Source organism: Sphingobacterium sp. HMA12, assembly GCF_002933815.1.
In the GTDB taxonomy this organism is placed as follows: domain Bacteria; phylum Bacteroidota; class Bacteroidia; order Sphingobacteriales; family Sphingobacteriaceae; genus Sphingobacterium.
Genome location: NZ_BEYR01000001.1, coordinates 346,029 through 576,714, shown reverse-complemented (window position 1 = coordinate 576,714; position 230,686 = coordinate 346,029). Strand labels below are relative to the sequence as shown.

The window sequence follows — 230,686 nt, the reverse complement described above, 5'->3', positions numbered from 1 at the left end:
GGTCGTTCCAAACCAAACAAATTCTTTTCCCTTGGAAAAATACCAGTCGAGCGTTATTTTTTGTAACCTGCGTCCGATTCCCTTCCTTCAGCTAAATACCATGGTTGAATAAGGCCATATTTCATTGTTTATAGGATTACATCCTGAAATTGAATGTTACCCGATTTGCTGTGATGGCAGGAAATAATTTATCCTATCTCTGCTGTATTAACCAATAGCTTTTGAAATTCCTTTCCTATAACGGGATTAATGATATGTTGAAAGTCTTTTTATAACGTAAAAACCGTAATTGTAGCATCAGATTCTGGAGAATAAATAACATCAGTTCCCCACCAACCTCCGTGGGACTCCACATAGGGGTTGTCAGTAGGTTTTCCATCTTTTAAGATTGACAATAGAAACGTAAATAGTTCCGAATCTTAAAATTCGTTTCATCGCCCAACTTTCGAAATGTCGATGCAGCTTTTTCCTTTTGATTGGTCGCTAAATATGCAATTCCAAGGTGGATAATATAATCGTCATAAAATACATTTCCGTACCGCTCTATATCAATTTTTGTATCAATACCCTTTTCATATTCAAAGATTGCTTTTTCAAATTCCGAATTTCCGAACCATTCTTCTCCCTGTTGATAGGCCCGATAAACTCTTTTGGCTTCGGGATTAAAAAACTCATACATTTTAAAAAAATTAAAAGGAAGTGTGACCAACAAATCTTTCCCCGTATAATTTTTATAAAATTTACCACAACGTTGTATCGATTTGATGACTTGTTGCCTGATGTCATCCTCTTCAATGTTTGAAACAACAATATTTGAAATCTGATTGTGCTGGTCAAGAATAAATGCTGCCTTCATAAAGTAATTTTTGGAGGTTTTCTTTTTCAATAGTGATGCCCCGTTAGTGATGCACGAATTGGGATCTATTGTACCATTATCAAATACTAATTTGGAAAGCATATTAGCGACATATAATTCTCTGCCCTCACTAAGTATGCGTTTTTCTTCAAATTCCGGGTATTTTTTAACAAAATCGTCTCTTTTTAAAAAATAGAGTTTGATTTTAGTGTCCTTCTCGACAACGGTCAAATAGCTCTCATTGAATGTATAACTTAGCTTCATGTGCCCCAAGTCGATCTCATTATCGCCAATATATTTTGTGTCAAATGTAAAAGCTGATATCTTCATCTTATTCGGACTTATTTCATAGATAACCTCGTTGGAAAAATAGGGATGATCTAGAGGAACAAGCGAATTGTCTTCAGTCAATGCAAAGTCTAAAACCCATCTACCTAACAATTTATCGCTTTGCGCGAACAATGGATAAACGAATAGCAGTGAGACTAAAACAAATATGGTCTTCATGTAAATTAAAATAGTATATGGCCTATAGCGTAATAAAATTACATAATGATATCGAAACAGGCAACGATAAAATTGACGATCTGAACTAGCGCAATGAGGATATACGGGCATATTGACAGCGACACGTAATTTCAGCCGCTGATATACCTCTCATAACTGTCATTGTTTCTTTAATTAAAAATTGGTTTGCCATATTTTTTTTGATTTTTACGTGTATGGCAAAAGTATGGCTGATAAGGGCCCTTTCGCAGGAAAACATGGTGTATGTAAATCGGGAATATTCCAATAACATTGCAATGCACTTTTGCAAACTCCAACAAAGTTGCTGCTTCGGAACACCTGTTTTTTATGGCATTATTATATATTTTGAAAGCAATTTTGAATCCTTAATTAAGATAAAAGCGTTTGGCACGCTATCCATTTTTTTCACTGCAAAAGAAGACCAATATCACAACCAATCCGTAATTTTGAATAATAAGACTTTTAACGGATAATATAATGTCACATGAACTCTTACAAATAAGCGAAGGAGAATTTAATATTCGGCAGCTTGGCGATAATGAAGCTCTTCTTTATAAGTCTATGCGTCTGGAAGCCATTCAGACAGAACCGACAATGTTCAGATCCAGTACACCTGCTGAAACGACACTTACAGATACTGAATGGGAGGAACGGGTAAAATATCCGAGATTGGTTTTCGCCCTTTTTAAAAATACTGAACCTATCGGTATGACAAGTATATTATTATCTAATAAAGATGAAGCTTATCTGGGTCAATCTTATATCAAAAAAGAATATCGTGGATTAGGGCTGTCTTCACTTTTATATCGAATCAGAATGCAAAGTGCTTCCCTTTTAAAATTGAAAAGATTGACGACGAGCCATAGGGAAAGCAATCTTATTTCAAAAGCGGCCAACCAACGGGCAGGTTTCAAATATACCTATCGGGAATCTATTCATTGGTTAGATGGCACGACAGAAGACGTACTATATTATATACTAGAGTTATAATAATATACCGAGAATTTTGCCTTTCTCCAATACATTTGACCTATAACCTTTATAATTTTCCCTCATCACATTTGGTTCGAAATGCTGACGTCTATTATAGAATAAAAAAAGCCGTAGATTTACAGCTTTTTTTGCTTTGAGTAAGTTGGACTATTTCGCCACTCGGATTGTCTTCGCAGTGGATTGCGTATTGAAAATATCGGTAATGGTCAGACGCACATTGTAGTTACCCGCAGCTAGGGTATTGTTCAATGTATCGGCGCGTTTCTCCGGTCTGATTAATTCTTTATTTGCAAGTACTGCCCCGTTAGGATCGAGTAGTTCAATTTTATAGCTTAACTGTGGCGAACCGGTATCACTAACCGCCCAGGATACAATGACTTTATTACTTTGGTATTTTGCTGATTCATTGCTGCTGCTAAGTGCCGTTAGCATTGGCGTAGTTCCTTGATTAGCTTGCTCCGGCAAATCTAACGTACGGCCTGTTCCAAAGGCTGCATCTGGTGTTACGGAACCACCATGCTCCATAAAATGTGCATTTTGTGTCGCATCATATCCAGCATTAAAGGCACGGTCGAAATAACCATTACGACCGGCGTCATTGGCATTCGCTGAAAAATATCGACTCGTAGATTTCTCCCAAACGTTATCTACACCTAAGTTCCAACAATCTTTAAAGAATGCTTTGCGATGAAATCTACCATCCCACAAAGGATTGTCTCCCACCCAGTTTTCAAGAAATGCGCCATTGCCAACCTCCAAAAATCCGGATTCCGCTTGTCGTCCAATCGTAGAAGTATGAAACCACTTCCCTGTCGCTTCATTACGGATGAAGTTAGCGATGTAAATCTTTCCATTCTCCTTCCAGGATCGTAGGACCAGGTTATACCAGGTGTTTAATTCCCATCCGTAAGGGTTTACAGTTTTCTGTCCATCTCCTTCTCCACCAAAGCGACTGGCCACTGTTGTGGGTGCTTTATAAGAATAAAAAGCATAGTTAGCAGCACTGGTATTGAGATCCCATAACGATGCGATCAAGGTATAGGGTGTGGCGGTATTCTGATCGGGCGTATCTTGCAATCCAGCATAGCCCCCGTGATAATTATGCACGGAAAAGTATTCGGTCTTAGCAGTATTGGTAATTTTAATCTTATGCATCTTCAAGACAGCGTCTTTCTTAAACACATAAACTAAGTGTTGCGACGGTGCAGCATTACTTCCCGACAGGCTCAAATTGGGCAAGTCTTTGTCGCTTTGTACAGCTGTGCTGTATTCTTTGAGTTTCAAATCGGATACGGCACTTTCAGAGCAGGAATTGCTGAATAGAGCAGTCAATAAGGTAGCACATAGTGTGGTTTTCATCATAATTACAAGTTTTAGTAAAAATCAGTTAACAAGTTTGACCACTGTTAAAAAAGCGTCATTACAACAAATTATTTATAAAATTTGAAATTAGAAAATTTCCTTTAAACGAAATCGATTGCGTAATCTTGTGTGTAACAGCGATGTTCTACACCTTTGTGACAGCTGTAACGCACTTCCCTCCTTTGCGCTAAGCGCGAATAACTATTTTAGAATTTAATTACTCAGGGTGATAGATTTGGATTGCACTTTAACGGTATCTTGGCGCAACGGAGCAACTCAATGGAGGGACAACCACATTTTAAAACGACTTTACCTCGCAATTTTGAAATGGTTACAGCTCACTTTCACTGATAAGGCGAAATGTCAGGTTGATACGTGCTTTCATCTTTTGAGTGGATTTTGCGATGCGATGCTCCCAAGTTTCCTGCAGATTACCTTTCATCAGCAATAATGAACCATGATTTAGCAGCAAGGAATACTTCTTACTGTGATCGTCCACTTTCCTAAAATCAAAATGGCGTGCTTGCCCCAGACTTACAGATCCGATCACAGGCCTGTTGCCCAATGCGCTCTCTCGATCGCGGTGCCAGGCTACTGAATCGTTGTTGTCCCGGTATAGATTGAGCAATACGGAATTGAATGTACAATGACACTGCTGTTCAATGGCATTCTTCAACGCTTTTAAAGGCTCAAGCCATTGGTTTGTGACTATCGCTTCCGGCCAACTGATAGTCTGTATTCTCATCACCATACCAGGCCGTCAACCGGGGGGTCAACACGGATCGGTCATACATTTTTCTAAATGATTATCTAAAAAGCGCGTGCTACTCACTCCGCGGATCGGACTTTAAGGGCATTTTTCCACAGCGGATCACTTCAATAGAAGGGCATCCATACTCTACAAAGACCTTTCCCTCGATCAGGTAGATACCCGTGCCAAGTAAGGGATACTTTGTCAGTGTCTGCGGAAAGTGCACGGTATCAAAGAAACGCCCCTCAGCATCTAGAAAGGTACCAAATTTCATCAGGTCGCCACGCTTAGTCTTCACAAATTTCTCACAGACAAAATCCCCTACCACCCGGACTATGTTTCCTTCATGCAGATGGAGTTCCCTAGCCGGCATATCGCCCCGGTAATCGCTTTTGGCCAGGTCAAATAAGGTGCCGGTCACACAAAAACCGATCAACTCCATTTCATCGTAATAGTCCTCCAATATATCCTCCTCCAGCGGTGGAAGAATCGGTTTGCGGCTCTCGGTCTCAAAGAGCGCCATACCGGCTACAGCCGGCTTGTGCCTGCTCATCATCAGATGGGCCTCCCAGAGCAGTTGCTTCTTGCCTACACCGGTAAACCGTAGCGCGCCGATACGGATCAGAATAATCACTTGCTCAAGCCCAGCCTGTGTACGCTTCACAAAGTCTTGCAAACTCTGATAAGTGCCATCGCGCTCGCGCTCGGCAATAATGCGGTGGGCCAGTTTCCCCTCAAAATTGAGCAAGCAATCAAAGCCCAGATAAATGTCCTTGCCCTGAATGGAGGAGTTAAAGGCTGACTGATTCACACAGGGTAGACAAATATTGGCTCCTGATATGCGCGCTTCACTGACATAGACTTTGCGATTGTAAAACCCGCCATAATTGTTGAGGACCGCAACCATAAACTCCAAAGGATAGTAGGTCTTGAGGAAAAGGCTCTGATAGCTCTCCACGGCAAAAGATGCGGAGTGCGCCTTGTTGAAGGAGTAACCGGCAAAGCTTTCCATCTGCCGCCAGATCTCGCGGCTGATCTTTTCGTCATAGCCCTTGGCCCTACAGTTGGAAAAGAACTTATCCTAAATTTCGATCAGATGGTCTTTGCTGCGATATTTGCCCGACATCATCCGCCGCAGTACATCGGCATCAGCCATATCGAGTCCGCCATAGGCATTGGCGATCTTCATCACATCCTCCTGATAAACCATCACGCCATAAGTTTCTTCAAGCTGCTCCTTAAACACCGGATGTGGATAGACGGCCGTCGCCGGGTCATGATGCCGACGGATGTATTCGCCCATCATACCTGAACTCGCCACACCGGGCCGGATAATGGAAGACGCAGCCACCAGGGTCAGGTAGTCATCGCAACGTAGCTTGGTCAGAAGTTGCCGCATCGCTGGGCTTTCGATATAGAAGCAGCCAATGGTATTGGCAGATTTGAGCTGTGCGGCAATATTGACATCCTGAAAAAAACGCTTGGGATTGTCGGTATCGATCACAACACCTAAATTTTCCCGCACAAGGGTACGGCAATCCTTGATATGCCCGATCCCGCGCTGGGAAAGGATGTCGAACTTTTCAAAACCGATATCTTCAGCCACATACATATCAAACTGCATGGTCGGCAATCCTTTGGGTGGATTGTCCATGGCGGAATAACAGGTCAGCGGTTCCTCGGAGATCAGCACGCCACTGGCGTGGATGGTTCGCTGATTGGGAAAATCGGCCATCCGGTTGTACACACTCAAAATGGTATTGGTCACCTCATTCTTATTGAGCATATGCTCCGGTTCATGTACTAGGCGGTCGATCTCGGCCTTGGGCAAACCATATACCTTGCCCAGCTCACTCAGAATACTGCGCGACCGAAAGGTACTCATGGCGCCCATTAAGGCGGTATGCCCTGTCTGGTAACGGTCAAAAATATAGGCATGCATAGCGTCCCGTTCATTCCAGGCGAAGTCCACATCAAAGTCGGGCGGACTCTTGCGCTTAGGGTTCAGAAAACGCTCAAAGGGAAGGTTAAGGGCGATGGGGTCTACATCGGTGATACCCAAGCAATAAGCTACGGCAGAATTAGCACCTGAGCCTCGGCCTACGTAATGAAAATTGCGGCCACGGGCATAGCGGCAGATATCATCAGTAATGAGGAAATAACTGGAGAAACGCAGGTTTTCAATAATCTCAAGTTCGCGCTGGATACGTTCACCGGCGATGTGATCATTGCGGCCATAGCGTCTGGCAAAGCCATCCATGCAGTAGGTGTGCAGCAACTGCTTATCATTGTACCGATTGCCGGTAAAGGTTGCTTTGTTCTTGACGCTGGTAAAATCAAAACCAAAGGAACACTGTGCCAATATACGGCTGGTATTGGCCAGCACTTGTGGCAATTCGGAAAAGAGGCCTATCAGCTTGGCCTTAGGAACAAAAACTTCATCCTCGGCTGCAAGCTGTTCCCTTTCCAATTGGGAGATCAGCAGGTTATTGTCAATCGCCCGAAGCTGCCGATGCAGGGTATAATCTGCTTTACGGAAACTAACCGGCGCCAGGATGACACAGCGGTCGAGCAGCTTTCGCTCCAGCAGTTGCGCACGGGTCCGCTCGCTGGGACGGATGCCGATGTATTCAAAATCCCGCAATGAAAAGGCATTGATCCGACGAAAGGGATAGATCACAAAGACCTGTTCAAAGTCAGGTGCACGCTCAGGCGTGGAGCGATTTTCCATATTGAGTTTGGTGCGGTAGGCGTTGATCTCCTGGAAGCCGCGTTCGTTTTTGGCAATGGCAACGTAGCAAAGCTGATCGCCATTGCGGAATTCCATACCTGCGAGTAGATTCAGCCCAGCCGCTCGTCCCATCTTAACAAAGTCCAGCGATCCCGAACTGTTGTTGATATCCGTGAGCACAGCGGTATCATAGCCACCAGCAAGCATGCCTGAGATAAGATCCTGCAGGCTCAGCGTACCAAAGCGCAGGCTAAAGTAACTACGAAGATTTAAGAGCATGCTCCCCTCCTTTCTCCGGTAGCGGTGCGCAGATGCCTTTCATCAAAAATTCGGTCCCATAGCGTTTTCGGATTTTGTCCATGGCCTGCATCAGACCAACCTCCTCGGCACTATCGTCAAAGAGGTCGGTCTGATAGGAGCCGTAGATCAGTCCCGAGAACTTGATCCCGATAAGGCGTATTAGCATTCTGCGGCTATAGAGCTTCTTAAAAAGAGAAAGCACGACGTCGGTTAGCTTTCGGTCCGAGTTGGTATAGCCGACCTGCAACTGCTGGGTATGGGTATCGAAATTGCTATAGCGGATCTTGAGGGTAACGCAGCTTGTCAGCTTCTGGTCTTTGCGAAGATCGAAAGCCAGTGTATCGACCATACCGATCAGCGTACGACGGAGCACATCCATATCAATGGTATCCTGCTGAAAGGTATTCTCCTTGGACATGGACTTTTGTTCGCGAAAAGGTACAACCAGCGAATCATCCAGACCATTGGCTTTGCGCCAGATGTTGATCCCGTTTTCGCCCAGCACTTTCTGCATGGTGAATACCTCCATCTGCTGTAAGGTGCCGATCTTGGAAATACCCATATTGCGTAGCAGCGTAAATGACTTCTCACCCACCATGGGGATTTTGCGGATGGATAGTGGCGCCAGGAAACCTTTTTCAGTACCGCCTTGCACCTGCTTTTCGCCGCAGGGTTTGGCAGTGCCGGTAGCAATCTTGGAAACAGTCTTGTTGACGGACAGTCCAAAGCTGATGGGCAATCCAGTTTCTTTGATAATCCGCTGGCGGAGTTCCTGTGTCCATTTCCAGCAGCCGAAGAAGCGGTCCATACCAGAAACATCGAGGTAATGTTCGTCTATGCTCGCTTTTTCGACTAGGGGTGTCTCCTCTTCGATGATCTGCGTAACGATACTGGAATACTGACTGTACATATCGTGATCACCGCGCACCACAATAGCTTCGGGGCACATGCGCAGAGCCAGCCGCATCGGCATCGCAGAATGTACGCCAAGTTTACGCGCTTCGTAAGAACAGGACGCCACTACCCCGCGGTCACTACTTCCTCCGATGAGCACGGGTACGCCGATAAGCTTGCTATTCTGCAAACGCTCGACTGATACAAAGAATGTATCGAGATCACAATGTACTATACTCCTTTCCATGTTTTTCAATTATCTATGCAGTCGTTAACGACGACTCGCGTTTTCGGTAGTTGCTGCATTCAAAATTACTAATATTATTAGCAAATAATCAAGAGCACGATTTGGTTTAATTTCTATCACATTCATAGTCAGCAATATAATTTATAGACTGGGATTGGATTAAAAAAAACATAAAGCCAGTGACATCGCTGGTTATTAAGAAATAAATCTTACTGCAACAGCAGTTGCAGTAGTTTATCGCAATTTTTTAGGGGTACGATGGTATTGTGATTAACTCACTGAATTCTGTCAACGATGGAGGAAATTTTCAGGAATTGAATTAACTTTGTAAACCACCGAAATTCATCAATAATGAAGTTAGAATTATATCAAATAGATTCTTTTACCGAAGAAATTTTCCGAGGAAATCCAGCCTGTGTAGTGCCTTTAAAAAATTGGTTACCCGATGAGACACTGTTTAAAATTACGCGTGAAAATGCTGTGGCAGAAACGGCTTTTTTCATAGACAATGGTGATACAATCCATTTAAGATGGTTTACGCCCGAAATTGAAATGGATTTATGTGGGCATGCAACCTTAGCGACCGCTCATTGTTTGGTTAAGCACTTGAACTATCAAAAAAACAGAATTGTTTTTGAAACGCAAGTCGGAGAATTAACAGTTGATATAAAAGACGGCGCTTATTATATGGATTTTCCATCAAGAATGCCCCAGCCATCGACATTGCCGGATGTTATTAAAAAGTCACTCAATATTCAACCTAAAGAAGTCTTTAAATCAAGAGATTATGTTTTGGTATACGAATCTGAGGAGGAGATCAAAAACATCACAATTGAAAGATCAATTTTTGACCTAATTAACCTTGATCCCGGAGGTGTTGTAGTCACGGCGCCAGGGACTGACAGTGATTTTGTGTCAAGATACTTTACGCCGCAGTCAACCATACTAGAAGATCCAGTTACTGGTTCCGCTTATTGTTCCCTTATTCCGTTTTGGGCTTTAAGACTAGGAAACGACAATCTTTTCTCCCGTCAACTGTCTGAAAGAGAAGGTCAACTTTATTGTGAAAATAAAAAAGAAAGAGTGATTGTTGCAGGTAAAGCCCGTACCTATTCTCAGGGACTCATTTGGATCGAATAACATTCTTTGCTCTAGAAATACAGCTTTAAAATCCTGTAATAAGAATACAAAAAAGGCTTAATAAACTGAAAGAAAAGAGGCTGATGTTGTGGTGTCGATTGGCACCTATATTTTTCTTTTCCACCAGCAAAATTTAGTTATGACAGTTCATCATTAGAACAAAATTGTTGTTTTATGATCATCTATTTGTTTAGGCCTGCTCTACACAGGGGATTTCATCGATGTGATAGTAGATTTTCAATCCTCTTTCTTTAGCTAGCTTTACATCTTGATCTGCCCCTTTAGATTCACCCTGAAGGCGAAGAACAGCATCACATTTTTCAAGGATCCGATGGGCGACCGGATACTGAATTCGCACCCATTGTTCATCGCCAATCTTCTCTGAGCCAGCCAGCTGAATCAATGGAAGGGCAATCCATTCGCCTACTAAAGGTACGTGACCTTTATTGAAAATGTCCAAAGCGAACTCCTCAAGCTTTTCAAGATTCTTTTTTATCAATAGTGGGTCGTCATTCGTCCCGCCGCGGTAAGGTCCTGCAATTAGTATAAGCATTTTTTTATATTAGTTTATGAATGCGAATTAACGACCCTTTAGCGACAAAAAAAATAAACTACTTTAAGTCTTTTGCTTTTTTATTTTTAATCATACTTAAAAACTCAGCCGTTATCCCTAAATAAGAAGCTATTTGTTTCTGTTTCACTTTAAGCGCAACCTTGGGATATTTTTTGATAAAAATATCATAGCGTTGCTCTGCTGGCAGTGAAAGGTTTTCGATTACACGTAATTGTTCCCGTATATATGCATTCTGCATCAAAATTCTAAAGAGCTTTTCAAATTGAGGTACCGCTACGTATAAGTCATCCAGATCACTTTTTTTTAATTGATAAACCAAACTGTCTTCAATTGCTTCAATGGTTAACATAGCTGGTTTTTGATTAATAAAAAAGTACATATCGGTTACCCACCAATCTTTGACAGCAAACATAATGGTTGATTCTTTACCGGATTCATCAAGATAGAATGCACGTAAGGCACCCGATTCAACAAAATAGATGTATTCACATAACTGTCCCTGAGTCAGGAGACAGCTCTTTCGGTCTATCTTTTTTTTCTTCAATCGAGACTGAAAAATCAACAATTCGTGCTCGCTGAGAACTATATGTTTATTAATATTTTCTATGATAGATTGATGATCCATACGATTTAATCTGCTAACTCATTTGTTTCATCTGTAAAATTACAGGAAAGATTGGATTTGACACATTCTCAGAAAAATTTGGATATCATCTGGACAACGATACCCACTGACTAAGGATCCTATCGAGAAATATATCGGAACGATTGAGCGTGGCGATATTAAGTGGGAGAAAGCCTGATTACATCTAACAAACAGGTATACAGGGGATTATTTTAAGCTACATTCCAATTTTTATTTACGATTATTTGGGGGTTGCTCTGCAGCGCTTCGTCTACTAAATTTATTACTTTAAAAATATTTCCGCTCAGGCGAAAAGAATGTGTTTTTTCTGCTGTTTCAATTTTCACGGTTGCACTGTAACCTTTGTAATGTGTTTGTGCAACATGAATGCTTCTTATATCTTTAAAAGCGATGGTGGTATATTGCAGGTGTTTAAAAAAAATGACCGTATCTTCTTTTACAATATAGGGTGGCATGAATTTTTCATAGAAAGGAGCTTTATCGTTGACCTTTATTAGCTTTTCCATATCTTTTTCTGCTAGTGTTTCAATAAACTGCCGATAATTATTCGTGTATTTTCTAATGTAAAGGATAGCTGGAATGACCATCAATATCACACAGCCAAAAAGTATCAGCGCATACAGATAACTGTCGTTTACCCTTGCATTATAGCGTTCTTCACCCAACACGGCTTTGCCATAAGATTCGGTTTCAATCATCGTCCCAACAAAGAAAATAATTGGTATGATTATGTTGATCGACAACATAATACCAATAATAATCAAACTTCGACATTGTAGTTTATTTATGAAAAAACTATTCATGTTTTTTTGAATTGGGTGTCAAAAACTAAGTTCAGCTTAAAGCTAAGGTATTTCTCAACACAACGAATCACTATTTTATATTCGAGGGCCATCGTTTATAATTCGTTGTAGCAACCTATTTATTTGCAATAAAGCTCAACTATTTTAGTTGCCCCACTCTCTCCTGCACCTTTCCAACGAATAGTGCATAAGAGAATTGCTTTCCAAAATCATATAATTCAGCTTTGATACTCAATTTGTGACGGCGCATTGACTTGTTGAGCGATAAAATTGTTGATCAGTATTTCGAATAAATTTGATCAATTAAAAAGGACAAGGATTATACAGTAAAGCGACGGAGCGTTTTGACGATATTGCTCTTCTGGTACCAATCGTTATATACCAATTCAAACGATTTTATATTCATCTCACCAAACTCGGCCGCTCTATAATCTCGCAATTTACGACCAAACTTGGCCGGAAAACGCAGTTCCTCCCGAAAGCGTACTGCGGTCATATGTGCAGTAGCCAATCGATACCTCGAATCTATGCTCTGCTGCAAATCGGAGGAGCGGAAATTACTCCTCAGCCTATCACGAAGTATTCCTAGCCCATCGCCCATCGGAAAACCCTGTATCAGCACGGCCTCCCGAGATGCGGTTACCCCTTTAAATTTCAGCCTGGTAGCTGGAATATCGTCTAGACTTTGTGAAATAATATCTTCGTAATCGCGGATTTGTATCTCACTTAGATCAAAACCTTCATAACATGAAATAATCGACAGTGCGGTCACATGTAGATCGGAGGATGGCTGATAATACTGTGCGCCGTCAATCTTCATCAATTCTTCCTGAAAAGCCCGAACACCGGCTTTAATCTCATCATCCGGTCGTATCAATAAGGTAAGACCACGACGGCGGTCTCTTTCATCATCTATCTGTCGGTCAATTTCGATCTCTCCACTACTAATCTGTCCAATGGACTGATTGAACAGATTAGCATAAAGCTGTGTAAGTTCCATAAACTTTTTACCCAAAAACGGTTTCTTTGCCCCGTTGTATATTCCCGTAAATTTAGCTCATTCTTTTTAGAAAAGATGATTTCTTAAGATAGAAAAGCAAGATTTTTTAATGCTTTATCAACTTTCAAGGATAAAGAGACTTGAACCCCACACTTGCCTTTAATGATCGCATTGAATATCTCTTAACGATCCACCAGCACCTTCACAGATTCGCCATTTTGATCAATAAATTTAGTCTCCGTTTTAAACAATTGATACCACTTGCGGAACGTGCCTATAAAGACAAGCAGCATCAATAGCATGGCCAATATCGCCAGTGAAGCTAACAGCAACTGCCCCTTGGGCAAATAAATATCCACCACTTGCAGATAACCGGCCCAAAAGGTAATACCGGCCATAAATATGCCCGGTATGGCTGTAAATAAGGCATATTTTTTCCTATTCATCCGAATAAGCATCGTAGTGCAGACAATAAGCCCACAGGCTGCCAAGAGCTGGTTGCTAATGCCAAACAAAGGCCAAATACTGCTTACATTGCCTGTAAAAACGAGATAGCCCCAGGAGAAAGTGAAAAGTGCACTGCATAGCCAAACGCCCGGTTTCCAATCTTTGTCTTTAAAAGCCGGAATGACAGTCCCCAGCATTTCCTGCAAAAAGAATCTTCCGACCCTTGTCCCGGCATCGATAGCCGTGAGGATAAACACGGCTTCAAACATAATAGCGAAATTGTACCAGTAAGCCATCACGTCGTCCATAAAGGGCACCTTATCAAAGATATGGGCCATCCCCACAGCCAGAGAAACAGCTCCGCCCGTACGCCCATGGAGGTCTACTCCTATACGATCTGAAAAATGCTGCAGATCTACGGCTTTTAATTCGGGATGCTGCGCCAGAAAATGGGCGTAGTCACTGACTGGCGTATTAATTGCAAAATAGTCACCAGGTAATAAAGTACATGCAGCAATCAAAGCCATTAGGGCAACAAATCCCTCTACCAGCATCGCTCCGTAGCCCACAAAAAGGATCTCCCTTTCGGTGCCCAGCATCTTGGGCGTCGTGCCCGTGGCAATAATCGCATGGAAACCCGAAATTGCGCCACAAGCGATCACGATAAAAATAAAGGGCAGCACAGGACCGCCAATAACGGGACCGCCGCCATGAATAAAATTGGTCAGGGCGGGCATCTGTATCGTCGGATGCACAAAGACAATGCCCACGGCCAACATCAGGATCGTACCGATCTTGAGATAGGTGGAAAGGTAATCCCGGGGAACAAGAAGTAGCCAGATGGGCAGCACCGAAGCCAAAAATCCGTAGACAGCTATCGCGATCGAAATGGTCTTGACATCCCAATCGAAAAGGTTGTGAATGACCGGAACCGCCATCAATCGATGCCCCGCAATAATCCCCACGATCAATAAAATACCACCCAAAACGCTGGCCAAGCTGACTGACCCGGATTTATACCGCATCAAGAGCCCCATAAATATGGCAATCGGCATGGTCAGAATAATCGTAAATAAGGACCAGGGTGCCTCGTGCATGGCACTGATACAGGCAAGGGAAAGGCCGGCCAAGGTCAGGATCAGAATAAACAGAACAGCTATACCGGCTATACCGCCGACAACGGGACCGATCTCCTTGGAAGCAATGGTTGCCAGGCTCTGTCCTTTGTGCCTAACGGAAGCAAATAATACAACCATATCGTGCACACCTCCACCCAGGACACAACCGATCAAAATCCAGAGTGCGCCCGGAAGGTAACCAAACTGGGCCGCCAGCACCGGACCGACCAATGGCCCGGCAGCTGCTATGGCTGCAAAATGATGTCCAAATAACACCTTGCGATCTGTCTTGACATAATCATGACCATCGGCAAACTCGACCGCTGGGGTCATGATGGCATCGTTGAGCCGGAGCACTTTCTGCGCCATAAAGACCCCGTAAAAACGGTAGGCGATCGCAAAGATTAAAATTGACGCAAAAACCAGCGTAAGGGCGTTCATATGATCTAAATCCATCCTATATCCAGGTATAATTCTATTGCAATATATTATTTTTGTTCCAATACTTGCCCCGAATCCAGCAGTTGTTTTTTTAGCAAGCCGTAGTCGACATGCTGCACAACTTTGTCACGATCAAGTGCTAATATCGCTGCAGCACCTGCACTCTGCCCCAACACCATAAATACGGGCTCCATACGGATCGAACCAAAGGCAATATGCGAACTGGAGAGGCAGACCGGAACGAGTAAATTGCTGCATTCATTGCTTTTTGGGATAATAGACCCATAGGAAATGGCGTAAGGTGCTGGTACGTGGACACCAATATCCCCCTCATTCTGGACAAATCCTTCTTTGGTCACATAGCGTTGGACATTGTGCGAATCCAAGGTATAGGAGCCCATGCCAATCGGATCTTCTACTGTGCGCTTACCCAGGATATTGTGTTCGGTGGTCACATATTGTCCCAGCATCCGCCGAGCTTCTCGTATATATAATTGCGAAGGCCAATTGTCATTATCTTTAAATTCATCTTTTGCCAGCCCCCATTCGGCCATCTTTGTCCTGATTGCAGTTGGAACCGAAGGATCATTGGTCATAAAATAGTATAGGCCCTGCTGATACCGACGATGGGCTTCGATAATGGATCGGCGTTCGGCATAACTCGCCTCGGGATAGCGGTAGTTCATCCCGATAAAATCGGTACTGAACGGACCGTGGTTGTTGGCATCGGTCTTATGGTTGGGCACCAGATCAAATTTTTGAAAGGCTTCGTCCCAGCCTGCACGGAATAAACGCTGCAGCAAGACGTAGTGCTGCGGATCGTACCCCACGGGCTTGGTGAAGGACCTTCTATTGCGGCCATCGTTAGTTAGGCACATACGGAAACAATAGGCCTGCAGTTTCTGATCTGCTGCCCCGTATTGTCCGGGATCTTGCTCCGAAACACCAAATACCAGACCGCTGCTAGGGTCTCCCTCCTGCGTATATGGACTGATCTCCGCAATAAAGTGGTGCCGGTGCTGAAATACTCCGGTCTGAACGCCATTCCACTGCTCCCCATAGGTCTGGTTGGCCTCCCGCCCGATCGTATAACTTACCTTGGCCAGCGCCATCAGATCGCCTTCATAAGTGGCATCAATAAATATCTTCGCCTCGTAGATGGTTCCGTCTACCGTTTTGATGGACTTGATCGCTGTGCCTTCTTTCGTGATGGCACTTTCCTGCCGATCTAAATAGGCGCCACGAACGACATCAATCTGATGATCCTGCACCCAAGAATCAAAAATATGCTCAGCTACATGGGGTTCAAAAATCCACATCGTCCGATGCGCACTGTCCATCGCAACGGTGCCCTGCCCCCGATTGCCAAAAGAGGTCCGGGATTGCCAATTCCAGCTCGATTCCTTGGCGTAATGATCATACACATCCTGGTAGAATTTTTTGGCCAGGCCGCCAATAACTGTTTTGTCGCCGGTATCAGTAAAACCAAGTCCGCCCGAACTCAGTCCGCCTAAATGCTGATCTGGTGATAAGACGATAACCGATCTGCCGGACTGCTTCACCTGCAATGCAGCGGTGATGGCGGCCGGCGTACCGCCGTAAACCACGACATCGACCTCCTTGGCCGAATGCTGTGCCTCAACCTGCAGAAAAGCCAAGACAAGCACCAATTTTAACCCTATTTTTATCTTTTGCATATGTACTTAATTTTGATCTGAAACGGGAACCCACAAGATGGCATTTGCGGCCAATAAGCCGGCGTCATCCGAGCTGATCTCGACATAGGCTTTGCTGCTCCCCTTTTCAAATGCATATTCGCCAAGCGCTACCCAGGTACTTGTGGTCTGTCCCAGAATATTAACTTCCTTAAAATTTATCCTTTTTTCGATCTTTGTCTTTCCTGTATGGATAATGAATGTCCCGGTCGTCGTGCTTTCGGCGGTTTTAGGAAAATAGCTGTAGAGCATATATTTCCCACCAGCAAAATCTTTGCCGGGAGTAAAACGGGCCAGGACCCCTGGAGCGCTGTCGGCTTCCTGGTAACTCATACCATAACCTTTTTTTGCGGATTTACGCCAAGTTCCTTTCAACATAACCTGATCTTCATCATCGACATGAATGATATAATCGGCCTTACGGCCATCCGCCTTCGGATTGTCACGCAATGTTTTTTGTACGCGTTTTATATCAACATCCTGAACGGCAATTTTGTTGTCGATCGCTTCGCAGGCTGCCAAAGCAGCGGACTGTCCCAGCACCATAAATACGGGCTCCATGCGAATGGAACCAAAGGCAATGTGGCTTGCTGACAGGCATACCGGGACCAAAAGATTATTGATTTCTTCTTTTTTGGGGACGATAGCCCTGTAGGAAATCGGAAAGGGAGAAAATCCGCCAACCTCAACGTTACCTTCATTTTTGACCATGCCATTGACAATCACTCGGTCACAATTGTGCGAATCCATGGTATACGCAGCATAGCCTACTCCATCAGACACGACTTCTCTACCTTGACAATGGTTTTGGGTCATGACGACATCGCCAATCATCCTCCTGGCTTCGCGAATATATAATTGTGGTGACCAATGCCCATTGTCAGGATATTCATCCTTGGGGTAACCCCATTTTTTGAATTCGTTTCGGATCGGCTCCGGCACCGAACGATCATTTGCGACAAAATATAACAGGCCCTTGGTGTAATCTTCATGGGCCTTGATAATCTCCTTCCGCTCGAAATAATCCGCCTCGGGATAGCGCCAGTTCATGCCTATCATATCGGTTGAAAATCCATTTCTGTTATTGATGTCGGTCTTCCCATTGGGCATCAGGCTCCAGATAAATACGTCCTGGATGCTCTTCCAGGGTTGGATTTCTTTTTGCCGCTTTAAAAGTTCGTATTTGGATGCGTCATAATTCTCGGGCTGGGTAATGGCTATCCTGTTTTCAGGAACGTTGGTCAATGTAATCCGGTAGTTATAGGCTTGGACTTTGTTGTCTCCCATTCCGTTTTCTTTTAAGGGGTCAGTATTAATCCCCCATAAAATGCCGCTATTGGCATCCCCTTTTATTTTATAGGGATCTACACCATCCGGAAACTGATGACCATCCAGCAATTGCACACCATTGATCGTCTCGCCGTAGGTGCTATTTGACTCGCGGCCCACATGGTAGGATACGCCTGCTTTGGCCATAAGGTCGCCCTCATAGCTACAGTCCATAAATACCTTGGCCTTGACCGTTATATTTTTGCCGTCGCTGCGCTCACTCGGAAGCAGGGTTATGCTTTTGATCGCTCGTGGGTCTGTCTTTACGGCGGTTAAGCGATGCCCCAACAGTGTTTGCGTCCGGGAATGTGCCAGATAGGTCTTGAAGATGGATTCGGCTATTTTGGGTTCAAAGATCCATTGCTCAAAACTACCGTAATGCTTGCCCATTTTACGGTAAAAATCTAGAGCCAAACCTGTCACGACATATTTATTCCCGATATCCGTCTGCCCCAATCCGCCGGAACTAAGTCCGCCTAGCCTTGTCCCCGCGTCGATCAGTAAGACAGATTTACCGGCCTGTGAGGCGGTATAGGCAGCCGTTACGCCGGCAGAGGTAGCACCATAAATACAGATATCGACCTGTCTGTCGGTTTGTCCCTTGACGAGCTGCCAAAACATGGTCAACAGCCCTATCGTCATTAAAAGTGTTTTTCTCATCATCTTAGGATTTAATAGCCTGGATTTTGCTCCAGATTTTTATTGGTTACAATTTCAATATTCGGGATCGGCCAGAGATAATTCTTATTAGGATCGAACTTACGGAGCTCGATAACACGCATATCTTTCTGATTAGCGACATTTTTATAATTCACGTAACTATCTGCATCGATCGTCGGCGCATTGACGAGTAGGCCTTTTGGAATACGACCATAGAGGGTCGAGTTCATAAATTTATCGGCCAGTTTCCAACGTCTCAAATCGACCAGCCGAAAACCCTCATTGGCCAATTCATAAAGCCTTTCTTTTCGTACGATCTCGCGCAGCTCAGCCTGCGTTTTACCGCTGGGGATTGCTGGCATATCGACGCTGGGGCGTTGCCGAATACTATTGATCGCATCATATACCGTTTGGTCGGCTTTATTGCTCTCGATCATCGCCTCGGCATAGATCAACAATACCTCAGCATATCGGCTCTGGATAATATTTAGTTCAGATTCCATGGTGAAGTCTTTGTCCTTGATATCAACATATTTTTTCCAGCAATAGCCAGAAAAGGTCGCATAGGCATTGATGGCATCCTGATTTTGGATGCGAACTGCCGTGGACGTATTGTAGCCATAATTCCAGCAGATGATACTATCCTTATGGGTCTCAAACTGAAAACCAAAAAATGTGGTACCGGGAAGTGCGATGGTATACCCCAGGCGTGGATCCCGATTGGCAAATGGTTTTTTAGGATCAAATTTGGCGGATTTGTCAATGGCAGAACCGTCAGTACAGAAGTAGCTATCAACAATGGATTGGGAGGGGATTTTATTGGAAGTGCCCTGTGCATTGCGTGACAAAAATCCACGTGTGGTACTGTGTGTCTTGGTTTTTTGTAAGCGTAAATATTGAAAGGCAAAAATAATCTCCTTAGATGCTTCGCCATCGTAGGTAAACAATTGGCCGAAGTCGGGGTGTAAGGCATATACGTTGAGGTCCATGATTTCTTTGGCAGAACGCGCGGCTTCTTTCCAAAGCCCATTATTGAGTGCTGCCCGGGCCCGTATGGCCAAAGCCGCTCCTTTGGTAGCGCGCCCAACATCTGCTGAACCATAGCTCAGCGGCAAGACAGCTGCCGCTTCAGCAAGCTCTTTGAGGATAAAGTCTGCAATTTCAGCCTTGGATGTTTTCGGAACATTCGCATCCGCAAGGCTTAAGCCACTCGTTACTAAAGGCACTCCGCCAAAGTAATCAATGAGATATTGATAGACATAGGCCCGGATAAACTGTGTCTCCGCTTTATAGCGCTGCTGCAAGCTGCCATCCATCTTGCCATCCAACTTCTGGATATTGTCCAAAATGAAATTACATTTGCCAATGACCTTATAGGAGTTGGTCCAGATATTCCGGATGTAACCATTGTTGCTATCGTGATCCCCTCTTCCCACAGCCTGTAGATCAGAGGTATTACGGTCCCAACCGATATCTGTGACATCATCAAGCGTCAGGTTGATGGGCATATCGTCCGTAGGGTGAAATGCCAAGGCACTGTAAAGACCGTTGACAACTAAAGTCAATTCATCTTGATTTTTGAAATAATTTTCGTCTGATGGGCCATCCAGCGGGGACCTGTCCAGGTATTTTTCGCAGGCCCCCATCAAAAAGAGCATAGCAATAGATGCAATATATAGCGCGAGCTTATTGAGAGTTTTCATAAATGCTAATTTTATAATGTAATATCCAATCCAAAAGAATACACTTTTACCTGTGGGTAAAAATTGCCATAGCCCACTGGTGCTTCGACGTCATAACCGTCCCAAAACTTGTCTACGCTGAATAGGTTTGAGCCGTTGACAAATACCCGGAGCCTATTCAGTCCAATGGACTTTAGCAGGTCTGCCTGGAACGTATAGCCGAGCTGCAAATTCTTCAATCGAAGATAGGCGGCATTCTTCATCCAAAACTGGGAGGACTGCTGGTTGTTATTCTGCCCGAAAGCCAGGCGCGGATATTTGGCCGTGGTATTGTCAGGGGTCCACCGGTCTTTATTGTCCTCACGGATCGTCCCGCCAATTGCGCCTGTTGTTGTAAAAGGCTGGATACCGGCACCATAGAGGTAGCCATCGGCTTTCCCCACACCCTGCAACAGAAAACTGAGGTCGAATCCTTTGAAACTGAAGTTGGAGTTGAGCGAATAGGTATATCGTGGAATCGTACTCCCGATAATGACCTTATCGGACTCATTAACTACACCATCCCCATTCTGATCGCTGTATTTGAGGTCACCAGGAGCCAAGGTGCCAAACTGTGTGGCATGTGCTTTCACTTCATCGGCAGTCTGGAAAAATCCCTCCGAAACATAGCCAAAGATCGAATTAATGGGATGGCCTTCACGATTGACGGTCAGACCGGTCTGATTGATTCCCCGCATATCCAACACCTTGTTTTTGACATCGGAGAGGTTAAACGTAAAATTATATTTAAAGGCTTTGCCGGGATCACTCCGATAGCCCATGGAAAGCTCCCAGCCTTTATTTTCGACAAGGCCCGCATTTTGATAAGGTTTGTTCAACCCTATAATCAGTGGGATATCCAGCTGGAGTAATATGTCACTGGTTTTCCGGTTGTATAGATCGGCCGTAATGGTCCAGTGTTTAAATAAGGTGAGATCAATACCGATATTTTTTTCCTCGGTTGACTCCCAGGTAATGTCGGGATTGGACATATCATTGAGTGCTGCTGTATTGACTATACCGTTGCCGAGGGTGTATGAACCGAGATTCAAGGATGCTACTGCTGGATAGGTCCCAATATTCTGATTTCCCAATTTTCCCCAGGAGGCCCTAATTTTCCCTTCTGTAAGCCAGCCTTTGGATGCGGCGAGGAATCCCTCCTCGGAAAACCGCCATCCGGCTGAGGCCGAAGGGAAAAATCCGTATCGGTTGCCTTTGGCAAACCTAGAGGAACCATCATAGCGTGCATTGAGTTCCAATAGATAACGATCTTTGAATACGTAATTGATACGGGAGAATAAGGATTGTAATGCCCACTCGGAAGCACTTCCAGTAGCAGATTGATTGAGAGCAGACCCTGCATTAAGCACTTCATAGTCCGGGAGCACATAGGTGTCTCTAAATCCCTGGGTATAATCAATCTTATAATCTTCCCGCGAACCACCAACCAATGCTTTTAACTGATGCGGGCCAAAATCCTTGTTGAGCGTCAAGGTAGCTCGCATATTATTAAAAAGTTCCTGGCTATTGTATTGTGTAAGTGCCGTGCGAACCGGAACTGAAAAGCTCGGCGTTCCGTCGGGGAAATACGACTGCACTGCTTTTCTGAAATTCTTATTGACCTGAGTCGCATATTTGGGCGCATAATTGACCTCAGCAGTCAACCATTCCTTGGGTTTATAGATCAATGAAGCGTTGATACTGCCAAATGGACTTTTGTTGGTCGCAACACCGCCATCGGCAGCTGCCGAAACGGGATTATTTCCATTCCAGCCTAATCCCCATGTGCCGTTGGAATTTCTAAAAGATTGATTGGCCGGAATGCTGCTCATCCACTGGAAAAGCTCTTCGATGCTGGCCGATGGAGAGGTCACGATCGGATTGACGTATTGGAAATCAAATTTGACGGCCAGTTGATCTGAAAACTTAACATCCACGTTGTTACGTATGGTATAGCGTTTAAACGAGCTATTCAGTGTCAAACCTTTTTGGTCGAAATAACCAACAGAAGTCAGCATTTTCACTTTGTTTGTTCCGGCATTCACCGTTAGGAAATGGCTTTGCTGGAACCCATTTCCCTGCAATGATTCCTTTTGCCAATCGGTATTGGGATACTCATCCGAACTGCCATTGCCTTGGTCACGATATGCCGCAATGATATCTTCTGGATACAACGGGCTCGCTCCAACATTGGTATAGGCTTCATTTGTCAGGAGCATATGATCCAAGGCATTGACAATCTTGGGCATATTGGTTGCCGACTGCCAGCCAAAATAATTATTGTACGCTATCGCGACTTTATCGGAACTCCCTCTTTTGGTCGTGACCAAGATAACACCATTGGCTGCCCGAGAACCATAGATCGACGAGGATGCCGCATCCTTCAATATCGAAATATTCTCGATCAAATTGGGATCGATATTATTGATAGAGCCTTCGATTCCATCTATGAGCACCAACGGAGCGGCATTGCCAAGTGTACCGATACCGCGAATACGAATGTCGGCACCGTCCGCCCCTGGCTTACCGGAACGCTGTGTGACAGTCACTCCCGAGGCCATGCCCTGAAGGGCTGAAGAGGTTTGCCCAGCGGGCCTGTTGTTCAGATCATCACCCGACACGGCAGATACTGCCCCCGTCAGATTTACTTTTTTCTGTGTCCCGTAGCCGACGACAACAACTTCGTCCATCATACCGCTGTTTGATTTCAAACGGATGAGTACCGTATTTTTGCTGGTCGCCGTTGCCACAAAGTGTTGAACCGAATCGGTGTCATAGCCAAGATGGTGGGCATAGATGGTGTAATTCTCGCCAGCAACTAGCGGGGCCAAAACAAACAAACCGTTGTTGTCAGCCACAAAATGATGTTTTTTGCTGGTCTTTTCATGGATAAGATCAATAGTAGCGCCGGGCAATGTATTACCTTCGCTGTCTACTATTTTACCATTTACTTTCAGGTTAGATTGTGCAAATCCTACCGAAAAGTATGGAAATAGCAATCCCACGAGCATTAATTTGATTAGAATATGCTTCATAATTGTTTACAATTGGTTATTCTGATTTATATATTGGTTTATTTTCCGCGTTGGGTTGATTCTATCCTACTGTACGTCCTCCTTTCTTCCCGAATTACTGATGTTGACAATGCCATTATCCACTCGGAATGTACATCCATTCAATTGGCAGAAACTGGTCAGGAAATTGGTCAGCGATTCCTTACTATTTAAGCTTCCCGTAAATGAACTATTGAGTAAGTCAGGGCTATCGCATATAATCGAAACATCATAAAGGCTTTCGATTACCCTTAACAGCTGAACGTTTTTGGTTTGGTTGAATTTGACGGACTGATTGCTCCACTCTACATTAGCAGTTAGATGTGGAATGAGCTTCCTTAACTCCTTGTCCGCGCGCGCTGGCTGAGATTTTATCAATTCGGGCTCAGAAAACTTAATCATCTGCTCTAGATTTAAGTTGACCAATACTTCTTCTTTTGGCTTGAGGTATATTAAGCTTCGGCTATCCCCGGCAACTGGTCCGACAGATATTTTTCCTTCCATTAATTTTATCAATACATGATCGGTATCCCTAGGGTCTACGCTGAATATTGTACCCAAGGCTGTAGTCAAATATCCTTTGTAATTGACTTGAAAAGGTGCGTTTTTGTTTTTGTGTACTTTATAAACAACACGCCCTTGTACCTGTTGTACATCACGTTGGCCCTGGTCATTATATTCGAATCCGATTTTTGCATGTGGATAAAGGATAACCGTGCTGCTATCGGGGAGCTGCGCGTAGATCGTATAAGCTTTTTTATTTTCATACCAGGTGATCTGCTCTTTTGCTGGGGTCGAGAAATTTTTCAAAAAAAGAACCGACAATATGCAGAGCAGCACGGCGGCACAGGAAGCCCAGGTCCACAGGCTTATTCTCCGGATCAGCGCTGGCTTGGGAGGATCTACGGCATAGATATGATCGAGCACCTTCTGATGAACACTATTTAAATCTGGTAGAGGAATCTGCTCTAAGGTTTGTCCTTCATCCTGATCCAGCATCTCAGCGATCCACAACTGCAGAATTGCAGTATCCATCTCAGCCAATTCGTCAAAGAACGACTCATAATACTGCACATCCAGGCGGTTGTGGATATACGCCAACAATTGATCTTTAAAGGACTGCTCTTTCAAAATTTTCTATAATTAGTTCAATACAGTGCTGTATTTGTTTCTCTATACGTTTGTCAGAGAGAATCACACTATTGCTTTTTTATTTTTTTTATAGGGTAAATAAAAAAGCCGCAAAAAGACTGATTATATACTCATCGCGGTAGTTTTTTTGAATATACTCTTTGATATCTTTTAGTGCACTCACTAATTGATTACTTACCGTAGAGACTGAAATGCCCATCAATTCGGCTATTTCTTTATAACTTTTATCCTCAAATTTGTTAAGCATCAGAATCTCCTTCCGTTTGGGGCTCAGGGAATCAATTGCTTTGGTCAGCATCTGCTGTTTATCTTTGAAAAACAGCTTTTCTTCGGTATGATAATACAATTCTATCGCTGAAGCCCATATTTCCAATTGAAGCGCCTTGTCTCTTTGCACTTTTCGAAAGAAATCCATGGCTAAATTATCCGAAATATGGTTGAGAAAGGAGACAAATCCCCGGCCGGGATCAATCTTTTCGCGATGAAGCCATATTTTGGTAAATACGTCCTGCAGGATCTCTTCAGCAATATTTTGATCTTTGACCAGTCTGATCAATCTGATATAGATCTTGGGGGAATATTGGAAATAAATTTCATTAAATGAATTAAGGTCTCCATTTTTAAGTTTTTCCAGTGTAACAGCTTCTTTAGGAGATTTCATGTGGTAAATTCATATAATTGGTACGAACGACGAATTTAATATAAAGATAAAATTACTAAATCAAAATCATTGGTAGGCTAAATAAAATTTTATATTTCCTAGGAAATGGCGGGCCTATAGTCTCTTTAATTAAAATTGATTTACAGTAGTTTTTTGATTTAAAATAATATAGGCAAAGCTATCGCTCCATGGACTACTTAGCTATACAATCATTCTCGGGGAAAGCTCGCTATTATTTTTGGAATGCTAAAGTATCTATCTAAATTTGATTTTTTTAGTCGGTTTTTTAAAGGATATCCCTTTATTCGCCATTATATTTGATAGCCTAATGAGGTTTTGGATGTTCTTTGCCGAGCCTGAATTACTGGATTGGATCGACGATTTGGAAGAAAGCGTGACGCAGATGCCTGGAACTACGCTGGGAATACATAACGTAAACCAAATTTGCGTGTTCGGTAGGTGTCATCAATTCGTGGAAGGCATTTGAATAATTGGTAACGAACACCTCCTTTGTGACTACTTGTTTATATTTTCTATCCCGAAAGCTGGGTGAAATTTGACGGTATCTGTATTATAAATAGGAGTTGTAAAAAGACTTATGTCTACTTCAGATCATATCAAAGGATAATGTAAATATCTTTTAAACCAATTCCCTCTGGTTATCATCTCCAGATCAGCTTGAAGGAAGACCTTTCAATAATTTGGAACGTGTTTTCCGTTATAATGAATATCTTTGGGGTATGAATATCGAACAGATCAGACAACCTTTCCTCAAGAAATTTCCCGGAGATTTTTCCAATAATCCTGCGCAGAGAAACACACCAAAAGTTCTATTTGCCACAATTGAACCTGCCGGGTTTGACAAGCCGCGATTAATCACTTTTAACGAGGCTCTTGCAGAGGAAATAGGACTGGGAAAATTTGAGGAAAAGGATCTCGATTTTTTGGTGGGGTCTAAGCTTCCCGATACAATTCGGACCTACGCAACTGCTTACGCAGGGCATCAATTTGGTAACTGGGCAGGACAGCTGGGCGACGGAAGAGCTATTCTCGCGGGAGAAATTACCAATGCAAACGGTAAAAAAGCAGAGATCCAGTGGAAAGGAGCCGGCGCAACTCCTTATTCAAGGCGTGCCGACGGAAGGGCTGTATTGCGGTCTTCGGTACGCGAATATCTGATGAGTGAAGCTATGCATCACTTAGACGTGCCCACTACCAGGGCTTTAAGCCTGGCCTTTACAGGAGAAGATGTTATTCGGGATATCATGTATAACGGAAATCCTCAATACGAAAAAGGAGCTGTAGTCATAAGAACGGCCGAAAGTTTCCTTCGTTTCGGGCATTTTGAGCTGATGTTTGCTCAGGGGGAACACAAGCTCTTGCAGGATCTGCTTGATTTTACGATTGAAAATTACTTTCCTGAAATTGTTTCAACCGATCATCAGAAATATAAAGATTTTTTTGAAAAAGTATGTACCCGAACGGCAGACCTAATGGTGGAATGGTCCAGAGTAGGGTTTGTTCATGGCGTAATGAACACGGACAATATGTCTATCTTAGGTTTAACAATTGATTATGGTCCCTACTCCATGATGGATGAATATAATTTAAATTTCACCCCAAATACAACGGATCTTCCGGGAAGAAGATATGCATTTGGAAAGCAGGGAAAGATTGCACACTGGAATCTATGGAAACTTGCAAATGCCCTTCAGCCGATAATCGAAGATGAAAAATTCCTAGAAAACACGTTAAATAGTTTTGGAATTTATTTTTGGGAAGCCCATGACAAAATGCTCTGCAAAAAATTCGGATTCGATGGGCTCAAAACAGAGGACGAAGACTTTTTTACAAACTGGCAGGGCTTAATGCAGGAGTTGGAATTGGATCACACCTTATTCTTCAATCAATTAGAAAAAATAACTCCAGATACGGATTTAAAAGAAAATTTCAGCCGGGTAGCATATACTGCTTTAAATGAAGAAAAACTCAGAAAACTTGAAGACTTCATCGAACAATATCAATCCCGTATTCATTCAAATTCGATTTCAAAGGAAGAGTCCCTGGAGTTAATGAAAACGACAAATCCTAAATTTATACTGAGAAACTATCTGCTTTACGAGTGTATCGAAGAAATTGATAACGGAAAAACAGAAATGTTAATCAAACTAACGCAGGCTTTAGAAAATCCATACCAAGAGCTATTTCCGGAATTTTCCATAAAGCGGCCTTCGAGCTATGACAATACCCCTGGATGTGCTACACTTTCATGTAGCTCATAACAGCAGGTAATGAATTGTGGTTGTTTTAAGTCTATTTTTTCTCTACCTGATTTATAGATCTATCGTTTGGCTCATAAAAAATTGTGTAAGGGAAGAGCTGGCCAGAATAGAAAAAAACACACAAAAATCTTGATATAGAAAGGTTAAGGTGTTATCTGTCGCAAAAGTGCATTAAAACAAGATCTGGTACAAACCCAAACTAGGAGCAAAAAAATACAGTTGGCCTTTTAGCGTTACGGTTTTCGGTATGGTCATGTCATTGCACTTAAAGCGTTGTTTTTTTAGCTCGTAATAAGCCAAGTAATCCGGACTGGGCAGTTTGCCATTGCGCCAGCCAATCAGAACATCGTCATCGAATTTCGGAATTTCAGTTTTGGATAGATCAAGTTCGCTTTTAAAAAGATCTGTTTGTCTAACGACCAGGGTCTGGTTAATCACTTTAAAGACATCGCAGCGCTCTGTATTTACGATGGTGTAGGGACAAGGTTTTAGCCCATACGGTTTCAGTATTTCCACCTCGTATTTTGTTAAAATTTTCGTCTGCAAACTATCGTTCAGATCTTTCAATTCTTCCAACTTTTTATGCAAGCTATCTGCAATAACGACCGTTTTAAAATCTTCCTGTTTTTTATAATCAGGGTAAAAACACTTTTTGCCGTCGAAATATAAATTTCCTTGTTTATCGATATAAAATGGCTGTGCCCAGTTGTAAATCTTTTCAAATACGATGTTTTTATCTACATCAATAATCTTTACGGGCGAGTTACTGTTGTTGGGCCTTAAAAGTATTCTGTCGTCGCTTAAAAAAACAAGGCTGCTTAAGCCGGTCATATCGGTCACTTTTCTGAACTTGCTATCATCTTTTAGCAAATCGATCAGCTGAGGCACATCGGGGTGCTTATCTTTTTTAGGGATAGGATTACATCCTAAAAACAAGAGAAATACAAAGAAAAGAAGGTATTTCATAAGTTATTCTTTCGTATAATTTGATGCTCCATTGATATCAACCGGTTCACCTAAATACTTTGGTTTTCTGTTTCTTATTACATCTAAAACAGCTTTGGTAACCGATAGTTTTTCCCGAAATGCGTAGTACTTATAACCTGGATAGATACTCCTATCGGCACTATAACCGAATGATTTTATGCCCAATTTATCGCCCAGGTAAATACATCTGTTCAGGTGATATTTCTGGGATACCAAAATTGCCGTATCAACACGAAAGATATGTTTTGCACGGTACATGGTCGAGTAGCTATCAAATCCGGCATAGTCAATGTAAATTTTTGTTGTATCTACGCCATTTTTCTGACAATATAACTTCATTACGGTAAGCTCATCATATTCGTCTCTTCCGTTATCTCCTGACAGTAATATTTTATCCACCTTGTTGTTTTTATACAGCAAAATCCCGACATCCAGCCTATCTTTTAAGTACCTACTTGGCTGATCACCGTTTATACCGGCGCCAAAAATGATGACTACCTTCGCTTTTGGCACATCTTTAAATTCGGTGAAAATCAGCTTTTCTGTTTCGGCCGTTATGTTGCTGTTGGTTACCAAAACAACAACTAGAGCTATTAGGCATAGGACGATAACCGATAAAAGGAACTTTCTAATCTTTTTCATGCACTTGATTTTACAACAATTTATAAAAATCGCTTTTCTTTACCATTTCTATGGAGCTTATATTTTTTTCATCAGAAGCTATTTAACAAACATTCCAGAAAGCAACATATTATCATTAAAATTCAAGGTCACTTTATAGGGTGAGGTTTTAATTTCGATATAATTGGCAAAATCAACCGGGTGATAGGCTATCTTAAGTTTTTCCAACAACTTTAGCACTTCATCAAATTTTAAACCCGGTTTTAAGCCATTTTCAAAGGAAATATCCACCTTTCTAAAGTCGTTGATGGCGTAGCCATTGATGAAGTTCTCCCTTTGATTATCGGGATCATTTTCGCTTACAGCAAAGTAAAAGTAAAAATCATGATAGTTATTCTGATAATAGATTTCGTTAGTTTTTGCCGTAGTCCCATCAATTTCCGTGATTCGTTCAAAACGCTTGTTAGTAGCTGATTTCACAAAGTCTTCTTCTGTTGTTTTACCTACGATCAACGCATTGATGTTCCAATTTTTATCAATTTTTATCGTAGGTTTCTCTTTAACATCTTCTGGCTTGGTCGCATTTTTCATCAAGTCTGCCATGTATTTTTCATTATCGCATCCGCCAAAATCAATTAAACCATTCATGATATCCCAATAGCACGATTTAGACAGATCAGTATTGTTCAAAATGATTAATCTTCTGTAATCTGGAGCATAAAAAACAAATTTATTTTGAGTCTTTATGTTCCAGTACAAACCGTTGTCAGTATTTGGGTTTTTAGTACCCTTACCGTATTTGGCCTCTAGTTTCTTTAAAATATTGGCCTGTAGTTCTGGCGTTTTCAGCTCAATTCTTACGCCGTAGATTTTACTTTTGGCATCGTAACTTTTTAAAACCTCATTTAACTCATTGATATTTTTAGCCGATTTAAGATCAATATGTCCGCCACCAAATCGTGTAATGCTATCTGTTTTCAGCTTCTCAGATTCGATTTGAAAAATAATCCGCTGGCCTTTCAAATCAATTCCATCAAAACTGTATTTCTTTGATTTTTCAACCTCCAACAATAAACTAAAAGGATACTCTACAGTTTCTACACCAATCAATAATGCGTCATCAAAACTGCTTATTTTTTCAATCGGCTCGTTTAAGTTCAAGGTTGCCAAATCTATTTCTCCGCGACCTTTACAAGAAAAAATGAAAGGCAAAATGGCTAGTAATAATAGTTTCTTCATATATGATTATTGTAAAATGGAATATATTAATTGATGATGTCAGCTTTATTTTATGCTTAAATTTAACTGTAAAACCTATAAAAAATTAAACGAATTATAATTCGCCGGCGATAAATTATCATTCGTAGGGTTTTACGGTTTTTTCGGCATTATTGCACCTTGAAAAATGCAGCTATTTTTGATGTGTCACTTTCTATCTGAGTTGATAGCCGGAGCGAACACCGATGGGAACAACAAGGAAATAAAAAATGACATGTAATCTGTACAGTTTCTTTTTCCAAAAACATCGAGTCTTCTCAATAGCGTATTAGATATTCAAAAATTACGGGAAGTAAAAAAAAGCTGCAGAAAAACCTTTGAGAAATTTCAATAGAATAACGTCGATTCGATCAGCACAATTACATTAAAATATAGATAGAAGCACGCAAGCTTTTTCAACTGCCTTTCAAAAACAATTTGGCATGCACCCAGTCAACTAAAATAACTTACATTCATCATGTGTCAATTTTTTTTAATTACACTTATCATTTCTTTTCAATTTTTTTTCTACATAGGAATTACTTAAAATGTAATCAAAACACAAGTTTTTGACCTTTCCAACCTGTATTACGAAGAAACTGTTCCCAAGTAAGGCTTTGGGGATTTACCTGTCTGCTCCATTCGAGGTCACGTTCCTTGCCATAATATCCATATTCAATAGCGTAACTGGCCATCCCCAAAATCTCTCTCACCAAATCATCATTTGATCCAAACTCCGGAAAGTACTTAAGTATATCCTCCCTTGAATATGCGGCAGCATACTCAGCCTTTTTGCCTGTAACTTTTGTAAAAGTTTCAACTATTTCCCCGGGGGAGATCATCTCTCCGACGACCGGGAGCGCCTTACCTGAATATCTCAGAGGATTGGCAAATATTTCCAGGACTGCTGCACCGGTAGCTGTAAGAGGGTCAACAAATGGTGCCTGAAAATCTTTGGGTAAATAAATCGGGAACACAAGGCTGTCTCCTTTTACTTGTGGCGTATAAAATTCAAGCAGATTTGTGAAAAAGAAAGCCATATAAATAAATGAGCTTGTCACAGGCAGTGTCCGGATATATTGTTCGACCCTGGCCTTGTCGGTAAAATGGGGGGCGAACAATTTTCCGCCTGATATTTTATCCACGTTTTCCAAACTGCTGAAAATGATATGCTGTATACCGGCTTCTACAGCAGCATCCGCTAGCTCTTTACCCAATTCAAATTCGTGAGTAGCTGGCGGGGCAATATTTGGCGTCATCAAAAAAACGCCATAAGAACCCCGGAATGCTTCTATAAACGCTTTTTTATAGCCAAGGTCAAGAGGTAAATTCACAAGCTCAACTCCCTGCTCCACCAGCTTAATCGCCTCTATTGAATTGAGCCTGCGGGTAATACCTCGTACCCGATAACGCCCACTTTCCACGAGTGAACGAGTGGCGCTCAAGCCTTGTTTGCCCAAAACACCAACGACGGTGATTATTGGTCTATCATCGTTCTCCAAAGAGGCTGGTCTTTTTGATTTTGATATCATTGTTCGCTATTTTAATTAACTATAATTTTTATAGTTGCAAAACTAATTTTAGCAAAGTACATTTGCAATAACTATCAAAATAGATAGCTGCAAAAAAACACAAGATGAAAATTGAATGTAACAGTGATTATGTAAAACTGAACGAGAGGACCTACCCTTGTACAGTAAGCCTGACAATGGATTTAGTGGGCGGCAAATGGAAGGCAGTTATTTTGTACCATTTAAAGGATGGCCCCAAAAGATATAGTGAACTTCGTAAAGAAATGCCAGCTGTTACGGAAATGACATTGAGCTTGCAGCTGAAACAACTGGAAAAAGACGAATTGGTATCAAGGGAAGTATATGGTCAAAAACCTCCTATCAAAGTCATTTATAAATTAACAGATTTCGGTCAATCATTTGTTCCGGTTTTGGACGCAATTACGGCATGGGGAAATAAAGTTGTCAGTGAAAAAGGCAAGTTTGTGCAGGGAAACATGTAGTCTGTTGATCAATCTCTAAATTTTTCTATAGATATAACACCCTGCTTCTGTAGGATGATCTTGGACAAGATCATCACTATTTTCTTTTCGGATCATATTTATAATCAAAAAATCCACATGCAGCCATAGTGAAAAACATGTCACTTAAGCACTGATATCGTGGCTTGCCTGCATGCTGGAATACTTCTAAGTTTATATCGTTGGCAATGTGCCGCCATCAATCACGAATTCGGTTCCAGTGAGATATCCCGCACGTGGCGAAGCTAAAAAGCCTACCAATTCGGCTACCTCTTCTGGTTTTGCAGGTCTGCCAAATGGTATACCTCCTAAATTTTTCATCACCTGCTGAATGGCTTCCTCAACGGTGATACCTGCGCGCTCTGCTATTTCTTGCATCATTCCTTTTGCTCCATCTGTCTGTATCCATCCAGGCGAAACTGTTAATACTCTTACTCCTTTTGGAGAGACTTCATTAGATAGATTTTTGCTGTAATTGAGTAGTGCAGCTTTGGATGCAGCATAAGGCAATGTAGAATCGTATAGGGGTAGTCTCGCCTGTATTGAAGCGATATGAATAATAACCCCTTCTCCGCGATCCAGCATTTGTGGCAAAAATCCTCGATCTAAACGAACAGGTGCAAGCAAATTTGTATGAATCGTCTTTTCCCAATCATCATCGCTGAGTACAGAAAAACCGCCTCCAGGTGTATCCGATCCCCCCAAATTGTTTATCAAAATGTCAAGTCTCCCGAATTTCTGGAGAACTTTCGAAATCACTTCCTGTGTTTCTCTCGGTTGGCTTAGATCAGCTGAAAGAAAGTGAATGTTTTCGTTGTGTCGCTTGGGTGCATTTCTTGCCGTAACAATCACTGTTGCACCTGCATGCAACAATCTTTCGGCTATCGCCTTTCCGGTCCCCTTTGTACCACCTGTAACTAAAACTATTCTACCTGAGAGTTCATTGTTGAAATTAAATATCTGTTCCATTTTCTTGTATTTTAACACAAATTTCCGGTGTACAAACAATTTGTACAAGTACGGAAAAACGAATTGCATAGGGATAAATTTCGCCCTATTGCTTATTTTAAAACATTGATTTAACTTTGAAATATGTATGAAAAGAAAATACCTTTAAGCTTAAATTGCGGACTAGATTTGATTGCCGAGGTACTCTATGGAAAATGGAAAATCCGTTTACTTTGGTTCATCAATGACGGCTACAAACGTCCAAGCGAATTACAGCGCAAAATTCCTGATGCTTCTCGCCGGGTTTTGAATGTACAATTAAATGAATTAGAAGCTCATGAATTAATTTCAAAGGTGATATTTCCTGTCGCACCGCCCAAAGTGGAATACAGTCTCACCGAATTTGGCAAAACGTTAATTCCAGTAATTTCTGTATTAGGGGCATGGGGTGACGAAAATCAGGAACGATTGCGCCAATTGATCTTAAAGTAAACTCTCTTTTTGAACACTGAGATTGGTTAAAAAAAACAAGAATCAAAAATAAATTACCTTGGAAATATGCATCATGAGCTGACAGTTTAATTTTTATTGACTTAAAAATGCGTCCGAACGAATATTTCGTTTATGCATTTTTCCCCAATCCGAAAGTGCCATAATAACATTTTTAAGGGTTTTGCTGTAATCTGTGGAAATGTACTCTACGACTACTGGCATTTGCTCAGCATGCACGACTCTTTTGACAAAACCGTTTAATTCAAGATCTTTCAATTCATTTGAAAGCACTCGCGCTGAGATGCCCTTAATATTTCTTTGAAGCTCATTAAATCTGATATTCCCGCTTTCCTGCAGAACAATAATAATTTTTAATTTCCATTTTCCGCCGATAACATAAATTGCATCTTCAACAGAAGAGAGATTTTCAGAACATTTTGTAGCTGTGATGGGCTCCTCTAAATCAATTGTATTTTCCATGGGATTAGATATTAAACTAACCTAAAGGTTACTACTAACCTTTTGATTACTACTAACTTTTAATAAGCTAATATACATAATTTTGTTAAAGAAATTTTAACAAAGAAAAATGAAAAATATACTTCACATTATTTCAAGTCCAAGAGCAGAGGTATCTGCAAGTAGAAAATTAGGAAATGCTGTTATTCAAAAAATCCAGGAAAAATATTCCAATAGCATTGTAAAAGAACGCGATCTGACAAAAAGTAAAATTCCACTTTTAGAGGAGGTACATATAAATACGTTTTTTACACCTGCTGAAAATTATTCCGAAGAACAGCAATCAATCAGCAAATATTCGGAAGGTCTAATTTCGGAATTAAAGGAAGCTGACATTATCGTCATTGATTCTCCAATGTACAATTTTTCAGTTCCCGCGACTCTGAGGGCCTATTTCGATTTTACTTCAAGAGCTGGTTATACCTTCAAGTACGATGAAAATGGACCAAAGGGCTTGTTAAACGACAAGAAGCTCTACGTCGCGTTTACCTCTGGAAATGTCTATTCGGAAGGTCCATACCAAATATACGACTCCAATATTCCTTACATCAAAAATATCTTTGGATTTTATGGTGTTTCTGACATCAGTGTGTTCCGCGCAGAAGGTCTTTCAATTCCCGGAATAATGGAGACATCACTGGAAAGAGCAATCAATAATATTACCATTGATTAATATAAGGATCTGATCAGCAATTAATCCTTGTCATTCAAATTTTGGCAAGGATTTTTATCTGGCAGAGGAATCAGGGTTTAACAAGAAAACCGCAAATATATTCAATACAGTTTCCCTCTTTCCATAGAAATGCCGAGATGGGGAACAGCCACTTTTCGTTTTTAGTGCCTAGCATCACTGTTTACTCGTGTTTTAAAAGTTTCAAATAAAAATAGTACCGCTTCAATATTGAAGCGGTACTATTTTATTTTTTTTTATTGTTCTTGATTATCAACGTGTTTATTTTCTTCCATTAATAGGATTTGAACGGGCAGGATTGCCATGAGGCAACTTCACATAATAGGATGTATGGTAGCCATTACCTGGTCTAAAAAAATCGGTGGATATAATCTGGGCTCCACTATTAAAAGCCACATTTGCCCTCGTGTAATCATTGATCTTTGCTTCGTATGTTTCGATATCGGACCGACTACGAACAATATAGCCTTGTTTTACAAGATTTTGAATTTCATTCTGACGTACTAGCGCGTTGTCCAGTAGGATAAAGGATGCAAAACTATCATTGGGTTCAGACTGTACAAACATGATACGTTTTTCAAGATTGGGCCTGCCTTTAACATAAGCAGATTCTAAGTTCATTCCAGCAGTCGCCGGAAGTAGCAAGAAAACAAATTTTCCACGGGATGTTTTAATGGTCGGCCAGTTGCCAGAACGCACTGCCTCACGTAACGTGCTATGCTGTCCACGTACATCATCTGGTGTAATAAGCTTTTCTTTGCCCAATATTTCGACAACTTCGGCATCCAGCTGATCGAATGCCTTCTCGTCAAAAGGAAGAACCTCAGCGCTATTTGGAAAGATTGGTATGCCTTTGTCCTTTGCTTCGACCATGATGAAGATCGGAAGATGTCCGGGGTGTCGATCGGACCAATTTCTTAACGCTTTCAAACCGCCTCGAAAAGTAGCATAATGCGATCGAAAATCAAAATCCGCGATGTGGAGCATCTTAAAACCTGGCTTTTCCAAACCTTCCTTTTGATAGGGCGCCAGATCCGAAACACCCCTACTATTTAATACCTCGTACCCAGCGGGCTTATTGAAACGATTTCCTGTGGGGTCATAATAAACATCCATTTCTAAACTTCGAATCCCACTGTCGAGCTGTACATCAAAAGATGGATGATCATATTTCAACCCCTCGCTCATCGTCATCGTATTTGGATGAAACTCCTTAAATGACGCAAGCTTATCCGCTGGGATTAAGGTGGTCATCTTTTCCATCATTTTTGCAAAAATAGGATCAGCATAGGCGGCAAGACGGGGATCTACAGGCCTAGCATAACTATTATGCGTACCAAGCACCTGAATCTGGTTGATTTTTAACGCGTTAAGCTGCGGAAGCTCAGGTCGCTGAGCATGTATAACTCCAGTACCTAGTACCAGAGTGGACAACGTTGTTAGGATAATCTGTTTGAATTCCATATTGTTATATGTTAAAAAAGTTTTGCGCTGACCCCCACTTGACCACGGACAGAATACCATTCTGCTTGTTCGGCACGATCGTATACACCGTGATAGTAGCGCACAGGGGCTCCAGTGATGTTATTTAATTCGGCGAATAATCTGAATTTCGAATTGATGGCGTAGGAAGAAGAAAAATCTACCGAAAAATTGCTCGAATACCAGCGGTAATGTTCGGGTCCAGCGACCTGACGAATGGCATCAAGATATTTACCTTTGTAGTTGCCGGCAATACGAGCCATAAATTTGCTGTTCTCATAGATCAGGGAGACATTGAACAAGTGTTTTGCCTGTTTGGGAATCACACTTTCATCTTCTATCAATTTTCCTTTGTCAAAGCGCGGAACTTTCGCTTTTGAGTCTGTATAGGTGTAGTTGGCATCTACGCCAAAACCTTTCCATATTCCTGGCAGCTCAGTAAATCTCTTGGATATGCCGGCTTCAAAACCTACCAACCAGGCGTTTTGAAGATTTTCGGGTTCATTTACATTGAATAAAATACCATCAATATCTTGTGTGGATTGATTGGAATAGATCAGGTTGTAAAGTTTTTTGTAAAATGCCCCTGCCGAAACCAAACCTATGCCGCCAAAGTAATGTTCGGCCATTAGATCAAAATTACTAGCAAAAGTAGGCTTCAAGTTTGGATTACCACGGGTGACGATACGGTTGATATCGTCCTGTGTGGTACCTGGATTGAGGCTACCAAAATCGGGACGGGTAAAACTTCGCGTAAATGCCAGCCGAATAATATCATTCTTCGTCGCATTTATTTTTACATGCAACATTGGTAAAAAAGCATTATAGCTATTGTCCTGATTGATTGCTTCTACTTTGGTCGATTTGTCTGCGAGCGTGGATACTTTGTTGCCTGAAAAAGTAACTTTATTGTACTCGTTTCGTATCCCCCCTATAACGGTGAGTTGCTCTGTCAATTTAAATTCTGCAGAACCATAAATTGCGTATACATTTTCCTTCCCTCTGTAATAGTTGGCGGCACCTGATGCGTTGCCCGCTGAATCGACACGGAATGGGTACAGCTTATTTTCGGCAATACCCTCCGGTGATGCAAGTTGCCTGACTGATGCCATAGCTACCTGATCAATAAGCACATTGTTGTAAGGCGATCCTATTTCGGTCAAAAAACCACCCCGGTAAGGATACGGTTCAGTACCTAAGCTGGCTAATGTTGGAGCAGCTCCCGAGAGACCGGCCAAGTAGATACTATAGGGGTTTTCTACCTGTTTATCTTTGTGGATAAACTTTCCGCCAAATTTAACGATCAGTGAATTGCTAGGTGTATATTTCAAATTTATCCCAACACGCTTATTGCGTTCTTGATTTTTGCTTCTGATATTGACAACTTGTGTTAATTGCATGGCTTCTGCGCTAATCGCTGTAGTGGAAGCAAGATGCGGTAGGATATGGTCAATGTAGTCCCCTGATCCATCTGGTGAATCCATGGCGAGGTATTTCTTTCCATCGGAAGCCAAGCCATCGTAATCAACCTTTTGGGAAAAGGTTGCCATAGGATAGTAATCGGGATCTTTAAATTTAAAGGCAGATTTATCCATGCTCAGTGCCCAATCCAATCCAAATCGTTCTGAGAGGCTCGACTGCCCGCTAAGCTCTCCAGAATAAAGGCTCGTATGGTAATCCGCAGCTCTGGTTGTTATGGTTACTGTTTTGGTGTTAAAATAGAAATAATTCTCACGGACACGCTGGGCGTCCATATATTCGCTATAGAGTCCCTTAGCCATGATTTTGTGTTTTTCATTGAAGGCATATTCAAGTCCGCCATTAAATCCCAGTGTACGCCGGCGTGCAATATAATCCCGCAATTGTAGATCTGTGATGGAAAAAACCTGCGTAGCATTACTGTTGGAAAAATCATAGTTTAGATTATATCGGTCCTGGGCAGCTGTTCGATCCCAGATTACTGCCGAAAGGATATAACCCAATTTTCCCTGCGCAACACGGTCGCCAAAGAGAATTGAACTGTTGTACGAGCCGCGCTGAGACTGTCCGTTATAGCCGCCAGCAGCATTGATATGGAGCGTACGTTTAAGGGGAGCTGCTTTGGTAATAAAATTGATCGACCCTCCGATTGCATCTCCTTCCATATCTGGAGTGATTGCTTTTGACAGCTGCACATATTGAATCATCTCTGAGGGGAAGATATCCATTTGAATCCGCCGATCTGCATAGTCAAGACTAGCGGAAGGAAGCCGGTTCCCATTTAACAAAGACGCACTCCACTGAATGGGTGTGCCACGTACGGAAACGTATCGCCCCTCCCCTTGATCTCGTTCAATGGAAACTCCCTGAATGCGTTGTACTGCTTCAGCGGCATTACGATCGGGTAATTTACCAATAGCATCCGCAGCCAATACCTCCATAATGGCATTTGCGGTTTTTTTGATGTTCAATGCCTTCAGCTGAGAACCTGCTGAAGAACCGACGACAACAACTTCGCCCAGGCTATTATTGGATGGCTGCAATTTGGTTACGCCCAAATGAATCCCGTCGCCTGCAACAAGTGTATCTAACCTGAATGCCTGATAACCGGTATAGAAAATAGCAACTTGAACAGGTCCCTTTTCTTTTAAAATCAGTGTAAACTTACCATCGAGATTTGTTTGTGCGGTCAACTTCCCGGCCTGTATTGTAGCACCGGGCAATACCTCATTAGTCATTGAAGTGACAATCCCTGTAATTTGTTGTGCCCGTAAAAAAAATGGCATCAACGAAATCAAAAAGAGTAATGTTCTTTTCATATCATGTAATCAATTTTTGTTATTTGCTACGAAATTGATATTTAATGAGATGCCCGTCGTCTTTCTCGATAAAGAAGTACCACCAATTAGTGATAAACATCATAAAACATTTATTTAGTGATACTTACAAATATTAATATTACATTAAGATTAAGTTACCGATAAATTGGTACACTGATCGCGAAGTAGAAAAACTCTTTTCAGGATGGACTAATACATGTTTTTTCCAGTCCGACGGACTAGAAAATTTCATTAGGTATTAACGAGGTTATATTGTGGCTTCGCCTTGAGATAGGCCGAGGGCGTGCAGCCTTGAACCTTTTTGAAATACTGATTAAACGAGGATTTGGAATGAAATCCAGCCTGAAATGCCATCGCAAGTATATTGATGTTTTCTCCTTTGCTTTTATACAGATCCATTAATGTAACAACTTCCTTAATTCGATACTCATTGATATACTGATAAAAGGACTTTTCCCGGTACTGATTTAACGTTTCGGAAAGATGGTGACGTGATACATCAGCCTTTGCTGCAAGAATCTCCAATGTAAGACTGGAATCTAAAAAGACTTTGTGCTGGGACATCAGATTTTCTACCTTCGCTAAAATGCTAACATAATCTATACCGGCATTCTTTTCATTTTCCTCAACAGATGGATATTGGGATTTATCCGTCGAGCTGTCCAACCGATCTTCATGCTGAAGGTCAAGAACACGCAGTTTTATTTGCTTCTGCTGATGTAAATGGACATACAGAAAGGAGTTTACTTTGACATAAATAATAGAGATGCAGATGACCGCCAATATAGAATAGATAATTAACCGGAGCCACAGATGGATAAAATCAAAATAGGTGGATATATCAAATATTCGAGTCCAGATGGAGATGACTAAAAATGCGAATCCAACAAATAGGAACAGGGAAGCGGCCAGTCTAGCCATACGTTTTTCAAGCTTCCAAAATGCCGGTATCGTATGTGTCTTAGCCAGAATTTTTAACGGGTACACAAGATATAATACGGTATATGCATAACCAGATATTGAATTGTAAAGTTTGATGAATGTTGGGAGTTCACCAGAATGGGTAATCACATAGGCAGCAACCCAAAAGTAGCCGAGAGACGCGCCTATCGACGGAAACATCGCTAAAAGAATATCGATCGGCTTTCCCTTATCTTCGAGATAACGCGTGTAGCACCATAACAAACCGGGGTATGCCAATGCGATAAATGTATTGAACTGCTGATGGATTTTTGAATTGGGCCAAAAGACGTTCAATGCAAAACTGATTGCTAGGTGCAAAAAAATGGAGGCTAATAAATAAGAAAGGATATTATCATGCTGCCCATTATTTTTTTTGTCCTTCAATAAAATTCCCAAAGCCATTAAGGCCTGGGTTGCCCCTACAATAATAATATAATTCACGTTCTTAATCTGATTAAGCTGTTTTGCAAAGTTAATAATCAGGTATTATCAAATTGTTAAATGTGCTACCTTATCAAATCCTCAGCCTCATATTTATCAGAATTAAATTGTAACTTAAAAGTTTATAACGATTACATAAGTTTAGGTTCAACATGACTTTTCTCCATAAATATCTCTCTTTTATTACATGCATAACCACCTTACTATTTTCGATAAATGGATTTGCTCAAGAGAGAGCCGGAACAGACAGCACAGTAATGGCGTTCCAATTCGTTGATAGATTACTTCCTGAGGGCGACTATGACGTAGACGTGTTGGGCTCTCCTCCTTTGAGTGCCGCCGAGTCTGAAATTCTCAGAAAAATGAAAATTGCCATTCAACAGAATGAAGATTGGTTTCTAAAAATAATGAGTGGATTAAAACCTGGGGAAGCTATGCCCTATCACAAAAATTTAGGTGTCAGCGAACAGGAGTACGCGACATTTATGCAGGTTTCACAATCGGTAAAAATGGACAAAATAGGGAGTGTAAAGCTTAAGATCATTCGCAAAGACAACAGCATCTATTTCATGCCCGAAGACTTTCCACATTATTTAAAAGAGCTCGAAATTCATCTTAGGGACTATACGATCCTGATCGACAGCATACCGGTGAAATACAAAAGTCAACGTATCATGGACAGCAAGAATACAACACTAGTTGCGGGGCCATGGAAGGGATATTCCTGGGATTTTGAAGAAATTAGGAAAGAAGGACAACTAGTTGCGGATCCAGATAAGATGGATCCATCAGCAATCAAGACGCTCGATATAAAATCGGTAAAGCTGACTATTGGCAAGCTCGACCAAAATGACCAGTGCTTTCTTTATCTAAAAAGTGATATTGTTAATAAAGGTCATGTTCTCGCAAAACAGGATATTGCACTCCTGTTAAAAAAAGAATAAGTTAAATCCAGCTTGCTAGCTTTTTCATTCCTCATCAAGCGGAAGAAATTCGACTTCATCAATAAATGGAACAAGTGCTATTAACAACTGACTGATTTGATAGGCAGCTTCTCTCTATACAAAAATACGCAGCATTGCAATGAAAGGCCACTTAGCGTTTTTTCTGAGTGGCCTTTTAGGAAATCCTATAAACAGCTGACCATCGATTAGTTTTGCAGATTCGGATTATTATTCAGTTCGTTTAGAGGTATTGGAAATAAAAAATATTTGCTGTTTGGAGATATGCTGGTTCCATCCGGAAACTTGAGAATATAATGTCCCATTACAGCTACTGTCTTGCCAGCGTCATCCACAAAGGTCTCATTGGCTTCGCGACGTACAGGCGCCGTTTGCGTCCGAAGAATATCGTAAAGACGGAAGCCTTCGCCCCATAGTTCTTTACGGCGCTCCAATAAAACTTCCTGTACCGCCTTTGTTTTATCGAAATTCGCGACATCAAGATCCTGCAAAGCCCGTTTACGTCTTAATTCGTTTAAGAGGTCTATAGCCCCTTTTATATCATCCAGACGAGCTCGACTCTCCGCTTCGATAAGCAGTTGTTCCGAAGATCGCATTAAAACGATATGTCCATCGCGGTTGGGGTGTTTATTTCTGAACTTACGGTAACGATAAGAACGATAGATCGCCTCAGCAGGTTGCTTGGCAATCTCAAAGAGCGATTTACGCACATCGCCAGTTGTAAATAAGCTGATAAAATTGGGGTCAGGAATAATGCTATTATAACCAAAATATAGGTTTACACCTTTGGCGTCTGTCGCATAGGGAGTGGTCTCAATATAGGCTAAGAAAGAAGCGCCACCCAAATTTTGCGTGGCGGTCTGTGGGTGTCCCCAGATCCACTCCGGATTACTGACATCGTTAAATCCTTCCTTGTACTGCTCCGCCGTCATAATCGGATAACCGGCACGTGCTTTTGCTGCGTAGTCACGGGCTTGGGCCCAATTTTCCTGCGTCAAATATGTCCTGGCCAGTAGACCGTAAACGACATTGAGGTCGAGTCTGTTCTTCACTTTCCGTTTGAAACCCACCAATAATTTTTCGGCTTCCCTCAAATCGGAAATAACCTGTTCATAAACCTCTTTCACTGTTGCCAGAGGTTTGGGAACTGTCGTTGGTGTCGTCGGTTCGGTATAAATCGGTATTGCCTTAGCATTTGGATCTTTCACATAGGTAAACTGATACTGACGCACGAGATTGAGATAATTCAGCCCCCTCAAGGCATAGGCTTGCCCCTTGAGGTGTTTTAGACTTTCTTTACTGTTATCGTCAATTTTTATATTGGCTATCAGATTATTGGCATGATCGATAGATTTATATTGCAAGGTCCAAAAGAAAAGTGCCCGACGGGTAGTATTGTCAAAAGGATCTTTATAGGGATATGAGTCGCGAAAACCATAGCGGCCATCCCGTGCTATAGCGTCCTCTCCCATCACTTCATGTGTGAGGAATATGGTGGGGAGTCCAGGATTGTCTTGAGAGGTGCTATTTTCAATCAAAAAACGGATTGATCCGTTGATAAAGGCATCAATATTATTCTCAGAAGAAAATACCTCAGGAGTCGTAATCTGGGTTGCGGGAGCAGTCTCGAAGAAACTGTCACGGCAGGATGAGAGTGCCAATAAAGGGAAAATAATGGTGATATATTTTAATTTCATGGTAAATCAAATATGGGTGTTAAAAGGAAACATTTAGAACAAGAGCGTATGACTTTTGTGCCGGATAGCGATAGTAGGTAACTCCACCTACTGTTTGCTCTGGGTCCAGGCCCTGAGTTCCATAGAAGGTCAATAGGTTTTCACCAACAAAACGTATCCGGACATCAGAAAGAGACCATTTTGACACGAGATTACGCGGAATCGTATAGCTTAAGCTCAAATTCTTTAGCCGTCCATAGCTTGCACTCCTTAGAAAACGTGTAGAGGGGATACTATTCCAGGAATCGGTCACGTAAGACAATCGGGGGAAATCGGTATCTCTATTTTCGGGCGTCCATCTATTGAGGGCCTCCTTGGACCAGCTTCGTCCCGGTGCTGAACCCACATGCATAATCATGGGTTGATCACCATCAAAGATTTTCCCTCCCAAACTATATGAAAACAAGAAAGATAAATCTATTCCTTTGTAGCTAAAGCTGTTACTAATTCCTCCATAGAGATCTGGCAATGAGCTTCCTTCAAAATAAAACGATGCTTCATTTTGATTCGTTGTCGTCGTACGCCCGGTTATATTTCCTGTTGCATCTTTTACATCCTTATACCAGGTCGCCTTGCCTGTCTCCGGATCTACTCCGGCCCATTCCTTGATATAAAAGTCATATATTGAACCTCCTTCAACCATTTTTTTAGTGTTACCATACTGCCCAATGGATCCAGTGAGAATTTCCTTTTGTGGTAGTTTGGTGATTTTATTCTTATAGTGCCCCACATTTGCTGTAATAGACCATCTGAAATCTTTGTTTCGAATAGGTATCCCTGTAATCTGCGCATCAATTCCGCGATTGCTTAGGGAGCCAATATTGGCATCGATCCCGCTATAACCTGTAGACGGTGAAAGTGGCTTTTGGAAAAGCAGGTCTTTTGACTGCCGGTCATAGACATCAATCTGTGCTACCAACCGATTGTTGAATAAAGCGATATCAGCACCGATGTTGAGATTAAGATTTGTTTCCCATTTTAAGTCCGGTGTGGGTAAATCGGAAGGCAAAAGCCCCAGATTGTCTAAACTATTATAAATAGAATAAAATCCTCCATAGGCGTAGTTACCAACTTTATCATTTCCTTGGGCTCCATAACTAGCTCTAAGATTCAGGTTGTTAATCGTGCTAATTTCTTTCAGGAAGGATTCTTTTTTCACGTTCCAGGCCGCACCGACGGACCAGAAATTACCCCAACGTGATTGCTTACTGAACCGGGATGAACCGTCTCTACGGTAGCTCGTAGAAAAATGGTAGCGGTCTAGATAATCATAATTTACCTGTCCCAACCAGCTCGCGAGCTTGTAATCGGAAGAAGTCCCGTTAAAAACACCACTCAGTGTTCCTGCGGATGGTTCCGTTTTACCAAGCACCTGAAAACCAGTACGGTTACCTGATAATGAAGAAGCTCCTTCTACATAGATTTCGGGGCCGACCAGAGCACTGACGCTATGCTTATTACCAAATGTAGTCGCATAATTCAGAAAGCTATTGACCGTATAGTTGAGCGTGCGGCTCGAACTTCGGCTCGCGGATCCCGCTCCATCTGTAAGGACTCCGGTACTATAGTACGAATGCGAATAGGTATGTGAACTTGTGTTTCGGTAGTCTATATTGGCCGAGGTTTTCAGGAATAAATTGTCCGCAAATGATATTTTGATATTGGTACCCAACAAAACTGATTCATTGTTGGTACCGGAAATTGCATTTTCTGCGCTGCCTAAAATATTTGAACCGCTTGCAGCTGTAGTTGGGCGCCATAACCCATAATCCCAGATCTTATTGCCCTGTTCATCCAGTACATAACTGCCATCAGGATTGCGTTGATAGACGGGATACAGATCGGATACCAAACGCTGAAAGTTAGCAAAGTTGCCGGTATTGCTGTCGCTCTGCGTAGGTGCACGTTGAAAGCCTGATGACAGGGCAACATTCCCCCCAACTTCAAACCAATTATTGACCTTTGACTGTATATTTGTTCGGAAATTATACCGCTTGAAATCAGCCGTACGAATCCAGCCCTGCTCATTGAGGTAACCAGCAGAAAGATAATAACTTGTACTTGCCCCACCACCACTCAAACTAAGGTCATATTGCTGGCGTATCCCCCTTCGGGAAATTGCTTTTCCCCAGTTATCGTTCCAGAGTGATGTTGCTCCAGCAACCAGCTTTCCATCAAGACCCACAGGCTTTGGATAGTTAGTCCCAAAGATGTTTACTTTAAGCGCTCCATCTACCAAATAATCGGTAGCGTACTGGGCAGCATCGCCGGCGGATTTTCCTTGATCCAGCTGCGTATTACGGATTGCTTCCCATTGCAATTCATAGTACTCCTGTTGGGATAGGTATTCATAATCCTTCACGGCCCTACCTGTATAACCGTAATTGGCCGAAAAATTAACTGTGGTCTTACTGTTCAGTTCACCGGATTTTGTTGTGATCACGATAACGCCATTTGCACCACGCGAACCGTATAATGCGCTTGCTGTCGCATCTTTTAAAACCGAAATGGAAAGGATATCTTTGGGATTGAGACTATTGGGATTGGCGCCGGGTGTACCATCTACGACATAAAGTGGTGCTGTTGATGCGTTTACAGAACCTACCCCCCTGACAAATAGTTCGGCGTCACTCCCAGGCTGACCTGCTGCAGCAATAGACTGTAGCCCGGGCACCGTCCCCTGTAAAGCTTTCCCGATCGTCGTAATCTGTAGATTATCCAATTCTTTACCACTTACCGTAGCTACAGATCCGGTGTAACTTGATTTTTTAGCGGTAGTATAACCTACGACCACGGTCTCCTCAAGTGTATGATCCACAGGTTCAAGTGCAATAACCACTGGAGAATGATCTATGACCAAGGTCTGACTGGTATACCCCACAAAGGAAATCGTAACCGTAAAAGGCAATTTCTGTCCGGTTACAAATTGAAATTTTCCTAATTTATCGGTGGTTACATGATGGGTTACGTCCTTTAGACTTAAGGTTGCACCAGAAAGTGGCTTTCCGCTGGCAGCGTCCTGTACAACACCGCTGAGCACAGCATTTATAATGGACTTTGTTTGCTCCTGTGCGAAGGAAGGTGCCACAACTCCACTCCCAGCTAATGAAAGAAGCAAATAAAATAAGCTCGATTTTCTCATTGTTTTTTTCTGTTTGATGTTTTTTATTTGTTCTTTATTCGCCGTAGATTTCCTTTAATTTTTGCAATAGGGCGTCGCCTTTAATGTTTCGGGCCACGATAATCCCATGCTCATCGATAAGAAGGTTGCTCGGGATAAAGCGGACACCATACAACGCTGCAGCTTCCGTATCCCAGAACGAAAGATCAGAAACCTGAGTCCAACCCAATCCATCGTCTTTAATGGCTTTTAGCCAGTCTGCTTTTTTCTTATCCAGTGATACGCCAAAAACGCTAAATCCATGGCTTTTATATTTCTGAAAAGCCGCAACGATATTCGGATTTTCCCGACGGCAGGGACCACACCAGGCTGCCCAAAAATCAAGCAGTACATATCCTTTGCCAAGATGCTCACTGAATCGTATTTTATTTCCATCGGGACCGGTAGACACAAAATCCAAAGCTTTATTACCTGGTAACACGGCTCGCTGTTTTAAGATTAAATCTTTCAAGATGCGTACATATTGTGTTTGTTGTAATGAGGCATCCAGTAATTTTGTATGTTCTTCAAGTTCATCCGGCGACAGATTATAAGAATAGTTGCGGAACAACGCATATGCAGCGACAATAGATTTGGGATCCGCCTCAATAAACTGCTTGGCAGTATACTTACGTTGCTCTTTATTTGCATGCTCAAAATAAGCTTGGGCTTTTGATCCTTTCACGGTAGCATGACCGCCATTTTCTCCAGACTGGATGAGTACTTCAATTGGAGCATCTTCCAAGAAAAGCTGGACAGGATAGCTTTCTTCATTCAACTTCAGACCATAGAGTTCGGGTAACTGCACTTTCGTTCCGAAACTAAACTGCCCCTTATTGACCGAGGCTGAATCAATCGTCTTAAATACTTTATTATCATATTGTTGCAGATATATTTTACCTTCTTTCAATCCTTCTATTTTTCCAGTTAAACGTAGTGCTGCTACTTTTTGGGCCGATGCCTGTGTGATAAGAAACAGCATCGAAAAAGTAAATAATGTTAGTTTATTTTTCATCTATTTAAATTATTTAGGAGTGTTAATTTTTATTGATATAAATGGAATCATCTATCTTCTTATGCCAGATTGGAGAACCTGTCCAAGCAAGACGGCATTAGAAAAGCTACGTGCATTGCAAAAGGAAATACCGCGGAATAAGGGATCGTCAACAAAATATACAATACGTCCGTTCCCACTATTTTCGACAAGAATGCTGGCTGTACCTGCGATTTTACTTTGGTTTTCGGCCGATACATAACCATTCAGTAAGGGAGACTTACTATAAATTGCAACATTATTGTAGGCCTGATCACCCAGATCAACAAAAAGAGTGTGGTTGCGGTAAACAGGTTTTGTTTTCTGGGTGTAACCATAACCGATGGGATGTGTTCTGTCAATTTCAGTGTTAAAATAAGTTCCACCAATACGTTTTGTTCCTTCCCGACCTTGAGCGGAGGCATAATCAAAGCGTTCCTTTGTTTTCGTTGGTTTTTCCTCTTTCGGCACGACACTACTGCTCCTCCCGTCGAGAAATTTAAAAGAAGCAATTTTTTGTCCTGCAAGCCATTGTCCGGTACGTCCAAAAGCAATTAATGTCCCTCCATTTTTTATCCAGGTCCGGATACGCTCAATAGCAGCCGAATTCAATCCGGTATACTCACCGCTAGCCAATACAAGCACTTGATATTCCTCGAGGTTTACACGGCTAAATTGATCAATATTTAACCGTAAAATGGGCTGTTCCAATTGGCGCTCAAATGTATACCACACTTCACCGGCCTCATAAGCACTAATCCCATTTCCGGTCAAAAGCAATGCATTTTGAGGTGCGAGACTTTTAAATCCATTACTTCCGAGATCTATTCCCTTCCCACTGTATCCCGTGGAAGCGGATGCAATAGTTATATTTCCTCTTTTATTCAATTTCTGTAAGAAATCAAATAATTCATCCGCTGAGATGGGCTGGCCCTGTATGGGAATTAACAAGCTTCCATAATCAAACCCAATAGTCTTGCCCTGATCAGACAGCTCAAAAGGACTGCTAGCTGATTTTACAAGAATTCCGCGTTGTAGCAATTGAGATAACAACCAAGCTGCTCCCTCCTGCCGCCAGTCTACGAGATAGGCATAATTGCTCCTCGTCAATGCCACAGCGGATGTATTGGTGACAGAACTTTGATCAGTATCTCCATTTTCCAACACTTGTTTCAGACCGGCATAAGAGAAGCCATAGAGGTAGGCAATGGAATTGCCCGAACCATCATAAAAAACGCTATCCACATAAGTTTTGTTTTCGTCAAAGATGACTTTGACAAGCCGATAGTTTGCCTGGGCAGTCGGAATAATGATGGAAGTTCCTTTCTCAAAATCTTTACCATCTACCTTACGGTCACGATTGTTCGTTATGTAGCGGATTTGATGCCTGGCAAGAAGTTCTTTGAAATGTGCTGCAGTGTTATTATTATACTTTAGATCCACCAAGTAGCCTTTAACTGGATCTTTTTGGGCCAATTCGAAAGCCGACTGGAAGAATCTCAATTGATTTTCCAAAAGCGACGCACGATGATCAATAGATGCGCTAATGCTCGCCAATGCTATTCTGAAATGATTTCGAACAGCAAAGGGATAGGTTAGATCGCCATTGCTTGTTCGTTGAAAGAGACCCCGTGGACTTGCCTGCTCAAAGAGAACTCCTAGGCTTCCCACATGATCAGGATAGGTAGATCCATAGGTTGGATTGATATTGTCAAATTGTTCTTTGGTGAAATAAAAAGATCCAATTTCATCCAATGCTTTGGCATAGTAAGCGGCGAATTTCTGATTTAGCTGATAGGTACTTTTAGGGACTAAGGGAGATTCTTGAGCATCTGTCTTTGTGGGTTCGAAGAAGAACGAAGATGCAGCCCCCATCTCATGGAAGTCGCCTTGAAAATGGGGCAACCAATGCTGGAAGTAGCTGACACGCGCTTTACTTTCGGGATTTACCTGGTTGATCCAATCGCGGTTTAAGTCAAACCAATAGTGGTTTGTTCGGCCCCCGGGCCAAGCTTCGTTGTGCTCTCTATCCAAGGGGCTTCCGTTTGGTGGAAATGTTGTATTAGCATTGACCCAATTGACATACCGATCATAACCATCTGGATTACGAACCGGATCTATAAAAAATATTCCTTTTGTAAGTGAAGTCGCAACAACAGGATCTTCGGACGCTGCTAGGTAATAAGCGGTTAAAATAGATGCTTCAGCAGCAGAGGTTTCGTTACCATGCACACTGAAACCCAAAAACACCAATGCAGGCTGTGCCTCATTGGACTCTATCCGGTTCTCTTTTGCTTTGTTAATCGTTTCAATATGCTGTTGACGAATTTGTTCGCTATTGCGTATGTTGTCGGGTGAAGAAGCTTTAAGCACGACCAATGGTCTGCCTTCCCAGGTATGACCAATCGTATCTATCTTGATCCGGTCAGAACGTTGCTCAAGTATCTTAAAATAATCAACAATCTGGTCATAACGGGTATGACGGTGACCTATTTGATGATTGAAAAATTGACTTGGTGTGGGGATGTGTGTTACAAAACGGCTTCCTTCCGGAAAATAATAATCTTTCTCCAAGCTTTGACCACCGGATTCATTTTGAAATACTTTGGGCACCGAGCCTTCCTGGGCAGAAGCAAAAAGAATACTACTCCACAGAAAAAAAAACAATAACGAGCACTGGAAAAATACTTCGTATTTTTTCATAGGGATGAATTAGTTTAATAAGTGAATACTGACAAGTAGGATGATGCTACTTGCGGCATGACAGATAATAAGAGAAACACGACCCCCTATTATGCATTAAAAAAGTCTAGAAGAAAAAATTTAAGCGCAATAGCGCATTCGAAATGGAGTAAGGATAAATCGAATGTTTTTCAGGTTGTGAATGACGGAAAAGGTTGATCTTTGTGGTTTCATTTGAACTTTGTTTTTGTTAGGTTGTATCGCTGCCAACGCCAATTGATAAACGATGTGATCACAAATATAAAACATCTTATTGATAAATACTACTAAACAAGTAGTCTTTTTTTATTTTTGTCTGGAATCATTTATAATCTATTCCACATAAAAAAGTTTATCAGCTCAAATTGAAAGAGATTCAAGTGAGAAATAAGTTGTCAAGATACTGCATGCAAGAGCCAACAAAAGGTAATACAAAAAAATATCTATTTCCTTTCTGAGCTTGATCCCAAAAACAATGACAAACATCAATGGGCAAATCGCAATAAAAATAAAGATACCTGTTGCAAGCACATCAAAAGTATCCTGATTATAATTCATAAGCAATAACATGATCCCGATATAAAACAGCCAGACAACAAATGGCGAGACAAAGCACAGCAGCAACCGCCATGGTAATTTGAACTTAAGATGATTAGGAACAGTCCTACGATAATTTCTATATAACAAAAAACATATACCCGCCATACATAGGATTAAAATTGCTAACTGCATATAAGTGTTAAAAATGGTATCAGAACGGGTATTGATATTTGAAGAAGATTGGAGTTGATCCTGTCTATAGTATTTGATATTAGTTGTTTCCCCATTAACAAATGTCTTTATAACCTTATCGCTACGGATGGTATCCCTAATAATCCAGGTGGAGTCTTCCAGTCCCATCTTATAAAACCCTTCAATGATGGGCTTACCTCCTTTTGTTCTGATGAACCGTCCGTCCAGTCGTCCGCCATTAAATCTTAAAGAATCAATCCCCTGTTCGGTATTGACAGTTAGCAAGGTTATTTTTTCAGAAGCAACTAGGCTGGCACTATCTGCTATACGATGTAAAACATCGATATCCAGCGTGTTGACCGATCGGTTCTTATTGTAATCATCGTTCCGCACTGGTCTACCGGTAGATAAGTAATTTATTTTGACAACAAGTAAGGAATCTCTATTATAAAATTCGAATTCATCATGGGAATTAAGATCCTGGATTGTCGGATCTTTTAACAGGACATACTGCGGCTGATCGAAAGATTGGAAATATCTTTGCTGACTGGTAGCACAAAAAGAGAAAATCGCGGCAGCACCGATAAAGTAGCTACTCCATCGAGTCATTAACGCTGGACCAATGGACTGCTGTGAATCTCTTTTTGTGTAGAACCATGCCAACAACAACATAGGTAATGCGATCAGATCGGAAAAATCAACGGTACGGCCAATATGCAAATATGGTTTCATGAACTGAATAATATCTGAGGAATATTCACTTTTCCAAAAGACAAATAAGACCGCCGTGGAGATAAAAATCAGTAATTTTTGTTTAGGGAAGATGGCGGAGCAGAAAATAGGAAAAATAAAAAGTCCACTGAAATCGGAAAGTTTTCCGGTAAAGGTATTGGGGAATGCCGCTTTCAGAAAAAAATCATTGATAATCAATAGGACAAGAAAAAAAATAAAAAGCGGCGAAACAAGATGCTTTAAGCGTTCATACATATTTTAGCGTTTACATTTTCTATTGATACCTGTTTATACAATTTGGTAACCTGCTTGCCGTATCTAACTTATTAAATAGCTTTAAAAAAACAGAGGCCAGAACAAGTTAAATTTCAATGCCTCAGTAATATTCTTCATCCATAACAATTTGAGAAAGTATTAAATGGAGAACATAAAAATATATGCAATTTCTATTCGTCATTAAAATTTAATGGATTAATCCTATCTTTAATACTCGAAATATTTAAATTTTATGAAGGCACATACATACGAAACACAATCAACAATTACTCCTGAAAAAGCATTAGACTTCTTAAAAGAAGGGAATCAGCGCTTTGTCAATAATCTAAAAGCAAACCGGGATCTTCTCGAACAGGTAAATGCTACCCGTGAAGGGCAGTGGCCATTTGCTGTGGTGCTAAGCTGTATAGATAGCCGTACTTCTGCTGAACTTATATTTGACCAAGGTCTGGGTGATATTTTCAGTATCAGAATTGCCGGAAATTTTGTCAACCAGGACATTCTAGGTTCAATGGAGTTTGGTTGCAATGTGGCCGGTTCCAAACTTGTTGTCGTATTGGGCCATACCAAATGTGGCGCACTGAAAGGTGGATTGGATGCTGCACAAATCGAAGGATTGGGCATGGACAACCTGAACCATTTAGTCAATCATTTTGACGCTATTATCAATGAAGTAATAGATGAGGACGAAGAACGTTCATCAAAAAATAGTATACTGCTGGAGAAATTAAACCAGCAGAATATCAAACACGCCATTAAAGACATTCGCAGACAAAGTTCAACTCTTCGGAAGCTTGAAGAAGAAGGTAAGATCAAGATTGTCGGTGCGAATTACGATGTTGAAACTGGAAGCGTAAGTTGGCTGTAAAGTTATCTCAAAAATTGCGATCAACTCCTTTTGAATATAAAATTCCGATCATTAGGCAAAGGAACAGTATGGCATAGGACTTGATTACAGGTCATTCAATATATGCAAAAAAGGCCGTCCGGAAAGTATCTGAACGGCCTTAAATTTTTTATCAACTCACCTTTTTTTTGCGTACTTCAATAATCGGATCGACATAACTTTGCGACCTTTACGGGAAGAGCCAAGGTAGGTTAACTGACGAACATTCGATTTACAAAGACATTCAAATTGTTTATGATGGATTAAAGGAAACGTATTCAGAAAATCGGATAATAGTTTTAGGCCAATCCATGGGCACAGCCCTCGCTTCATACTTAGCTGCCCACAACGATCCAGATCTTTTGATCCTCCAAGCGCCATATTATAATTTAAAAGACTGGATCAATGATATCGCTCCTGAATTGGATACGTCCAATATTCCATATTACTTCGACAATGCGTATTCTCTGCAAATGGTAAAATGTCCAGTGATTATTTTCCATGGGGACAAGGATTCTGCTGTATATTATGGTTCTGCTGTTAAACTATCGAAGCTATTAAAAACCACTGATCAATTTATTACATTACAGGATGAAGGGCACAATGATTTCTCAAAAAACAAAGTTTATTTAAGTTCAATAGCATCGATTCTGAAAAGGAATAAATTAAAGTAAAACAACAATCTGTTTCCGAGCAAGACTAACTAAGAAACCTATTGAATATTTCTATTTTCTCCATGATGTAAAGCGCTGTTTGAACAATATTAGACACTAGAACTCTTGCGATATGCTTTGAGACTTAACCCTTTATGCCTTTTAAAAAATTTGTTGATGTGGCTCTCATCTGCAAATCCAAATTCATCGGCTATTTCATTTATGCGCCTATCGCTGAAACGCAAGCGATGCTCAATCTGCCGAACCCGATAAGACGAGATGTATTGCTGTAGGGACTCATTACACTGCTTGCGGAAATAGCTACCGAGGTAAGTTGGCGATAAACCGAACTGTCCTGCTATGGATCCAATTTTCAGACGGTCGGGACAACGGATATGCTCCTGTATGTAATCCAGAATATTCAATATACGAACATCGGTATTGGATGAAAGATTTTCTGGTTTGATAACCGAAATATTTCTGGCTGCTATGACGATAATTGCGTTGACAAGATGCCTTAAAAGATCTTCATGATAGACATTATTGCGGTCAATCGCACCTCGTATGGCATCCATTAGGGAAGCAACCGTCTGCTTGTCATCTGTATTAGCCAAAACAGATCTGGAAAGATGGGATGCATAGTATAATAAACATTCAATATGGTCAATACTCTGCCAACTGTATGCCTTTACATAACTTGCTGCAAACCGGATCACCATAAATTCGCAGGTACTCTCAAGATCAAATGCATGAAAATCTTTGGGTGTGATCAGAAAGAGATCACCGACACTAAAAGCCAGGCGGTTACCATTAATCACATGACTTCCCTTGCCCGATATGACATATACAAATTCAAAAAAATTAAACTGACGATCCCGCAAAGGACAACAGTCTACTTTTTCGTAATAAACCTCCAATGACTTGTACAAGTTCTCTCTGCCCATAGGTACAAAAATACCTAAATAAACTTGAAATATACCTGTTTTATAGTTTTTTATCGGTCTATTTTTGTGTCAATCAAATAAAAACAAATGAAAGCAGTTGTACTGAAAACATTCGGGGGAATTGAAAATCTATGCTATACAGAAATCGAAAAACCTGAAATAAAAGCCAATGAGGTAATGGTCAAGGTGAAAGCGATCAGCATTAATCCGGTGGATGTCAAAGTGCGCAGTCGACTGGCACCGCTGGCTGAAGATCTGGCAAAATCCCAGCCGCTGATCCTAGGCTGGGATATCTCAGGAGAGATTACCGAAATAGGTGATGCTGTAACTCACCTCACTATCGGGGATGAGGTATTTGGGATGATCAATTTTCCTGGCCAAGGGAGAGCCTATGCGGAATATGTCGCCGCAGCGGCAGACGAGCTTGCACTGAAACCTCAAAATATAAGTCATACCGAAGCGGCCTCATGCACACTGGCGGCATTGACGGCTTGGCAGGCTTTCAATAGCTACGGTAAACTGAGACCAACTGACCGCATCCTTATCCATGCCGCATCTGGCGGTGTGGGACATTTTGCCGTACAGATCGCAAAGTATATCGGCGCGCACGTCATCGCAACGGCTTCGGCAGCAAATAGAGATTTTGTATTGGGATTGGGTGCAGACGAAGATATTGACTACAGAAACACAGCCTTTGAGAAGGTATTGTCCCCTGTTGATTTCGTGCTGGAGGCGATCGGTGGTCCGAATTTCCAGAAATCTGTACAGGTATTGAAGCCATTCGGAACAATAGTGACCTTACCTTCTGGGCATACCAAGGCGGATGAATTAAAAGCCGAAGAGAAAAAGCTTCATGCCTGTTATTTTATGTCGGTGTATTCAAGTGGGCAGGATATGTATTACCTCGCATCACTATTGGAGAAAGGCGTGCTAAGGCCGCACATTTCTCATGTTTTTGAATTTGACGAAATAGGCAAGGCGCACCTACAGCTGGAGACGGGCCATACAGTTGGTAAAGTGGTCGTTAAATTATAGGAAAAATGGATAACAAAGAATTTTCTAAAAAATATAGGCTTGTTGTACATAGTTCCCCTGAGCACCCGGCTATATGTCGGATATTTCGTTAATGAGTGTACAAAACAGACTAAAGACCAACTTAGGAGATTAACAAAAATCCGTTGAACATGAAGAAAAAAATAGATGGCGAACTCATCACTCCGTTTGTTAAAGGCATTGGATGATAAACAATGGAGCGAACATCGGGTATGGATAACATCCATTTTGGTGGCTGGGTATGCTCGCCATTATGAAAGGATTTTTTGATCGGGCTTTCCTTCTGGGGATCACGTTTAAAAGTGTGAAAGCCCAACCCACCGAGTGCCTTTTAAAAGGAAAAACTGCGCGAATAATAACTCCTGCGGGAGATTTTGTCCCAGGACATCTATGAGCAAACCTACAAATCAAGCGGGCTTACGCAATTGCAAAATGGAATTCTGGAATACTGTGCTGTCTCTTCGCTACAAAGTACTTTTATCGGCCCTCTCTATGAAATCGAGGAAGCGGACCGGAAAGAACATATTGAGTACATAAAAAAATGGCCAAGATAGATGCTAAGGAAAGTGAAAGCTAAATCAGAAAGCGTGCAGACGTTGACTGGATTCTTATTTTTTTCAATGCAAAAAGAAAGCAAATACTACCCAAGAAGGACAAGAACATGATAGCTACTACATACAATAAAAAATTGGCTGAACTCAATTTACGCCTATTCGAGGCAAGTAAATACAGCGAAATTAATTTCAATAGAGCTTCCAATAAAAATAAAAGCTGCCATAAAGCTAGTTCAAGTATCATATTTTAATTGACGTTTACCTTATAATAAGGTAAACGATCGTTTCGTCAAATTGTCCCGAAAGTTTTTCAATCACTTTATAAAGTCATTGAAGTGATAGAAACAATAGGAATCGTTCATCGTAATATCAAATCAATTGTGGAATTCAGAAAAAATCTGCAATAAAATCAAAGAAAATTGAATAAATTTAATTGGCAAACAAATGAAACGGGAATGATAAAAAAGCTATGGAAATAGAACAATATATCAATACTCTTTCGGAAACTGAGCAGCAGGCGATCGGCCAATTCCGAAAAGTAATACTAGAAAATGACAAGGCCGTTTCTGAAAATTTTGGAAAATTTATGTCTAATCCTAATGCGATCAGCTACAATGAGCAGGGTGTTTTCAAATATGGTTTAACCATTGCCAAAACCTATATTTCTTTTCATTCACTGGTAATGTACTCCAATCCGCACCTCATGAATGAATTAAGAACAGAATTGCCCAAAGCCAAGTTTAAAAAGGGTTGTATTAATTTTAAATCATTGGATGAATTTCCAGAATCTATTCTGAAAGAGCATATACAAGCATCTTCCAAAATAGATTTCAGTCCAATGATCAACCGTTACCTGAAAAAGAAGTGACTACCTTTTAGTTAGTGCCTTCTCCTTTTATATGCGGCCCAGTAACAGCTTCGTTTTCTTCCTATTTTACGACCTCTAATCCAGCGTTCATCTGCGATATTTAGATTCATTGCTAGCTCCATTATCATTACGATATACAGGAAATACCACAAGAAAAAGTGGGTAAAAGATAATTGTCACATCAAAGCTTATAAGCTTTTGAGATGAATAAATAGTTAGTGCATCAAAAAAAGCCGCAAAGAGTTTCTCTGCAGCTTTTTTGACGCAATTATATTAATAGCTCCTTGTCTTCTGATTATAGATTGTTTCGAAGATAGCCCTGAAAGTTATCCTGAAACTGAAGTCCATTGCCCAGTCTATATTTACTTAGTTTGCTATTTAGCGCCAGTCCCCAAAGGATGAATTCGCTTAGAAAATAACGATCTTCGGGTTTGGTTTGCGGTTGGTATTGCTCGATCAATGTTTGAATAGCTGTCACCTGATCCAATTGGCGCTTATAATCCGCATCTATGAGTTCATCGGACAGCTCGATACCTTCAGATTCTGAAAACCAACGAACAATATCGTCATAAGGATGGCGCTCGTTATCCCTTTCCAGTTTTTCAATTTTAGGAAATAAAATTGGAAATAGACTTTTTACTGCATTTTCAATCAATTGCAGTGCGACGATAGCAGCCCCCTCCTGTTCACCTTCGTAAACGAGCTCAACTTTTCCGGTGATAGACGGGATAATACCTACAAAATCGCTTAGGCGTACTGCCGTCGCTTTTGATCCATTTTTGAGCATGCGCAGTTCAGCGGTGCTTAATAGGTTCTGAAATGCTGTAATGCTCATCCGCGCGCTGACACCACTCTTTTCATCAACATATTCGCTATTCCGGGCTTCAAAACTGATCTGTTCAATTAGTTCGCGGGCAAGTTCAGGAACGTATATTTGCTCCTTCTGTGCCGCTTCCAGATTGGACTCCTGGGCCGTAATTGTCTTCGCGATCTCAACTGATTCGGGGTAATGTGTTAATATCTGCGACCCTATGCGGTCTTTCAGTGGCGTCACAATACTCCCCCTGTTGGTGTAATCTTCGGGATTTGCAGTGAACACAAACTGTACATCTAAGGGTAGGCGCAATTTGAATCCGCGGATCTGGATATCCCCTTCCTGCAAGATATTGAAAAGTGCCACCTGAATCCTGGCCTGAAGATCGGGCAATTCATTAATGACAAATATCGAGCGGTTTGCCCGTGGAATCATACCAAAATGAATCACGCGATCATCGGCATAGCTCAATCTCAGATTGGCTGCTTTGATCGGATCAACATCACCGATTAGATCGGCTACAGTCACATCTGGCGTAGCAAGTTTTTCGGCAAAACGTTCACTTCGATGAAGCCAGCTTATCGCTGTATCATCACCTTTTTCCTTCAGAAGCTCCACGGCATAGCGGGATATGGGGTTATAGGGATCGTCATTGATCTCGGATCCCGCTACTACAGGTACATATTCATCCAACAGATTAACCATGAGCCTGGCCAGGCGTGTCTTTGCCTGGCCACGAAGGCCAAGGAAATTAATATTGTGTTTGGAGAGAATAGCTCTCTCAAGTTCGGGAATAACGGTATCCTCATAACCGTGTACCCCGACAAATACGGTTTCGCCTTTACTAATTTTTGTAATCAGATTCTGACGCAATTCTTCTTTTATCGTCTTGGGTTTGTAACCTGACTTTTTCAGTGCACCAAATGTTGTAATCTTTGTGTAATCCATATCTTCTGATGATGAGGCGCAAACCTTGCGCAAGATTCATATCTTATTGTCGTTAAACGAATTGTTTATCGTATTCTTTTTTTGCGATTTTCTTCGTAGTCTTCAAAAATCATTCCCCCTAGATCTCCAAGGCCTGTGTAATAAGCCTTCCCCTGATTCGAAGCCGTAAATTCATCGACAAATTGCTGCAAATAGGGATCTGAGGTGATCATAAAGGTGGTAATGGGTATTCCTAATTTTCGGGCCTGTGCGGCCATGCTATAGCACTTTCCGGTGATAAATGGATCTAAGCCCATTGGATTCTTATAGTAGGTACCATCCGGCATATTTAAACAGCTCGGCTTGCCATCTGTAATCATAAATATCTGCTTATTCGCATGCCGCTTACGCCGGAGTATATCCATCGCTAACTGCAAACCAGCGACAGTATTGGTATGAAACGGACCTACTTGCAGGTAGGGCAAGTCTTTGATCGCAATCGGCCAAGCGTCATTACCGAAGACGATAATATCAAGCGTGTCTTTGGGATAGCGTGTGAGGATAAGCTCCGATAGGGCCATAGCCACTTTCTTTGCAGGAGTAATCCGGTCTTCGCCGTATAGGATCATGCTATGGCTGATATCGATCATCAGCACTGTGCTCATCTGCGATTTAAACTGTGTATCCTCTACAACCAGATCATTTTCTGATAAACCGAACTCGCCTATCCCATGATTGATCTGCGCGTTTTTCAAGCTTTCGGTCAAAGCAATCTTCTCGAGACCATCTCCATACTGATAACTCCTAAAATCGCCCATGTTTTCGTCACTCTGCCCTTGTTGACTGGTTTTATGATTACCGGACTTTCCTTTTCGCATCTTTCCAAAGATCTGGTCCAATGCATTTTGTCGCAAGGCTTTTTCCATCTTTGATGTAATATCTACACCACCGCTGCCACCAAACTCCATTTTTTCCCTGATATATCCCTTATTCTTCAGGTCGGCGATGAAATCATCTATGGTATATTCTGGAGTGGTCAGTTTGAATTCTCGGTCCAATTCACGCAGCCAATCAATAGCTTCATCAAAATCACCGGAGGTATGGGTAATCAATTCTTTGAAAATATCAAATAATTTATCAAAGGGCGTCTGAAACGGCTCGTCATATTGCCTAAAGAAAAATCCCCTATTTCGTTTCGCGCTGCTCATACGTTCATTTATTAGGATGAAGAAGCTATTCGCCCGTTGAAACCGGAATAGCTTCGTAAGATAAATTTACGACATAATAATCCATATAAAAAGCCATAGGTCCATTTAACACTAGGCAATGGCTATCCGATGCCGCCTGACAAAAAAGCCATCGTTTATTTACTCGCTTCGTTTAATAGGCCAATATCTTCAGCATCCAATTGTAGTTTCGGAGCATCAAATAAGGTCTCCAGTTGCGACGCGCTGGTCGCGCTCACAATCGGAGCGGTGACCAATGGCTTCGCCAGTAGCCATGCTAGCGCTACTGTCGCCTGTTTGGTACCATACTTTTCAGCCACAACATCCAAAGCTTTCAATACACGTTTACCTTTTTCACCAAAATATTTCTTTATACCACCACCTCTGGCGGTGTTGTCAAAATCTGCCTCAGTACGATATTTTCCTGTCAAAAAACCGGCCGCAAGAGACCAATATGGGAATACACTCAAACCATAGGCTTCGGCTATCGAGGCGTAGTCATTTTCAAAACGGCTACGTTCGACCAAATTATAATGAGGTTGCAATGCGACATATTTGGGCAGTCCATTTTTCTCTGCGCTATCAAAACTTTCGATAAGCCGTTCAGGAGAGATATTTGAAGCGGCGATAAATCGAACTTTACCGGCCTTTATTAGCTCATCGTAGGCTGATAGGGTCTCCTCAACAGGTGTGACGTTGTCATCGAAATGGGTATAGTATAAATCGATGTGATCTACCCCCAAACGCTGCAAGGACTCGTCAGCTGATTTTAAAATATGTTTCTTAGAAATATCGAAACCATGTTCCTTCGTTTCAGACCCAACCTTAGTCGCGAGCACAATGTCATTGCGATTACCTTGGCTTTTTAACCATTTGCCGATAATTTCTTCAGATTGACCACCTTTTCCATTTACCCACCAAGAATAAGTATCCGCAGTATCTATAAAATTAAATCCGGCACCTACAAATTTATCCAGAATCTCAAATGATTTTTGTTCATCAAGTGTCCATCCGAAGACATTACCACCAAAATTAATCGGTGCAATCTGCAAATCTGTGTGTTGTATTTTTATCTTTTTCATCAACATTAATCTTTTGTTGTTCGCTTGTAAAACGGTTCTTCCCGGTCATCAATAACCAGTATCTATTCTAAAGTTACAGCAATTAAAATAAAAATAGGATATGAAGATGAAACGATCATCATATATTGCACAAGATAGACATAACACCCCCGAACGTATTCCGTTTAATGAATGCCGGACACTGTCTTTCTTACCCTCCCATGGCTCCTGAGTATGTGAACTGATGCATCGGATTTGTATTATAACAATAATTTATAGTTTCATTTGCACCTAAATTAAGATAGTAATTCCGTAAGGTTTTTGGAAGTGAGCGATTTAATTTGTTTTCGATTTTTTGAACTTCAGTCTCGGAAAAACCATTGGTAATCTCCTGTTTTAAAGCGAATAATTTCTTAATTTTATTAATATAGTCCATTTATAATTATGGTCGGTTCGAGAACTAAATTAACCATTTCTCAGATAAAACAGAATCGGACAATTGAATGCAGATAATTATTGGGGTTACCTAACAAAACAACCGAAGCTGAAGCGCTTTACTTATAGCCAAATCAGGAATTGACACCACCTAATTCGGTTCTCATTTCAAAACCTTTAACAAAGATGTTTGTTAAAAATTAATCGGGATAAAGTACAAAGCCCCATATTACTTCTTGACCTAGGTCATCTCTTTTTAGTGTTATATGCGAGAACTTAGATCATATATTAAATCAGTATCAAACAATAAATACCATTTAAAATGAAAAAGATAGCAATTAATGGATTTGGTCGTATTGGCCGTGCAGCGCTGAAAATTATCACTGAAACTGCTGATCTCGAAGTGGTCGGAATTAACGATCTCATGAGTATTGAAAATGCTGCTTATTTACTCAAATATGACAGCAATTATGGAAAGTATGAGAAAGAGGTACAGGTAGCCGGAGATACCATATTTGTTGATGGAAAACCGATTAAATATACAAGCATAAGGGAAATTGAAAATTTGCCCTGGCGAGATATCCAAGCAGAAATAATCATTGAAAGCACAGGTATTTTTACCAACAAAAATGATGCTGAAAAACATTTGTCATCAGGCGCAAAATTTGTTGTAATCTCCGGTCCAACCAAAGATACTCCTACTGTGGTGCATGGTGTTAATACTGAGGATGGAAAGGTTTATATATTTTCATGTGCGAGCTGCACAACCAATAATATCAGTCCGATTATTGAAATCTTGGGCAGAAAGCTAGGTATTAAAAAGGCCATCCTTAATACGACACACGGCTATACGGCTTCACAGGCATTAGTAGACGCTCCTTCAAAAAAAGAACCTCGTATGGGTAGAGCTGCAGGCATTAATCTTGCCCCCGCTGCAACAGGCGCTGCGATAGCAACCACGAAAGCTTTACCACAATATTTGGGCAAATTTGATGGTATTGCTGTAAGAGTTCCAGTTCCAGTGGGATCAATATCAGATATTACTTTTATTGCCGAACGTCCAACATCAATCGAAGAAATCAACCGGATCTTAATCGAAGAATCCAAAACTGCCAGGTACAGTAAGGTCCTTGCCGTAACGGACGAACCGCTGGTCTCTACGGATATTATTAAAAGTACCTTTGCAGCAACAGTTGATCTCGAAATGACAAGGGTAGTCGATGGCGATCTAGTGAAAGTGATGGCTTGGTATGATAATGAATGGGGTTTCACAAATCAGATGATTAGACAAATACAATCGATTTAAATAAGAAAACAATGCGATTAAATAAAACAATCTGCTCAAAATTCTGTATAATTATATGTTAGGATCTGCTTTTTCATATGGAGGCCATCTGTTTCTTAGGGCGATTCTTAAACAATATGCTATAAACAAGTTAAACTACTATAAACCTTAATCTAAGTTTCCATGAAAATTATTCTAACATTAGCTTTGATAATGATCACACAAATATCGTTCAGCCAGCAATCTTTGACGCAGCGATGGCAATCGGATACGACTTTAAGATCTCCTGAATCCGTCTGGGTAGATTCCAAAAATAAAGTGCTCTATGTCTCCAATACGGTAAACTTTGAACAGAAAGGGAAAGGTTTTATAAGCAAACTTGACATGGACGGCAAGTTTATCAAAAGGGAATGGGTAACGGGGCTAGATGCAGTACTAGGGATAGGAATTTATAAGAATCTTCTTTATGCAGCGGAAGCAAACTCGCAGTCTGTAGCGGTTATCGACATTAAAAAAGCGTCCATCATCAAAAGAATTGCTATCGCAGGAGCTGGACTTCTCAATGATATTACTGTTGATTCAAAAGGAATCGTATATGTCAGCGATACAAAAAACGGTAAAGTTTATCGAATTGAAAATGATCAGCCGTCACTATACCTTGAAAACCTCAAAGGAGTAAACGGACTTCTCGCCGTAGGTAAAGAGCTCTATGTGCTATCCGATAGATCATTAATTAAAGTAGACCCGGATAAACAGATGACTGTGCTATCAAAAGGTATGGAAGGCGGACTAGACGGAGTTGTCCAGGTGAAAACGAACGAATTTCTGGTCTCTGGATGGCAGGGGCTGATCTATCATGTCAAACCTGACGGCTCCAATGAAATAATACTTGACACCCGTGAAAACAAGGTAAATGCTGCTGATATTGGCTATGACAAATCTTCGGGTATACTTTACATACCTACGGTCCGAACCAATATGGTGCATGCCTACAAACTGAACTAGTTAATGAAATTGTCCCAGTTAACAGGGCTTTTATCGTATAGGCATACGGTATCGAAAGTCCCTACAGCATCTGGTTATCTGTTCATAAACCGATCATACACGACATCCTGAACGATATAAAAGTGTTTGACTGGGAAATAGAACTGATCATCCAGTTTTTTCGGAAAAAGAGAGCATGAGATGGCGAAAACAAAATGATTTCGCTGAGATTATTTCAGCATAAAGGGTTCTATCAATTCGTATGATAAAACTCTTTATTAAAAAAATGGATATACCTATTTATTTGTTCCCGTAATGATAAACGTTATCTAAACGCAAATCAAATGCGTTTGTGGCTAATGCGCCATAAAACTCAACAGGATTATTCACTGCTGCTGGTATGGTACCCCAATGCCTCCCGGGTGTAAAAATTGTTACCGTCGGCAGATCCCAAAATCGGTTGATCTGATACCGAATATCCTATGCTGTTAACCTTGACGATCAATGTATTTAAATTCCCTGTATTTGCTCAGCCAATATTCCAATTTTTGGCCCCATTGGATTATCCTTTTTACAAGCATCGGGTTCCCATGTTATTCCGTTACGAATGAATCAAAGCTCCGAGCTCGATCCAATCAAAAAAATTGTTGTACATCTGGCAAACAAGTTTTTAAGGATAAATTGTTATTTTAGCAATAGCATATAGTAACCGGAAGGGAAACCGATACAAGTAAACATATATAGCGGGTAATACGGAACTGGACCAACAAACTTATTATGATTTATGGCTCAAATAAATTTATCAATTGAAATATTAAACTATGGACTTCAACTATCTATGGAGTTTGGAGAAAATTGGTTAAAACCAATTAATGAAAGGTTGGCTATTAAATTTCCAGATCTACATATGCAGCAACTGGAAGAATGCAATGTGCTCTGCAAAAAAGTGCATCAAATTGCACACCGTTTTATAGCCGAGAATCCTATTCGCTCCGATACAGGAATTGAATTTGTAGATTTCCACCAATTCAGACAGTTTATATACACAAAATATAGCTGGCTTTCATCAGCAAATTTACAACGCCTTTACAGTCAAAGCTGTTATTACGCCTACAAATAAAAGCTCCGTCAATAAAAATTATTACCACTTCTTTTTGCCAAATTGCTTCACTATTTCGATTCCGGGTTTTCAATCAAATCCGCATGCTTGTTGCAATCAGCTTTTGGAATCAAAAATCAGTAACTTTTTGCTATAATTTCTTTTGATAAAACATCTATAATAATCTGTTATTCAAGGCAAAAGTCAGGGCCTCATTCATATTGCTCACACCCAATTTTTCAAATAATTTGCGCCGATGGAATTTTACCGTGTCAATTGAAATAAATATCTTTTCAGAGGTTTCATGAATGGTGAGCCCACGATGATAATACCGTAGAATTTCTATTTCACGCGCTGTCAGATTAATTTTTGTTCGCGCAATCCATTTATTGGTCTGGAGATCGAGTTGCCATTGCAGATCAGAATGAAGTTTTTCTATATTTACATTTCCGGAGGAGATATTTGAAGATAGCGATACGATACACATGGCTTTCCATATCTTGCCTTGTTCGGTCAGAAAAAATGGTGTCAGCTTATGATTGATCAAAATATACTTTTTATCGGCATCTTGAATTTGAAAATCATAGGAAATCACATAAAGCTTACGCTCTTCCACCGGAATTTTTTCATAGAAACTAAACCCTGCATTGTTGATCTGAATAAGCATCTGAAAATCTATTGCAGGGACATATTTTTGGTAAAAACTGTATCCCATTTCCATCACTTGTGTTGAAGTTAAACCTGCCAGAAACAAAGGATTATCAGAAACAAATTCAAATCCTTTCAATTGGTAATCGATGAGGTATATACTTTGATATGTAATACGGGCAAACGCTTTCACAATTTCTATATAATCATTGTTCTGTTCCACATCTTTTGCAGAAAGACTAGTAACCGTATTCTTGGGGGAAAATAAATCGTTAAAATCCATGTTCAAATGCTATACTTCAAAATTAAGTAAAACTACACTCAGGTGTAGCTTTTATTAGGGCAATCTGTCATATTTTTGGTCAAATTATTCGCCGATAGAAAGCAAAAAATTACTTACTGATATATTAAGTGGAACCTGCATATATTGAAAACCTTAGTTACCTATAGAATACCTTGAAAATGATAAATTGCAAAAACTGTGGTACGGATATCATATCCAACTTCTGTCCAAATTGTGGTCAACCAGCGGCCCTCAAAAGAATTGACGCACGTTATATCGCTCACGAAATCGAACATGTCCTTCATTTCGAACGGGGAATCCTGTATACGATTCGAGAACTCATTACCACTCCAGGAAAAAATGTAAGAAAATACATTTCCGAAAATCGAAGCCGTTTGGTCAAACCTATTATTTTTATTATTGTGACCTCGCTAATCTACTCGATTGTAAGTCATTATTTTCATGTTGAAGACAAATATATCAGTTATTATGAGTCCCGACATTCTACAACGGGTGCAATGTATCTCTGGATCCAGAGCCATTATGGTTATGCCAATATCATCATAGGACTATTTATCGCGTTTTGGGCAAAACTATTTTTTAAAAAATATGGGTTTAATCTCTTTGAAATTATCATCCTGTTATGTTTCACTTTAGGAATGAGCATGCTGATATACAGCGTCTTTGCAATAATCGAAGGCATTACCCACTTCAATATCATGGTACAGAGCAGTATAGCTGGTTTGCTATATTGTGTTTGGTCTATGGCACAGTTTTTCGATCCCTATAAAATAGCCAGTTATTTAAAAGCATTGGCCGCCTATATTTTAGGACTTATAACGCTTACAATTGTAGTATTTATTATCGGTTCAAGTATAGACCTGATCTTTCATTAAAAATGCCAGCTTTTGCTTAAGATCAAATATGAAACGATGGTATATATAGTACTGCTACAGTCAATTGGTTTTATTCCTTAAACAAAATTTTATTTGTAGAAAAATATACCGATTATATCAACACTACATATAGTTTTATCAATGCATTGATTAACTCAAAAACAGTCCGATGCGTTTTGATCGACGAGAATCACTCGATCCCGATCGCCAGAATGGATGAAATTGCTAAGCGCTAGCGGTTTCGAAGACAACGGCATGAAGTTAGTCCAAAAACATCTAGCTTATTTTTTATCAATTGAATTAATAAATGTTACAAAACAATTATCAAAACTTATTTATCAATCGATTGACTAAACAATATATGATAAAAGTGTAATATTTTTTCCAATTAATCGGAGCGATGGTATATATTCAGGACAACACAATATAAACCGTTATGAGAAAACTTTTAAATTTATTGATTGCCACCCTGGCCCTGGGTGCAGCGTCCTGTAATAAGACGCTTGTTTCAACTGATGAAAACAGCGAAAATCTAAAACTAAAAGCATCCAACACATCAATTACGAACGAATGGCGTGAGAATCCGTACAAACTGAATGTTATTTATTTTGTACCCAATGATGTTGATTCAATTCCCAATTTTAGAAAACGGATCAGTCGAATCCTCCTGGATGCACAGGAAATGTTTGCCATTAACATGAATCGGGAAGGTTTTGGTCGAAAATCTTTTGGATTGGATCTGACAAACGACACATTAATCAATATCCATTACATCGCCGGAAAATTTGGGCAGGCAAACTATCCTTATTCGGGAGGAAGCGGTGCTGTAAAATCTGAGGTAGACAGCTATTTCGCTCAGAACCCTGCTGCCAAAAAGAGTGAACACAATCTGATTATCATCCCTACTTATAATACTGATCCGGCCAATCCCGGAGGCCCCCCGTTCTATGGAACCGGAACCACCTGTTATGCATTGGATTACTTAAATTTAGATGCTAAAAACCTAGGAATAGGTGGTGATATCGGCTGGAAAGCGACAGTTTGGATAGGTGGAATGATCCATGAACTCGGACATGGCTTAAACGCTAGTCATAACCGGATGAACAAGACATTGGCGCCAACTCTGGGAACGGCATTGATGGGATCTGGTAATTCAACCTATGGGATCTCTCCTACTTCATTGACTGCAACCACGGCTGCAACCTTTAATAACAGCCAGGTATTCAGTACAGTAACCCGAAATGACTGGTATAGTGCTGCATCTGCGGAGATCACTTCCCTCTCATCAAGTTTCAGCAATGACAAGATTATTCTCTCCGGAAAATTCACTACTACCAAGCCTGTCTCTGATATTGTCGTCTGGCATGACCGCGAGCCTTTTGGCGGCAATAACGACTACGATGCAGTACAATGGGCGACCAAAATTATCGGTCAAGATAGTTTCAGGTTTGAATGTCCACTGGCAGACTTCTATGATCTGACCGGAAACTATGAGATGCGGATTGGCTTTATGCATGTCAATGGTAGCCGTTCTACTTTGGGTTATGCTTATAACTTCGTCAACAATGTTCCTGATCTCAGCAAAGTTGTAACCCATAAACTGCTTCCGACAACAGGCTGGTCAATTGTCGGGAGCGACAGCAACGAATCTGGCGCACCGGCAAGTAATGTACTTGATATGAATAGAAGTACAATTTGGCATACACCATGGTCTTCGGCCCAAACCCCGCAGCCGCATTTCTTCTCGGTGAATATGGGTGCTTTACGTACTGTAAAAGGACTTGCTTTTCGAAACCGAGACAATTTGAATGGAGCAATGAAAGATATTAATATTTATACCAGCACAAATGGTACAAGCTGGAATTTAATTAAATCTGCTCAATTAAGCAAAGTCTCCGGTTCCTGGATAAATGTTAATCTGGATGCAACGATCAGTACCCGTTATCTTAAAGTAGAATCTGTGAATTCCTGGGGTGATTTCTTTTATTCACACCTTGCTGACTTTGGAGTATTTTCTAATTAGTTAGCAGTAAAGTAAAGCACAAAACGCTGCTAATTAACTATGGCAGCGCTTTGTCTTTGATTTAAACCTATATTTCCTAACCTGTGCCAGTTTAAACCAGTACAGCCGCAGACGTCCGCTACATTTTGAAAACATTGAATTTATGCCCGTCGGGGTCGGCAAAGACAAAACCATAATAACTGTTCCCAAAACCTATCGGTTTAGAAATAATTGTTCCGCCAGCGTTTTCAACTTCTTCAGCCCATTGATCGACCTGAGTATTGCTCTCCGCCGAAAGTGTAAAGATGATTTCATTACTTATTTTCGGATCACCGAAGGTTAATTCTTTTAAATTTGATTCGATTATATTCTTTAAAAAAAAGTGGATCACAAAATCATTTTCACCAAAAAAGAAGCTCACCAACTGACTTGAAGTATGCAGATCATTAGCTTTAAATCCCAATACTTTATAAAATTTTTGCGTGCGTTCTAGATTGGCCACGGCCAAATTCGCCCATATCATTTTAGGTTTCATCGTATTTTATTTTTTGTACAAAATAAAGTTAGTGGATTTCCACCGCTTAAAAATTGTCCTGTGGCAAGTTTGCACGACGACTTCATTTTTCCTTATCCGGCTTTGAGATTTAGTACCGCTTCCCTTCTAATGGCTTTATAATTAGATTCGGTCTTACCCCTTTAGCGAGCCTCATGATTTAGATTAGATCCTGTAATCATTTATTCTGTCTTACTAATTTAATAAGATCATTTTTTATGCTTTTATATTTTCGCAAAAAAATCAAAGCGCTGCTGAGTCATCAGCGTTGGATTGGCCGGACCGTGATCATTCAAGCGATCTTCGTACAATTCAATTTTTATTATTTTGACATCATGCGGTATCTCGTAGATTTCATCTTTCGTATAGTTATAGCCCTCCACATTTACATTTTCTTTACCGGGCTTTCTTTGAAGTTCAACAAAATAGCGCAGCGTGATGGCATTTCCAAGCTGTTTTCCTTTTTCAAATCGAATTTTCCTGATCCTGTTGATGTGATGTCCACTCGAATAAATATTTCCCTGTATCCGAAATTTGAGCTTTTCAGCAGTTTTGGAAAGCATAAAAATTTGGTACGGAAGCCGCTTTGTAACTCTACTACGGCTTGTGAAAGTATATGTTGTACCAGTTTCAGGATTCACTTTTATCATTCGTTTTGGTTCAGTTTGAATAGCAGAAACCTGCAATCTCTGCGTATTGATTTTACAGCCGGTCAGTGCTACAAAGGAAATTAAAATCGTGAACTGTTTCATGCCGCTATTTTTAATTATGCAAATCAAAAATAGTGAAAGGTACCCTATTAAAATATCCCTGAAAATAACGATTTTGTGATTTTGGCTTAAAATTGATCATTGATTTTTAGGCGGTTAATTAAGCCGAATTCAATCAACAAAATAAGAACCGAAGGGGTCTCCAGATCGTGATGAATCGGAGAATAAGACACTGTTATGCAAATGAAAAATTCATGGTATTAAAAACCGGCATTAATCCATTTATTTGTTACAGTCGGGAAGCTAATACGATAAAAAAAACATTCAGCTGCACAGAAAAACTATTAGAAGCCGAACTTTAACAGCAGGCATTTCTTCACTTATTGACAAAAACGCACCTAAGGTTGCTTTATATAAAATACACGCATTGTTTCCAATATTTTTGTATAATAGCTATATTTTAAAAAAATAGCTAGGTAATGTTATCTATCGAATATTATTTCAAAACATATTTTCTACAGCTCTGTACATTTGCCTTTCCATGGGTCAACTCGGAGGAAATAGCTAAGGATATTGTACAAGATGCTTTTATTGTCCTGATGGATAGACCGGAGCTGTTGGAGAAGGGAGAACCTGTTATCAAAAGCTTTCTCTACACCTCAGTAAAAAATATGGCAATGAATGCCAAACGGCGAGATAGAGTATTTGATAAGATACGGGACGCCATCACCATAACGGAGTCTGACAATAGGAATATCTTGGACGATCTTATCAATGCCGAACTGATTGGTGCATTATATCGTGAACTCGATCAATTGCCTGAGGGCTGTCAGCGGATCTGCCGTTTAATCTATTTGGATGGTATGAAATATGATGAGGTCGCACAGGAATTGGATATTTCCGTCAACACCGTAAAAACTCAGCGTATGCGTGCAATAAACCTTTTGAAAACCAAATTCTTGAATTTAGTATTGAACTTTCTTTTATTTTAAGAATCATTCGTCCCCCTATTTTTAAAAAAAATATTTTTTTTCATTCAGAGTCACCCTTTTTGATTCCCCAAGTTATTTAGTTATTGAATTATGATAGAAACCGATAAAATAGTATTGGCTCAATTAGCTTCATCACTCCTGAAAGACGGACAACTACCTGCTGCACAAGAGAATGAACTAATACGTTTGCTGGAAAAATATCCCGATGCAAAGGATAGTTTGCGCAATCGGCTTGCCCATACAGATATTCATGTTCCATTTGATTTACGTACCACTGACTTGGATCAGGAGTGGGAAATTTTAAAAGCCAAATACAATGAACGAGAAACTGCTCGAAATTATCGTCGGTTTAATGGAAACTGGAAAACGGCTACCGGAATTGCTGCCACGCTATTATTGCTCTTTACTTTTGTCTGGATCTGGAAATCTTATTTAAAACCTGTCAATTATCTTATTCCGGACAAGGTCTACGGACAAAAAAATGATGTTCTTCCCGGAGAAAACGGTGCTATCCTCAAGATTAAAGGAGCAGACGAAATTAACTTAGTGAATAAACAAGTTGACGGAAATCTTCCTCAGGGGATTGAATTAAAAAATGGTAAATTGCTGTACTCACGGCTCAAAACTGAAGAGTCTAATCCGATACACACGTTAATTGTGCCCAAGAGATCTACTATAGCACTAACACTAAGTGATGGTACACGGGTATGGGTGAATTCGGAATCGGAATTGACCTATAATGCCAATTTCGAGAAAAATCAACGAAAAGTAAGATTAAAGGGTGAAGCCTATTTTGAAGTTGCCAAGGACACAAAACGTCCATTCGTGGTAGAAGCCAATGACCTTAGTATCCAAGCTATAGGAACAGCCTTTGACATCAATTCCTATAAACCTAACGCAAAAGTTTTACTAACAGAGGGACGACTAAAAGTCAATGGACAGAAAAAAGAGATTTTTATAGATGCCGGAAATGGAGTAAAAATGATTAACAGTCAATTGGTGGCCTTTCCGATACCAGATATGGAAGAGGCTACGGCATGGAGGGATGGTTATTTCTATTTCGAAAATAAGAGTATGCAACAGATTCTAGATGAGTTGAGTCGATGGTATGGTATCAAAATTGACTCCAACGTTTCATTGGACAAAAGACGTTACAAAGGTGGAATAAAAAGAGATGTGACGCTTGCAGAGGTCTGTAATCTACTGAAAGACCTGACCGGTTATCAGTTGACAATCGACAAAGAAAAATTAATCGTTAATAAACTGGCCGACAAAAATAAATAAACTATCTAACCAAGAAAAGGAGGGCTTAAAATATGTAAGAAAATAAATACCTAAATATTGTATGAAAAAGAATGCAGAAGTACTCCAATACTCCTGCATCTGATTGAATTAACAACTGATCGTAAACTATTAATTCTCTACCAAATTATGAATAATTTATTTTATTCAAAAGGAATTCTTTGTCCTATAGATAAGGGAAAATTTTTGAACAATCTAATCAAAATGAAACTGACAGGAATATTATTGGCAACATCCATGATGGGTGCCTACGCTTCAAGCTCTGCTCAGATTACACTGCACGCCAAAAATGCCAAAATCGAAACCGTCCTCAAAAACATCACCAAACAGACAGGGGTGCGTTTTATCTTTATGGAGGGCTTACTGAACAACGAAAAAGCAAATCTTGATATAACAGATGCAACCCTGAATAAAACACTTGATCAGCTCTTTAAAAATAGTGCCTTTTATTACATGGTACATCGTGGCACCGTTGTCATAAAAAGGAAACAGGACGATGCCCCTGATGATCGGTCAGGCAGCGAAATCCTATATCAGCAACGATCCATTAGAGGGAAAATACATGACACAAAAGGGAATCTATTAAGTGCAGTCAGCATTTTGCTCAAAGGGACAAACATAGGAACTTCGACAAATGCCAGGGGTGAATTTCAGCTTTCCCTTCCAGACGGGAATAAGGGCACATTGATCTTCAGCGCCGTGGGCTTTAAACAGCTTGAACTCCCCATCAACAACAAAACTGAGCTCAATATCGTCATGGACAACGACGAAGTCGGGCTTGAGGAAGTTGTGGTGGTCGGGTTTTCAGAGGTCGATAAAAAGCACCTGGCTTCCTCCGTATCCCAAATGGATATGGAAAAAGTAAAAAATCGGCCCATTTATAAAATGCAGGATGCTTTTTCGGGAACAATTCCCGGTGTTACGATGATGCGGGGGAATAGTCTTCCCGGCAGTGTCCCAGGTACGATTTCTATTCGTGGTATCAGCACTTTACAAAACGCCGATCCTCTGGTCATCGTAGATGGAATGGAACAGAGTATTCACGATATCGATCCTAACCAGGTAAAAAGTATTACCGTACTTAAAGATGCAGCTTCAGCGTCTATGTATGGCTCACGTGGCGCCAATGGCGTTATTATCATCGAAACAGAACGTGGGCAAACTGGCCAATTCAAGGTTTTTACAAACAACTGGTATGCCATAAACAAACCGATAGATCTTCCAGAATTTGTAGGGGCAGTTGATTTTATGAAATTGCGAAACGAAACACTGATCCAACAAGGACAACCTGCGATCTATTCGGATGAAACAATTGAACAATATGCCAGCGGAAAAATAAAAGAGGTCAATTGGCTGGACGAAGTAATGGAACGAACTTCCACAGCAATTAACAACAACGCCAGTATTTCCGGTGGTGGCGGCGTGGGAACCTTCAACCTTATGTTGGGCCATATTAAGGAAAATGGACTTAATAACATTGAGGGAACACAAAAATTTTCGGCGCGCTTCAATACCAACATCAATATTGCTGATAAATTCGTCCTCATGGCTGACTTCTATGCCCATCGCTTGCAAGTAGACCGTCTCATGGCAAACGACGATGGTCACGGACTCTATCAACAAGCTTGGCGCCTGAATTCAACACAACAGATTTATTATGATGCTGACAGACCTGAGCCTTTCATTCTCCATAACAACATTAACCCTATCGCTTCGATTAAACATGGGGGAACCAAAAACTATATGCATGACCGCAGTACCATTAATCTTCGCCCTAAATACAATATCAACAGCAATCTAAATATTGAAGGAAACGTGTCATACATGATCAACAAATCTGCTGACAAACAAAAGCGATTAACCTACAAATTCTTTGATGAAAAAGGGGCTCCGATCACCATATGGGGAAATGATGTGAATGCTTCACAAGGAGTAAGTGAGAGCCAGCTGACTGCACGGGCATTGGTAAATTATAACAAAGAGCTACGTCAGGATAAAGACAAAATCTACCTCACTGCCGGTTCTGAGATCATGAGCTATACCTTCACCGATTTTAGAGAAATTAGCAAGGCTTCTTTTTTTGGTAAACTGAATTATTCATTTGACAACCGTTATATATTTGAATTAACAGGTCGATCGGATGGAAGCAGTAAATTTGCACCGGGCCGTCGCTGGGGATTCTTTCCATCGGGAGCTTTTGCCTGGAATTTACATAATGAACGCTTTTTCAAACCTATTCTCGAATCCGAGGCGATCAGCAATATTAAGATTCGTGCGTCGTACGGGTTGATTGGTAATGAAAATGTAGCGCCTTATTTATGGCAGGAATCTGTCAATACCTGGGGATGGACGATGCGCGTCCCTAATTCTAATTTTTCCTGGGAGAAACAAAAACAATGGAATCTTGGCCTCGATATGAATGCGCTCAAAAATAGACTTTCTCTTACAGCAGAGGTATACCATAAGAATTCGTATGATTTAATCTACGATCAATTTGCTGTCCCGCCGCTAACGGGTTCATATACCTTAGTATCCGCAGTAAATATTGGTGCGGTAGAGAACGATGGCTGGGAAGTCTCGGTAAACTGGTCTGACAAGAAAGATGATTTCTCCTATAAAGTCGGTGCCATGCTATTTAACAATCGTAACCGCATACTTAAGGCTGGCTATAATGAAAATGACCGCTTGATTTTCAAAGGCAACAATGACCAGATATGGTATAAAGGGATCCCGATCAATAACTATTACGGTTTTCAATCAAATGGTTATTTTCAGAGTCAACAAGAAATTGATGAAACCGCAGCGAAAATGCCCAATTCTAGGCCTGGTGATATCCGCTATGTAGACCAAAATCAAGATGGTTTAATCAATGACAATGACCGCGTTTATCTCGCGGATCCACTTCCCTATTACAATTACGCCATCAATATGGACCTGCATTATAAACGCTGGGATTTTTCAGCGCTAGGGCAAGGTGTGGGCAAAAGAACTGGCCGACTAGCCGGTCAGGAAGCTTATCCTGTTTATGTCGATGGAAACAGTAATGACCTGGGTGCACCACGTGTTGAATATGTTGCCGACCATTGGAGCCCAGAGAATCCAAATAGCCGCTTCCCGCGCCTCTGGACAGGCTCGACGCCCAATACCCTTTTGAGTAATGTATGGCTCAGCAATGCGGCCTTTTTTCGTGTTAAATCACTTCAACTCGGCTACACTTTTCCGTCCATTGGCAAAAGTGTTAAAAACTTACGGATTTATGTAAACGCGCAGGATGTATTTACCATAACAAAGTGGGAAGGTCTGGACCCTGAGCGGATCGGCAGCGGTAATGGAAATTATCCGCGGATGGCAACATACAGTTTTGGAATAAGTGCGAGTATTTTTTAATATCATAACAATGAAAAAGAAAATTATTACCCTGATAATAGCTTTGGCAACCCTCAGTAGCTGCGAAAAATTTCTTGATAAACGAGATCCAACAGCAACTTCTTTTGATGAGTTTTTTAACACAGAGGAAGATTTGCGTCGCGTCGTCTACAGCAGTTATTTGGATGCTTTTATGGGGCCCGGTGAACGCCGCCTTCTCTTTTACATGACTGAAGGTCGTTCCGACAATGCTTATGCCCGAATTGAGACAGATCACCACATGATTATCGCCAACGGCAATATGACCAGTAACTCTGCATTAGCTGTTTATTACTGGAATTTACACAATCAGCATATAGGACGCATTAACACCTACCTGGCAAATGTTGATGTACCCTATGTCGAAAATGAATCTACGCGGCAACGGTATAAAGCAATTCTCGAAGGTTTGCGCATCTGGCATTACTTCAGGATTACAGAATTCTGGGGTAACGTCCCCTTTGTGCTCACTCCTGTCAAACTGGAGGAAGCAACCCCGCCGGTGACACCTAAAGCCGAAATCCTTAACAAGCTCTTTGAAATGAGTGAAGATGTTGCCAATAGACTTCCAGAAAATGAAGGTACCACAAACGCATATATGTTCAACAAGTATTCCTTTAAAACATTGGTCATGCGCTACGCACTCTATAATGGAAGGTACGAACTAGCGGCAAGACTTGCCAAGGAGATTATGGATAGCGGAAAGTATCAACTACATCCCCAATACGCCAATTTATTTAATTATCAAGCAGATAAAACCAACAAAGAATTTATTATCAAGTTTGATATGGAGAGCCATAACAATTCAGCAACGGCATCATTTCAGCATCTGGCTCCACAATACCGAACCGGAAATGGCCAATCCTATGTTGTCCCATTAAAAGCGCTCGTGGATAGTTATTGGACGTTACAGGGCCGACCAATTGATAAATGTCCGCTACATACCAAACAAGAATATGAACTTAATCCAAAATTAAACCGTGACCCACGGTATGAAGCCAGTGTATTTGGTCATGGCGATCTCTTCAATAATGAAAAAATAGATATCTATGATGAAAAAAGTGCTTTTTATTATCAAAACCTACGTAGCAGTAGATCGGGATACTGGTTCAAGAAATTTGTGGACCAAGCCGACGCGTTTCGCACCGGCGGAAATATGCATTTTCCCTTGGCCCGCTATGCCGAAGTCCTGTTAACCTATGCCGAAGCAAAGATCATGTTGAATGATATAGATGAACTTTCTAAAAGTTGTATCAACCAGATTCGTAAAAGAGCCGGACTCGATATGACCGTTGCTGATGTCAATTTAACGGAAAAATCACAACAGGAATGGATAGCCCTCATCCGCAACGAAAGGAGAACGGAATTTGCTGGCGAAGGATTACGTTATAGCGATATCTTGCGATGGAAAACAGCAGAAACAGTCCTTAATCAACCCGCTCTCGGTCATATGCGTCTGAATGGTGGTGGACAATCCGAAATACTCAAAATTGAGGACAGAAAGTTCTTAAACCATCAGTACTTGTGGCCGTTTCACGAAAGTAGTTTTCAGGTGGAGCCCAACTTGGTGCAAAACCCAGGTTATTAACCAAATACAACGGCATTCTTTTGTCCGATATTGCGAAAGCAGCATTCCTTATGGAATGTCGCTTTCGCATTTTTCTTTTTCCCAACAGGACTTTTGGTAGGAATAGCCAACTTAAGCGAAAAGAGGGACATTTCCGACAAATGGCAAAAAGCATAACACCCTTATATCCGCAAAATAGCAACTACTTTTTCAAAACGACCATGATTGCTTACTGAAGCTGAAAATAGTTCTTTTCCTCCCGCTAAAGCAATATATGGAAAGCCAAGATTGTCTTTGACAATTTCATTTTTTTCGATCTCAATAACGTAGTCCAGATGGCTAAAAACGCTAACGGCTATGGTATGTATAAAATCAGGTGCAAAAATCGTTTCAGTATAGTAAGTATTCGCTTCACAAACAACCCGGCCACAAGCATTACTGTTCGACTGCCGGGATATCGTACAAACCAGTTCTTTAGGCATGTACTTCCGCATCTTGGTTTCTCTGTTCCATATCTTATAAGCAGCCTCTTTCATACTCCATAAGAGCCATAGCGTAGTCTCGGGATCGGAACTATTTGCTATTAACAATTGTTCATCAGCACCAAATAATTTCGGAATAAATCCCCTACGTTGCCAATTACTGTCTTTGCGGGATTGCACCAGATCGATGACGTCGTTACCAATCATTTCATTTGCAGTTTGCTTTCTATAATATCGATAGCTGCCTTTATATTGAGCATACGTTCCATATCAGGATTGTCAATAACAATATCAAATTTCTCCTCAATATCCAATACGATATCAACCAGATTGGCAGAATTGATCTGGAGGTCCCGAATGAAATCAGTATTCTCGCTAAGGTTCCCAAAAGCGTCATCATTTGCAGTATATGGTGCTATGATAGGCCTTAATACTGCTATTAGTTCTTCTCTGTTCATCGACTTAATTATTAAATTTTTTAAATATTAGGCAGGCATTTACATCACCAAAGCCAAAACTGGCTTTGGCTACAATATTAGGTATCAAGCGGATTGTTTTCAGAGGTACTTTCAGCGGATCTATAAGAGCAGCAATATCGGGATGTAGGTCATTACAGTTGCTATTGCCAAACAAGAATCCTTCGTACAGCTGCAATACTGTAGCGACACTTTCAATACTACCCGCCGCGCTGAGGCAATGTCCGATCAAGCCTTTGAGCGAATTGATGTAAGGAAAGTTTTTCCCGCTACGTTCAAGCGCCTTGGTCCAATTTTCTATCTCAAGGGCATCCTTGGCTGTTGCAGTAAGATGCCCGTTGATGGCATCAATATCCATAGCAGAAATGCCCGTATTTTTAAGCGCATCGATGATGCATCGTTGCACAGCATCGCTGTTTGGAGCAGTCATGCTCCCCATTCCACGTTGACCTCCTGAATTTACCTGGCCTCCGAGCAATTCTGCATAGATCCTTACCCCACGCGACAAGGCGCTTTCCAAATCTTCCAATAGTAAAGCCCCCGCTCCACTACCGGGGACAAATCCTCCGGCGGTTGCACTCATTGGCCGGGCCCCTTGTTGTGGATGTTCATTATATTGAGAGCTACAAACCCGCAAAGCATCGAAACCCGCCCAGATATAAGGACCACTATCTCCTGTACTTCCTGCTACCATCCGTTTTGCTCTTCCCGAACAAATGCGGTCAAAGGCCATCAGAATGGCTTCCGTACCCGTAGCACAAGCAGATGAATTGGTTGTTACTTGATTTCCAAGGCCGAGTTTTCCTCCCAGGTATGCACTAACTCCACTGTTCATCGTCTGTGCCACTACTGTACTCCCTAGCCTCCGTGTTTGCAGATCGTCTACTTTATAAATGCTCTCACGAAATTTATCTATACCTGAGGTACCTGAGCCAAAAACAGTTCCACTATCCCAATCCGGTCCAGAAGTAATATCTATTGGTAGCTCTGCGTCTGCCCATGCTTGCATACCAGCAATGACGCCATACAATATTCCGGTACTATTAAATCCTCTCAGTTCCAAATCTGTAAAATACTGTCTTTTGAGATCTTCAGATATCGTTGGTGTTCCCGCTATCTGACAAGAGAATTTTAGCTTTTCGAGTAGAGGATCATGCCTTATACCCGAGAGTCCATTTTTTATGGCCGTTGAGAAGGCGTCTACTCCTACTCCGTTTGGAGCAACTACCCCTAGTCCTGTTATTACAACTCTATTCATATCCCTTTCGTCATCATACCTGACAAAGTCCCTTTACAAACCTCCTGTCCGGCTTCGTTTTTCATTCTGACAGCGCACTTGAGCTTACCAAACCTAAAATATATTTTATCCGAAATAACAGTAACCTTTTCTTTAGGATAGACTGGTTTTAAGAACTGTATTTCACTTGAGGTCAATCCCATCGCAGTCCCATTGTTTAAATCAATACCGAGCAAATAAATTCCAAAGCAGGCCAGGCCTATCTGAGCCATCACTTCGGTCAAAATAACACCCGGAGTAATTGGATTACCGTAAAAATGCCCTTTGTAAAAATCCAGATTTTCATCGAATGTATAAGTTCCTATAATACCTTCTTCATCTACATGCACTAATTCATCCACAAATAAAAATGGTTCCCTATAAGGCAAGTGCACAATAATATCATTCAGATCCATCGATTTATTTTTTGAAAGTTACCATTGTAATAAAACTCGCTGCGCTGAGAAACCCGGGCCAAAACTCAACATTAACCCTAGTTCTCCAGCCTGCGGGTTACGTTCCATAATACGTTCGAGAACATAGAGAACCGTAGCACTTGACATATTCCCATACTGGGCCAGAACGGCTTTGGTATCTGTAATATCTTTCCCAAACTCCGCAAAAATCTGCTCTATTGTCGCGACAATCTTTTTACCTCCAGGATGAAAAATCATATATTTAATGTCTTTGATTTCTAAACTATTCTTCTGCAAAAATGGATGTATGACTGCATCAAAATGCGATGCGATCACATTAGGGACCTCAACATCCAATATCATCTGCATACCGTCATTTGTTAGCTTGAAGCCCATAATATCCTCAGCATCATAAAAATGGTACATCTGTTGGTCAAGTATCACAGGTCCTCGATCTGCTTCATGAGATGAAAGTAAACAGCAGGCGGCCCCATCTCCAAATATCGCAGCGCTAACTATATTGGACATTGAAAAGTCTGACAGCTGAAAGGTTGCTGTGGGCGCTTCTACGGCGATTACAGCTGCACGTTTTCCGGGATTGGCCCGTAAGAAATTTTTGGCGTAAATAATACCGGAAACTCCAGCAACACATCCCATTTCAGTAACTGGCAGCCTGACAATATCCTGTCGGAGTTTCATCTTGTTGATAAGATATGCATCCAAAGAGGGTATCATAATTCCTGTACAGCTGACGGTGATGATATAATCCAGAGACTGGGGAGTCCACCCTACCTTCTCGAGCGCCTTGCAGAGTGCTTTCTCACCTAACACTATCGCTTCCCGCATGTAAATATTATTTTTCTGCTCAAATGATGTTGCTGTAAAAACCTCGTTCGGATCCATAATAGCATACCTTCTATCCACAGCCGAACCCTCAAAAAGTTTCTTTACTTTTTTTATGAATCGTTGCTCCTGGCCATTGAGCCATATATCCAATAGCGGAAGTATTTCCGCAGTTGTACTGGAATATTTGGGAAGTTGCTTAGCAACACTTATTATTTTAACGTTCATATATTGGAAATTATCCATTGGTAACGAAATGCCCATTTCCACTGGATCATATAATTTTTCAAATGCAATTGTTTGGAGAATTCCTCAAACTCATCTTTCTTAAAGCCACGTAATATTGAAATAAGTCCATCCTCCTTCGTCATCTTGTTTAACTTAAAAACAACACAAATAGTTTGAAAAAGTCGATAGGCAATTTTGCTCCGCTGCAAATCGTTGATTACTATCCCTATGTTTGAAATTTTGACTAGGATATTTATTAAGTTTATGATCTGATTATTATCAAAATGATGTAACGTAAGAGTACATAACGCAATGTCAAACTTTGACATTTCAAAATTCTTATCAAACACATCACAACACAAATATGAAATATTGGGATAATCTTTTGATAAAACCTGAGCATAGCTAACAGTGAATGGATTGGCATCTATTCCCACTATTTTAAGATCTATATTATTGATATAACCAAAATCGCTCAACATACGTAACATCTCACCATTACCGCAGCCGATGTCGACAATGCTTAGTGCTTTGGTTATATCGGCTTTTAATAACAATGTCCGGACACCATCCAAAGTAATCTTGTTGCCCCCCAAAAAATGATTTATTTTCGATATTTCGTCCAATGTAATACGGAGTTCATCACCTTCAAGTGAAAAATCGTCCATAACTTCTTCTTTATCTGTTCTAAATTTTGTATTTATCCCCATTTTATTTGCTTCATATTTCCGTGAGTTCGTTTGATTATCCATGTCAACACTGCGGGAAAAAGTGCAGCAATCCTCATTAGGACCCTGACACCAACTTTATATCGTAGTACTTTTGCTAAAATTCTCCCGAAAAATAGACGTATTGCAAAATTTTTTCGCCATTGGTTGATGTAACGTTTTTCCAGCCCTTTACGTGAGGTTATTTTGCCCGCACAATAATCCACAATAAGTTCAGAAGCTATTTTTGCACTGTGTATTGCCATAGCCATTCCATTACCACAAAACGGGTGAATTAAACTCGCCGCATCGCCGATCATCAGGATATGATCTTCTACCACCTTTTTTTGTTCAAATGAAATCTGGCTAATGGTCAGCGGTTTATCAAAAAGTAAAGTATTGTGATCAAAAAAATATTTGAGCTGGCTATTCTTAGACAAGACATTCTTCTGATGATCAACGACATTTTTATATTTTTTAAAGATCTCTACATCTGTCAGATAACATAAATTTATCGTGTTATGCTCGACTTTTGAAATACCGCAGTATCCACCCGGAAAATTATGCAGTGCAATTTGGCCGTCCGGAAAATCACCTGAATAATGTGCTTTAACCGCCATCCATTTCGATGTCCTTTTCATGAAATCACGAGCCAAAACCTGATCAATATTGGAACGTTTTCCAAAGGCACCAAGAACAATCTTTGCTCTCAAAACCTGATCTTGAATTGAAACTTCAAATATATCGTCACTAAAAGATATTCCTGAAACGCTGGCGATTACAATCGCACACCCATTTGCTTTTGCTTTGTGGTATAAGAAATCGTCCAAACAATACCGACTTACGCCGATACCGCCCAAGGGCAATCTGACCTGAGCTGACTTTCCATTTTGCGCCGTGAATTTAAGATGTTGAATATGGGTAGGATGCAATTCATTTATATTTACATTAAGCCAGCACAAATAGGGTAAAATTTCGTTAGAAAGGTATTCTCCGCACACTTTATGGTGAGGATAACTGTGCTTTTCGATTAATGTCACTTTTAATCCTTGCCTGGTCAGATGCAATGCACTCGTGAGCCCGGCGAGACCGCCACCGATAATTATCACATCAGGATTTACTGCCATACATCACGATCCGCTTTACGTTGGTAGCCTTTAACATATCATCTTCATAAGTCATACATAGTCTCTAATTGGCCGCCCCATTTTGATTCAAAAAAATTACGCTAAAATAAGCCTGCTCAACAGGTTAGCTCACAAGACTTTTTATTAATCTGGTTTATGAAAAGTTTCTTTGATAACAGCTATGGCCATAAATAGTTTTGATCTTGCTGCAAATAGAAAACTGAGGGCTCCCCCCTTATCGAACAGAACTTTAACTGAATTGCCTATGGACTTTTTAGAAATCTTTGTTCGTTTTCAACAAATAAACCATCAAGAAAAAGGTATCTGTCCCTGAGTTTCTCTGGAGATGCCTGCGCTTCGATATTGAGGTCAAGTATATTCATCACCTTGTCTGTTGCTGTAGTTTTTGGCCACACAGCAAGATTTTTCCCATTCGGATTACCAGTCTTAATAAAATTGATGAAGTAGCGCTGTCCCAGTAGTGAAGCTTTGTAGTCATCCTTCGTCCAGTCAAAAACATCATTGCTCTTCAGATTTCCCAATAGATATTCAATATCACTAGCATGGAACGCTCCCGGGAGGACCGGTGGCAGATTCTCTTTGTGTGCAGTGGTAGATTTTTTTCTTATCCCACCAGCAAGCCCTGTCTCCACATTGTTATAAGCTGCTTTCATCGGTGGCCGTGCTTTGCTAAAGGTGTAGACATAAACAGGTTGGCCGCTGTTTATTCGTTGCAAATCAAGCCACTTCCATGTACTGTAAACAATGAAATTATCACTAGCTAGCGCAGTCGCCGATTTGATGACTTCACCTTCTGTTTTACCGGGATACAATTTGAGTACTTCTTCAGCTTTGGTGCCGAACTGCTCGCGTACTACGTTTTCATAATTGACCGATGATGGATAAGACTTTCCTGTGAAGGCGGTATAAGGAGCCTCTGTAGACGTCCAGCCCGCAAGTAGCGGAACTTTAGACTGCTCTCCTGCGCCAAATATCTCCAACGGTGATTTGGGTAGAAAATAACCATCGATGATCAGACGTGTCATAAAGGCGCCGGGCTCACTGGCCCGGTCAAGTAGTTCTGCGGCAGGAATTTTACGTAATTGGCCGAGGTTGTCGGCATTGATTTTGGCAGCAAATGCAACACCTTGCTGTTCTTGCTCCCCAAGGGAGATGGTACCATATCTTAAATTAAAGACACTTCCGCTCTGACCGATAGCACGCTTAAATAGTCCTTTAGAAAGCGGACTGCTCATCTGGGCGGAAACAGACATGCTTCCTGCCGATTCGCCACCTATAGTAACCTCATCTGGATTTCCTCCAAAGGCAGCTATATTCTTTTTAACCCATTCTAATGCTGCATATTGATCTAGGAGACCATAGTTTCCTGATGCATTTTTTGCTGACTCTCGGGTTAGTTCGGGATGTGCAAAGAAACCAAAGATACCCAAACGGTAATTGACGGTAACGACAATAATACCTTCTTTGGCAAAACTTTCTCCGTCGTAACGATTTTCTGAGCCATCACCGGCATTGAAGCCGCCACCATAAAAATAAACTAAAACAGGAAGTTTACCAGAACCCTCCGTCTTTGGTCGCCATATATTCAGGTAGAGGCAATCTTCACTTATACCCGGAGAACGAAATCTCATATCCCCATAGATCGGTTTCTGCATTGGTGAATTTCCAAAGCGATCTACCTTGCGAACCCCTGTCCAATGATCGGCAGGTTGAGGTTCTTTCCATCGTAAATTGCCAACAGGTGGTTTTGCAAAAGGAATTCCACGAAATGCCTGCACTCCGCTGGATAACGTAATTCCCTCCATTAGCCCTTCTTCAACCTTTACTTGAGGCTGTTGAGCAGAAACAAATGATATAATCAAGAACGCGGCAACGGTAAAAAAAGTCTTTATCATAATAATGTTCGCTTAGCTTATGCTTTAGTATTCGTTCAGTTAAAATACTAAAATAAAATTAAACAAACAGGTCTTCGATATTTTACACAGGACTGCGCCAATGGAGCAAACTCTTGCTTGGAGGCATTGGCCAAATTATGAAATCAAATGTCTCTATTTTATCTGGCACCGTCATTCCATAATCTTTCAATGATCTCATCTTGGCTATATTCAACATAATTTCCCTATTTATCTTTTTGTCTTTGAAAAAGTCTTCAATCAAAAGTCTAAAAGTTTTAACGATAGAAAAACGCATCTTCATCCCCTTTTAGCCCACTTATATGTGACCAAGAAGCGCGGTAGGTGGATAACCAAAATGTTTCTTGAATGCGTAAGAAAAATGAGACAGGTTCTCAAATCCAGTTTCATAACAAACTTCGATCGGCCGTTTTTGCGTTTCCTTTAGCTGATAATATGCCCGTTCAAGCCGCTTTTTGGTCAACCAACGTTGCGGTGTCATATTAAATATTTTATTAAAATCCCGTTTGAAAGTTGTCAGACTTCTACCACTAAGCGAACTAAATTTTTCCAGAGGTAAATTAAACATAAAATTTTTTTCCATAAACTCCTCCAGTGCGATCTTATAAGGTTCTTCAAAATTTGCCAATATCGGATCAATATCGTTATCTATCGTGCGCAAGATACTGATGGCTTCTGTAATCTTTATGGTGGCAATATCGTCTGGGAATCGATCCTTCAGATCAAAATATGGTATAAGAGATACCAAACAACTTTGCAGAAAAGGATGTTGATGAAAACTGATAATTTTATCCATTACTCTTTTTTGTTTAACTTCTTTATGCTGATAAAAATGTCGAAGCCGCTCAATGGAAAGATGCATCGCTACCGCCTTATGAGGATGACCGTCTTTCGGCGTATTGATAATAGTAGCTAAATGATTTCTGGGTATTAAAAAGGCACTCCCAGCTCCAAGTAGCATCGTTCGATCTGCTAAAATAATTTTCGTTTCTCCAGAGATCAGCCATACAAGCAAATGATCACTAAACGCTGCCTCTGTTTTAAACCGCTTCCCTTCATAGCAAGAAAGCTTGATTTCTGGTGTGATATAGTTTACGTGATAATCCATAATGCTTGTATGACTCAAATTTACAAATATCATTTGAGGTTAAATGTAATACCTGTTAATTCCTCAGTTACGCTCCACAAACGCTTTGCGCTATCCCTATCCAATGAATATGGTTTTACTCCCCCGATACTTGAAACATCGGTATCCAAAGAGGATACCTCAACATTATTACAGTATACACCACTAAGGGCATTGAGTAATGGACTTGTGGCACACCAGATTGTCGTTGCAGCTCCCTGTGGTATGGTTTTTAACAATTTAGCTACTTCAGGTAGTAAGTTACCCTCAATATCAGTATAACCTAATTTTTGAAATAGATCGTTAGGTGCTTCCCTCGCCAGTTCAGTATCACCAACAGCACCTGGACACAAAGAATAAGCGTTCACATTAAACGGCTTTGCTCTGCCAGCCAACTCTAGCGAGAATAGATTAACAGCAGTTTTGGACTGACCATATCCTAAGAGTGTTTCGTATTCCCGTTTTTTAAAGTTCGGATCCTCAAAATTAAAATCCGAAAACTGATGCCCACCTGAAGATACGTTGACTACACGGGCTCCATTTGCCTGTTTAAGTGCAGTCCAAAGTCTAGCTGTTAATTGAAACTGTGCCAAATAATTGGTCGCAAGTTGGGATTCAATACCACGACTATCCCATCGAAGTGGTACCCACATGATCCCAGCATTGTTGATTAGCAGATGAAGTGGCCGCCCAGACAGGATAAATTTCTCAGCAAAAGCATCAATAGATGCAGGATCCATTAAGTCCATCGCCTCAATTTCAATATTAGCGACACCATTCAGATTGCGTTTTGCCTTTTCCACATCTCTTGCTGGCACGATAACAGTTGCTCCAGCCTCTGCAAGCGTTTTGGTTGTTTCTAGGCCTATGCCTGTATTTCCTCCGGTTACAATGGCTATTTTTCCAGTGAGATCAATACCTTGAATGACATCTCTTGATGTGGAAGCGGCATTGAACCCCGACCCGATCGGATACTGTAATGCACCTTGATAATTGTTACGTTTCATCTTTTTATATTTTATATTCTTGATGAAGCAAAGATATGTATGGTATCTCTCCTTGACTTTGTTTAAACGTCCTAAGTTGTTTTGTTCAAAAGACCAAATTCGTACAATCTCCGTAGCGATCATATACACAAAACTTTATTTAACGTCTAACCAAACAAGAAAAGAGCGTACCCAATTATAGAATACGCTCCTCTTGCAAGCTACAGGAACCATAATATAAATAGGATTATTTAACCATGGGCTGCTACAGCAACTTCATTCCATTCTTGCCAAAGTTTTAATTTCTGATCGTACTGTTGTTTTACAAATGGTAGTGCTACTTTTCCGAGTAACAATCGTAGGGGCGGGTTTTCAGTCTCAACAAGTTTGATGATCGCAGAAGCAGTAGCTTCCACCTGACCAAAGGAAGTTTCAGCAGTAGCAACTGCCCTTCTCAAACCATCGTAAACCGGAATAGGTTTTGTATTCATCCCCGTATGCCAGATATTTGAAGCATAGCCATTGGGTTCAATTAAGGTCACGTGGATTCCAAATTCCTTCACTTCAGAAGCAAGCGTTTCGCTAAGACCCTCAAGCGCAAATTTGGACGCATTGTAAAGCCCCATTGTCGGTAAGGTTGCCAAACCCAGTATCGAAGAAACCTGAATGATATGGCCACTTTTTTGATTTCTCATGATTGGCAGCACTGCCTGAGTAAGCCATAGTGTTCCAAAAAAATTTGTTTCAAATTGTGCTCTTGCCTCCTGTTGGCTCGTTTCCTCCACTGCTCCGATCAACGCATACCCCGCATTATTGATTAGAATATCTATTGAACCAAAATTCTGGTACACCTGCTGTACCACTGCCAAGGACTCTTCACGTTTATCCACATCCAACTTTAGTGTCAGCAAGGCATCTCCATACCTTTCTTTGAGATCATCCAACGCTGATATACTTCGTGCTGTAGCCGCAACCTTGTATCCCTTTGTTAAAAATGCTTCCGCCCAGACTCTGCCAAATCCTTTTGACGCTCCGGTAATTAATACTGTTTTTGACATGGTTTTTATTTTATGATTTATCATTATTTTAAAATGACCGATCGGTCATATATTAAACAAAAAAAATTTATGTACTATATTCCTCTATTAAATTTTTAAGTGTCTTAACAATGGCTTTCATGCTATCATTATGACCGGATACACGCGACATCAGATGACCACCTTCAAGCATAGCAAATACAGCTATTGCAAAATCCGCGGGATTCAATTCGGCTTTAAGTTCCTCATCCGCTATCGCTTTCTTTATAATTTCTGAAAGCAACTGCTGCGCTTGCTTAATGACGAGCAGCACTTTTTGTCGTATTATTGGATTTGTATCATCAACCTCGGTTCCAAAATTCAATATAGGGCAGCCTCCTGCAACAGGTGGCCGATTAGGATCGCTAAAAAAATCTATGTAGGTCAATAATTTCTCCTTATAGCTTTTGCTTTTTTCCAAAACCTTCCCAAGTTTGTCCTGTAATAGATCCATGTTATAGTCCACAGCAGCACATGCCAAAACATCTTTATTCTCAAAATGCACATACATGCTTCCTTTGGACAGTTGGGTAGCTTCCATAATGTCACTCATTGAAGTAGCCGCAATACCCTTTGTATTAAAAATCGGTGCTGCCCGTTCAATGATAAACTGTTTAGTTTCTTCGCCCTTAGTCATTAGAAAATTTATTTGTTGAACAAATTTATGACCGATTGGTCATAAAAACAAGAGTACTCTTTATTAAAAATGCCGTATCTATTCGGAAATGACACAATACCAACAAAAGGGAAAAAAAATGTAAATTCATAAAGCAATAACATGAAATACCATTTTACCGATTAATGATGGAAATTATTGATCTTTCAACAAGATAGAAAATGGTCTTCATCCTAAATTAACAAGAATTTTACTTCTTGAAGGAAAAGTATCATCGAGAAGATGATACCTGATAAAATAACGAATTTTAAAATTTAGTATAATGGCAATGAAACTATCGTTAAAAGCAGAAAATATAATGGCACAAATTGGTGGCAAGCAAGCGAAACTTGGCGATTTGCGCAAAATTGCCAACAGCATAAAAACAGATCATAAACTGGCTTTAGAACTTTGGTCAACTAAGCAATATTTTCCGCGACAATTAGCGATATTAATCATGGACAAAAAATTGCTTTCCCAAGAAGTTATAGATAAATTAGACGATGACATTCAACAACATACAGAAGATGAAAAGTTGCAACTCATAGATTGGCTAATGGCAAACCAGCTCGCCAAAGACAAAAAGACTATCGCGCTGATGCAAAGTTGGGAAAATAGCCAATCCAAGCTTCAAAGACGTACGTTTTGGTATTATCAAGCCCGTTTGCGTTGGGTAGGACAAATACCTCCTCCAAATAGTGACGAGTTGCTTTCTAAAATTGAGGATCAAATTGAAAAAGAAGTTCCAGAAGTACAATGGGCAATGAATTTCACTGCTGCTCAAATCGGAATCTTCCAAGAAATATATCGTGAGCGATGTATAAGGATCGGCGAACAAACCGGGCTTTTTAAAGACGAAATGGTTGCTAAAAATTGTACGCCAAACTATCTACCAAAATTCATTGCAATTCAAGTCGCAAAACTCGGTAAATAAAAGTCCGAATCTGTCTGATGTATTAAATTATCTGATGCATTATAGTAAAAGAACTCCCACAATCAAAAAGCCATTTTTCAATTAAAATAAGCCCCTGTAAGGTCATGATTTAGATTCAAACACAGTTTCGGAAGAGAATATTACAATTGCCACCGAATTGCCAATTACTCTTCCTACCTTTGTTTTCAAATTAAACACATATGCCAAAAGAAACAAAAGCGGGACTTTATCAAGGAACCATAGAAAAAGATGCAAATGGAAATTACTTTTGTGGCCCTTATCTATTGGATTATCAAACCGTAGAAGCTTATTTTAAATTGGGAGATCGCGTCAGCTTAAAAAGTATTATCAAAAATACAAGCCGCATGAGTATGGAAACTTATCCTCAAAAATCAATTAAGTTTTCATTCGCAACCGAAAATCATGACAATGATTAGCACAATATGGGCCAAAGCTTCAATAAAGACCTTATATTGAATACAATTCACCTGTTTTCATCTGCTCTTAAGACAGTGTCCACGAAAACAGGTGAATAAAATAACCTAAACTCGTTTTCTGTAAAAACGTTCCCTCTTGATAGAAATAATTGGATTTGCTCCGGTACCTTCCAGGCGAAATGATCCAGCTCATATACGTTGGAGATATAGATCACGTGGATCGCCGATCATTCTGTTTACCTTAGTATATACACAAAAAAGGAGACAAACATGGCAAATACAATGAAAGCCGCACGTTGGTATGCTGCTAAAGATATCAGGGTAGAATCAACAGAAATCCCTGAGCCCAAGGCTGGTCAGGTTAAAATAGCTGTCCATTTTGCCGGAATATGTGGATCTGACTTACACGAGTATGTACATGGCCCACAGTTAATCCCGGTAGATCAACCTTACCCACTAAACGGACACCAAGGTATCACTACGCTCGGACACGAGTTTTCGGGTGTCGTGGAGGCTGTGGGTGAAGGTGTACAACATGTAAAAGCCGGTGACCGCGTGGTCGTGGAGCCGATTTTTAAAAACTTTGATAGTCCCTTTATTGCAAATGGCGCATATAATTTATCCGAACCCTTAGGGTTTATCGGGCTATCTAGTAATGGCGGATTTGCTCCGTTTGTTGTCGTTGAAGACTACATGGTACACAAAATACCGGACAGCATGTCTTTTGAAAAGGGCGCATTGGTGGAACCTGCCGCTGTCGCAGTATATGCAGTGCTCCAAAGCGGGCTTAAAATCGGTGAATCCGTATTAGTCTCAGGTGCTGGCCCTATAGGTTTATTATGTGTTCAGGCGGCACTTGCAGCCGGTGCGACAACAGTTATTGTCACAGATATCGCAGACAAACGTCTAGAGAAGGCAAAAGCTATCGGTGCAACACATACCATAAACGCAAAAGACGAAAGGATTCCACAAAAAATTAAGTCCATTACAGGACTTGGTGTAAACGTATTTCTGGATTGTGCTGGCGTACAAGCCTCCTATTCAACTGGAATCAATAGTTTAAAAAATGGTGGGACAGCGGTTTTGGTCGCATTGTTTGGAAAGCCGGTTACCACGAATGCGCTGGATCAGGTGCTGCGGGAAATCACAATTAAGGGTATTATTGCTTATCGTAACATCTTTCCACAAGTTATTGCGCTTATCGATAGTGGGCGTATGCCAGTGGAAAAACTTGTGACACGCAAAATAAGATTAGAAAATATCGTTTCGGAGGGATTTGAAGCTTTGGTTAATGATCCTACTGAAGTCAAGATATTAATTGATATTCAGAAAAATTAGTATCGTCAGTTGGTACTGCAATGGTTCTTTATATCGGAAAAATATGATGATCCATTCATAAAAAATGTTGCCCGAAATATCCCCGGCAACATTTTTTATGAATGAATTTACCACTATATAGACTTACTCATTTTTATTTAACAGCATTGGTCAATGGGAAAATTGCACTTTCAACATGAGCTTTCTCAATCAGTCGACGCAATTCATACACCTTTTTGGGATTACCATTAGCAACATCGTTCTGTTCTTTCGGATCTTGTTTGAGATTATACAATTCTACTGTGGGGTTACCGCTCATTACTTTCTGTAAAATGAGTTTCCAATCTCCTTTTCGCAAGGCTTGACGGCCGCCGTCTTCATGGAATTCCCAATAGAGATAATCATGTTGTTTTTGCTTACCCTTATTGCCCAATAGGCTTGGAAGAAAGGAAATTCCATCCGTATACCGTGGTTTATCAGCTTTTGCAAGTTCGACCATCGTTGGCATAATATCCCAAAAAGCCCCTAGATAATTTGATGTTTTTCCTGCAGCGATCTTACCGGGCCAGTAAGCAATAAATGGTGTTTTGATCCCGCCTTCGTATAGGTCCCGTTTATTCCCACGCAAGCCCCCTGAACTGTTGAAAAAATCAGGATCTGCCCCGCCCTCTTTGTGTGAACCATTATCACTTGTAACAATAATGATGGTATTATCAAGCAATTGGTTTTGACGCAGTTTATCTACAATTTGACCTATATAGGCATCCATACGAGTTACCATGCTTGCATACATCGCATGTGGCTTATCCACACTGGCATAGCCGGCTACTGTCGCTTTGGGGCCATAATTGTTTCCTCTGTGCGGTTTTTCATCAAACTTATCCGCATATTGCTGATAATATTCATCGTCAGGACCGGAGAGTTCTGCATGAGGTAGCACCGTAGGTACAAAGAGAAAAAAAGGTTTGTCCTTATTGGCGTCTATAAAAGCAAGCGTTTTCTCTTGAATTAATGCTGGTGCATACTGACCTTTAGCCAATAACCCGTTACCATCAAGCTCGATTCGCTGTTTATTATGCCAAAGATGGGTTGGGTAATAACGGTGGGATTGGCGTTGGCAATTGTAACCATAAAATTCGTCGAACCCTTTCTGATCCGGAGCCCCTGTGGTATTCACCATGCCTAAACCCCATTTTCCGAAGGCACCTGTCGCATAACCTGCTTTCTGCAATAGCATCGCAAAAGTCTGTACCGAATCCGCCAGCGGTTGTTGCCCCTCGGGTTCGATTTCCTTATTTCCCCTTACGTAGGTATGACCAGTATGCTGTCCCGTCATTAGCGAAGATCGTGATGGGGCGCACACGGAAGTACCCGCATAAAAGTTCTCAAATTTCATTCCCTTGCTGGCCAAGGAATCTATATGCCAGGTCTCAATCTTTTGCTGACCATAGGCACCAAGATCCCCATAACCGAGATCATCCGCCATAATAAAGACAATATTGGGTCTCTTATCCTTACTTTGAGCAAATGTGCCCCCGGTGATAGCTAATAAGAAAACCGTTAACGCTGTTTTATTCATATTATTGATTAATTTTAACTGCTCCGTTGATACACTCACCAAATTAATATAAATTGTCCAAAATCTTTATGGAATTTAGACAAATTCCCCTATCAAATTAAGATTTTAGTCTTTATCACAAAGCCCCTGATACCGCATAGCTATCTTCCAATTAAGGTGTATTCAATAATTTTATCACTGTGTACCATGCATTTTGTAAAAGTGAAGGAGGTTCTTATGTACAAATTGTTGAGAAAGTTTGCAAATACCTGGCCTATAAGATATATACAGAACACGACCGCATCCATAAAAGAAATATTAACCATTTTGGGCTATGCCGAACCTCGCGCCTTCGTTCGTACCTTTAAAAAATGAACAGGAAAAACACCTACTGGCTACAGAAGATCCGATCATTAGGTTTGGGTTAGTGAACAAATTCTGGAGTCTGCGTTATTCTTGTTTAGAATAATTACTAATAATACTGTACATTTGTGCTGTTACAATACCACATCAATGATAATGAAAAACAGGACGTCCTCAAAAAATGGTTCAAAGAATATCTTTCACCAGTTACATCTTTACTTCGGACTACTCTTCGGCATCATATTCCTAATTATCTGCATCACGGGCATGTTACTAACTTTTGAAAAAGAACTAACCCCCTTAATCTGGAAAAAAGAACAGCAGGTAGAAGTACAGTCAGCTCGTTTGACGCTCGATGTAATTTCGATAAAGGCAAAAGCAATTTTTCCTGATAAAAGACTTTTTCGTATTGAAGTTCCTTCGGATCCGTCGAGGAGTCTCCGAATCCAATATGGTTCTAAAAAAGAAAAATATTGGTATGCCTATCTAAACCCATACACTGGCGAAGTCTTATCTAAAGGCCAACAAAATACACGTTTTTTTCAAAAGGTGCTGGATATTCACCGTTTTCTTTTAATGGACAAAATTGGCGCAACGATTACCGGTATTTCTGCCATCGTCGCATTACTTCTTTCAATCAGTGGCCTTTATCTCTGGTGGCCTAAAAATAAACATATACTAAAGCAGCGTCTTAAGATCAAGATGTCGGCTTCTACCAAAAGAAAAGTATGGGATTTTCACGCAGTCGGGGGATTTTATGCAGCTTTTTTTCTGTTTATTTTTACTTTAACGGGATTAACCTGGAGCTTTAACTGGTACAACGAACAGTTTTTCAAACTATTCGGGACCAGTAAGGCTGAAAAAGAAAAAGTTAAAAATATAGAAACACGAATCCCGACTGAATTTTCCCCACTCCATGTCATTTATAAACACATAAATACCCTTTACCCACAACCTGGAAATATACTAATAACATTTCCTGAAAACGACAACCTCGCTATCTCAGTGACTAAAGAATCGTTTGCAGGCTCTCTCCTACGAATCAACCAAGCCTATTTCGACAGTAAATCTGGCTTAATGATCAAAAACAATCCGATGAACTCGCTTCCGATGGCCGAACAAATGCGAAAGATGATCAAACCCATTCACATTGGATCGGTGTTTGGTCTTCCCTCGAAAATTATTATGTTCCTTGCCGTCACCCTGGCGGCCTCTCTTCCTATTACGGGAGTATGGATATGGCTCAACAAACGCAATAAAAAGAAATCCTCGACCGTAAAGATAAAAAAGAAGTCTTTACAGATCCCCAGTATGTAAATTAGACCTTATGCGCATATTTATATTTTTTTTCTTGGTCCTGATGAGCTGGACTAAATCCCAGGCCAGTGCTTTTTGGCTGGAACTATCAAAACCTACAGATAATAGCAATACAGTCAAAGTACAGGTCATATATGGATATATTGACGACCTAAGCATCCGGCACAGAACTAACGGGAAGGAATACGAAGCTATCAAAGACTTTGAATTCAAAATACGTTCAAATACAGGTTTAGAGTTGACAATGCCATTAACAAAAAAGGAGGATTGCTGGGAGGGGACTTTTTCTGCTGACGCCAATACCTATTACCAGATCATTGGCATAAATCAACATTTGCCCGTAATCGTTAGGAATGAAAAAGACAGTATCAAGAATATTCGTTCTATCGAATACTTATATGCCGAATATGGCCGTAGTTTTCTAAAGCAGGAATTACCCCCATTAACAGATCGCCCTTATATCGCGTTAATTCAATCGCGATCTTACTTTCAGGTTTTACCATACATCTATGGCGAACCCGTCACCAATGGATCTACTGTCCGTATTTTCAATCCGGAAAATTGGGAAAAAAATATACTGTTAGATCCGACCGGGAAGACTATCTTCCAACCAACACAAAAGGGTTTATACATCGTACGCTTAGATTGGTACGAAGATAAGTCCGGTAGTGATCGAGGTATTCCCTTTAATAGAATAAGACATCGTTGCAATTACTGCCTTACGATCTATAAGTAAAAAAGGAAAGCTGGGCTTTCCTTTTTTTTAGGTCTAAAACTTGAGTGTAAAGTTACCTAGAAACCGAGCAGGGTTCTGTGGCGTAAGCCTTACGGACCAGGCTTTTTCGCTCGTCAAATTATCCATTTTTATGCCTATCCTAAATTTCGGCTGATCGTAATAAATACTCGCATCAAACATCTTATAGGAAGGAATAATGATCTTTGCTGTCTGTGTATTGGTCTGATATGATGAACTACCTATATTTCCTCCAAACCCTGCGCCCAAACCTTGATATTTACCCGATGGTACTCGGTAACTTAACCAAAAATTCAACATATTCTTTGGTCCAGAAAGCGCTGGCCGCAAACCATTGACCGACGGGTCTGCGTTGCTATATTTGCTTTCGTTATAGGCATATCCAGCGACAATATTCATTCCGTCGAAAGGATTGGCTGTTAATTCAGCCTCTAGGCCTTTGCTCAACTGTGTTCCATCCTGAATGGAGTAATTACTATCTTCAGGGTTAGTCCGTAGAACATTGTCAACTTGAATATCATAGTAACTTACCGTCCCTACCAACCGATGATTAAACAGGTCTCCTTTTACACCAAATTCCAGCTGATTGGCATATTCCGGTTTGAAAGGGTTGCTATTGATATCTACACCACTAATATTGTTAAAGCCATTCATGTAATTTCCAAATAAAGAAAGCTTATCTTTTAACGCTTCGTATACCAAACCAAATTTTGGAGATAATGCTGTCTGGCCAAAAGGGCCTTTCTGAATTCCACCTGCTCCTATTCCACCTGTAGTTTCGCCCGTTACTATATTGTATACACCGTGGTATTGAAATCGATCCACCCGAAGACTCGCCATCACCACCAATTGATCTGTCACATTAAACACATCAGAAATATAGGCTGCATAGGTATCATCACTATTCTTTTCTTTGCGGTAAGCAGATTTGGCAGTAAGAGAATCCACAATAAATTTATTAATACGATAGTCCGTAGGTGCATTAATAAAATTGACAGTACGTGTATTGGTATGGTAACGATCAAAATAATTCGAATTATTATAATAGTCGAGTCCGATGACCATACGATTCCGGAATTTACCGATATGAAAATCACCTACAAAATTTTGCTGCAGATCCGTTGCGATAAAAGAAGTAGTACCCACCATGACTTGAGCATTCAGCGTAGAATCAGATTTTCCATTGAGAGCTGAAATATACCCGTTGATCGTAGAATTTGCTCTGGAAACGATAGTCTGCGAAATCCAATCTTCAGAAATCTTATAATTCATCTGCGCGAAAATATTAAACATCTGGGTCTGATAAGCGAGGTCATTGCTTAGGAAGGTCTTGTTATAGGGAAATTTCATGTCGGCGATAGACTGCACCTTATTACTTCCGGTATAGGGATTGAACCGCACGACGGATGTACCTTTCGCCTGTCCATATTCCAGATCCAACAATAGAGAGAGCTTGTCGGTAATCTGATATGAAAAACTAGGTGCCAAGGCCAGGCTATTGGTAAAACCTAAATCCTGAAAGCTCTTTTCGATCGTCCCCGCCGCATTGATACGAAACAACGCTGTACGGTCCGCATTAATCGGTGTGTTTACATCTACGGCCACACGATTGTAATTCCAACTTCCACCAGTATAACCAACTTCTGCTCCAAAATCGTTATAAGGTTTTTTGGTAACACGGTTGTAGACACCGCCATAACTACTGGCAACACTTTTACCAAAAAGGGTTGCCGAAGGTCCTTTAATGGCTTCAATACGCTCTAAGTTGACTGGATCAATAACCGAAAAAGCAGCCCCTGCAACACCATTACGCGCATTAGGCTCTGTTTCAAATCCGCGTGAACGAAAAGTAACCCGACCTTGATTGGCAATCATAGGGATCCCCGCGCCGGGTACGTTTTTGGAGATACTTCCCAAATCTACAGCAATTTGTTCCTGAAAAAGTTCCTTTGGAACTGCGTTATAAACTTGCGGGTTTTCCAGATTTTTTAAAGGCAATCGTGCCACGTAAACACTCTCTTTCTGAACAAATCGATTGTTTTTACGTTTTACAACCACTTCCTGTAGCGCCTGTACATTCTCCTCGGTCAATTGATAATCGACGATAACATTTTTATTTTGCAAAGTAATATAAACTGGAATCTTAATTTCCTTTATTCCAAGCAACTGAATACGAATTGTATAGTGTCCCGTATCGAGGTCTTTGAAGGTATATTTACCGTCTTGGTCTGTCAGGGTGTTTTTATTTATCTCCAATAGGGAAATTGCCTTCGAAGCCATTGGTTCACTGTCTACCATCGTCAAACGTCCACTAACGCTTCCTTTTGGTGTTTGGGCAAACGATGTTTGCGAAAAATAAACAAGCCCAATAATAATGATTGTACGTAGAATAGATAACATGTTAAAATAGATAGATTTCGATTCGTTGACTAGCGATTATAAATCAAGTTGTACGCCCAAATTGGCCATAGTTCCACTGCCCTTTATATAGTAGCGTCCTTCATTGGTGGCACCGCGTACTTCGGCATGAATTGGATAATAATTGGCATTGAAAAGATTGTTGATCGAGAATAAGAAGGTAAGTTTTTGATATTTATATCTGGTTTGAAAGTCCAAAAGAGTATATCCGGAAATAGGATATTTTCCATAATTATATTCGGCAGCAGGAAATACATCGCGTCCACCGAGATGCAGATATTGCAGATATATATTCCACTGATCAGTCAATTTAAAATCGGTATTCAGATTTATTTTAAACGGTGAGATGATCGAATTATCCAATTTATCCTTATAAGTTCCATCATTTTTCAAATCTTGGCGTCCATCCATATAGCCCAATACAGTACCTATGGATAACCATTGTGTGGGTCTTAGGTTACCGACAAACTCTAGTCCATAGATTCGCTGAGGTACTTGAATCAACTCATAGTTGCCCGGAACAGAAGTCTCAGCAAAAGTATTGCCTTTCTTAGAAGTGCTGTAATAACCAGTCAGCTGATAATCCCACATGGCCATCCTGCCATTCAGCCCAATTTCAAAGTTATTAACCACGACTGGCTTGGGATCTATCTGACTTAAAGGGACGCCGTTCCGGAGGATAAGTCCTACGTCACCGATAGAATACCCCTGAGAAAATGAAGCAAAAGGCTGTAGATAATTGTATTTATTATACCTAGTCGCCATATTAAATACAAATGCATCTGAGTTATTGCGTTCACCCAGAGTTAGCTTCCCCCCTTTGTTGAGATCTCCCACCTTAAACCGTATATTTTCATAACGAACCCCTGCTTTCAAAATCCAGTTCGTAGCGATATTAAATTTACTCTGCAAGTAGAAGGCTATATTGTTCATATTCATATCTGGGGTAACCAGATCATCCTTCATCGTTTTTTGTACCGTGTGATCTTTCAGTAGATCTACCCCATAGATCAGTGATAGCGGAGTAGATGTTCCCAACTGAAAAGGGGTGTTAAAATTAAGCCGCGCACCTTGATGATCGGAATAAGTTTGATTATATGTCTCAAAAACCGTATTCATATCTTCGTAATAGAGGCTTAAATTTGCAGCAGTCTTTCCATATCGACCCTCATATTTTAAATGAAATGCCTTATTATAGGGAGTACCACCATTGATTACCGTATCCGATGGAATACCTATCGCTGAAGAATGGCCAAAATCACCAGTAGTACCCACATATTTGCTATCTTGCAAACTGCGGTAAAAATTACCCATAAATTCCAGGTGATGTTCGGGAGCGATCTGATAACCTATTTTAGCCATAGCATTGTATGAACGCGTTTCGCCCAATCCATAAAACGGACTCACGACTGCTCCATCCGAACTACGTATCACTCCTGTATGACCAACTTTACCTTGTACAACATAATCCCATTTTTCAATCTGACCTGAAAATACTTGTGAAATGTTGTAGCCATAAGTTTCATTCGGTTTTACCAGACTCAAGCTATTATTAAAATACGTGGAGGAGCTTATCATCTTTCCTTTTTGCGGCTTTTTGGTGATATAGTTAATAACGCCACCCGCAGCACCATTGCCATACATTGCTGTCGCCCCATTAACAACTTCGATATGGTCAATCGCACTCGCATCTATCGTCCGTAGATCACGTCCCCCATTTCGTAATGGGGTAGATTGAGGGATACCGTCGATAAGCACCAAAAAATTTCGTCCACGAATCTTCGCAATAAAATTATTCTGACTCTCTTCTCTGGGTGAGATACTAGGGACCTTTTGCATGAGGATATTGGGCAGATTGTCATTAATCTGTCGCTGTTGATCCAGCGCCTTTCCTCCAATGTAAGTGACTGACGATGGTACTTCGTTGATATACTCCGCCAACCGGCTTGCTGTCACGACAACTTCATCCAAATTGTGCTGTTTTGTTTGCAGTGTGATCAATCCTAATTGATGTTGTTTTTGCACAATTTCAATATCTTGGGACACACTTTCGAATCCGACACAACTCCATGTCAAATGATATTTACCATAATTAATCCCTGTTAATTCAAAATAACCGTCTTTATCAGATTTAGCGCTATTCAAACCGCGCAACTTGATACGAACATTTGCCAAAGGATGTCCATTTATGTCGACAACACGACCTGTAATTGAACATTGTTGCTGTCCTAAAGAGCGTAACGTACGAGCGGGATTCCAAATAGATAAACTATTGGCATTGACTGTTGGAGATAATGAAAAAGAACAGCATAATAATATGGCAGATATCTTAGCCATTTGGTATTGAGGATTTGCCATTTGCGTATAAAAACCTAGTAGATGATATTTATTATGTATTTAAATCAAAGATAATAATGGGGTCAAAGATATTATTATTTTGAATAAATCTAAATACAAGCACGTAAAAATATGAAAACTAAATTTCAGTCAAATGATAAATCTCTAGGATATATAAATATGCTTATTAAAAACAGTAATCAGAATCATCGTTCATAAACAAATCTTCGAATATAATTTTCCACATCAGTGATATCAAAAGGCTTAGCTAAAAAACCATCAGCTCCACATTCTAGCGATATCCTTCGTCCATCGGCGTTCCCAGAAATCATAACAACAGGCAGCATATGATGTTTATCTGAAGCCCGTAATTCGCGAAGTATTTGATCACCGTCTTGGTTAGGCATATGGATATCCATAAAAAGTATATCGGCTTTTATACGATCCAATACCTCAGCTAGAGCCGACGCGTTAACAACCGTCGTTACGACTGTTTGATCGTCTTCTAAGATCATAGAAAATGCATTTAAGATCTCTATGTCATTGTCACAAACCACAATTTGTCTTTTCATCGTTATATTTTTTAAACTGTACAATGACTGTAGATCATTTAACAAGCCACTATCCTATTGACATTTGTTTTGTCAAACGATTTTTTAAAATAGAACAGTTCTGACTATATATTAGTTCGCCCATAAAAATTTGGTATAAATTTCAGAAATACGAGCTAAACACAAACAACAAATCCCTTTTATTTATTTGCTGTAGGATTATTAGAAATAATTTTAGTAAATTATATAGAAGAAGGTTTAGTAAAAAACGTGTACATTGACATCTATATAGTAATGGGCATAAAAAAAACAGCTAAATTTTCACAAACAACAATACAATTTGCTTACTCAATAATTGAGAAACGGAGGAACATTTATGAATACTAAAATTATTGGGTCGGGCAGCTATCTTCCAGACAGTGTAATAAACAACTCACATTTTGAACATCGTGTTTTTTTGGATGAAACTGGCGAGCCAATCAAATATCCTGAGTCTATTATAGGAAAGTTTAAAGATATTACCGGAATTTCCGAACGACGTTATGCAAGTGAAAATCAAGTAGCCTCTGATCTTGCTTTTATTGCAGCAGAGCGAGCAGTCGCGAATGCTGGAGTGGATCAGGAGACACTCGATTATATCATTGTAGCGCATAACTATGGTGATGTACAATATGGAACAACGCAATCGGATACCGTACCTAGTTTAGCAACTCGAGTCAAGAAAAAATTGGAAATAAAAAATCCGGGCTGTATTGCATACGACCTTCTTTTTGGTTGCCCCGGCTGGAATGAGGGGATGATACAAGCAAATGCATTTATCAAATCGGGAATGGCTAAGCGTTGCTTGATTATTGGTACCGAAACACTCTCCCGTGTCGTAGATCCCTATGACCGTGATTCGATGATCTATGCAGATGGGGCAGGTGCAGTTATTGTAGAAGGAACAACTGAGGAAGCAGGCTTGCTTTCTTATGAAAGTGCAACTTATGCATTCGATGAATCGGACTACCTTTATTTCGGAGGTTCCTTTGACAGCAAACACGAACAAGGTACACGCTACATAAAAATGAAAGGGCGAAAAATATATGAATTCGCACTCAACAAAGTTCCTTTAGCGATGCAAGCCTGTGTGGAAAAAGCTAATTTAGATATTACTGCCATTAAAAAAATATTAATTCATCAGGCTAATGAGAAAATGGATGAGGCTATTATTTCACGATTCTATGGTTTATACCATATGCAGCCACCAAAAGACATCATGCCCATGTCTATTCATAAATTTGGCAATAGCAGTGTGGCTACAATTCCGACACTCTACGATTTAATTAGGCAGGGAAAAATTGCTGGTCACTCTTTCCAAAAAAATGACATTATCTTGTTTGCATCGGTAGGTGCCGGAATGAATATCAATGCTTTTACTTATAAGTTTTAGTGTCTAATGATACTTGAAATTTTTAACCCGCTCCTGAGGAGAATTTAAACACCTAGTCCTAATAAAGAAAAGTTTAATTAATGGAGTGAGTATAAAGAAATTTATATTAAAAAAGCGAGCAAAAGCATGGTCTAATCCTCCATCCTTTATACTCGCTCCAAATTAATAATCTACCATTATTTTAAGACAAACAATGCGCTACACGGCTTATTTCTTTTTCTTTCGGAAGACATTATCTGTTAAATCTTTTGAGATCGAATCCTTCTCTTTTTGATAAGACGACTGCGTTTTCTCTTTAGTACTTTTTTCCTTTTTTTGATCTTTACTCATGACCTATGAAATTAATATGGTGAGGAATACCCAATAACTATGAATACATTAGTTCCGGGGATTAAATTTGTGTGCGGTTGGTTCTAACAGAAAATTTCGCGATGGTGTAATAGGGAAATTTTAAGATAAAACGAGAAACTTTTATCATATCTGGTTTACCGAATGGGTTATGTAAGTAGTAAACCTTATTCTTAAAGATACGAATAATAATTGGTATTAAACCATTTACCAAAAAACAATTATATCAACCGAGATGAATATAATTTACACAGTCCTCCTTTAACCGTCTTTCGCTTACGCATTCACTTGTTAGTTAAAAAAAACAGACACATCAGTCAGATAATTTTTTATTATCAATACTTTGAGGCGTAAAGCTTGGATATTGCAAACTCAAATAAGTCAGAAGGTAAGCAATTAAATTACTTGTCTTAAGACAAGTGATTTACCCCGAATATCTTTTAGTTTTATAATACAAATCTGCTTTTCTATGCACGTTTTTTTTTCAGTTTTCACATTAGTATGTATCATTTTATTTGGGTTAGCATCTCCTAATAAAATGATCATCATTCCTATGATGATTTGGACATTTGCACTCTCAGCAGTCTCATCACTTAATATTTTCCTAGCATTTCCACCTTCATTTGCGCTTATCCTTGTGAGTGTTATCCTGCTCAGTGTAAGCTACTATAGATTATCAAAAAATGTAAGGTTGAACGCTTATTACCTGCTGGGTATTCATATCATAAGAATCCCAATTGAATTTATCATTTTCCAACTTTTTAACCGTAAAATGCTTCCTATCGAAATGACCTTTCTTGGCTGGAACTATGATCTATTTTTTGGTGTCACTGCCATTTTATTTTTAGTATTCAGTAGCATAAATCCCAGAATACTGACATCTGTACTGTTCAAGGCTTGGAATATTTTGGGGATCTGTTCGTTATTGCAAGTCGTCATTATTGGTATATTATCATCGCCATTACCTCTACAGGCAATGGCATTTGAACAGCCCAATATTGCTGTATTACAATTTCCATACGCCTTACTTCCAACCATCGTAGTACCCATTGTTATATTATCTCACTTTCATCTGTTGGGGAAAGCTATCACCACAGAAAAAAAGTAGGATACAGCAAGGACAGCGCAAAAAATACTTAAACCCACATATTATTACATTTTTTGCAAATTAAATACGGTACCGGCAGGGTCAGTTATCCAGTGCATATTTTCTGGAAGTTTCTCGATTTCGTCACAGGTTTCCACCCCATTTGACAACAAATAATCGGTCGCCTCGGGGACATTAGGAACAGTAAGCTGCAACCAGGTTTCGGAATGGGTGTAATTATCCACGCAATCTAGCCAAATGATATTGTGTCCAAATTTCACTTCATGTGTCCTCGAAACAGTGGGGTTATCGATTGGCTTCTCCTCAACGTGCAATTTCAGGATATCCCTGTAAAAAGTAACTGTCTTTTCGTATTTATTTTTGGGAATTTTTATAGCGATATTAATTCCCGCTTCAAATTTTATGCTCATATTTTTGTTTTTAAATTACAAACAAAATAGTAAAATTAATTAGTCAAAACGCTTGTCCTATGACAAGATTTAGCCCGGATAAGAAATCAAAATTTCTAGTTTTAATAGCTTACCACAAACCGTTTCTCATCGAAAGGGACAAATCCATATCAGGATTAACATAAAAAATAGTATTTTAGATAAAAAAACCTCAGCTTATTCATTAATAAGGTAAACTTTTATATGATTCCACAGCTATACACTTACCTAAAAATTATTGTTGTATTCCTTCTTTTTGATGTTTTGATATATTTAAGGTTACGCAAACTGGCTGTATGGAAATCACAACCATTATTTGCAAATATAATCTGGTGGCTATTGAGTATTTTCTCTTATGCCTGTATATTCTTGAATTTATTTTTTGAATGGAGCAATTTTATCGCTGCTTGTTTCATGTTCTTTCCTATTTCCATATTATTGGGAAAAGCGATCCTCCTTTTATTTATTGCCGTTGATGTACTATTAGCGTTCATCAAAAATATTCTTAGGCGGCCGGCAGAGAGCACAGCAGTAGCCGATTCAAATGGCAATGGCGCGCGTATGGGAAGATCTGATTTTATTATTAAAAGTGGGCTTTTGGTAAGCAGTATTCCATTGCTGGGATTGACCCGTGGATTTATGACCAATCTTTATAATTATCAAGTCAAGCATGTCAATCTGATTTTACCAAACCTTCCTAAATCTTTTGAGAATATTACTATCGCTCAGATTTCAGATATACACGCAGGTAGCCTCTACAATTTAGATGCAATAAAAAAGGGCGTAGCACTGCTGCTTGCACAGAAACCGGATATAATTTTTTTTACCGGAGATTTAGTAAATGATTTTGCCGATGAAATGGATGATTACCTCCCCATTTTTAATAAGCTAACGGCCCCGCTCGGTATTTTTTCAATTTTGGGAAATCACGACTATGGAGACTATCATTTTAATAGATTTCATTTTAACAATGAACGTAAATTGACGAAGGAACAAAATTTAGTCGATGTAAAAGACATCCATCGTAAACTTGGTTGGCAGCTCCTTCTCAACGAATCAAAGGAGCTCAATTTAAACAACGAAAAAATCACTCTCATCGGTGTAGAGAATTGGGGCGTAAACAACCCGCACAACTATGGCAATCTTGATCTAGCCATGTCCAAAGTGGACCCCTCCTCGGCGGTCAATCTACTACTTTCACATGACCCTTCACATTGGAGAGCCGAGATATTACCAAAATTCCCCATGATTGATGTTACGTTTAGCGGACATACGCATGGTGGACAATTTGGTTTTCGCCATCCTGACTATCAATGGAGTCCAATCCAATATGCATATCGCGAATGGGCCGGCTTATACCGCGAGAAACATCAATCACTTTATGTCAATGTTGGTTTCGGCTACCTGGATTACCCAAGCAGATTGGGGATACTGCCTGAGATCACGATATTCCATTTAAAAAAAGAAGGTGTAATCACATAAATATTGAATTATGGACTACACCTGATATAAATTTGATAGTTACACCAATAAAAAACATTCGCTAGACTAAACGACTTACTTAAAATCTCGAAATTCAGTCCTGCCTCCCCTACATCGGATAGTAGTGTATCAATCTAGGGGCGTAGGTGATATGCTTTGGGCTGAACGAATGCCCTGATTCCCTGTGCGGATAACGTGGATCCTAATCCCGAATTTTTCCGCCCGGACCAAGGGACACAAGGACTTACCCTATCACAGCAATTCCAATACACCGTTCCCGTATCCATTTTTTCCAATATCGCCATGGCTCTATCCTGATCAGCAGAAAATACGGCCGCAGTAAGACCGTATGCGGTATCCTGCATCAAACGGATCGCCTCATCATCTGAAGTTACTTTCTGTATACCGATCAAGGGTCCGAAAGTCTCTTCCCTCATCAATTCCATTTCATGGTTACAGTGTTCAAAAACTGTAGGTGCATAATAATATCCAGCTTTTTCCAGTGCATGACCACCTAGGCGCAAGGTCGCCCCTTTAGCGAGCGCATCTTTTACTTGCGCATCAAGCACGGTAAGTTGGGCGGCTCTGGTGAGCGGCCCGATAAATACATTCTGTATCATCGGATCCCCAATAGTATACGAGGCCACTTCTTCAACAAAGGCTTCTACAAACTCATCATAAATCTTGTCCGAGACATAGATGCGCTCAACAGCACAGCAGCTCTGCCCGTTGTTGTAAAAAGCACCTTCCGCTGCGAGAATAGCAGCTTTCTTAATATCAGTGATATCATCCGCAACATATAATGGATCCTTTCCCCCCAGCTCCAATTGAACCGGAACCAGTTTATGTGCCACTGTGGTGGCAATATGGACACCAGTCTTATACGAACCTGTAAAAAAATAACCAGCTAAAGGTAGCTCCAATAACCGTTGTCCAATTTGACCATCTCCGACAATACATTTGAATACATCTTCGGGAACCCCCGCTTGATATAGGTATTTTTCAAATTGTATACCTGTACCGGTAGCGAACTCTGATGGTTTGTAAAGCACAGCATTTCCAGTCGCCAATGCGTACAGGAATACATTAAATCCAACATTATACGGAAAATTCCAGGCCGATATATTGGCGATCACCCCCAATGGTTCATACACGATCTTTTCGTGCGTTGCTCCCGCTGTCGTAATAAGCTCTTCCGAAAGCCATCGGCTGGCGTTTGCCTTAAGATGGTCAATACGGTTTTGTGCACCCGCAATTTCGTTTAGCGATTGCGTTATTGGCTTTCCCGTTTCCTTTGTCAGGACTTCAGCAAGTTCCTGTTTATTGGCCAAAATTAACCGCCCAAACTCGATTATACAGTCTAAACGTTGTTGTAGCGGTACTTTTGACCAGGCGCGTTGCCCTTTTTCTAAAAGTTTCACCGTTGTCTCCAATCCAGCAGCCGTGATGGCAGGGATCACAGCCTCCACCTCCCCTGTAGCAGGGTTTCTAATTTCTATGTTGTTTTGCATGTTCAAGAAAAACATTAAAAATCAATTCTTCATCCAAAAGCTCCCCGGCTTGTGTATCCGAAAATTCAGGATGCCATTGTACTCCCATAACTTTACCGGCAGCAACTTTGGTATATCCAAATGCTTCTATAAAACCATCCTCTGAACGGGCATATACTTCCAAATCCTGTCCCAGTTGTTTGATCGCCTGATGGTGTACCGTGTTTACTTTAGGGTTAGAAACATGTCTATACAAATCTTCAAACAAGGTTCCAGGCACAAAATTAATAGGGTGATTAATCGTATCGTATAATTCCGCCGATCGGTGCAGTCCCGCACCGGGTATCTGTGAAGGAATATCCTGATAGAGTGTACCACCAAAATAAACGTTCATCAATTGAAAACCCCGACAAATACCCAATATTGGCTTCTCCTGCTTAATCGCATAATCCAGTATTTTTAATTCATACTGATCCCGATAAGCATCTCCTTTCCATCGACCTATTGGAACTTCACCATAATGCCCCGGAGCGATATCACTTCCGCCCTGGAGGATGATACCATCCATCTGATCAATGATTTCCGTCAACAACCCATCATCCAAATCGGGGAGCAGTACCGGAAGCACCCCCTTTTTCCCGATCCAGCATGCCATATCATTTTCCATGTAGCTCAACGACTTAGGACCAAAAACAGCACGATCCTTATCGGGATAAAAAAAGCATGCGCTTATACCTATTTTGATCATACTATTTTTACTAAAATGCTGTTTCATAAATAGCTAGAAAGTCTTCTATTGTAACCGGCTTAGGATTTGAGGGATGACAGAAATCTGCGTATGCTAATTCCGACAATGGTGCAAGATGTTGCTTTTGCACACCTATGGAGGATAAACGCGTCGGTAAATTCAAACGTGTATTGAGTTCAAATAAATAGTCTACGACTTTATCCCCAGCATTATTACCGATACCAAGCGCAACTGCAATCTTATCAAAACGATCTTCGAATCCTGCATAGTTAAATTGCATGCCATAGGGTAGATTAATAGCATTGGCAAGTCCATGATGTGTATCCAACAAGGACGAAAGCGGATGTGCCAGGCTATGTACTATACCCAGTCCCTTTTGAAAAGCCACAGCTCCCATGAGTGAAGCTAAAAGCATCTTGGAACGCGACTGTAAATCAGATTCCTTGGTTGCTTTTTCAATAGACCCGGCTACCATAGCCATCCCTTCTAGCGCGATACCGTCACACATTGGATGATATCCTTTTGCCAGATAAGCTTCCATATTGTGGGTGAGTGCGTCCATCCCCGTTGCTGCCGTAACAAATGCCGGGAGGTCCATGGTAAGGAGTGGATCCGCAAAGACTATTTTCGCCATCAATCGCGGACTGAACAGAATACGCTTTTTCTTGGATTCGTCTTCGGAAATAATGGCACTTCGGCCTACTTCACTTCCGGTACCGGCTGTAGTGGGTACCGTGATCAGATGAGGGATCTCATTAGTCACATAGATATCTCCCCCGATAAGATCATCATAATCAAAAAGATCACGGTGGTGATGCGCGCGCAGTGCTATCGCCCGGGCAACATCAAGTGCTGCCCCGCCGCCTACCCCGATAATGGAATCCCTATTGTTGTGCCGATAAACATCACCGCCCTGCAGTACATCAGATTTAACGGGATTTTTGTGCAGATCGTGATACACGATCACATCAATTCCTCTGCTCATCAATTTACGCTGGATCTCCTTAAAAAAAGGAAGCTCAGCAATAGTTGGATCCGTTACCAATAAAGGTCGGATAAGACCATTATTCAACAGGTAATCCGGTAGTTCATTGATTGCTCCGGCACCAAACCGAATAGGTGTAGGAAAATTAAAACCATAAATTTTATCTGTATCCATCTTGCAGTTAAATAATTTCAAAATATCTTTTTGTTTCCCAATCTGTTACCTGTTCTGAAAACTGCCGCCATTCCCACAATCTGGATTTGCAAAAGTGATCAACAAACCTTTCTCCAAACAATTCTGACGCAATTTTAGACTGTGCCATCCGACTGGTAGCTTCATAAAGATTCCTTGGCAGAACACCATGTTGTAAATCCTTATAACCATTGCCAACGGTATGTGGATTATCCAATGATAGCTTGTGTTTGATCCCATAGAGCCCACTAGCTAAACAGGCCGCTATGGCCAGATATGGATTAACGTCAGAGCCGACTACGCGGTGTTCAATACGCGTCGCCTTAGGCCCACCATCAATGACACGGAGTGCCGTCGTCCTGTTATCTATCCCCCAGGTTAAAGTCGTCGGAGCCCAGGCTCCTTCAGTAAGTCTTTTATAACTGTTTACGGTAGGAGCAAATAAGGGTAGAATATCGCGTAAACAATGTAGTTGCCCAGCGAGAAACTGCTTCATCAGTTCGCTCATACCTCGTTGGTCATCGGCATCATAAAAAAGATTTTTCTCCTGTTTGAGATCCCAGAGGCTTTGATGTACGTGTCCGCTACAGCCGGGCAATTCTTTAGTCTGTTTGGCCATGAAACTGGCGACGATACCATGTTTTTTACCGATCTCTTTTACGGCTGACTTAAAGAGTGTGGCCCTGTCGGCAGCTTCAAGTGCATGACTACATTGAATTGCAGCTTCCAGTACACCTGGCCCTGTTTCTGTATGCAAACCTTCCAAAGGCACGCCAAACCGTTCAAGCATCGACAACAGGTCCTGAAAAAAGCCGTAATTGTCCGATATCCGCAATATGGAGTATCCAAACATACCGGAGGTGATCGGTGTCATATCTTCAAAACTATTCTGCGAAGATCCATTAGTTGCTTTTACAAAATTAAACCACTCAAATTCCTGTGAAAAAATAGGTTTGTATCCCAAAGCCTCCGACTGTGCAATGATGTTTTTAAGAAGTGCCCTTGGACAGACATTTTTGTCTGTAGCTTCTGACGTTTCAAAATCGGCAAGAAAGAAAGGAATATCTTCTTGCCAGGGTATTTTACGGAAGGTGTTTCCATCTATACGTGCAGGAAAATCGCCATAACCAGTATGCCATCCTGTAATTTCTACATTGTCATAAACCTGATCATTGACATCCCATCCAAATACCACGGAACAAAAACCAAATTCACTGTCCAATGAAGAGATAAACTTGTCCCGATGCATAAATTTGCCACGCAATACACCGTCGATATCCGCTACTGCGACTTTGACATGTGTACTCGTACTTGTCTTTAATTTGGAAATAATTTCTTTTTTGTCTATCATAATTTGACGGTTTTATCCTTGTCAAGGAAGATTAGGAAATAAAGATATGATAAGATGACAAGCCCAAAGAATAATAAGGCTGTCAATGGGTTATAAAATATCATAGCAACCAGACAGATCACGGCAATGATCAGTGCGAGCATCGGAAATAAGGGATATAAAGGAACTTTAAAGGGACGTTCCAATGTGGGTTCTTTTTTACGTAAGGCGAAAAAAGACCACATGGATATGATATATAGACTGATTGCTCCAAAACAGGCAATGGTAATAATTCCTGCTGTCTTACCCGTCAGTAGTGCAACAATACCAACCGCCATATTAATCAATAATGCATTAGCCGGCGTTTTAAAGCGGGAATGAACTTTTCCCAAGATGGATGGTGCATATCCTACCCGTCCAAACTCAAAGGTAGCACGCCCCCCAGCCAAGATAATTCCATGGAAGGATGCAATAAGTCCAAGCAGACCCACGCCGATAAGCAGTTTGTAAAGGATGTGGGTACTATTAATAACGTTGGCAATAGCAAGGGGTAAGGGTGAATCTGAAGCCTCAGTGCTGCCCGGAGGATAGACAACAGCTTCCCAGCCTGCGACACCGACCGCCGATAAAAACGTAATGATACACAATACGACCAAAGTGACAATAGCTGATCCAAAACCGATCAGTACATTTTTTTGCGGATTGATGGTTTCCTCGGCAACATTAGCAACACCTTCAATGGCAAGAAAAAACCAGATGGCAAATGGAATGGATGCAAAAATACCGGAATAACCATTCGGAAGCGCATTTTGCTGTAGGTTGGAAAACTCAAATGCAGGCAACGTCACACCAGCAAATATCAGCAACTCGATAACCGCCAGAACAGTAACAACCAATTCAAAAGAGGCGGCAAGTTTCACCCCTAGGATATTCATTGTCGTAAAAATAAGATAGGCTCCGATAGCAAAAGTAAGGTAACCAACATCGGGATGGAGCAAATGCAGATAAGCCCCTATCGCCGCCGCAATGGCCGGCGGTGCAAAAACAAATTCTATATTCTGGGCAATCCCGGCAACAAATCCCAAGTGTTTTCCAAGTCCTCTATTAGCATACTCAAAAGCTCCTCCAGCTTTTGGTATGGCACATGACATTTCTGTATAACTGAATGTAAAGGTTAGGTACATAATAATAACAAAGATCGTAGCGATAGCTAACCCCAATGTCCCACCTTCTGCCAGTCCCAGATTCCAACCAAAATACATTCCTGAAATAACATACCCTACCCCCAATCCCCATAACATCACGGGGCCAAGGACTTTCTTTAATTGGGGATCACTCATAATTCTTTTTATTAGGTTGGTAACAGATATTAAGTAAGATGAATTTACTACTTTATTTTAATTTGCAGTATTTTTAGACTATAATAATATTTATTTTAGTAAAAAAATATTGAAATATTATTATTTTTGGATGAAATATCCTAACGATAGGTGTATACCTATTCGTTTTTAGATTTAAATTACTACAGCAATGAAACTAGATGAAAAAGATCTGATGATCTTGGACCTTTTGCAACAGGATGCCAACATGAGTAACAAGGAAATTTCCGATCGTGTCAACTTATCCATGACTCCTGTATACGAACGGATTAAGAAATTGACGACAACAACCGTGCTCAAACAAAAGGTATATCTACTGGATCGACGGAAACTGGATTTGAATCTGATGGTGCTTGTAGCAATCAGTATGGAAAAACATTCAAACGAAAGCGCTTTGCTATTTATGGAAGAAATACAGAAATTTCCGGAAGTGGTCGAATGCTTCCATGTGACCGGTGCTTTTGATTACCAGCTCAAGGTGATGGTCAAGGATGTCGACCACTATCATGAATTTAACTTCAATAAACTGGCGACGATTAAAGGAATCCGCCATATGGAAAGCTATTTTGTGATGAAAGAAATTGTTAATACAACACGGCTGCCACTTTTCCTTTAGTTGCCCAACCTTTCAAATTAAAATTTAGCTGTAAGCCCTTATCATGCATTAAATGGAAAGAGCCCGGTATAATACCGAGCTCTTTCCATTTAATTTTGTTCATCTGTCCAGCTTTTTAGGGATCACTTCACTTTTTGGACAGTCCCCATTTTTATGTTGTTTCACTACTTTTGCAGTGAAGCCATATCGATGACAAACCTGTATTTTACATCGCTGTCCAATACACGTTGGTAAGCCTCATTCACATAATCGATGTCAATCAACTCTGTTTCTGGGAGGATGTTATGTTCAGCACAAAAATCAAGCATGTCTTGTGTTTCCTGTATACCGCCGATACTTGAAGCCGTCAGAATTTTATTTCCGCCCATAATAGAACGACCATTGATTTCCATTGGTGCAGCTGGGATACCGACACAGATATAGACACCTTTGGTCTTTAGCAGCCCTAGGTAGAGATTGTAATCATGAGGTGCAGAAACCGTATCAATAATAAAGTCAAAATAAGCAGAAAATTCCTTCAGTTCCGAAGATTCATGCGTATTTAAAAACTTTTGGGCACCCAATAGTGTCGCATCCGCTTTCTTACGTGGCGAATGGCTAATCATCGTCACTTCCGCGCCCATTGCAACAGCGATCTTCACCGCCATGTGACCTAAACCACCTAAACCCAAAACACCAACTTTATGTCCTTTGCTAATATTCCATCGCTTCAGCGGTGAGTATGTGGTAATCCCTGCACAAAGTAAAGGGGCCACCTTTTTGATGTCAAGCGACTCAGGCACATGCAAAACAAAATTCGCATCAGCGACAATATTGTTGCTGTAGCCCCCATATGTACAGGAGTGATCGTGCATCACATCCGTACTGTTATACGTCCACACCGTTTTCTTCTTCGAGCAAAACTGTTGCTGATCCGATTTACAGTTATCGCACTCACCACAGGATGCCACCATACAACCTACACCAGCGAGATCACCTTTTTTAAACTTGGTCACCGCACTGCCTACGGCACTGATGCGGCCAACAATCTCATGTCCCGGAACAATCGGGTATTGTGTCCCCCCCCATTCGTCGTGGACCTGATGAATATCAGAATGACAGATACCACTATACAAGATATCGATTAACACATCATTCGAACCAAGTTCTCTTCTTTCAAATTCCCAATATTCCAGCGGAGAATTATTGTCTTTCGCCGCATAACCTTTCGATTTAATCATTCTTTTGTACTTTTATAAAACACCAATTGAATCCCACTGACCTATTCCAATAGATAAGATCCTTTCACTAAGTTGTGCGAAGTTAATGTGAGACCACCCCAAATAAAGAATCTTTCAAACATTATTGACATTGAACAAACAATGAAAACACAAAAATGTTCTTGGGTCAGCAGTATTGACAAATCAATTTAATTACTTTCAAATTTTAATCCACTTCAAAATCAACCTCTTAGCCTACGATTCCTTTCGTGACCTTTCAGTCCAACAAAAATTTATTTAGGTTAGATCGTTTGCCCATTAAGTATTACAGATTTAGTTGATTATTTCTCCGTTACCTGTGGTCAGTCGTTCACGAAATCTTTGAAGATCTTCAGGACTCGGCCTGTCCCATTCTTTTGCTTCACCAACAATTTTCAGCGCAGCCGTGGAGCGATACGAACGCGTCGGATTACCCGGAAATTTTTTATCTGTTAGATTTGGATCATTTTCAAAGGCTCCCATCGGTTCAATAATATAGACACGTTCGCAGCCTTCTCCTTTTGCCAAAGCAGCAGCGAGTCCGGCTCCGTTAACTAAACCTGTAAAATAAATATGATTCATGGTAAGTTCAGGCTGATAATTCGAGTTCCCCCCAGCAACCAATAGATCTCCTGCTTTTAAGTCGGCTTTGGTACCATGATAAAAAGGCCCGGAATCCGATGGTTTTTCGTTTAGGATTGTAACCAACTCGATATATTCCGCTGATTTTTCGCTATCTCCCAGATCTCCGTAACATTTTGCAAGCTTCAGATACAGGTTCGGTAGCGCACTTTTAACTGTATCGTCATTTAGTTTTAAGGCATGCCGCAGGGCCTCTTCGAGCCATATCAATCTATCTGAAACAGTTTTTTGATGCCGGGCTACATAATAAGCTGCAAGAAAGCATTCGTGATCGTTGGTGGCTCCGCTCCAGGCCTGCATAAATAGCTTAAGGGCTTCTTCAGGCTGTTTTGCATCTTCCATGCTCATGCCCTGAAGACAAAGTTTAACAACATTGTTGAAAGGTGAAAATTCCATATATGCATTATTTTCGATTACATCGCTGAATTAGCTAGTACATCGAGACTTCAAAGCCACATGTACAGCGATCTTAGGGATTAAAGTTACACATTCCACCCTTATATTGTCGCGATTGCACCGCATTCGTATTTTTAAACTTCGCTAAATTTGGATTAATAATCAAACACTTGAAACAATGAGAAAGATCAGAATTTTCGAACACATCTCGCTTGATGGCGTCATCGAACACGATGGAGATTACACTTATGGCGCATGGACAACTGCCTATAGAAGTCCTGCAGGAGCGGAAATGCTCTTTCAGGCATATGGTTCAGACTTTGACCTTCTTTTGGGCCGTCATACCTATGATATCTTTAGCAGCTTCTGGCCCAATGCGGGTGATTTTCCAATGGCCAATGCTATAAATGCTGCCACGAAACACGTCGCAACCCACCGTCCCGACAGTTTAATCTGGGGACCTGTAAAAAATTTAGGTACCCACATTGACGTTGCTATTCATACACTTAAATCAACAGACGGTCCCGATCTGATCGTTGTGGGAAGTTCCACACTGACCTCCCTTTTACTTGAGCAAGGTCTCGTTGATGAAGTCGTACTCATTACTTACCCGGTTCTGCTGGGGCATGGCAAACGCCTACTGTCAGACAAGGTGAATGCGCAAAAACTTGTTTTTTTAGATTCAAAGACAACTCCTACAGGTATTCTCATCAATAGCTATAAATATATTGGATCACTAAAAAAACACTAGTTCGCTAGGAGAGATAAGGCACGCGCTTATTCAAACTTGTATCGGGCAGCGATTTTACGATTTGATTTTAAAGTTTCAAAAGGCTTACGTGTAGCAACCTGATCCTATCAACCATACAATCACAATGTTATTTACTTAAATATGTCCGGTTTCTTGTATATTTGATTAAAAACAAATCATTTCTATGAAAAGAGCCTTATTATTCATGGCTATTACCTGTAGCTCCACCTTTGCCTTTGCGCAAAAAATAACATACAAAGTCAATACACAAACGTCAAAGATCAAATGGGAGGCAAAGAAAGTCGTCGGTGGTCATGTCGGTACCATAGCCTTGAAGGAGGGAACAGTCCAAACTGATAAAGGTAAAATTACCGGAGGTGGATTTACCATTGATATGAATGCTATGGCTTGTACTGATGCTCCGAAACTAACCGGTCATCTTAAAAACGAAGATTTCTTTGATGTATCCAAATATCCCATAGCAAAATTTGTTATCGCTAAAGTGGATAACAGCAAGGCTATTCCAATAATCACAGGTAATCTTACGATCAAAAACAAAACAAAAGCCATATCTTTTCCAGCAAAGGTAACCAGCACTGCCGATGGGCTTTCGGCTGAAGCATTGGGTGTCAAGGTAAATCGCCTGGATTTTGATATTCAATATCGTTCAGCAAGCTTTTTCTCTGATCTCGGAAACCGGGCTATTGAAGACGAATTTACATTGGATATTCAGATCAAAGCCACAAAATAACTTTCAGAATAAAAGAGGTTCTAGCAACCTCTTTTAACTAGCTATCATTGATTGCCTAAATCAATTCAATCCCCTGTGCGATATATTTATTCATCTGGGGGCTCGTTGAATCGTTCTCCGTGACAATGATATCAAGCTTTTTGGTCTCATCAATGATAAAATTTGACTCCGTATCAAATTTATCCGATGTACACAATCCAACGATCCGGACGCTCTGTTTCATCATTGCCCGCTTTGTTTCGGCATCTTCCTGATAATTGCATGATAAATTTTCAGGAGTAATCGAACAAACACCCAAGAAATATAGATCAGCCCTAAAATTAGCGATACTTTCCAACGTTGTATTGCCAAATGTTGTAAAGGCCGATTTGTAGAGCCTGCCTCCTAAAAATATTATTTCTATCAAAGGATGGTCCTCAATCACACTCGCAACAGGAAAGCTATTCGTAATGATCGTAACCTTAAGATCCTTCGGTAAGATTTTAGTTAACTCTAAAATGGATGTACCTCCATCGAAAAAAAGTACCTGATCATTTTTAATTAATGATAGCGCTTTTTGCGCAATGATCCTTTTCTGTTCCAACCCTGCCTTCTCGCGATCACGATAATGGTATTTTTTTTGAACAATGCTGTGCGCTCCTCCCCTTACCCCGCGAAGAAGATCCCGATCATTCAATTCCTTAATATCTCTCCGTATGGTATCTTCGGATACCGAAAGCTTTTTGCTCAAGGTCTGAAATGAAACCGACCCCTCCCTATTGGTGATATCTAAAATGGTTTGTAGACGATCGTACTTTAGCATAGGAACAAATATATAGATTTAACAGAATAAAATGAATTGCAAAAAATTGCTATAATTGCAATATTTTGCAATTATATAATTACATTTGTGCCATAATATAGGTAAACTTATGATAAAAAAAACAATTTCCATCGATATGGACGGTGTACTCGCAGACATCCAACGACACTATATTGCACATTATTTTGAAGAAACGGGTATACGGATAAATGAGGACGATATTATCGGACTAAAGGAAGCGGATTGTTTACCTGATCAGACGGCAGTCTTACGGTATTTGCATACACCAGGTTTTTTCCGCAATATCCCTGTTGCACAAGATGCACAAGACGTGGTGAAGGAATTACAAAACTATTATGAGATTTTTGTCGTATCTGCCGCAATGGAATTTCCCAATAGTCTTTTAGAGAAACGGGAATGGCTACAGGAATATTTTCCATTTATTTCGTGGAAGAACATTGTATTCTGTGGGAATAAAGGGATTATAGACACCGATTTTCTTATTGACGATCATCTAAAGAATCTAGACAGTTTTTCTGGAAAAGGGCTTATGTTCGATACATTTCACAATGTCAATGAGCACCGGTTTGAAAGATTGAAGAACTGGACGGACGCACATCGTTTTTTTACCGCTGATCTGTAAAAATAAGACGTCCAACGGTTAAACTACAGCTGGCCAATCACAAGAGGTAATTGCCCAGCTATAGTTTGCAAGAATTTATTTTCTAGTCTGGAATTTCCAATAGGTCCAATAAGACACGGAAAGTGAAAGCATAAGAAAAGCAACGACGATAAGCGAGACTGAAATTCCATAAAATTGGGCAACTCCACCCAGCAAGGCGGGGCCCAACAACTGTCCCGAATGACCCAATGTCGACATAACCGGAATACTTGCTGATGCCCCAACTCCTTTTAAATTTCCGGCATGACTAAATAAAATAGGAACAATATTAGCAGCACCAAAGCCCAATAGGATAAATCCGGCTAATGCACCCCAATAAGAAGGTGATAAAACAGCGACCAGCAAACCGAATACCGCTAAGACTCCCCCTCCGACCACAACAACCCGATGATCTAACCGGAGGACAAGCACATCACCAAAAAGTCGCATTGTTGCCATGGCGATGGAAAAGGCAGCATATCCTATCCCTGCAATTTCAAGCGGTGCATTTTTTTCCTCATACAAAAATACCGCGCTCCAATCCAGCATCGAACCTTCGGAGAGATAAGCACAGAAACAGAGCATGCCCAGAAATAAAACATGCAAATTGAACCAACCAGCCCATTTGGACTGACCTGCAACCATTTTCTTGTCATCATGATGACTGTTAATGCGTATTTCATCATCATGCGCATACAACCTACGGTACATGACAAACATAATTACAACGATCAGTAAGGAAATCAATAACATGGCATAGGTAGCCTGAAACCCTAACTTTATCAACAGTCCTAATCCGAGCGACCCCGTTAATCCTCCCACACTAAAGATACCGTGCAGACCGGATAAGATCGGCCGATCAAAGAGTTTCTGGATAAGGATTGAATGTGCATTTGCGGAAACTTCTATTCCTCCCATACACATACCAAAAAAGAATAGTGTAATCCCCATTGTTATGATGGAATTAGCAATTAACAACATCGGCAGTATCAGTGCGAGGGTGATACCCGAAAGAAAAATAATTTTTCTTGTTCCAAATTTATTTAGAAGGATGGTCGAAAATGGCATAATAAAAAGAGCTCCGCCGCCGATAAGAAGCATTAAAAGCCCCAATACACCATCATCTATACCGAGCCTATGTTTAACATAAGGGACGACAGGCGCCCAACTGGCAAGCCCCAAACCGCACACAAAAAAGATAAACCTCACAGCATTTCTTGCTGTATCCGGACGAATGGGCAATGATTTAATTTCCATATAAATTGAGATAAACTAAAATAGTATAGCGATAGACTTGTCTAGGCTAAGGGCACAAAACTATCAATAATAAATCACAAATAAAGCATATTATTGCACAATATTGCAAAAAATGCAAATTAAAGCAATAATATGATTCTTTTGAACAAATGACATTAATATGCAGCAGCCTCTTCGAACAGCACTACGACTTCTGAAACGATTTTACAGGATAAGTTCAAGGCCTATTTTGCCATAATGGTGATTTATCCTTAAATTACTGGCATAAACAATGCCTTTTCTACAAAAAAGGTTTTATAATGAACCATAAAGAACAGCTATTTCAGGACATGAATTATAAAACGATAAGCTATTTTCTTTCATCAACGCTAATTATCGGATTACTTTATACGAACGGTTGGTTTGATGTATCTTATACCTTCCGACAGTTTTTGGGATTTATATTCCTAATATTGTATTTCGTAGGGACAATCATTCTTGTCCAAAGACTGATTTTGAAAGATAGAAAGTTAAGAAAGCATCTCTTGGTCAGATTGAGTGTGCTCCTATTTATTGCCCTGATCATTGTTATTTCCCAATGGCTTATGCATAAACAAAATGATCGTCTTGGTGCGGGTTATTTACTCTATTTTGAGCTGCTCGGTTTTGGAATACCACTTATTATTTATACTGCGATAGAATCGGTGTGGTTGCTTGCTAAAAAGAAATATGCAGCATTGTGCATAGACCTCTTTTTAGTGATGGGAATCTATTGTCTTGTTATCTTCAGTTCGATCTTCGGTTTTTAAATAGATGGAGTTGTTCGCAACGCTAGCCATGAATATCTAACCTTCTAAAAATAATATAATTAAATATTTTAATCTACAATAAAAACACACATAAAAAACATACTAGTTAGCGTATTTTCCAAGACATCTAAAAAATCGCATACTTGTGATTCTAAAATTATACTAAACAGATCGCCAATTTACTTCATGCAGAACCTAAAAGAGCTTCCCCCTCTGACAACTGATTGCTGTAACTTTTGTCCGTTAAACAAAAATTTTTCGTATATTTTTAATGTTCGCCGTTCCAACACCTTTGTGACGCCAACGGCCGTAAGTCGTCCTTCTTTAGGAATAAACGGGATTATTCCCCATAAATAAACTAAAAATATGCAAACTCGAGCAGAAAAATTACAGCAGATTATTGATTGGGCACAAAACAATACGGATATTCGGGCAGTTCTCCTAACGAGCTCCTTGGTAAATCCACTGGCGCCAGTTGATGAATTAAGTGATTTAGACATCGAACTTATATTTGATGACAATACCACGTATGTCGCCAATAAAAATTGGCTAAATAACTTTGGCATTCCTATCGCCATGATTGAAGAGGATGAAAGCTACTTTGATAGCAAACATGCCATGAAGATGGTTTTATACGCAGATCACACAAAAGTTGATTTTAAGTTATATAGTAAGCCTAATTTTTTGGAAGAGGTGCACCAAAGCCCGTTATGTGAAGACTGGGATATTGGTTATCAAGTACTCCTTGACAAAGAGGGCATAACAGAAGCGATCCAAAAACCCTCCTATCGGGTGTCAATCATAAAAAAACCTACCGAGCAAAAATTCAAACAGCTACTCAATGATTTTTGGTGGGACTGTACTTATGTCGCCAAATGTCTTGTCAGAAAGGATATTTTTTATGCAAAATTTATGTCCGAAAACAATATACGTACCGATTATATGGTACCGCTGATTGAGTGGTATATCGCTAGCCAGCATGATTGGAACATCACAACCAATAAACATGGACGCCTATTTAAAAAGTACATGACCGAGCAAACCTGGGACAAAGTAACCCAAACCTTTTCTGGCAGCGATATCAACGAAAACTGGACAGCTTTATTTGCAATGACCGACCTCGTCACAGCGATCGGCAGGGAGCTCGCAACTAAGTTACGCTATGAATATCCCGCAAAACTTGAAGTGGATGTCAAAATATATCTCAATGCGCTAAAAAACAAAACAAATAGCTTGCAGCTCATCCCTATAGCTATAGTAGTACGTCAAAATGCAGCGGTCGTTTAAACTTACTACAGAATCAAGAGCAATATCAGCCTATTTTGCAATGCTTTTATTTTTGCTCATTTGACTGATTTTTTAATATCTTTAATTATCATTTTTTCAAAAATTTAAAAAGATCGCTATGACAATAAAAACATTAACATTGAATATGTTCCTTCTGCTATCGACCTTTAGTGCATTTTCACAAAACAATGCAAGTTTAAATTCGCTATTAAATAAGAGTTCAGAATTTATATTTCCGCAAACAGCACAGAAGATTGAAACCGCATTAAACACTAAGACCATTTACTACGAAGATGCAAATGAAGAAAAATACGCCAAATGGCTAACAAAATCCGGGTTAGAATTGTATGCTAGTCTTGGAAAAAATAATGCCATTAATGAAATATTTTTTGACATTCCTGACGATAAACCGCTCGTCGTAGCGGGACTTCCTTTCGATCTTGTGATCAACAAAACTACCCTAGAAGAGAGTACAGCAAAATTTAGTAAATATGCTGCTAAAAAACAAAAAATGGGGGCGGGAAGCACATTTCCGGATGGCACACGACTCACCTTTAAAAAGGGAAAGCATTATGCTACATTAATTTTTGACAGTAATAACCTACTCCGATTCTTAGGTCTTACAACCGAACTCATTGCGCCCGGGGTAAATTAAGAAAGCTTAATTTTATTTATATCAAAGTCTATACCTAAGAGAGATGGCTCGCCAGATGTGATTCGCTAGATCCTGATCTAAATCATGTTGCAGAAAAAACCATCTCTCTTTTTTCTTTACCAATGTCTGTAGCCCACCATCTAGCAATACTTCCAGCTCTGTTTCCTCTTTTGTCGGGCTTTTTTTTAAAAGCTGAACCTGAAAATCCTTTTCCTTAAATGTAATGCGAAATATCTGCCCTTTGTAGGATGTATTTAACTGTCCGATCGTCTCTTCCATGAAAAGCAACTCAAAATTTAGTAATCTATCAAAAATGGTCAGCTAAAAAAAGCATGAAAACCAATATACCGCTACCAGTAATCTAACATTAAAATTATCGGTAGGCTTTAATATGTGAATTAAGCATGTAAATATACAAAACAGAAATATATAATACTAATTTTTTTAGCTAAAACCTAGCAAACCATCCTTTTGGAAAGGCGCAACAGCAATTTAAATATTCATGACTGTGTCAAGCCCCCGCTTCAAGCCCGTAAAAGTGTATAGCCTATCGACGGCGAGCAAAATTCCTTTGATATAAGGTTCTGCTCCATTTCCCGCATCATGCCGTAGGATTAACTTTTCATCTTTTTCACCAAATATCACCTCTACTCCGAGAATATGGCCCGGTAATCGCACCGAATGTACCTGTATACCATTTATACCCGCACCACGTGCATCTTTCCGTCCAATGGTGTCTTCAATTGCTACTGCCAGATCCGGTTTCCGAACTGCGGACAGACGATACGCGAGCTCCGCGACAGTTCCACTTGGTGCATCAGGTTTGTCCCCTGAGGCATAATCTATAACTTCAAAGTGAGGAACAAACTTAGCCGCAATTTCGGCAAACCTTTGTAGCAGCACTGCCGTAATTGCAAAATTGCCCGCAGCCAGAATAGCGGTATTATTCTCATCTGCAACCTTCGCAATTTCTTTAAAATCCGAATCAGATAATCCTGACGTTCCCAATACAACCCGCTTACCCCGACTCAATGCAGCAATCACATTGTCCTTTGCAATTTCTGGTTTGGTAAAATCAATCATAACATCAAAATCCACTCGATCAAGAGCACCTACCATCGTATCAAACAATGGAATGGGGTCATAATTCAGCTGTAAAATTTCAGCCAAATCAGCTCCATCTCGGGATCGGGACAAGCCCCCTACCAACTGCAAATTATTTTCTGCTATGATCCTTTTGCTCAATTCAGTCCCCACCCATCCTGTTGCTCCCGCAATAAATATCTTAATCATAATTCTTTTTTTTGATTATAAAAAAACACCTTATTTTTTTATGGCCACAACAGCATAAACCATAGGAATTTTGTCTTCAAGCTGTTCAATCCGATATTTATTCTTTTCAAATTCAACCGTCCCTTTAAAACAATTATAAGGTGAATAATCAAATTCATCAAGTTGCGTGATACGGAGTCCATTTTTGATCAAATTATTCACCACTTCGCTTATGCTATGGTTCCACATCACATATTCCTGTTTTATAGCTGCATTTTTATCCGCATAGGTTCCAGTTTCTGTTTCTATAATCGCTCCAGAATTAAAATACCTATAACCCACTTTCTCAAAATTATCATCGAACATCCAAACGACGGGATGGAATTCAACAAATACAAATTTCCCATCCGGCTTTAAAAATCTGGAAACAACCTGTGCCCATGTATCCAAATCTGGCAACCAGCCAATTGTACCATAACTCGTAAAAACAAGATCAAATTGCTGGTCTAAATGATTCGGTAGATCGTAAATGTCACAACAGATAAAGTGAACTTTGGCATTTGTCTGTTCAGCTATTTTTCGTGCACTGTCAATTGCCTTATCGGACAGGTCAACACCCGTCACTTCCGCACCAAGCCTGCTCAGTGAAATGGTGTCCTGACCAAAGTGACATTGTAAATGCAAAATAGTTTTGCCCTCAAGATTATCGAGCAGGCCCAGTTCAATCTCATTCAAGGAGTTTCTCCCCTGCAGAAAACCAGGAAGATCATAAAACTCAGAATTAAGATGCGCGTCTGTTCTATTGTTCCAGGACGTTCGGTTTATATCCAAATAATGTTGTTCCTTATCCATAGGCTAAATCTACCTTTTTTATCCAAATAATGTATACGATCACCCTATTCTTACAGCCGAATAACTTTTTTTAACAGTAGGTAGCACCTTTGATCCCCTATTGTTTTAAAAATATCAAATCCATAGCGGAATGCTGGTAACGCCCTAACTTATTTTTATCAATTAGTTTAAGGTTCATGTTTGTACGGACAAATGTTAAGCCCGTAAAATCGTAATAACTCCAATATGCCCGAGTATAAAAGTGAAATGAGCGAAAAAGGATATGATCAAAATCAAAAAAATAACTTTCATGCGTTTGCAGACTGTCAATAATTAAAAGTTTATTGCTTCGAGGCTTCTCAATCACTAAATACTGATGTAATGGGATCCTATCTTTTGTGGTCTCTATCGAACCAAAGTCTCCATCTGTTACACACGCTTTCACCCTCAGCTTTTCAAATCCCCCATTTTTAAACTCAAACGCCTGATAATATTGCGGTTCAGCGATATTGTCAAAATAGATTTTGACACTGTTGGCATCAATCTTCTCATGAGTTTGATACAAACTCAGAAATTCTGTGCTTGTAGACCAATCCATTTTAACGTCGATCTGCGACGGCATTGAAGAAAAAAAAGTCAACGTATCATTTTTGACTGCAAATGTACCCCTGGATTGATTTTCATACCCCACATCCTCACCTGCTTTCAATGGCAAGTTTGTTTCCTTATAAAAATAACTGTGATCCCGAAAGTTTAAAACCAATTCATTAGTTGAGTTACTTTTATATTTTACAATTTGAGTGTCATCATCAGTAAGATGTACAGCACTGTCCGCGGATTTCTGAACATGGTTCCCGCAGGATTGCAACGTGAGTACGAACAGCAGTATTTTGTAATTTTCAAGTGCCAGCATAACAATCAAGTTTTAACTTCTTAATATCACTCATGTATCACCCCTATGCCTGATCCAATAAGAAAAACAATCATTTCGCCTTTTCGATAATAATATCAGATGGTCCATCGCCATAGTACGCCGGTTTCTGCTCAACCATTTTAGGATGGCCGTTTTCATCTTTTTCTAATTTTTTGATTCCCGTTCTCGGCGGACGCTTGGTATCCAACTCCATTTCAAAAGAAATAGTAATTTTATCGTTTACGCCAAGACTATTTCCTTCTTTATCAAACACCTGCAAATCGTCAGCGGTAAACTTATCAGGAATATACATCCCGTTTTTATTATCCTTATAGCCCAAATCTATACTACCGATATAATCTCCCTTTCCCTTGGGTTCAGAAAACAAGGAAACAGCAATTTCCATGTCGTTACGAACTGTCACATCGCTATTGAGATAAGGATAGCCAGTCAGGCTAAATCGTTTGCCATCATTGCCTTTGTTTTCATATAATTTTTCAAACTGATCCGCATTAATCGGTGTTGCAAGCTGATCTTTCCCTGCACCACAGCGTGATATTGCTAAAGTCGATCCGGCTAAAAGGGTCAAGATCGTCATTTTCATTGTTTTCATGTTATTGCAATTAATAGTGTCTAAATAAACGCAGTAGCTGTCAGGAAAATATTCCGATATTTAACCCAACAACCAAATATAAAATATGTGTCTTCCACTTTTAGATCAGTCTAATATTTGACCGGGCACAATGAATATCCGTCTATAATAACGAAATTTTCAAATAGGCGCTGACGTTAATTGGTTCATTTTGGAAGGTTTTAAGGTATTGCTTTTATGCCCTATTGTCTCTACCGGATTTGATGGTCTTCCCGATTTTCTCAATACTGTAAAAAATAATACAAACGCGTACCAAATGAATAGGCTAATCCCAGAAAGGTGACAAAAGGCAGGGCATATAACAAGATAAAATACCGTGCAATAAAATCAAAGGACCGTTTGTCACTCTTCATATTCGCTTTATCAAAATATGTTTCGACATCCTGTTTTACGTCAACCGGAAGATAATGAATATACTGTCGGCCTGTTTTCAACCTGATCCGTAATACAAAATAAAGTTTCAACGAGTCAAACAAATGATAAGAATCAATGTCCTGAAAAGCAATACGATTTCCATTCAAAACTATATGATTTTCTTCAAAAATCATATTGTCGCCACTCGTTTTTATTTTCGAAACAAACAAGGAGTACGGGAAACCTATAACGAGAATGGCATTCCATAAGGGATGGATATTCCGAATTAAGATTGTGCTAACGAGCATGATCACAGAGGAAATTAAAGCTGCATATAAGCTATACCGAAATATCCGGTCAAAGTTGTATGCCTGAGTCTGTAAGTGCTGTTCCATTTATAAAGTTCTTCCTTGAATTAACTGCAAACCATTTATACAGCTAGCCGATAAATTATACTAACCGCATATTAGTTGCATTTCATAGGTATAAAGCTAATACGCCCGCAGCAAAAAAATGAGTTTATTTACAATTCGCGCTATTCCTTTTACAATATGTCCACTTTCATGATTTTTAAGGATCAGTACCAAAGATTTTAAACTTTCGCAGGATCAATTGACCTTCTCGGAAGAAGCGACGGAAAGAATCCTGGAAACAACAAAGTCAAGTGGAATAAATAGTAAATTTCTGGAATTTGCGAAGAATTGGCTTAAGAGAACAAAGAAGCAGGGGATGGAGAATTTGTAATAGCAATTAAAACATCGTGGACTTCAAAATTATAGATTGGCCCAATCAAACGAAAAATAGTTCAGACACGAAAAATTTATATCCAAACAGACGGCAAAGGATAAGTCAGTCCGTTATAAAGCTATCGGCCTTAAAAACATGTGGGGATAAAATTTACAAAAGGCCAATTAAAGAATATAATAATATTCCTCCGCAGGTGAGGTCGGCTTTTGGGTCGGTTCACCAATCGCCTCCAGCAAATTCATCTCAATAGTCCGACAGATTGTTGTCATCGGTGTATCCATCGGTTTATTTTCGAAAGGATCCTGCATCAGTATCGCGGTTCGCTCAATGATAATGAATATAATCGGAATGCCGATCGTCAACATCATTTTTACCCAAATCACATCGTCATTCAGGCTAAAGGGCAATAAAAGTGCAAATAGATAAATCAGAAAATGAATCAGCTTACCATAAGACACGGGAAAGACTGTATTTTTTATTCGTTCACAACGTCCCATGGAATCAGAAAATCGCGTTAAAATCTCGTCCGCGGCAACTTGTCTAAACTCAGTAATTAACCCCTCTTGGGCCAATAAGCGTAAATGCTTTGCATGAGCATTTAAAATTCCGTAAGCCACATTTGTATCATTGATCTGATAGCCCTCCATATAGTCCTTTACCCTTTTTGAATGCGGTTCTTTTCGTAGGGATTCGCTCAGGGCATAATTCCATATGATCTGTCTTTCGGCAAACATTTTTAGGTGTATATCCTGATCCTTACTAATAAAGGTTTGCAACAGACGTATTAAGCTACGCGAATCATTGACAATTGCTCCCCATACAATGCGGGCTTCCCACCACCGATCGTAAGACTGTGCTGTTCGAAATGCCAAAAGTAACGATATCGCCGTACCGACAATGGCAATTAATGATAAGGGCACCTCTAATGTAAGAAAGTCTTTATGCTTTGCCAGCAGCCCGACCAAGCAGCCAAAAAAAACAATTCGGATCAGATCAGTCTGAATTGTCTTTAGAAAGTACGAAACGGAGATTCTCCTATTGAGTAACATATCGCGATTAATCTTTAATTGAAATAATACATCATATAAATCCGAAAGTTATTTTTTTGTTTTACCAACTTTAAAATAAAAAGGCTAAAATATTGAAATAAAGAGACTTATTTTTATTTACCTTAGGAATATCTTCATTAATTTTATGCACATAGTTTCAAGTAAAAAACAAAAATAACACCGTATTACAGGAGATTTACTTAAATTGTACCAATCGATTTAACACATATTAGGACGCTATGGATTTATTGGACCTTGATAAAGAATATTGGGACAATCGCTATAAAAATCAGGAGACCGGATGGGATATTGGTTATGCATCGCCAGCCATTATTACCTATGCCGCGACCGTGATTCCCAAAGATTCCTCAATTCTGATTCCGGGATGCGGCAATGCTCATGAAGCTAGGGCGTTGCTTGAGCAAGGTTTTGAGAATATCACCCTGCTTGATATCGCACCGACATTAGTTGATCAAGTTCAAAAAGCATTTGGTAAAATTCCACAGCTCCAGATTATATGCCAGGATTTTTTTCAGCATGAACAACAATACGATTATATTTTGGAGCAAACATTTTTCTGTGCATTGGATCCTGCCCTACGAAAAAGCTACAGCAGCAAAATAGCTTCATTGCTCCGACCGCGCGGTATTCTCGCAGGTTTGTTGTTCAATAGGGAATTCCCGTCAGAGGGGCCTCCATTTGGTGGAAACAAAGCTGAATATCAGCAATTGTTTCATTCAACCTTTGATATTTTAAAGATGGAGACCTGTTTCAACAGTATACCGCAGCGACAAGGAAGCGAGATTTTTATCGAATTAAGACAAAAATAACCTACTTTCCGGGCATGACCTGATAAGTTGGGTCATCCTTAATATGAACGACAGCAATTCCCGTCGCATTTTTGAGGAGGGAGCGACAATCTTCACTGAGATGCCAGAGTTCCACCTTCTTCTGTTGTGCTGCATAGCGCTCGGTAATTTTATTAAGGGCATCCACAGCAGACATATCCACTACCCTACTTTCTTTAAAATCCACAATGATATGATCAGGATCCTCCTGAATATCAAACTTATCTAAAAAATTAGCTGTGGAACCGAAAAACAATGGCCCATATATTTCATAATGTTTTATACCTTCTGGGTCAACATATTTTCGCGCCCGTATACGTTTCGCATTATCCCAGGCAAAAACCAATGCAGAAACTATAACACCGACAAGTACTGCCAAAGCTAAATTGTGCAATAGTACGGTTATGCCGGCAACAAGAATACCAACGAAAATATCTGATTTCGGAAACTTATTGATAATCCGAAAACTCACCCATTGAAAAGTGCCGATAGCAACCATCATCATCACACCGACGAGTGCTGCCATGGGGATTTGCTCAATAAAAGGAGCCCCTACCAAGATAATCAGCAGGATTGTCATCGCCCCGATAAAAGCAGATACCCGCGTCCTGGCGCCCGCATTCAAGTTTACCAAAGTCTGGGCTACCATTGCACATCCTCCCATACCACCAAAAAATCCATTGACCATATTTGCTAACCCTTGAGCCATGGATTCGCGATTAGCATTCCCTTTACTGGCGGTAATCTCATCGACCATATTAAGTGTCAGAAGTGATTCAACAAGTCCTACACCTGCCATAACCAGTGAATAAGGAAAAATTAATTGCAATGTTTCCCAATTCAATGCAATATTCGGTAAACGAAAATGCGGCAGTGACCCACTGACCGAGGCAATATCCACCACTTTCTTAGTTTCGATCCCCAGTAGGGAGACTATAGCAAATACAACCAAAATAGCAATCAGGGAAGCGGGGATTGCTTTGGTGAGCCGCGGGAATCCGATAACAATCAACATAGTCAATAGCGTAAGTCCGCCCATAGTATATAAAGTTGAACCTGACATCCAAACCCCGCCGTCCCCACTATTCACTTTAAATTGGACAACCTGTGCCATAAAAATAATAATGGCCAATCCATTTAGAAATCCATACATAACCGGTTGTGGTATCAAACGGACAAATTTTCCCCACCTAAAAAGACCGACCAAAAATTGCAAAATCCCGGCCAGGACCACAGCAGCGAAAAGGTAATCTATACCATGGCTTGCCGCAAGAGCCATCAGAACAACAATAGTTGCTCCGGCCCCACCGGATACCATACCCGGTCTCCCTCCAAACACAGCAGTCACAAGCCCCATTAAGAAAGCGGCATACAAACCTGTCAAAGGAGGCAAGCCTGCTAATATGGCGAATGAAAGCGATTCAGGTATCATGGTCATGGCAACCGTCAAACCGGCAAAGAGCTCGTTTTTCAAATTGACAGACCGTATGTTTAAAAAGTCAAAGGTATTGTTCATATCAAAATCAGTTGAACAGTTATAAAGCGTTGCAAAGGTAGCATTCCCTCGTGCATATCAGCAACCTAAATGCAGCTAAAAGAAGAAAGAAATGATTATCGTAAAAACACTTTTACCCAATATTTGTTATTGAATACAAGTTTTATTGCAAAACAGTATATTGACCCGTATGAAACAAAATCCAAAGCCTTATCGCTATATTTTATTTTTGCTTTTGAATGTATTCACAACCTTCTTTGGAGCTCTAATCTTAAACGGTTCACCTGCTATTGCATCTGTTCGAACGCATCAAAATAGCCCTCAACATGCCGCTGTAAATCCGGTACATGTATCGGATAGCACATACTTGCCTACAGTGATAGATAGTGCCGTTCGAGCCCTAAGGAGCGAAAATTTAAAAGACAGCATGGCCGTATCGAGACAACAGGCAAGATGGATTTCCGATCGGATCAATGCCAAACTGCCTGATAGTGTCATCAATTATCAAAAGAAAAACTTTTTGCGGGCGGGCATAGAATGGTTTTCCATTCAGGCAATCCCTGCATCGGTTAATTATTTCATCCGTAAAGATCCGGTTTCCCATATTTCATTCAAAAATTTCTTTAGCCATTTGAAGTTTTCAGCTTGGACCTGGGATGATAATCTCTTCGCTACCAATCAGATTGCCCACCCCTACCATGGCCAGTTCTATTTCAATTCATTCCGGTCCAACAATTTTAGTTTCTTGCAGTCTACATTGGCTACTGTTGCCGGGAGTTACATCTGGGAGACAGCTGGTGAAACGGAACCGCCATCAATCAATGATATCATTAATACCAGTTTTGGCGGAACGATCCTTGGGGAGATGACCCATCGTCTTTCACATCATATCCTGGCAAGGCCCAGTCTCACAAAAGGACAACGGAATAAAAAAGAAATATTAGCCATGCTGATCAATCCGATGAACGGGTTAAACAGACTGCTTGATGGCCGTTGGGGAAATACCACGAAGGGAGCAGTCATTGACAGTTCGCTGGTTCATACTGAAGTTGAATTGGGAATCCGGAGATTTGATGCCAAAGAACACAATGTCCTAAGTCGGGGAAAGAACGATATTTATGCGCGCATCAAGCTGATATATAACAATGACGATATCGACAAGAAGAAACCATTTGACGATTTTTTCCTGAATCTTGAGATTGGTTCAGACGATAGTTCCGTCGTAAATGCCGTCAATGTTTATGCCTCCCTCTATGGCAACCGTATATTATCCAACTTAACAGGGCGACATCGTGGAATCGTCTCCGCTCATTTTGATTTTCTGCGAAATGAAGCCTTCTATTACGGATCACAGAGTATCAATTATAACGTGTATTCCAATTTTAATATCGGCCAACGCACCAAGTTGACCACCGTGCTTGGAGGCGGCCCAGTAGTTCTGGCAGCGGTACCAGATCCGTATCTTCATTTTGGCGAAAGCCGCACGTACGACTATGGACCGGGAGCAGATATTCGGGCATCGGCAACCCTAAGTACGCTCAATCGCTTCAAATTTGGAATAGACTACCGTGGAGGCTATTTTGTCACCATCAGTGGCAATAAATCCCATCATTATCTTCATACCGCATCGACTAGCGCTTCAGTACGGATCTGGAAAAATTTTGGTGTCAATCTTTACTCAGGATATTTTAGGTTGGAGGGGCATTACCAAGACCATAAAAATGTGAATAAAGACTACCCTTTTATACGTTTAGCCCTCGCTTATAACTCTGAATATTAAATCGGAATATTAAAAAAGCCTTAACCAATCGCGGTTAAGGCTTTTATCAATTTGTCCAATATTTCTTCAGCGCCTCTTTCAGACGAGGATCATAGCCATAGATATCAGGGTAAGAAACGATTTTACCATCATCGTCAAGCCAGGTGGTATAATAAGTAAGGTATACAGGCATTTGACGTTTCAGCGTTACCCAACGGGATTTGGAAATGGAGTCAGTGGTAATTTCTTTTGCGATCTTTTCGGCTTGCTTCTCGTTATTGACCAGATAACTGGCCAGGTCGACAGGTTTCTCGACCCGCACACAGCCGTGACTCACTGCACGGTTGGTTTGCCCAAACATCTGTTTGGCAGGCGTATCATGAAGATAGATCGAATAGGCATTTTCAAACAGGAACTTCACATTCCCCAAAGAATTGTCCGAACCCGGGTTTTGCTTAAACCGGAATTTCTCGACAGAATCCGCATTCCAATTGACCGTACTTGGATCAACCTGTTTTCCTTTATAATAAGCCACCATATTACGCGAAGCTAAATAATTCGGATTGTTCCGCACGCTCGCCAACAATTCCTTTTTTACAATGCTGCTGGGGATATTCCAAACAGGATTGACCTGCATCGCATCCAGGATACCTTGCATGACCGGCGTTTCATGGTTTTCACCTTTGCGCGTGTAGGCAGGGTTATCAGTTTCACCAACACATACATTCATCAACTGACTGGTTTTACCGTCTTCCATGATATGCAATCGCTGTTCTGGAATATTGACAAAAACATACTTTTCTGGAAAAGGCTCCCCCATCCAACGTAGTTTCTCCAATACCATCAGTACTTTAGCCCTTTGCCCATTATCCAGATTACCATTTTCCAACACATCCTGAAATTGAATATAGTATTGGTTTTTCGGTTGGATATCTGCCATCAAGGGGCCCATCTTGACACTGTCCAACAAGTGAACGACCCCAGTATAGTTCATGCGTTTTTGAGGTACAAAATATCTTCCGTATAGACGTTTTGGATTGACCACACCATATTTCATGCTGCTGACATAAGCGACAAGACCGTCTGTCCCCAAAAGATCCAGCTTGGCTAAAAGAGGGTAAGATTCCGCTACATTCTTTGGTTTCAGTTTCCGAAGGGAAAATAAGGTTTCCTTAATCTCCGCTGTGTGGAAGTAACTGCTGCGTATCCCATGTTCTTCACTCCGTTCTAAATAATGCAGTAGGGTATCAATGCTTCCATCAAATAGACGCTCGGCAATTAACGTCATTCCTTCTGTTGAATCAGACAACTCCTTCATCCAGCTTGGGTTATGCAGATTAGATTTCTGTTTAACATACACTTCCCGAAACACCTTCAGATAAGCTGTCGTATCAAATTCTTTATAAGATTTTTGGTCAAATCCTTGTGCGAGCACATCACCATAAGTCGGCGGATTCTCTTTGCAAGAAAAAAATACGATTGAAACGAAGGAAATAAAAACTAAAAAACGTGACATACTACAAATAATGAAAAAGAAATGGCTTCGCAATAATGAAGCCATTTTCTGGGACAAAGATAAATAATTCTTATTGGCAAACGAATCTTCCCTGTCATCAAATCACTACAGAATGAATTACTGGTATTTTTGGAGGAAGTCTTCAAGGAGTTCCACCATTGCTGTGTTCCCCAAAAATGCAGCTGTCCGTTGGTGCAGGGTCTTGGGTTCAATATCCAAAATACGTTGATAACCATTCGTCGCCTTCCCTCCTGCTTGTTCTACAATAAACGCTATTGGGTTACATTCGTACATCAATCGTAATTTTCCATTCGGGTGTGCTGAAGTCGTCGGGTAAAGAAAGATACCCCCTTTCAATAGATTGCGATGAATGTCAGCAACCATAGATCCAATATAACGCGACGCATAAGGACGCTGGGTAGCCACGTCTTCCATTTGACAGTATTTGATATATTGCTTGACACCATTGGGAAATTTAGAGTAATTTCCCTCATTGATCGAATAAATATGCCCCGCCTCTGGAATCTTCATATCGGGGTGAGACAGGCAGAATTCCCCTATGGAAGGGTCTAAGGTAAAACCATTCACACCTTTGCCTGTGGTATATACCAACATGGTTGAGCTTCCATAAATGACATAACCTGCGGCTACTTGCTTGGTACCGTGTTGCAGGATATCGTTACTATTGCAGGACACGCCAGTATCGGAAAGCCGACGATAAATGGAAAAAATCGTACCTACGGAAACATTGACGTCAATATTACTCGAGCCATCCAATGGATCTATACAAACAATGTACTTCGCATTTTTAGAAACTCCAGATTGCATGTACACTGGATTTTCATGTTCCTCCGAAGCCACAACGCAACATTCCCCACCACTTTGAAGCGCTTTAATAAATTGCTCATCAGCATATACATCCAGTTTCTTCTGTCCTTCCCCCTGAATATTGGTTTGCCCGGCATCTCCTAAAATGTCGACCAATCCTGCCTTATTAACTTCTCTGTTGACAATCTTTGCCGCAATCCCGATATCACGTAAAAGCCTGGACAGCTCACCTTTTGCGTAAGGAAAATCGGCTTGTTTTTCAATAATAAATTGACCTAATGTTGTTATACCACTCATAATAGTGTTTTATTGGATATTTGTTGCACAAAGCTAAAAAAGTAAAACAGATTTTAGCAAGACCAGCCCCCGTGGCCGCTAAATTTTAGCAGACAAAATGCGCAATCGATTGCGCAAATCTTTGAAAACTTTCTTTTGCTAAAACGATTATCAACTACAAAAAGATAACAAAGCGCTAGAAGAAGTAGATATCTTCTAAATTTCGAGAAATAAAAAAAAACAAAAAATGATAAGTATTTGGTAATTTTGGCAAAATATATTGATACAATGCAACAACTCATACAGCTCGTTGAAAAAGAAAAGCTAGGTAGTCAGCCTGTGACGCAACATACCTTAATCATTGATGATAAGCAGGTCATTCATGGGGCGCTTTTTTTCGTTAAAACAGCACGTAAGACTTTTAAAATAATGGTTCCCACTCCTTTTTATGAGGCGTTGCTCGACAACCAATTAACAATCCAGCGCTTAATTAAACATCCCGAAGCCATGCTGCTTTCCTGAAAGACTACTTCACTAAAAAGTACGTCATATTCGCTCTTCAGGGCATCAATTTAACTGGTCAAATATATCCCACATTGTGCTTACAACAGGGATAATTCATGGGAAACAAATCGCTCCTTCTATTTGTTCATATTATGTGGCACATCGCGGCAATTATTTACCCAATACACTGATTTCCTTATTAGCACGACGGACACGCCAGATTGAAATATTACAAAAAAACAGTGTAAAAGTATAACATTCGCCATACGATAACCCTTAAATTTATTGAACAATATAATGCTATGCGATACCAATATAAACTTTCAGGAATGTCCTGTGATGGGTGTAGAACCACTATTGAAAATGCAATTAATCAGCTTCCCGATGTTCAGGCTGAAGTTTCACTAAATCCGCCATTATTGACGATAGAATCTGAGAAAGAAATACCGGTCGACCAACTCCGGGAAACCCTCTCCAAATTAGGTAACTACCAAATCACCGAGCCGGATCAGCCAACACCTTCCTTACACGAGACTGAATCATCAAAGCTGTCCCCTTCAGGCAGGTATTATTGTCCAATGCACTGCGAAGGGGAGAAAACATATGATCAACCGGGACGTTGTCCGGTTTGCGGCATGTACCTCGTACCTGTCGAACGGGCACAAAGCAAAGAACAGCACAGTCATGGAAATCAATCAAGTCATTTGGCTCCATCTGCTGCAAACAAAAAGATGGAACATGAACAGCAGTATCCATCCATAGCACAGGATCGCAATCATCACCAAGATGAATCCGTAAAACATGGGCACGATCATGACGGGCATAAACATGAGCACAGCGAGCATGCTGCCACTGCAATATCCAAAAGGCAAAAAGTAGGTTCGGCAGGAAAATACTATTGTCCGATGCACTGTGAAGGCGACAAACTTTATGATCAACCAGGAAACTGTCCTATTTGCGGGATGAACCTGGAGAAAGTTCCTGAATTAAACAAAACAACACAATATACCTGTCCGATGCATCCTGAAATTGTCCGGGATCAGCCCGGAAATTGCCCCATCTGCGGTATGGATCTTGTCCCGATTGCGGGCGGGAATGACGATGATGACGACATAACATATAAAGATCTCCGCATGAAATTGTGGCTGTCTATTTTATTTACCGTTCCAATATTTATTCTCTCTATGGGAGAAATGCTTCCCGGCAATCCCATCGGCAAAATCATTTCACCAGACTGGTCGGGCTGGATACAATTAGCTCTTTCCCTGCCTGTTACCTTCTACACCTGTTGGTCATTTTTTCAGCGTGGGTGGGTTTCTTTCACAACCCGGCGTTTAAATATGTTCAGCCTGATCGCCCTTGGCGCGGGTGCAGGGTTTGTATATAGCCTTGTCGGTCTGTTTTTCCCCCAGGTTTTTCCGGCCGACCTAAAAAATCACCACGGCCATATTGCATTATATTTTGAGTCCGTTACTGTCATCCTAACATTAGTTCTCCTAGGTCAGGTGATGGAAGCTAAAGCCCATTCCAAAACAAATTCAGCAATCAAAGAACTCATTAAGCTCAATCCCTCTGACGCCACTCGAGTCGAAAATGGGGTTGACGTAAAAATTGGAGTCGATCAAATTAAGATCGGTGACACCCTGAAAGTAAAACCCGGAGATAAGATTCCTGTCGATGGTCAGATTTCCAGCGGCAGCACAAATATTGATGAATCTATGCTAACGGGTGAACCCCTACCTGTCGAAAAACAGGAAGGTGACAAGGTCAGCGCTGGTACAATCAATGGGGAACGGAGTTTTCTGATGAAAGCGGAACGTATTGGATCGGACACCCTATTGGCCCAGATCATTCAGATGGTCAATGACGCTAGCCGAAGTAAAGCGCCAATCCAACGTCTTACGGATAAGGTATCTGAAATATTTGTTCCGATCGTAATTGTGATCGCTTTGTTGACATTCTTTGTCTGGTGGATCTGGGGACCTGCGCCGTCACTAGCTTATGGGTTTGCCAATGCATTGGCTGTTCTTATTGTTGCCTGTCCTTGTGCCCTTGGTCTGGCAACACCGATGTCCGTTATGGTCGGTGTCGGCAAGGGAGCCAAAAATGGTATATTGATCAAAGATGCGAGTGCCTTGGAAAAAATGAACAGGGTCGATGTTGTATTAACGGATAAAACGGGAACAATAACGGAAGGCAAACCCACCGTTGATGACGTTCAACCCATCCCTATCAGCAATATCAACGAAATATTATCTTTGGCCGCCTCCCTCAACAGCAACAGTACCCATCCACTCGGACAGGCTATTATTGAAAAGGCCAAAATGGAAGGCGCTAAAATAGAGCAACAAGTTGCTAACTTTGAAAACATTTCTGGACAAGGTGTCAAGGGAGATATACATGGCCAGTTGATTGCTCTCGGCAATCAGCTGTTGATGGAATCCATGCAGGTGACCATTCCGGACGAGATACGCAAGGCAGTCGAATCAGCCCAATCTCATGGCAAAACCGTTTCCTATCTATCAAAAGGAAATGATTTACTTGGCTACTTTAGTATCTCCGATCAGATCAAGGCCTCTTCCAAACAGGCCATACACTACCTGCTTCAGCATCATGTCGATGTCATTATGCTTACAGGTGACAATGCACATACGGCAAAATCCGTCGCGGAGCAAGTCGGGATCAGGCATTTCAAAGCAAATGCATTACCGAAAGATAAATTGCAGGAAATACATCGTTTACAGGAACAAGGACATGTTGTTGCGATGGCTGGTGATGGTATCAACGATGCCCCTGCCCTTGCACAAGCCGATATCGGTATCGCCATGGGAACAGGAACAGATGTAGCAATTGAAAGTGCATCGCTGACCTTGCTTCAGGGCGACCTAATAGGAATCGCCAAAGCCAAAATATTGAGCAAGAAACTACTCCGAAATATTAAAGAGAATTTAGGCTTTGCCTTTATCTATAATATTTTGGGCATTCCCTTGGCTGCGGGGCTTCTTTATCCGAGCTTTGGCATCCTATTATCACCAATGATAGCTGCTGCTGCAATGAGCTTTAGTTCCGTATCCGTGATTTTAAACTCACTACGCTTAAACCGTGCAACAATAGAAGTAGATAAGAAGTAAACAAAAAGAAAGGCGTTTGATAGCAACGAAAATAGATAATTAACTATATTCGCTATTCCTAATGACATATATTTATCATCATTATGCGCAACATACTCTTAATACTTTTGTCGGTCATCGTAACGCTGGTTTGCGTCAAAAATTCACAAACTGTCAATATTGATTTCTTTGTGGAGGGCAAGATAGCATTATGGAAACTTCTGCTGGCTTTTTTTGTGATGGGTACTATTTTTGCTTTTTTACTAAGGGGCGGTAAAAAGAAACAACGACAGGAAAGCACAGCAATATTTGACCAATCGGAAGAGAATAATGAAGAGCCAAAATCCAAATTATCCGATGAAGATCGCGATTTCCTGTCCTAGCAATAAAAAATAAACTACTAAAAATGAAGGTTTAAACACATTAAAGCCATTTTTATCGCAGAAATAGTTGCGTAGAATAAAGATTAACCCTATCTTTGCATCACTTCAAACAAGGAACGGTAGTTCAAAAAGAAGTACGATTCCGTAGCTCAGCTGGTAGAGCAATACACTTTTAATGTATGGGTCCTGGGTTCGAATCCCAGCGGGATCACTTAGAAAAGCTAATCGCAAGATTAGCTTTTTTTTGTTTAACAGGATTAGAATTCGAGCTAAGGGTCGGCCACCAGATAGCGGCTGCAGATTCAGTTATTTATCCGATTGCAATTTCCTCGCATATTGCCCTATAATGCCCCATATTTTTTCGAAACCTACTATCAGGTTTTTATTAGCCCTTCCATTTCCGTATTGGCAACGAACAACATTCCATAGCCTTTGTTTATTGTTACCGGTATATAGCAGAATATACTAACGACATCAGCAATATACATTTATTAGGTATTGAAAACAATAAAAGCATGCTCATTGTACTGTGTATAAAATACTAAAGTAATACTTAGTCAATACTTGATCAATACAGTATGTGTGCTTCAAGTGTGCTTTTCCCCTGCTTCAGCACTGACTAAAAACCCCTGATTTCATGGATATTATATCGATCAATATTGCCGTATTTTTGATATATTAGAAAAAACACAACCAGATGCGTCCCATTTTCATATTTCTTTTTTCACTGCTAAGTACCTTTACTTATGCGCAGACGAGTCCCGTAACCAAAGGCTTATCCTACCCCGAATTAATCCCAGTGTTGGTAAACGATAGTCTATATGGTTACTGTGATAGTCTTCTTGACATAAAACTATCTCCTATTTACGAAAGGGCAGAACTATTTGAAGAAGATTTTAATTTCCAGATCTTCCATGTCACCAAACCCGAGATTATAAAATATGGATCAGCTGAATATGCTTGGGTTCAACACCTTGGTGAGCGTTACCGCATCAACAAAAAGGGTGAACGGGTTTATAAGTATGATGCAGCAGATTTTAAAACTGGAGAAACACTCATTCAGCTTTTTAAAAATTCCACAGCACATACGATAAATAAGGTGGACGATACAACCCTATTTCAACAAATAAAAAATAATCAAACGGGTCAACTCGCGTTCCCCGATGATCAGTCCATCACCGATTTTAAAGAAAAAAATAAGGCACTTATCGACGAAGGAATCCGATTAATTTATTACCCTAAATTCACTGAAATACCGTATACTTATTTTTCCAATGAGCAAACACTACTCCAGGGAATAAAAAATAAGGAAACAGGCGAAATCACGATCAAAGCACGCTATGCCTCTATTGAAGAATACTACAATAATCCCTTACGCGTACATCAATACCCCTTGTTAGTTGCTTATCGTGGGGATCTCAATAAATACATCTATGTAGGACTCAACGGAACCGAATATGTACTGTATTCTGCTCAAATAGAAATCCATTAGATTTATACTTTTCAAAGTTGAATCAGACACAGAATTTTTAGAAAATGCATTAAAAAACGTCAAAACAATAGGTTGCTATAATATCTGGCCATGTTGCTATAAAAGAATTTTTTTACGGTTTATGAACCGCTATTTTCGTAAAAAATTCACAATATGCTCAGATCATTACCTTTTTTCTTACTTTCCATTTCACTAGGCAGCACTGCCCTCGCACAAAAGCGCTATACATTATCAGGTACAATCACAGATACATCAACTGGAGAAACACTGATCGGCGCTACGGTCAAACTTCGTGAGCTCCCACAGTCTGGAAGCTCAAGCAACTCTTATGGTTTCTATTCAATCGCCGCTCCAGAGGGTAGATATATACTTTCCAGTTCTTATGTCGGATACAATACCCGCATTGACACAATTGAATTAAATAGGGATCAGGCCCTCAATCTTACCTTGCGGTCGCAAACCTTATTGGACGAGGTGGTGATTTCATCCGACAGACGTACAAATAAGAATGTTTCCTCCCCGCAAATGGGCGTTGAAAAACTAAATATGAACCAGATCAATCAGCTTCCCGTCGTATTGGGGGAACGCGATATTCTAAAAAGCATCACATTAATGCCCGGAATTAAAACTTCTGGAGAAGGAAATACAGGTTTTTACGTCCGTGGGGGCGGTGCCGACCAAAATTTAATTTTACTGGATGAAGCAACTGTCTATAATGCCACTCACCTACTCGGTTTTTTCTCTACATTTAATTCAGATGCCATCAAGGATGTCAGCATCTATAAGGGTGGCATGCCTGCTGAATATGGCGGCAGACTATCTTCGGTACTCGATGTCAAAATGAATGAAGGTAATAACAAAAAAACTACGGTTCAGGGCGGCATCGGGTTAATTGCCTCCCGCATTAAAGTTGAAGGTCCGCTGGTGAAAGGTAAAGGCTCATTTATGTTATCTGCCCGTCGCACCTACATGGATCTTTTTATGAAAGCTTCTTCAGATACCACAATCAATAAAAGCACGCTATACTTTTATGATATTAATGCCAAAGCCAACTATAGATTTAACGACAAGAATGCGATTTATCTCTCCGGGTATTTCGGTAAAGATGTCTTGGGACTACAGGATATTTTCGGGACCAATTGGGGCAATGCGACCGGAACACTTCGGTTCAACCATATCTTCAACAACAAGCTATTTTCAAATACCTCACTCGTCTATAGTAATTTTAACTATGTTATCGAAGGCCTAGACCGTAACGATGGATTTAAAGCCACCTCAAAGATTGCTGACATCAATTTCAAACAGGATTTTCAATATTATGCAAGCGCAGATCATAGCCTGAAATTTGGTTTACATGCAACCCGACATGATATTGCCCCAGGAGATATTACGACAACAGCGAGTTCCAGTTTCAACAATAAGCATGTAGAACATCGCTTTGGTTATGAAATGGCAGCCTATGCCAGTGATGACTGGAAGGTAAATGGCAAGTTAAATATGGCATATGGTCTCCGTTTGAGCTCGATGCTACTGATTGGGCCGGGTACATTTAGCAGTTATGACGCCCCAGGCAACATCATCGCTTCTCAACGGTATAAATCGGGGGAGCTCGTACAGCATTATCTCAATCTGGAACCGCGTTTTAGCTTAAGTTATCTTCTGAATGAGCAACAATCCATCAAGGCTTCCTATAACAGGAATACACAAAATATTCATCTCCTGACAAACTCCACAAGCTCCAGTCCGACGGATCTCTATGTCATGAGCAGCAAGAATATCAAACCTGAAATTGCCGATCAGATTTCCACGGGTTATTTCCGAAATTTCAAGGATAATGTCTATGAGTTTTCCGCAGAGATCTATTACAAAAACCTACAAAACCAGATTGATTACAAAGATGCGGCGCAATTGCTCGTCAATCAAGACGTGGAATCCCAGCTTGTGTATGGTGTAGGCCGAGCCTATGGTGTAGAACTATTCTTGAAGAAAAAATATGGCCGATTCAACGGTTGGGTAGGCTATACCTGGTCAAAAACCGAACGTAAATTTGATGAAATCAACGCCGGAAAATATTTCCCAGCAACGCAAGACCGTACACATGATGTTTCCCTTGTCGGGATCTATAAGCTCAATGAACAGTGGACTTTCTCCAGTAATTTTGTCTATGGCACCGGTCGCGCCGTTACGTATCCAACAGGAAAATATACTATTGGCGGCAGCACCACCTTCTCTTATTCGGAACGCAACGCATATCGTATGCCCGCTTCACATCGTTTGGATATCGCGGCTACCTTCGATGGAAAACCGGGGAAACATTATCAATCAAGCTGGACCTTTGGTATTTACAATGTTTACGCACATAAGGATCCTTACAGAATCGCATTTAGAGATAGTAAAACAGTCGCTAATGCGACGGAAGCAGTGCAAACAAGCATTTTTGGCATCCCTATCCCCTCTTTTACCTGGAATTTTAAATTTTAATCCGTATTGCTACAACGTATGAAATACCCTTATTCAGCAAACAAAGACACTGATAAAAATAAACAGAGTAATTCTCCTAAACACAAACCGAGCATAGCAAGCTCATAAAATATTTATTACATATGAAACATACCATTGTTATCGTCAGTATATTTTTTCTTACATTCCTAATATCGTCTTGTGAGAAAGTCATTGATATCCATGTCAACGACGAAGTAGGTCGATTGGTTATTGAAGGGGCCATCAATAACACGGCATCACAGCAAGAAATAAAACTGAGCCGCAATGCTGCCTTCTCCGGCGGCAACAACTATCCCGCAGTGACCGGTGCAACTGTCATCGTCAGGAATCAGAAACAACAGGAATATACATTTGTGGAAACAGAATCCGGAACATATAAAGCACAGCAATTTGCAGGAATCCCCGGAGAAACATATACCATGGAGGTACGTATCGATCAGGAAAAATATCAGGCTACTTCGCAAATGCCACAAATCGTTACATTGGATTCCGTCTCGGTCGAAAATCCAAAATTCGGTGATAAGGAGAAGCGTAATATTAAAGTATTTTACAAAGATCCGGCAGATCAAATCAATCAATACAGATTTGTTGTTTTTCTAAATGATAAGCAATTGAAGGATATTTATGCCGTAAATGACGATTTTAACAATGGTAATGAAATCAGTCTAACATTGCGACCGGATGATGTAGACATGTTTCCGGGGGATCGTATCCGTGTGGAAATGCTCTGTGTTGATAAAACAGTATACAACTACTGGTATAGCCTGATGCAGCAATCCGCTAATTCTGGCGTGACACCAAGTAATCCGCCTACAAACATCAGCCCTGTGGCACTTGGCTATTTTAGTGCGCATACCTTTTCTACCAAAAGTGTTCAAGTTGATTAATTCGGTCTAATTCACAGTAAGGCTGTAGTCCTTATAGGGGGCCTCCTTACTGTGAAACAGCGAAATTATTCCTTTGCATGCTTTTTACCTATTGATCGTCTGCTTTTTTATACGTTCCAACAGGTCTTCTTTAAAACTAGCACCTAATGGCATCTCAAAGCCTGCAATCGTCACCCAATGATTGTCCACACTCTCTACTTTATTGAGATTGACCACGAAGGATTTATTGATCCGCACAAAATCTGCATTGGGCAGCTGGTTGAATATGGTCTTAATGTTCATCGCCACCATCAGTTTTTTATCTTTTGTGTGGATCATTACATAATCCTTCATGGCCTCAATATATTGGATTTCATTGAGCTCCAAACGGAAAAGCTTGCGGTCGGCTTTGACAAAGATATGATCATTGGGTACAGCAGGACTTTTTTCCGGCACCTTGTGTTGAAAATGGCTTGCCGCTTTATCCAATGCTTTCTTTAACCGATCCTCAGCAATAGGTTTTAAGAGATAATCCAACGCATTTAGCTCATAGCTTTCCAATGCATAATTAGGATATGCCGTTGTGAATATAATCTGGATATGGGCCGGAATAAATTGGGCAAAATCCCAACCGCTTTCTTCCGGCAGATTAATATCCAAAAAGATCAAATCAAGTTGTTGCTCCTCCATCACCATACGGGCGTCCTCGGTATTGCCATACATCCCTAGACATTCCAAAAAATCGTAGCCTTTCAGTAATTTTACCAGTCCTCGCCTTGCTAAAGGTTCGTCTTCAATCACAATGTATTTAATACTTAATTTGTCCATAATCTTATTACGCTCCTATTGGAATACTTAAAAACACCTTATATCTGTCCCCGAAATCTTCAATCTCCAGATTATATTTAGCCGGATATAGAATTTCTAGCCGCTTTTGGATATTACTCAAGCCGAGACCACCATAAGCCGCGGCCTGTATCTTTCTTTTCTTAGGGTTAACACAGCTGAAACAAATGTATTTATCCCTAATCGAAAAACCTATCTGCACATGCTGCCCGCCTTCCATCGCCTGATGCGCGCCATGTTTGACCACATTTTCAACAAAAGGAATAAACAAAAAAGGTGGTACCTGCAGTTGCTCCATCTGTTCCTCAATGCTAAAGTCGACTACAAATTTATCCCTACGAATATCCTCCATAAAAAGGATATTTTTTAAAACAGCAATTTCTTTTCCAAGTTCGATTGAATCGCCCTTTGATAGATAAAGTTGGTTTCTGAGCACGTCACTCAGCTTAAGCAATACGCTGGAAGCCAATTTTGGATTCTCATCAATCAGGAAATTGATATTATTGAGCGTATTAAATAAAAAATGGGGATTAATCTGGCTTTTAAGCTGCTCCAACTGAATGGTCAGTGTATTGTTCTCAAACTCCTTGAAGCGAATTAAGTTGACAATCCATACCTTAAACAGCTTCATACTACTGACCGCTGCGATAAAAACCGTCAATAAAATAACGATGATTAAATAATCTTCCCAGTCCAGATAAGACCGATCAGGTTTTTGGATAAACCGCAGTTCCTGTCGCTCCAAATACATCAACGCTAAAAAAATAAGTGTATAAGCGACGAGAAGACTACCAGCGTAAGCCAAAAATCGACTTCTTAGCACAAAGACAGGAATTAGAATATAATGATTAATGTAAAAAAGGCTCAGCAAAATTGTAATGGAAAGCAAAGTTTCGAAAAGACGCCACAGGCTGCTTGTGGGATCTGCTTCCGCTTTTTTGCTGGGCAAAAAATGAATGCCAACAATCGCCAGGATCAATAAACAATGTCGAATCCAACGATATTTCTTATCCACAACAAAATCTATAAAAAGACTGTTCTCGTAACCGATAATTACCTGTGAATTTTTCATCTTAACGATCCCTCAAAAAGATATTTATTCCATACGATCCGTCGTCCACCTAAACGAATATCATCTCCCATAAGCTTTTTTTTAAACTAACCTTATTTTCTTTTAGCCAAAGCAACATAAAGTCTTCATACCGATAACCCACAATAAAAAATTGTTAATCTATCGCTTATATGCTCTAGAAAAACACTTCATAACACACAAAAAGGAGCAACTGGTAAGGCAAGGCTACGACTGCATGCGAGGTTTAAAAATAGCCATAACTCCCAACATTTCAAAATACGTTTTTCGGTGATACTTGATTTAGGCCTCGCCTCCTCCACATCATTCCATACCCTGACTGCACAGGTCAAAATTTTCACTCCCCGGTGATCGTGCGGCGGTACAGCATTTATTTTGTTAACTTTAGCCATTATAGATGGAGATCAACCAGTCAACATGGACGACATTCAGAGAAAATAAAGATGGAAAAGCTGCTATCCGAAATGAACAGATACTTCCCGCTCAGCGAGCAGACGATGGCGGCGTTGAAAAAAATCTGCCAACCTAAAAGCTTTAAGAAAAATGAGTTGATCTTACGCGCTGGCGATTATGCAAAATATTATTACTTCGTAAACTCCGGACTATTAGGCTATTATAAGTCAGACACAGCAGGTAATATTATTTACAAACTATTTTTTGAAGAAAACAGCTTTTGTGCATCTACAGCAGCAATTATTGAAGAAAAACCAAGTAATTTTAATATTGTAGCCCTCGAAGACGTCCTGCTGATGCAATATTCAGCAAGGCTTTTCCGTGAACTGGTGGTACAATACCATGACCTAGCACTCTTCCAAATTGCCTACCTCGAAAAAAACTGGGTCGTAAAAAAAGAGCCGCTTGAAATCAACCTGAAATGGGAATCTGCTAAAGAACGTTATCTTGAGCTCTACCGCAATCAGTCTCTCTTTAAACGTCTCAAACAACACCATATTGCTTCATACCTTGGTGTTACCCCTACCCAGTTAAGCCGTATCCGTAAAGAATTAAAACAATAATTCCATCAACATTTGTATATGTTTTTAAAAAATATCCTTGAGAATTTTGCAGAATACAATAAATTCTTAAGCAATGAAAACAGGAATCACCTTTCTTTTATTGGCACTCTGCTTCTCCGTTAGTGCCCAACACAACATCCTCCGAAAAGTATACAGTGCCAAAAAATTATTTTGGCCATGAAGGACTATAAATCTATTCTTTACGTCGCCGCAGGAGCCTGCAGTTACGGTCTGCTCGCCACGCTGGTCAAATATGCCAATAAGCTGGGGATTCATACCAGCGTATTGACCTTTTTGCAATTCTTGATAGGTTTCCTGTTTTTGCTGGGATTCAATTATTTTTCAAAATCAAAAATACAACAAGGGGCAAGCCTGACCGCGAAATTAAAACTAACTGCCTGGGGAATGTCCCTCGGATTGACGTCAACACTATATTACCTTGCCATACAATATATCCCTGTATCTGTGGGAATTATCCTACTCATGCAATCCATTTGGATCAGCTTAATAGTTGAAGCGCTGATCAGAAAAAAAATGCCTTCAAGAGCAAAAATGATTGGTGTTATCACCGTCTTATTGGGGACCGCCCTTTCAACCGATATCTTCTCGGAAACAAAGGCATTGGACACAAGAGGCCTCTTACTCGGCTTCGGGGCTGGCATTAGTTATGCCATTGCGATTTTTTCATCCAGCAATATCGCCAATGAGCTACCAAGTCCTGTCCGAAGTCTTTTTTTGGTATTCGGAGGGCTTCTCCTGATCATTGCGTTCTGGAATGTACATATTGTTCAGCAGATGACGCTGAAAGCCCTACCTTGGGGACTGGTCATTGCTTTGTTTGGCACAGTTCTTCCCCCTCTATTTTTTACCCGTGGTATTCCCAAGACCGGTATCGCTTTGGGAAATATCATTTCCAGCCTGGAGATTCCCATATCTACCATCTCCGCAGTCTTATTACTGCACGAGACCGTCTCGGGAATTCAGTGGACCGGCATCGTGCTTATCCTACTTGCGGTCACCGTCATCAATCTCCGAAAATAATTGCAAAAGATGCTCCATGTTGTAATCCAAGATCAATACATGGAGTATCTTTTTCAGTTTCCGCTGCGCAATGATGTATTAAATTTATAATACTCCCATAAAATCAAACTGCAGACCGGCACAAATGTGGCCAATAGATGCAAGAGCCCAAATAAACTTGGCCTGTCCTCTTCCATGATAAATAGAAAAGTAAACAGCATGACCACCCCAAAAGGCAACAACGTAAAGGATAAGAATACATAAAGGCGACTGCTCCTAAAGCGCGAATTATTATTTAAAAAGATGCCCAAAGTAAGCAGGCAGATGCATAAAACAAAAGAGGATAACAGCAATTCCGTAAACAAAGGCATGTAACAACGCGCTCGCCTGAGGGCTTCATTATTAGCCTGAAGTATCGCCGTCAAGATAAAGGTCGTCAGGACACTGAATACCGTTATTCTTAAAAAGATATAAGCTAACTGTTTTTTCATAACCATTTTTACGTTTGCTTTTGTGTCACTGTCCTTTAGAACAAGAAGTTTGTACAAAAAATAAACTTTTCCTAAAAGTGCGAATTAATCCAAAAATCGGAAACGAGAAAAAAATATCCGAACTTACCAATCTGATATTTAACCATTTGCACACAATATTTGTTCTGACTAAAAATGTCACTTTAAATATTTTTATTTTTTTACTAAGATTTCCTATTCCTGCTACGTATCTATCTAAAATAATAAACCATGAGACTAACGGAGGATATCAAGCAACTGATTGTAAAATGCATGCACGGCGATTTATCGGCTGTCGAAAAAGATGCTTTGACCTCCTGGTTAGCGGAATCTCCAGCACATCGCATTTATCTTGATGATCTATTGCAAAAAGAGGAACTGATGGTGGATTTGAAACAATGGATTCTCATCCAGGAATCGGATGCAACAGACTGGAATGAACGTCTCAAAACAAAAACTCTAGCAACGATTCATGCACAAGAGCGCACCATTCGCATCCATAGGGTCAGGCGAATTATGGCTTATGCCGCAGCCTTATGCTGTTTTGTTCTTGCTGGTTTGATCTATCAATTTGTTTGGAAACCTTCAGCGCCCAATGCCAGTAGAGTCGTCTTACACGATATCGAGCTACCAAATAACCATGCTGAAATACGACTCTCCAACGGAAAAGTAATCCAACTGGACAACGGAAAAGGTGTATTGGTCACATCTGATGGTTTGAAATATGCCGACGGTAGTCTGATTCAATCGACTGTTCCAAATGTAGATTTGATTGCCACAATCAATACTCCAGCCGGCAGCATGCTCCAAATTACCCTGGCAGATGGATCGCAGGTTACTCTTAATGCAAAGACATCATTCAAATATCCACTACAATTCACTCAATACCAACGCCTTGTTGAAGTAGACGGCGAAGCTTACTTTAAAGTCGCCAAAAATAAAAAAGTCCCTTTCCGTGTAAAATCCAATGGTCAATTGATTGAAGTAACAGGTACCGAATTTAATGTCAACACCTATTCAAAACAAAAAAGTAGTACGACACTCGTCGAAGGTTCTATCAATTTATTAGCCAATGGACAGCAAATGCAGCTCAAACCAAATCAACAGGCCACCCTCTCCGAAGGACGACTTTCACAGAAAAGCGTAGACCCACACAATTACACGGCCTGGATTGACAATAAATTCTATTTCAATGAAACAGACCTCCATACCGCGCTACAGGCAATCGGCCAATGGTATGATCTACAGATTATTTACAAAAACACCATCAAAGAGACCTATTTATACGGTGAAATTCAGCGGACAAAAAGCTTATCCGCCGTATTGGAAATTTTAAAAAGAAGTAATATTCAGTTTGAATTGATCCAAGAAAATGACACCAATAAACTTCTGATATTCAATTAACTAGCTATACAAAAATAAACTAAATTATACAGATGAAAAAGCCAACTTAACCAAACGGAACAGCATCACTAAAAAAGCCGAATAATGCTTCCAACATTAATCGGCCAATCTATTAGTGACTCCATTTTTGACCGATTCACCCAATCAGCGTACAAACAGATTATATCCCTAATTCAACAAATTTATGAATTTTAAATTTCTTGTCCATAGAAAACCTATCGCTATGGACATCCCTAAACAATGGAAGACCAAAATGAAGCTTAGCGCCTTTTTTACGCTTGCATGTGTTGTCAAACTCTCAGCAGCTGGATATGCACAATCGATTACCATAGATGCAAACAAAACATCGCTTATACAAGTTCTGCGAACTATCCAAAAGCAGAGTGGTGTTCCCTTTCTGTTAAATGGTAAAGAACTTGTCGAAATAAAAATCGAAGGGCATGTAAAAGATATGCCTTTGGAAAAAGCAATGTCAGTATTGTTAAAGGACAAACCAATTAGCTGGAGTTTCAAAGACAATATGCTGGTCGTCACGGCAGCGAAAACAAACAGCTCCGCTGTCATTAGTCCAACAAACTATGCGTTTATGTTACAGACGAGAACAGTTAAGGGAAATGTCCATGACAGTCAGGGGCGTGCAATCTCCGGAGCGACAATCACTATCAAAGGAACAAACAAGGCCACCACAACAGGTGTCAGTGGAAATTTCCAGATTGATGTCAATGATCATAATGCCTCACTTGTCGTTAAAATGATCGGATTCCAGCCACAAGAAATCGCCTTAACTACGCAGGTCTATCTTGACATTGCCCTCAGCCAGCAGATTGATGCTTTAGAAGAGGTGGTGATCGTTGGTTATGGAGCAACCAAAAAGAAAGAGCTGATCGGTTCAGTTTCTCAGATTGACGGCAAACAGCTTGCAAAACGTACCGTTCCCCAGCTGGCGCAGGCACTAACCGGGCAGATGCCGGGCGTAACGGTTATCCAACGCTCAGGACAACCCGGCGCAGCCAACAATAACATACAGATCAGGGGTGTAGGCTCCTTTGGCGCAACAACCGATGCATTTATCTTGGTTGATGGTATTCCGACCAGTTCTTTCAATGATATTGACCCCAATGATGTTGCCTCCATCTCTGTCTTAAAAGATGCTTCATCGGCAGCAATATATGGTGCCAGAGCGGCCAATGGTGTCATTCTCGTCACTACGAAAACTGGTTCAGCAGCCGGAAAACTCGCGGTTAATTATAACGGCTATTTTGGTATTCAAAAACCAACAGCTTTCCCTGAATTTGTCAACTCCTGGGAATATGCAAGCCTGCTCAATGAAACCACAACTGGTGGTGGCGGGTATACAGAAGAACAAATTCAGAAATTTAAGGACGGATCCGACCCGGACAATTACCCCAATAGCGATTATATCGGTAGCACCTTTAAATCGCAGGCAAGCCAGACTGGACATAACCTGAATATTTCCAATACAACCGAAAAGATACAGTATACCCTATCTGCCGGCTACCTCAACCAGAAAGGTATTGTCATCAAAAACAATTTTGACAAGTACAACGTCCGGCTTAACCTGATTTCAAATCTGAACGATAAACTTAAGTTAACGACAAGGGTATCGGCGATACAGACCAACACCGACGAGCCCGCAGCACCGGCGACGCTTGATTTTTCGCGAATGACCGATATCATATCCCAAGTCATCCGCTATCCCGCGACTTTTCCGATCCGTATGAGCAATGGCGACTGGGGAGCTGGAAATAACCTAAAGGGAACTCCCGTTTCTTTTCTCGAAAGCGAATCATTTTACAAAGAAAAAGTGTCCGATATCTCCGGAAATGCACGCTTCGACTGGAATCCAATTTCTGATCTGACACTCTCCGCGATCGGTGGTTATACGCAGACAAATGGTCGATCCAAATTATTCCGTGCGGCACAGCGCATCAACAGCTCCATTACACTTGCCCCTTCCACACTGAATCAAAGCGCCCCTTATACAACATACAAGACCTTTCAGGCATTGGCCGATTATACCAAATCATTCAATGACCATACCTTTAAAATCCTGGCCGGTTATTCCTTTGAAAAAGGTTATAGTGAAGGACTTACCGCTTTTCGTCAAAACTTTCCGAGCAATGCGCTTACCGAACTAAATATTGGTTCACCTGATGGACAAACTAATTCGGGCACAGCATCCGAATGGGGTTTGGAATCCCTCTTTGGCCGTATTCAGTACAATTACGCAAAAAAATATCTACTGGAAGGAGTGATTCGGTACGATGGCTCATCCCGATTTCCAACCAGCAAGAGATATGCTGTTTTCCCTTCACTTGCTGCCGGTTGGCTCATTAGTGAAGAATCTTTTATAAAAGATAAATTTGACTGGATCACTGAGTTGAAATTAAAAGGCTCTTTTGGTGTTTTAGGTAATCAAAATATTGTGGAGAATCTTACCTCAAGAATTGTTTCAAATTATCCCTACCAAAACATCTTAAATACAGGTTACAATTATCCCTTCGGAAATAGTATCTCGCCCGGGGTAGCCCGTGTGACCATTGTCGATCCCAACTTACGCTGGGAATCAACCCGAACCACTGATGCCGGTTTAGAAATTGCATTGTTTAAAAATTTATTGACCTTTAGCAGCACCTACTACAATCGTTATACTTACGATATTTTGGTCAGTCCAAGTTCAAGTGTATCAAAGGTATTAGGCTTTGAAGTAGGTATACAAAATTCAGGTAAACTTAGAAATACAGGCTGGGAATTTACGTTAGGTCATCAACATAAGATCAATGAGCTCTCCTACAACGTCAATCTGAACTTCTCCACGGTCAGGAATAAAGTGGTCGATTTGGGGATTGGCAATATCAACCAATCCAATGGTATGGTTGGCAATGGATCCGATTTGTTTATCGGTTATCCGATACAGGCTTATTATGGTTACCAGACCGACGGCTTATTTGTTGATGCGGCTGATGTGGCATCCTGGGCTGATCAAAAAAGTGTAAATCCACAGGCTCAACCGGGCGATATCCGTTATAAGGATATCAGCGGACCTGATGGGGTTCCAGATGGTAAGGTGGATGCTACTTATGACCGAACGTTTATTGGATCCCGCATCCCCAAATATACTTATGGAATGAACCTTGGATTTAATTATAAAGGGTTTGATTTAGGTCTCCTACTCCAGGGTGTCAGTGGCGTGCAGGGCTTGCTAAATAACTATGCCGGATTTGCACTAAACCAAAATGGTAATATCCAACGTTGGCAAGCCGATGGTCGATGGACTACTGCAAATCCAGACCGAAATGCAGTGTATCCACGACTCGAGCAATTACCGAGTACCGGAAGCCCCAATACACAATTATCCGACTATTGGTTGTTGGATGCAAGCTATATCCGTTTAAAAAATATCCAAATGGGTTATGCCATTCCCAAAAGCCTTCTTGCCAAATGGAAATTATCAGGCTTGCGCGTCTACGCCAATGCCGAGAATATATTCACAAGCAGCAATTATAGAAAGGGCTGGGATCCGGAAATCAATTCAAGCGGCGCATACTACCCGATTATGCGCAATTTCACGTTTGGTGTAAATCTTAGTTTTTAAATCAATTCATAACCACAATATGAAACGTATAACCTATAAAAATATAAAATTGGCTCTTTGTATACTATTTGCTTCCAGTCTAACCATGAGCTGCAAAAAACAATTGGATACAAACCCGCTGGACAAATTCGCCAATGATACATTTTGGAGCAGTGAAACCAATGCACGGCTTGCAATCACAGGTCTCTACAAAGGCGAGATCCAGATGAATAGTCTTGCCGAATTCAGCCCCACAGACTGGTGGTCTTACCATGGTCTACTTTACATGGAGTTTGCCTCTGACAACGCCTATGACCGTCGTGGGGATAATTCCGCCTTCAATAAATTATCAGACGGCACACTTACCAGTAACATTGGCATTTTGTCTGACTATTGGGGACTCTCCTACAAACGGATCGCCCGTGCGAATTTCTTCTTGGAAAATGTGGACAAGACACCTGTTTCAGCTGAAATGCTAGCCCGTTTTAAGGCTGAAGCACGTTTTATTCGTGCCTGTCAGTACTTCTACCTATCGCAGTATTGGGGAGATGCCCCCTTGGTGACCAAAACATTGACACCTGACGAAGCCAATCATATCTCGAAAAATAAAAAACAGGATTTGGTTGCCTTTGTCGAACGTGAACTGCTAGAAGCTGCAAATGATCTTCCAAGCTACGGTAAATTAACCGCAGCAGAACGAGGACGCGCTACAAAACAGGCCGCTTATGCATTTTTGGGGCGTTTACAATTGGCCGAAAAATCTTATGCCGCAGCGATTAAGACCTATGAGAATATCATCAATGCCAACGAAAATAGTATTGACCCCAACTATGCAAGCCTTTTTAACGGCAGCAATGAGTCCAGCAAGGAAATTATTTTTGCCACACAATACCTTGTAGATCTGGCCGGAAATGGTATGTTCCAACATAACTTTCCGGCAGTTGCCGGCGGTTGGCATCTGTACTGTCCATTAGGGAGCTTGGTAGAGAGCTATTCCTTCACAGATGGTACACCGTTTTCCTATACGGATCCCCGATATAATGCGCAGAACATCACTCAAAATCGGGATCCTAGATTAGGCTTTACTGTCATCAGCAATGGAGACCGTTTCAAGAACCTTCGTTATATCTCACATCCAGATTCAACCTTGTCCATTGATCAGCTCACAACAACTAAGCAAGCGACACGCACGGGATATGGCCTCCGTAAATTTAACGATGAAAATTTTAGCGGCAACTTACAGAACTCCGGAACTGACCTCCCCATTATCCGATATGCTGAAGTCCTATTGAGCTACCTGGAGGCCAAACTTGAAAATGGGGATCCCCTCACAGCGGAACTGCTGGATAAAACCATCAACGCCGTAAGGCGACGCAGCAGTGTTAATATGCCGCCAATCAATGTTTCAAGTGTTGCTGCAGTGCGCTCCGCTTTACGGAATGAAAGACGTGTGGAGTTGGCCTTGGAAGGCATTCGTTATTGGGACCTCCTGCGCTGGGACACCGCAAAAGATGTCTTAAATGGAGATTTCTATGGCGCACCATTTCCCGATGCCAAAAATATCCGCGTAAAGACCGGCGGAACCAGAGACAGCTATAGCCGCTGGTTTGTAACAAAAAAATCCTTTCGAGCCAGTCAGGACAACCATTGGCCGATTCCGCAAAGTGAAATTGATATCAATCCAAATTTAAAATAGTATATTGGGATCCGTCATCTTAATGACGAATCCCAATCCACGTATTGCACAATATGAAAAAGACCTTATTTCTTACAATCCTACTTTCCTCAAGTCTGGCAATAGCCCTGCCCACGACTTCACTGGCCCAAAAAATGAGTAAACCGAACGTCATTTACATCTACGCGGATGATCTTGGTTTCGGTGATTTGAGCAGCTATGGTGCCAAACAGATTGAAACACCCCACTTAGATAAATTGGCGCAAAGCGGCACACGCTTTACCAATGCACATAGTACTTCCGCAACCTGTACTCCATCCCGTTTTGCATTGATGACAGGAACCTATCCCTGGCGTCAGGATGGAACCGGGATCCTACCCGGAGACGCCAAACTGATTGTACCGACAGACAAAATTACGCTGCCCAAAGTATTTAAAAATGCGGGCTATGCAACGGCTATTGTTGGTAAATGGCACATGGGACTTGGCAACGAAGTCAAAAAAGACTGGAATGCAGCCATCAAACCCGGCCCTAACGATGTCGGTTTTGATTATTCTTTTATCTTTCCAGCAACAGCAGATCGTGTCCCGACCATATTCTTAGAAAATGATCAGGTTGTTGCAGCCGAAGCAAATGATCCTATCCTGGTCGATTATGATAAAAAAATAGGCAATGATCCTACGGGAAAAGAACATCCCGAATTACTCAAAATGCAATCTTCCCCCGGTCAAGGTCACAACCAGACGATTGTCAATGGCATCGGACGAATTGGCTATATGAGCGGTGGCACACGTGCGCGCTGGGTAGACGAAGAAGTTTCCACAACCTTTCTACATAAAGCACAGGACTTTATTTCACAACATCAGGATAAACCTTTCTTCCTTTATTTCTGTTTGACAGAGCCGCATGTACCGCGTATGCCAGCCACTCAGTTTAGAGGCAAAAGCAAACTCGGCTACCGCGGTGATGCCATTCTCCAATTGGACTGGACGGTCGGACAGATCCAACAGCAATTGCAGTTACTGGGAATGGATAAAAACACCATTATTATCTTCAGCAGTGACAATGGCCCTGTATTGGATGATGGTTATGTGGACGGTGCCGTGGCTCAGCGCAATGGACATCAGCCTGCAGGCCCGCTCAGAGGCGGTAAATATAGTATCTTTGAAGGCGGAACACGCGTACCATTGATCGTCAGTGGACAAGGGATCGCTAAAGGCAAAGTGTCCAATGCACTGATCAGTCAAATGGATCTGTTGGCAACAAGTGCACAACTTGTAGGCGTAAAATTAAAAGCTGACGAAGCAAAAGACAGCAAGGCGTTATTGAAAACCTTAACCGGTGAAGACCCCAAAGGACGCAGTACCATGGTTCAGCATGCCCAAACGCTAGCCATTGTCAAGGACGACTGGAAATATATTGCGCCAAGTAAGGGTACTCCCTATATGAAATTGACGGATACTGAAACAGGAAACCTCCCCGAAGATCAATTGTATGACCTTAAAAATGATATTGGAGAGAAAAACAATGTTGCAGCTAAATATCCCGAAAAAGTGACTGAGTTGAAGCAGTTATTGGAAGGAGAACGGAAAAAATGAAAAAGCAAATAGGTCTTGCTCTTATCCTACTGGGCTGGGGGACACTTTTTGCACAACAAAAGCAAGTGTCTAAAAAACTTCCCAATATCATCTTTTTCTATGCGGATGACCTGGGCTACGCCGAGACAGAACCTTATGGCCAACAGTTGATTAAGACACCTAACTTACAGAAACTCGCGCAGGAAGGACTTCGTTTTATCAATCATTACACCAGTACACCGGTGTGTGCCCCGGCACGCTGTATGTTATTGACCGGAAAACACGGAGGACAGTCTTATATCCGGGGAAATTATGAATTAGGCGGCTTCGCTGATAGTCTGGAGGGTGGACAGATGCCGTTACCCGAAGGCACTTATACCATGGCACACCTATTTAAAAAAGCAGGTTACCATACCGGGGCCATCGGAAAATGGGGTCTCGGCATGCAAAACACCACCGGGAGCCCAAACAAACAGGGGTTTGACTACTTCTTTGGCTACCTGGACCAAAAGCAGGCCCACAATTACTATCCAAGCCATCTTTGGGAAAACGAGCAAAAATACCCACTTCAGAACAAAGAAAAATTCGTGCATATTCCACTCGACTCGACCAAAGCAACAGCTAAAGATTTTGAGCAATTCAGCGGCAAACAATATGCTCCGGAAATTATGACGGAAAAGGCTGTGGCATTTATTGACAGGAACAGAAACAATCCGTTCTTCCTCTATCTTCCATACACCCTACCCCATCTTTCTCTCCAGGTACCCCAAGAATACGTAGATCGGTATAAGAATCTTTTTCATGATCATCCGTATTATGGACAGGATGGCTATACCGCAACACCATACCCAAGAGCCACCTATGCTGGTATGATAACTTATCTGGACGATCAAGTGGGATTGATCATGCAACATATCCAATCGTTGGGTCTGGATGATAATACCATTATCCTATTCTCTAGCGACAATGGAACAGGCTTCAATGGCGGTATTGACTATCGTTTTTTTAAGAGCGTCGATTCACTCAGAGGACTTAAAATGGATGTCTTTGAAGGCGGAATTAAAGTTCCCCTGATCGTCCGTTGGCCAAAAACAATCAAAGCAAATACTGAAACCGATCTTATCTCGGCACAATATGATCTGATGGCAACCTTTGCCCAGCTGATCCAACAGGATCCCGGCAATACCAATGGCGTATCCCTACTGCCGACCTGGTTAGGGCAAAAGAACCAAAAAAAACATGCATTCCTTTATTTTGAATATCCTGAAAAAGGTGGTCAGGTAGCCATACGTGAAGGACAATGGAAAGCTGTCAAACTGGATCTGAAAAATAATCCCAAAGCAAAATGGCAATTGTACAATCTAAAAACAGATCCCTGGGAACAGGAAAATGTCGCTGAAAACCACCCCGAACTGCTCGCTCATTTTGACCAGATTATCAAAGAGGAACATCGCCCAGCCCATATCAAAGAATGGGAAATTATAGACAGTAAACTGGTGAAAAAATAAATTTTATCCACCATAAATGTAAACGGCTAAAAAACTTGGGTTGTTGTGTTTGAAACCATAACAACCCAAGTTTTTTTATGTAACTTCGTTGTTAACATCTGTAACGGGAAAACTGACCCATAGCTATCCTATTGAAAACAATAAACGCCGTGGCATTTGTCATTATGTCCAACTTGGGCAGTAAAAGAAAACTATTGATAACCAAACATGCTTCAACTGGAGTCGCATATTAACGCATTAAAAGAGGGACAAGAAAGCGCATTATGCTTTTTTATGGATCATTTTGGCCAGCCCCTACGTTATTTTGCCTTTTCCTACCTACGAAGCAAAACTGATGCTGAAGAAATTGTATCTGATATATTTGTCAAACTTTGGCAGCACCGCCAGAAAGTGGAAAACTATGAAAGCCTCAAAGCATTTCTGTATATCGCCACAAAGAATGCCTGTATTGATATGAAAAGATCGGCCAGATTCAAAATGCAGACCGAAGAATTAGATATCCTACAGAACCTATCCGTTCCGGAAGACGACATTCTAAAAAAGATATTCAGAACAGAACTGACTGAGTTGTTATTGGCTGAAATCAATAAGTTACCAAAACAGCAAGCTAAAATATGTAAATTGAGCTTTTTGGAAGGCCTGGATACAGAGGAAATCTGCAAAGCACTGGATACGACACCGTCAGCCATTTATTATGCCCGTTCCAAGGCACTCCTCGCCTTAAAAGAACGTTTCAAATCTAAAAATTTTGAATACCTGCTCCTGATTTCAATGTCTATTCTACATGTCCTCAAAAATTAAGCAGATTGCTTACCCAAAGAATCCAATACCTCTAAGGGAAAAAATGCACTAAACAAGACAAGCACCTATAAAACAACGATTTATCTTAAAACAAAAAAAAGCTTAGCATCCGGTCGGGCGACCTGCTAAGCTTTTATAAATACCTCTTTGTAAGAGGCAATCAACCTAAACCTATGACAAAGATAATGCTTCCAATGATATAAACAAAAATTTTGTAATATTTTTTTTCAACTCCCATAAATTTGTTTTGGCATAGCTATCACAAAAGGAATAGTAAGTGTACATTATACACACAATCTTTTTGCTATTTCTAATAAGCCCTTTTTTATCATACCCTATTAATGCCGTTTCTATTACAGTATTTATCTTGGTCATGAATTATGTTTACCATAGATTATTCTGTCATTCATGCGTCTATTTTGTTTATAAAAACAATGTTTCCTTTGATTATTTAGTAACTTTGATTCAATCAAAATTTTATTGCATGTTTACCGGAATCATAGAAACCTTAGGAAAAATCGAACGTATTGAACATGAAAAAAGCAACATCCACTTTTATGTCAGCTCCCCGATTTCCAATGAATTTAAAATAGATCAGAGTGTAAGCCACAATGGAGTGTGCCTGACGGTCGTCGGATTGGATGATCAGGTACACAAGGTAACAGCGATTGACGAAACCTTGCAAAAAACCAACCTGGCACAATTGAAGACCGGAGATCTGGTTAACATTGAACGATGTACTTTAGCTGGGGGAAGATTTGACGGCCATATTGTACAGGGCCACGTCGATCAGACCGCGACCTGTATCAAGAAGACAGATGAAAACGGTAGTTTTATTTTTACTTTTCAGTACGATCCCAACAAGCAAAATATCACGGTAGAGAAAGGATCCATCACCGTTAATGGTATCAGTCTGACTGTGGTCGATTCCCGTGATGATCAATTTTCCGTAGCGATCATTCCCTACACCCTCGAACACACCAATCTTCAACAGGTTGAAGTGGGCTCGACAGTCAATATCGAATTTGATATTATTGGAAAATACGTCACAAAAATTATGGCGATGCGTGGCTAGTTCAGCCCCAACTATACTTACATGGATTGATATCGAATAAGGGAATAAGTCCATGTAAGTATCTGATATGTATTCAAGATAATTGAGAAGATAGTAAATTCTACCAGCGCCCTTATTAGCCGTCTAAAATAGGGTTTTACTCCAAATAATGCCCCTGACGGATAAGTAGTGCACGATATTTATTAAAGACACTGGATTTGGACACAAAGCCCATATACTTGTTTTCATCGCCAAGCACTGGTAATATCCATGTATCGTCTTTGTTCATCTTAGCCATGACAATTTCCATATTCTCATTGATTCCAACGGTATCATTGGGCTTCTGTGCCAATTTTTCAAATGGAGTATCTCCCCCTTCCACTTCTCCTAGCAGAACCGAAAACAGAAACTCACTATAGAGAAGCCCCATAAATTTACCTTCATGGCTCACCACAGGAAAAATATTGCGTTTGCTATGGATGATATCTGTCTGTCGGCTTTTAGGTGTTTCATCAGGACGCAAAATCACAAAATTGGTTTCCAGAACATATTTAATCCGCATCATACTAAGCACAGAGCGGTCCTTGTCTTCGTAAGAAATTAAGTCACCCGACTCAGCCAATACTTTTGTATAGATCGAGTGTTTCAAGACAGCGCGGTTAATCAGATAAGAAATTGAACAGACTAGCATCAAGGGTACCATGAGTGTATAACCACCTGTTACTTCTGCGATCAGAAAGATACCCGTTAACGGTGCATGCATAATACCGCTCAGCGCGCCTGCCATGCCAGCAACCACAAAATTCGGCACATTTAATTCCGCAATTCCAGTTAGATTTACGCCATAGGAAAAGGCAAAGCCCAATAGGCCACCCATCACCAGGCTCGGTCCAAATACACCGCCGTTCCCACCGCCGTTCAACGTAAACAATGCGGCAAAAGATTTTCCAAATAAGGTCAGAACAGTATAACCCAACACGACTATTCCCATGTCTTTATAATCAGAAAACAGGCTGTTTTTTACAATCGAGTTAAATTGTCCATTGAGAATCTGCTGAATCGTGATATAACCCTCGCCATAAAGGGCCGGAAAGACAAAAATCATGAGCCCGAGGGATATTCCGCTTACCCAAACTTTGTTGTACGGATTTTTTATTTTTGAAAACCATTTTCCTACCGTACTGGAGACTCGTGCAAAATAGATCGTATACAAACCGATCAATACCGCCAATAACAAATAAAACAGCAGCGCAGAGATCTGCCAGTCCGAATTGAATGTACTGAACAGCGGTTCGCTGTATAAAAGCCGCGATACGACCGAAGCAAGCGCCGAAGAGATCAACAGTGGAATAAAAACCGGAATGGAGAATTCGGGAAGCAAAATTTCTATCGCAAAGATCATCCCCGCCAAGGGGCTGTTAAACGCACCCGAAATTCCTGCCGCCGCCCCACAGGCCAAAAGCATGGTAACCTCTTTGTACTGCAGACCAAAAAAGCGGGCAATATTGGAACCAATTGACGAGCCTCCTAAAGCAACCGGAGCCTCCAATCCGCAAGATCCTCCAAAGCCTACCGTAATCGCCGAAGTGACAACCTGCGAATAGATATTGCTCGGATCCAACCGGCTCCCCTTGCGGCTGATGGCATAGATAATAGGTGTAATACCATGTTCCATCTTCTTGCCCTTCAGAAATTTACGAACAAAAAATACACTCAGTAATATCCCGATTAAAGGGAAAATCAAATAAACAGAATACTTGACCTTCCAATCAATGTCATCCTGAATTGTCGCCGCAATAAAATGCGTTAGTCTTTTTAACACAGATGCCATCAGACCACCAACAATACCAACTAAAAAAGCTAAGAGAATAATAAAGTTTCTGTTCGAAACTTTTCTCATCCGCCATTGATTGATCTGATCTATCTTCTTAAAAAAACGTACACTGAGATTTGCCATGTCTTCTTATTGAAAGCTCAACACTTCCTTTTTCTTTTTTGTTTTGAATTTATCGGGTACCACTGCTAATATTTCTTTTTCCAATGCCTGGATTGCATGTCGTTTAACATAATTCTGAGTCGTGACCAAAGATATTTCCCGTACAGGCTCTGGTGATTTGAAATATCGGATCTTATCCAGCTGCTCATCCACGTAATCCGAGATTGAAAGTTCAGGCAATATTGTTATACCATCATTGATATCCACCATTCTTTTGAGGGTTTCCACGCTGCCGGTGTTATATTCAAAACGTCCGGAGAGATCCTGATTATGTTTATGATGACAAATATTGAGCACCTGTCCACGCATACAATGTCCTTCATTGAGCAGCCAGAGCTTATCATCAGCAATATCATCCCCACTTAACACTTTTTTTGAAAACAAGGGACTATTTTCAGAAATATAAGCGACAAAATTTTCATAAAATAAGGGCGATTCCAATATGCCCGGATCATTTAACGGTGTCGAAAGCACACCACAATCCAAAAGACCGACTTTCAGTTCATGGACTATACGCTCGGTTGTATATTCCCAGATCTGCAATTGCAGCTTTGGATATTTCTCCATAAAAGTTGTCAGTACTTTAGGAAGTAGATATGGCGCAATTGTCGGAATAACCCCGACTTTTAACGTCCCCTCGATCTCACCCTTTTTATCCTGTACAATCTCATTGATCTTCCGGCTCTCGGTCAGCACCAATCTAGCCTGGAGAATAATTTTCTCCCCAATTTCAGTAGGCACCACAGGCTGGCGGCTCCGGTCAAAGATTTTCGCTCCCAACGATTCCTCCAGTTTCTGGATCTGCATACTTAATGTCGGCTGTGTCACAAAACACTTTTCAGCTGCGGCGACAAAACTACGATAAGTATCAACAGCAATGATATATTCCAATTGGATTAAGGTCATGTTTAAATCTTTAAAGCGCAAAATTACGAATACTCCTGTAAAACGATGGCAAATACACAATATTTTAAGGCTTGACCATTGCCCGCACTAGGATATAATACAATAAATACCTTGCCAAAAAGCTGTAATTGTACTGCAATTATGACAATAGTTGACAGAAAAATCGAATTCATCAAAAAGCTTTTCTTAAATTTGGAGATTTACAACAGTTGACATTTAAGAATCCTATGAAGTTTATACATCATACTACAATTGCATTGGCGCTATTGTTATCCGCTACAAATATCCCGCTTGGTAAAGCTAATCCAGACGAAGGGATGTATCCGCTGAGTGACTTGAATAGAGCCGGGTTAAAAAAAGCCGGATTAAAGATCAGTGAAAAGGACATTTACAATCCCGGTCAAGTTGGACTGGTGGACGCTTTGGTCCAGGTCAGCGGATGTACAGGATCTTTCGTTTCCAATCGTGGCCTGATCATTACCAACCATCATTGTGCGTTTTCAGCTGTCCAATTGGCCAGTACTGCCATTAACAATTATCTTAAAAATGGTTTTGTAGCACAAAATCAGGAGCAGGAAATCGAAGCAAAAGGATTAAAAATAAGAATTACAGATTCATACGAAGATGTATCGGCCAAAATATTAAATGCTGTAGCTAATATCAGCGATCCTGTCGAACGCATTAATACGATCAAAAGAAAACAAGAAGAGCTTGTTAAACAGGCCGAAAAGGAAGATCCAACAATCAAAGCCGAAGTCTCCGAAATGTTCATCGGCAAGAGCTACGTACTGTTTCGTTACAAAACGATCGAAGATGTTCGTCTGGTGTATATTCCCCGTCAAAATATTGGCGAGTTTGGAGGTGAGACCGACAACTGGGTTTGGCCACGCCATACAGGCGACTATTCATTCCTTCGTGCCTACGTGGGTAAAGATGGAAAATCGGCCCCCTATTCGAAAGATAACGTGCCTTATCAACCGAAAAAACACCTGAAAGTCAATCCAAATGGCGTGAAAGAAAATGATTTCACCTTTATCTTGGGTTATCCGGGGAAAACATTCCGACACCGTCCCGCACAGTACATCAAATACCAACAAGATTATTTACTGCCTTATGTTTCTAATCTGTACGATTTCCAGAATAGGCAAATGGAAGAAGCGGGCAAAGACAATACGGATATCGCGCTCTCTTTGGCAACACGGATCAAACGTAACGCCAATGTGCTCAAAAATTACCGCGGTAAGCTAAAAGGACTGCGTGGTATAGACCTGCTCGCGACTAAAAAGCAAGAAGATGAGGCGCTAGCCGCATTTATTTTAAGCAAACCGGAACTTAAAGATAAGTATGGCAATCTGTTGAACGATATCGCTGCCTACTATCAGGTCAGTGATCAAGATGCGTTGAAAGAGCTCTGGATTAACAATATTTACAACAGCACCAGTTTACTGAAAGTCGCCCGGGATCTGAATACCTTAAAAGTTGCAATAAGTAAAGAGCGATCTTCACAAACGGCCAAGCAGTTGTTTGATTACAATGTTGAACAACTTAAAAAGAGCATCCAGGAAACTTATGAAAGCTACAACAAACAGGCTGACGAACGTATTTTTGGGAAAATGCTTGCCGACGCTGCTGCATTTCAGGGTAAAAATCAGATTATGGCAGTACAAAAACTTCAATTGAATAACGAATCAGCCAATAACTTTGCGACACAAATCATCAATGGCAGTAAATTAACTGATCAAAGCTATATTTTAAATACAGTTTTGGCCAATGCAAACGCCTTACAGCAATTTAATGATAAGCTGCTGACTTTTCAAAATGAACTGGATAGCGATATTATCATCTTCGCTGCCGAACAAAAAAGACGTGAAGGTGTCCTCAACAAGCTGATGGGAGACTATGTCGCTGTAAAGGAAATCTTTCAGGCCAAAAACTTCGTTCCGGATGCAAATTCCACCCTGCGTTTGACCTATGGCCACATCAAAGGGTATGCTCCAGCAGATGCCACCTATATGAAACCGTTCACGACCATTGAAGGTATTATTCAAAAAGGAAACCTCGGTCTGCCCGAATTCGATTATCCCCAAGAAATCAAGACCGCTTATCTCAATAAGAACTTCGGTCCGTACCTCAAGAAAGACTTAGGATCGGTTCCTGTCAATATACTGTATGATATGGATACCACGGGCGGTAACTCCGGCTCCCCCATCATGAATGCAAGTGGTGAGTTGATCGGTGTAAACTTTGACCGTGCTTACGATGCCACAATCAACGATTTTGCTTGGAATGAAAGCTATAGCCGATCCATTGGTGTGGATATCCGTTATGTGCTCTGGGTAGCTGACAAGATTGATAATGCGCATTTTATCTTAAAGGAAATGGGTATATAACCCCTCACTGCAAAGTACTCCTTACATTAAAAAAGCACCTGAATCAAATTGTTCAGGTGTTTTTTTTCAACCGGGATATAACCAATAAAATTAGATAATATATTATTCTTCCGGTAGATTTAACAATACCTGTTTCAATCGGTTTAACCCCTCCTGTAAAACAGGTCTGGCACAGGCAATATTCAGACGGATAAAAAAATCACTTCCCTTACCGTACATTGCACCAACATTCACCTGTAAGTGAACATCCTCTAGCAACATTTGTCCCAGCTTTCGGCTAGGAATTTCCATAGCCGCACAGTCTATCCAGACCAGATAAGTCCCCTCCAACGGAACAACTTTCAACGCTGGCAAATGCTCATCCATAAAATTTTTCAAATAACGATAGTTCTGATGGATATAGGTCAGCGCTTGCTGCAACCAGTCCTCACCATGTTGATAAGCCGCAATTAGCCCCGTGATCGCAAATGGACTTATACTTGCAATCTCATTGACCAGAAAGGCATGCTGCACCTTCTTGTTCAGCAGCGGATCTGCTACAATGACAGTGGCAACTTGTAAGCCTGCTAGATTAAAGGTTTTACTCGGTGCAATGCAGGTTATCGTATTCGCCAGAAAGGCTGAATCGATCGTTCCAAAAGGAATATGCTGGTGTCCTTCAAAAACCAAGTCGCAATGGATTTCATCCGAGACAACAATAACATCATGCTTGAGGCAGATTTGACCAAGGCGCTCAAGTTCCGCCCTGGTCCATACCCTGCCCGCGGGGTTATGTGGGCTGCAAAGGATAAAGAGTTTTACCTTTGGATCGCTCGCTTTAGCTTCGAAGTCTTCGAAGTCTATTGTATACTGTCCATTTTGGTACTGCAGGTTATTGGAAACTACCTTACAGCCATTACGTTCGATGGATGAAAAAAAACAGTGATACACAGGTTCCTGGATCAGCACCTTGTCACCAGCTTCAGTCAATGCTGCGACAATAGCCGAAAGCGCTGGCACAACACCCAAAACCGGAAGTATCCATTCCCGCCGCAATGGAAAGCCATGTTTACGTTTAGACCAGTCTGATACCGCTTCATAAAAAGCATCCGGAGCTTTTGCATAGCCATAAACGCCATGTTGAACACGTTCGGTCAGTGCCTCAATAACCTGCCTTGAGGCAGAGAAATCCATATCAGCAACCCAAAGCGGGATTAAATCGACATAGTCCTGTTGATTCCATTTTACTGAATCGGTGCCCCTGCGGTCGATTATTTTATCAAAATTGTAGATCATAAAGCAATTTACTCAAAAATAGAACGCATTACCAATAAAATCATTGGGAAAAATTGCATATCAAAATGATTCCAATCCAGCTCAAAACACAATGGATTTATCCACTGGTAAAACAACTACAGAACGGTAGAATCAGCTATTTGGCAAAAGTTACCCAAATTAGAGCAACATCGGGGGCAAACATAAATTGACACCATGCAAAACAAAGGGAAAGATTATATTTACATAAAATTTAGGAACGAATATGGCCAGGAGCAATTTTTCATGGAAAGATAGAATCCGAAGTTTTAGCTATGCCTTCAACGGATTAAAAATTGTTGGGCGAGAAGAACATAATTTCAGGATACATCTCGTCGCAGCAATTTTAGTAATTATACTTTCCTGTTTGCTCCGAATCAGCCGTTATGAATGGCTGGCCGTTATTTTTTCCATCGGTTTTGTTCTCGTTTGTGAATTGCTTAATACCGCCATCGAACACCTCGCTGATTTTATCTGCCAAGAAAAAAATCCCAGTATCAAAAAAATTAAGGACATTGCTGCGGCAGCGGTACTGCTAAGCAGTCTAACGGCCTTGCTGATCGGACTAATTATATTTATCCCAAAGCTCCTTTCATTCGGCTCATTGGCTCAGCTTTTCTAAAACAAATTTTTCATCATACATCAATTTATCCGGAGCAACAAATGACATCTTATCGCCTTTGTCTTCCATCGCACCATACCCCTCAACGACGCGGTTTTTACCAAATTTGAAAGCGACCTGGCGGATGGATTGCTGCCCCTCGGAGGAAAAGGTATAGTCGGCCAATAGGATGCTGTCTTTAAGCACTCCATCTATATGTCCTATGTTTCGGTCTTTCTCTTTCCAGATGTAATTGAGATCGCCATGCACTTTATCACCATCAATAGCGATTGTTAACGAAATTGTATCTCCATTTTTGAGGTATTGATAAGTCCCATTTTCAGCAATTGCTGCTGTAGCGCTTGTGGTATCTGATCCCACTTGTCCATGGTCACTTTGCTTTTTTCCGGTTTGCTGACAGGCAGCAGCAAAAACCAATAATGACAATCCAGCATTGATTATTTTCATGTGAATAATTTTTTTTAAATATGCAGCTAAAGCTGATGAAATACGCATGAGGAAAAGCCCATTAATACCGTGATCGAAGCTCCGGAATCGCTTACCCCCATGCCTTTGTTTAATATTATAAATAGCAATCAAAACAGCATATTGTTTTAAATAACTAACATTTAACATTTTGAAATTAAGAAAACAAAATTGCACCAATATTGTTTATAAGTTATAGCGCGATAAAATATTAAAAATAAACAATTTAGTAACAATAAAATTATCTCTGGCTTATTGTAAAGCTAATTTTTATTAGTAAATTGTACTTTATAAAATTCAGGAATTCTTAACCAATATTAGTATGAAAGATGTAAGCTTTAAGAAATTTGATAGTGGGTGTACATCCCTCACTAAATTATCCATTGAAACAGATTTGGCTATTATTGTTAAAGAGAACGTTTCTATTTCTTCGGAATCGAAAATAGAAAAGCTTCGACGCTGTAAAGAAGAGTTATTAAAAAGCCTCTGGTTTGTTCAACGCCAGTGTTGATCTGTAATTCATTAGATGCAATTAATAGTCCGAACATTTTTTTCTTGAAAAAAGAAAGCCTCCCCAACTATAAATTATAAGTTGGGGAGGCTTTTTTATGATGGATTAAGCGTGTTATTTAAAGTTATTAGAGTGATTTTAAGTGCTTATAATTTGACTTGATGGTATCCCAAACTTCTTCAAAATTACCTGAAAGCATTAATTTTGTCATACTTTCAGTCATTCCCTTCATTTGGCTAAAGGAAATTTTAGGTGGCATGGCCAAGGCATTTGGACTTGTATAAATATCAATAAGTACTGGTTCATCCGTTATGCGAAATGCGTCATTGAGCACACCATCGACCTCTTCGGGTTGAGTCACGGTAAATGCACGGATTCCCATCGCCTGTGCAACCATGGCAAAATCTGGATTGACCATATTGGTTTCCTGATCCTTTAAACCGGCTACCTGCATCTCCAGCTTGACCATCCCAAGCGAACGGTTATTGAATACGATCAGTTTTATTGGCAGATTATACTGTTTTATCGTCGCCAAATCCCCGAGCAGCATCGAAAGACCTCCATCACCGCAGAAGGCTATGATCTGTCTTTCAGGATGTGTCAATGCTGCACCAATAGCCATCGGCATCGCATTCGCCATGGATCCGTGATTAAACGAGCCAAGCATCTTGCGATCCCGCCGCTGATTGATATAGCGTGCCCCCCAAACACAGGACATTCCCGTATCCAATAAAAATATAGCATCGTCGCTTGCCTTTTGGTCGATCGTATGAGCTACGAATTCCGGTTGAATAGCACATTCACTTCCCGAATCATCCACATAGATCATTAAATCTTCTTTTACTTTCTCATAAGCAGCCAATTGTTTTTCAAGAAAACTTGAATCGCTTCTTGCCTCCACAAATGGCAGGACAGCTTTCAGTGTATGCTCAATATCGCCGACAAGTCCATAATCCACGATCGACCGTCGGCCAAGTTTCTCTCCTTCGATATCTATCTGAACAATCGTTTTATTGGTGGGTATAAAATCTTTATAGGGAAAATCTGTTCCCAATAACAGGATCAGATCGGAATGGTGCATACTCTGAAAGGCCGACGCTGTCCCCAAAAGTCCCGTCATGCCGATTTCATTGGGATTGTCCCGTTGGATATCCAGTTTAGCCTTAAACGAATAGCCTACCGGTGCATGAATTTTTTGGGAGAGCTGAACAATCTGTTGCTGTGCATTCTTAGCACCAACACCACAGAATAAAGTCACTTTTTCTGCCTGGTTGATGTATTGTGCCAAACGGCCAATTTCCAGATCGGAGGGTCTGATCTGTGGCTGCGTAAAAAACACTTTTGAAGAAGTATTGATATGAACGGCTTCCATTTCGGAAACATCCCCCGGTAAGCCGATGACAGCGACATCGCGCTTGGATATCGCCTGCTGTAATGCATTTTGAACCATACGCTGTACCTGCTCCGGACGAGTAATCATCTGATTATAGCAAGAGCAGTCGTCAAACAATTTAACCGGATTGGTTTCCTGAAAATAGTCTGTACCAAACTCATAGGTAGCACAGGTCGAAGCAATTACCAGCATTGGCACACGCGTCTTATGTGCCTCGTAAACGCCATTGATCAGGTGAACATGTCCGGGGCCGCTGCTTCCGGCACAACAGGCGATTCCATGTAAATCTGCTTCTGCTGTCGCTGCAAATGCCCCTACCTCCTCATGCCTAACATGTATCCATTGCATGGTTCCATCCTCATGAACAGCCTCATTGAAAAAATTTAAACTATCTCCTGTTACGGCATAAATACGTTTAATTCCTGCATCTTTTAAAATACCAACGATTTGGTGTGCTACATTTTTCATACCCATATAATGATTTAAGAAGTTGATAATGCGACGATGTATTCATTATGCGATCGCTTCCTTATAACAACAATATTGGGAAACAATGGTTTTGGATATTCCGCCATTGTGCGAAAAAGATTGATGTCGGCGGATTGGCTATTTTTCAGAGCTGAGCCACAATGGAGCGTCACGACTCCTAGAAAAAGCTTTACAAAAAAAAGCCGCCCCAAGGGGCAGCCTGTACATTCAAATGTCCTGTGAGCTGTTTATTTGATCTGAGCGGATAATGCATTGACAAACGCCTTCGCATCATTGAGATCTTTATTCCAGTCCGCATAACGTTTGGACGTATTTAATTTGGCAATTTTGGCATTCAGTTTTGTTAAATTGGAGACATCTTTTGCCTCTTCTAATTTTGCTTTCAGGATACCGACTTTCGTATAATCCTGAATACCTTCCAGCATACGTTCGTAGCGAATTGAGCTTCGGCCCTGCGGATAAACGATATAGGTATCCCCTGCCGGCCATGTACGGAACCTCGAATCCCTTAAAGGATCAACTACCCAAGAATTAAAGGCCCAACGCAAAGCTCCATCAAAACCTGCAGCAAGCGCATACCAGGCCATATAAGTAGACTCCGCAGGATCAGAAAAGGTAAATTGATTCGGGAATTCATCCGAACAGCAAACATAAAATGTCGTGATATACCCTTTTTTACGTCGGTCGATAAGATCATTATGGTCAAAAGGATCGCCCGCAGCGACGCTAATATCCGTACTTTTTTGATAACGCTGGTAGCTTTTATGATTATCTGCAAACGCAATTCCAAATTCAGGGGCCACCCGCTCCAACAGCGCTACCGCTGGATCCATTTCCTCACGACTCCTTTCATCCATTGCGATATTGGTAATCTTGAGCCAGCCTTTAGCACTGACATGCTTGCTAAAATCCTTTAAAAAAGGTGTCCACAACTCCTCAAATACCGGCGTTCCTGGTTTCGCAATGACGTTGACCAGTTCATTTTTTGCTTCATCGAAATAATGGACTTCATTATTCCATGGTAATAAAGAGTAACAATTGATTTGTTTGTTGATGCCTAAGTCCATCATAAATTGTACCCACCTGTCAAATACAGCATAATCATAATTCCAAGAACCATCTTTCGCTTTCTTCCAGCTGATCATATCTGCATAAGGGTCATAGGTCTGTACATTCCAGGCATCCTTATTGAGTGTTGCCGTTATAACTTTCTGTCCCGCCGCGGCAAGCTGTTTCATTGTTGGTTTCAAGGCTTCAAAATGCTCGTCGCTCCACATGTTAACATTGTTGACACGGGCCACGGCCGATGGATGTTGCCATTGATCCAAATGAAATGACCATTGTGAGGCCGGTGGCAAAACGTGATCTTGAACATTCACAGTCAACACCAAGTTATGCTTCACAGTACCTTTTTGTTTAACGGCAATTGTCGTTGTATATTGACCTGCAGTAGCTGCAGAAGGTATTTTTACCGTAATCCACACAGGACGAACACGCTTCGCTTCGAGATCATAACTTTTCAGATCGTCCAACATATCCGCAGAAAGGGAAGCTTTAAAATCTTCAGGCTTACGATGACCACAGCCGCTCGCAAATTCGTCTGTCATCACATAACGGACGAATCGTGCTTGAACTGCATCTGCACCAATAGATTTTCCATCACCTGCTTTTAATTCACCCGGTGCTACAACAACATCTGCTGTTGCAGCATTGGTCCATAGAAGTACCTGAGCAGATACCTGCTCTCCTTTCCAGGCGTCCAATGTTGCACTGTGCTGCACAGTAACATTGGGGTTCACTGACTTTGGATAACGTTTATCTATGGATACAAATGAAGCATGCAGACCCGCTTTAACATTCGACCAGTTAGAAAGCGTATCTCTCGTCGGATCCGCCATTTCAGTAAAGGTTGTCCCCACGGCATAATGCTCCTGTGAAAAAACCTGATTATTGCCGCAAAATAATAGACATGCGAATGCAATAGTAGAATAAATAGTAGTTTTAGGCATAACAGTTGTAATTAACAAAAAAAGCAAACATTTTCTGTTTGCTTTAAAAATACTAAAATTTTATTTATCCCCACTTAACTTTGTTCAAAAATTCTAGAAAGTGCCGCATAAAGTTCAGGATGGTTCTTTTGAAATTTTGCTGGATTTTCAAAAAAGTATTCGGAGGCAACAGCAAAAAACTCGCCGGGATTGGTCATGCCGTAAGTGTCAATATCGGACGTATGTTCTTTTATCTTGTTAATTTCCTCCCGTATTAAATTCATAAAAGGAATTACGGCAGCCTTATCCAATAAATAAGTCGGGACACCGTCCACTGTACCGTCTGTTTTGTCGATGAGATGCACAAATTCGTGGATCGCAGTATTCTGCCCATCATTTGGGTTTTCAAAACCATATTCCAAAGCCGATTTAGATAAAATCATCTGCCCATTCATCGCGCCCTCTCCTACCATGCCCATAATATTCCGGTCTGCATGCCCTTCGAACTGATAATCCGCATTAAAGTGTGATGGGTAGACCATAATATTGGTCAAGTTTGGATAACTCCATTTCTTAAAAGCAAATATCGGAATAATTGCACTAGCAGCAATGAGCATATAATCTTTCAATTCCAAGGTTACTCCCACGCCTTCAATCTTGACCGCATCCAAAAATGCCAAACAGCGTGTTTCAAATTCCTGTTTATCAGCAACCGAAAGATGACGATAGTAGGCAACCTCCTGTTCCAGGATGTTTTTCCCCTCATCACTCAAAACACGTTTAATTGCCTTATTATTTTTAGCCGTACGATTCAACAGGTAATAGACAACATAAATCACTACTGGTATGAGCAGTATAATAAAAATCTTTTCCAACATATTATTTTATCTTTATCCAACCGGGATCTCTGGCCTGCAAATTACGCAAAAAGCCTTTAAAATGAGATGTCCCAAATAAGATTAAAATTTTCTGCTGTGGGGCATCAGCCACCAGGGAGGCTAGATTTTCTTCTCTTTGCTGCATAACAAATTCTTTGTCAAACTTATTTTTGAGTGCTGTTTTTATCGGTTTACAGTTGTAAGGTTCATTTAGTGGGGTATTGTAGTCGCAGGCATCCAGCTGTATGGTACCATAACGGAATTCAAAATCATCCAGTAATTTATTTTTAGGAATATCAGCGTTGACAGCAGTTTCATAATTGACCAGAAAAAAAGAATAATCAGGCTGGCTGATAACACGCTGTCCCAGTTTGCGATACAAAGGGGCCCTCAATACGCGGGCGGTATCTCCGGGAGTTTCAATACATTGTTGCAATCCAAGGCGATTACCGGTCAATTTTCTGAACTTGCGGTCGTAAAGGTCGCGTTGTGCTGCGCTATCTACCTGATAAGCGATACTTTCATAAAAAACGACATATCCTGATTTTTGAAGTGAATCTACAGCGGCCTGTATCTGATCATAATATACGCGCGTTCCTAAATGCCGCATCGGAATATAAATGATACGACGATCGCCGTTATGGAGTTCAAATTTCCGTGACGCATCCCGCAAAACGCCTGTACTCTGTACCATTAGGGAAGTATTACAGGCAGCAAGTGCGATGAGCACAAAAAGTAGGGAGATAATCTGTTTTAACTGCATTTTTTTATTACAATAACATGCAATTATAACAATATATTATCTCCCTTGTTTAATAAATTTACACTATTGTCAGCCCGATGGTGGTACCACTTGGGATAACGGCATTTTTCTTGATGACCACGATGCCATCACACACCGTGTAAGTCTGATGGTTAGCATCCAATAAATGAGGACCACCATTGATGCGAACATCATTTCCAATGCGACAGTTCTTATCCAGAATGGCATTTTCGATATAGCAGCGTTCGCCTACACCTACGATAGGCATATTTTTTCTTTTAGCTTCGTCCATATCTGAAAAGTCCTCGTAATAGTCTGATCCCATCATATAGGTTCCCCGTACCACCGAACCGATACCGATACGTGAACGCACACCGATCACGGAACGGTCAACCTTATCCGCATGGATAATACATCCATCGGAAATAACGGAGTTGATCAACGTTGTCCCCGAAATCTTAGATGGCGGTAACATACGTGGTCGTGTAAAAACCGTATTTTTATCAAAGAGGTTAAAGGCGGGGATATTATCGGTCAGCCCAATATTGGCTTCATAAAATGAGCCGATCGTTCCGATATCTGTCCAATAACCTTCATATTGGTAACTGAGCACTTTTACATGTTCAATCGCATCCGGAATAATCTCTTTTCCAAAATCCATCCCACTATTTTCCTCCAGCAGGCGTTTTAGTATACCTTTACTAAACACATATATCCCCATAGATGCCAGGTATTCACGCCCCTCCGACTTCAAATGGTCGTTCACTTCTGAACTCCAGTCCGCCAGTTGCTCGCGATTGGGCTTCTCTATAAACGAGGTAATGTGGTTGTGTTCATCCGATTTAAGAATTCCGAATCCTGTTGCATCTTTGCCGTTGACAGGAATGGTCGCAATTGTCAAATCGCCTTCATTCTGCACATGAAAATCCACCAGTGCATCAAAATCCATCTGATAAAGCTGATCCCCTGACAAAATTAAGACATAGTCATAATCTATGCTTGCCAGCTTCCTGAAGGATCTGCGTACGGCATCTGCTGTACCTTCAAACCATTTGTCACCATCATTAGTCTGTTCGGCCGCTAAAATATCGACAAAACCCTTACTAAAAATACTAAAGTTGTATGTATTCTTAATATGCGAATTCAATGAGGACGAATTGAACTGTGTCAACACAAAAATCTTATTAAATCCCGAATTAAGACAATTCGAGATGGGGATATCAACCAAGCGATATTTTCCTGCAATAGGAACAGCTGGTTTAGACCGTTGGTCGGTCAACGGATATAGACGCGAGCCTCTTCCTCCGCCCAAGACGATAGCTACTACATTGTGATGTGACATATCAAATTAAATTAATTGGTTATATAGACTTATGTATTTCGCTGCGGATTTGTTCCAGGAAAAATCCAAATTCATTATTTTGTGCTGGTTGTCCTCAAATTCAGACCTATTTTCATAGTATTCAACCGCCCGGATAACCGCCTTTCTGATTTCAGCCACCTCAAGCGACTCAAAACCGATCCCGTATCCATTGTTTTCCAGATCGATGACCGTATCTTTCAGACCACCCACATAGTGTACAATCGGCAAGGTGCCATATCTCATGGCATAAAGCTGATTGAGGCCACAGGGTTCAACCCGCGAAGGCATCAAAAGAAAGTCTGCGCTTGCATAAAGCCAGTGTGCAAGATTTTCATCATAACCAAAGAACACATCAAAATTTTCTATCTTTTCATCCACGAGCATTTTTACCCGCGACTGAATTGCCGGATCCCCGGCTCCCAGTATAAATATACTCAATCTGTCCGAAAAATTTTCGGTCAAATCCAAAATTATATCCGGCAACAAATCAGCGCCTTTTTCGGTCGCAAAACGCCCTATAAAGACGAGCAGAGGGAGCGTCGGATCAATTTCATACTGCTGCGCCAGTGCCTGCTTATTTTTAAGTTTACCGGCAAAAGCTGAAGCAAGATCATAATTTTCAATCAAGGTATAGTCTTTATCCGGACTCCAGATATCCCAATCAATTCCATTGACGATACCGACGGACTTGTGACGCTCATCATAAAACAGATGCTGAAGACCATTTGCCTCCACATAGAGTTCCTCAAGATACCCTTCCGACACGGTCGTGTAGGCATCACAGCACTTAATCAATGCAGCAAGTGGATTGATCAGACCATCCCAATCCAAGAGCCCCCATTTCCAGCTGTCGAATCCGGGCAATAGAATCGCCTTGCTCCAATGTGTCCAGCCCTGGTATTGACCGTTGTGTACTGTCGCAACAGTCTTCACTCCGGCAAGGAAATTATATTCATTGCTATACTTCATCAGAAAAGGCATCAAGCCAACATGATGATCATGGCAATGCACGATATCTGGCACGATTGCTTTCGCTTTGAACCAGTTTAATACGGCATGCTGAAAAGCGATAAACTGCTCCCCTTCATCCGGATAACAATAAACTTCCTGACGATCCAGTTTACCGGGTATTTTTATCAAATAGAGTTCAAAACCGAGTGTGTTTTCTTTTTCTTTAAAAACAGAATAGTTCAATAATTCAGACCCTTGATAAAAACTTCCCTCTTGAATTACATCAAAGGAATGCTCCCTAACAAATGGGCGATCATACCAGGGCATGATCACCGCCGCTTCCACGCCAAGTTTAGTTTGATACTTGGGCAATGCACCAACGACATCCGCGAGACCACCAACCTTGGCGATTGGGTAACATTCGACACTTAAATGAAATACTTTCATCTGTACATATTTTTCCTCCATCGCTCAGATGGAACTTATCCTATTAAAATTTACTTTTACCGACCTCTCTGGTCTGGGTACATCGCCCTAGACAGGGATACGTTCCGCAGACTTTACTGGAGCGGTTTCTTTCCGATCCTTCTTACGTTTGAGGATATAACCACCAAGCGGTGGAAGATCCACCTGAGCAGACTGTGACCGATTCATCCAATGCAGCTGTTCACTTGCCACATGCTGGCTGCAGACTCCTGAACCGAAATAATGGAGATCATCCGAACTCAACACCACTTCCCATTCACCGGAATAAGGCAAACCTATTCGAAAATGTTCGCGGACAACGGGTGTCAGGTTAATCACGATTACCGTATCATCCCAGGAATCAAAAGCTTTACGCCAATAGACCAAAACCGAATTTTCCCGGTCGCCGGCATCTATCCATTCAAATCCAGATGCATCAAAAGCTTTTTGAAAGAGGCTGGGCTGCTGTCGATACGTCGCATTTAAGTCTGCCACAAATTTTTTCATTCCCTGATGCGGCATAAATTCCAGCAGATGCCAATCGAGCGATTGATTCACGTTCCATTCAGACGTTTGGCCAAACTCGCCCCCCATAAACAGCAGTTTGGTTCCTGAAAAAGTATACATAAACAGGTATAAAGCCCTCAGGTTGGCGAATTTTTGCCATTCATCACCAGGCATTTTATATATCAGCGGCTGCTTTCCATAAACGACTTCGTCGTGCGACAAAGGAAGCATGAAATTTTCGTGAAATGCATATACTGTAGCGAAAGTAATACGATCATGATGATATTTTCTATTGATCGGGTCTTCCTTAAAATAATCCAGTGTATCGTGCATCCACCCCATCATCCATTTCATCCCAAAGCCTAAACCGCCGGCATAGGTAGGTTTACTCACACCTGGCCAGGATGTAGACTCTTCAGCGATCGTCTGTACATCTGGAAAATGGGCATAAACGGCCTCGTTAAATTCCTTTAAGAAGTGTACGGCCTCGAGGTTTTCATTACCACCAAACTCATTCGGAATCCATTCACCCGCATTCCGGCTATAGTCTAGGTATAACATCGAAGCCACAGCATCAACACGCAGCCCATCAATATGAAAGCGATCTAGCCAATAGAAGGCATTGCTAATCAGAAATGAGCGCACTTCATTGCGTCCATAATTAAAAATATAGGACTGCCAATCTGGATGAAAACCCTTTCGTGGATCTTCGTGTTCATAAAGACTTGTACCATCGAAGCGATAAAGTCCATGCGCATCACCAGGGAAATGTGAAGGTACCCAATCCAATAATACCCCAATTCCGGCAGCATGGAGCGCTTCTATGAGGAACATTAAATCCTGCGCCGAGCCATAACGCGAGCTTGCAGCAAAATAGCCTGTAATCTGATATCCCCATGAGGGGTAATAAGGGTGTTCCATCAAAGGCATAAATTCTACATGCGTAAAATTCATTTCCTTGACATAAGCCACAAGCTGTACAGCAATCTCCCGATAGTTTAATAGCGTATCTGGGCTCTCAGGATCTCTTGCCCATGAGCCAAGGTGCAGTTCATAGACCGACCAGGGCTGGTCCAGTCTATTTTTTACGATACGCTCCTTCATCCAGTTTCCGTCATTCCATTCATACCAATTTGAATGGACAATGGATGCCGTTTTAGGTGCTACCTCCCATTTGAATGCGAATGGGTCGCCTTTCTCTAGCTCTTCCCCGGAAGAGCTCTGGATGCAATACTTGTAAGTTTCACCATTGGCTATTCCGGGAATAAAACCTTCCCAGATTCCACTTGTGTCCCAGCGGACATTTAGGGGATGACTCCCCTTGTCCCAAAAATTGAAGTTTCCCGTTACGGAAACGGATTTTGCATTTGGGGCCCAAACCGCAAAATAAACGCCTCTTTCACCCTCCACTTCCAGTTCATGCGAACCAAATTTTTCATACAGTTTGAAGTGCCTGCCCGCCTGGAACAGTGCAACATCAAATTCCGAAAAAAGACTATGCGGTATTACTTGATTGGCCATGTTTAACCCTCGATCAATATGTTGTCAAATTCACGTGCGACATTAATCCAATATCGCCCCTGTTCATCCTGTTGCACTTTCGTCTCTATTCCATCTGTTTTTACTTTTTTTACCGCAAATGGAAGCCCGATCAATTGAAGCTTATACTCTTCGTACCGCTCGGTAAATAACCCGTCTCGGGTCTGTTTGATTGACAGGGAGTCTTTCAATCCGGACACTGTAAAGCATTTCTCCAGATAAATATCCTGCTCATACGCAAAGGTATCACCATGATCGGAATAGACGTAAGAACGATGCACGCCCTCCGAAAAATAGATATTCAATTGCAGTTCCTCTACTTTCTTTTCTCCGGTATACTGCATGACGGGATATTCCGGAATAACGGATCCACCACGAATAAATAGTGGCATTTCATCCAAAGGTGTTGCAATGGTATGTTCCTTGCCGCCCACATATACCGCGTTACTGAAATAATAGAACCAATCTCCTGCGGGAAGATAGACAACCTTGCTTTTCTGGCCAGGTTGCAATACCGGCGACACCAATATTTTATCGCCAAAACAGAACTCCTCTTCCCGCTGCCAATTGGTTGGAATATGCTGCTCAACCATTGAAATAGGACGTAAGATCGGATAGCCGTATTTGGTCTGTTCCCAAAAACAGGTGTAGATATAAGGTAAAAGCTGATAGCGCAGCTCAATAAACTTTTTATTTATTTTTTCCCAGTCTTCACCGAAGCTCCAGGGCTCTCGGTCGCGGGTATCCCCTGCGGAATGTACACGCATAAATGGTGAAAAAACACCAAACTGCATCCATCGCGTAAAGAGTTCACCATCCGGTTCCCCAGTAAATCCGCCAATATCGGTTCCACAGAAAGACATTCCTGAGGTGGACAAGCGCTGCAACTGTAAAGTCCCTAGTTTGAGATGTTCCCAGCTGGCTAAGTTATCTCCCGTCCATACCGAAGAATAACGTTGTGTACCGGCATAAGCCGCCCGTGTAATGGTAAATGGCCTTTTATTCTTATACAGCTTCTTTAAGCCATCATAGGTCGCACGCACCATCTGCATGCCGTAGACATTATGTGCTTTTCGATGCGATCCGCGATGGCCATCATATTGATGCCTGACATCATCCGGAAATGTTCCACGACCAAAAACTGCAGGTTCATTCATATCATTCCAAAAGCCTGCAACCCCGTCCTCCACTAAACCCTGGTATAAAGTCCCCCACCACTGCCGAACTTCAGGGTTCGTAAAGTCAGGAAATTGACAGCGTCCGGGCCAAACAAATCCTTCCATAAAATAATCATCGCCCCTTCGACAGAAATATCTATTCTCCTTTCCTTCTCTAAACACCCAGTAGTTTTCGTCAACCTTAATTCCCGGATCAATCATGACGACCGTCTTAAAGCCTTCATTGGCAAGGTCGGCAATCATTTTCTTGGGATTTGGAAAATATTGCTTATTCCAGGTAAAGCAGCGATACCCATCCATATAGTCAATATCCAAGTAAATGGCATCACATGGGATCTGTCTTTTACGGAATTCTTCGGCCACCTTACGTACGTTCGCTTCGGGGTAATAACTCCATCGGCATTGATGGTACCCAATAGCCCATAATGGTGGTAAATAATGTGTGCCGGTCAGGGTATGGTACCTCCGGATTACATCAATAATATGAGGGCCATGAATATAATAATATTGCAATTCACCACCCTCAGACCAGAAACTAGTCTTACCCTGATCCTCTGCAGCAAAGTCGAAATAGGTTTTAAAGGTATTATCAAAGAAAATACCGTAGGCTTCCCCATCTTTCAATCCGATGTAAAAAGGGATTGTTTTGTATAAAGGATCCTGATCGTAAGCAAATGCATAAGTGTCCGAATTCCAATTTTTTAATCGCTTGCCGCGAAGGTTAAGTTTGGTCGCCTTGTCGCCTAAGCCATAAAATGCTTCGTTTTCAAAAGCTATTTTTGTACTATAGACATAATATCCGCCAAAGTCGGGATTTTCCTCCCAATGCATCGGTGCCTGATCCGCATTAAACAATTTCCCTGCCCTATCCGAGAAAGAAATCAAAAAATCTTCTTTATTGATCCGGCAGGAGATCGTGTTCGTATGCACACTATAGTGATCTTCTTCCTCTTTACACTGATGGATGCTGACGCGATGATCTTTCTTTGCCAATGCATAGGAAAAATCCTCTAAAAACGTTCCTTGTGGCGCCAATCGAACACGAACAATCTCATCAGTTACGATCTTAATCTCAACTTTCGCCTTGCCATCGGAAAAATAGTATGATTTATCGTTTTGGTTGTGGGATACAACATTTTCGAGGTATTTCTTTTCAATTTTGGGCAGATCCAATACCGGATTATTCACATGATGCATACTCTCCAAAGTACCATCATTTTCTTCCTCGTTTAGTGTGGTTTGATTTAGGTTGTCGTCTTCAAGCATAGCTGTGTTATATTAAATGTTTCTGAAGGCTTAATTCCTCTTTAAGATAGAAAAATTATCCCGCGCCGACAACAAATCATTAAAAAAAAATCCCGCCAACTAAAATGGGCAGGATTGTTTGTATCAAATGAATCTATCTTTACTATTTTATAAAATGAGCACGGAGCATCCAGGCCATTTTTTCATGTTTTTCCAATAAGCCGACCAAAAAATCTTCGGTACCATTATCAGCTGTATCCTCGACAGCTGCAATATCAGCGCGAATCGACATTGCAATAGATTCATGATCCGTTAATAGCTCTTTATAATAAGATTGGCTGTCCGTCTTATCGGAAGTAGACTCTGTCAAACGTGTTAATTTCAGATATTTGTCAAATGAGCCCACGGCATAATGACCCAATGTACGAACACGCTCCGCAACTTCATCAATCACTTCGGCAAGCTCATCATATTGCGATTCTAAAAATAAATGGGCCGCATGAAAATCAGGTCCCTCGACATTCCAATGTGCGTTTCGGGTTTTCATGTAAATAATGTGCTCATCGGCCAATAAGACATTGAGCAATTTCGCAACTTTTTTTAAGTCGGCATCTTTAATTCCAATTGAAGTTTTCATATTGTGTTTATTTGTTAACTATATCTTTTAATCGCTTAGTTAAATTTACCCAAAAAAGCAGGGAAAACAAAAAAAAGAGGCGTTAAAATGTCATTTCAATAGCATAATAACCGTATTTTTGCGGGCAGATTATTATTGAAGGGAATACTGTGGGTACTTTAGACAACAAGCCTTATTTTCATGCATTCAAGGAGGATATTTCGGGCATCGAACTCCCCTTACGGTTCACTTTTCCATTTTGCTATGAACCGCATCCGCTAGCCATTATTGCTGCGCAAGAACTCCAGGCCTACCTGGAGACACAAAATGAGTGGACACATAACTTTGGTCTAGAAGAAAATAATGATGGTCTTGCCATAGGCAAGATGTTTGGGATATTGGTTGTCCGCGATCAGCAGCATCGCCTCGGATATCTTGCGGCCGTATCAGGCAAGCTTGCAGGCAGCAACAAACATAGCTACTTTGTGCCCCCTATTTTTGACATGCTGGAAAAAGATGGCTTCTTTTTGAATGAAGAAGTACACTTAAATGCGCTCAACAGAAAAATTGAACTCCTGGAAAACAGTGCGGAACTGGCACAAACAAAAAGCAATCTCAATAGATTAAAAGACCAATGGGATACAGCGCTTGACCTGCTCAAAACAAAACTCAGAAGTCAGAAAAAAGAACGTAAGGAAACCCGAACCAGATTACGTCCCATCCTGTCAGACGAAGCGTATGAAACACTGATGAAAGATATGCGTAGCCAAAGCTTAAAGGACAAACAAGAACTTCAGCGCTATCAATATGACATGCATCTGGCCCTGGAATCGGAAAACCTTAAGCTTCAACAATTGCTTTCCGATATTTTGGCAATGAAAGAGGAGCGCAAGACGCGGTCGGGCAATCTGCAAAGACAACTTTTTGAACAATATAATTTTCTGAATGCCGAAGGGCAACCCAAGAATGTCATTGCCATTTTTCAGGATTTTGATCAAAGTACACCTCCTGCGGGTTCTGGAGAATGTGCTGCGCCGAAATTATTGCAATATGCCTATAGCCACAATCTTACCCCCATCGCATTGGCCGAATTCTGGTGGGGCTGTTCCCCGGCTTCCGAAATTCGCAGACATAAAAACTATTATCCGGCCTGTCGTAAAAAATGTGAACCTATTCTGGGTTACATGCTTCAGGGGCTTACGGTCGATCCGAATCCTATGCAACAGGAAACAACCCTGCAAACGGAACTCCCGCAGATCTATGAAGATGAAGATATTATCGTCTTTAACAAACCCGCAGAGTTTTTATCAGTTCCCGGAATCTATGTTAAAGATTCCGTCTATAACCGTGTCCTCAAACGCTATCCAAATGCCGGCCCAATTATTATCCATCGGCTGGATATGTCCACTTCGGGACTTTTGGTTGTAGCCAAAAACAAGATGGCACATCAATTTATACAAGATCAATTTATACAACATACCATAACGAAGGAGTACATTGCTTTACTCGATGGTGTTATTGAAAAGGAATCGGGGCTGATTGATCTGCCCCTTCGCGTGGATTTAGACGACAGGCCCCGACAAGTGGTCTGTTATACCTATGGAAAACCTGCACAGACTAAATGGGAAAGAATCGCAATTGAAAATGGCCAAACACGCGTTCGATTCTATCCTTTAACAGGCCGGACACATCAACTCCGTATGCACGCCGTACACCCGGACGGCCTGAATACACCTATCGTCGGCGATGATCTATACGGCAGAAAAGCAAATAGATTACACCTTCATGCTGCTTTTATTAAGTTTATACACCCGGGCTCCAGACAGGAAATCACCTTTGAAATCCCACCTGATTTTTAGCACGATTGACTATATCGTTACAAAAGTCAGCAAATATGTGACTGGAAAATCATCGTGAAGTCAAAATGTGGACGTTAAATTATTGACCTAAATCAATAATTTAATACAAACAACTGGAAAACAATTACTTAAACCTCAAAAGAAGAAAGTACGTTTCCTTTATTACATTACAATAAAATTTTAAATATTCTTAATTTTTTGTTTCCTTTGTTCACTGATTTTTTGATTTTAATACTTATAAAGTCAGAAATAAAGTAAAAACAAGAAAACAATTTTGAATTTTCAAGATTATAGCAATATAATGGAAGCTAAAATAAACGCACAAACCTTCATAAATAAACTCTTTTTCTCGATAACATTCTTGCTATCAGCATCTCTGGCATTCGCACAGACCAAAACGGTTACGGGTACGGTCAAAGATGCAAAGACAAAAGCCCCCATTGCTTACGCCACCGTTGCGGTCGTGGGCGCGCCTGCTGCTGCAGGAACCTCAACATCGACCAATGCAAATGGAGAGTTTAGGCTGGTTTTTCCAACATCTTATGTCAAAATCAGAGCAAGCTATGTTGGTTATGACAATAAGGATGCTTTCGTTACCAATGATGCTGTTCAGACCAAGGAAATCCTGATGGATGCACAGGATAATATGCTGGAGGAAGTTGTTGTCAAAGCCAAAAAGAAAAAATACAGCAACAAAGACAATCCTGCCGTTGCTCTAATCCGTAAGGTGATTGAAAATAAAGATAAAAACCGACTGTCGGGACAACAATATGCTGAATTTGACCAATATGAGAAGATGTCTTTGGGATTGAGCAATCTTTCAGAAAAATTCGTCAACAAAAAAATCTTTAAAAACTATCAATTTCTTTTCGAAACAGATGATTCGGCTAAAACCGCCAATAAATATGTTTTGCCGGCTTTTATCGAAGAGAAAATGTCCAAAGTGTACTACCGTAAAGATCCGAGCAAAACCAAACAATATATTTTGGGGGATCAACGCGCGCAGTTTGACCCTAAATTTATAGATAATGATGGTCTGGCAGCCTATTTTAATAAACTCTACGAACAAGTTGACATCTATGACAACAATATTTCATTGGTAACCAACCAGTTTTTGAGTCCGATTGCGAATTCTGCACCGACATTTTATAAATTTTTCATTACCGATACCATCAAAACGTCCCAACCCTGGCTGGTTGAATTGAGCTTCGTTCCCCGCAATAAAGCAGATATGTTGTTTAAAGGACAATTATATGTTACCCTCGATGGCAATTATGCTGTTCAAGGAGCGAATATGACTGTTGCGGATGATATCAACCTAAATTTTGTACGCGATCTTCAGGTTCAGCTCAAATTTGAAAAAGACAGTAAGAGCAGATTCTACCTGAAGACAAGTACATTGGGAATTGATTTTTCATTAACTGAAAAAGGAATGGGTATCCGCGGAAGCCGAACGGTCGATTATAACAACTATAAAGTTGGTGTGCAACAACCCGATAGCATTTACGACGGTCCATCAACAGTCATAGCTTACAATGTTGAGAATAAAAAAGCGACAAAGTCCTTATTTGAAACACAACGTCCTTTAGCTTTGGCACAGAATGAACTAAATATCTACCACAATATAGATACTTTACAGAAAATCCCTTCTTTCAGAACCTTCATGGATATCGCGGCCTTGGTGCTTTCGGGTTACAAACAAGCCGGTCCGGTGGAAATTGGTCCAGTAAATACATTCTACAGTTTCAACCCTGTTGAAGGCTTTCGCTTACGTGTGGGGGGGCGTACGACCGAATCACTGAGCAAACGCTTTTATGCAGAGAGTTATGCGGCCTATGGATTCAAGGATCAGAAATGGAAGTATTTTTTCAGCGGGACTTATGCCTTTAACAACAAGTCGGTATACTCCTTCCCTATGCACTATGTCAGGGCCTCCTATAAGAAAGATACCAAAATTCCGGGACAAAAGCTCGAGTTTATTCAGGAAGACAACTTTTTGCTATCCTTCAAACGTGGTGATAACGACCGATATATCTACGAAACCAACTATGGACTGGAGTATAAAAAAGAATTCTTGAATCACCTGGCTATTGGTGCTGGATTTAATATCAACAAACAGTCCCCAGCTGGCAGCCTGACGTACCAAATGTTGGATGAAAATGGACAAAACAAATTGTTCAACGAATTAAACACAACAGAACTATCGGTTAACTTTAGATACGCACCGCATGAGGAATTTTACCAAGGTAAAATCTATCGGACTCCAATATTCAATCAATACCCGATATTCACGTTCAATTATACCGCTGGGATAAAAGGTCTGGCAAAAGGAGAATATAATTACCATAGTTTTAACGTAGGCGCATTCAAACGTTTTTATTTAAGTCAATTTGGTTTTGCTGATGTAACCGCCGAAGGAAACTATATCGCAGGAAAAGAGATACCATTTCCCTTCCTGACAATCCACCGTGCAAACCAGACTTATGCATACCAGTTAAACTCGTACAACTTAATGAACTTCCTGGAATTTGTCAGTGACCACAACGCTTCCATTAACGTACAATACTACATGAATGGATTCCTATTGAATAAAATCCCACTGATCAAAAAGCTGAAGTTACGTGAGGTATTTAGTTTCAAAGGTGTATACGGTGGTCTTCGTAAAGAAAATGATCCAGACGACCCTAATTACGGCTCTAAAGTGTTTGCATGGCAACGCAATGCACAAGATATCCAAAGCTCATATACCTTCGGTTCTGAGCCTTATATGGAGGCCAGTATCGGTTTGGCCAACATCTTTAAAATTTTGCGTGTGGACTACGTCAAACGTCTGAATTATCTTGACCATGTGGATGCTCCAGCCTGGGGAATCCGTGCACGGGTTAGATTTGACTTCTAATAGTTTCCGTAAATTTATAGTATAATTTTGAGGCCCTGTCAATGAAAAAAATGACAGGGCCTTTTTTCTTATTTACAGCGTCTCCCATTTGATCCTTATCCCATGGTATTTCCCCATCTTTCTTTGTCGATTTATCCGATTGCGGTTCGGCTAGACGAAGAATCCCAAAAACTTTAACCCTTGCTGACTCCGAGTTCGGGAGTTATTCGGGTCATATTTGCATCTGATTCGGGACAGATTCGCCTCTGCTACTAGGTGTGAGCGTGATGACTACGCAATGAGTATCTGATAAATGCGTCCGAGACTCGGACTCAACACGGACTCATCATGGACTCAATACGGATTCACCCCGACTTTAGGGCGAATTAGATACGACACTGTGCCGAAGCGTTGCCGAAGCCTTGGCGAAACGAATTCGATGGTGAACGAAAGAATCCCTAGAAAAGTATTATATTAAGAAGCATTGCAGGATCGAAAAACTAAGCTTTACGCAAAAAAAATCCCCCTTGCAAACCGCAAAGGGGATAAAATTAGCATATGACGATGGTTAGTTTTTCTTTTTGAATGCATCTACACCGCTCTGTAGAAATGCTTTGTATTGTTCAACATTGTAATTTGCCCCACTTTGAGGAACCAGCACCTGACCGTTTGGATCAACAATCACATACAATGGCTGCGAATTACTATTGAATGCGGAAGCTTGAAAATCGCTGTTTTTGTTTCCGATAGTCTTAATTTTTTTATTGCTGTATGCAGAAACTATCTGCTCATTGACAGGCAATTCAGTTTTATCATCCACAAATAACTCGGCCATTACAAACTCTTCTTTCAACAACTTGGCTACCGCAGGATCTGTCCATACATTTGCCTCCATTTTGCGGCAGTTAACACAATTCCAGCCTGTAAAGTCAATCAAAACAGGCTTATTAAGCTCTTTCGCCGTTGCTAAAGCCTGATCGTAATCATAATAGGGATCGAAGCCTTTTGGTGTACCACGCTCGTGAAAAATCTCAGCGTATTTTTTGACTTTTCCATCCGTATGCGCAGCAGGACTACTGCCAACTCCAGTGGATAAATCAAAATCCTGGGTTGCCGATGGGGGCAAAAAGGCTGAAATAGACTTTAAGGGAGCTCCCCATAAACCGGGAATCATATAAATCACAAAGGAAAAAACAACAATAGCGAGTATTGTTCTCGGAACAGACAGAAATTTGAGGTCGCTATCGTGGGAAAACTTAATTTTACCAATCAGATAAAGCCCCATCAAACCAAATACGGCGATCCATAAAGAGAGGAACACTTCTCTGTCCAACCAGTTCCAATGGTAAGCCAAATCTACATTCGACAAAAATTTCAATGCCAAAGCCAGCTCCAAAAAACCAAGCACCACTTTTACACTGTTCAACCAGCCACCTGATTTGGGCAGCGATTTAAGCATTGATGGGAACATGGCGAATAGGCCAAATGGAATAGCCAAGGCAATGGAGAACCCCAACATACCTATGGCTGGCCCCAATCGTTCACCTTTTGACGCTGCTTCCACCAGGAGCGTTCCGATAATCGGACCGGTACAGGAAAACGACACCAAAGATAAGCTAAATGCCATAAAAAATAGACCTACAAGTCCTCCTTTATCCGACTTGGCATCCATTTTATTGACAAAAGAGCTCGGCAAGGTAATTTCAAATGCACCAAAGAAAGAGGCCGCAAATACCACCAACAGCAAAAAGAAAATAAAATTAAAAATCCCATTGGTCGAAAGGGCATTGAGTGCATCAGAACCAAATGCAATGGTAATGATCATGCCCAAAGCGACATAAATCACGATAATAAATAGTCCGTACAATAAAGCCTTACTTATGCCACTGGCGCGACTACCGGACTGTTTAGTGAAGAAGCTTACGGTCAAAGGAAGCATCGGAAATATACAGGGCATCAATAAGGCCGCGAAGCCCCCGACCAAGCCTGCAATAAAAATACTCCAAAGTGACTTTTTTCCACCCTCTGCCGGACCAACGGTTTTAGCAGTGGCAGCTACCATCGTCTTACTGGAGTCTACACCAGCTGTAACAGTGTCAGGAGACTCTTCAAAAGATAATGAATCCGGGCTGATGGTACCATCCGTGAATTCGATACCTTCCGGGCTAACCGTACTGTCCTGCTGCGCAAACATAGCAAGAGGAAAAATGAGCAGGAATAAAAGGGTTAATAGTTTAAAATTAGTTTTCATCAGAATATCATGTGTTTTTCATAATTTATTTTGCTTTGAGACCTGTTCATTTGTTCTTGTGTAAATAAAACCCGAGGAGCAATACACTCCCCGAGTTCACTATAAACATATGAAACTAAATCTTATTCGCCCCAAATACCGGATTTGGCAGCCTACAAATTGGTTGAAAACCCAGAAAATCAACATCACTGGATAAATAGCCTGGTTTAATAGGCTCTTCTTTCACCAAATCCGTACTTAAATATTTCTTATTGTCATCACATAGTAGCGTGACGACAACTGCTTCATCACCTAACTCTTGTTGTAATTTAATCGCTCCAATAACATTTGCCCCCGAAGAAATGCCAACGGCAAGTCCCAATTGCCTTGACAGCTTCTGAGCCATAATGATCGAATCGCCATCGTTGGCACAAACAACAGGATCCAGTTCATCCAAATTCACAATTGCCGGAATAAATTCATCGGATATACCCTGAATACGGTGCGAACCGACTTTATGTCCTGTTGTTAATGTTGGACTCTCCGCAGGCTCCAAGGGATGTACACGAACATCTGGATTTGCCTTCCGCAAGCTGCGTCCTACACCCATGACGGTTCCCCCTGTTCCTACTCCTGCCACAAAGGCATCCGCGATCAAGCCCTGTTCTTCCAATTGCTTCACAATTTCATAACCAGTCGTTTTCTCATGTGCTTCCGCGTTATATTGATTTTCAAACTGTCTTGGAAGAAAAACACCACCAGCGGCAGCAAGCTCTTCACTCAAACGAATGCTTCCCAAAAAACCACCTTCTTCTTTACTGATCAGCTGAATATCGGCACCCATGCTTCTGATAATATCGGTACGCTCTTTACTCAACCAATTTGGCATGATAATCTTTACCTGATGTCCCAAAGCTTTACCAATTGCAGAAAAAGCAATTCCTGTATTTCCGCTTGTAGCTTCAATAACAACATCCGTTGGTCTAATTTGGCAATTCATATATGCTTTATATAGAATATATAAAGCCATTCTGTCTTTGATACTACCGGTTAAATTATAATTCTCACATTTCACGAATACGCGGCCTGGCTTACCTTTGTAAGTATACTGCAATTCCAACATTGGCGTATTACCGACCAATCTCCACAAATGCTTAAATCTTTTGTCCAATGCAGGCGATAAACATGCACTTAGTAATTCTTGTTCAGCCATTTTTATATAAATGATTATTCTGTTGCAAAATTGAACAATAACAAGATATTATTCAATACATAACTATAATTTCAAGAAAAATTCAATAAAAACACATCAGCAACAATAAATTATTCATTCCTACATTGTAATTTTGCAACAACACCGAAAATATTCATATTATGGAATTGGACGATATCGATCTAAAATTATTGCGCTTATTACAGCATGATGCTTCATTAAGTAATAAGGAACTCTCGTTTGAATTGAATAAATCAATCGCAGCAGTGCACGAAAGGGTAAAAAAATTAAAAAGGTTGGGTTATATCAAAAAAACAGTAGCGATCCTGGATCGGCACAAAATCGGGATTGGACTGATTTCGTTTTCACAGGTATTCCTGAAAGCGCATACATTTGAGGTTTTGAACGAATTTGAAAAAGAAGTAGCCAAATTCCCGGAGGTAATGGAATGCTATCAGATGGCCGGATCTTATGATTTCATGTTACGCATCGCTACAAAGGATATGGATGCGTATCACATCTTCTTGAGACACCGCCTGGCGGTGCTCCCGCAGGTCAATACCGTACAGACTTATTTTGTATTATCCGAAACAAAGAGTGAAACTGCTTATCCATTATAATAGGTACGAACATGACAAACACCCCAAAAAAAAGTATGAGGTATTGATTTCAATAAAATCAATACCTCACCTATATCATTCAATTTAATCGAACAGCAAGGTCCCGGTGACGTTCCAGCTACTGAAACTTGTCCCTTCCGGAGCCCCCTGTGGGATCTGAACCTGCAATTTGTAAGCACCAGCTTTTAAATCCCCCAGATCAATATAAATTGGAGGTGTAACTGTTCCCGGACACCAATTGGAGCGACTTAAATCGGATGAAGATAACCCTGTAGCAAAATTACCCGAAGCGGGGTTAGACAAACGGTAAGAACCGCAATCATTACGCCAGGGGGTATACTTAAACAGTAGGGCATCATTTAGAAAAATTCGGTTTTCTTTGGGCACAAACTCATCGCCATTTCCCCAACCTCCATGACCGGTTGTGATATAACGCAGTTGCACGTTTTTGGCATCCTGATCCAAGTGAAACGAGAGCGTCAGTCCTTTATCCTGATCAAACATAGATCCATACTCCTGCCCGCCCATTTCCATGACATTGGTTGTCGTAAATAAGGACATGGTCTTTTTTAATTTTCCTTCCGACCCAGCCTCAAAACCAGGGTGAATCGTGAGTTCAACGCTAACTTCATGTCCATTCTTATCATAGTTGCCGATGAAAGCGCCTACATATACTTCCTGTTCGCTCAACATCCCGGCGAGCTCTGACACATCCTGCCTGTAAAGTACCGAATCCTGCCAAACCTTATCCTTTAACTGAAGATAGTTAAACTGCTTAACACCAAAGGGGGTAAAAAACCGCATCAATTCCACGATAGGTTCGAAAGTCTCAGTTCTTACCACACCTTGGTAGCTTTTCCCATTACCATTTCCATACGTCGGTAGGGTCGACATCCCATTTTTCATCCCATCGAGAAAGTTCTGTGCTTTATTGGCAGGAATAATAAAAACGGATCCAGTGCGATCATAGGCATCACCTTTTGATTGCTCCACAAGCTGAACAAAAACATTATCGCTAAGTTTGATTTTCGGTATTTTGATCTTCTTGACAATGACTGTACCATTGGCAAAACGTAGAATTGAATCAGATTTGACATCATCAGAAAAACGAATGCGCTCTTTTTGAAAAACAGGAAGCTGAATAAAACGGTTTTTCCAAATAAGGTCTTTATAGGAAAGTTCATCATAGCGCTTTTCGCTTCCTTTTAGCTTCAATTGATCAGGGATAGCATTGACTTTCTCAACTTTCGTTGCGAAAGTCCGTGTATTGCCATTTCTGATTACTTCTAGCACTAACCCTAGATCCTGCCCTAGTTCGCTCGGAGCTCCTTTTACGCCAAGTTTATCCGTATACCATAGCTCAATCTTATTGGAGTTGATACTGGTTTCTACTTTTTTACAGAGATAGCCCAAGATGGTCTTTGTCTCATTGGTCGGTGTAAATTTCTGCTTAGAAAGCGCCAGAGAGTCCCCTGTCAAAATATGTGAACCATCTTTCAGTTTCGCAATTTTAAGCAGGTTATTTCCGGCTGACCGCGTCACCAACACACGTTCATAAGGCGGCGACAATTGTCCTTTTATATCTTTTTCCGAGCTGACATAAGTTTCGTTCGCATTAGCATACACCAACACCGTATTCTGATTAGTAGGTGTATTCCCGTTAAAACTTTGATTATACTGGATGACATAGCTCGTTAGCTTCTGGGCATAAGAAAACAATGACAGACATAACATTGAAACAAAAAGGATATTTTTCTTCATCGTATACATATTGGATTAGACACAAAAACGTTATTTTATCAACCACATATCCAAAAGATAAAAGATTGCAAAAATAACCGACGCGTAACCATTGGTGGTCATGAAATCACGGTTTACCCGACTTAGATTTGTCGACGAAAATAGGGTGTGTTGATAGATCAGCAATGCACCATAAAACGCAACTCCTAAATAATAAATCCAACCGATGGGCATTAAAAAGGCTGGTATTAAAACAAATATAAAAGACACCACATGTAAACATTCGGATACCCGCATCGCTCCTTTTGTTCCCAACCATACTGGAATGGAGTTCAACGTATTGGCCCGGTCAAAGGCCTCATCCTGCAAAGCATAAATTATATCAAAGCCACTCACCCAGGTCAATACAGCAAAGCCGTACAGAACAGGAACAGTTGCAAATTGGCCCGTGATCACCATATATGCCCCAATTGGTGCTAAACCCAGTCCCGCACCGAGTACCAAATGGCACAAAGGAGTAAATCGTTTGGTATAAGAATAAAAAAGTACAACAAAAAGTGCGATGGGCGACAGCATAAAGCACAGGGAATTTATAAAATAAGTCGCTGTGACAAAAAGTAAGCAATTGACAACGGTAAAGATCAATGCATTCCGGGCTGAAATCTTCCCTGCTGGAATATCACGCATTGCTGTCCTTGGATTAATGGCATCGATGTCCCTATCCAAATACCTATTGAAAGCCATCGCTGCATTCCGGGCTGTTACCATGCATAATAACATCAATAGTAACAGTTTCCAGGAGAAGGCGTATTCAGTGGTATGCAGGGCCAAAAAGAAGCCAATAAGGGCAAATGGCAATGCAAATACACTGTGAGCAAATAAAACTAAAGAAAGATACTTCTTCATGAGATCATCTTAATGGATTTTAAAACGTTTAACACCCTATTCTCGGCAATGATCAGGTTGACCAAGCAATGATATTAACGAATTTATTTTTTTGAAATACTTAAAACGGCATTCTTTCTTCCGGCTCAGGGCCCACAAATCGGCGGTTGACTTCATCAATGGTTTCCAGAATCGGTTCATGGCCGACTTTCTTCTCAGCCGAGGTCAAAAACACCGGCGGCACCTCTTCGAACCATTGCAACAGCTCCTTTTTAAATTTTGCAATATTCGCATCGGATTTTACCGCTGATTGCTTGTCTGCTTTGGTAAAGACCAACATAAAGGGTAAACCGCATTCACCCAACCAATAACAGAAATCAAGATCAATCTTCTGCGGCTCGAGGCGACTGTCTACCAAAACAAATACACATTGTAAATTGTCTCTATGCGTGAGGTATCTACGAATGAATTTTTCCCATTCTGTGCGACTTGTTTTGGATGCTTTAGCGAATCCATAACCAGGTAAATCGACCAGATACCAGGTATCATCTATAATAAAATGATTGATCAACTGAGTCTTACCAGGTTTTTGAGAGGTTTTGGCAAGTCCCTTCTTATTTGTCATTGCATTGATCAAAGAAGATTTACCTACATTAGAACGGCCTATAAAGGCGTACTCGGGCAAATTTGGCGCAGGTAATTTGTCAACTCTCGTGTTGCTACACACGAATTCGGCTTTTTTTACTTCCATGGAACAAAGGTACATTAAATGAATCCGTTTGGCAAGGTTTACACCCTTCTATGCGATAAAAAACTGAACGGCCAATCTGTAACATTTAATGCTGTTCAGATACTAATAGTCAAAATAAACAAGTGTATATTTGATAGCAAACGATATATGCTATATTTTATGCCATACTGAATTTAATTAAACCCTAAAAAGATGTTACTCGAAATCAATCATGTCACCAAGGATTACGCCAATCATCGTGCATTGGACGATGTGTCCATCCAGATTCCAAAAGGAAAGATCTTTGGGCTGTTGGGTCCAAATGGAGCTGGAAAAACATCCCTGATCCGTATCATTAACCAGATCACCGCTCCGGATTCAGGTGAAATCCGGTTCAATGGGGAATTATTGGGGGCACAGCATATCGCCCAGATAGGTTACCTCCCGGAGGAACGTGGGCTCTACAAAAAAATGAAAATCGGTGATCAGATGCTTTATCTGGCGCAGTTGAAAGGGCTTTCTAAAAAAGAAGCTTTACAGCGGATACACGATTGGTGCGAACGTCTCGATATATCCTCATGGTGGGACAAGAAGATCGAAGACCTCAGTAAGGGAATGCAACAAAAGGTCCAGTTTGTCGCAACCGTCATTCACCAGCCGCAATTGATTATCCTCGATGAACCCTTCTCCGGCTTTGATCCGGTAAATGCCAACATCATCAAAGAACAGATCTTACGCTTAAATGCGGAAGGCGCCACAATTATTTTCTCCACCCATCGGATGGAAACAGTAGAGGAACTTTGTGACCATATCGCCTTAATTCACCGTTCCAGGAAAATCCTCGATGGCCCTGTACAAACCATCAAGAAAGACTACAGAAACCAAACCTATACATTGGAGTTTACCACCAATACCGAAGCGGTTGACATCCGCAATGAAAACTTATTTCAAATTGTTTCTTCTTCACAAAAAGACAACATTTATAACACTACTATTCAACTAAATAATGGCGTTAATATAAACCATGTGTTAACTGAGATCTTACCAAAAATTCAACTCAACCAAATCATTGAGATTGTCCCTTCCATGGCGGATATCTTTATTCAGAAAGTTACTGAGGTCTCACCTTTATCTCCAGATCATGCATAAGATACTACTCATTATTCAACGGGAATATTTATCCCGTGTCAAGAAAAGATCATTCATTGTCATGACCTTCGCGGTGCCCTTATTCTTCTTTGCATTATATGCGGGCATGTTTTATTTAACAAAAAAAAGCTTCAAGGATGCCCATACGGAAGTCTTTATCATTGACCAACAAGGCGACTTTGCCAGTAGACTGCAGAGTAATAAAAATGTAAGCTATAAGAAGAGCCAACTACCACTACAGCAACAAAAGGAGCGCTTGGCTCAGGAACAAGGCAAACAGGCGATCTTATACATTCCTCAAGATATCCTGACAACACAAAAGGCAGAATTGATTACCAGTGGTAAAACAAGTTTCGTCACCCAGGAGGTGATCAGCGGCCAGCTGGAAGATATCATTCGGGAAAAAGAATATAAAGCCAAAGGGATAGACCTCAACCTCATCCAATCCATTAAACCAAAAGTGGCTATCGATGCCAAAGAAATCACAGTAGATGGTGAAGAAAAAAATAGCAATACAGCTATAGCAATGGGAATTGGAGTTGCACTTGCTATTTTAGTCTATCTCTCCCTATTTCTCTATGGCGCTCAGGTCATGCGGGGCATCATTGAAGAGAAAAGCAACCGTATAATTGAGGTCATTATTTCCTCTGTAAAACCCTTTCAGCTTATGATGGGCAAAATTGTGGGAATTGGCATGGTTGGACTCACCCAATTTGTCATGTGGCTCGTGCTTACCCTTGGGCTCTTTATTACCGCTACGACACTATTTGTCAATCCACAGGACATGCAAGAGGTGGCTGCCAGCCAGCCCGGAGCGGCCAATATGGGAACGGTATCCAACGCGATCGGAAAAGGCGGATCCGCCTCCATTCTCGCCTCCATCCAAAGCTTCAACTTCACCGAAGTCATCGTTTTCTTCTTTCTATTTTTCATCGCCGGCTATCTGCTGTATAGCGCTATCTTTGCTGCTGCCGGTTCTGCCGTAGATAACGAAACAGAGGCCAATCAATTTTCCATGCCGATTACCATGCCCCTATTGTTGACGTATATCCTCTCCTTTGGGGTTATCATTAACGATCCAAATGGGCCAATCGCTACCTGGCTGAGCTTTATCCCCTTTACTTCGCCGATCGCTATGCTGGTACGTATTCCATTTGGAGTCCCTTTATGGCAAATATTAACTTCATTGGCTTTACTTATCTTAACCTTCCTTTTGATCACTTGGGTCGCTGCGCGTATCTATCGTGTAGGGATTTTAATCTACGGAAAGAAAGCAAGCCTCAAAGAAATCATCAAGTGGTTCAATTATAAAAATTGATCAGGTTGACGAATCGAATAAATAAAAAAGGCCAGATTACACAATGCAATCTGGCCTTTTTTATATCATGTACAGGATAAAATCTTCCCTTATTTTGCTACTATAGTCTGTTTTCCTAGTAGAACACCTATCTTGTAGATCATTTAATACCGAATATTAAACTTCTGAAATACAAAATGCCATAACCATATCGGGCCAATGAGTAGGAATTGTACGAACTGTTTTCCGCTGATTGCTTTTTTCTCTTTTCCTTTACCAACATACAACGCGGCCAGTGCGAGCAATGCAATTGCAAGGCATATCCATATTACTGCAGGGCCGCCATTTTTTTGCACATATTCCAACTGGACAATAAAATAGCTCATTGCCCCTATCGAGAATAAAATCGCGTAAGACAGGGTTGCAGATAGTTTAAGGTAAAAATAGATAACAATCGCAATGAAGAAAGAACCCCAGTTCAAAAAAGTATGCCAATTGAGTTTCACCAAAAATTCAAACTGTGGAAAAGGAATCATCCAGATACAGCCCATCACGCCGAAGAATAACAGCGGCAAAAAGATGATCTGAATCATGCGATTGCCTGGGTCTTGAAAATTGGCATCCAACTCCTCAAAATAGGTATCCACTGGACGCTTTGGTTCTACTTCCTGAACTTTCTTCTTTTGTTTCATTCGGCAAATTTAATAAATATTGATCTGCCCAGGCGGTCGCGCATCATAATAATATTATTTTTTTGGTCTGATGCTTGTCATTATATGCATTCTTTTGGCCTTAGCTGGTAATCTCCTATCCAATTCCGTAATATTGCAGCATGAAGTCTTATAAACACATCTTATTTGATCTTGATGGAACCTTGACCGACCCTGCTGAGGGCATTACTAAATGTATCGCTTATGCACTTGAAGCCAAGGGAATTATTACGTCTGATTTGGATAGTCTCAAACCATTGATTGGCCCCCCATTGAAAGATACATTCATGTACACCTATGGATTTGAGGAGCAGGAAGCTTTGGTCTGTGTCGACAAATACCGCGAACGCTTTGCCACGCAGGGTTTGTATGAGAATATGCTTTTTGATGGTATTCCTGAACTATTGGAGGGACTTAAATCGAAAGATTACAAGATTTATTTAGCAACATCCAAACCCGAAATTTTTGCGCACAAGATATTGCAGCATTTTGCTATAGACAAGTATTTTGATTTCGCCGGGGGAAGTGCGTTGGACGACTCCAGGCCTACAAAAACCAGCGTCATTCAATATGTGATGGAAAATGCACGTCTAACGAGCCCGCATGAATGTATTATGATCGGCGACCGCAAACATGATCTTATCGGTGCCAAGGAGACGAACATGGATGCCATTGCGGTACTTTACGGCTATGGCAGTGCGGAAGAACTGATCAAGGAGAAACCAACTTATCTGCTGCTTAGCGTAAAGGATTTAATTAAGTTTTTTGATGCATAAACAGATTTTAAGAGGGGATAACTATTCCACGCAGCGCACTTTCAAAAACTTTCTATATCAAAATCTACAGTCCCTTTTGACAAACACAGCCTTTTTTTATTTTTAAATTGATAGGTATTAAAATAAAAAAGAGACTGCCTCCTAGGTTTGTTTGAAACAAAAGTAGGAGACAGTCTCTTTTTTTAGTATGGTTTACTTAAAAAGCCCTTAAATATTTTCAGGGCTTTTCAGTTCCTTATTTTGCATAAGATACAGATCTTGTTTCGCGGATAACGGTTACTTTAATTTGTCCCGGATAGGTCATTTCAGTCTGGATACGGTTGGAGATATCAGCAGCCAGTATCTCTGACTGTGCGTCAGATACCTTCTCGCTTTCCACAATAACGCGCAACTCACGTCCAGCCTGGATGGCAAAGGTTTTTTCCACACCTGGGTACGATAAAGCTAGGTCCTCCAGTTCTTTAAGACGTTTGATATAGCTTTCAACCACCTCACGCCTTGCCCCAGGACGTGCACCAGAAATCGCATCACATGCTTGTACAACCGGAGAAATTAAGGCGGTCATTTCGATCTCATCGTGGTGCGCACCGATTGCATTACACACATCAGGGTGTTCCTTGTATTTTTCAGCAAGCTGCATACCTAGAATCGCGTGTGGCAATTCGGGATTATCATCGGGCACTTTACCAATATCATGGAGTAATCCGGCACGTTTTGCGTGTTTGACGTTCAAGCCAAGCTCCGCAGCCATTGTTGCCGCAAAATTGGCAACCTCACGGGAGTGCTGTAGAAGGTTCTGTCCATAGGAAGAACGGTAACGCATACGTCCGACCATACGGATCAGTTCAGGATGTAATCCATGGATCCCAAGGTCAATGGCTGTACGCTCACCAATTTCAACGATCTCATCTTCGATCTGAGTACGTGTTTTTGCCACAACCTCTTCGATACGGGCCGGGTGGATACGGCCATCTGTTACCAGGCGATGCAAGGCCAAACGGGCGATCTCACGACGTACGGGATCAAAACCAGAAAGAATAATTGCCTCCGGTGTATCATCCACGATGATCTCTACACCGGTTGCCGCTTCCAAAGCGCGGATATTACGGCCTTCACGACCAATAATACGACCTTTAATCTCATCATTTTCAATATTGAAAATGGAAACAGTATTTTCGATTGCGGATTCGGTAGCGGTACGTTGGATCGTTTGGATAACGACTTTTTTCGCTTCTTTCGTCGCGGTCAATTTCGCTTCGTCCACAATATCCTTGATCTGAATCATGGCCTGGGAACGGGCTTCCTCACGTAACGAATCCACCAATTGATTTTTGGCCTCGTCCGCTGTAACACCAGCGATACTCTCCAATTGTTTGATCTGCTGTAATTTTAAAGCCTCAACTTCTTCGGATTTCTTTTCATTAAGTTCAACCAATTTATCCAGTTGCTTCTTTTTGGTATCCACTTCCTGCTTATCACGGTTGATGCTTTCCAGCTTTTGGTTAATGGATTGTTCTTTCTGTCTCAACGTATTTTCCTTTTGATTAATGGTGTTGTTACGTTGATTCACCTCCTTTTCATGTTCGGATTTTAATTGAAGGAATTTTTCTTTAGCCTCTAATAGGCGTTTCTTTTTAATGTGTTCTCCTTCTTGCTCTGCATCTTTTAGTATGCTATTTACCTTATCTTTGGCTTCCTGTTCTTGTTTTTTGAATAACAGAACCAACAGATAACGACCTATAACTACACCAACAATCAGAGAAATTATGATATAAATTGCGACGTCCATGTATGTATAATTGTATTATATATGTTTATTTTTATTAATTACTAAATTTCATCCACACCACTTGCAAGCCGGCTAAGTGCATATTGGTTTCATAACAAAAAAAAACCGCAATTAAATTTAAACAGGTCTCATGTATTATTAAACTTCGTGATTACATAATTAGGCTTAGATTATGACCCAGATGGCTTTCGCAAAATGGCCTATATCTTTTTGCGCCTGTAATATTGAAGCGTTAAGTTTAAAATAGTGACAACCCGAATTTAATTGCGGCAAATTCGTCGTTTTAAGCTCTAAATATAAAGAACGTAAATTTATTTTTTAAAGAAATCCGTCAACAACTGGTCAAGCTCCTGTACTGAATTCTCCAGCCCCACTTCGTGGTTCTGGGACTGCCGCTCCGCATTTAACATCCGCGTAGCAAACTGCAATACACACATGGATAACAAATCCTGCTTATCTCTCACAGTATAGTTTTCCTGCAATTCCTTTACTTTTTCATTTATCAATTTCGCAGCATGTCGAATCACTTCCTCCTCCGCGCTTTCCACCCGTAGGGGATAAACACGATCTGCGATATTTATTTTTATGGAAATCTCTCCCATTTCTTTGAGCTTTTTAACGTTGTATTAGTTTAAATTCCGATCATCTCCAAATTCCAACTACTTCAACAAACTAATACACTTGTCTATTTCTCGCACAAAATCGTTAATTTTTTGTTTTGTGTCAAGTATTTTTTCATTAATTGCTTCCTTATCCGTTTCAGAATCCAAGGTTCGGGCTACTGCAAGCGCCTTGACTCTCTCTTCCAACTGCTTGCTTTTATCGTTGCTCGCGTCGAAAGCCACTTTTAAGGATTGTACCTCTAATTTAAGCAAATCATTTTCTTCTTGCAAGACTTCGCACATTTGAATTAAGTTTTTCGTTTTCTCAACGATCAGATTCATTTGTGAAGACAATGTTGCCATAGCGTAAATCGAATGTTACCAATTAATGTTATATCTCTAATTAACCACGCACCTCTGCGCTTAGTTCCTTCTCAAAATTAACAATTAATTTTTGAACTATCGCATCAATTTGTTTATCGGTCAATGTTTTTTCTTCGTCTTGCAGGATAAAGCTCAGAGCATAAGACTTTTTCCCTTCCGGAATTTTATCACCTTTATACACATCAAACACATTTACCTCCTTTAAAAGCTTGCGTTCGGTCTTTTGAGCGACAAATTGAAGCTTATCGAAGCTCACATTTTCATCAATCAACAGGGATAAATCACGACGTACAGCAGGGAATTTCGACACTTCCTTATATTGAATACTATTCTTGCGAATGATTTTCATCAAGACATCCCAGTCAAAATCTGCAAAGAAAACCTGCCCCTCAACATCTGCTTTTTTCAAGTTGGCATGAGCTACCGCACCGAAAGAAACCAGACATTTCTGACCTTTCATATAACTCAATCCGTAGGCAAAATGATTGCTCGGTGCATCTTGTATTTGTATGCCCTCAATCTTTAGCCGTTTGACAATGGTATCAACTGCTGCTTTGAGGTTATAGAAATTGACATTACCTTTTTTGCTATTCCACTGTTCAGCTTCCTCTCTTCCAGTTATTGCAAAAGTCAAATGCTGCGTTTCTTTATACCCCTCACCATCCAACGAATAGGTTTTACCGAATTCGAAAAATTTCAGATCAAAATTTCTCCGCTTCTGATTATATTCAATGGCATTCAATACGGAGAACAACATGTTTTGACGCATGGTATCCAAATCTGAACTTAATGGATTGAACAATTTTACCGCTGTCTCGCTGTCATCTGCATAATCAAGCTTTGTCAACGAATTCGCTAATATTTCACGGAATCCATTACCGATCAACAAATCAGCCAGCTGATTTAAAACCACTTCCTTATCTGGTTTTTCAACAGTATTTAATGAAGCTTTGATTTGGGATTTTAGTTCAATATTATTGTAACCATAAATCCGTAATACCTCTTCGACAACATCTACTTCGCGGGTTACATCAACACGATAAGCGGGCACTAAAACATCTAGTCCCGCAGCTGTCTCTGAAGCAACCTCAATACCCAGGGCAACGATAATGGCTCTAATTTCCTCATTGGGGATTGCTTGTCCAATTAAACGGACCACGTTCGCATAGCTCACATGGAATGAGAATGGTTTAATTTCCACAGGATATACATCTTTCAAGGTCGAAGATATCGTCCCCCCAGCAATTTCCTGAATCAACAATGCCGCGCGTTTTAACGCTTCTACAGTAATGTTAGGATCTGTACCACGTTCGAAACGGAATGAAGCATCTGTTTTCAGACCATGTCTTTTAGAGGTCTTACGCACTGATACAGCATTAAAATAAGCCGATTCCAAAAACACATTGGTTGTTTCTGTCGAAACACCTGAATGTGCACCACCAAAAACACCAGCGATACACATTGGTTTTTCAGCATCAGCAATCACAAGGTCTTCAGCAGAAAGCGTCCGTTCCACAGCATCTAGGGTCACAAACTTCTCCCCTTCTTTTGCTGTACGGACAAGCACCTTGTTACCCGCAATTTTATCCGCATCAAACGCATGCAATGGCTGGCCAAGGTCGTGCAATATATAATTGGTGATATCGACAATATTATTGATTGGACGTACACCAATCACATTTAATTTTTCTTTCAACCAATCAGGCGATTCAGCAACCTGAACACCGGAAATATTGATTCCACTATAACGTGGACAAGCTGCAGTGTCTTCGACGACAACAGCTGTACCAGCTTCCTCAGCCGCTTGAAAGGCCGAAACATCCGCTTTTAGGATATTCGTACGGAAATAAGCAGCGATATCGCGTGCTACACCTAAATGGGAAGCCGCATCTGCACGATTCGGTGTAAGGCCTATTTCGTAACGGTAATCATCCTGAATATTGAAATGATCTTTCACCAATGTCCCTACCGCAACATCAGCTGGCAATTCAACAATACCGGCATTCGATGTACCTAAACCGATTTCATCCTCACCACATAACATACCTTCGGATACTTCGCCACGAATTTTAGATTTGGTAATCTTAAAGGGTTCTCCGCTCAAGGGGTGACATGTTGTACCTACTGTTGCCACAATTACTTTCAATCCAGTACGGCAATTTGGCGCCCCACATACGATATTTAGTAATTCAGAAGTGCCTACATCAACTGTAGTAATGCGCAATTTATCAGCATTCGGGTGTTGCTCACAAGTTTTTACTTCGCCAACGACCAAACCATCCAATCCACCGGGGATACTCTGTACAACGTCCAGTGCCTCTACTTCCAATCCTGTGTTTGTCAAGATCAAAGATAATTCCTCCGGCGTCGAATCTATATTAACGTGTTGTTTTAACCAATTATATGAAATGTTCATCTCGAATTTGATTTGATGCACAAACTTAGATAAATTTGACTTTGTATGCAATTATAATTGCGTAGTATATCAATTTATCCCCGTCAATACAGGCATTTTCCCAGGCGCTCACCCGACTATAGTCTTACTGTTACTCGCATTCTTTGTAATCTGCCATATCCTGATTGCCACCCACCTTGCTCGTTATAATGCACTGAGAAAACAGGATTTTTAAAGGTTGAAAAAAATCGAATAGAAGATGACTATGAAGTTGGTTGATCGACAGCCTAATTCAATCTTTGCCTTGGGATGCGCATTAGATCTACATCCCAAGGCTCGATCATGTTATACTCATAGGGAATAGGGTTTACGAATCTACCACCTACAAGCGACCTATCCTAACAGTGGGTAGAATGATAACATTTATTTACACGAATTAACACAACTTTACATTTATTTACATAAGAACCGCTATTTCACTGTTTTTAAACCGAATAGTAACCGCTATTTTTTAATCAAAATTCAATCATTTCCATAAAAATAATATGTAACTTTGTGCTTTAATTTGAAGAACGTTCAAAACAAACATTTATAATGATTCATTTCTTTGAGAACCCATCGAACACCGTATATGGTGTTCAAAGCGTAAACTCTTTATCACAAGAAGACATTACTAAACTCAACTGGCTATTCGGCAACGCCAAAAAACTCGACGACCAAACCCTTAACCATTACTTTGTAGGCCCCCGCGCAGCGATGGTCACTCCTTGGAGTACCAATGCAGTAGAAATCACACAGAACATGGGTATTGAAGGAATTGTTCGTATCGAAGAATTTCAACCGGTACCAGCAGATTTCAATGATTTCGATCCAATGATTTCACAAAAGTTCAGTACGTTGACGCAGGATATGTACACGGTCAACATCACACCAGAACCTATCTTGGAAATTGAAGACATTGATGCCTACAACAAATCCGAAGGATTGGCATTAAATCCGGAAGAAGTGGCCTACCTAAACAATCTTGCCACCAAATTGGGCCGTCTTTTAACAGACTCCGAGGTCTTTGCTTTTTCACAAGCCAATTCTGAGCACTGTAGACATAAGATTTTCAATGGTACATTTATCATTGATGGTGAAGAACAACCTACTTCCCTATTTAAATTAATCAAGAAAACTTCCGAAACAAATCCAAATGAGATTGTTTCTGCGTATAAAGACAACGTAGCCTTTATTAAAGGCCCACGGGTCACCCAGTTTGCACCTAAATCCGCTGACAAGCCTGACTTTTACGAGGAAAAATCTTTCGATTCTGTTTTATCCGTAAAAGCCGAAACCCACAATTTCCCGACGACTGTAGAGCCTTTCTCTGGAGCGGCGACAGGATCTGGTGGTGAAATTCGTGACCGTATGGCCGGTGGTCAAGGCGCGATTCCTTTGGCGGGTACCGCGGTCTATATGACAGCCTATTCACGTCTATTGCAAGATCGTCCTTGGGAGAAAGCAATGCCAGAACGCCAATGGCTTTACCAAACACCAGTGGATATCCTCATCAAAGCTTCCAATGGAGCTTCTGACTTCGGGAATAAATTTGGACAACCCTTGATTACGGGATCTGTACTAACCTTCGAACATGAAGAAGAAGGCCGTAAGCTTGGTTATGACAAAGTCATCATGCAAGCTGGTGGTGTCGGTTATGGAAAATTGGATCAAGCCAAAAAACATACCCCAAAAATAGGTGATAAAATCGTCATCTTAGGAGGTGAAAATTACCGTATCGGTATGGGCGGTGCAGCAGTATCCTCTGCTGATACAGGCGCTTTCGGGTCAGGCATTGAATTGAATGCCATTCAACGCTCAAATCCGGAAATGCAAAAACGTGCGGCCAATGCTGTACGAAGCTTAGTTGAAGCAGATCATAACCCAATTGTTTCTATTCATGACCATGGCGCTGGTGGACACCTCAACTGTCTATCCGAATTGGTAGAGGAAACAGGCGGTTTAATTGATCTTGATGCACTTCCGGTAGGTGACCCTACTCTTTCAGCAAAAGAAATCATCGGTAATGAGTCTCAGGAAAGAATGGGCCTGGTGATTGCTGAAGATGATATTGCAATCCTAAAGCGTGTTGCTGATCGTGAACGTGCACCAATGTACACCGTAGGTGACGTCACCGGAGATCACCGCTTCACATTTGCATCAAAAAGCAATGGTGCCAAACCAATGGATTATGCCTTAGAGGATTTCTTTGGTTCATCACCAAAGACCTTTATGCGTGATAAAATAGTTGCTCGTAATTATGCGGATCTTACCTATGATTCCGCGAATATCCCAAGCTATTTAAATCAGGTACTACAATTGGAGGCTGTGGCTTCCAAAGATTGGTTGACCAATAAAGTGGACCGTTGCGTGGGTGGCCGTGTTGCCAAACAGCAATGTGCAGGTCCATTACAGTTACCTTTAAATAACGTTGGTGTCATGGCTCTTGACTACAAAGGAAAAGAGGGTATTGCAACAACGATAGGACACTCCCCTGTAGCAGCATTAATTGATCCGGCAGCGGCTAGTAAAACTGCTATCGCAGAATCATTATCAAATATCGTATTTGCACCGATTATAAATGGTCTTGCAGGCATCTCTTTGTCAGCCAACTGGATGTGGGCAGCAAATAACGAAGGTGAAGATGCTCGACTTTATCAGGCTGTCAAAGCTTGTTCGGATTTTGCAATCGCATTAGGAATCAATATCCCTACAGGAAAAGACTCCCTGTCGATGAAGCAAAAATATCCAAATGGCGAAAATGTAATCGCTCCCGGCACATTGATTATATCTGCGGCTGGAAATTGTACGGATATTACCAAAGTAGTTGAACCTGTCTTAAACAAAAATGCAGGATCCATTTACTACATCAATCTATCAAAAGACAACTTCAAATTAGGCGGTTCGTCTTTCGCTCAGATTGTCAACAAATTAGGTACAGAAGTTCCTACAATCCAAGATGCGAACTATTTCAAAACAGCATTCAATACCGTTCAGCAATTAATCAACGATAACCAAATCGAAGCCGGTCATGATATCGGATCCGGTGGTTTGATCACGACCCTTTTGGAAATGACATTTGCAGATGTGAATTTGGCTGCAAATTATGACCTTTCGGGATTAAATGAGTCTGATGCTGTAAAAGTATTGTTCAGTGAAAATATTGGACTTGTACTTCAAGCTAAAAATGATACTGTTTTCGAGCAAGCTGTTAAAGAAGCTGGCGTAGATGCCATAAAAATTGGCCATGCAGTAGCAGGAAGCACCGTTACCATCAAAAACGGAGAAGAGAACTTCAGCTTTGATGTTGCGGCAACACGTGATGTTTGGTCGACCACTTCATTCCTATTGGATTCGAAACAATCGAAAAACGGAACTGCCCAACAACGTTTCGACAACTATAAAAATCAACCGTTAACATTTACGTTCCCAAGTCAGTTCAATGGCAAAAAACCAGTGATTGACGGAAGTAAAACTCGTCCAAAAGCGGCCATTCTCCGTGAGAAAGGTTCCAATTCGGAGCGCGAGATGGCCAATGCAATGTTCTTAGCCGGTTTTGATGTAAAAGATGTCCATATGACAGACTTGATTTCAGGCCGCGAGACACTCGAAGAGATTCAGTTTATTGGTGCCGTTGGTGGATTCTCGAATTCCGACGTACTGGGGTCAGCAAAAGGCTGGGCTGGAGCATTCCTCTACAACGAGAAAGCGAAAAAGGCATTGGCAGACTTTTTTGCACGTCCGGACACTCTTTCTGTCGGTATCTGTAATGGCTGTCAATTGTTTATGGAACTGGAAATGATCAACCCCGAACATGAGGTTCACGGTAAAATGCTGCACAATACTTCAGGAAAACACGAGTCAAATTTTGTTTCAGTGAAAGTCCAGGAAAATAACTCCGTTATGCTTTCTACATTAGCTGGAAGTACATTGGGTGTTTGGATTTCACATGGTGAAGGAAAATTCAATCTACCACTTGCAGAAGAACAATACAATATTGTTGCCAAATACGGTTATGAACAATATCCACATAATCCAAATGGTTCAGACTACAATACTGCGATGATCTGTGATAAATCTGGTCGCCATTTGGCAACGATGCCACATATCGAACGCTCGATTTTCCAATGGCACTGGGCAAACTATCCAAAAGGACGCCAGGATGAGGTCTCTCCATGGTTAGAAGCTTTCGTCAATGCACGCAATTGGATTGACAATCAAAACAAATAACAAGGGAAAAGATAAAAGCTCCTTCATAGATGAAGGAGCTTTTTTTTAGATATCCCTTTTGTATCCCGGTTTGTTCATCATATTATCAAGGGAGTATTTTCCAGATCCCATAACCATAAAAAAGATCAACAAAAAGAATACGACTATCGAAAGCCACAATTCGGAATTCAAATAACTAAAGCCGTTGGTGATGTTGACAAAAAAGACAGCTCCCACCAAGACGGGAAACAACAATAATGCCGCTAAACGGGTTTGGAAACCCAAGATTAGAAACAGGCCGCCCACCAGATGCGTAAATACCACATAATGAACTGCTCCCCATATCGATAGGTGAAAACTACTCTGTTCAATCATGTGCTCAACCACTTGCCTATCGTTTACGAAACTTACCCCCTTGGCAAAAATCATGATGCCCAAGGCAATTCTTAGGTAATCAATCCATTGTGGGTGATGGACGTTTCCCCAATGTTCAATTCTATGTATCAGGTTCATAATATACCTCCTTTTATAGATGGTTATACTGCTATAACAGCTGAAACACAAAAAAGTTGTTCCTAGTATCATTTTAATACACAAGCTATTGCGGTCTCGCGGTCTAGAGAGGATCAAAAGGTCGAGAAACAGATCAGGCTATCACAAACTGAATCACTAGATCCCATAATGCAGTCGTTATTAGTCCCGCTACAATACTAAAACCGATCACCAAGTTTACCAATTTTGTATTGAGGTGATACTGTTCGGCAATAATACCCGAAGTGACCAACGTAGGCATTGCAGCTTCAAAAATACTGATCCGGGCAACGGAGCCATTTACGCCCAGTATTAATGCAAATAACAAAACCAACAGTGGAGCCAAAATCAATTTATAGATCATAGCTGTACTGATCTGTGCAGCCTGTTGACGCCAGCCATCAAACTTCAACTGTAAACCGATAGAGAATAGTGCCAACGGTCCTACCGTCGCCACAAGCTTATCAAAAAAAGGCTCAGCTATACTGAAGTCAGTAAATTGGGATAAAGTTAATGCGAGGACGCACCCGATCAAAGGTGGAAATGTAATCAGCTTTTTCAGCATAAATTTTGCATCAATGGATTGCCCATCATGCAGGTTCGCTTTAAGGGCATTGATAATCCCCGCAGTGGACAATAAGATGAACGTCGTCTGATCACAAATAATAGCTATCGGCAACTGTGCCTCTCCGAAATAGGCCATAATCAACGGAAACCCAATAAAAGAGGTATTGCTGTAGCCTGCTGCTAATTCCAGACTACTTCTGGAACGCTGTTTATAGGATTTGCACTTACAGTACCATTCCATAAATAACCAGCTTCCAGCCCACACCAAAATCGCTGAAAAAATCGGAAACAGCATCGCCGAAGACCAGACAACCTTTGGGATATACTTAAAGGAAACTGCCGGAAGCGCAAAATAAAGTATCCAGGTATTAATTCCTTTATGCGCCTCAGCATGGATCAACTTTGCTTTCCTCAACAGCATGCCAGCGGCAATACAAAACGCAATCATTATAAAATTAACCATGTTTTTCCTACAATTTAAGACGACACAAAAGTGCAATAGTAGTGCTAGAGAAAACATGTATAAATACATTATTTTTATGTATATTTAACACTATCTATCAAAAGATCATGCGAAAGAAACAATTTGAGCCATTATTGATCAGCGAATTTGTGGAAGATACCTTTCACCTACCCATGCATGAGCAGAATTATTATGAATTAGTTTACATTCGGGCCGGACGTGGGAAGCAGGTCATCAATAAATTTGAATTGGATTACGAACGTGGGGATATTTTTCTCGTGAGTCCTGCAGATCGACATTACTTCAGCATACAGGAAAAAACACACTTTCTGTTTATTCTTTTTACGGACAGCTATTTTCTGCAAAATCGACGCCAGCAAAAATTATACGCATGGATTATGGAGTTAATGAACGACAGAGGGCTCAGAGAAAATAAACTTGTCTTGACCGAACACCACCGTTTGATCTTTTCTCATCTTATGGAGGCGGTCAGGTTATACAGTCTTGCTGCAGTCAGCCAGACCGCACAATGGTTATTTGATCAACTACTTGCTATCTTTGGACTTTTTAAAGAAATATCTGAGATAAAACGCTTGCCGCAAGCACATACACTTCAACTGGACAGCTCGATTTCGGCTTATATCCATCAGCATATTTTTACGCCCGAGTATCTTCAGATAAAGACAATCGCACAGAAATTTAATATCGCTCCGACTTATTTTGGCATCTATTTCAAGAAGAACTTTGGCAATAGCCTAAGAGATTACATCAATATGTACCGCGTCGAATTAATTGAACATCGGCTTAAATCCACTGCATATACACTAAAACAGATTGCTCAGGAATTAGGATTTGTTGACGAAAGCCATTTATCCCATTTCTACAAGCGTAAAAAGGGATATAGTCCAAAAATCTATAGGCAGCAACATCTAAAATAACGCTTTTGCATCGCGACTGACAGTCTAGGACTATAGAAGGCACTGCCTTTTTCAGTCCCTTAATTGCCTTTAGGTGGCAATACACTATAGAATTTCAATCCCTTTTCTTCAAACTGCTTATAAAGGATAATCAGCACATCATTTTTAAAAGATGAGGCATTCGCGGCGAAATTCACCCAGCAAGAAACGCTTAAATAGATCATTTCTTCGCTGATATCCTGCACACTGATACCGCTATCCCGCTCCCTAACGAAATGTGGGCTTGCCGCCATTGCCTGGTTTATCCATTGTTTGGCCTGATCAAGGTCTGCCTTGCGGTCGATGTGAAGGACAAAACTAGTCTTGCTATATTCTTGCGATAATGTCCAGTTGACGACCCTGCCCGACAGTAAATCACCATTCGGAATAATCACATCAGCGCCGTCTGCGGTTTTCAATACACTGGCACGGATACCGATCTCCTTGACACGCCCTTTTTTATCCGCTAGTTCAATCTGATCGCCTACACGGAATGGCTTATCAAAAACAAGAATGATTCCCGACACAAAATTATTAATGATATTTTGCATCCCCAAACCGATCCCAACACTTAGTGCTCCAATGACGACGGTAAGTTTATCCAGGCTCATACCCAAAGCCGAGATAGCCATAAAAAAACCGATCAGAATAATCGCCAAACGAAATAACGGAAAGAGTGTCATTTTCTGATTATAGGCCTGATTTAGCTGGCCATCTTCACCCCCGAGCACAATGAGACTGATATTCTTTTGAAACCAATTCGCCACAAGCAACAGCAGTACCGCAACAACGAGATTACCTAAGGTAAAGGAAATACTACCGATGCTACGCACCTTACCAAAAAACGTTTCACTAAGTCCCAATAAGGTTTCAATAAACTGTAGGTTATTCGCCAGGACAATAATTGCCAATAGGATACATACAATACGAAGAATCTCTGTTATAATAGCCAAGGTGCGCTGCTCATTAAAGCGCATCCAGAATCCCGATACCAAACGGTCCTTTTTGAACTGGTTGCGGACATCTGCTTTGATCATATCAGCAAAATACTGTAAGGTAAATGACTGCACCAAGCCTACGGCACATGCAATGCTAAAGCTGCGAGAATGCTCCACATGTCCAATGACATTCAATGTTATCGCCGTGATATTTAAGACGGCAAACACCACATAGATAAAATTGCTGATATACCCTGGACTCTCCGGATTATTGATACGTCGTTTAGTATAACTTACCAATCCCAATGCGATCAGATTAAAGCCGATACAGATAATACGCAAAAACAGATCATCACTTACAATCATATTGACGAAGACATCCAATAGGTAAAAGATGATCAGAATCAGGGCAATCTTACGTTGCTGTCCCGTCATTTTATGCCGCAATAGAAACATGAATATTAACATGATCACCAGTTGAGAGGCCTGTAAAATGAAGGTTGGTGTAAAGAAATTGACAAAAGGCAATAATGTCAGCAGCAAAATAATAGTTTTCCCGACAATGGCATCGATGGCAAGCTTATGTTCCGGATCATTTTGCTTCAGAATATAAGCCACCCGTACAATCCAATACGAATAGGCCAGCCCGAGCACAATCAACAAAATCCGGCTCGCCCAATCCGTGCGGTTGACATATTTGTCTATGGATTTGTTATTACTATAATTACTGCGAATATTGTCCAAGAGTACGTCTTTCGAAATACTTGTGGTATTGGCTTTCCAGATTGAACTCTTGCTCGGTGCAACATCAGGTTTCTTTGCTGCAGTTTTTGTTTCCGGAATCAGGTCTAATCTATTGAGATGCCGCTGATTCTTTAAGATAAGCTCATCAATTGTGCGATTGATCAATTCAAGCGAATCCATCTTTGCTGACAGTTTAAGCTCGGCACTATTGAGATATTGATGTGCGCGCGAATGATTGTTGGCATTAATATCATATCGGTTGATAATACCGCGGATCTGATCTTGTGTGCTACTTAAGCTGCTGGAATAATTTGCGATACTCCCTTTGATAGATTTAAGCTGTCGAAGTTCTTCGGAAATCGAATTTCTTACTGTCGTAACTGAATCTTTTGCTGAATTTGCGCTCGTTAACGCATAAGAATTGGATTTTTCATTTAGCTGAGCAACAAATTCCGCCATTGACGCCGTACGAATATTGGACAGGAACGTCAGATTGACTTTTCGCAGATCATTGCGTAACGAATCATTCCCCACTCGAGTCGAATCGGCACTGAATCTCCTATTTAAACCTGTATGTGATACCGACTTGTCAATATTGGCCGCTCCTCTTCTTACCTGCACCGAATCTTGTCCGAAGGCATAGAGATGTAATATCAATAAACCGATAACTGTAATGAAATGCTTAACGCTGCTCAATTTCATATTCCCAAATTGTTAATCTCTTTCAATAATAGCCTGTTCGATCCTCAAGAAACGCTACAAAAGGAATTTTCAGGGAAAAAGTCTATCCTATTATTTTCCAACAAAAATAGTTTATCCAACTCTAAAATCGAATAGCATCCGATAATTTAAGTTCCTCTAGGCGTTTGACCTTATCATCACGGTAAAAGAGATTCATGGTCTCAAAGGGGATTAACTTCAGATCTTTATTGACAATATGTACACATGATTTTTTGACCGCGCGGACATCGAAATCATAAGCATCCATAAAATTCATGATAATGATGCGGAAAAGATTATCATAATCCAGTTCAGGAGCACAAACCTCAGGCAGACAGCATAACAGTTGATTCACCTTGGGTTTGACTTTATCCACCGAAATACCGGTACTGAAAATATCCAATAGTTGCATTTGAACACCGGTATCCTGCTCATATACAATGGTATTACGGGACTGGTTATTCAATAGTACAGCGGGATCAATATGTCGTGTCAGTGGAATCTTTTCCTCACCTATCTTAAGCACATACCCCATCGCCAGGGCATCTGGATTACACGGCACTGGAATGATATCATGCGGATTCAACAAGGGATATTGATCCAGGATTTCCTGCCTGACCTCAGTGAGTGTCATTTTATTCTGTTGAGCATCCTGTGCGTTTCGTCCGGCAATCTCCACCGGTTGGAAGGTCACTCCGCGGACACACCGTTGATTCAAAGCATAATCCAGTATCTCTCCAATCTCATCGTCATTGGTACCCTTCTCCAGGACCACTACGAGCGTCGTGCTCAGATTTAAACCATTGAGCTTTTCAATGGCTTTTTTACGTACATCGGTCAGATCCTTTCCCCTAAACTTCTCAAGCACTTCCGGTCGGAAAGAATCAAATTGCAGGTAAATTTCAAATTCTGGAGCGTAGGTTGCAAGTTGTTCAGCAAACCCGGGGTCATTTGCAATGCGGATACCATTGGTATTCAGCATCAAATGTTTTATCGGTTTTGTTTTTGCAATATCCAATATCTTAAAAAACTCCGGATGGATAGTTGGCTCTCCCCCACTGATCTGAACCACATCCGGCTCACCTTCGCTTTCAACGATCTTGTCAAACATACGTTCGATTTCCTCCAGCGAGCGATGCCTCCCATAATGGGGCGAAGACATGGCGTAGCAGGTCGGACATGTCAGATTGCAACGATCGGTCACTTCGACGATAGAAAGACAGCTGTGCTGTTCGTGATCGACACATAAACCGCAATCGTAAGGACAGCCATAGTGGACCTCATTTTCAAATTTTAACGGTGTCTCGGATGCCTTATTATAGTTCCGGATATTTTTATAATATTCCACATCAGTTGCGATCAGCGTTTTGAAAAAACCGTGATCAGGGCAATTTTTGGTCATAAAGACCTTTTCATCTTCGATGATAATCTTTGCACCTACACGCGAAAGACAAGTCGGGCACAAACTGATGGTATAATCGTAATACGTATAATTTCTAACTGGCATATATCTATCGCTAATTAATTTAGTGCTATTCCACAGGCAACCCCACCAGCGATCATTGCTCCAATACCGCCCAATAATACTTTCAGCCAAGGGTTAACATTAAACCTAGACTCTTTATTATTGGATTTCATAATCGAACCGATGATGATGACCAAAAGTGCTATTCCAATGACCATAGCACCTCCAAACAGTAAAAACAAACCCAAAACGGCTGTGTTTTCCGAACCAAATGATCCTTCGAGTAAATACATAATTTAGACCTTCCTTTCTATATGCGCATTCTTCAATAAATAAATATAATAAATTATCACAATAAGACAGGTAATCTGTATGGTACTCATCCCAAAAAGAATGATTGCCCTTGGCTTTATAAAATCCAATAAAAGACGAAAGCCAAAATAACTGAGCATAAAAAGCTGAAAGAGGAAACCATTTTGGAATATAAATCTCCGTTTAAACAACTGCAATAAAAGAAATAGCAGCATCAGAAATGCAATCTCGTATAAGGCCACCGGATGTCTCCGATAACTATCACCAAGGTACATCCCCAATGGACAGTCCGTAGGCAAGCCATAAGTCTGCTCAAATACGCCCGTATAAAAACAGCCTATCCTTCCGATCATAATCGCAACAATCAGAGGAAATACCATGAGATCGCCGGTGCTCTCTTTCTTACCCATGATTTTTTTTATCAGTTCCACCCCGAGCAGGCCGCCCGCCAGGCCGCCTACAATGGTATTATTTAACCAGATGTAGCGTATTTTGCTCACTGCACGCAACAGTTCCTCGGGACGTTCCAACGAACCAATGATATGGGATCCGATCAACGCGCCTAAGGCCGCCGCAATAACAATCAAAAGTGAATTGGTGTGCCCTAAACTTTCCCTGTCCTTCCATTTCAGCAGCTGATAATAGCGCATCCCCATAAACATCCCTAATCCTTCCATAAACGGATGTAGGAGGAAGGTCTTTCCAAATAGGTCAATGGTAACCGGAAATTCAATGGCTGTAAGCATAAACAAGTATACAAAAGACATTTTAGATATCTATACATGAAAAATAGAAAGCCGGTCCATAAAATGAACCGGCTCTTTAAATCTGTTTTCATCTAAAATTGTCGCTTACAGTTGATCGCTGTAAACAAATCTGATTTCTTCTCTCAAATTATAACGGGAGGCCATTACCTCACCATAGGCTCCTGCTGAACGGATAGCGATCAAGTCCCCACGTTTTGATATGGGCAAAGGCACTTCCTTTCCAAAGCAGTCCGAGGATTCACAAATTGGCCCGACAACATCATAGTTTAGCGCTTCTGCCTCGGTGCTCTCACTGATATTCTCCATTTTATGGTAAGCCTGGTACAAAGCCGGACGCATCAATTCAGTCATTCCCGCATCCAGTACTAAAAAGTTTTTCTTGACACCATTCTTAACATATAATACACGGCTTACTAAGCTTCCACACTGAGCGACTAGGGCTCTGCCTAGCTCAAAATGAACTTCCTGATGTGGCTTGCGCTCCAAGAAGCGGTCAAAAATATCAAAATAAGCTTCAAAATCCGGAATCGGATTACCATCCGGATTTTTATAGTCTATCCCAAGTCCCCCACCGACGTTCAGCACACGGATCTTTGTTCCGCGCTCCTCAAACCAGTTCTTCCACTCGTTGACCTTTACGCACAAACTTTTGAATACCGTCATATCGGTAATCTGGGAGCCCACATGAAAGTGTAATCCTACCAATTCTATAAAATCACATTTCTTAAGAACAGCAGCGCATTTCTCGAGATCAGCATTTGGAATACCAAATTTGTTCTCGTCGAGTCCTGTTGTAATATAATGATGGGTATGTGCATCAACATTGGGATTTATGCGCAAAGCAACATGGGCTTTTACACCTTGTTTTGAAGCCAATTCGTTGATAACTTCAAGCTCCTGAATAGACTCTACATTGAATGCAAAGATATTTTGCTGTAGTGCATAATTGATCTCCTTATCCGATTTTCCAACGCCGGCAAAAGTAATATTCTGTGGCGCGAAGCCACATTCAATAGCCTTTTTCACTTCATTTCCGCTCACACAGTCCGCTCCGAAGCCGATCTGTTGGATGGTTTTTAATAACACCTCATTAAAATTGGCTTTCAATGCATAATGAACATGGAATCCCCTTTTGTGGGAAGCAGTATAAGCCGCTTCCAAGGTTTTGTTTAACACGGCCAAGTCGTAGTAATAAAACGGCGTTTCTTTCTCTGCAAATTTTGCCGCAATAGCTGTATTTATCATATAAAACCTACTTTCTTAAAATAAACGATTATGCAATGAGCGTAAAGCCTCAGTTTTATGATCCGAATTCAATAAAATGGATACATTAAAGTCCGAACCACCGTATGAAATCATACGAACCGGAAGATGTTTTACAGCATCAAGTACACGTGCAGCATAACCATGGCTATTCAGACCGAAGTCACCGACCACACAGACAATTGTCTGATCGCCGTCTACTGTAACAGAACCAAAGTCTTCCACTTCTTTAATAATATCGGCTAAATTGGTCGTATCATCTATGGTCAATGAAACCGCTACTTCTGAAGTAGTAATCATATCGATAGGTGTTTTATAGCGCTCAAAAATCTCGAAAACACGACGTAGGAATCCGTAAGCAAGTAACATTCTTGAAGAATGAATATGAATGGCGGTGATACCATCTTTTGCGGCGATTGCTCTGATACAACCTTTTTGTGCGCCATCTTTGCTAATTAATGTTCCTTTAGCATTGGGCTCCATCGTATTTAACAGACGCACCGGCACATTATATTTTTGTGCAGGAAACACCGATTGCGGGTGTAATATCTTCGCCCCAAAATAAGCTAATTCGGCTGCTTCGTCGAAGCTAAGATGCGCGATCGGCGTCGTACCTTTTACGACACGCGGGTCATTATTGTGCATACCATCAATGTCTGTCCAGATCTGAACTTCATCGGCACGGATAGCTGCTCCGATCAATGAAGCTGTATAATCCGATCCACCGCGGCGTAGGTTATCGATTTCACCAAATGAATTTCTACAGATAAATCCCTGTGTGATAAACAAGGTATTTTCGGGGTGCTGAGCCAAAATTGCACTCAATTTTTCACCGATATATTCCACCATTGGCTCATTATCCTCATCGATTTTCATAAAATCCAATGCTGGCAACAAGACGGATGAGATGCCGATTTCATTAAGGTAAAAATGCCATAATGCGGTAGAAATCAATTCACCTTGTGCCAAAATAATTTTTTCTTCAATTGGCGTAAACAGCTCATTTGCCAAGCTGGAAATTAGGTTAAAATGATAGTCGATGAGCTCCTTGCCATTTTTATAGCCAGCTTCAGTATTAAAAAGTTCCTTAATAAGGTCTTCGTACTTATCCTTGTGCTTCTTGATCAAATCCTTAGCCTCGTCCTTCTTACCTACTGTGTAAGCCTGACCAATTTCCACTAAAGCATTTGTCGTTCCAGCTACCGCGGACAACACAACGATCTGACGTTCCAAAGGGTTTACAATATCCAACAACCCTTTGATACGTACTGCACTTCCTACTGAAGTACCACCAAATTTTAAAACTTTCATACTAAAGTTACAATTATTAAATTTCTGTGCGCCAATATAGGCAATTCATGAATTTATATTAAAAAAAATGCGGCACAAAATCATGAAAGTTTTGTGCCGCATATATTTATTCTATGCGGAAGAATTACTTCTTCAAGTTTTCGATCAGTAAACCGGCCAATTCTTCACCGATTCTTTCTTGTGCTTCATTTGTCGCTGCGCCAATATGTGGTGTCAACGAAATCTTTGGATGTTTTAAAATTTCCTCACGCGGTGTAGGTTCGTTGTCGAATACATCTAAACCAGCAAATGCAACTTTGCCAGCATCCAATGCCTTTACCAACTCCAGCTCATCAATAACACCACCTCTGGAAGCGTTCACCAAGCCAACACCATCTTTCAATAGTGGGAATTCTGCAGCACCGATCGCTGGTTTATCCAAGAATGGTACATGTAAGGAGATAAAGTCAGAAACTTTCAACAAGTCGGTCATTTCTACCTGTTTGATCGGAACTTCCACCTGAATACCACCTGAAAGATCAATGGTTAGTCCTTTAGGACCTTCAAATAGATCCGTGTAGACAACATCCATTCCCAAACCAATGGCAATTTTAGCGACCTCACGACCGATACGGCCAAAACCTACAATACCAATTGTTTTTCCGCGAAGTTCAGTTCCCGCACCGTAGGCTTTTTTCAAAGCACCAAATTTGGTATTTCCTTCAACAGGCATTTTCCGGTTGGAGTCATATAAAAAACGTACGCCATTCAATAGGTGTGCAAAGACCAATTCAGCAACGGACAAAGACGATGCAGCTGGCGTATTAACAACAGCAATGCCTTTTGAACGCGCATATTCCACGTCAATATTATCCATTCCCACGCCACCACGACCGATTACTTTCAAATTTGGACAGCCGTCGATCAACCCCTGACGGACTTTAGTCGCACTACGTACAGTGATCGCATCATAGGCAGGTAGCTTTTCGGCCAACTCTTCCTGTGGTATATGGTTTGTATCTACAGTATGACCGGCATCTTCCAACATTTTCTTTCCTAATGGATCGATACCGTCATTTGCTAATATTTTCATCCTTATAATTTTTTATGCGGGCCGATTTTCATTGTATCAATGACTCTGTAACCCTGTTTACTTTGATATGATGAGGCGAACAAACCTTTTGCAGATCAACGATATGATCTCCATGAAGCTGGTTTATTTCATCAGCATACTTTTTTAATCAATTTTATTATTTGTGCGTATCTTCAAATTCCTTCATGGCATCAATTAAAGCGTTCACGCTACTCAATGGCAATGCATTGTAGATTGAAGCTCTAAATCCACCTACCGAACGGTGACCTTTAATACCAATCAGATTGCGCTCTTTCGCCAAAGCCAGAAATTCGGCTTCCAATTCTGGCGTATCCATGACGAAAGTCACATTCATACGCGAGCGGTCTTCCACTGCTGCAGTACCTTTGAATAAAGGATTGCGGTCGATCTCATCATATAATGCACGTGCTTTAATGATATTCTCCTGCTCTAAAACAGGCACACCACCTTTTGCTTTTAACCAACGTAGATTCAACATCGAAACAAAGATCGAATAAACCGGAGGAGTATTATACATGGAACCTCCATCGATATGCAATTTGTAATCTAACATCGAAGGTAGAACACGTCCTGATTTCCCCAAAATATCATCTTTCACAATAACCAACGTTACACCAGCGGGTCCCATATTTTTTTGTGCTCCAGCATAGATCAAGTCGTAATCGGCAACATTGATCTCACGGGAAAAAATATCAGAAGACATATCCACAACCACCGGTAAATCCGTAGCCGGTTTTTCAAACACCTCGGTACCATAAATAGTATTATTTGCCGTATAGTGGAAATAAGCAGCATCTGCAGGAATTGAATATCCTTTAGGGATATAAGAATAATTTTTATCTATCGACGAAGCTACAACATCAACCGTTCCGAATTTCTTAGCTTCTTTTAAAGCTTTAGTCGCCCATACACCAGTATCTAAATAAGCGGCTTTACCGCCCTCAGGTAACAGGTTTAGGGGGGCCATCGCAAATTGTAGACTAGCTCCACCTTGTAAGAAAAGAATCGAATATCCTTGTGGCACAACTAATAGTTCACGTACTAACTGAGTCGCCTCATCTATCACTGCTTCAAACTCTTTGGAACGGTGAGAGATCTCTAAAATTGATAAACCTGTGTTGTTAAAATCAATTACAGCTTCTGAGGCTTGTTGAAATACTTCCTTTGGCAGAATACATGGACCTGCTCCAAAATTATGTTTCATTGATGTTATAGTTTGTTTGATTGCCCTTTCTGAACCCTAGTAAAGCAATCTGTTGTTTTAAAAACCAAAGGTAAAATAAAATTATATATTTTTCAACTATTCTGTTTTTTTATTGAAAATTTACAAAATTCTGAATCATTTCAATAAAAATATCACACAACATGATACCGATTGGTTGTTAAAATAATCAAAGAAGAAGCACTTTCCAAGCCATATCTAATTGATTATCTTGCAAATACTCTTTCGCTTTAAGCTGAAGATGGACATTACGGGAGGATTGATCACCGATGAAGGCATTTAATAATTCATAAATTTCAGGCAGGGGTGTAATTTCATCTACCTCTTGCGGTGTAGGTAAACGGTCTATCTGAGCCAGTTTAATTTTATCTTCCGTACTAAATACGGGGGATTCTTTTACAAAAGAGGGTAGTTGATCATATTGCATAAAAAAGCAGAAATTTTAATCAAATTTCTGCTTAATATCTTAAAAAAGAAAATTCTTATATTTTTTCAATGATCCGATCTGCGAACTCACTGGTTTTCACTAATGTTGCATCATGCATCAGATTGTAAAAATCTACAGTTACCGTTTTTGCAATAATGGTTTCACCGAGTGCCTTTATAATAGCTGCCGAAGCCTCTGTCCAGCCTAAATATTCCAGCATCATCACCCCACTGAGAATGACAGATGAAGGATTCATGGTATTTGTATTTGCAAATCGTGGTGCTGTACCATGAGTAGCTTCAAAAACAGCATGCCCTGTCTTAAAGTTGATATTCGCGCCGGGTGCAATTCCTATCCCCCCGACCATCGCCGCAAGGGCATCGGAGATATAGTCTCCATTTAGATTCAACGTAGCCACTACCGAAAAATCACGTGGATTGAGCAAGATCTGTTGTAAGAAATTATCCGCAATGATATCCTTGATCAAGATTTTGCCCGAAGCCAAGGCTTCTTTCTGTTCTTGATTGGCAGCCGCCTCACCTTTTTCCCCTTTAGTCCGCTCCCATTGCCCCCAGGTATAGGTTTTATCCGCAAACTCTGTTTCTGCAACCTCAAAACCCCAGATTTTAAAAGCCCCTTCGGTATATTTCATGATATTCCCCTTGTGGACGATGGTCACCGAAGGTAATGCATATCGAATGGCATGTTCGATCGCTGCGCGAACCAGGCGTTTGGATCCTTCCTCAGAAACCAGTTTGACCCCTACCCCTGTCGTACTCGAAAAGTTATAATCAATATCAAGTTCATCATGAAGGAAATCCTGCAATTTATTGGATTCAGCGCTGCCGGCCTGAAACTCTATCCCCGCATAAATGTCTTCGGTATTCTCCCGAAAAATTACCATATCCACATATTCGGGATGTCTGACGGGAGACGGCACACCTTCAAACCATTTTGTCGGTCGCTGGCAGACGTAGAGATCCAGATCTTTCCGCAAGGCAACATTCAATGAGCGAATACCACCGCCTACAGGCGTAGTCAATGGCCCTTTTATGCCCACCAGATATTCACGTAATATAGCTAAGGTTGCCTTTGGCAACCACTCACCGGTTTCATGAAATGCTTTTTCTCCTGCCAAAACTTCTTTCCAACTGATTTTCCGCCGTCCATTATAGACCTTCTCCACGGCTTGATCAAAAACACGCACTGCAGCATGCCATAGGTCAGGACCTATGCCATCACCGATGATAAAAGGAATGGTTGGGAAATCTGGAACCTGTAGTGTTCCTTCGTTGGACATTGTAATCTTATTTGACATAAATCTGCGTTTTTAGCGGATAGCAACTATCCTTTATTAAACATATTTCCAATCTCTTTACTAATCTTCCGGAATATCGGTGCAGCCTCAACATCTTCGTATTCGTCGATATGTGCATTTTCTATCCTACTAGGAAACACCAAAACAAGGTTTTCGTTTGCATAGATGCGATCTAATTTTTTTGCAACACCATCCAGCGAATCCCGGTAAGATACTTCTCCGTTCCGCGCAGAAACAAAGATAAACATGGAATCTTCTTCTTTAAACGCTTTTAGTCCCTGTAAATTATCCCAGTCATCGTAATGCCTGAACGTCACGGGAACAGAGTTCTTGATTTCGGCAAGATGAGCCTTGATCGCCGAAGCAGAACGTGTATCAACGACAAAGGAAATGGGAACCGAAAGCTCCTGAGCAAGTTTGATAACCTTCTCTAACCAGTATTCAAAACCAAACTCGGCCTCACACATCGGCGGAGCAAACACAACAATAGATTTATTGGAAATAAAAGGCTTCTTAAAATGACAGAGCATTACATTGGCTGACGTTCTGTTGAGAATACTTTCTGTTTTTTCACCGACAAATTTATCCATAAAATTGGCTGCGCTTGGCCAACCCAACACAATACAATTTGCCGAGACCTCTTTTGCTGACCGGGCCACACCGCTGGCAATATTTAAATCTATCGTTGCACTGATATTGACGTTTGTCTCTGAACCGGAAGCATAACGGACCATATTGTCCAGATTCTTACGCGCGCGGGCCATATTCAGTTGTGCCTGTTCATTATCCTTTACTACAGATACAATACTCACCGGATAGGTACACTTCTTACTCTTGATGTAAGTTGAAAAATCAAGGATAGGCTCCATATTATCCATATTAGCAATGGAGATCAATATGTTTTCATCTTTTTCTCTTACCACATCTATATGCTCCTCATCCTGCTCACCATCCATGACCACTTTTTTAGAAGCATTTCCCGTGACGATGGTCGCAACTATACAGGTCACCAGAATGAGCAAAATTGTTCCGTTCAGCACATTTTCATCTATAATTCCATTTTTGTGACCGACCATAATAACAGCCAGCGTAGCAGCAGCATGGGCACTGCTCAGACCAAAAATCAGATTGCGCTGCCCCCGGCTATATTTGAATATCTTCTGTGTCAGCCAAGCAGCCGCATATTTCCCCACAATTGCCACAATTGTCAAGGTTCCTGCAATGATTAATGCCTGCGGGCCCTTCAAGATTACGCTCACGTCCACGATCATACCTACAGATATCAGGAAGAACGGAATAAAGATCGCATTACCGATAAATTCGATTCGATTCATCAGTGCCGAAGAATGTGGGATCAATTTATTCAAAGCCAACCCAGCGACAAAGGCTCCGATGATGGGCTCCAAACCTGCAATTTCAGCCAAAAAAGCGGCAAAAAACACTACGGAAAGCACAAAAATATAGTTTGATGTCTTTTCACTACCCAACCGTTCAAAAAACCATTTTGCAATCCGAGGGATAATTCCAAACATGATAAAAAGGAAAATCGCAAAGGAAATTCCCAAAGTCACCCAGAATTCATTGCCAATATTTCCCTGTGAAACACCCGTAATAACGGCTAATATAATCAGTACCGCGGTATCGGTCAGGATCGTTCCTCCGATCGTAATTGCCACTGCTTCCATCTTAGAAATACCATAGCTATTCACAATGGGATAAGACACCAGGGTGTGGGTCGCAAACATGCTCGATATCAACAGACTAGCAAGCACATCATAGCCCAACAGCAGATGACAAACGGGATAACCGATGCTTATAGGAACGATAAATGTAAAAAAACCAAAAAGTAAGCTTTTATTTTTAGTCTTTTTGAATTCATTCATATCCAGTTCCAGCCCGGCAATAAACATGATATATAAAAGCCCGATAGTTGAAAACAGGTTAATAGCAGAATTTTTCTCCAGCCAATTTAATCCATGGGGCCCAATAATAACACCGGATATAATCAGCCCAATGATGCCTGGTACCTTAATCGGCCGAAGAACAATGGGGGAAAGTAGAATAATAAAAAGTACCAGGGAAAAAATAAGTACGGGATTCTGTAAGGGCGCTTCGAAAGCGTGGGAAATATGCTCGAAAGTTTTATTCATATGTGCTCGTATGCTATCGGTAAAATGTGTCCACTTGTTTTTCGCTATTGGTCGAAACAGCTAACAGCTCTAAAAATACGATTTTTCCAGCAAAACGATGCTTAAAAAAGGCCTTACTTAAAAGAAATTGCTTTTATCGGACTAATCTTGCTGATTAACATCGAAGGAATAAACAGGGAAACCATACCAATAAAGACTACAGCGAGATTGACCAATACAACGTCTGACCAATAAAGCTTTACAGCAACATAAGAAATATAGTAGGTTTGTTCATCCAACTTGAAAAAATGGGTATAATCCTGTAGAAAATAAAAACCTAAACCGATGAGATTACCGATCAGAAGACCAAGACCAATCAGGTATAATGCACTATACATAAACACCCGTCGAATACCTGCATTATGGTAGCCTAGGGCCTTTAAAATACCGATCATGGACGTGCGTTCAAGGATAGTTATCAATAAGGCCGAAATCATATTGATAATGGCCACCACAGTCATAAGTATAAAGATAATCTTGGTATTCATATCCAATAGATCCAGCCACTGGAAAATATCCGGCACTTGATCTTTAATATTGATTGCCTGCATATCAATCGGCAACATATCCTCTATTTTAGCTGTTGTCTGTCCCAGCTGACTGAAATCCTTAATCCGAATTTCATATCCCCCCACCTCATTATCATCAAGATTGCTCAGTTTTCTAATGAGGTTAAGCGATCCGATCACGTACACTTTATCTAGTTCTTCTGAGCCTGTATTAAATATTCCTTTAATGACAAACTTTCTTTTACGGATAGGCTCCTGAACAAAATACATAATAAAGTCATCACCTACTTTTAAGAGGAGGCGGTCGGCCAGATATTTAGAGATTAGAATTTGATTATCGGCATTCTCGGACTTAAAGTCTATCGTATTCCCTTCAAGCAGCATATTTTTTATCGGCTGCTGATCATAGAGCGAATCAATTCCTTTTAAAACAACACCTTCCACCTCGTCGTTCACATTGATGATGCCAGCCTTGGTCGCAAATGCATTGATGGAATACACTTGCGGATTCGCCAATATGGTTTTATGAAGTTCGGGAGTAAGTGAAATAGGTGAATTCTCGTAGGATTGATTTAGATCGTAACGCAAAACCAGTACATCCGCAAAAAAGCCGCGTTGCTTGCTAATGATCTCTCCTTTAAATCCCCGCAAAACAGCAATAGAGATAATAATGGCAGCAATGGCTAGCGCAATTGCACCAATTGTAACCCGAACTATCAACTTAGAGAAGGTCCGTTTACCGGAAAATGCTATTCGATTTGCTAAAAAATAAGGAAAATTCAAGCTTTCAATATATTTATGTAACTTCGCAAAGTTATAAAAATTTGTTATTTACAAAACTGTAATAACAAATAATTAGCGCTTTCGTGGCGGATTGATTATCTGTCAGACTATTGATTGATTTTAAGAATTTTATAAAAATACCTATACTATGCGTATCATTTTCATGGGGACTCCTGACTTTGCGGTAGCTTCACTTGAAGCACTCATTCAATCTGGCGAACAAGTCGTTGCTGTCGTTACAGTTCCGGACAAGCCGGCAGGCCGCGGACAGAAAATACAGGAATCAGCCGTTAAAATATACGCTACTAAACATCAGATTCCCGTTCTGCAACCGGTCAAACTCCGGGACGAAGGCTTTCTTAACGAGCTAAGGAACTATCAGGCTGACCTTCAGGTCGTAGTCGCATTCCGCATGTTGCCCGAAATGGTCTGGAATATGCCAAAATATGGTACCATTAACGTCCACGCTTCTTTACTTCCGCAGTACAGGGGTGCTGCACCGATCAATCATGCCATTATGAATGGCGAAAAAGAATCCGGAGTGACCACATTCCTGTTGCAGCATGAAATTGACACGGGAAATATACTGTTGGCCGAAAAAGTTGCTATCCGTGAGACAGATACTGCCGGAGATCTTCACGATAACCTGATGCATGCAGGAGCCCGAACTTTGCTCCAAACAATCCAGGCGCTAAAAGCAGGAACTTTACAACCCAAAAGCCAAGATGACATCGTCCCAACAACCGCATTGAAACATGCACCAAAAATCTTCAAAGATGATTGTAAAATCAACTGGGATCAACCTACTGATGTCGTTTATAACTTTATACGTGGACTCAGTCCCTACCCAACAGCATTCACGACCCTGAAAGACAAAGTATTAAAAATATATAAAACGGAAAAAGAGCAAACAGCTACTGCTGTCCTCCCGGGAACAATAGAGACAGACCAAAAAAGCTATTTAAAGTTTGCAACGCAAGATGGCTATATCAGCGTATCAGAACTGCAACTGGAAGGCAAAAAGAAAATGAATGTAGTAGACTTTTTAAAAGGCTATAGATTCTAATTTTTCTCGTCATCGCCATCATAATATTGCAACAAATCACCGGGCTGGCAGCCTAGCGCTTTACATATTGCTTCAAGTGTATCTAACCGCAGGGCCTTGGCCTTTTGGTTTTTTATGATTGAAAGATTAGAAAGCGTAATCCCTACACTATCACTCAATTGGTTAAGTGACATTTTTTTCTCTTTCATTATTTTATCCAAATGAATTAAGATTGGCATATTATAATTTTTATTCCTTTAAATTTATTTAATGTCTCTAGTAAAACAAAACATATATCTTTTTGTTTTATCATAAAATTATCATTTTAAAATAAATTCAAAGAATGAGGTTTACGTAACATATCTGATATCATTAGATAAATTACTTGAGAATAGAAAAAAAATAAAAATTGTTAGGGCTTTAAATATCAATCAGTTGAATATTAAAGCGGCAATTGAGGAGGAAAAACAATATTAAATGGAATAGTTTTTGATAGTGTAAAATGAGGCTATACCAAATCATAACTCATTATAGATGAGAGGATAGATAATCCATTTTCCATTAATAATTCAAAAATTTTTCGTATTTTCGCAAACATTTCTTAGAGAGGAGAATTAATAAAAATTAATGAGACAGCTCAAAATTACACAATCTATCACCAATCGTGAGTCCCAGTCTTTGGACAAATACTTACACGAAATTGGTAAAGTAGACTTAATTACAGCAGAAGAAGAAGTAGAATTAGCACAGCGCATCCGAGAAGGCGATCAAGTTGCCTTGGAAAAATTGACTAAAACCAACCTTCGTTTCGTAGTATCAGTAGCAAAACAATATCAAAATCAAGGATTGACCTTAGGTGATTTAATCAATGAAGGCAACCTGGGCTTAATTAAAGCAGCTAAACGTTTTGACGAAACAAAGGGTTTTAAATTTATTTCTTATGCCGTTTGGTGGATTCGCCAATCTATTCTTCAAGCAATTGCTGAACAATCACGTATCGTACGTCTGCCATTGAACCAAGTCGGTTCTTTAAGCAAAATCAGTAAGGCTTTCTCAAAACTAGAACAGGAATACGAGCGGGAGCCATCTCCGGAAGAACTCGCAGATATCCTTGAAACCACCGTTGATAAGGTTTCGGATACCCTAAGTAACTCCGGTCGTCACGTATCCATGGATGCACCCTTTGTTCAAGGTGAAGAAAACACACTCTTGGATGTATTGGAAAACCATGACCCAGACACTGATAGCTCTTTAATTGACGAATCTCTTTCAGAAGAAATCAAGCGATCATTGGCAACTTTAACAGAAAGAGAACGTGAAATCATCGTTCTATTCTTTGGATTAGGTTCCAACCACCAACTGTCGCTCGAAGAAATCGGTGAGAAATTCAATTTGACACGTGAACGCGTACGTCAAATTAAAGACAAAGCTCTGCAACGTTTGAGACACACTTCAAGAAGCAAAATCTTAAAATCTTATTTAGGTTAAAAAAGATATTTATTGAAATTTTTGGCAATCCCAATCAGAAATGATTGGGATTTTTTTTATACAATAAGGGCCGTTTACTGCATGCAGTAAACGGCCCTTATTGTATATGCAATGGTTCTACCCTATTTAGAATCTGGCATCAAAATAAATTCAAAAAGTCGATCTTTTTTCAAATATTTCCCCGCAACATCCTGTACCGATTTCGGCGTTACTTTATTCAAGTTTTCCATGCGACGTGTATATCTACTGATATCCAGATCATTTTGGTAAGAACTGGAGATATAATTCAGCCAATAGCCGTTCTCCCGCAGGTTTAATTCATTCTGTCTTCTTTGTTCAGCCACAAATTTCTCAATATCCACCTTCTCCGGCCCTTTGTCCTGAATCTTCTTCACTTCATCCAAAGCTGAGCTGATCAATGGATCTGCCTTATCCACGGCTGAACCGAAGCCAATTGAAAAAGCATAACGTGCTTTAGGGAGTTTATTGAAACCGGCACGGGCACCAACACCATATACACCGCCTTCTTTCTCACGCAATCGCTCCAGTAATTTGATCGTTAATACACTTTCCAAAGCTTCCATATTGACGTTTTCATTTTCATTATAGCTATAGTCGCCATAATAAGCCAATTGTGTACTTGCCTTCTGCTCCTTGCCTTTATGCACGACAACGCGTTCCCCTTTGGCCGGCTCCAGAATATTTAAATCTTTGTAGCTTTCTCCCCTTTTGACCGCGGGCAGCGATGCAAGATAAGTCTCAATATATGGTTTAATCTGGTTTTCGTCAAAAGAGCCGACGATGGTAAAGACGAAATCCGAAGCATCTGCAAATCGCTCTTTATAAATTGCCAATGCACGATTAGGGTCAATCTTTGTAAGCGTTTCCACAGTCGGGTTTTGTCTGCGCACATTATTACCGTAGAGCACCTCTTTTACTTTATCTGAAAAGACATTATTGGGATCGCTCAGCCTGTTCTCCAATGATCCCTTTGCTCTGGTCATTGTACTCTGGAAGACATCGTTATCCAGACGTGGTTCTGTAAAATATCCATAGATCAACTCAAAAGCATTTTTTAGACCTTCTTTATCTGTGCTGCCAGAGATACCCTCATAGCGTTCGGAAATATACGGCGAAATCGAAACTTCTTTTCCGGCAAGGTATTTCGTTAACTCGACATTACTCATTTGTCCGACTCCGCTCGCATCTACCAATGAGGAAGCATTTGAGGCCGAGAAATAATCCGCATCAGAGTATAATGACGTTCCACCCGGGCTATAAGCCATAATCTGAATTTCGTCATTCTTAAAATCCGTTGGTTTTAAAATTACCTTCACTCCGTTGCTCAGTTGTAATTCCTTCGCTTGAACGGCGCCGATGTCTTTTGACGATAGAATAGTACCCTTGACAGGTTCTTTGGAGAGCAAAGGCAGATTAGAGACCCTATCTTCGTAGGCAGAGACCGGAGTATCTTCGACCGCCTTTACCCAGCCTAGAACAGCCTGTTCCGTAGGCAGGTTTGTTTTTTCCTTTTCGGGGCCCATAATCAATATATCACGATTTAAATCGGTATAATATTTTTTGACCAGGCCATTTACCTCTTCCAGTTTTAAAGTGGGCAATAATTGTTTCGTTAAGCTATAGGAAGCCTCGTTACTCAAGGCCGGCTCACTGTCGATAAAGTAGTTCAGGTACCGGTTGACATAGCTATCGGATTTTTTCTTATCCCGCTCAATATAAGCCATTTCATTGCCCTTCTTCATATCAGCAAGCGCGCGATCTAGTTCAGTCTGCGTAAAGCCGTATTTTTGGATACGCTCAAATTCGGTCAACATCGCTTTAAACCCTGATTCCAGTTCTCCCGGTTTAGGTACCACCACTAGGGAGAATGTGTTTAGGTTAGCCACAAAATCGCCAATACTACCCCCTGCTTGCATAAAAGGTGGATTGGGCTGCTGCATCAGCTCAGAAAAACGTCCAGCAATCATCTGATTGAAAATACTTTTAAGCAATTCATTGCGGTAATCTCCGACGGTAACCACCTTTTCCTTTTCGTTCTTAATCAAGATCTGGGCCACAGTGTAAGGAAGTTCTGGATCCGAGATCGTCAAAAATTGATTTTTATTCAATAGATCGACCCGAAACTCTTTACGTGGAAGAACCTTCTTCGGCATCGTCATATCCGAAAATAACACATTCACTTTTTCTTCGATTGCTTTAGGGTCTATATCACCTACGATAATGAGTGCCTGCAAATCTGGACGATACCAGTCCTGGTGAAACTTACGTATTTCGGTATACGGAAAGGTCTTTAAAATTTCTTCCGTACCAATCGGCAAACGTTTTGAATAAAGAGATCCGTTAAGTACCATCGGAAAATACTGATCTTGTAGACGTTGTTGCACACCTCTTCCCCCGCGTTTCTCTTCCAAAATTACCCCGCGCTCTTTATCAATTTCCTCCCCATCCAATAAAGCATCCTGCGCCCAGTCGCGCATGACCTGCAATCCATTTTTTAACAATTCAGGATCATCCGAAGGTATAGGTAATTGATAGACCGTTTGATCAAAACTGGTATAGGCATTCAGATCCGAGCCAAACCGAACACCAGCTTTCTGCAGGTAATTGACAAGTTCATTTTTTGGAAAGTGCTTTAAACCATTAAAGTTCATGTGTTCCAAAAAGTGCGCCAACCCGAGCTGCTTTTCATTTTCCAGAATCGAACCGGCTTTCATTCCTAAATACATTGTAACGCGGCCCTTAGGTTCTGTATTTTTACGGATAAAATATGTAAATCCATTTTTTAGTTTACCGGTGACAACTTCATTGTCGAAAGGCAATTTTTGATTTAAGTCCAAACTATCCTGTGACAGGATAGCTCTGGCTTCCGCCCTTAAGGTGGTTGGCATTTTTGCTTCTACTCCATAGAAAGTCGCCGGTAATAAAAAGGCTAATGCGAGTGGTTTAATGAATTTCATACAAAAAAATCTCTTTTTTTTAGTCAGTTGTTTTTTGCTAATTGTTTATATTAGGGTAAACGGGATTGGAGGCAAATTGTCCCGATAAATAGTAAAATACGGATAAATAATACGTTTAATATCCCTTATGGGATGGAGCTTCTCATTGCTATTGCTCATGTTTTGTAAAAAATACGCTTAAAAATACAGAATATCTTTCGAAAAGAACAATAGTTAATTGTAATTTTGTTGCAAATGGATTTTAGCAACTGGCAGGTCATAAAAAAGGAATTCGAACAATTTCTAAAGTTCGAACGGGGTTTAAGCATCAATTCGATAGACGCTTACCTGAACGATGTTTCTAAATTTCAGATCTATTGTGAGGATAACAACCTCGTTTTAAATCAAGTTGCCCGCAAAGATATTCAGCATTTTCTACAGTGGTTGCAAGAATTCAATATCTCGCCGTTCACCCAGTCACGCTTGATATCCGGACTAAAAACATTTTTTAGCTTTTTGATCATCGAACATGAACTGGGCAACAATCCGACAGAACTGCTGCAGGCACCGCGGCTGAGCAGAAAATTGCCGAGTGTACTGAGTATCCATGAGATTGACCAATTAATTGCAGCCATAGATCTTTCCAGCACCGAAGGCGAGCGCAATAAAACAATTATTGAAGTATTATATGGCTGTGGATTGCGTGTGTCCGAACTCGTCAACCTCAAGATCTCCAATTTGTTTCTCGACGTAGAATTTATCAAAGTGGAAGGTAAAGGTAGCAAAGAACGGCTGATTCCCATCGGTCAGCAGGCGATCAAGCACTTAAGGCTTTATTTGGATTCCGTTAGACCCCATATTAAGATCAAGAATGGAAATGAAGATATTGTATTTCTGAACAGAAGAGGTTCGGCTTTATCCAGGGTGATGATCTTTCTGATCATTAAGGAGCTTGCCCAAAAAATTGGATTACAGAAGACGATTAGCCCTCATACATTTAGACATAGCTTTGCCTCTCACCTGGTTGAGGGCGGTGCCGACCTCAGGGCTGTACAAGATATGCTGGGGCATGAAAGTATTACAACGACTGAAATATATACACATATTGATCGGGATTACCTCCATTCTGTTATCACGCAATACCATCCCAGATCTTAATCTGTTATTGATTGGGCAAGTCAATACGCAAGTATAAAATGGCTGCTGAGCCAAAGGGAATGATTTTTTTTACTACGCACAACCCAAAGGATTTACAGACCGAATAAAACATCCGGGTAAACAGTGCAGCACAGCTTAAACACTGCCTTGAATACATGTCACTAATAGACAAAAAGTTAGCGCACAAAGGCGGAATAACACAAATTATAAAGCAAGGATATCAAAAACCAAGAGAGATATGCTTCAGAAATTCCCCACTCAAAAGATTAAATTTTATCGCAAAGATTATTTGTAAGATCTGGAAAATAGTATATCTTTGCGACACGTTCCCGTAGTTCAATGGATAGAATTTCAGATTCCGGTTCTGACGATGTGGGTTCGACCCCCGCCGGGAACACTTCCTAGTTAACAATAAAAAAGACGATCAATTGATCGTCTTTTTTATTGTTAACATCAATGGACAATGTGCGCAACAATCTTCATTTTTCATGAGACTAGCGTTGCTGCATACAATCCCTCCTTTCAAGCTTACAAAAATCCTTTTTGCAGCAATTTATGTTGAGATGCTGTAAATATGTTCCGAAATAAAATATTGAGCTCATTGTCAGCTTCTGCGCCCGAAATTCCGGTATGAGGAAAGAGTTTAGTTACATTTGACAAAATAAT

182 protein-coding genes, 2 tRNA genes and 3 pseudogenes (1 of these 187 running past the window's edge) are annotated in these 230,686 nt (G+C 40.8%); 68 read left to right on the top strand and 119 right to left on the bottom strand.

The features are described 5' to 3' along the window. Positions 1-382 precede the first annotated feature (382 nt). The gene (locus HMAT_RS02335) at positions 383-1,363 is read right to left on the bottom strand and encodes a tol-pal system YbgF family protein (RefSeq protein ID WP_104381195.1); all 981 of its coding nucleotides are present in this window, start codon (positions 1,361-1,363) and stop codon (positions 383-385) included. 498 nt (positions 1,364-1,861) lie between these two features. Between HMAT_RS02335 and HMAT_RS02325 the strand changes: the two genes are divergently transcribed. Next, positions 1,862-2,374, top strand: a complete 513-nt coding sequence (locus HMAT_RS02325) for a GNAT family N-acetyltransferase (RefSeq protein WP_104381193.1) — start codon at positions 1,862-1,864, stop codon at positions 2,372-2,374. A gap of 150 nt (positions 2,375-2,524) precedes the next feature. On the opposite strand, the gene HMAT_RS02320 is transcribed toward HMAT_RS02325, so the two are convergent. From HMAT_RS02320 to dinB, 5 genes are all read right to left on the bottom strand, one after another. Next, positions 2,525-3,739 (bottom strand): DUF3472 domain-containing protein, encoded by a 1,215-nt coding sequence (locus tag HMAT_RS02320; RefSeq protein WP_104381192.1) that lies wholly within the window; start codon positions 3,737-3,739, stop codon positions 2,525-2,527. Positions 3,740-4,070: 331 nt separating this feature from the next. Further along, entirely contained in the window at positions 4,071-4,490 is a 420-nt protein-coding gene (locus HMAT_RS02315; RefSeq protein WP_199768525.1) for an alpha-ketoglutarate-dependent dioxygenase AlkB, read from the bottom strand. Positions 4,491-4,563: 73 nt separating this feature from the next. Then, positions 4,564-5,397, bottom strand: a complete 834-nt coding sequence (locus HMAT_RS27335) for a hypothetical protein (protein ID WP_233789090.1) — start codon at positions 5,395-5,397, stop codon at positions 4,564-4,566. A 174-nt stretch (positions 5,398-5,571) separates the two neighbouring features. Continuing rightward, on the bottom strand, positions 5,572-7,500 hold the full coding sequence (locus tag HMAT_RS02310) for a PHP domain-containing protein (RefSeq protein WP_233789089.1): 1,929 nt from the start codon (positions 7,498-7,500) through the stop codon (positions 5,572-5,574). After that, positions 7,481-8,662, bottom strand: coding sequence for a DNA polymerase IV (gene dinB, locus HMAT_RS02305; protein WP_104381191.1), 1,182 nt, complete (start codon positions 8,660-8,662; stop codon positions 7,481-7,483). Before dinB ends, HMAT_RS02310 begins: the two co-directional genes overlap by 20 nt. Before the next feature lie 351 nt (positions 8,663-9,013). Here dinB and HMAT_RS02300 point away from each other — a divergent pair, with 351 nt between their 5' ends. Continuing rightward, on the top strand, positions 9,014-9,802 hold the full coding sequence (locus HMAT_RS02300) for a PhzF family phenazine biosynthesis protein (protein ID WP_104381190.1): 789 nt from the start codon (positions 9,014-9,016) through the stop codon (positions 9,800-9,802). Positions 9,803-9,992: 190 nt separating this feature from the next. Here HMAT_RS02300 and HMAT_RS02295 read toward each other — a convergent pair whose 3' ends face one another. From HMAT_RS02295 to HMAT_RS02245, 11 genes are all read right to left on the bottom strand, one after another. Next, positions 9,993-10,355: a DUF4406 domain-containing protein gene (locus HMAT_RS02295; protein WP_104381189.1), complete on the bottom strand. Its 363-nt coding sequence runs from the start codon at positions 10,353-10,355 to the stop codon at positions 9,993-9,995. A gap of 58 nt (positions 10,356-10,413) precedes the next feature. Continuing rightward, the gene (locus HMAT_RS02290; RefSeq protein WP_104381188.1) at positions 10,414-11,001 is read right to left on the bottom strand and encodes a Crp/Fnr family transcriptional regulator; all 588 of its coding nucleotides are present in this window, start codon (positions 10,999-11,001) and stop codon (positions 10,414-10,416) included. Positions 11,002-11,213: 212 nt separating this feature from the next. Next, entirely contained in the window at positions 11,214-11,720 is a 507-nt protein-coding gene (locus HMAT_RS02285; RefSeq protein ID WP_233789088.1) for a hypothetical protein, read from the bottom strand. A 424-nt stretch (positions 11,721-12,144) separates the two neighbouring features. Further along, a complete protein-coding gene (locus HMAT_RS02280; protein ID WP_104381186.1) occupies positions 12,145-12,825 on the bottom strand; it encodes a 2'-5' RNA ligase family protein in 681 nt (226 codons plus the stop codon). Positions 12,826-13,007: 182 nt separating this feature from the next. Further along, positions 13,008-14,846 carry a carbon starvation protein A gene (locus HMAT_RS02275; RefSeq protein ID WP_199768524.1) on the bottom strand — a complete coding sequence of 613 codons (1,839 nt, stop codon included), beginning with the start codon at positions 14,844-14,846 and terminating at the stop codon, positions 13,008-13,010. Between the two features lie 32 nt (positions 14,847-14,878). Then, positions 14,879-16,528: an FAD-dependent oxidoreductase gene (locus tag HMAT_RS02270; RefSeq protein WP_104381185.1), complete on the bottom strand. Its 1,650-nt coding sequence runs from the start codon at positions 16,526-16,528 to the stop codon at positions 14,879-14,881. Between the two features lie 6 nt (positions 16,529-16,534). After that, positions 16,535-18,538: an FAD-dependent oxidoreductase gene (locus tag HMAT_RS02265; RefSeq protein WP_233789087.1), complete on the bottom strand. Its 2,004-nt coding sequence runs from the start codon at positions 18,536-18,538 to the stop codon at positions 16,535-16,537. Positions 18,539-18,546: 8 nt separating this feature from the next. Next, the gene (locus HMAT_RS02260; protein WP_104381183.1) at positions 18,547-20,238 is read right to left on the bottom strand and encodes a RagB/SusD family nutrient uptake outer membrane protein; all 1,692 of its coding nucleotides are present in this window, start codon (positions 20,236-20,238) and stop codon (positions 18,547-18,549) included. 11 nt (positions 20,239-20,249) lie between these two features. Continuing rightward, the gene (locus HMAT_RS02255; protein WP_104381182.1) at positions 20,250-23,291 is read right to left on the bottom strand and encodes a TonB-dependent receptor; all 3,042 of its coding nucleotides are present in this window, start codon (positions 23,289-23,291) and stop codon (positions 20,250-20,252) included. 66 nt (positions 23,292-23,357) lie between these two features. Then, a complete protein-coding gene (locus HMAT_RS02250) occupies positions 23,358-24,440 on the bottom strand; it encodes a FecR family protein (RefSeq protein ID WP_104381181.1) in 1,083 nt (360 codons plus the stop codon). Positions 24,441-24,528: 88 nt separating this feature from the next. Beyond that, positions 24,529-25,122, bottom strand: coding sequence for an RNA polymerase sigma factor (locus HMAT_RS02245; RefSeq protein ID WP_104381180.1), 594 nt, complete (start codon positions 25,120-25,122; stop codon positions 24,529-24,531). A gap of 740 nt (positions 25,123-25,862) precedes the next feature. Between HMAT_RS02245 and HMAT_RS02235 the strand changes: the two genes are divergently transcribed. Further along, positions 25,863-27,404, top strand: coding sequence for a YdiU family protein (locus HMAT_RS02235; protein ID WP_104381178.1), 1,542 nt, complete (start codon positions 25,863-25,865; stop codon positions 27,402-27,404). 171 nt (positions 27,405-27,575) lie between these two features. Here the strand turns inward: HMAT_RS02235 and HMAT_RS02230 are convergent, their stop codons facing one another. The 4 genes from HMAT_RS02230 to HMAT_RS02215 form a co-directional block, all read right to left on the bottom strand. Next, positions 27,576-28,370: a hypothetical protein gene (locus HMAT_RS02230; RefSeq protein WP_104381177.1), complete on the bottom strand. Its 795-nt coding sequence runs from the start codon at positions 28,368-28,370 to the stop codon at positions 27,576-27,578. A 3-nt stretch (positions 28,371-28,373) separates the two neighbouring features. Then, a complete protein-coding gene (locus HMAT_RS02225; protein WP_104381176.1) occupies positions 28,374-29,033 on the bottom strand; it encodes a vancomycin high temperature exclusion protein in 660 nt (219 codons plus the stop codon). A 78-nt stretch (positions 29,034-29,111) separates the two neighbouring features. Next, the gene (locus HMAT_RS02220) at positions 29,112-30,251 is read right to left on the bottom strand and encodes a hypothetical protein (RefSeq protein WP_104381175.1); all 1,140 of its coding nucleotides are present in this window, start codon (positions 30,249-30,251) and stop codon (positions 29,112-29,114) included. A gap of 572 nt (positions 30,252-30,823) precedes the next feature. Continuing rightward, on the bottom strand, positions 30,824-31,801 hold the full coding sequence (locus HMAT_RS02215) for an NmrA/HSCARG family protein (protein ID WP_104381174.1): 978 nt from the start codon (positions 31,799-31,801) through the stop codon (positions 30,824-30,826). Positions 31,802-31,905: 104 nt separating this feature from the next. Here HMAT_RS02215 and HMAT_RS02210 point away from each other — a divergent pair, with 104 nt between their 5' ends. Continuing rightward, positions 31,906-32,283, top strand: a complete 378-nt coding sequence (locus HMAT_RS02210; RefSeq protein WP_104381173.1) for a helix-turn-helix domain-containing protein — start codon at positions 31,906-31,908, stop codon at positions 32,281-32,283. 192 nt (positions 32,284-32,475) lie between these two features. Here the strand turns inward: HMAT_RS02210 and HMAT_RS02205 are convergent, their stop codons facing one another. Continuing rightward, positions 32,476-33,270: an SDR family oxidoreductase gene (locus HMAT_RS02205; RefSeq protein WP_104383268.1), complete on the bottom strand. Its 795-nt coding sequence runs from the start codon at positions 33,268-33,270 to the stop codon at positions 32,476-32,478. 123 nt (positions 33,271-33,393) lie between these two features. On the opposite strand from HMAT_RS02205, the gene HMAT_RS02200 reads away from it, so the two are divergent. Continuing rightward, positions 33,394-33,741, top strand: coding sequence for a helix-turn-helix domain-containing protein (locus tag HMAT_RS02200; protein ID WP_104381172.1), 348 nt, complete (start codon positions 33,394-33,396; stop codon positions 33,739-33,741). A 93-nt stretch (positions 33,742-33,834) separates the two neighbouring features. Here HMAT_RS02200 and HMAT_RS02195 read toward each other — a convergent pair whose 3' ends face one another. Continuing rightward, the gene (locus HMAT_RS02195) at positions 33,835-34,221 is read right to left on the bottom strand and encodes a helix-turn-helix domain-containing protein (RefSeq protein WP_104381171.1); all 387 of its coding nucleotides are present in this window, start codon (positions 34,219-34,221) and stop codon (positions 33,835-33,837) included. 109 nt (positions 34,222-34,330) lie between these two features. On the opposite strand from HMAT_RS02195, the gene HMAT_RS02190 reads away from it, so the two are divergent. Beyond that, a complete protein-coding gene (locus HMAT_RS02190) occupies positions 34,331-34,933 on the top strand; it encodes an FMN-dependent NADH-azoreductase (RefSeq protein WP_104381170.1) in 603 nt (200 codons plus the stop codon). A gap of 279 nt (positions 34,934-35,212) precedes the next feature. On the opposite strand, the gene HMAT_RS02185 is transcribed toward HMAT_RS02190, so the two are convergent. From HMAT_RS02185 to HMAT_RS02175, 3 genes are all read right to left on the bottom strand, one after another. Then, on the bottom strand, positions 35,213-36,415 hold the full coding sequence (locus HMAT_RS02185) for a Ca2+-dependent phosphoinositide-specific phospholipase C (RefSeq protein WP_199768523.1): 1,203 nt from the start codon (positions 36,413-36,415) through the stop codon (positions 35,213-35,215). A gap of 11 nt (positions 36,416-36,426) precedes the next feature. Then, positions 36,427-39,231 carry a TonB-dependent receptor gene (locus HMAT_RS02180; protein ID WP_104381168.1) on the bottom strand — a complete coding sequence of 935 codons (2,805 nt, stop codon included), beginning with the start codon at positions 39,229-39,231 and terminating at the stop codon, positions 36,427-36,429. A 252-nt stretch (positions 39,232-39,483) separates the two neighbouring features. Further along, positions 39,484-40,656 (bottom strand): AraC family transcriptional regulator, encoded by a 1,173-nt coding sequence (locus tag HMAT_RS02175; RefSeq protein ID WP_104381167.1) that lies wholly within the window; start codon positions 40,654-40,656, stop codon positions 39,484-39,486. 257 nt (positions 40,657-40,913) lie between these two features. Here HMAT_RS02175 and HMAT_RS02170 point away from each other — a divergent pair, with 257 nt between their 5' ends. Continuing rightward, positions 40,914-41,600 (top strand): hypothetical protein, encoded by a 687-nt coding sequence (locus tag HMAT_RS02170; RefSeq protein WP_158655561.1) that lies wholly within the window; start codon positions 40,914-40,916, stop codon positions 41,598-41,600. 206 nt (positions 41,601-41,806) lie between these two features. On the opposite strand, the gene HMAT_RS02165 is transcribed toward HMAT_RS02170, so the two are convergent. From HMAT_RS02165 to HMAT_RS02145, 5 genes are all read right to left on the bottom strand, one after another. Further along, positions 41,807-43,315 (bottom strand): RagB/SusD family nutrient uptake outer membrane protein, encoded by a 1,509-nt coding sequence (locus tag HMAT_RS02165; protein ID WP_104381165.1) that lies wholly within the window; start codon positions 43,313-43,315, stop codon positions 41,807-41,809. 19 nt (positions 43,316-43,334) lie between these two features. After that, the gene (locus HMAT_RS02160; RefSeq protein WP_104381164.1) at positions 43,335-46,496 is read right to left on the bottom strand and encodes a TonB-dependent receptor; all 3,162 of its coding nucleotides are present in this window, start codon (positions 46,494-46,496) and stop codon (positions 43,335-43,337) included. Between the two features lie 34 nt (positions 46,497-46,530). After that, positions 46,531-47,529 (bottom strand): TlpA disulfide reductase family protein, encoded by a 999-nt coding sequence (locus HMAT_RS02155; RefSeq protein ID WP_233789086.1) that lies wholly within the window; start codon positions 47,527-47,529, stop codon positions 46,531-46,533. A 51-nt stretch (positions 47,530-47,580) separates the two neighbouring features. Then, positions 47,581-50,250 carry a M14 family metallopeptidase gene (locus HMAT_RS02150; RefSeq protein ID WP_104381163.1) on the bottom strand — a complete coding sequence of 890 codons (2,670 nt, stop codon included), beginning with the start codon at positions 50,248-50,250 and terminating at the stop codon, positions 47,581-47,583. 378 nt (positions 50,251-50,628) lie between these two features. Continuing rightward, complete coding sequence (locus HMAT_RS02145; RefSeq protein WP_104381162.1) at positions 50,629-51,987, bottom strand: hypothetical protein; 1,359 nt, start codon at positions 51,985-51,987, stop codon at positions 50,629-50,631. A 253-nt stretch (positions 51,988-52,240) separates the two neighbouring features. On the opposite strand from HMAT_RS02145, the gene HMAT_RS02140 reads away from it, so the two are divergent. After that, positions 52,241-52,876 (top strand): carbonic anhydrase, encoded by a 636-nt coding sequence (locus HMAT_RS02140; protein ID WP_104381161.1) that lies wholly within the window; start codon positions 52,241-52,243, stop codon positions 52,874-52,876. Between the two features lie 224 nt (positions 52,877-53,100). Next, positions 53,101-53,568: pseudogene (locus HMAT_RS02135) on the top strand (alpha/beta hydrolase); the annotation flags it as partial. 89 nt (positions 53,569-53,657) lie between these two features. Here HMAT_RS02135 and HMAT_RS02130 read toward each other — a convergent pair. Further along, positions 53,658-54,491, bottom strand: coding sequence for an AraC family transcriptional regulator (locus tag HMAT_RS02130; protein ID WP_199768522.1), 834 nt, complete (start codon positions 54,489-54,491; stop codon positions 53,658-53,660). An 87-nt stretch (positions 54,492-54,578) separates the two neighbouring features. On the opposite strand from HMAT_RS02130, the gene HMAT_RS02125 reads away from it, so the two are divergent. From HMAT_RS02125 to HMAT_RS02110, 3 genes and pseudogenes are all read left to right on the top strand, one after another. Next, a complete protein-coding gene (locus HMAT_RS02125; RefSeq protein WP_104381159.1) occupies positions 54,579-55,526 on the top strand; it encodes an NADP-dependent oxidoreductase in 948 nt (315 codons plus the stop codon). Between the two features lie 250 nt (positions 55,527-55,776). Then, a pseudogene (locus HMAT_RS27645) lies at positions 55,777-55,938 on the top strand (hypothetical protein); the annotation flags it as partial. A 629-nt stretch (positions 55,939-56,567) separates the two neighbouring features. After that, positions 56,568-56,966, top strand: a complete 399-nt coding sequence (locus HMAT_RS02110) for a DUF1801 domain-containing protein (protein WP_104381157.1) — start codon at positions 56,568-56,570, stop codon at positions 56,964-56,966. Between the two features lie 295 nt (positions 56,967-57,261). Here the strand turns inward: HMAT_RS02110 and HMAT_RS02105 are convergent, their stop codons facing one another. The 3 genes from HMAT_RS02105 to HMAT_RS02095 form a co-directional block, all read right to left on the bottom strand. Continuing rightward, entirely contained in the window at positions 57,262-58,728 is a 1,467-nt protein-coding gene (locus HMAT_RS02105) for a sigma 54-interacting transcriptional regulator (RefSeq protein WP_104381156.1), read from the bottom strand. 65 nt (positions 58,729-58,793) lie between these two features. Further along, positions 58,794-59,915 (bottom strand): VWA domain-containing protein, encoded by a 1,122-nt coding sequence (locus tag HMAT_RS02100; protein ID WP_104381155.1) that lies wholly within the window; start codon positions 59,913-59,915, stop codon positions 58,794-58,796. Positions 59,916-60,070: 155 nt separating this feature from the next. Further along, the gene (locus tag HMAT_RS02095) at positions 60,071-61,015 is read right to left on the bottom strand and encodes an aldo/keto reductase (protein WP_104383265.1); all 945 of its coding nucleotides are present in this window, start codon (positions 61,013-61,015) and stop codon (positions 60,071-60,073) included. Positions 61,016-61,751: 736 nt separating this feature from the next. Here HMAT_RS02095 and HMAT_RS02085 point away from each other — a divergent pair. From HMAT_RS02085 to HMAT_RS02075, 3 genes are all read left to right on the top strand, one after another. Beyond that, positions 61,752-62,735: a type I glyceraldehyde-3-phosphate dehydrogenase gene (locus HMAT_RS02085; RefSeq protein ID WP_104381153.1), complete on the top strand. Its 984-nt coding sequence runs from the start codon at positions 61,752-61,754 to the stop codon at positions 62,733-62,735. Positions 62,736-62,897: 162 nt separating this feature from the next. Then, positions 62,898-63,719: an ATP/GTP-binding protein gene (locus HMAT_RS02080; RefSeq protein WP_158655560.1), complete on the top strand. Its 822-nt coding sequence runs from the start codon at positions 62,898-62,900 to the stop codon at positions 63,717-63,719. A 763-nt stretch (positions 63,720-64,482) separates the two neighbouring features. Further along, positions 64,483-64,818, top strand: coding sequence for a hypothetical protein (locus HMAT_RS02075; RefSeq protein ID WP_158655559.1), 336 nt, complete (start codon positions 64,483-64,485; stop codon positions 64,816-64,818). A 154-nt stretch (positions 64,819-64,972) separates the two neighbouring features. On the opposite strand, the gene HMAT_RS02070 is transcribed toward HMAT_RS02075, so the two are convergent. Beyond that, on the bottom strand, positions 64,973-65,728 hold the full coding sequence (locus tag HMAT_RS02070) for a response regulator transcription factor (RefSeq protein ID WP_104381150.1): 756 nt from the start codon (positions 65,726-65,728) through the stop codon (positions 64,973-64,975). A 179-nt stretch (positions 65,729-65,907) separates the two neighbouring features. On the opposite strand from HMAT_RS02070, the gene HMAT_RS02065 reads away from it, so the two are divergent. Then, complete coding sequence (locus HMAT_RS02065) at positions 65,908-66,624, top strand: DUF3667 domain-containing protein (protein WP_233789085.1); 717 nt, start codon at positions 65,908-65,910, stop codon at positions 66,622-66,624. 436 nt (positions 66,625-67,060) lie between these two features. Beyond that, positions 67,061-68,647: a discoidin domain-containing protein gene (locus HMAT_RS02060; protein WP_104381149.1), complete on the top strand. Its 1,587-nt coding sequence runs from the start codon at positions 67,061-67,063 to the stop codon at positions 68,645-68,647. 118 nt (positions 68,648-68,765) lie between these two features. On the opposite strand, the gene HMAT_RS02055 is transcribed toward HMAT_RS02060, so the two are convergent. Continuing rightward, entirely contained in the window at positions 68,766-69,161 is a 396-nt protein-coding gene (locus HMAT_RS02055; protein WP_104381148.1) for a VOC family protein, read from the bottom strand. Between the two features lie 242 nt (positions 69,162-69,403). Next, positions 69,404-69,931 (bottom strand): hypothetical protein, encoded by a 528-nt coding sequence (locus HMAT_RS02050; protein WP_104381147.1) that lies wholly within the window; start codon positions 69,929-69,931, stop codon positions 69,404-69,406. A gap of 437 nt (positions 69,932-70,368) precedes the next feature. On the opposite strand from HMAT_RS02050, the gene HMAT_RS02045 reads away from it, so the two are divergent. From HMAT_RS02045 to HMAT_RS02030, 4 genes are all read left to right on the top strand, one after another. Then, positions 70,369-70,881: a sigma-70 family RNA polymerase sigma factor gene (locus HMAT_RS02045; protein ID WP_104381146.1), complete on the top strand. Its 513-nt coding sequence runs from the start codon at positions 70,369-70,371 to the stop codon at positions 70,879-70,881. A gap of 90 nt (positions 70,882-70,971) precedes the next feature. Further along, positions 70,972-72,165, top strand: a complete 1,194-nt coding sequence (locus HMAT_RS02040) for a FecR family protein (RefSeq protein ID WP_104381145.1) — start codon at positions 70,972-70,974, stop codon at positions 72,163-72,165. A 147-nt stretch (positions 72,166-72,312) separates the two neighbouring features. Continuing rightward, entirely contained in the window at positions 72,313-75,570 is a 3,258-nt protein-coding gene (locus HMAT_RS02035; protein WP_199768520.1) for a SusC/RagA family TonB-linked outer membrane protein, read from the top strand. Positions 75,571-75,580: 10 nt separating this feature from the next. Then, positions 75,581-77,176, top strand: a complete 1,596-nt coding sequence (locus HMAT_RS02030) for a RagB/SusD family nutrient uptake outer membrane protein (RefSeq protein ID WP_104381144.1) — start codon at positions 75,581-75,583, stop codon at positions 77,174-77,176. 161 nt (positions 77,177-77,337) lie between these two features. Here the strand turns inward: HMAT_RS02030 and HMAT_RS02025 are convergent, their stop codons facing one another. From HMAT_RS02025 to HMAT_RS01965, 12 genes are all read right to left on the bottom strand, one after another. Beyond that, complete coding sequence (locus tag HMAT_RS02025) at positions 77,338-77,844, bottom strand: 4'-phosphopantetheinyl transferase superfamily protein (protein ID WP_104381143.1); 507 nt, start codon at positions 77,842-77,844, stop codon at positions 77,338-77,340. Continuing rightward, a complete protein-coding gene (locus HMAT_RS02020) occupies positions 77,841-78,095 on the bottom strand; it encodes an acyl carrier protein (RefSeq protein ID WP_104381142.1) in 255 nt (84 codons plus the stop codon). Before HMAT_RS02020 ends, HMAT_RS02025 begins: the two co-directional genes overlap by 4 nt. 4 nt (positions 78,096-78,099) lie before the next feature. After that, positions 78,100-79,371, bottom strand: a complete 1,272-nt coding sequence (locus HMAT_RS02015) for a beta-ketoacyl synthase (protein ID WP_104381141.1) — start codon at positions 79,369-79,371, stop codon at positions 78,100-78,102. After that, positions 79,368-79,805: a 3-hydroxyacyl-ACP dehydratase FabZ family protein gene (locus HMAT_RS02010; protein ID WP_104381140.1), complete on the bottom strand. Its 438-nt coding sequence runs from the start codon at positions 79,803-79,805 to the stop codon at positions 79,368-79,370. Before HMAT_RS02010 ends, HMAT_RS02015 begins: the two co-directional genes overlap by 4 nt. Positions 79,806-79,823: 18 nt before the next feature. Continuing rightward, positions 79,824-80,876 carry a type III polyketide synthase gene (locus tag HMAT_RS02005; RefSeq protein WP_104383262.1) on the bottom strand — a complete coding sequence of 351 codons (1,053 nt, stop codon included), beginning with the start codon at positions 80,874-80,876 and terminating at the stop codon, positions 79,824-79,826. Beyond that, on the bottom strand, positions 80,873-81,586 hold the full coding sequence (locus HMAT_RS02000; protein WP_104383261.1) for a methyltransferase domain-containing protein: 714 nt from the start codon (positions 81,584-81,586) through the stop codon (positions 80,873-80,875). The genes HMAT_RS02005 and HMAT_RS02000 overlap by 4 nt, the downstream gene beginning before the upstream one ends. Then, positions 81,577-82,710 (bottom strand): NAD(P)/FAD-dependent oxidoreductase, encoded by a 1,134-nt coding sequence (locus HMAT_RS01995; RefSeq protein WP_104381139.1) that lies wholly within the window; start codon positions 82,708-82,710, stop codon positions 81,577-81,579. The genes HMAT_RS02000 and HMAT_RS01995 overlap by 10 nt, the downstream gene beginning before the upstream one ends. A gap of 263 nt (positions 82,711-82,973) precedes the next feature. Continuing rightward, entirely contained in the window at positions 82,974-84,626 is a 1,653-nt protein-coding gene (locus HMAT_RS01990) for a carboxylesterase/lipase family protein (RefSeq protein WP_104381138.1), read from the bottom strand. A gap of 316 nt (positions 84,627-84,942) precedes the next feature. Next, positions 84,943-85,752, bottom strand: a complete 810-nt coding sequence (locus HMAT_RS01980) for an AraC family transcriptional regulator (RefSeq protein ID WP_104381136.1) — start codon at positions 85,750-85,752, stop codon at positions 84,943-84,945. A 29-nt stretch (positions 85,753-85,781) separates the two neighbouring features. After that, on the bottom strand, positions 85,782-86,777 hold the full coding sequence (locus tag HMAT_RS01975; protein WP_104383260.1) for an SDR family NAD(P)-dependent oxidoreductase: 996 nt from the start codon (positions 86,775-86,777) through the stop codon (positions 85,782-85,784). Between the two features lie 230 nt (positions 86,778-87,007). After that, a complete protein-coding gene (locus HMAT_RS01970) occupies positions 87,008-87,814 on the bottom strand; it encodes an SDR family NAD(P)-dependent oxidoreductase (RefSeq protein WP_104383259.1) in 807 nt (268 codons plus the stop codon). Positions 87,815-87,881: 67 nt separating this feature from the next. Further along, on the bottom strand, positions 87,882-88,469 hold the full coding sequence (locus tag HMAT_RS01965; protein ID WP_104381135.1) for a TetR/AcrR family transcriptional regulator: 588 nt from the start codon (positions 88,467-88,469) through the stop codon (positions 87,882-87,884). A 301-nt stretch (positions 88,470-88,770) separates the two neighbouring features. On the opposite strand from HMAT_RS01965, the gene HMAT_RS01960 reads away from it, so the two are divergent. The 3 genes from HMAT_RS01960 (at position 88,771) to HMAT_RS01950 (ending at position 91,196) form a co-directional block, all read left to right on the top strand. Then, positions 88,771-89,421, top strand: a complete 651-nt coding sequence (locus HMAT_RS01960) for a DNA alkylation repair protein (RefSeq protein WP_233789084.1) — start codon at positions 88,771-88,773, stop codon at positions 89,419-89,421. Between the two features lie 200 nt (positions 89,422-89,621). Continuing rightward, a complete protein-coding gene (locus HMAT_RS01955) occupies positions 89,622-89,858 on the top strand; it encodes a hypothetical protein (RefSeq protein ID WP_104381134.1) in 237 nt (78 codons plus the stop codon). Between the two features lie 270 nt (positions 89,859-90,128). After that, positions 90,129-91,196: a 2,3-butanediol dehydrogenase gene (locus tag HMAT_RS01950; protein WP_104381133.1), complete on the top strand. Its 1,068-nt coding sequence runs from the start codon at positions 90,129-90,131 to the stop codon at positions 91,194-91,196. Between the two features lie 133 nt (positions 91,197-91,329). Here HMAT_RS01950 and HMAT_RS01945 read toward each other — a convergent pair whose 3' ends face one another. Further along, positions 91,330-92,754, bottom strand: coding sequence for an arylsulfatase (locus HMAT_RS01945; protein WP_104383257.1), 1,425 nt, complete (start codon positions 92,752-92,754; stop codon positions 91,330-91,332). Between the two features lie 492 nt (positions 92,755-93,246). Between HMAT_RS01945 and HMAT_RS01940 the strand changes: the two genes are divergently transcribed. Together HMAT_RS01940 and HMAT_RS01935 are read left to right on the top strand one after the other, a co-directional pair. After that, positions 93,247-94,413 (top strand): PepSY-associated TM helix domain-containing protein, encoded by a 1,167-nt coding sequence (locus HMAT_RS01940; protein ID WP_104381132.1) that lies wholly within the window; start codon positions 93,247-93,249, stop codon positions 94,411-94,413. Between the two features lie 10 nt (positions 94,414-94,423). Continuing rightward, positions 94,424-95,149: a hypothetical protein gene (locus tag HMAT_RS01935; protein WP_104381131.1), complete on the top strand. Its 726-nt coding sequence runs from the start codon at positions 94,424-94,426 to the stop codon at positions 95,147-95,149. A gap of 33 nt (positions 95,150-95,182) precedes the next feature. Here HMAT_RS01935 and HMAT_RS01930 read toward each other — a convergent pair whose 3' ends face one another. The 3 genes from HMAT_RS01930 to HMAT_RS01920 form a co-directional block, all read right to left on the bottom strand. Beyond that, positions 95,183-97,567, bottom strand: a complete 2,385-nt coding sequence (locus HMAT_RS01930) for a TonB-dependent receptor domain-containing protein (RefSeq protein WP_104381130.1) — start codon at positions 97,565-97,567, stop codon at positions 95,183-95,185. Positions 97,568-97,603: 36 nt separating this feature from the next. After that, positions 97,604-99,922 (bottom strand): TonB-dependent receptor, encoded by a 2,319-nt coding sequence (locus HMAT_RS27530; protein WP_158655557.1) that lies wholly within the window; start codon positions 99,920-99,922, stop codon positions 97,604-97,606. 206 nt (positions 99,923-100,128) lie between these two features. Then, a complete protein-coding gene (locus tag HMAT_RS01920; protein ID WP_104381128.1) occupies positions 100,129-100,494 on the bottom strand; it encodes a response regulator in 366 nt (121 codons plus the stop codon). A gap of 355 nt (positions 100,495-100,849) precedes the next feature. Between HMAT_RS01920 and HMAT_RS01915 the strand changes: the two genes are divergently transcribed. Beyond that, positions 100,850-101,905: a 3-oxoacyl-ACP synthase III family protein gene (locus HMAT_RS01915; protein WP_104381127.1), complete on the top strand. Its 1,056-nt coding sequence runs from the start codon at positions 100,850-100,852 to the stop codon at positions 101,903-101,905. A 207-nt stretch (positions 101,906-102,112) separates the two neighbouring features. On the opposite strand, the gene HMAT_RS27525 is transcribed toward HMAT_RS01915, so the two are convergent. After that, positions 102,113-102,235, bottom strand: a complete 123-nt coding sequence (locus HMAT_RS27525; protein ID WP_262508746.1) for a hypothetical protein — start codon at positions 102,233-102,235, stop codon at positions 102,113-102,115. A gap of 571 nt (positions 102,236-102,806) precedes the next feature. Between HMAT_RS27525 and HMAT_RS01910 the strand changes: the two genes are divergently transcribed. Beyond that, positions 102,807-103,361 carry a hypothetical protein gene (locus HMAT_RS01910; RefSeq protein ID WP_158655556.1) on the top strand — a complete coding sequence of 185 codons (555 nt, stop codon included), beginning with the start codon at positions 102,807-102,809 and terminating at the stop codon, positions 103,359-103,361. A 44-nt stretch (positions 103,362-103,405) separates the two neighbouring features. Here the strand turns inward: HMAT_RS01910 and HMAT_RS01905 are convergent, their stop codons facing one another. Then, positions 103,406-103,771 carry a VOC family protein gene (locus HMAT_RS01905; protein WP_104381125.1) on the bottom strand — a complete coding sequence of 122 codons (366 nt, stop codon included), beginning with the start codon at positions 103,769-103,771 and terminating at the stop codon, positions 103,406-103,408. 222 nt (positions 103,772-103,993) lie between these two features. Between HMAT_RS01905 and HMAT_RS01900 the strand changes: the two genes are divergently transcribed. Further along, on the top strand, positions 103,994-105,271 hold the full coding sequence (locus tag HMAT_RS01900) for a metallophosphoesterase (protein WP_104381124.1): 1,278 nt from the start codon (positions 103,994-103,996) through the stop codon (positions 105,269-105,271). A 134-nt stretch (positions 105,272-105,405) separates the two neighbouring features. Here the strand turns inward: HMAT_RS01900 and HMAT_RS01895 are convergent, their stop codons facing one another. Genes HMAT_RS01895 through eat form a run of 5 tightly spaced genes read right to left on the bottom strand, consistent with a single transcriptional unit; the run spans position 105,406 to position 111,356 of the window. Next, entirely contained in the window at positions 105,406-106,782 is a 1,377-nt protein-coding gene (locus HMAT_RS01895) for an aldehyde dehydrogenase family protein (protein ID WP_104381123.1), read from the bottom strand. After that, positions 106,760-107,536 carry a gamma-glutamyl-gamma-aminobutyrate hydrolase family protein gene (locus HMAT_RS01890; RefSeq protein ID WP_199768519.1) on the bottom strand — a complete coding sequence of 259 codons (777 nt, stop codon included), beginning with the start codon at positions 107,534-107,536 and terminating at the stop codon, positions 106,760-106,762. The genes HMAT_RS01895 and HMAT_RS01890 overlap by 23 nt, the downstream gene beginning before the upstream one ends. After that, positions 107,520-108,668 (bottom strand): iron-containing alcohol dehydrogenase, encoded by a 1,149-nt coding sequence (locus tag HMAT_RS01885; protein WP_104381122.1) that lies wholly within the window; start codon positions 108,666-108,668, stop codon positions 107,520-107,522. The genes HMAT_RS01890 and HMAT_RS01885 overlap by 17 nt, the downstream gene beginning before the upstream one ends. Before the next feature lie 7 nt (positions 108,669-108,675). Next, positions 108,676-110,037 (bottom strand): glutamine synthetase family protein, encoded by a 1,362-nt coding sequence (locus HMAT_RS01880; protein WP_199768518.1) that lies wholly within the window; start codon positions 110,035-110,037, stop codon positions 108,676-108,678. Next, on the bottom strand, positions 110,034-111,356 hold the full coding sequence (gene eat / locus HMAT_RS01875) for an ethanolamine permease (protein WP_104381121.1): 1,323 nt from the start codon (positions 111,354-111,356) through the stop codon (positions 110,034-110,036). The genes HMAT_RS01880 and eat overlap by 4 nt, the downstream gene beginning before the upstream one ends. A 190-nt stretch (positions 111,357-111,546) precedes the next feature. Here eat and HMAT_RS01870 point away from each other — a divergent pair, with 190 nt between their 5' ends. Next, positions 111,547-112,011 (top strand): Lrp/AsnC family transcriptional regulator, encoded by a 465-nt coding sequence (locus HMAT_RS01870; protein WP_104381120.1) that lies wholly within the window; start codon positions 111,547-111,549, stop codon positions 112,009-112,011. Here the strand turns inward: HMAT_RS01870 and HMAT_RS27520 are convergent. The 3 genes from HMAT_RS27520 to arr all read right to left on the bottom strand — a co-directional run bounded on the left by HMAT_RS27520 (position 111,980) and on the right by arr (position 113,963). Continuing rightward, positions 111,980-112,114: a hypothetical protein gene (locus HMAT_RS27520; RefSeq protein ID WP_262508745.1), complete on the bottom strand. Its 135-nt coding sequence runs from the start codon at positions 112,112-112,114 to the stop codon at positions 111,980-111,982. The two genes, HMAT_RS01870 and HMAT_RS27520, sit on opposite strands and share 32 nt — an antisense overlap. A 61-nt stretch (positions 112,115-112,175) precedes the next feature. Continuing rightward, positions 112,176-113,231, bottom strand: coding sequence for an NAD(P)-dependent alcohol dehydrogenase (locus HMAT_RS01865; protein ID WP_104381119.1), 1,056 nt, complete (start codon positions 113,229-113,231; stop codon positions 112,176-112,178). A 312-nt stretch (positions 113,232-113,543) separates the two neighbouring features. Next, positions 113,544-113,963 (bottom strand): NAD(+)--rifampin ADP-ribosyltransferase, encoded by a 420-nt coding sequence (arr, locus tag HMAT_RS27640; protein ID WP_371412032.1) that lies wholly within the window; start codon positions 113,961-113,963, stop codon positions 113,544-113,546. 502 nt (positions 113,964-114,465) lie between these two features. Here arr and HMAT_RS01855 point away from each other — a divergent pair. Both HMAT_RS01855 and HMAT_RS01850 read left to right on the top strand, forming a co-directional pair. Then, positions 114,466-115,038 (top strand): dihydrofolate reductase family protein, encoded by a 573-nt coding sequence (locus HMAT_RS01855; protein ID WP_104381117.1) that lies wholly within the window; start codon positions 114,466-114,468, stop codon positions 115,036-115,038. Between the two features lie 184 nt (positions 115,039-115,222). After that, complete coding sequence (locus HMAT_RS01850; RefSeq protein ID WP_104381116.1) at positions 115,223-115,789, top strand: YceI family protein; 567 nt, start codon at positions 115,223-115,225, stop codon at positions 115,787-115,789. Between the two features lie 55 nt (positions 115,790-115,844). Here the strand turns inward: HMAT_RS01850 and HMAT_RS01845 are convergent, their stop codons facing one another. Further along, positions 115,845-116,591, bottom strand: coding sequence for a DeoR/GlpR family DNA-binding transcription regulator (locus HMAT_RS01845; protein WP_104381115.1), 747 nt, complete (start codon positions 116,589-116,591; stop codon positions 115,845-115,847). A 109-nt stretch (positions 116,592-116,700) separates the two neighbouring features. On the opposite strand from HMAT_RS01845, the gene HMAT_RS01840 reads away from it, so the two are divergent. Beyond that, entirely contained in the window at positions 116,701-117,234 is a 534-nt protein-coding gene (locus HMAT_RS01840) for a 5'(3')-deoxyribonucleotidase (protein WP_104381114.1), read from the top strand. Between the two features lie 75 nt (positions 117,235-117,309). Here HMAT_RS01840 and HMAT_RS01835 read toward each other — a convergent pair whose 3' ends face one another. Further along, positions 117,310-118,509 carry an MFS transporter gene (locus HMAT_RS01835; protein WP_104381113.1) on the bottom strand — a complete coding sequence of 400 codons (1,200 nt, stop codon included), beginning with the start codon at positions 118,507-118,509 and terminating at the stop codon, positions 117,310-117,312. Positions 118,510-118,808: 299 nt separating this feature from the next. On the opposite strand from HMAT_RS01835, the gene HMAT_RS01830 reads away from it, so the two are divergent. The 3 genes and pseudogenes from HMAT_RS01830 to HMAT_RS01820 all read left to right on the top strand — a co-directional run bounded on the left by HMAT_RS01830 (position 118,809) and on the right by HMAT_RS01820 (position 121,239). After that, positions 118,809-119,297 (top strand): hypothetical protein, encoded by a 489-nt coding sequence (locus tag HMAT_RS01830; RefSeq protein ID WP_104381112.1) that lies wholly within the window; start codon positions 118,809-118,811, stop codon positions 119,295-119,297. Positions 119,298-119,663: 366 nt separating this feature from the next. Next, positions 119,664-120,524: pseudogene (locus HMAT_RS01825) on the top strand (AadS family aminoglycoside 6-adenylyltransferase); the annotation flags it as partial. A gap of 178 nt (positions 120,525-120,702) precedes the next feature. Continuing rightward, entirely contained in the window at positions 120,703-121,239 is a 537-nt protein-coding gene (locus HMAT_RS01820; RefSeq protein ID WP_104381110.1) for a hypothetical protein, read from the top strand. A gap of 21 nt (positions 121,240-121,260) precedes the next feature. Here the strand turns inward: HMAT_RS01820 and HMAT_RS01815 are convergent, their stop codons facing one another. The 7 genes from HMAT_RS01815 to HMAT_RS01785 form a co-directional block, all read right to left on the bottom strand. Then, on the bottom strand, positions 121,261-121,518 hold the full coding sequence (locus HMAT_RS01815) for a hypothetical protein (protein ID WP_104381109.1): 258 nt from the start codon (positions 121,516-121,518) through the stop codon (positions 121,261-121,263). Positions 121,519-121,731: 213 nt separating this feature from the next. Beyond that, positions 121,732-122,532 carry a 4-hydroxy-tetrahydrodipicolinate reductase gene (gene dapB, locus HMAT_RS01810; RefSeq protein WP_199768517.1) on the bottom strand — a complete coding sequence of 267 codons (801 nt, stop codon included), beginning with the start codon at positions 122,530-122,532 and terminating at the stop codon, positions 121,732-121,734. 30 nt (positions 122,533-122,562) lie between these two features. Beyond that, complete coding sequence (locus tag HMAT_RS01805) at positions 122,563-123,363, bottom strand: class I SAM-dependent methyltransferase (RefSeq protein ID WP_104381107.1); 801 nt, start codon at positions 123,361-123,363, stop codon at positions 122,563-122,565. Between the two features lie 97 nt (positions 123,364-123,460). Further along, positions 123,461-124,255, bottom strand: coding sequence for a hypothetical protein (locus HMAT_RS01800; protein ID WP_104381106.1), 795 nt, complete (start codon positions 124,253-124,255; stop codon positions 123,461-123,463). A gap of 70 nt (positions 124,256-124,325) precedes the next feature. Beyond that, a complete protein-coding gene (locus tag HMAT_RS01795) occupies positions 124,326-124,868 on the bottom strand; it encodes a hypothetical protein (protein ID WP_104381105.1) in 543 nt (180 codons plus the stop codon). A gap of 260 nt (positions 124,869-125,128) precedes the next feature. Next, the gene (locus HMAT_RS01790) at positions 125,129-125,656 is read right to left on the bottom strand and encodes a hypothetical protein (RefSeq protein WP_104381104.1); all 528 of its coding nucleotides are present in this window, start codon (positions 125,654-125,656) and stop codon (positions 125,129-125,131) included. 516 nt (positions 125,657-126,172) lie between these two features. Then, positions 126,173-127,057: a bestrophin family protein gene (locus HMAT_RS01785; protein ID WP_104381103.1), complete on the bottom strand. Its 885-nt coding sequence runs from the start codon at positions 127,055-127,057 to the stop codon at positions 126,173-126,175. 239 nt (positions 127,058-127,296) lie between these two features. Between HMAT_RS01785 and HMAT_RS01780 the strand changes: the two genes are divergently transcribed. Further along, positions 127,297-127,887 carry a methyltransferase gene (locus tag HMAT_RS01780; RefSeq protein WP_104381102.1) on the top strand — a complete coding sequence of 197 codons (591 nt, stop codon included), beginning with the start codon at positions 127,297-127,299 and terminating at the stop codon, positions 127,885-127,887. A gap of 1 nt (position 127,888) precedes the next feature. Here HMAT_RS01780 and HMAT_RS01775 read toward each other — a convergent pair whose 3' ends face one another. After that, entirely contained in the window at positions 127,889-129,421 is a 1,533-nt protein-coding gene (locus HMAT_RS01775) for a SulP family inorganic anion transporter (RefSeq protein WP_104381101.1), read from the bottom strand. Between the two features lie 169 nt (positions 129,422-129,590). Here HMAT_RS01775 and HMAT_RS01770 point away from each other — a divergent pair, with 169 nt between their 5' ends. Next, entirely contained in the window at positions 129,591-131,180 is a 1,590-nt protein-coding gene (locus HMAT_RS01770) for a DUF3943 domain-containing protein (RefSeq protein WP_104381100.1), read from the top strand. A gap of 46 nt (positions 131,181-131,226) precedes the next feature. On the opposite strand, the gene HMAT_RS01765 is transcribed toward HMAT_RS01770, so the two are convergent. Both HMAT_RS01765 and fbp read right to left on the bottom strand, forming a co-directional pair. Then, positions 131,227-132,675: a L,D-transpeptidase family protein gene (locus tag HMAT_RS01765; RefSeq protein ID WP_158655555.1), complete on the bottom strand. Its 1,449-nt coding sequence runs from the start codon at positions 132,673-132,675 to the stop codon at positions 131,227-131,229. Between the two features lie 117 nt (positions 132,676-132,792). Next, on the bottom strand, positions 132,793-133,800 hold the full coding sequence (fbp, locus tag HMAT_RS01760) for a class 1 fructose-bisphosphatase (protein ID WP_104381098.1): 1,008 nt from the start codon (positions 133,798-133,800) through the stop codon (positions 132,793-132,795). A gap of 267 nt (positions 133,801-134,067) precedes the next feature. Here fbp and HMAT_RS01755 point away from each other — a divergent pair, with 267 nt between their 5' ends. The 7 genes from HMAT_RS01755 (at position 134,068) to HMAT_RS01725 (ending at position 142,657) form a co-directional block, all read left to right on the top strand. Then, positions 134,068-134,301, top strand: coding sequence for a hypothetical protein (locus HMAT_RS01755; RefSeq protein WP_104381097.1), 234 nt, complete (start codon positions 134,068-134,070; stop codon positions 134,299-134,301). Positions 134,302-134,585: 284 nt separating this feature from the next. Further along, positions 134,586-137,414 carry a heavy metal translocating P-type ATPase gene (locus HMAT_RS01750; RefSeq protein WP_104381096.1) on the top strand — a complete coding sequence of 943 codons (2,829 nt, stop codon included), beginning with the start codon at positions 134,586-134,588 and terminating at the stop codon, positions 137,412-137,414. 83 nt (positions 137,415-137,497) lie between these two features. Next, entirely contained in the window at positions 137,498-137,776 is a 279-nt protein-coding gene (locus tag HMAT_RS01745; RefSeq protein ID WP_104381095.1) for a lipopolysaccharide assembly protein LapA domain-containing protein, read from the top strand. 138 nt (positions 137,777-137,914) lie between these two features. Beyond that, a tRNA-Lys gene (locus HMAT_RS01740) sits at positions 137,915-137,987 on the top strand. A gap of 486 nt (positions 137,988-138,473) precedes the next feature. Then, entirely contained in the window at positions 138,474-139,268 is a 795-nt protein-coding gene (locus HMAT_RS01735; RefSeq protein WP_104381094.1) for a hypothetical protein, read from the top strand. A gap of 153 nt (positions 139,269-139,421) precedes the next feature. Beyond that, the gene (locus HMAT_RS01730; RefSeq protein ID WP_104381093.1) at positions 139,422-141,749 is read left to right on the top strand and encodes a TonB-dependent receptor; all 2,328 of its coding nucleotides are present in this window, start codon (positions 139,422-139,424) and stop codon (positions 141,747-141,749) included. 122 nt (positions 141,750-141,871) lie between these two features. Further along, positions 141,872-142,657 carry a DUF4249 domain-containing protein gene (locus HMAT_RS01725; RefSeq protein WP_104381092.1) on the top strand — a complete coding sequence of 262 codons (786 nt, stop codon included), beginning with the start codon at positions 141,872-141,874 and terminating at the stop codon, positions 142,655-142,657. Between the two features lie 84 nt (positions 142,658-142,741). On the opposite strand, the gene HMAT_RS01720 is transcribed toward HMAT_RS01725, so the two are convergent. Together HMAT_RS01720 and HMAT_RS01715 are read right to left on the bottom strand one after the other, a co-directional pair. After that, a complete protein-coding gene (locus HMAT_RS01720) occupies positions 142,742-143,464 on the bottom strand; it encodes a LytTR family DNA-binding domain-containing protein (RefSeq protein ID WP_104381091.1) in 723 nt (240 codons plus the stop codon). A 7-nt stretch (positions 143,465-143,471) separates the two neighbouring features. Next, the gene (locus HMAT_RS01715; protein WP_104381090.1) at positions 143,472-144,554 is read right to left on the bottom strand and encodes a sensor histidine kinase; all 1,083 of its coding nucleotides are present in this window, start codon (positions 144,552-144,554) and stop codon (positions 143,472-143,474) included. A 461-nt stretch (positions 144,555-145,015) separates the two neighbouring features. Between HMAT_RS01715 and HMAT_RS01710 the strand changes: the two genes are divergently transcribed. Both HMAT_RS01710 and HMAT_RS01705 read left to right on the top strand, forming a co-directional pair. Next, positions 145,016-145,588, top strand: a complete 573-nt coding sequence (locus tag HMAT_RS01710; RefSeq protein WP_104381089.1) for a Crp/Fnr family transcriptional regulator — start codon at positions 145,016-145,018, stop codon at positions 145,586-145,588. 177 nt (positions 145,589-145,765) lie between these two features. After that, the gene (locus HMAT_RS01705; RefSeq protein ID WP_104381088.1) at positions 145,766-146,629 is read left to right on the top strand and encodes a DMT family transporter; all 864 of its coding nucleotides are present in this window, start codon (positions 145,766-145,768) and stop codon (positions 146,627-146,629) included. A 53-nt stretch (positions 146,630-146,682) separates the two neighbouring features. On the opposite strand, the gene HMAT_RS01700 is transcribed toward HMAT_RS01705, so the two are convergent. Further along, complete coding sequence (locus HMAT_RS01700; protein WP_158655554.1) at positions 146,683-147,099, bottom strand: hypothetical protein; 417 nt, start codon at positions 147,097-147,099, stop codon at positions 146,683-146,685. 249 nt (positions 147,100-147,348) lie between these two features. On the opposite strand from HMAT_RS01700, the gene HMAT_RS01695 reads away from it, so the two are divergent. The 7 genes from HMAT_RS01695 to HMAT_RS01665 all read left to right on the top strand — a co-directional run bounded on the left by HMAT_RS01695 (position 147,349) and on the right by HMAT_RS01665 (position 158,752). Further along, a complete protein-coding gene (locus HMAT_RS01695) occupies positions 147,349-148,521 on the top strand; it encodes a FecR family protein (protein ID WP_104381086.1) in 1,173 nt (390 codons plus the stop codon). Between the two features lie 184 nt (positions 148,522-148,705). After that, complete coding sequence (locus tag HMAT_RS01690; protein ID WP_104381085.1) at positions 148,706-152,137, top strand: TonB-dependent receptor; 3,432 nt, start codon at positions 148,706-148,708, stop codon at positions 152,135-152,137. A gap of 85 nt (positions 152,138-152,222) precedes the next feature. Beyond that, the gene (locus tag HMAT_RS01685; RefSeq protein ID WP_233789083.1) at positions 152,223-153,812 is read left to right on the top strand and encodes a RagB/SusD family nutrient uptake outer membrane protein; all 1,590 of its coding nucleotides are present in this window, start codon (positions 152,223-152,225) and stop codon (positions 153,810-153,812) included. Between the two features lie 53 nt (positions 153,813-153,865). Beyond that, the gene (locus HMAT_RS01680; RefSeq protein ID WP_104381083.1) at positions 153,866-155,389 is read left to right on the top strand and encodes a sulfatase-like hydrolase/transferase; all 1,524 of its coding nucleotides are present in this window, start codon (positions 153,866-153,868) and stop codon (positions 155,387-155,389) included. Then, positions 155,386-156,876: an arylsulfatase gene (locus tag HMAT_RS01675; RefSeq protein WP_104381082.1), complete on the top strand. Its 1,491-nt coding sequence runs from the start codon at positions 155,386-155,388 to the stop codon at positions 156,874-156,876. The genes HMAT_RS01680 and HMAT_RS01675 overlap by 4 nt, the downstream gene beginning before the upstream one ends. A 207-nt stretch (positions 156,877-157,083) precedes the next feature. Next, positions 157,084-157,677, top strand: coding sequence for an RNA polymerase sigma factor (locus HMAT_RS01670; RefSeq protein ID WP_104381081.1), 594 nt, complete (start codon positions 157,084-157,086; stop codon positions 157,675-157,677). Between the two features lie 484 nt (positions 157,678-158,161). Next, positions 158,162-158,752, top strand: a complete 591-nt coding sequence (locus HMAT_RS01665; RefSeq protein ID WP_104381080.1) for a riboflavin synthase — start codon at positions 158,162-158,164, stop codon at positions 158,750-158,752. A gap of 136 nt (positions 158,753-158,888) precedes the next feature. Here HMAT_RS01665 and HMAT_RS01660 read toward each other — a convergent pair whose 3' ends face one another. Beyond that, positions 158,889-160,688 (bottom strand): chloride channel protein, encoded by a 1,800-nt coding sequence (locus HMAT_RS01660; RefSeq protein ID WP_104381079.1) that lies wholly within the window; start codon positions 160,686-160,688, stop codon positions 158,889-158,891. Positions 160,689-160,694: 6 nt separating this feature from the next. Continuing rightward, complete coding sequence (locus HMAT_RS01655; protein ID WP_104381078.1) at positions 160,695-161,633, bottom strand: hydrogen peroxide-inducible genes activator; 939 nt, start codon at positions 161,631-161,633, stop codon at positions 160,695-160,697. 227 nt (positions 161,634-161,860) lie between these two features. On the opposite strand from HMAT_RS01655, the gene HMAT_RS01650 reads away from it, so the two are divergent. Beyond that, positions 161,861-164,023: a S46 family peptidase gene (locus tag HMAT_RS01650; protein WP_104381077.1), complete on the top strand. Its 2,163-nt coding sequence runs from the start codon at positions 161,861-161,863 to the stop codon at positions 164,021-164,023. A 102-nt stretch (positions 164,024-164,125) separates the two neighbouring features. On the opposite strand, the gene HMAT_RS01645 is transcribed toward HMAT_RS01650, so the two are convergent. Beyond that, positions 164,126-165,298, bottom strand: coding sequence for a MalY/PatB family protein (locus HMAT_RS01645; RefSeq protein WP_104381076.1), 1,173 nt, complete (start codon positions 165,296-165,298; stop codon positions 164,126-164,128). 244 nt (positions 165,299-165,542) lie between these two features. Between HMAT_RS01645 and HMAT_RS01640 the strand changes: the two genes are divergently transcribed. Next, positions 165,543-165,938: a diacylglycerol kinase family protein gene (locus HMAT_RS01640; protein WP_104381075.1), complete on the top strand. Its 396-nt coding sequence runs from the start codon at positions 165,543-165,545 to the stop codon at positions 165,936-165,938. Here HMAT_RS01640 and HMAT_RS01635 read toward each other — a convergent pair. From HMAT_RS01635 to HMAT_RS01585, 10 genes are all read right to left on the bottom strand, one after another. Continuing rightward, entirely contained in the window at positions 165,918-166,385 is a 468-nt protein-coding gene (locus HMAT_RS01635) for a hypothetical protein (RefSeq protein WP_158655553.1), read from the bottom strand. The two genes, HMAT_RS01640 and HMAT_RS01635, sit on opposite strands and share 21 nt — an antisense overlap. Positions 166,386-167,041: 656 nt before the next feature. Continuing rightward, positions 167,042-168,775 (bottom strand): thiamine pyrophosphate-dependent enzyme, encoded by a 1,734-nt coding sequence (locus HMAT_RS01625; RefSeq protein WP_233789082.1) that lies wholly within the window; start codon positions 168,773-168,775, stop codon positions 167,042-167,044. A 248-nt stretch (positions 168,776-169,023) separates the two neighbouring features. Next, positions 169,024-170,805, bottom strand: a complete 1,782-nt coding sequence (locus HMAT_RS01620) for a DUF4091 domain-containing protein (RefSeq protein WP_199768516.1) — start codon at positions 170,803-170,805, stop codon at positions 169,024-169,026. 74 nt (positions 170,806-170,879) lie between these two features. Then, the gene (locus HMAT_RS01615) at positions 170,880-171,662 is read right to left on the bottom strand and encodes a zinc-dependent peptidase (protein WP_104381071.1); all 783 of its coding nucleotides are present in this window, start codon (positions 171,660-171,662) and stop codon (positions 170,880-170,882) included. A 1-nt stretch (position 171,663) separates the two neighbouring features. Continuing rightward, positions 171,664-172,425 (bottom strand): hypothetical protein, encoded by a 762-nt coding sequence (locus HMAT_RS01610; protein WP_104381070.1) that lies wholly within the window; start codon positions 172,423-172,425, stop codon positions 171,664-171,666. A gap of 58 nt (positions 172,426-172,483) precedes the next feature. Next, entirely contained in the window at positions 172,484-173,767 is a 1,284-nt protein-coding gene (locus HMAT_RS01605; protein ID WP_104381069.1) for a glucose-1-phosphate adenylyltransferase, read from the bottom strand. Positions 173,768-173,773: 6 nt separating this feature from the next. Next, entirely contained in the window at positions 173,774-175,186 is a 1,413-nt protein-coding gene (locus tag HMAT_RS01600; RefSeq protein ID WP_104383253.1) for a glycogen synthase, read from the bottom strand. A gap of 87 nt (positions 175,187-175,273) precedes the next feature. Next, on the bottom strand, positions 175,274-177,232 hold the full coding sequence (gene glgB / locus HMAT_RS01595; protein ID WP_104381068.1) for a 1,4-alpha-glucan branching protein GlgB: 1,959 nt from the start codon (positions 177,230-177,232) through the stop codon (positions 175,274-175,276). A 2-nt stretch (positions 177,233-177,234) separates the two neighbouring features. Continuing rightward, complete coding sequence (locus HMAT_RS01590) at positions 177,235-179,694, bottom strand: glycoside hydrolase family 31 protein (RefSeq protein WP_104381067.1); 2,460 nt, start codon at positions 179,692-179,694, stop codon at positions 177,235-177,237. Between the two features lie 142 nt (positions 179,695-179,836). Continuing rightward, positions 179,837-180,310, bottom strand: a complete 474-nt coding sequence (locus HMAT_RS01585) for a Dps family protein (protein WP_104381066.1) — start codon at positions 180,308-180,310, stop codon at positions 179,837-179,839. Between the two features lie 149 nt (positions 180,311-180,459). Between HMAT_RS01585 and HMAT_RS01580 the strand changes: the two genes are divergently transcribed. Both HMAT_RS01580 and HMAT_RS01575 read left to right on the top strand, forming a co-directional pair. Beyond that, a complete protein-coding gene (locus HMAT_RS01580) occupies positions 180,460-182,148 on the top strand; it encodes an RluA family pseudouridine synthase (RefSeq protein ID WP_104381065.1) in 1,689 nt (562 codons plus the stop codon). A 301-nt stretch (positions 182,149-182,449) separates the two neighbouring features. Next, complete coding sequence (locus HMAT_RS01575) at positions 182,450-185,047, top strand: DUF5686 family protein (protein ID WP_104381064.1); 2,598 nt, start codon at positions 182,450-182,452, stop codon at positions 185,045-185,047. A 547-nt stretch (positions 185,048-185,594) separates the two neighbouring features. On the opposite strand, the gene HMAT_RS01570 is transcribed toward HMAT_RS01575, so the two are convergent. Together HMAT_RS01570 and HMAT_RS01565 are read right to left on the bottom strand one after the other, a co-directional pair. After that, positions 185,595-187,277 (bottom strand): protein-disulfide reductase DsbD, encoded by a 1,683-nt coding sequence (locus tag HMAT_RS01570; RefSeq protein WP_104381063.1) that lies wholly within the window; start codon positions 187,275-187,277, stop codon positions 185,595-185,597. A 115-nt stretch (positions 187,278-187,392) separates the two neighbouring features. Beyond that, the gene (locus HMAT_RS01565) at positions 187,393-188,469 is read right to left on the bottom strand and encodes a PLP-dependent cysteine synthase family protein (protein WP_104381062.1); all 1,077 of its coding nucleotides are present in this window, start codon (positions 188,467-188,469) and stop codon (positions 187,393-187,395) included. 158 nt (positions 188,470-188,627) lie between these two features. On the opposite strand from HMAT_RS01565, the gene HMAT_RS01560 reads away from it, so the two are divergent. Beyond that, on the top strand, positions 188,628-189,089 hold the full coding sequence (locus HMAT_RS01560) for an Lrp/AsnC family transcriptional regulator (protein WP_104381061.1): 462 nt from the start codon (positions 188,628-188,630) through the stop codon (positions 189,087-189,089). 84 nt (positions 189,090-189,173) lie between these two features. Here HMAT_RS01560 and HMAT_RS01555 read toward each other — a convergent pair whose 3' ends face one another. The 3 genes from HMAT_RS01555 to yihA all read right to left on the bottom strand — a co-directional run bounded on the left by HMAT_RS01555 (position 189,174) and on the right by yihA (position 192,465). Further along, positions 189,174-190,850, bottom strand: coding sequence for a PNGase F N-terminal domain-containing protein (locus HMAT_RS01555; protein WP_104381060.1), 1,677 nt, complete (start codon positions 190,848-190,850; stop codon positions 189,174-189,176). 30 nt (positions 190,851-190,880) lie between these two features. Continuing rightward, on the bottom strand, positions 190,881-191,735 hold the full coding sequence (locus HMAT_RS01550; RefSeq protein ID WP_104381059.1) for a UbiA-like polyprenyltransferase: 855 nt from the start codon (positions 191,733-191,735) through the stop codon (positions 190,881-190,883). A gap of 100 nt (positions 191,736-191,835) precedes the next feature. Beyond that, positions 191,836-192,465 (bottom strand): ribosome biogenesis GTP-binding protein YihA/YsxC, encoded by a 630-nt coding sequence (gene yihA / locus HMAT_RS01545; RefSeq protein ID WP_104381058.1) that lies wholly within the window; start codon positions 192,463-192,465, stop codon positions 191,836-191,838. A gap of 192 nt (positions 192,466-192,657) precedes the next feature. Here yihA and HMAT_RS01540 point away from each other — a divergent pair, with 192 nt between their 5' ends. Both HMAT_RS01540 and HMAT_RS01535 read left to right on the top strand, forming a co-directional pair. After that, positions 192,658-193,593: an ABC transporter ATP-binding protein gene (locus HMAT_RS01540; protein WP_104381057.1), complete on the top strand. Its 936-nt coding sequence runs from the start codon at positions 192,658-192,660 to the stop codon at positions 193,591-193,593. Continuing rightward, the gene (locus tag HMAT_RS01535) at positions 193,586-194,911 is read left to right on the top strand and encodes an ABC transporter permease (RefSeq protein ID WP_104381056.1); all 1,326 of its coding nucleotides are present in this window, start codon (positions 193,586-193,588) and stop codon (positions 194,909-194,911) included. The genes HMAT_RS01540 and HMAT_RS01535 overlap by 8 nt, the downstream gene beginning before the upstream one ends. A gap of 143 nt (positions 194,912-195,054) precedes the next feature. On the opposite strand, the gene HMAT_RS01530 is transcribed toward HMAT_RS01535, so the two are convergent. Then, positions 195,055-195,582: a hypothetical protein gene (locus HMAT_RS01530; RefSeq protein WP_104381055.1), complete on the bottom strand. Its 528-nt coding sequence runs from the start codon at positions 195,580-195,582 to the stop codon at positions 195,055-195,057. 140 nt (positions 195,583-195,722) lie between these two features. Here HMAT_RS01530 and HMAT_RS01525 point away from each other — a divergent pair, with 140 nt between their 5' ends. Next, on the top strand, positions 195,723-196,376 hold the full coding sequence (locus tag HMAT_RS01525; protein WP_104381054.1) for an HAD-IA family hydrolase: 654 nt from the start codon (positions 195,723-195,725) through the stop codon (positions 196,374-196,376). A 235-nt stretch (positions 196,377-196,611) separates the two neighbouring features. On the opposite strand, the gene rny is transcribed toward HMAT_RS01525, so the two are convergent. The 4 genes from rny to pheT all read right to left on the bottom strand — a co-directional run bounded on the left by rny (position 196,612) and on the right by pheT (position 201,567). Next, positions 196,612-198,165, bottom strand: coding sequence for a ribonuclease Y (rny, locus tag HMAT_RS01520; protein ID WP_104381053.1), 1,554 nt, complete (start codon positions 198,163-198,165; stop codon positions 196,612-196,614). A gap of 311 nt (positions 198,166-198,476) precedes the next feature. Beyond that, positions 198,477-198,767: a cell division protein ZapA gene (locus HMAT_RS01515; protein ID WP_046675831.1), complete on the bottom strand. Its 291-nt coding sequence runs from the start codon at positions 198,765-198,767 to the stop codon at positions 198,477-198,479. A gap of 57 nt (positions 198,768-198,824) precedes the next feature. Continuing rightward, the gene (locus HMAT_RS01510) at positions 198,825-199,130 is read right to left on the bottom strand and encodes a hypothetical protein (protein ID WP_104381052.1); all 306 of its coding nucleotides are present in this window, start codon (positions 199,128-199,130) and stop codon (positions 198,825-198,827) included. Between the two features lie 40 nt (positions 199,131-199,170). After that, complete coding sequence (gene pheT, locus HMAT_RS01505) at positions 199,171-201,567, bottom strand: phenylalanine--tRNA ligase subunit beta (RefSeq protein WP_104381051.1); 2,397 nt, start codon at positions 201,565-201,567, stop codon at positions 199,171-199,173. A gap of 573 nt (positions 201,568-202,140) precedes the next feature. Here pheT and purL point away from each other — a divergent pair. Next, positions 202,141-205,815, top strand: a complete 3,675-nt coding sequence (gene purL / locus HMAT_RS01500) for a phosphoribosylformylglycinamidine synthase (protein ID WP_104381050.1) — start codon at positions 202,141-202,143, stop codon at positions 205,813-205,815. A 45-nt stretch (positions 205,816-205,860) separates the two neighbouring features. On the opposite strand, the gene HMAT_RS01495 is transcribed toward purL, so the two are convergent. Continuing rightward, positions 205,861-206,307, bottom strand: a complete 447-nt coding sequence (locus HMAT_RS01495) for a DoxX family protein (RefSeq protein ID WP_104381049.1) — start codon at positions 206,305-206,307, stop codon at positions 205,861-205,863. A 133-nt stretch (positions 206,308-206,440) separates the two neighbouring features. Next, a complete protein-coding gene (locus HMAT_RS01490; protein WP_104381048.1) occupies positions 206,441-207,355 on the bottom strand; it encodes an AEC family transporter in 915 nt (304 codons plus the stop codon). 107 nt (positions 207,356-207,462) lie between these two features. On the opposite strand from HMAT_RS01490, the gene HMAT_RS01485 reads away from it, so the two are divergent. Then, on the top strand, positions 207,463-208,293 hold the full coding sequence (locus tag HMAT_RS01485; RefSeq protein ID WP_104381047.1) for an AraC family transcriptional regulator: 831 nt from the start codon (positions 207,463-207,465) through the stop codon (positions 208,291-208,293). A gap of 59 nt (positions 208,294-208,352) precedes the next feature. On the opposite strand, the gene HMAT_RS01480 is transcribed toward HMAT_RS01485, so the two are convergent. The 12 genes from HMAT_RS01480 to HMAT_RS01425 all read right to left on the bottom strand — a co-directional run bounded on the left by HMAT_RS01480 (position 208,353) and on the right by HMAT_RS01425 (position 223,372). Beyond that, positions 208,353-210,695, bottom strand: a complete 2,343-nt coding sequence (locus tag HMAT_RS01480) for a mechanosensitive ion channel family protein (RefSeq protein WP_104381046.1) — start codon at positions 210,693-210,695, stop codon at positions 208,353-208,355. Positions 210,696-210,816: 121 nt separating this feature from the next. Then, positions 210,817-212,220 (bottom strand): radical SAM protein, encoded by a 1,404-nt coding sequence (locus HMAT_RS01475; RefSeq protein WP_104381045.1) that lies wholly within the window; start codon positions 212,218-212,220, stop codon positions 210,817-210,819. 14 nt (positions 212,221-212,234) lie between these two features. Further along, positions 212,235-212,471: a hypothetical protein gene (locus tag HMAT_RS01470; protein ID WP_104381044.1), complete on the bottom strand. Its 237-nt coding sequence runs from the start codon at positions 212,469-212,471 to the stop codon at positions 212,235-212,237. 3 nt (positions 212,472-212,474) lie between these two features. Further along, on the bottom strand, positions 212,475-213,257 hold the full coding sequence (locus HMAT_RS01465) for a prolipoprotein diacylglyceryl transferase family protein (protein ID WP_199768515.1): 783 nt from the start codon (positions 213,255-213,257) through the stop codon (positions 212,475-212,477). 84 nt (positions 213,258-213,341) lie between these two features. Beyond that, entirely contained in the window at positions 213,342-214,502 is a 1,161-nt protein-coding gene (gene lysA, locus HMAT_RS01460) for a diaminopimelate decarboxylase (RefSeq protein WP_104381042.1), read from the bottom strand. Positions 214,503-214,517: 15 nt separating this feature from the next. Then, a complete protein-coding gene (locus tag HMAT_RS01455) occupies positions 214,518-215,831 on the bottom strand; it encodes an aspartate kinase (protein WP_104381041.1) in 1,314 nt (437 codons plus the stop codon). Between the two features lie 124 nt (positions 215,832-215,955). Continuing rightward, on the bottom strand, positions 215,956-216,903 hold the full coding sequence (locus HMAT_RS01450) for a D-2-hydroxyacid dehydrogenase (protein ID WP_104381040.1): 948 nt from the start codon (positions 216,901-216,903) through the stop codon (positions 215,956-215,958). 157 nt (positions 216,904-217,060) lie between these two features. Then, complete coding sequence (gene serC, locus HMAT_RS01445; RefSeq protein WP_104381039.1) at positions 217,061-218,128, bottom strand: 3-phosphoserine/phosphohydroxythreonine transaminase; 1,068 nt, start codon at positions 218,126-218,128, stop codon at positions 217,061-217,063. Between the two features lie 187 nt (positions 218,129-218,315). Next, positions 218,316-218,573 (bottom strand): hypothetical protein, encoded by a 258-nt coding sequence (locus HMAT_RS01440; RefSeq protein ID WP_104381038.1) that lies wholly within the window; start codon positions 218,571-218,573, stop codon positions 218,316-218,318. A 55-nt stretch (positions 218,574-218,628) separates the two neighbouring features. Then, positions 218,629-219,891 carry an NADP-dependent isocitrate dehydrogenase gene (icd, locus tag HMAT_RS01435; RefSeq protein WP_104381037.1) on the bottom strand — a complete coding sequence of 421 codons (1,263 nt, stop codon included), beginning with the start codon at positions 219,889-219,891 and terminating at the stop codon, positions 218,629-218,631. Between the two features lie 26 nt (positions 219,892-219,917). Continuing rightward, positions 219,918-222,041: a cation:proton antiporter gene (locus tag HMAT_RS01430; protein ID WP_104381036.1), complete on the bottom strand. Its 2,124-nt coding sequence runs from the start codon at positions 222,039-222,041 to the stop codon at positions 219,918-219,920. A gap of 113 nt (positions 222,042-222,154) precedes the next feature. After that, positions 222,155-223,372 carry an ABC transporter permease gene (locus HMAT_RS01425; protein WP_104381035.1) on the bottom strand — a complete coding sequence of 406 codons (1,218 nt, stop codon included), beginning with the start codon at positions 223,370-223,372 and terminating at the stop codon, positions 222,155-222,157. Between the two features lie 148 nt (positions 223,373-223,520). Here HMAT_RS01425 and fmt point away from each other — a divergent pair, with 148 nt between their 5' ends. Further along, positions 223,521-224,438, top strand: a complete 918-nt coding sequence (gene fmt / locus HMAT_RS01420) for a methionyl-tRNA formyltransferase (RefSeq protein ID WP_104381034.1) — start codon at positions 223,521-223,523, stop codon at positions 224,436-224,438. Here the strand turns inward: fmt and HMAT_RS01415 are convergent. Then, positions 224,435-224,656 carry a helix-turn-helix transcriptional regulator gene (locus HMAT_RS01415; protein ID WP_104381033.1) on the bottom strand — a complete coding sequence of 74 codons (222 nt, stop codon included), beginning with the start codon at positions 224,654-224,656 and terminating at the stop codon, positions 224,435-224,437. The two genes, fmt and HMAT_RS01415, sit on opposite strands and share 4 nt — an antisense overlap. Before the next feature lie 388 nt (positions 224,657-225,044). On the opposite strand from HMAT_RS01415, the gene HMAT_RS01410 reads away from it, so the two are divergent. Continuing rightward, a complete protein-coding gene (locus HMAT_RS01410) occupies positions 225,045-225,905 on the top strand; it encodes an RNA polymerase sigma factor RpoD/SigA (protein WP_028068906.1) in 861 nt (286 codons plus the stop codon). A 122-nt stretch (positions 225,906-226,027) separates the two neighbouring features. On the opposite strand, the gene HMAT_RS01405 is transcribed toward HMAT_RS01410, so the two are convergent. Further along, the gene (locus HMAT_RS01405; RefSeq protein WP_104381032.1) at positions 226,028-228,883 is read right to left on the bottom strand and encodes a pitrilysin family protein; all 2,856 of its coding nucleotides are present in this window, start codon (positions 228,881-228,883) and stop codon (positions 226,028-226,030) included. Between the two features lie 234 nt (positions 228,884-229,117). Here HMAT_RS01405 and xerD point away from each other — a divergent pair, with 234 nt between their 5' ends. Next, positions 229,118-230,020, top strand: a complete 903-nt coding sequence (xerD, locus tag HMAT_RS01400) for a site-specific tyrosine recombinase XerD (RefSeq protein WP_104381031.1) — start codon at positions 229,118-229,120, stop codon at positions 230,018-230,020. A 325-nt stretch (positions 230,021-230,345) separates the two neighbouring features. After that, positions 230,346-230,417 (top strand) — tRNA-Arg (locus HMAT_RS01395). Between the two features lie 131 nt (positions 230,418-230,548). Here HMAT_RS01395 and HMAT_RS01390 read toward each other — a convergent pair. Next, positions 230,549-230,686, bottom strand: partial view of an acyl-CoA dehydrogenase gene (locus HMAT_RS01390; RefSeq protein WP_104381030.1) — the final stretch only. Its footprint extends 957 nt past the window's final position; the window shows 138 of its 1,095 coding nt (coding positions 958-1,095); its start codon lies off the right edge, out of view; its stop codon occupies positions 230,549-230,551.

Excerpts from the sequence above, each read along its gene's own strand:
- dinB (WP_104381191.1), bottom strand. The coding sequence starts at position 8,662 with ATGGAAAGGAGTATAGTACATTGTGATCTCGATACATTCTTTGTATCA.
- HMAT_RS02225 (WP_104381176.1), bottom strand. The coding sequence starts at position 29,033 with ATGAAAAAGATTAGAAAGTTCCTTTTATCGGTTATCGTCCTATGCCTA.
- dapB (WP_199768517.1), bottom strand. The coding sequence starts at position 122,532 with ATGATTAAGATATTTATTGCGGGAGCAACAGGATGGGTGGGGACTGAA.
- HMAT_RS01645 (WP_104381076.1), bottom strand. The coding sequence starts at position 165,298 with ATGATCTACAATTTTGATAAAATAATCGACCGCAGGGGCACCGATTCA.
- HMAT_RS01540 (WP_104381057.1), top strand. The coding sequence starts at position 192,658 with ATGTTACTCGAAATCAATCATGTCACCAAGGATTACGCCAATCATCGT.
- serC (WP_104381039.1), bottom strand. The coding sequence starts at position 218,128 with ATGAAACATAATTTTGGAGCAGGTCCATGTATTCTGCCAAAGGAAGTA.
- HMAT_RS01720 (WP_104381091.1), bottom strand. The coding sequence starts at position 143,464 with ATGGACAAATTAAGTATTAAATACATTGTGATTGAAGACGAACCTTTA.
- HMAT_RS01565 (WP_104381062.1), bottom strand. The coding sequence starts at position 188,469 with ATGGCTGAACAAGAATTACTAAGTGCATGTTTATCGCCTGCATTGGAC.
- HMAT_RS02100 (WP_104381155.1), bottom strand. The coding sequence starts at position 59,915 with ATGAGCAGCGCGAAACGAAATAGGGGATTTTTCTTTAGGCAATATGAC.
- HMAT_RS02245 (WP_104381180.1), bottom strand. The coding sequence starts at position 25,122 with ATGAAATCTCCTAAAGAAGCTGTTACACTGGAAAAACTTAAAAATGGA.
- HMAT_RS01610 (WP_104381070.1), bottom strand. The coding sequence starts at position 172,425 with ATGCAGTTAAAACAGATTATCTCCCTACTTTTTGTGCTCATCGCACTT.
- HMAT_RS01800 (WP_104381106.1), bottom strand. The coding sequence starts at position 124,255 with ATGCTGGCACTTGAAAATTACAAAATACTGCTGTTCGTACTCACGTTG.
- HMAT_RS02205 (WP_104383268.1), bottom strand. The coding sequence starts at position 33,270 with ATGGAACAGATATTTAATTTCAACAATGAACTCTCAGGTAGAATAGTT.
- HMAT_RS01920 (WP_104381128.1), bottom strand. The coding sequence starts at position 100,494 with ATGAAAAGACAAATTGTGGTTTGTGACAATGACATAGAGATCTTAAAT.
- HMAT_RS02190 (WP_104381170.1), top strand. The coding sequence starts at position 34,331 with ATGAAAAATATACTTCACATTATTTCAAGTCCAAGAGCAGAGGTATCT.
- HMAT_RS01600 (WP_104383253.1), bottom strand. The coding sequence starts at position 175,186 with ATGAAAGTATTTCATTTAAGTGTCGAATGTTACCCAATCGCCAAGGTT.
- HMAT_RS02020 (WP_104381142.1), bottom strand. The coding sequence starts at position 78,095 with ATGAACAGAGAAGAACTAATAGCAGTATTAAGGCCTATCATAGCACCA.
- HMAT_RS02260 (WP_104381183.1), bottom strand. The coding sequence starts at position 20,238 with ATGAAAACTCTCAATAAGCTCGCGCTATATATTGCATCTATTGCTATG.
- HMAT_RS02290 (WP_104381188.1), bottom strand. The coding sequence starts at position 11,001 with ATGGATCATCAATCTATCATAGAAAATATTAATAAACATATAGTTCTC.
- HMAT_RS01855 (WP_104381117.1), top strand. The coding sequence starts at position 114,466 with ATGAGAAAGATCAGAATTTTCGAACACATCTCGCTTGATGGCGTCATC.
- icd (WP_104381037.1), bottom strand. The coding sequence starts at position 219,891 with ATGTCAAATAAGATTACAATGTCCAACGAAGGAACACTACAGGTTCCA.
- HMAT_RS02285 (WP_233789088.1), bottom strand. The coding sequence starts at position 11,720 with ATGATTGAAACCGAATCTTATGGCAAAGCCGTGTTGGGTGAAGAACGC.
- HMAT_RS02050 (WP_104381147.1), bottom strand. The coding sequence starts at position 69,931 with ATGAAACAGTTCACGATTTTAATTTCCTTTGTAGCACTGACCGGCTGT.
- HMAT_RS01770 (WP_104381100.1), top strand. The coding sequence starts at position 129,591 with ATGAAACAAAATCCAAAGCCTTATCGCTATATTTTATTTTTGCTTTTG.
- HMAT_RS01510 (WP_104381052.1), bottom strand. The coding sequence starts at position 199,130 with ATGGCAACATTGTCTTCACAAATGAATCTGATCGTTGAGAAAACGAAA.
- HMAT_RS02105 (WP_104381156.1), bottom strand. The coding sequence starts at position 58,728 with ATGGATTACACAAAGATTACAACATTTGGTGCACTGAAAAAGTCAGGT.
- HMAT_RS01440 (WP_104381038.1), bottom strand. The coding sequence starts at position 218,573 with ATGCAATATGATCAACTACCCTCTTTTGTAAAAGAATCCCCCGTATTT.
- HMAT_RS01680 (WP_104381083.1), top strand. The coding sequence starts at position 153,866 with ATGAAAAAGACCTTATTTCTTACAATCCTACTTTCCTCAAGTCTGGCA.
- HMAT_RS01655 (WP_104381078.1), bottom strand. The coding sequence starts at position 161,633 with ATGACCTTAATCCAATTGGAATATATCATTGCTGTTGATACTTATCGT.
- HMAT_RS01625 (WP_233789082.1), bottom strand. The coding sequence starts at position 168,775 with ATGAAAAATGTAGCACACCAAATCGTTGGTATTTTAAAAGATGCAGGA.
- HMAT_RS01775 (WP_104381101.1), bottom strand. The coding sequence starts at position 129,421 with ATGAACAATACCTTTGACTTTTTAAACATACGGTCTGTCAATTTGAAA.
- HMAT_RS01840 (WP_104381114.1), top strand. The coding sequence starts at position 116,701 with ATGATAAAAAAAACAATTTCCATCGATATGGACGGTGTACTCGCAGAC.
- HMAT_RS02145 (WP_104381162.1), bottom strand. The coding sequence starts at position 51,987 with ATGTATGAACGCTTAAAGCATCTTGTTTCGCCGCTTTTTATTTTTTTT.
- HMAT_RS01885 (WP_104381122.1), bottom strand. The coding sequence starts at position 108,668 with ATGGATACAGATAAAATTTATGGTTTTAATTTTCCTACACCTATTCGG.
- HMAT_RS01660 (WP_104381079.1), bottom strand. The coding sequence starts at position 160,688 with ATGGCAAATCTCAGTGTACGTTTTTTTAAGAAGATAGATCAGATCAAT.
- HMAT_RS01795 (WP_104381105.1), bottom strand. The coding sequence starts at position 124,868 with ATGAAAACAATGAAAATGACGATCTTGACCCTTTTAGCCGGATCGACT.
- HMAT_RS01900 (WP_104381124.1), top strand. The coding sequence starts at position 103,994 with ATGATTCCACAGCTATACACTTACCTAAAAATTATTGTTGTATTCCTT.
- HMAT_RS02075 (WP_158655559.1), top strand. The coding sequence starts at position 64,483 with ATGGCTCAAATAAATTTATCAATTGAAATATTAAACTATGGACTTCAA.
- HMAT_RS01550 (WP_104381059.1), bottom strand. The coding sequence starts at position 191,735 with ATGAAGAAGTATCTTTCTTTAGTTTTATTTGCTCACAGTGTATTTGCA.
- HMAT_RS01635 (WP_158655553.1), bottom strand. The coding sequence starts at position 166,385 with ATGAAAATAATCAATGCTGGATTGTCATTATTGGTTTTTGCTGCTGCC.
- HMAT_RS02255 (WP_104381182.1), bottom strand. The coding sequence starts at position 23,291 with ATGAAGCATATTCTAATCAAATTAATGCTCGTGGGATTGCTATTTCCA.
- rny (WP_104381053.1), bottom strand. The coding sequence starts at position 198,165 with ATGGACGTCGCAATTTATATCATAATTTCTCTGATTGTTGGTGTAGTT.
- fmt (WP_104381034.1), top strand. The coding sequence starts at position 223,521 with ATGCGTATCATTTTCATGGGGACTCCTGACTTTGCGGTAGCTTCACTT.
- HMAT_RS02315 (WP_199768525.1), bottom strand. The coding sequence starts at position 4,490 with ATGGTGATGAGAATACAGACTATCAGTTGGCCGGAAGCGATAGTCACA.
- HMAT_RS02015 (WP_104381141.1), bottom strand. The coding sequence starts at position 79,371 with ATGAATAGAGTTGTAATAACAGGACTAGGGGTAGTTGCTCCAAACGGA.
- HMAT_RS02140 (WP_104381161.1), top strand. The coding sequence starts at position 52,241 with ATGAAGGCACATACATACGAAACACAATCAACAATTACTCCTGAAAAA.
- HMAT_RS01640 (WP_104381075.1), top strand. The coding sequence starts at position 165,543 with ATGGCCAGGAGCAATTTTTCATGGAAAGATAGAATCCGAAGTTTTAGC.
- HMAT_RS27335 (WP_233789090.1), bottom strand. The coding sequence starts at position 5,397 with ATGGTTGCGGTCCTCAACAATTATGGCGGGTTTTACAATCGCAAAGTC.
- HMAT_RS01570 (WP_104381063.1), bottom strand. The coding sequence starts at position 187,277 with ATGAAAACTAATTTTAAACTATTAACCCTTTTATTCCTGCTCATTTTT.
- HMAT_RS01950 (WP_104381133.1), top strand. The coding sequence starts at position 90,129 with ATGGCAAATACAATGAAAGCCGCACGTTGGTATGCTGCTAAAGATATC.
- HMAT_RS01665 (WP_104381080.1), top strand. The coding sequence starts at position 158,162 with ATGTTTACCGGAATCATAGAAACCTTAGGAAAAATCGAACGTATTGAA.
- HMAT_RS01780 (WP_104381102.1), top strand. The coding sequence starts at position 127,297 with ATGGATTTATTGGACCTTGATAAAGAATATTGGGACAATCGCTATAAA.
- HMAT_RS02310 (WP_233789089.1), bottom strand. The coding sequence starts at position 7,500 with ATGCTCTTAAATCTTCGTAGTTACTTTAGCCTGCGCTTTGGTACGCTG.
- HMAT_RS01915 (WP_104381127.1), top strand. The coding sequence starts at position 100,850 with ATGAATACTAAAATTATTGGGTCGGGCAGCTATCTTCCAGACAGTGTA.
- HMAT_RS02060 (WP_104381149.1), top strand. The coding sequence starts at position 67,061 with ATGAGAAAACTTTTAAATTTATTGATTGCCACCCTGGCCCTGGGTGCA.
- HMAT_RS01850 (WP_104381116.1), top strand. The coding sequence starts at position 115,223 with ATGAAAAGAGCCTTATTATTCATGGCTATTACCTGTAGCTCCACCTTT.
- HMAT_RS01805 (WP_104381107.1), bottom strand. The coding sequence starts at position 123,363 with ATGGATAAGGAACAACATTATTTGGATATAAACCGAACGTCCTGGAAC.
- HMAT_RS01670 (WP_104381081.1), top strand. The coding sequence starts at position 157,084 with ATGCTTCAACTGGAGTCGCATATTAACGCATTAAAAGAGGGACAAGAA.
- HMAT_RS27520 (WP_262508745.1), bottom strand. The coding sequence starts at position 112,114 with ATGAACAAAATTAAATGGAAAGAGCTCGGTATTATACCGGGCTCTTTC.
- HMAT_RS01695 (WP_104381086.1), top strand. The coding sequence starts at position 147,349 with ATGAGACTAACGGAGGATATCAAGCAACTGATTGTAAAATGCATGCAC.
- HMAT_RS01535 (WP_104381056.1), top strand. The coding sequence starts at position 193,586 with ATGCATAAGATACTACTCATTATTCAACGGGAATATTTATCCCGTGTC.
- HMAT_RS01895 (WP_104381123.1), bottom strand. The coding sequence starts at position 106,782 with ATGCAAAACAACATAGAAATTAGAAACCCTGCTACAGGGGAGGTGGAG.
- HMAT_RS02085 (WP_104381153.1), top strand. The coding sequence starts at position 61,752 with ATGAAAAAGATAGCAATTAATGGATTTGGTCGTATTGGCCGTGCAGCG.
- fbp (WP_104381098.1), bottom strand. The coding sequence starts at position 133,800 with ATGAGTGGTATAACAACATTAGGTCAATTTATTATTGAAAAACAAGCC.
- HMAT_RS02095 (WP_104383265.1), bottom strand. The coding sequence starts at position 61,015 with ATGAAAAAGATAAAAATACAACACACAGATTTGCAGATTGCACCGATT.
- HMAT_RS01880 (WP_199768518.1), bottom strand. The coding sequence starts at position 110,037 with ATGATAGACAAAAAAGAAATTATTTCCAAATTAAAGACAAGTACGAGT.
- HMAT_RS02025 (WP_104381143.1), bottom strand. The coding sequence starts at position 77,844 with ATGATTGGTAACGACGTCATCGATCTGGTGCAATCCCGCAAAGACAGT.
- HMAT_RS01955 (WP_104381134.1), top strand. The coding sequence starts at position 89,622 with ATGCCAAAAGAAACAAAAGCGGGACTTTATCAAGGAACCATAGAAAAA.
- HMAT_RS01725 (WP_104381092.1), top strand. The coding sequence starts at position 141,872 with ATGAAACATACCATTGTTATCGTCAGTATATTTTTTCTTACATTCCTA.
- purL (WP_104381050.1), top strand. The coding sequence starts at position 202,141 with ATGATTCATTTCTTTGAGAACCCATCGAACACCGTATATGGTGTTCAA.
- HMAT_RS01710 (WP_104381089.1), top strand. The coding sequence starts at position 145,016 with ATGGAAAAGCTGCTATCCGAAATGAACAGATACTTCCCGCTCAGCGAG.
- HMAT_RS02335 (WP_104381195.1), bottom strand. The coding sequence starts at position 1,363 with ATGAAGACCATATTTGTTTTAGTCTCACTGCTATTCGTTTATCCATTG.
- HMAT_RS02295 (WP_104381189.1), bottom strand. The coding sequence starts at position 10,355 with ATGCTTATACTAATTGCAGGACCTTACCGCGGCGGGACGAATGACGAC.
- HMAT_RS01415 (WP_104381033.1), bottom strand. The coding sequence starts at position 224,656 with ATGCCAATCTTAATTCATTTGGATAAAATAATGAAAGAGAAAAAAATG.
- HMAT_RS01750 (WP_104381096.1), top strand. The coding sequence starts at position 134,586 with ATGCGATACCAATATAAACTTTCAGGAATGTCCTGTGATGGGTGTAGA.
- HMAT_RS01475 (WP_104381045.1), bottom strand. The coding sequence starts at position 212,220 with ATGCCAGTTAGAAATTATACGTATTACGATTATACCATCAGTTTGTGC.
- HMAT_RS02210 (WP_104381173.1), top strand. The coding sequence starts at position 31,906 with ATGAAAATTGAATGTAACAGTGATTATGTAAAACTGAACGAGAGGACC.
- HMAT_RS01865 (WP_104381119.1), bottom strand. The coding sequence starts at position 113,231 with ATGATTAAATCGAAAGGTTATGCGGCGAAAGACAATAATTCTCCGCTG.
- HMAT_RS01700 (WP_158655554.1), bottom strand. The coding sequence starts at position 147,099 with ATGAAAAAACAGTTAGCTTATATCTTTTTAAGAATAACGGTATTCAGT.
- HMAT_RS01765 (WP_158655555.1), bottom strand. The coding sequence starts at position 132,675 with ATGTCACGTTTTTTAGTTTTTATTTCCTTCGTTTCAATCGTATTTTTT.
- HMAT_RS01450 (WP_104381040.1), bottom strand. The coding sequence starts at position 216,903 with ATGAAAATATTAGCAAATGACGGTATCGATCCATTAGGAAAGAAAATG.
- HMAT_RS02010 (WP_104381140.1), bottom strand. The coding sequence starts at position 79,805 with ATGGATCTGAATGATATTATTGTGCACTTGCCTTATAGGGAACCATTT.
- HMAT_RS01890 (WP_199768519.1), bottom strand. The coding sequence starts at position 107,536 with ATGAAACAGCATTTTAGTAAAAATAGTATGATCAAAATAGGTATAAGC.
- HMAT_RS01935 (WP_104381131.1), top strand. The coding sequence starts at position 94,424 with ATGCGCATATTTATATTTTTTTTCTTGGTCCTGATGAGCTGGACTAAA.
- yihA (WP_104381058.1), bottom strand. The coding sequence starts at position 192,465 with ATGGAAGTAAAAAAAGCCGAATTCGTGTGTAGCAACACGAGAGTTGAC.
- HMAT_RS01705 (WP_104381088.1), top strand. The coding sequence starts at position 145,766 with ATGAAGGACTATAAATCTATTCTTTACGTCGCCGCAGGAGCCTGCAGT.
- HMAT_RS01620 (WP_199768516.1), bottom strand. The coding sequence starts at position 170,805 with ATGCCTAAAACTACTATTTATTCTACTATTGCATTCGCATGTCTATTA.
- HMAT_RS02220 (WP_104381175.1), bottom strand. The coding sequence starts at position 30,251 with ATGAAGAAACTATTATTACTAGCCATTTTGCCTTTCATTTTTTCTTGT.
- HMAT_RS02110 (WP_104381157.1), top strand. The coding sequence starts at position 56,568 with ATGGAAATAGAACAATATATCAATACTCTTTCGGAAACTGAGCAGCAG.
- HMAT_RS01845 (WP_104381115.1), bottom strand. The coding sequence starts at position 116,591 with ATGCTAAAGTACGATCGTCTACAAACCATTTTAGATATCACCAATAGG.
- eat (WP_104381121.1), bottom strand. The coding sequence starts at position 111,356 with ATGAGTGATCCCCAATTAAAGAAAGTCCTTGGCCCCGTGATGTTATGG.
- HMAT_RS01715 (WP_104381090.1), bottom strand. The coding sequence starts at position 144,554 with ATGAAAAATTCACAGGTAATTATCGGTTACGAGAACAGTCTTTTTATA.
- HMAT_RS01515 (WP_046675831.1), bottom strand. The coding sequence starts at position 198,767 with ATGGGAGAGATTTCCATAAAAATAAATATCGCAGATCGTGTTTATCCC.
- HMAT_RS01410 (WP_028068906.1), top strand. The coding sequence starts at position 225,045 with ATGAGACAGCTCAAAATTACACAATCTATCACCAATCGTGAGTCCCAG.
- HMAT_RS02045 (WP_104381146.1), top strand. The coding sequence starts at position 70,369 with ATGTTATCTATCGAATATTATTTCAAAACATATTTTCTACAGCTCTGT.
- HMAT_RS02300 (WP_104381190.1), top strand. The coding sequence starts at position 9,014 with ATGAAGTTAGAATTATATCAAATAGATTCTTTTACCGAAGAAATTTTC.
- HMAT_RS01965 (WP_104381135.1), bottom strand. The coding sequence starts at position 88,469 with ATGACTAAGGGCGAAGAAACTAAACAGTTTATCATTGAACGGGCAGCA.
- HMAT_RS02265 (WP_233789087.1), bottom strand. The coding sequence starts at position 18,538 with ATGATGAGAAAAACACTTTTAATGACGATAGGGCTGTTGACCATGTTT.
- HMAT_RS27530 (WP_158655557.1), bottom strand. The coding sequence starts at position 99,922 with ATGGCTAAGATATCTGCCATATTATTATGCTGTTCTTTTTCATTATCT.
- HMAT_RS01605 (WP_104381069.1), bottom strand. The coding sequence starts at position 173,767 with ATGTCACATCACAATGTAGTAGCTATCGTCTTGGGCGGAGGAAGAGGC.
- HMAT_RS01940 (WP_104381132.1), top strand. The coding sequence starts at position 93,247 with ATGATAATGAAAAACAGGACGTCCTCAAAAAATGGTTCAAAGAATATC.
- HMAT_RS01970 (WP_104383259.1), bottom strand. The coding sequence starts at position 87,814 with ATGTCAAAAACAGTATTAATTACCGGAGCGTCAAAAGGATTTGGCAGA.
- HMAT_RS02055 (WP_104381148.1), bottom strand. The coding sequence starts at position 69,161 with ATGAAACCTAAAATGATATGGGCGAATTTGGCCGTGGCCAATCTAGAA.
- HMAT_RS01755 (WP_104381097.1), top strand. The coding sequence starts at position 134,068 with ATGCAACAACTCATACAGCTCGTTGAAAAAGAAAAGCTAGGTAGTCAG.
- HMAT_RS01555 (WP_104381060.1), bottom strand. The coding sequence starts at position 190,850 with ATGAAGAAAAATATCCTTTTTGTTTCAATGTTATGTCTGTCATTGTTT.
- HMAT_RS01685 (WP_233789083.1), top strand. The coding sequence starts at position 152,223 with ATGAGCTGCAAAAAACAATTGGATACAAACCCGCTGGACAAATTCGCC.
- HMAT_RS02000 (WP_104383261.1), bottom strand. The coding sequence starts at position 81,586 with ATGGGGATAAATACAAAATTTAGAACAGATAAAGAAGAAGTTATGGAC.
- HMAT_RS02195 (WP_104381171.1), bottom strand. The coding sequence starts at position 34,221 with ATGGAAAATACAATTGATTTAGAGGAGCCCATCACAGCTACAAAATGT.
- HMAT_RS01575 (WP_104381064.1), top strand. The coding sequence starts at position 182,450 with ATGGAAGCTAAAATAAACGCACAAACCTTCATAAATAAACTCTTTTTC.
- HMAT_RS01930 (WP_104381130.1), bottom strand. The coding sequence starts at position 97,567 with ATGTTATCTATTCTACGTACAATCATTATTATTGGGCTTGTTTATTTT.
- HMAT_RS01980 (WP_104381136.1), bottom strand. The coding sequence starts at position 85,752 with ATGGATTATCACGTAAACTATATCACACCAGAAATCAAGCTTTCTTGC.
- HMAT_RS02230 (WP_104381177.1), bottom strand. The coding sequence starts at position 28,370 with ATGAAATACCTTCTTTTCTTTGTATTTCTCTTGTTTTTAGGATGTAAT.
- HMAT_RS01820 (WP_104381110.1), top strand. The coding sequence starts at position 120,703 with ATGACAATAAAAACATTAACATTGAATATGTTCCTTCTGCTATCGACC.
- HMAT_RS01735 (WP_104381094.1), top strand. The coding sequence starts at position 138,474 with ATGCGTCCCATTTTCATATTTCTTTTTTCACTGCTAAGTACCTTTACT.
- HMAT_RS01675 (WP_104381082.1), top strand. The coding sequence starts at position 155,386 with ATGAAAAAGCAAATAGGTCTTGCTCTTATCCTACTGGGCTGGGGGACA.
- HMAT_RS02275 (WP_199768524.1), bottom strand. The coding sequence starts at position 14,846 with ATGGATTTAGATCATATGAACGCCCTTACGCTGGTTTTTGCGTCAATT.
- HMAT_RS01485 (WP_104381047.1), top strand. The coding sequence starts at position 207,463 with ATGCGAAAGAAACAATTTGAGCCATTATTGATCAGCGAATTTGTGGAA.
- HMAT_RS02130 (WP_199768522.1), bottom strand. The coding sequence starts at position 54,491 with ATGGGCAGAGAGAACTTGTACAAGTCATTGGAGGTTTATTACGAAAAA.
- HMAT_RS01525 (WP_104381054.1), top strand. The coding sequence starts at position 195,723 with ATGAAGTCTTATAAACACATCTTATTTGATCTTGATGGAACCTTGACC.
- HMAT_RS01910 (WP_158655556.1), top strand. The coding sequence starts at position 102,807 with ATGATGATTTGGACATTTGCACTCTCAGCAGTCTCATCACTTAATATT.
- HMAT_RS02325 (WP_104381193.1), top strand. The coding sequence starts at position 1,862 with ATGTCACATGAACTCTTACAAATAAGCGAAGGAGAATTTAATATTCGG.
- HMAT_RS01785 (WP_104381103.1), bottom strand. The coding sequence starts at position 127,057 with ATGTTACTCAATAGGAGAATCTCCGTTTCGTACTTTCTAAAGACAATT.
- HMAT_RS01615 (WP_104381071.1), bottom strand. The coding sequence starts at position 171,662 with ATGTTGGAAAAGATTTTTATTATACTGCTCATACCAGTAGTGATTTAT.
- HMAT_RS02155 (WP_233789086.1), bottom strand. The coding sequence starts at position 47,529 with ATGAAAAATAAACTAACATTATTTACTTTTTCGATGCTGTTTCTTATC.
- HMAT_RS01430 (WP_104381036.1), bottom strand. The coding sequence starts at position 222,041 with ATGAATAAAACTTTCGAGCATATTTCCCACGCTTTCGAAGCGCCCTTA.
- HMAT_RS01945 (WP_104383257.1), bottom strand. The coding sequence starts at position 92,754 with ATGAATAAAACAGCGTTAACGGTTTTCTTATTAGCTATCACCGGGGGC.
- HMAT_RS01830 (WP_104381112.1), top strand. The coding sequence starts at position 118,809 with ATGAACCATAAAGAACAGCTATTTCAGGACATGAATTATAAAACGATA.
- HMAT_RS01470 (WP_104381044.1), bottom strand. The coding sequence starts at position 212,471 with ATGTATTTACTCGAAGGATCATTTGGTTCGGAAAACACAGCCGTTTTG.
- HMAT_RS02200 (WP_104381172.1), top strand. The coding sequence starts at position 33,394 with ATGTATGAAAAGAAAATACCTTTAAGCTTAAATTGCGGACTAGATTTG.
- HMAT_RS01815 (WP_104381109.1), bottom strand. The coding sequence starts at position 121,518 with ATGGAAGAGACGATCGGACAGTTAAATACATCCTACAAAGGGCAGATA.
- HMAT_RS02270 (WP_104381185.1), bottom strand. The coding sequence starts at position 16,528 with ATGCAAAAGATAAAAATAGGGTTAAAATTGGTGCTTGTCTTGGCTTTT.
- HMAT_RS01975 (WP_104383260.1), bottom strand. The coding sequence starts at position 86,777 with ATGAAACGTAACAATTATCAAGGTGCATTACAGTATCCGATCGGGTCG.
- HMAT_RS01745 (WP_104381095.1), top strand. The coding sequence starts at position 137,498 with ATGCGCAACATACTCTTAATACTTTTGTCGGTCATCGTAACGCTGGTT.
- HMAT_RS01960 (WP_233789084.1), top strand. The coding sequence starts at position 88,771 with ATGGCAATGAAACTATCGTTAAAAGCAGAAAATATAATGGCACAAATT.
- HMAT_RS02040 (WP_104381145.1), top strand. The coding sequence starts at position 70,972 with ATGATAGAAACCGATAAAATAGTATTGGCTCAATTAGCTTCATCACTC.
- HMAT_RS02030 (WP_104381144.1), top strand. The coding sequence starts at position 75,581 with ATGAAAAAGAAAATTATTACCCTGATAATAGCTTTGGCAACCCTCAGT.
- HMAT_RS01835 (WP_104381113.1), bottom strand. The coding sequence starts at position 118,509 with ATGGAAATTAAATCATTGCCCATTCGTCCGGATACAGCAAGAAATGCT.
- HMAT_RS01730 (WP_104381093.1), top strand. The coding sequence starts at position 139,422 with ATGCTCAGATCATTACCTTTTTTCTTACTTTCCATTTCACTAGGCAGC.
- HMAT_RS02180 (WP_104381168.1), bottom strand. The coding sequence starts at position 39,231 with ATGAAAAGAACATTACTCTTTTTGATTTCGTTGATGCCATTTTTTTTA.
- HMAT_RS02070 (WP_104381150.1), bottom strand. The coding sequence starts at position 65,728 with ATGGATTTTAACGATTTATTTTCCCCCAAGAATACGGTTACTAGTCTT.
- HMAT_RS02215 (WP_104381174.1), bottom strand. The coding sequence starts at position 31,801 with ATGATATCAAAATCAAAAAGACCAGCCTCTTTGGAGAACGATGATAGA.
- HMAT_RS02125 (WP_104381159.1), top strand. The coding sequence starts at position 54,579 with ATGAAAGCAGTTGTACTGAAAACATTCGGGGGAATTGAAAATCTATGC.
- xerD (WP_104381031.1), top strand. The coding sequence starts at position 229,118 with ATGGATTTTAGCAACTGGCAGGTCATAAAAAAGGAATTCGAACAATTT.
- HMAT_RS27525 (WP_262508746.1), bottom strand. The coding sequence starts at position 102,235 with ATGAGTAAAGATCAAAAAAAGGAAAAAAGTACTAAAGAGAAAACGCAG.
- HMAT_RS02185 (WP_199768523.1), bottom strand. The coding sequence starts at position 36,415 with ATGGAATTCAAACAGATTATCCTAACAACGTTGTCCACTCTGGTACTA.
- HMAT_RS02235 (WP_104381178.1), top strand. The coding sequence starts at position 25,863 with ATGAATATCGAACAGATCAGACAACCTTTCCTCAAGAAATTTCCCGGA.
- HMAT_RS01455 (WP_104381041.1), bottom strand. The coding sequence starts at position 215,831 with ATGAAAGTTTTAAAATTTGGTGGTACTTCAGTAGGAAGTGCAGTACGT.
- lysA (WP_104381042.1), bottom strand. The coding sequence starts at position 214,502 with ATGATAAATACAGCTATTGCGGCAAAATTTGCAGAGAAAGAAACGCCG.
- glgB (WP_104381068.1), bottom strand. The coding sequence starts at position 177,232 with ATGGCCAATCAAGTAATACCGCATAGTCTTTTTTCGGAATTTGATGTT.
- HMAT_RS01490 (WP_104381048.1), bottom strand. The coding sequence starts at position 207,355 with ATGGTTAATTTTATAATGATTGCGTTTTGTATTGCCGCTGGCATGCTG.
- HMAT_RS01995 (WP_104381139.1), bottom strand. The coding sequence starts at position 82,710 with ATGGCAGTAAATCCTGATGTGATAATTATCGGTGGCGGTCTCGCCGGG.
- HMAT_RS01650 (WP_104381077.1), top strand. The coding sequence starts at position 161,861 with ATGAAGTTTATACATCATACTACAATTGCATTGGCGCTATTGTTATCC.
- HMAT_RS01480 (WP_104381046.1), bottom strand. The coding sequence starts at position 210,695 with ATGAAATTGAGCAGCGTTAAGCATTTCATTACAGTTATCGGTTTATTG.
- HMAT_RS01465 (WP_199768515.1), bottom strand. The coding sequence starts at position 213,257 with ATGTCTTTTGTATACTTGTTTATGCTTACAGCCATTGAATTTCCGGTT.
- HMAT_RS01905 (WP_104381125.1), bottom strand. The coding sequence starts at position 103,771 with ATGAGCATAAAATTTGAAGCGGGAATTAATATCGCTATAAAAATTCCC.
- HMAT_RS01790 (WP_104381104.1), bottom strand. The coding sequence starts at position 125,656 with ATGGAACAGCACTTACAGACTCAGGCATACAACTTTGACCGGATATTT.
- HMAT_RS02035 (WP_199768520.1), top strand. The coding sequence starts at position 72,313 with ATGAATAATTTATTTTATTCAAAAGGAATTCTTTGTCCTATAGATAAG.
- HMAT_RS01690 (WP_104381085.1), top strand. The coding sequence starts at position 148,706 with ATGAATTTTAAATTTCTTGTCCATAGAAAACCTATCGCTATGGACATC.
- HMAT_RS02320 (WP_104381192.1), bottom strand. The coding sequence starts at position 3,739 with ATGATGAAAACCACACTATGTGCTACCTTATTGACTGCTCTATTCAGC.
- HMAT_RS01990 (WP_104381138.1), bottom strand. The coding sequence starts at position 84,626 with ATGATAAAGACTTTTTTTACCGTTGCCGCGTTCTTGATTATATCATTT.
- HMAT_RS01495 (WP_104381049.1), bottom strand. The coding sequence starts at position 206,307 with ATGAACCTGATACATAGAATTGAACATTGGGGAAACGTCCATCACCCA.
- HMAT_RS02165 (WP_104381165.1), bottom strand. The coding sequence starts at position 43,315 with ATGAAATTAAAATATATCACCATTATTTTCCCTTTATTGGCACTCTCA.
- HMAT_RS02280 (WP_104381186.1), bottom strand. The coding sequence starts at position 12,825 with ATGGAACTTACACAGCTTTATGCTAATCTGTTCAATCAGTCCATTGGA.
- HMAT_RS01530 (WP_104381055.1), bottom strand. The coding sequence starts at position 195,582 with ATGAAACAAAAGAAGAAAGTTCAGGAAGTAGAACCAAAGCGTCCAGTG.
- HMAT_RS02005 (WP_104383262.1), bottom strand. The coding sequence starts at position 80,876 with ATGAACGTTAAAATAATAAGTGTTGCTAAGCAACTTCCCAAATATTCC.
- HMAT_RS01870 (WP_104381120.1), top strand. The coding sequence starts at position 111,547 with ATGAAACTAGATGAAAAAGATCTGATGATCTTGGACCTTTTGCAACAG.
- HMAT_RS02080 (WP_158655560.1), top strand. The coding sequence starts at position 62,898 with ATGAAAATTATTCTAACATTAGCTTTGATAATGATCACACAAATATCG.
- pheT (WP_104381051.1), bottom strand. The coding sequence starts at position 201,567 with ATGAACATTTCATATAATTGGTTAAAACAACACGTTAATATAGATTCG.
- HMAT_RS01405 (WP_104381032.1), bottom strand. The coding sequence starts at position 228,883 with ATGAAATTCATTAAACCACTCGCATTAGCCTTTTTATTACCGGCGACT.
- HMAT_RS02170 (WP_158655561.1), top strand. The coding sequence starts at position 40,914 with ATGGCGTTCCAATTCGTTGATAGATTACTTCCTGAGGGCGACTATGAC.
- HMAT_RS01590 (WP_104381067.1), bottom strand. The coding sequence starts at position 179,694 with ATGCTTGAAGACGACAACCTAAATCAAACCACACTAAACGAGGAAGAA.
- HMAT_RS02150 (WP_104381163.1), bottom strand. The coding sequence starts at position 50,250 with ATGAAAAAATACGAAGTATTTTTCCAGTGCTCGTTATTGTTTTTTTTT.
- HMAT_RS02065 (WP_233789085.1), top strand. The coding sequence starts at position 65,908 with ATGATAAATTGCAAAAACTGTGGTACGGATATCATATCCAACTTCTGT.
- HMAT_RS01585 (WP_104381066.1), bottom strand. The coding sequence starts at position 180,310 with ATGAAAACTTCAATTGGAATTAAAGATGCCGACTTAAAAAAAGTTGCG.
- HMAT_RS02160 (WP_104381164.1), bottom strand. The coding sequence starts at position 46,496 with ATGAGAAAATCGAGCTTATTTTATTTGCTTCTTTCATTAGCTGGGAGT.